Annotated in this window: 238 protein-coding genes, 4 tRNA genes and 4 pseudogenes (2 of these 246 cut by a window edge); 153 read left to right on the top strand and 93 right to left on the bottom strand. The window is 57.7% G+C overall.

The window, feature by feature from the left end:
- On the top strand, positions 1 to 53 hold the end of the coding sequence (gene gcvH / locus ACOTTU_RS11850; protein WP_425658197.1) for a glycine cleavage system protein GcvH. The gene continues 310 nt to the left of window position 1, outside the view; 53 of the gene's 363 nt are visible here — the last part of the coding sequence; its start codon lies off the left edge, out of view; it ends in the stop codon at positions 51 to 53.
- Positions 54 to 65: 12 nt separating this feature from the next.
- Here gcvH and ACOTTU_RS11845 read toward each other — a convergent pair whose 3' ends face one another.
- Entirely contained in the window at positions 66 to 2594 is a 2529-nt protein-coding gene (locus ACOTTU_RS11845; protein ID WP_425658195.1) for an ABC transporter permease, read from the bottom strand.
- Entirely contained in the window at positions 2591 to 3280 is a 690-nt protein-coding gene (locus ACOTTU_RS11840; protein WP_425658192.1) for an ABC transporter ATP-binding protein, read from the bottom strand. The genes ACOTTU_RS11845 and ACOTTU_RS11840 overlap by 4 nt, the downstream gene beginning before the upstream one ends.
- Before the next feature lie 51 nt (positions 3281 to 3331).
- Here ACOTTU_RS11840 and ACOTTU_RS11835 point away from each other — a divergent pair, with 51 nt between their 5' ends.
- Together ACOTTU_RS11835 and ACOTTU_RS11830 are read left to right on the top strand one after the other, a co-directional pair.
- The gene (locus tag ACOTTU_RS11835) at positions 3332 to 3967 is read left to right on the top strand and encodes an arylesterase (protein ID WP_425658191.1); all 636 of its coding nucleotides are present in this window, start codon (positions 3332 to 3334) and stop codon (positions 3965 to 3967) included.
- Between the two features lie 4 nt (positions 3968 to 3971).
- Positions 3972 to 4589, top strand: coding sequence for an SOS response-associated peptidase (locus ACOTTU_RS11830; protein ID WP_425658189.1), 618 nt, complete (start codon positions 3972 to 3974; stop codon positions 4587 to 4589).
- A 100-nt stretch (positions 4590 to 4689) separates the two neighbouring features.
- Here the strand turns inward: ACOTTU_RS11830 and ACOTTU_RS11825 are convergent, their stop codons facing one another.
- Positions 4690 to 4896 (bottom strand): cold-shock protein, encoded by a 207-nt coding sequence (locus tag ACOTTU_RS11825; protein WP_298919475.1) that lies wholly within the window; start codon positions 4894 to 4896, stop codon positions 4690 to 4692.
- A gap of 326 nt (positions 4897 to 5222) precedes the next feature.
- Here ACOTTU_RS11825 and ACOTTU_RS11820 point away from each other — a divergent pair, with 326 nt between their 5' ends.
- Positions 5223 to 6554, top strand: a complete 1332-nt coding sequence (locus ACOTTU_RS11820; protein WP_425658187.1) for an NAD(P)-dependent oxidoreductase — start codon at positions 5223 to 5225, stop codon at positions 6552 to 6554.
- Between the two features lie 23 nt (positions 6555 to 6577).
- Positions 6578 to 7879: an NAD-dependent dihydropyrimidine dehydrogenase subunit PreA gene (gene preA / locus ACOTTU_RS11815; protein ID WP_425658185.1), complete on the top strand. Its 1302-nt coding sequence runs from the start codon at positions 6578 to 6580 to the stop codon at positions 7877 to 7879.
- Between the two features lie 2 nt (positions 7880 to 7881).
- Here the strand turns inward: preA and ACOTTU_RS11810 are convergent, their stop codons facing one another.
- Positions 7882 to 8352, bottom strand: coding sequence for a hypothetical protein (locus tag ACOTTU_RS11810; protein WP_425658184.1), 471 nt, complete (start codon positions 8350 to 8352; stop codon positions 7882 to 7884).
- Between the two features lie 115 nt (positions 8353 to 8467).
- The gene (locus ACOTTU_RS11805) at positions 8468 to 9085 is read right to left on the bottom strand and encodes a TetR family transcriptional regulator C-terminal domain-containing protein (RefSeq protein ID WP_425658361.1); all 618 of its coding nucleotides are present in this window, start codon (positions 9083 to 9085) and stop codon (positions 8468 to 8470) included.
- A gap of 184 nt (positions 9086 to 9269) precedes the next feature.
- Here ACOTTU_RS11805 and ACOTTU_RS11800 point away from each other — a divergent pair, with 184 nt between their 5' ends.
- The 8 genes from ACOTTU_RS11800 (at position 9270) to ACOTTU_RS11765 (ending at position 16774) form a co-directional block, all read left to right on the top strand.
- On the top strand, positions 9270 to 10520 hold the full coding sequence (locus tag ACOTTU_RS11800) for a Zn-dependent hydrolase (protein WP_425658182.1): 1251 nt from the start codon (positions 9270 to 9272) through the stop codon (positions 10518 to 10520).
- A gap of 28 nt (positions 10521 to 10548) precedes the next feature.
- A complete protein-coding gene (locus tag ACOTTU_RS11795) occupies positions 10549 to 11067 on the top strand; it encodes a hypothetical protein (protein WP_425658180.1) in 519 nt (172 codons plus the stop codon).
- A gap of 1 nt (position 11068) precedes the next feature.
- On the top strand, positions 11069 to 12529 hold the full coding sequence (hydA, locus tag ACOTTU_RS11790; RefSeq protein WP_425658178.1) for a dihydropyrimidinase: 1461 nt from the start codon (positions 11069 to 11071) through the stop codon (positions 12527 to 12529).
- A gap of 82 nt (positions 12530 to 12611) precedes the next feature.
- Positions 12612 to 13391, top strand: a complete 780-nt coding sequence (locus ACOTTU_RS11785) for an ABC transporter ATP-binding protein (RefSeq protein ID WP_425658359.1) — start codon at positions 12612 to 12614, stop codon at positions 13389 to 13391.
- 283 nt (positions 13392 to 13674) lie between these two features.
- Entirely contained in the window at positions 13675 to 14535 is an 861-nt protein-coding gene (locus ACOTTU_RS11780; protein ID WP_425658176.1) for an ABC transporter permease, read from the top strand.
- The gene (locus ACOTTU_RS11775; protein ID WP_425658175.1) at positions 14532 to 15371 is read left to right on the top strand and encodes an ABC transporter permease; all 840 of its coding nucleotides are present in this window, start codon (positions 14532 to 14534) and stop codon (positions 15369 to 15371) included. The genes ACOTTU_RS11780 and ACOTTU_RS11775 overlap by 4 nt, the downstream gene beginning before the upstream one ends.
- 29 nt (positions 15372 to 15400) lie before the next feature.
- Entirely contained in the window at positions 15401 to 16390 is a 990-nt protein-coding gene (locus ACOTTU_RS11770; RefSeq protein ID WP_298919453.1) for an ABC transporter substrate-binding protein, read from the top strand.
- A gap of 117 nt (positions 16391 to 16507) precedes the next feature.
- Entirely contained in the window at positions 16508 to 16774 is a 267-nt protein-coding gene (locus ACOTTU_RS11765) for a hypothetical protein (RefSeq protein ID WP_298919451.1), read from the top strand.
- A gap of 110 nt (positions 16775 to 16884) precedes the next feature.
- On the opposite strand, the gene ACOTTU_RS11760 is transcribed toward ACOTTU_RS11765, so the two are convergent.
- From ACOTTU_RS11760 to ACOTTU_RS11750, 3 genes are all read right to left on the bottom strand, one after another.
- Positions 16885 to 17091, bottom strand: a complete 207-nt coding sequence (locus ACOTTU_RS11760; protein ID WP_007117950.1) for a cold-shock protein — start codon at positions 17089 to 17091, stop codon at positions 16885 to 16887.
- A gap of 219 nt (positions 17092 to 17310) precedes the next feature.
- A complete protein-coding gene (locus ACOTTU_RS11755; RefSeq protein ID WP_425658173.1) occupies positions 17311 to 17559 on the bottom strand; it encodes a hypothetical protein in 249 nt (82 codons plus the stop codon).
- 162 nt (positions 17560 to 17721) lie between these two features.
- Complete coding sequence (locus tag ACOTTU_RS11750; protein WP_425658172.1) at positions 17722 to 18309, bottom strand: histidine phosphatase family protein; 588 nt, start codon at positions 18307 to 18309, stop codon at positions 17722 to 17724.
- A gap of 449 nt (positions 18310 to 18758) precedes the next feature.
- Here ACOTTU_RS11750 and ACOTTU_RS11745 point away from each other — a divergent pair, with 449 nt between their 5' ends.
- Both ACOTTU_RS11745 and ACOTTU_RS11740 read left to right on the top strand, forming a co-directional pair.
- Positions 18759 to 19235: a DUF2938 domain-containing protein gene (locus ACOTTU_RS11745; protein WP_425658171.1), complete on the top strand. Its 477-nt coding sequence runs from the start codon at positions 18759 to 18761 to the stop codon at positions 19233 to 19235.
- Between the two features lie 118 nt (positions 19236 to 19353).
- Positions 19354 to 19644, top strand: coding sequence for a hypothetical protein (locus ACOTTU_RS11740; RefSeq protein ID WP_298919441.1), 291 nt, complete (start codon positions 19354 to 19356; stop codon positions 19642 to 19644).
- A gap of 49 nt (positions 19645 to 19693) precedes the next feature.
- Here the strand turns inward: ACOTTU_RS11740 and cutA are convergent, their stop codons facing one another.
- From cutA to ettA, 3 genes are all read right to left on the bottom strand, one after another.
- A complete protein-coding gene (cutA, locus tag ACOTTU_RS11735; protein WP_425658169.1) occupies positions 19694 to 20014 on the bottom strand; it encodes a divalent-cation tolerance protein CutA in 321 nt (106 codons plus the stop codon).
- Between the two features lie 103 nt (positions 20015 to 20117).
- Positions 20118 to 20885: a hypothetical protein gene (locus ACOTTU_RS11730; RefSeq protein ID WP_425658167.1), complete on the bottom strand. Its 768-nt coding sequence runs from the start codon at positions 20883 to 20885 to the stop codon at positions 20118 to 20120.
- 143 nt (positions 20886 to 21028) lie between these two features.
- Entirely contained in the window at positions 21029 to 22684 is a 1656-nt protein-coding gene (gene ettA, locus ACOTTU_RS11725) for an energy-dependent translational throttle protein EttA (protein WP_298919437.1), read from the bottom strand.
- 248 nt (positions 22685 to 22932) lie between these two features.
- On the opposite strand from ettA, the gene ACOTTU_RS11720 reads away from it, so the two are divergent.
- From ACOTTU_RS11720 to dacB, 5 genes are all read left to right on the top strand, one after another.
- Positions 22933 to 23580: a VPLPA-CTERM sorting domain-containing protein gene (locus ACOTTU_RS11720; protein WP_425658165.1), complete on the top strand. Its 648-nt coding sequence runs from the start codon at positions 22933 to 22935 to the stop codon at positions 23578 to 23580.
- A 149-nt stretch (positions 23581 to 23729) separates the two neighbouring features.
- Complete coding sequence (locus ACOTTU_RS11715; protein WP_298919433.1) at positions 23730 to 25016, top strand: alpha/beta hydrolase; 1287 nt, start codon at positions 23730 to 23732, stop codon at positions 25014 to 25016.
- A gap of 9 nt (positions 25017 to 25025) precedes the next feature.
- Positions 25026 to 25493 carry an MOSC domain-containing protein gene (locus ACOTTU_RS11710; RefSeq protein WP_425658163.1) on the top strand — a complete coding sequence of 156 codons (468 nt, stop codon included), beginning with the start codon at positions 25026 to 25028 and terminating at the stop codon, positions 25491 to 25493.
- A gap of 70 nt (positions 25494 to 25563) precedes the next feature.
- The gene (locus ACOTTU_RS11705) at positions 25564 to 26172 is read left to right on the top strand and encodes a nicotinate-nucleotide adenylyltransferase (RefSeq protein WP_425658161.1); all 609 of its coding nucleotides are present in this window, start codon (positions 25564 to 25566) and stop codon (positions 26170 to 26172) included.
- A gap of 77 nt (positions 26173 to 26249) precedes the next feature.
- Positions 26250 to 27746, top strand: a complete 1497-nt coding sequence (gene dacB, locus ACOTTU_RS11700) for a D-alanyl-D-alanine carboxypeptidase/D-alanyl-D-alanine endopeptidase (RefSeq protein ID WP_425658159.1) — start codon at positions 26250 to 26252, stop codon at positions 27744 to 27746.
- 55 nt (positions 27747 to 27801) lie between these two features.
- Here dacB and ACOTTU_RS11695 read toward each other — a convergent pair whose 3' ends face one another.
- Together ACOTTU_RS11695 and ACOTTU_RS11690 are read right to left on the bottom strand one after the other, a co-directional pair.
- Positions 27802 to 30018: an NADP-dependent isocitrate dehydrogenase gene (locus tag ACOTTU_RS11695; RefSeq protein WP_425658157.1), complete on the bottom strand. Its 2217-nt coding sequence runs from the start codon at positions 30016 to 30018 to the stop codon at positions 27802 to 27804.
- A gap of 150 nt (positions 30019 to 30168) precedes the next feature.
- Positions 30169 to 30597: a tellurite resistance TerB family protein gene (locus ACOTTU_RS11690; RefSeq protein WP_298919423.1), complete on the bottom strand. Its 429-nt coding sequence runs from the start codon at positions 30595 to 30597 to the stop codon at positions 30169 to 30171.
- A 110-nt stretch (positions 30598 to 30707) separates the two neighbouring features.
- Here ACOTTU_RS11690 and ACOTTU_RS11685 point away from each other — a divergent pair, with 110 nt between their 5' ends.
- The 3 genes from ACOTTU_RS11685 (at position 30708) to ACOTTU_RS11675 (ending at position 34495) form a co-directional block, all read left to right on the top strand.
- Positions 30708 to 32291: a lysine--tRNA ligase gene (locus ACOTTU_RS11685; protein ID WP_425658156.1), complete on the top strand. Its 1584-nt coding sequence runs from the start codon at positions 30708 to 30710 to the stop codon at positions 32289 to 32291.
- Between the two features lie 59 nt (positions 32292 to 32350).
- Positions 32351 to 32752 carry a DUF4864 domain-containing protein gene (locus tag ACOTTU_RS11680; protein ID WP_425658154.1) on the top strand — a complete coding sequence of 134 codons (402 nt, stop codon included), beginning with the start codon at positions 32351 to 32353 and terminating at the stop codon, positions 32750 to 32752.
- A gap of 90 nt (positions 32753 to 32842) precedes the next feature.
- Entirely contained in the window at positions 32843 to 34495 is a 1653-nt protein-coding gene (locus ACOTTU_RS11675; protein WP_425658152.1) for a glycosyl hydrolase family 28-related protein, read from the top strand.
- 52 nt (positions 34496 to 34547) lie between these two features.
- Here ACOTTU_RS11675 and ACOTTU_RS11670 read toward each other — a convergent pair whose 3' ends face one another.
- Both ACOTTU_RS11670 and ACOTTU_RS11665 read right to left on the bottom strand, forming a co-directional pair.
- Positions 34548 to 35219: a hypothetical protein gene (locus tag ACOTTU_RS11670; protein WP_298919416.1), complete on the bottom strand. Its 672-nt coding sequence runs from the start codon at positions 35217 to 35219 to the stop codon at positions 34548 to 34550.
- Between the two features lie 81 nt (positions 35220 to 35300).
- A complete protein-coding gene (locus ACOTTU_RS11665) occupies positions 35301 to 35726 on the bottom strand; it encodes a hypothetical protein (protein WP_425658150.1) in 426 nt (141 codons plus the stop codon).
- 147 nt (positions 35727 to 35873) lie between these two features.
- Between ACOTTU_RS11665 and ACOTTU_RS11660 the strand changes: the two genes are divergently transcribed.
- Entirely contained in the window at positions 35874 to 36110 is a 237-nt protein-coding gene (locus tag ACOTTU_RS11660) for a zf-TFIIB domain-containing protein (protein WP_298919412.1), read from the top strand.
- On the opposite strand, the gene ACOTTU_RS11655 is transcribed toward ACOTTU_RS11660, so the two are convergent.
- A complete protein-coding gene (locus tag ACOTTU_RS11655; RefSeq protein ID WP_298919411.1) occupies positions 36107 to 36445 on the bottom strand; it encodes an EamA family transporter in 339 nt (112 codons plus the stop codon). The genes ACOTTU_RS11660 and ACOTTU_RS11655 overlap by 4 nt on opposite strands.
- Before the next feature lie 304 nt (positions 36446 to 36749).
- Between ACOTTU_RS11655 and ACOTTU_RS11650 the strand changes: the two genes are divergently transcribed.
- The gene (locus tag ACOTTU_RS11650) at positions 36750 to 37682 is read left to right on the top strand and encodes a DUF2971 domain-containing protein (protein ID WP_425658148.1); all 933 of its coding nucleotides are present in this window, start codon (positions 36750 to 36752) and stop codon (positions 37680 to 37682) included.
- Between the two features lie 5 nt (positions 37683 to 37687).
- Here ACOTTU_RS11650 and uvrB read toward each other — a convergent pair whose 3' ends face one another.
- Positions 37688 to 39892, bottom strand: coding sequence for an excinuclease ABC subunit UvrB (uvrB, locus tag ACOTTU_RS11645; protein WP_425658146.1), 2205 nt, complete (start codon positions 39890 to 39892; stop codon positions 37688 to 37690).
- Between the two features lie 104 nt (positions 39893 to 39996).
- Positions 39997 to 40794: a RadC family protein gene (gene radC / locus ACOTTU_RS11640; protein WP_298919407.1), complete on the bottom strand. Its 798-nt coding sequence runs from the start codon at positions 40792 to 40794 to the stop codon at positions 39997 to 39999.
- Positions 40795 to 41019: 225 nt separating this feature from the next.
- Between radC and ACOTTU_RS11635 the strand changes: the two genes are divergently transcribed.
- From ACOTTU_RS11635 to ACOTTU_RS11625, 3 genes are all read left to right on the top strand, one after another.
- On the top strand, positions 41020 to 41331 hold the full coding sequence (locus ACOTTU_RS11635) for an ETC complex I subunit (protein ID WP_298919405.1): 312 nt from the start codon (positions 41020 to 41022) through the stop codon (positions 41329 to 41331).
- Entirely contained in the window at positions 41331 to 41789 is a 459-nt protein-coding gene (locus ACOTTU_RS11630) for a GNAT family N-acetyltransferase (protein WP_425658144.1), read from the top strand. Before ACOTTU_RS11635 ends, ACOTTU_RS11630 begins: the two co-directional genes overlap by 1 nt.
- Before the next feature lie 260 nt (positions 41790 to 42049).
- Positions 42050 to 42126: transfer RNA gene (locus ACOTTU_RS11625), tRNA-Arg, on the top strand.
- A 64-nt stretch (positions 42127 to 42190) separates the two neighbouring features.
- Here ACOTTU_RS11625 and ACOTTU_RS11620 read toward each other — a convergent pair.
- The 5 genes from ACOTTU_RS11620 to ACOTTU_RS11600 are packed head-to-tail and all read right to left on the bottom strand — an operon-like array spanning position 42191 to position 46801.
- Positions 42191 to 42490, bottom strand: coding sequence for a DUF4387 family protein (locus ACOTTU_RS11620; RefSeq protein WP_425658142.1), 300 nt, complete (start codon positions 42488 to 42490; stop codon positions 42191 to 42193).
- Positions 42483 to 43838 carry an acyclic terpene utilization AtuA family protein gene (locus ACOTTU_RS11615; RefSeq protein WP_425658140.1) on the bottom strand — a complete coding sequence of 452 codons (1356 nt, stop codon included), beginning with the start codon at positions 43836 to 43838 and terminating at the stop codon, positions 42483 to 42485. The genes ACOTTU_RS11620 and ACOTTU_RS11615 overlap by 8 nt, the downstream gene beginning before the upstream one ends.
- Entirely contained in the window at positions 43838 to 45343 is a 1506-nt protein-coding gene (locus tag ACOTTU_RS11610; protein WP_425658138.1) for a tripartite tricarboxylate transporter permease, read from the bottom strand. Before ACOTTU_RS11610 ends, ACOTTU_RS11615 begins: the two co-directional genes overlap by 1 nt.
- 1 nt (position 45344) lies before the next feature.
- A complete protein-coding gene (locus ACOTTU_RS11605) occupies positions 45345 to 45833 on the bottom strand; it encodes a tripartite tricarboxylate transporter TctB family protein (protein WP_425658136.1) in 489 nt (162 codons plus the stop codon).
- Positions 45833 to 46801, bottom strand: a complete 969-nt coding sequence (locus ACOTTU_RS11600; RefSeq protein ID WP_425658134.1) for a Bug family tripartite tricarboxylate transporter substrate binding protein — start codon at positions 46799 to 46801, stop codon at positions 45833 to 45835. The genes ACOTTU_RS11605 and ACOTTU_RS11600 overlap by 1 nt, the downstream gene beginning before the upstream one ends.
- Before the next feature lie 104 nt (positions 46802 to 46905).
- On the opposite strand from ACOTTU_RS11600, the gene ACOTTU_RS11595 reads away from it, so the two are divergent.
- Genes ACOTTU_RS11595 through ACOTTU_RS11585 form a run of 3 tightly spaced genes read left to right on the top strand, consistent with a single transcriptional unit; the run spans position 46906 to position 49942 of the window.
- Positions 46906 to 47574: a response regulator transcription factor gene (locus ACOTTU_RS11595; protein WP_425658132.1), complete on the top strand. Its 669-nt coding sequence runs from the start codon at positions 46906 to 46908 to the stop codon at positions 47572 to 47574.
- Positions 47571 to 48947 (top strand): sensor histidine kinase N-terminal domain-containing protein, encoded by a 1377-nt coding sequence (locus ACOTTU_RS11590; protein WP_425658130.1) that lies wholly within the window; start codon positions 47571 to 47573, stop codon positions 48945 to 48947. Before ACOTTU_RS11595 ends, ACOTTU_RS11590 begins: the two co-directional genes overlap by 4 nt.
- Positions 48917 to 49942: an ABC transporter substrate-binding protein gene (locus ACOTTU_RS11585; RefSeq protein WP_425658128.1), complete on the top strand. Its 1026-nt coding sequence runs from the start codon at positions 48917 to 48919 to the stop codon at positions 49940 to 49942. Before ACOTTU_RS11590 ends, ACOTTU_RS11585 begins: the two co-directional genes overlap by 31 nt.
- A 67-nt stretch (positions 49943 to 50009) precedes the next feature.
- Here ACOTTU_RS11585 and ACOTTU_RS11580 read toward each other — a convergent pair whose 3' ends face one another.
- From ACOTTU_RS11580 to ACOTTU_RS11545, 8 genes are all read right to left on the bottom strand, one after another.
- Positions 50010 to 50426 (bottom strand): VOC family protein, encoded by a 417-nt coding sequence (locus tag ACOTTU_RS11580; RefSeq protein ID WP_425658127.1) that lies wholly within the window; start codon positions 50424 to 50426, stop codon positions 50010 to 50012.
- A 238-nt stretch (positions 50427 to 50664) separates the two neighbouring features.
- Positions 50665 to 51288 (bottom strand): trimeric intracellular cation channel family protein, encoded by a 624-nt coding sequence (locus tag ACOTTU_RS11575; protein WP_425658125.1) that lies wholly within the window; start codon positions 51286 to 51288, stop codon positions 50665 to 50667.
- The gene (gene rnhA / locus ACOTTU_RS11570; protein WP_425658123.1) at positions 51285 to 51740 is read right to left on the bottom strand and encodes a ribonuclease HI; all 456 of its coding nucleotides are present in this window, start codon (positions 51738 to 51740) and stop codon (positions 51285 to 51287) included. Before rnhA ends, ACOTTU_RS11575 begins: the two co-directional genes overlap by 4 nt.
- Positions 51733 to 52326, bottom strand: a complete 594-nt coding sequence (locus ACOTTU_RS11565; protein ID WP_425658121.1) for a class I SAM-dependent methyltransferase — start codon at positions 52324 to 52326, stop codon at positions 51733 to 51735. The genes rnhA and ACOTTU_RS11565 overlap by 8 nt, the downstream gene beginning before the upstream one ends.
- Entirely contained in the window at positions 52323 to 52775 is a 453-nt protein-coding gene (locus ACOTTU_RS11560; RefSeq protein ID WP_425658119.1) for a DUF3429 domain-containing protein, read from the bottom strand. Before ACOTTU_RS11560 ends, ACOTTU_RS11565 begins: the two co-directional genes overlap by 4 nt.
- Positions 52772 to 53386 carry a LysE family translocator gene (locus ACOTTU_RS11555; RefSeq protein WP_298919375.1) on the bottom strand — a complete coding sequence of 205 codons (615 nt, stop codon included), beginning with the start codon at positions 53384 to 53386 and terminating at the stop codon, positions 52772 to 52774. The genes ACOTTU_RS11560 and ACOTTU_RS11555 overlap by 4 nt, the downstream gene beginning before the upstream one ends.
- Positions 53383 to 54333 (bottom strand): 4-hydroxy-3-methylbut-2-enyl diphosphate reductase, encoded by a 951-nt coding sequence (gene ispH / locus ACOTTU_RS11550; protein WP_425658117.1) that lies wholly within the window; start codon positions 54331 to 54333, stop codon positions 53383 to 53385. Before ispH ends, ACOTTU_RS11555 begins: the two co-directional genes overlap by 4 nt.
- A gap of 79 nt (positions 54334 to 54412) precedes the next feature.
- Positions 54413 to 54967: an NYN domain-containing protein gene (locus ACOTTU_RS11545; protein ID WP_298919371.1), complete on the bottom strand. Its 555-nt coding sequence runs from the start codon at positions 54965 to 54967 to the stop codon at positions 54413 to 54415.
- A 97-nt stretch (positions 54968 to 55064) separates the two neighbouring features.
- Here ACOTTU_RS11545 and folK point away from each other — a divergent pair, with 97 nt between their 5' ends.
- The 12 genes from folK (at position 55065) to recO (ending at position 64844) form a co-directional block, all read left to right on the top strand.
- A complete protein-coding gene (gene folK, locus ACOTTU_RS11540; protein ID WP_366523328.1) occupies positions 55065 to 55676 on the top strand; it encodes a 2-amino-4-hydroxy-6-hydroxymethyldihydropteridine diphosphokinase in 612 nt (203 codons plus the stop codon).
- Between the two features lie 71 nt (positions 55677 to 55747).
- Positions 55748 to 56101, top strand: coding sequence for a DNA-directed RNA polymerase subunit omega (rpoZ, locus tag ACOTTU_RS11535; protein WP_298919369.1), 354 nt, complete (start codon positions 55748 to 55750; stop codon positions 56099 to 56101).
- Between the two features lie 33 nt (positions 56102 to 56134).
- Complete coding sequence (locus ACOTTU_RS11530; RefSeq protein ID WP_425658115.1) at positions 56135 to 58291, top strand: RelA/SpoT family protein; 2157 nt, start codon at positions 56135 to 56137, stop codon at positions 58289 to 58291.
- Between the two features lie 89 nt (positions 58292 to 58380).
- Entirely contained in the window at positions 58381 to 59052 is a 672-nt protein-coding gene (locus ACOTTU_RS11525) for a DUF2062 domain-containing protein (protein ID WP_298919367.1), read from the top strand.
- 17 nt (positions 59053 to 59069) lie between these two features.
- A complete protein-coding gene (locus ACOTTU_RS11520; RefSeq protein ID WP_425658113.1) occupies positions 59070 to 59819 on the top strand; it encodes a pyridoxine 5'-phosphate synthase in 750 nt (249 codons plus the stop codon).
- Between the two features lie 144 nt (positions 59820 to 59963).
- Positions 59964 to 60386 (top strand): ABZJ_00895 family protein, encoded by a 423-nt coding sequence (locus ACOTTU_RS11515; protein ID WP_425658111.1) that lies wholly within the window; start codon positions 59964 to 59966, stop codon positions 60384 to 60386.
- Between the two features lie 271 nt (positions 60387 to 60657).
- Positions 60658 to 61062, top strand: a complete 405-nt coding sequence (acpS, locus tag ACOTTU_RS11510) for a holo-ACP synthase (protein ID WP_298919363.1) — start codon at positions 60658 to 60660, stop codon at positions 61060 to 61062.
- Positions 61063 to 61301: 239 nt separating this feature from the next.
- Positions 61302 to 62141 carry a signal peptidase I gene (lepB, locus tag ACOTTU_RS11505; protein ID WP_298919361.1) on the top strand — a complete coding sequence of 280 codons (840 nt, stop codon included), beginning with the start codon at positions 61302 to 61304 and terminating at the stop codon, positions 62139 to 62141.
- Complete coding sequence (gene rnc, locus ACOTTU_RS11500) at positions 62138 to 62824, top strand: ribonuclease III (RefSeq protein ID WP_425658108.1); 687 nt, start codon at positions 62138 to 62140, stop codon at positions 62822 to 62824. Before lepB ends, rnc begins: the two co-directional genes overlap by 4 nt.
- Positions 62821 to 63729 carry a GTPase Era gene (era, locus tag ACOTTU_RS11495; protein WP_425658106.1) on the top strand — a complete coding sequence of 303 codons (909 nt, stop codon included), beginning with the start codon at positions 62821 to 62823 and terminating at the stop codon, positions 63727 to 63729. The genes rnc and era overlap by 4 nt, the downstream gene beginning before the upstream one ends.
- Positions 63730 to 63789: 60 nt before the next feature.
- Positions 63790 to 64119, top strand: a complete 330-nt coding sequence (locus ACOTTU_RS11490; RefSeq protein ID WP_425658105.1) for a DUF1491 family protein — start codon at positions 63790 to 63792, stop codon at positions 64117 to 64119.
- Positions 64119 to 64844, top strand: a complete 726-nt coding sequence (gene recO, locus ACOTTU_RS11485; RefSeq protein ID WP_425658103.1) for a DNA repair protein RecO — start codon at positions 64119 to 64121, stop codon at positions 64842 to 64844. Before ACOTTU_RS11490 ends, recO begins: the two co-directional genes overlap by 1 nt.
- Here the strand turns inward: recO and ACOTTU_RS11480 are convergent.
- The 4 genes from ACOTTU_RS11480 to ACOTTU_RS11465 form a co-directional block, all read right to left on the bottom strand.
- Positions 64828 to 65232 (bottom strand): META domain-containing protein, encoded by a 405-nt coding sequence (locus tag ACOTTU_RS11480; RefSeq protein WP_425658101.1) that lies wholly within the window; start codon positions 65230 to 65232, stop codon positions 64828 to 64830. The two genes, recO and ACOTTU_RS11480, sit on opposite strands and share 17 nt — an antisense overlap.
- Positions 65229 to 65750 carry a TetR/AcrR family transcriptional regulator gene (locus tag ACOTTU_RS11475; RefSeq protein ID WP_425658099.1) on the bottom strand — a complete coding sequence of 174 codons (522 nt, stop codon included), beginning with the start codon at positions 65748 to 65750 and terminating at the stop codon, positions 65229 to 65231. Before ACOTTU_RS11475 ends, ACOTTU_RS11480 begins: the two co-directional genes overlap by 4 nt.
- Positions 65751 to 65890: 140 nt before the next feature.
- Positions 65891 to 67573 carry an acyl-CoA dehydrogenase family protein gene (locus ACOTTU_RS11470; RefSeq protein WP_425658097.1) on the bottom strand — a complete coding sequence of 561 codons (1683 nt, stop codon included), beginning with the start codon at positions 67571 to 67573 and terminating at the stop codon, positions 65891 to 65893.
- 300 nt (positions 67574 to 67873) lie between these two features.
- Entirely contained in the window at positions 67874 to 68233 is a 360-nt protein-coding gene (locus ACOTTU_RS11465) for a helix-turn-helix domain-containing protein (protein WP_298919346.1), read from the bottom strand.
- A gap of 155 nt (positions 68234 to 68388) precedes the next feature.
- On the opposite strand from ACOTTU_RS11465, the gene ACOTTU_RS11460 reads away from it, so the two are divergent.
- On the top strand, positions 68389 to 69321 hold the full coding sequence (locus tag ACOTTU_RS11460; RefSeq protein WP_298919345.1) for a helix-turn-helix domain-containing protein: 933 nt from the start codon (positions 68389 to 68391) through the stop codon (positions 69319 to 69321).
- Positions 69322 to 69374: 53 nt separating this feature from the next.
- Entirely contained in the window at positions 69375 to 70109 is a 735-nt protein-coding gene (locus ACOTTU_RS11455) for a hypothetical protein (RefSeq protein WP_425658095.1), read from the top strand.
- A 31-nt stretch (positions 70110 to 70140) separates the two neighbouring features.
- Here ACOTTU_RS11455 and ACOTTU_RS11450 read toward each other — a convergent pair whose 3' ends face one another.
- On the bottom strand, positions 70141 to 71739 hold the full coding sequence (locus ACOTTU_RS11450) for a phosphoenolpyruvate carboxykinase (protein WP_425658093.1): 1599 nt from the start codon (positions 71737 to 71739) through the stop codon (positions 70141 to 70143).
- A gap of 323 nt (positions 71740 to 72062) precedes the next feature.
- Here ACOTTU_RS11450 and ACOTTU_RS11445 point away from each other — a divergent pair, with 323 nt between their 5' ends.
- From ACOTTU_RS11445 to ACOTTU_RS11415, 7 genes are all read left to right on the top strand, one after another.
- Entirely contained in the window at positions 72063 to 72764 is a 702-nt protein-coding gene (locus ACOTTU_RS11445; RefSeq protein ID WP_195819692.1) for a response regulator transcription factor, read from the top strand.
- Between the two features lie 41 nt (positions 72765 to 72805).
- Positions 72806 to 74494, top strand: a complete 1689-nt coding sequence (locus tag ACOTTU_RS11440; protein WP_425658091.1) for a sensor N-terminal transmembrane domain-containing protein — start codon at positions 72806 to 72808, stop codon at positions 74492 to 74494.
- Positions 74495 to 74542: 48 nt separating this feature from the next.
- Positions 74543 to 74956, top strand: a complete 414-nt coding sequence (locus ACOTTU_RS11435; protein WP_425658089.1) for an HPr kinase/phosphorylase — start codon at positions 74543 to 74545, stop codon at positions 74954 to 74956.
- The gene (gene rapZ / locus ACOTTU_RS11430; protein ID WP_425658087.1) at positions 74953 to 75840 is read left to right on the top strand and encodes an RNase adapter RapZ; all 888 of its coding nucleotides are present in this window, start codon (positions 74953 to 74955) and stop codon (positions 75838 to 75840) included. Before ACOTTU_RS11435 ends, rapZ begins: the two co-directional genes overlap by 4 nt.
- 3 nt (positions 75841 to 75843) lie before the next feature.
- Entirely contained in the window at positions 75844 to 76257 is a 414-nt protein-coding gene (locus tag ACOTTU_RS11425; RefSeq protein ID WP_298919336.1) for a PTS sugar transporter subunit IIA, read from the top strand.
- Entirely contained in the window at positions 76254 to 76523 is a 270-nt protein-coding gene (locus ACOTTU_RS11420) for an HPr family phosphocarrier protein (protein ID WP_298919335.1), read from the top strand. Before ACOTTU_RS11425 ends, ACOTTU_RS11420 begins: the two co-directional genes overlap by 4 nt.
- Before the next feature lie 83 nt (positions 76524 to 76606).
- Positions 76607 to 77446 carry a lysophospholipid acyltransferase family protein gene (locus tag ACOTTU_RS11415; RefSeq protein ID WP_298919644.1) on the top strand — a complete coding sequence of 280 codons (840 nt, stop codon included), beginning with the start codon at positions 76607 to 76609 and terminating at the stop codon, positions 77444 to 77446.
- Between the two features lie 8 nt (positions 77447 to 77454).
- On the opposite strand, the gene ACOTTU_RS11410 is transcribed toward ACOTTU_RS11415, so the two are convergent.
- The gene (locus ACOTTU_RS11410; protein ID WP_425658085.1) at positions 77455 to 78330 is read right to left on the bottom strand and encodes a 3-hydroxybutyryl-CoA dehydrogenase; all 876 of its coding nucleotides are present in this window, start codon (positions 78328 to 78330) and stop codon (positions 77455 to 77457) included.
- Between the two features lie 158 nt (positions 78331 to 78488).
- Between ACOTTU_RS11410 and ACOTTU_RS11405 the strand changes: the two genes are divergently transcribed.
- Positions 78489 to 79325: a DUF6473 family protein gene (locus ACOTTU_RS11405; protein WP_425658083.1), complete on the top strand. Its 837-nt coding sequence runs from the start codon at positions 78489 to 78491 to the stop codon at positions 79323 to 79325.
- 49 nt (positions 79326 to 79374) lie between these two features.
- On the opposite strand, the gene ACOTTU_RS11400 is transcribed toward ACOTTU_RS11405, so the two are convergent.
- The 6 genes from ACOTTU_RS11400 to ACOTTU_RS11375 all read right to left on the bottom strand — a co-directional run bounded on the left by ACOTTU_RS11400 (position 79375) and on the right by ACOTTU_RS11375 (position 83668).
- Complete coding sequence (locus ACOTTU_RS11400) at positions 79375 to 80304, bottom strand: electron transfer flavoprotein subunit alpha/FixB family protein (protein WP_425658082.1); 930 nt, start codon at positions 80302 to 80304, stop codon at positions 79375 to 79377.
- The gene (locus tag ACOTTU_RS11395) at positions 80304 to 81062 is read right to left on the bottom strand and encodes an electron transfer flavoprotein subunit beta/FixA family protein (RefSeq protein WP_298919327.1); all 759 of its coding nucleotides are present in this window, start codon (positions 81060 to 81062) and stop codon (positions 80304 to 80306) included. Before ACOTTU_RS11395 ends, ACOTTU_RS11400 begins: the two co-directional genes overlap by 1 nt.
- Before the next feature lie 222 nt (positions 81063 to 81284).
- The gene (locus ACOTTU_RS11390) at positions 81285 to 81857 is read right to left on the bottom strand and encodes a cob(I)yrinic acid a,c-diamide adenosyltransferase (protein ID WP_425658080.1); all 573 of its coding nucleotides are present in this window, start codon (positions 81855 to 81857) and stop codon (positions 81285 to 81287) included.
- Between the two features lie 6 nt (positions 81858 to 81863).
- The gene (locus ACOTTU_RS11385) at positions 81864 to 82076 is read right to left on the bottom strand and encodes a twin transmembrane helix small protein (RefSeq protein WP_298919323.1); all 213 of its coding nucleotides are present in this window, start codon (positions 82074 to 82076) and stop codon (positions 81864 to 81866) included.
- A gap of 75 nt (positions 82077 to 82151) precedes the next feature.
- Positions 82152 to 82982, bottom strand: a complete 831-nt coding sequence (locus tag ACOTTU_RS11380) for an SDR family oxidoreductase (RefSeq protein WP_425658079.1) — start codon at positions 82980 to 82982, stop codon at positions 82152 to 82154.
- 56 nt (positions 82983 to 83038) lie between these two features.
- Positions 83039 to 83668 carry an SH3 domain-containing protein gene (locus tag ACOTTU_RS11375; protein WP_425658077.1) on the bottom strand — a complete coding sequence of 210 codons (630 nt, stop codon included), beginning with the start codon at positions 83666 to 83668 and terminating at the stop codon, positions 83039 to 83041.
- Between the two features lie 203 nt (positions 83669 to 83871).
- Here ACOTTU_RS11375 and parC point away from each other — a divergent pair, with 203 nt between their 5' ends.
- The 3 genes from parC (at position 83872) to tuf (ACOTTU_RS11360) (ending at position 88221) form a co-directional block, all read left to right on the top strand.
- Positions 83872 to 86175, top strand: coding sequence for a DNA topoisomerase IV subunit A (gene parC, locus ACOTTU_RS11370; RefSeq protein ID WP_425658075.1), 2304 nt, complete (start codon positions 83872 to 83874; stop codon positions 86173 to 86175).
- 151 nt (positions 86176 to 86326) lie between these two features.
- A complete protein-coding gene (locus ACOTTU_RS11365) occupies positions 86327 to 86935 on the top strand; it encodes a hypothetical protein (protein ID WP_425658073.1) in 609 nt (202 codons plus the stop codon).
- Between the two features lie 110 nt (positions 86936 to 87045).
- Complete coding sequence (gene tuf / locus ACOTTU_RS11360; RefSeq protein ID WP_298919286.1) at positions 87046 to 88221, top strand: elongation factor Tu; 1176 nt, start codon at positions 87046 to 87048, stop codon at positions 88219 to 88221.
- A gap of 132 nt (positions 88222 to 88353) precedes the next feature.
- On the opposite strand, the gene ACOTTU_RS11355 is transcribed toward tuf (ACOTTU_RS11360), so the two are convergent.
- Complete coding sequence (locus ACOTTU_RS11355) at positions 88354 to 88503, bottom strand: hypothetical protein (protein ID WP_425658071.1); 150 nt, start codon at positions 88501 to 88503, stop codon at positions 88354 to 88356.
- A gap of 436 nt (positions 88504 to 88939) precedes the next feature.
- Between ACOTTU_RS11355 and ACOTTU_RS11350 the strand changes: the two genes are divergently transcribed.
- The 12 genes from ACOTTU_RS11350 (at position 88940) to ACOTTU_RS11295 (ending at position 104829) form a co-directional block, all read left to right on the top strand.
- Positions 88940 to 89015, top strand: a tRNA-Trp gene (locus tag ACOTTU_RS11350).
- Positions 89016 to 89782: 767 nt separating this feature from the next.
- A complete protein-coding gene (secE, locus tag ACOTTU_RS11345; RefSeq protein WP_298919314.1) occupies positions 89783 to 89980 on the top strand; it encodes a preprotein translocase subunit SecE in 198 nt (65 codons plus the stop codon).
- Between the two features lie 207 nt (positions 89981 to 90187).
- Entirely contained in the window at positions 90188 to 90721 is a 534-nt protein-coding gene (gene nusG / locus ACOTTU_RS11340) for a transcription termination/antitermination protein NusG (RefSeq protein ID WP_298919312.1), read from the top strand.
- Between the two features lie 134 nt (positions 90722 to 90855).
- Positions 90856 to 91281, top strand: coding sequence for a 50S ribosomal protein L11 (gene rplK, locus ACOTTU_RS11335; protein WP_298919310.1), 426 nt, complete (start codon positions 90856 to 90858; stop codon positions 91279 to 91281).
- Position 91282: 1 nt separating this feature from the next.
- Positions 91283 to 91981, top strand: a complete 699-nt coding sequence (gene rplA / locus ACOTTU_RS11330; protein ID WP_298919308.1) for a 50S ribosomal protein L1 — start codon at positions 91283 to 91285, stop codon at positions 91979 to 91981.
- A 240-nt stretch (positions 91982 to 92221) separates the two neighbouring features.
- Positions 92222 to 92737, top strand: coding sequence for a 50S ribosomal protein L10 (rplJ, locus tag ACOTTU_RS11325; protein WP_298919306.1), 516 nt, complete (start codon positions 92222 to 92224; stop codon positions 92735 to 92737).
- A 74-nt stretch (positions 92738 to 92811) separates the two neighbouring features.
- On the top strand, positions 92812 to 93186 hold the full coding sequence (gene rplL, locus ACOTTU_RS11320) for a 50S ribosomal protein L7/L12 (protein WP_298919304.1): 375 nt from the start codon (positions 92812 to 92814) through the stop codon (positions 93184 to 93186).
- Between the two features lie 258 nt (positions 93187 to 93444).
- Positions 93445 to 97581, top strand: coding sequence for a DNA-directed RNA polymerase subunit beta (rpoB, locus tag ACOTTU_RS11315; RefSeq protein ID WP_425658068.1), 4137 nt, complete (start codon positions 93445 to 93447; stop codon positions 97579 to 97581).
- A gap of 267 nt (positions 97582 to 97848) precedes the next feature.
- Positions 97849 to 102096 (top strand): DNA-directed RNA polymerase subunit beta', encoded by a 4248-nt coding sequence (gene rpoC / locus ACOTTU_RS11310; RefSeq protein ID WP_298919300.1) that lies wholly within the window; start codon positions 97849 to 97851, stop codon positions 102094 to 102096.
- A 207-nt stretch (positions 102097 to 102303) separates the two neighbouring features.
- Entirely contained in the window at positions 102304 to 102654 is a 351-nt protein-coding gene (locus tag ACOTTU_RS11305; RefSeq protein WP_298919298.1) for a hypothetical protein, read from the top strand.
- A gap of 3 nt (positions 102655 to 102657) precedes the next feature.
- The gene (locus tag ACOTTU_RS11300) at positions 102658 to 103890 is read left to right on the top strand and encodes an HlyD family secretion protein (RefSeq protein WP_425658065.1); all 1233 of its coding nucleotides are present in this window, start codon (positions 102658 to 102660) and stop codon (positions 103888 to 103890) included.
- A gap of 48 nt (positions 103891 to 103938) precedes the next feature.
- Positions 103939 to 104829 carry a DMT family transporter gene (locus ACOTTU_RS11295; RefSeq protein WP_425658064.1) on the top strand — a complete coding sequence of 297 codons (891 nt, stop codon included), beginning with the start codon at positions 103939 to 103941 and terminating at the stop codon, positions 104827 to 104829.
- On the opposite strand, the gene ACOTTU_RS11290 is transcribed toward ACOTTU_RS11295, so the two are convergent.
- Positions 104815 to 105627 carry a putative rhamnosyl transferase gene (locus ACOTTU_RS11290; protein ID WP_425658062.1) on the bottom strand — a complete coding sequence of 271 codons (813 nt, stop codon included), beginning with the start codon at positions 105625 to 105627 and terminating at the stop codon, positions 104815 to 104817. The genes ACOTTU_RS11295 and ACOTTU_RS11290 overlap by 15 nt on opposite strands.
- A 366-nt stretch (positions 105628 to 105993) precedes the next feature.
- Here ACOTTU_RS11290 and rpsL point away from each other — a divergent pair, with 366 nt between their 5' ends.
- From rpsL to rplP, 14 genes are all read left to right on the top strand, one after another.
- Positions 105994 to 106365, top strand: a complete 372-nt coding sequence (gene rpsL / locus ACOTTU_RS11285) for a 30S ribosomal protein S12 (RefSeq protein ID WP_011570072.1) — start codon at positions 105994 to 105996, stop codon at positions 106363 to 106365.
- Between the two features lie 12 nt (positions 106366 to 106377).
- Positions 106378 to 106848 carry a 30S ribosomal protein S7 gene (rpsG, locus tag ACOTTU_RS11280; protein WP_298919290.1) on the top strand — a complete coding sequence of 157 codons (471 nt, stop codon included), beginning with the start codon at positions 106378 to 106380 and terminating at the stop codon, positions 106846 to 106848.
- 61 nt (positions 106849 to 106909) lie between these two features.
- Positions 106910 to 109027 (top strand): elongation factor G, encoded by a 2118-nt coding sequence (gene fusA, locus ACOTTU_RS11275; protein ID WP_425658059.1) that lies wholly within the window; start codon positions 106910 to 106912, stop codon positions 109025 to 109027.
- Between the two features lie 77 nt (positions 109028 to 109104).
- Positions 109105 to 110280 carry an elongation factor Tu gene (gene tuf, locus ACOTTU_RS11270; protein WP_298919286.1) on the top strand — a complete coding sequence of 392 codons (1176 nt, stop codon included), beginning with the start codon at positions 109105 to 109107 and terminating at the stop codon, positions 110278 to 110280.
- A gap of 162 nt (positions 110281 to 110442) precedes the next feature.
- Entirely contained in the window at positions 110443 to 110757 is a 315-nt protein-coding gene (rpsJ, locus tag ACOTTU_RS11265) for a 30S ribosomal protein S10 (RefSeq protein WP_108838874.1), read from the top strand.
- Between the two features lie 18 nt (positions 110758 to 110775).
- On the top strand, positions 110776 to 111651 hold the full coding sequence (gene rplC / locus ACOTTU_RS11260) for a 50S ribosomal protein L3 (RefSeq protein ID WP_298919284.1): 876 nt from the start codon (positions 110776 to 110778) through the stop codon (positions 111649 to 111651).
- Positions 111648 to 112265 (top strand): 50S ribosomal protein L4, encoded by a 618-nt coding sequence (gene rplD / locus ACOTTU_RS11255; protein WP_425658057.1) that lies wholly within the window; start codon positions 111648 to 111650, stop codon positions 112263 to 112265. Before rplC ends, rplD begins: the two co-directional genes overlap by 4 nt.
- Entirely contained in the window at positions 112262 to 112558 is a 297-nt protein-coding gene (locus ACOTTU_RS11250) for a 50S ribosomal protein L23 (RefSeq protein WP_298919281.1), read from the top strand. The genes rplD and ACOTTU_RS11250 overlap by 4 nt, the downstream gene beginning before the upstream one ends.
- A 344-nt stretch (positions 112559 to 112902) precedes the next feature.
- On the top strand, positions 112903 to 113976 hold the full coding sequence (locus ACOTTU_RS11245; protein WP_425658055.1) for a hypothetical protein: 1074 nt from the start codon (positions 112903 to 112905) through the stop codon (positions 113974 to 113976).
- A gap of 294 nt (positions 113977 to 114270) precedes the next feature.
- A complete protein-coding gene (rplB, locus tag ACOTTU_RS11240) occupies positions 114271 to 115113 on the top strand; it encodes a 50S ribosomal protein L2 (protein ID WP_425658053.1) in 843 nt (280 codons plus the stop codon).
- A 3-nt stretch (positions 115114 to 115116) separates the two neighbouring features.
- Complete coding sequence (gene rpsS / locus ACOTTU_RS11235; RefSeq protein ID WP_025059469.1) at positions 115117 to 115395, top strand: 30S ribosomal protein S19; 279 nt, start codon at positions 115117 to 115119, stop codon at positions 115393 to 115395.
- Positions 115396 to 115398: 3 nt separating this feature from the next.
- A complete protein-coding gene (gene rplV, locus ACOTTU_RS11230; protein WP_195819734.1) occupies positions 115399 to 115779 on the top strand; it encodes a 50S ribosomal protein L22 in 381 nt (126 codons plus the stop codon).
- Positions 115779 to 116486, top strand: a complete 708-nt coding sequence (gene rpsC, locus ACOTTU_RS11225) for a 30S ribosomal protein S3 (RefSeq protein WP_298919274.1) — start codon at positions 115779 to 115781, stop codon at positions 116484 to 116486. Before rplV ends, rpsC begins: the two co-directional genes overlap by 1 nt.
- 13 nt (positions 116487 to 116499) lie before the next feature.
- Positions 116500 to 116913, top strand: a complete 414-nt coding sequence (rplP, locus tag ACOTTU_RS11220) for a 50S ribosomal protein L16 (protein ID WP_298919273.1) — start codon at positions 116500 to 116502, stop codon at positions 116911 to 116913.
- 117 nt (positions 116914 to 117030) lie between these two features.
- Here the strand turns inward: rplP and ACOTTU_RS11215 are convergent, their stop codons facing one another.
- On the bottom strand, positions 117031 to 117399 hold the full coding sequence (locus ACOTTU_RS11215; protein ID WP_425658050.1) for a hypothetical protein: 369 nt from the start codon (positions 117397 to 117399) through the stop codon (positions 117031 to 117033).
- Between the two features lie 209 nt (positions 117400 to 117608).
- A complete protein-coding gene (locus ACOTTU_RS11210) occupies positions 117609 to 118229 on the bottom strand; it encodes a TIGR02466 family protein (protein ID WP_425658048.1) in 621 nt (206 codons plus the stop codon).
- 571 nt (positions 118230 to 118800) lie between these two features.
- On the opposite strand from ACOTTU_RS11210, the gene ACOTTU_RS11205 reads away from it, so the two are divergent.
- From ACOTTU_RS11205 to rpmD, 13 genes are all read left to right on the top strand, one after another.
- Positions 118801 to 119466 carry a PAS domain-containing protein gene (locus tag ACOTTU_RS11205; protein ID WP_425658046.1) on the top strand — a complete coding sequence of 222 codons (666 nt, stop codon included), beginning with the start codon at positions 118801 to 118803 and terminating at the stop codon, positions 119464 to 119466.
- Positions 119467 to 119584: 118 nt separating this feature from the next.
- The gene (locus ACOTTU_RS11200) at positions 119585 to 120238 is read left to right on the top strand and encodes a hypothetical protein (RefSeq protein WP_425658044.1); all 654 of its coding nucleotides are present in this window, start codon (positions 119585 to 119587) and stop codon (positions 120236 to 120238) included.
- Between the two features lie 304 nt (positions 120239 to 120542).
- The gene (gene rpmC, locus ACOTTU_RS11195) at positions 120543 to 120749 is read left to right on the top strand and encodes a 50S ribosomal protein L29 (protein ID WP_425658042.1); all 207 of its coding nucleotides are present in this window, start codon (positions 120543 to 120545) and stop codon (positions 120747 to 120749) included.
- 11 nt (positions 120750 to 120760) lie between these two features.
- Positions 120761 to 121000 carry a 30S ribosomal protein S17 gene (gene rpsQ / locus ACOTTU_RS11190; RefSeq protein WP_298919265.1) on the top strand — a complete coding sequence of 80 codons (240 nt, stop codon included), beginning with the start codon at positions 120761 to 120763 and terminating at the stop codon, positions 120998 to 121000.
- A 72-nt stretch (positions 121001 to 121072) separates the two neighbouring features.
- Positions 121073 to 121441, top strand: a complete 369-nt coding sequence (gene rplN / locus ACOTTU_RS11185) for a 50S ribosomal protein L14 (protein WP_011567679.1) — start codon at positions 121073 to 121075, stop codon at positions 121439 to 121441.
- Between the two features lie 2 nt (positions 121442 to 121443).
- Entirely contained in the window at positions 121444 to 121755 is a 312-nt protein-coding gene (gene rplX / locus ACOTTU_RS11180; RefSeq protein ID WP_298919263.1) for a 50S ribosomal protein L24, read from the top strand.
- Entirely contained in the window at positions 121748 to 122311 is a 564-nt protein-coding gene (gene rplE / locus ACOTTU_RS11175; RefSeq protein ID WP_298919261.1) for a 50S ribosomal protein L5, read from the top strand. Before rplX ends, rplE begins: the two co-directional genes overlap by 8 nt.
- A gap of 16 nt (positions 122312 to 122327) precedes the next feature.
- Positions 122328 to 122633 carry a 30S ribosomal protein S14 gene (gene rpsN, locus ACOTTU_RS11170; protein WP_298919259.1) on the top strand — a complete coding sequence of 102 codons (306 nt, stop codon included), beginning with the start codon at positions 122328 to 122330 and terminating at the stop codon, positions 122631 to 122633.
- 12 nt (positions 122634 to 122645) lie between these two features.
- Positions 122646 to 123038 carry a 30S ribosomal protein S8 gene (rpsH, locus tag ACOTTU_RS11165; RefSeq protein ID WP_195819744.1) on the top strand — a complete coding sequence of 131 codons (393 nt, stop codon included), beginning with the start codon at positions 122646 to 122648 and terminating at the stop codon, positions 123036 to 123038.
- Between the two features lie 10 nt (positions 123039 to 123048).
- Entirely contained in the window at positions 123049 to 123582 is a 534-nt protein-coding gene (rplF, locus tag ACOTTU_RS11160; RefSeq protein ID WP_298919257.1) for a 50S ribosomal protein L6, read from the top strand.
- A gap of 11 nt (positions 123583 to 123593) precedes the next feature.
- Entirely contained in the window at positions 123594 to 123953 is a 360-nt protein-coding gene (gene rplR / locus ACOTTU_RS11155) for a 50S ribosomal protein L18 (RefSeq protein WP_298919255.1), read from the top strand.
- A gap of 115 nt (positions 123954 to 124068) precedes the next feature.
- Positions 124069 to 124647 carry a 30S ribosomal protein S5 gene (gene rpsE, locus ACOTTU_RS11150; RefSeq protein WP_298919253.1) on the top strand — a complete coding sequence of 193 codons (579 nt, stop codon included), beginning with the start codon at positions 124069 to 124071 and terminating at the stop codon, positions 124645 to 124647.
- A gap of 2 nt (positions 124648 to 124649) precedes the next feature.
- Complete coding sequence (rpmD, locus tag ACOTTU_RS11145; protein ID WP_298919251.1) at positions 124650 to 124838, top strand: 50S ribosomal protein L30; 189 nt, start codon at positions 124650 to 124652, stop codon at positions 124836 to 124838.
- A 349-nt stretch (positions 124839 to 125187) separates the two neighbouring features.
- On the opposite strand, the gene ACOTTU_RS11140 is transcribed toward rpmD, so the two are convergent.
- Complete coding sequence (locus ACOTTU_RS11140; RefSeq protein WP_425658037.1) at positions 125188 to 125433, bottom strand: DUF2188 domain-containing protein; 246 nt, start codon at positions 125431 to 125433, stop codon at positions 125188 to 125190.
- 386 nt (positions 125434 to 125819) lie between these two features.
- Here ACOTTU_RS11140 and rplO point away from each other — a divergent pair, with 386 nt between their 5' ends.
- The 3 genes from rplO to ACOTTU_RS11125 all read left to right on the top strand — a co-directional run bounded on the left by rplO (position 125820) and on the right by ACOTTU_RS11125 (position 128431).
- A complete protein-coding gene (gene rplO / locus ACOTTU_RS11135; protein WP_298919247.1) occupies positions 125820 to 126302 on the top strand; it encodes a 50S ribosomal protein L15 in 483 nt (160 codons plus the stop codon).
- 120 nt (positions 126303 to 126422) lie between these two features.
- Complete coding sequence (secY, locus tag ACOTTU_RS11130) at positions 126423 to 127790, top strand: preprotein translocase subunit SecY (RefSeq protein WP_298919245.1); 1368 nt, start codon at positions 126423 to 126425, stop codon at positions 127788 to 127790.
- Positions 127787 to 128431, top strand: a complete 645-nt coding sequence (locus ACOTTU_RS11125) for an adenylate kinase (RefSeq protein ID WP_425658035.1) — start codon at positions 127787 to 127789, stop codon at positions 128429 to 128431. The genes secY and ACOTTU_RS11125 overlap by 4 nt, the downstream gene beginning before the upstream one ends.
- A 33-nt stretch (positions 128432 to 128464) precedes the next feature.
- Here the strand turns inward: ACOTTU_RS11125 and ACOTTU_RS11120 are convergent, their stop codons facing one another.
- Entirely contained in the window at positions 128465 to 129580 is a 1116-nt protein-coding gene (locus ACOTTU_RS11120) for a hypothetical protein (protein ID WP_425658034.1), read from the bottom strand.
- 305 nt (positions 129581 to 129885) lie between these two features.
- Between ACOTTU_RS11120 and rpsM the strand changes: the two genes are divergently transcribed.
- The 4 genes from rpsM to rplQ all read left to right on the top strand — a co-directional run bounded on the left by rpsM (position 129886) and on the right by rplQ (position 132340).
- Positions 129886 to 130254 carry a 30S ribosomal protein S13 gene (rpsM, locus tag ACOTTU_RS11115; RefSeq protein WP_298919239.1) on the top strand — a complete coding sequence of 123 codons (369 nt, stop codon included), beginning with the start codon at positions 129886 to 129888 and terminating at the stop codon, positions 130252 to 130254.
- A 15-nt stretch (positions 130255 to 130269) separates the two neighbouring features.
- Positions 130270 to 130659 (top strand): 30S ribosomal protein S11, encoded by a 390-nt coding sequence (gene rpsK, locus ACOTTU_RS11110; protein WP_159974560.1) that lies wholly within the window; start codon positions 130270 to 130272, stop codon positions 130657 to 130659.
- Between the two features lie 113 nt (positions 130660 to 130772).
- A complete protein-coding gene (locus ACOTTU_RS11105; RefSeq protein WP_298919236.1) occupies positions 130773 to 131789 on the top strand; it encodes a DNA-directed RNA polymerase subunit alpha in 1017 nt (338 codons plus the stop codon).
- A gap of 131 nt (positions 131790 to 131920) precedes the next feature.
- Positions 131921 to 132340: a 50S ribosomal protein L17 gene (gene rplQ / locus ACOTTU_RS11100; RefSeq protein WP_298919234.1), complete on the top strand. Its 420-nt coding sequence runs from the start codon at positions 131921 to 131923 to the stop codon at positions 132338 to 132340.
- Between the two features lie 69 nt (positions 132341 to 132409).
- Here the strand turns inward: rplQ and ACOTTU_RS11095 are convergent, their stop codons facing one another.
- Positions 132410 to 133423 (bottom strand): LacI family DNA-binding transcriptional regulator, encoded by a 1014-nt coding sequence (locus ACOTTU_RS11095; protein WP_425658031.1) that lies wholly within the window; start codon positions 133421 to 133423, stop codon positions 132410 to 132412.
- A 112-nt stretch (positions 133424 to 133535) separates the two neighbouring features.
- Between ACOTTU_RS11095 and ltnD the strand changes: the two are divergent.
- The 14 genes and pseudogenes from ltnD to ACOTTU_RS11025 form a co-directional block, all read left to right on the top strand.
- A pseudogene (gene ltnD, locus ACOTTU_RS11090) lies at positions 133536 to 134459 on the top strand (L-threonate dehydrogenase); the annotation flags it as partial.
- Positions 134459 to 135709 carry a 3-oxo-tetronate kinase gene (otnK, locus tag ACOTTU_RS11085; protein WP_425658030.1) on the top strand — a complete coding sequence of 417 codons (1251 nt, stop codon included), beginning with the start codon at positions 134459 to 134461 and terminating at the stop codon, positions 135707 to 135709. The pseudogene ltnD and the gene otnK, both read left to right, overlap by 1 nt.
- Positions 135706 to 136353, top strand: coding sequence for an aldolase (locus ACOTTU_RS11080; RefSeq protein ID WP_425658028.1), 648 nt, complete (start codon positions 135706 to 135708; stop codon positions 136351 to 136353). Before otnK ends, ACOTTU_RS11080 begins: the two co-directional genes overlap by 4 nt.
- On the top strand, positions 136350 to 137132 hold the full coding sequence (locus tag ACOTTU_RS11075; RefSeq protein WP_425658027.1) for a hydroxypyruvate isomerase family protein: 783 nt from the start codon (positions 136350 to 136352) through the stop codon (positions 137130 to 137132). Before ACOTTU_RS11080 ends, ACOTTU_RS11075 begins: the two co-directional genes overlap by 4 nt.
- 72 nt (positions 137133 to 137204) lie before the next feature.
- On the top strand, positions 137205 to 138530 hold the full coding sequence (locus ACOTTU_RS11070; RefSeq protein ID WP_425658026.1) for a replication-associated recombination protein A: 1326 nt from the start codon (positions 137205 to 137207) through the stop codon (positions 138528 to 138530).
- A gap of 134 nt (positions 138531 to 138664) precedes the next feature.
- A complete protein-coding gene (locus ACOTTU_RS11065; protein WP_425658024.1) occupies positions 138665 to 139462 on the top strand; it encodes a pentapeptide repeat-containing protein in 798 nt (265 codons plus the stop codon).
- Between the two features lie 58 nt (positions 139463 to 139520).
- Entirely contained in the window at positions 139521 to 139901 is a 381-nt protein-coding gene (gene crcB / locus ACOTTU_RS11060; protein ID WP_425658022.1) for a fluoride efflux transporter CrcB, read from the top strand.
- Positions 139898 to 140938, top strand: coding sequence for an RluA family pseudouridine synthase (locus tag ACOTTU_RS11055; protein ID WP_425658020.1), 1041 nt, complete (start codon positions 139898 to 139900; stop codon positions 140936 to 140938). The genes crcB and ACOTTU_RS11055 overlap by 4 nt, the downstream gene beginning before the upstream one ends.
- A complete protein-coding gene (locus tag ACOTTU_RS11050; protein WP_425658018.1) occupies positions 140935 to 141609 on the top strand; it encodes an HAD-IA family hydrolase in 675 nt (224 codons plus the stop codon). The genes ACOTTU_RS11055 and ACOTTU_RS11050 overlap by 4 nt, the downstream gene beginning before the upstream one ends.
- Positions 141606 to 142322, top strand: coding sequence for an ATP12 family chaperone protein (locus ACOTTU_RS11045; RefSeq protein WP_425658016.1), 717 nt, complete (start codon positions 141606 to 141608; stop codon positions 142320 to 142322). Before ACOTTU_RS11050 ends, ACOTTU_RS11045 begins: the two co-directional genes overlap by 4 nt.
- A 190-nt stretch (positions 142323 to 142512) precedes the next feature.
- Positions 142513 to 143529, top strand: coding sequence for an amino acid ABC transporter substrate-binding protein (locus tag ACOTTU_RS11040; protein ID WP_298919213.1), 1017 nt, complete (start codon positions 142513 to 142515; stop codon positions 143527 to 143529).
- Positions 143530 to 143658: 129 nt separating this feature from the next.
- Positions 143659 to 144873 (top strand): amino acid ABC transporter permease, encoded by a 1215-nt coding sequence (locus ACOTTU_RS11035; RefSeq protein WP_298919211.1) that lies wholly within the window; start codon positions 143659 to 143661, stop codon positions 144871 to 144873.
- Between the two features lie 3 nt (positions 144874 to 144876).
- Positions 144877 to 146175 (top strand): ABC transporter permease subunit, encoded by a 1299-nt coding sequence (locus ACOTTU_RS11030; RefSeq protein WP_425658013.1) that lies wholly within the window; start codon positions 144877 to 144879, stop codon positions 146173 to 146175.
- A gap of 13 nt (positions 146176 to 146188) precedes the next feature.
- On the top strand, positions 146189 to 146959 hold the full coding sequence (locus tag ACOTTU_RS11025) for an amino acid ABC transporter ATP-binding protein (RefSeq protein WP_298919207.1): 771 nt from the start codon (positions 146189 to 146191) through the stop codon (positions 146957 to 146959).
- Positions 146960 to 146982: 23 nt separating this feature from the next.
- On the opposite strand, the gene ACOTTU_RS11020 is transcribed toward ACOTTU_RS11025, so the two are convergent.
- From ACOTTU_RS11020 to ACOTTU_RS10985, 8 genes are all read right to left on the bottom strand, one after another.
- Entirely contained in the window at positions 146983 to 147477 is a 495-nt protein-coding gene (locus ACOTTU_RS11020; RefSeq protein ID WP_425658011.1) for a SixA phosphatase family protein, read from the bottom strand.
- Between the two features lie 4 nt (positions 147478 to 147481).
- Positions 147482 to 148135 carry a ferredoxin gene (locus ACOTTU_RS11015; RefSeq protein WP_425658009.1) on the bottom strand — a complete coding sequence of 218 codons (654 nt, stop codon included), beginning with the start codon at positions 148133 to 148135 and terminating at the stop codon, positions 147482 to 147484.
- Positions 148132 to 148926: a sterol desaturase family protein gene (locus ACOTTU_RS11010; RefSeq protein WP_425658007.1), complete on the bottom strand. Its 795-nt coding sequence runs from the start codon at positions 148924 to 148926 to the stop codon at positions 148132 to 148134. Before ACOTTU_RS11010 ends, ACOTTU_RS11015 begins: the two co-directional genes overlap by 4 nt.
- 57 nt (positions 148927 to 148983) lie before the next feature.
- Entirely contained in the window at positions 148984 to 149847 is an 864-nt protein-coding gene (gene argB / locus ACOTTU_RS11005; protein WP_298919200.1) for an acetylglutamate kinase, read from the bottom strand.
- Positions 149848 to 149906: 59 nt separating this feature from the next.
- Positions 149907 to 150557 (bottom strand): ribosome biogenesis GTP-binding protein YihA/YsxC, encoded by a 651-nt coding sequence (yihA, locus tag ACOTTU_RS11000; RefSeq protein ID WP_425658004.1) that lies wholly within the window; start codon positions 150555 to 150557, stop codon positions 149907 to 149909.
- Positions 150557 to 151294, bottom strand: a complete 738-nt coding sequence (locus ACOTTU_RS10995) for an MOSC domain-containing protein (protein ID WP_425658002.1) — start codon at positions 151292 to 151294, stop codon at positions 150557 to 150559. Before ACOTTU_RS10995 ends, yihA begins: the two co-directional genes overlap by 1 nt.
- Positions 151294 to 153114 (bottom strand): membrane protein insertase YidC, encoded by a 1821-nt coding sequence (gene yidC / locus ACOTTU_RS10990; protein ID WP_425658000.1) that lies wholly within the window; start codon positions 153112 to 153114, stop codon positions 151294 to 151296. The genes ACOTTU_RS10995 and yidC overlap by 1 nt, the downstream gene beginning before the upstream one ends.
- 153 nt (positions 153115 to 153267) lie before the next feature.
- The gene (locus ACOTTU_RS10985; protein WP_425658357.1) at positions 153268 to 154662 is read right to left on the bottom strand and encodes a putative bifunctional diguanylate cyclase/phosphodiesterase; all 1395 of its coding nucleotides are present in this window, start codon (positions 154660 to 154662) and stop codon (positions 153268 to 153270) included.
- Between the two features lie 621 nt (positions 154663 to 155283).
- Between ACOTTU_RS10985 and ttcA the strand changes: the two genes are divergently transcribed.
- On the top strand, positions 155284 to 156177 hold the full coding sequence (gene ttcA / locus ACOTTU_RS10980; protein WP_425657998.1) for a tRNA 2-thiocytidine(32) synthetase TtcA: 894 nt from the start codon (positions 155284 to 155286) through the stop codon (positions 156175 to 156177).
- Positions 156178 to 156299: 122 nt separating this feature from the next.
- Positions 156300 to 156827 (top strand): DUF3833 domain-containing protein, encoded by a 528-nt coding sequence (locus tag ACOTTU_RS10975; protein WP_425657996.1) that lies wholly within the window; start codon positions 156300 to 156302, stop codon positions 156825 to 156827.
- Positions 156828 to 156833: 6 nt separating this feature from the next.
- Here the strand turns inward: ACOTTU_RS10975 and yidD are convergent, their stop codons facing one another.
- Genes yidD through rpmH form a run of 3 tightly spaced genes read right to left on the bottom strand, consistent with a single transcriptional unit; the run spans position 156834 to position 157633 of the window.
- Entirely contained in the window at positions 156834 to 157064 is a 231-nt protein-coding gene (gene yidD, locus ACOTTU_RS10970; RefSeq protein ID WP_298919190.1) for a membrane protein insertion efficiency factor YidD, read from the bottom strand.
- Complete coding sequence (gene rnpA, locus ACOTTU_RS10965; RefSeq protein ID WP_425657994.1) at positions 157061 to 157474, bottom strand: ribonuclease P protein component; 414 nt, start codon at positions 157472 to 157474, stop codon at positions 157061 to 157063. Before rnpA ends, yidD begins: the two co-directional genes overlap by 4 nt.
- A 24-nt stretch (positions 157475 to 157498) precedes the next feature.
- Positions 157499 to 157633 (bottom strand): 50S ribosomal protein L34, encoded by a 135-nt coding sequence (rpmH, locus tag ACOTTU_RS10960; RefSeq protein ID WP_037911188.1) that lies wholly within the window; start codon positions 157631 to 157633, stop codon positions 157499 to 157501.
- 317 nt (positions 157634 to 157950) lie between these two features.
- On the opposite strand from rpmH, the gene ACOTTU_RS10955 reads away from it, so the two are divergent.
- The 4 genes from ACOTTU_RS10955 (at position 157951) to ACOTTU_RS10940 (ending at position 161743) form a co-directional block, all read left to right on the top strand.
- The gene (locus tag ACOTTU_RS10955) at positions 157951 to 158679 is read left to right on the top strand and encodes a TVP38/TMEM64 family protein (RefSeq protein ID WP_425658355.1); all 729 of its coding nucleotides are present in this window, start codon (positions 157951 to 157953) and stop codon (positions 158677 to 158679) included.
- Entirely contained in the window at positions 158676 to 160094 is a 1419-nt protein-coding gene (locus ACOTTU_RS10950; protein WP_425657991.1) for a dihydrolipoyl dehydrogenase family protein, read from the top strand. Before ACOTTU_RS10955 ends, ACOTTU_RS10950 begins: the two co-directional genes overlap by 4 nt.
- Positions 160095 to 160108: 14 nt before the next feature.
- Entirely contained in the window at positions 160109 to 161536 is a 1428-nt protein-coding gene (locus tag ACOTTU_RS10945) for a sensor histidine kinase (protein WP_425657989.1), read from the top strand.
- A gap of 130 nt (positions 161537 to 161666) precedes the next feature.
- Positions 161667 to 161743: transfer RNA gene (locus ACOTTU_RS10940), tRNA-Arg, on the top strand.
- A 48-nt stretch (positions 161744 to 161791) separates the two neighbouring features.
- On the opposite strand, the gene ACOTTU_RS10935 is transcribed toward ACOTTU_RS10940, so the two are convergent.
- On the bottom strand, positions 161792 to 162472 hold the full coding sequence (locus tag ACOTTU_RS10935) for a tyrosine-type recombinase/integrase (RefSeq protein WP_425657987.1): 681 nt from the start codon (positions 162470 to 162472) through the stop codon (positions 161792 to 161794).
- Between the two features lie 56 nt (positions 162473 to 162528).
- Here ACOTTU_RS10935 and ACOTTU_RS10930 point away from each other — a divergent pair, with 56 nt between their 5' ends.
- Positions 162529 to 162927, top strand: a complete 399-nt coding sequence (locus tag ACOTTU_RS10930; RefSeq protein WP_425657985.1) for a hypothetical protein — start codon at positions 162529 to 162531, stop codon at positions 162925 to 162927.
- A 306-nt stretch (positions 162928 to 163233) separates the two neighbouring features.
- Here ACOTTU_RS10930 and ACOTTU_RS10925 read toward each other — a convergent pair whose 3' ends face one another.
- From ACOTTU_RS10925 to ACOTTU_RS10910, 4 genes are all read right to left on the bottom strand, one after another.
- Positions 163234 to 163578: a hypothetical protein gene (locus tag ACOTTU_RS10925; protein ID WP_425657983.1), complete on the bottom strand. Its 345-nt coding sequence runs from the start codon at positions 163576 to 163578 to the stop codon at positions 163234 to 163236.
- 330 nt (positions 163579 to 163908) lie between these two features.
- The gene (locus ACOTTU_RS10920; protein WP_425657981.1) at positions 163909 to 164253 is read right to left on the bottom strand and encodes a hypothetical protein; all 345 of its coding nucleotides are present in this window, start codon (positions 164251 to 164253) and stop codon (positions 163909 to 163911) included.
- Positions 164254 to 164634: 381 nt separating this feature from the next.
- Positions 164635 to 165000 carry a hypothetical protein gene (locus tag ACOTTU_RS10915; protein WP_425657979.1) on the bottom strand — a complete coding sequence of 122 codons (366 nt, stop codon included), beginning with the start codon at positions 164998 to 165000 and terminating at the stop codon, positions 164635 to 164637.
- Positions 165001 to 165028: 28 nt separating this feature from the next.
- Complete coding sequence (locus tag ACOTTU_RS10910; RefSeq protein WP_425657977.1) at positions 165029 to 165427, bottom strand: hypothetical protein; 399 nt, start codon at positions 165425 to 165427, stop codon at positions 165029 to 165031.
- A 388-nt stretch (positions 165428 to 165815) separates the two neighbouring features.
- On the opposite strand from ACOTTU_RS10910, the pseudogene ACOTTU_RS10905 reads away from it, so the two are divergent.
- Positions 165816 to 166229 (top strand): annotated as a pseudogene (locus tag ACOTTU_RS10905) (integrase core domain-containing protein); the annotation flags it as partial.
- A gap of 419 nt (positions 166230 to 166648) precedes the next feature.
- Here ACOTTU_RS10905 and ACOTTU_RS10900 read toward each other — a convergent pair.
- The 4 genes and pseudogenes from ACOTTU_RS10900 to ACOTTU_RS10885 all read right to left on the bottom strand — a co-directional run bounded on the left by ACOTTU_RS10900 (position 166649) and on the right by ACOTTU_RS10885 (position 170440).
- Positions 166649 to 167425, bottom strand: coding sequence for a heme ABC transporter ATP-binding protein (locus tag ACOTTU_RS10900; RefSeq protein WP_425657975.1), 777 nt, complete (start codon positions 167423 to 167425; stop codon positions 166649 to 166651).
- A gap of 1 nt (position 167426) precedes the next feature.
- Positions 167427 to 168494, bottom strand: a complete 1068-nt coding sequence (locus tag ACOTTU_RS10895; protein ID WP_425657973.1) for a FecCD family ABC transporter permease — start codon at positions 168492 to 168494, stop codon at positions 167427 to 167429.
- A 2-nt stretch (positions 168495 to 168496) separates the two neighbouring features.
- Positions 168497 to 169396: a heme/hemin ABC transporter substrate-binding protein gene (locus ACOTTU_RS10890; RefSeq protein ID WP_425657971.1), complete on the bottom strand. Its 900-nt coding sequence runs from the start codon at positions 169394 to 169396 to the stop codon at positions 168497 to 168499.
- Positions 169396 to 170440: pseudogene (locus ACOTTU_RS10885) on the bottom strand (hemin-degrading factor). Before ACOTTU_RS10885 ends, ACOTTU_RS10890 begins: the two are co-directional and overlap by 1 nt.
- A 212-nt stretch (positions 170441 to 170652) precedes the next feature.
- Between ACOTTU_RS10885 and ACOTTU_RS10880 the strand changes: the two are divergent.
- Positions 170653 to 171099: pseudogene (locus ACOTTU_RS10880) on the top strand (TonB-dependent receptor plug domain-containing protein); the annotation flags it as partial.
- A gap of 366 nt (positions 171100 to 171465) precedes the next feature.
- On the opposite strand, the gene dgt reads toward ACOTTU_RS10880, so the two are convergent.
- From dgt to ACOTTU_RS10865, 3 genes are all read right to left on the bottom strand, one after another.
- On the bottom strand, positions 171466 to 172815 hold the full coding sequence (gene dgt / locus ACOTTU_RS10875; RefSeq protein ID WP_425657969.1) for a dGTP triphosphohydrolase: 1350 nt from the start codon (positions 172813 to 172815) through the stop codon (positions 171466 to 171468).
- 528 nt (positions 172816 to 173343) lie between these two features.
- Positions 173344 to 173418, bottom strand: a tRNA-Gln gene (locus ACOTTU_RS10870).
- Positions 173419 to 173548: 130 nt separating this feature from the next.
- A complete protein-coding gene (locus tag ACOTTU_RS10865) occupies positions 173549 to 174544 on the bottom strand; it encodes an NADPH:quinone reductase (protein ID WP_425657967.1) in 996 nt (331 codons plus the stop codon).
- 96 nt (positions 174545 to 174640) lie between these two features.
- Between ACOTTU_RS10865 and ACOTTU_RS10860 the strand changes: the two genes are divergently transcribed.
- Positions 174641 to 175546 carry a haloalkane dehalogenase gene (locus tag ACOTTU_RS10860; protein WP_425657965.1) on the top strand — a complete coding sequence of 302 codons (906 nt, stop codon included), beginning with the start codon at positions 174641 to 174643 and terminating at the stop codon, positions 175544 to 175546.
- Positions 175547 to 175565: 19 nt separating this feature from the next.
- On the opposite strand, the gene ACOTTU_RS10855 is transcribed toward ACOTTU_RS10860, so the two are convergent.
- Positions 175566 to 176069, bottom strand: coding sequence for an SH3 domain-containing protein (locus tag ACOTTU_RS10855; RefSeq protein WP_298920558.1), 504 nt, complete (start codon positions 176067 to 176069; stop codon positions 175566 to 175568).
- Positions 176070 to 176187: 118 nt separating this feature from the next.
- Here ACOTTU_RS10855 and ACOTTU_RS10850 point away from each other — a divergent pair, with 118 nt between their 5' ends.
- The 4 genes from ACOTTU_RS10850 (at position 176188) to ACOTTU_RS10835 (ending at position 183109) form a co-directional block, all read left to right on the top strand.
- On the top strand, positions 176188 to 177174 hold the full coding sequence (locus tag ACOTTU_RS10850; RefSeq protein ID WP_425657963.1) for a 2-hydroxyacid dehydrogenase: 987 nt from the start codon (positions 176188 to 176190) through the stop codon (positions 177172 to 177174).
- Between the two features lie 27 nt (positions 177175 to 177201).
- Positions 177202 to 178980 carry a gamma-glutamyltransferase gene (ggt, locus tag ACOTTU_RS10845; RefSeq protein WP_425657961.1) on the top strand — a complete coding sequence of 593 codons (1779 nt, stop codon included), beginning with the start codon at positions 177202 to 177204 and terminating at the stop codon, positions 178978 to 178980.
- 27 nt (positions 178981 to 179007) lie between these two features.
- A complete protein-coding gene (locus ACOTTU_RS10840; RefSeq protein ID WP_425657960.1) occupies positions 179008 to 180408 on the top strand; it encodes an FAD-binding oxidoreductase in 1401 nt (466 codons plus the stop codon).
- Between the two features lie 199 nt (positions 180409 to 180607).
- Positions 180608 to 183109 carry a GcvT family protein gene (locus ACOTTU_RS10835; RefSeq protein ID WP_425657958.1) on the top strand — a complete coding sequence of 834 codons (2502 nt, stop codon included), beginning with the start codon at positions 180608 to 180610 and terminating at the stop codon, positions 183107 to 183109.
- Between the two features lie 20 nt (positions 183110 to 183129).
- Here the strand turns inward: ACOTTU_RS10835 and ACOTTU_RS10830 are convergent, their stop codons facing one another.
- From ACOTTU_RS10830 to ACOTTU_RS10820, 3 genes are read right to left on the bottom strand one after another with little or no spacing between them, the layout of a single operon-like run.
- The gene (locus ACOTTU_RS10830; RefSeq protein WP_425657957.1) at positions 183130 to 183777 is read right to left on the bottom strand and encodes a DUF938 domain-containing protein; all 648 of its coding nucleotides are present in this window, start codon (positions 183775 to 183777) and stop codon (positions 183130 to 183132) included.
- On the bottom strand, positions 183777 to 184847 hold the full coding sequence (locus tag ACOTTU_RS10825; RefSeq protein WP_425657955.1) for an NAD(P)/FAD-dependent oxidoreductase: 1071 nt from the start codon (positions 184845 to 184847) through the stop codon (positions 183777 to 183779). The genes ACOTTU_RS10830 and ACOTTU_RS10825 overlap by 1 nt, the downstream gene beginning before the upstream one ends.
- Positions 184844 to 185782 carry an aldo/keto reductase gene (locus tag ACOTTU_RS10820; protein ID WP_425657953.1) on the bottom strand — a complete coding sequence of 313 codons (939 nt, stop codon included), beginning with the start codon at positions 185780 to 185782 and terminating at the stop codon, positions 184844 to 184846. Before ACOTTU_RS10820 ends, ACOTTU_RS10825 begins: the two co-directional genes overlap by 4 nt.
- Positions 185783 to 185855: 73 nt before the next feature.
- On the opposite strand from ACOTTU_RS10820, the gene ACOTTU_RS10815 reads away from it, so the two are divergent.
- Positions 185856 to 186242, top strand: coding sequence for an ectoine synthase (locus ACOTTU_RS10815; RefSeq protein ID WP_425657952.1), 387 nt, complete (start codon positions 185856 to 185858; stop codon positions 186240 to 186242).
- Here ACOTTU_RS10815 and ACOTTU_RS10810 read toward each other — a convergent pair.
- The 5 genes from ACOTTU_RS10810 to ACOTTU_RS10790 form a co-directional block, all read right to left on the bottom strand.
- Positions 186227 to 186505, bottom strand: coding sequence for a hypothetical protein (locus tag ACOTTU_RS10810; protein ID WP_425657950.1), 279 nt, complete (start codon positions 186503 to 186505; stop codon positions 186227 to 186229). The genes ACOTTU_RS10815 and ACOTTU_RS10810 overlap by 16 nt on opposite strands.
- Before the next feature lie 11 nt (positions 186506 to 186516).
- Positions 186517 to 187125: a glycerol-3-phosphate 1-O-acyltransferase PlsY gene (gene plsY / locus ACOTTU_RS10805; protein ID WP_425657948.1), complete on the bottom strand. Its 609-nt coding sequence runs from the start codon at positions 187123 to 187125 to the stop codon at positions 186517 to 186519.
- Positions 187125 to 188408 carry a dihydroorotase gene (pyrC, locus tag ACOTTU_RS10800; RefSeq protein ID WP_425657947.1) on the bottom strand — a complete coding sequence of 428 codons (1284 nt, stop codon included), beginning with the start codon at positions 188406 to 188408 and terminating at the stop codon, positions 187125 to 187127. Before pyrC ends, plsY begins: the two co-directional genes overlap by 1 nt.
- Positions 188409 to 188593: 185 nt before the next feature.
- On the bottom strand, positions 188594 to 189136 hold the full coding sequence (locus ACOTTU_RS10795) for a hypothetical protein (RefSeq protein ID WP_425657945.1): 543 nt from the start codon (positions 189134 to 189136) through the stop codon (positions 188594 to 188596).
- Complete coding sequence (locus ACOTTU_RS10790) at positions 189133 to 190080, bottom strand: aspartate carbamoyltransferase catalytic subunit (RefSeq protein ID WP_425657944.1); 948 nt, start codon at positions 190078 to 190080, stop codon at positions 189133 to 189135. The genes ACOTTU_RS10795 and ACOTTU_RS10790 overlap by 4 nt, the downstream gene beginning before the upstream one ends.
- A gap of 116 nt (positions 190081 to 190196) precedes the next feature.
- On the opposite strand from ACOTTU_RS10790, the gene ACOTTU_RS10785 reads away from it, so the two are divergent.
- From ACOTTU_RS10785 to ACOTTU_RS10765, 5 genes are all read left to right on the top strand, one after another.
- The gene (locus tag ACOTTU_RS10785; RefSeq protein ID WP_425657942.1) at positions 190197 to 190970 is read left to right on the top strand and encodes a uracil-DNA glycosylase; all 774 of its coding nucleotides are present in this window, start codon (positions 190197 to 190199) and stop codon (positions 190968 to 190970) included.
- The gene (locus tag ACOTTU_RS10780; RefSeq protein ID WP_425657940.1) at positions 190963 to 191574 is read left to right on the top strand and encodes a LysE family translocator; all 612 of its coding nucleotides are present in this window, start codon (positions 190963 to 190965) and stop codon (positions 191572 to 191574) included. Before ACOTTU_RS10785 ends, ACOTTU_RS10780 begins: the two co-directional genes overlap by 8 nt.
- Before the next feature lies 1 nt (position 191575).
- The gene (moaB, locus tag ACOTTU_RS10775; protein ID WP_425657938.1) at positions 191576 to 192118 is read left to right on the top strand and encodes a molybdenum cofactor biosynthesis protein B; all 543 of its coding nucleotides are present in this window, start codon (positions 191576 to 191578) and stop codon (positions 192116 to 192118) included.
- A gap of 93 nt (positions 192119 to 192211) precedes the next feature.
- Entirely contained in the window at positions 192212 to 193669 is a 1458-nt protein-coding gene (locus tag ACOTTU_RS10770) for an efflux RND transporter periplasmic adaptor subunit (protein WP_425657936.1), read from the top strand.
- Positions 193670 to 193672: 3 nt separating this feature from the next.
- Entirely contained in the window at positions 193673 to 197074 is a 3402-nt protein-coding gene (locus ACOTTU_RS10765; protein WP_425657934.1) for an efflux RND transporter permease subunit, read from the top strand.
- Here the strand turns inward: ACOTTU_RS10765 and ACOTTU_RS10760 are convergent.
- The gene (locus ACOTTU_RS10760) at positions 197071 to 197877 is read right to left on the bottom strand and encodes a protein-disulfide reductase DsbD domain-containing protein (RefSeq protein WP_425657932.1); all 807 of its coding nucleotides are present in this window, start codon (positions 197875 to 197877) and stop codon (positions 197071 to 197073) included. The genes ACOTTU_RS10765 and ACOTTU_RS10760 overlap by 4 nt on opposite strands.
- Before the next feature lie 118 nt (positions 197878 to 197995).
- Between ACOTTU_RS10760 and ACOTTU_RS10755 the strand changes: the two genes are divergently transcribed.
- Positions 197996 to 198580, top strand: coding sequence for a YqgE/AlgH family protein (locus ACOTTU_RS10755; RefSeq protein WP_425658354.1), 585 nt, complete (start codon positions 197996 to 197998; stop codon positions 198578 to 198580).
- A 34-nt stretch (positions 198581 to 198614) separates the two neighbouring features.
- Here the strand turns inward: ACOTTU_RS10755 and ACOTTU_RS10750 are convergent, their stop codons facing one another.
- The gene (locus ACOTTU_RS10750) at positions 198615 to 199562 is read right to left on the bottom strand and encodes an L-threonylcarbamoyladenylate synthase (RefSeq protein WP_425657931.1); all 948 of its coding nucleotides are present in this window, start codon (positions 199560 to 199562) and stop codon (positions 198615 to 198617) included.
- Positions 199563 to 199693: 131 nt separating this feature from the next.
- Between ACOTTU_RS10750 and ACOTTU_RS10745 the strand changes: the two genes are divergently transcribed.
- The 5 genes from ACOTTU_RS10745 to ACOTTU_RS10725 all read left to right on the top strand — a co-directional run bounded on the left by ACOTTU_RS10745 (position 199694) and on the right by ACOTTU_RS10725 (position 203830).
- Positions 199694 to 201409, top strand: a complete 1716-nt coding sequence (locus ACOTTU_RS10745; RefSeq protein ID WP_425658352.1) for an acyl-CoA dehydrogenase — start codon at positions 199694 to 199696, stop codon at positions 201407 to 201409.
- Positions 201409 to 202455: an MBL fold metallo-hydrolase gene (locus tag ACOTTU_RS10740; RefSeq protein ID WP_425657929.1), complete on the top strand. Its 1047-nt coding sequence runs from the start codon at positions 201409 to 201411 to the stop codon at positions 202453 to 202455. The genes ACOTTU_RS10745 and ACOTTU_RS10740 overlap by 1 nt, the downstream gene beginning before the upstream one ends.
- Before the next feature lie 3 nt (positions 202456 to 202458).
- Complete coding sequence (locus tag ACOTTU_RS10735) at positions 202459 to 202920, top strand: DUF6173 family protein (RefSeq protein ID WP_298920591.1); 462 nt, start codon at positions 202459 to 202461, stop codon at positions 202918 to 202920.
- A gap of 92 nt (positions 202921 to 203012) precedes the next feature.
- Positions 203013 to 203207, top strand: a complete 195-nt coding sequence (locus ACOTTU_RS10730) for an aa3-type cytochrome c oxidase subunit IV (RefSeq protein ID WP_425657927.1) — start codon at positions 203013 to 203015, stop codon at positions 203205 to 203207.
- Between the two features lie 26 nt (positions 203208 to 203233).
- Positions 203234 to 203830, top strand: a complete 597-nt coding sequence (locus ACOTTU_RS10725; protein ID WP_425657926.1) for a hypothetical protein — start codon at positions 203234 to 203236, stop codon at positions 203828 to 203830.
- Positions 203831 to 203840: 10 nt separating this feature from the next.
- On the opposite strand, the gene ACOTTU_RS10720 is transcribed toward ACOTTU_RS10725, so the two are convergent.
- Positions 203841 to 204167, bottom strand: a complete 327-nt coding sequence (locus ACOTTU_RS10720) for an AzlD domain-containing protein (protein WP_425657924.1) — start codon at positions 204165 to 204167, stop codon at positions 203841 to 203843.
- Positions 204160 to 204894, bottom strand: a complete 735-nt coding sequence (locus ACOTTU_RS10715) for an AzlC family ABC transporter permease (RefSeq protein ID WP_425657922.1) — start codon at positions 204892 to 204894, stop codon at positions 204160 to 204162. Before ACOTTU_RS10715 ends, ACOTTU_RS10720 begins: the two co-directional genes overlap by 8 nt.
- A 48-nt stretch (positions 204895 to 204942) precedes the next feature.
- Between ACOTTU_RS10715 and ACOTTU_RS10710 the strand changes: the two genes are divergently transcribed.
- From ACOTTU_RS10710 to glp, 4 genes are read left to right on the top strand one after another with little or no spacing between them, the layout of a single operon-like run.
- Complete coding sequence (locus ACOTTU_RS10710; protein WP_425657920.1) at positions 204943 to 205827, top strand: formate dehydrogenase accessory sulfurtransferase FdhD; 885 nt, start codon at positions 204943 to 204945, stop codon at positions 205825 to 205827.
- Positions 205827 to 206435 carry a molybdenum cofactor guanylyltransferase MobA gene (mobA, locus tag ACOTTU_RS10705; RefSeq protein ID WP_425657919.1) on the top strand — a complete coding sequence of 203 codons (609 nt, stop codon included), beginning with the start codon at positions 205827 to 205829 and terminating at the stop codon, positions 206433 to 206435. Before ACOTTU_RS10710 ends, mobA begins: the two co-directional genes overlap by 1 nt.
- Entirely contained in the window at positions 206432 to 206923 is a 492-nt protein-coding gene (gene mobB / locus ACOTTU_RS10700) for a molybdopterin-guanine dinucleotide biosynthesis protein B (RefSeq protein WP_425657917.1), read from the top strand. Before mobA ends, mobB begins: the two co-directional genes overlap by 4 nt.
- Positions 206920 to 208995, top strand: a complete 2076-nt coding sequence (glp, locus tag ACOTTU_RS10695) for a gephyrin-like molybdotransferase Glp (protein WP_425657915.1) — start codon at positions 206920 to 206922, stop codon at positions 208993 to 208995. The genes mobB and glp overlap by 4 nt, the downstream gene beginning before the upstream one ends.
- Positions 208996 to 209383: 388 nt before the next feature.
- Here glp and ACOTTU_RS10690 read toward each other — a convergent pair whose 3' ends face one another.
- The 3 genes from ACOTTU_RS10690 to ACOTTU_RS10680 all read right to left on the bottom strand — a co-directional run bounded on the left by ACOTTU_RS10690 (position 209384) and on the right by ACOTTU_RS10680 (position 211418).
- The gene (locus ACOTTU_RS10690) at positions 209384 to 210424 is read right to left on the bottom strand and encodes a hypothetical protein (RefSeq protein WP_425657913.1); all 1041 of its coding nucleotides are present in this window, start codon (positions 210422 to 210424) and stop codon (positions 209384 to 209386) included.
- Between the two features lie 14 nt (positions 210425 to 210438).
- Positions 210439 to 210909 (bottom strand): transcription elongation factor GreA, encoded by a 471-nt coding sequence (gene greA / locus ACOTTU_RS10685; protein ID WP_425657911.1) that lies wholly within the window; start codon positions 210907 to 210909, stop codon positions 210439 to 210441.
- A 128-nt stretch (positions 210910 to 211037) separates the two neighbouring features.
- Positions 211038 to 211418 carry a VOC family protein gene (locus ACOTTU_RS10680; RefSeq protein WP_298920608.1) on the bottom strand — a complete coding sequence of 127 codons (381 nt, stop codon included), beginning with the start codon at positions 211416 to 211418 and terminating at the stop codon, positions 211038 to 211040.
- Between the two features lie 75 nt (positions 211419 to 211493).
- Here ACOTTU_RS10680 and soxR point away from each other — a divergent pair, with 75 nt between their 5' ends.
- From soxR to ACOTTU_RS10660, 4 genes are all read left to right on the top strand, one after another.
- Positions 211494 to 211949, top strand: a complete 456-nt coding sequence (soxR, locus tag ACOTTU_RS10675; RefSeq protein WP_298920611.1) for a redox-sensitive transcriptional activator SoxR — start codon at positions 211494 to 211496, stop codon at positions 211947 to 211949.
- A 152-nt stretch (positions 211950 to 212101) separates the two neighbouring features.
- Positions 212102 to 213751, top strand: a complete 1650-nt coding sequence (locus ACOTTU_RS10670) for a 4Fe-4S dicluster domain-containing protein (RefSeq protein WP_425657909.1) — start codon at positions 212102 to 212104, stop codon at positions 213749 to 213751.
- A gap of 172 nt (positions 213752 to 213923) precedes the next feature.
- The gene (locus tag ACOTTU_RS10665) at positions 213924 to 215618 is read left to right on the top strand and encodes a tetratricopeptide repeat protein (protein ID WP_425657908.1); all 1695 of its coding nucleotides are present in this window, start codon (positions 213924 to 213926) and stop codon (positions 215616 to 215618) included.
- On the top strand, positions 215615 to 216502 hold the full coding sequence (locus ACOTTU_RS10660) for a 4-(cytidine 5'-diphospho)-2-C-methyl-D-erythritol kinase (RefSeq protein WP_425657906.1): 888 nt from the start codon (positions 215615 to 215617) through the stop codon (positions 216500 to 216502). The genes ACOTTU_RS10665 and ACOTTU_RS10660 overlap by 4 nt, the downstream gene beginning before the upstream one ends.
- Here the strand turns inward: ACOTTU_RS10660 and ACOTTU_RS10655 are convergent.
- Positions 216495 to 217496, bottom strand: coding sequence for a polyprenyl synthetase family protein (locus ACOTTU_RS10655; protein WP_298920840.1), 1002 nt, complete (start codon positions 217494 to 217496; stop codon positions 216495 to 216497). The two genes, ACOTTU_RS10660 and ACOTTU_RS10655, sit on opposite strands and share 8 nt — an antisense overlap.
- A 56-nt stretch (positions 217497 to 217552) precedes the next feature.
- Between ACOTTU_RS10655 and ACOTTU_RS10650 the strand changes: the two genes are divergently transcribed.
- The 3 genes from ACOTTU_RS10650 (at position 217553) to ACOTTU_RS10640 (ending at position 218781) form a co-directional block, all read left to right on the top strand.
- Positions 217553 to 217768, top strand: coding sequence for a DUF2007 domain-containing protein (locus tag ACOTTU_RS10650; protein WP_298920617.1), 216 nt, complete (start codon positions 217553 to 217555; stop codon positions 217766 to 217768).
- Complete coding sequence (locus ACOTTU_RS10645; protein WP_425657904.1) at positions 217765 to 218505, top strand: tRNA1(Val) (adenine(37)-N6)-methyltransferase; 741 nt, start codon at positions 217765 to 217767, stop codon at positions 218503 to 218505. Before ACOTTU_RS10650 ends, ACOTTU_RS10645 begins: the two co-directional genes overlap by 4 nt.
- 111 nt (positions 218506 to 218616) lie before the next feature.
- On the top strand, positions 218617 to 218781 hold the full coding sequence (locus tag ACOTTU_RS10640; protein WP_298920621.1) for a YdcH family protein: 165 nt from the start codon (positions 218617 to 218619) through the stop codon (positions 218779 to 218781).
- 238 nt (positions 218782 to 219019) lie between these two features.
- On the opposite strand, the gene ACOTTU_RS10635 is transcribed toward ACOTTU_RS10640, so the two are convergent.
- From ACOTTU_RS10635 to ACOTTU_RS10625, 3 genes are all read right to left on the bottom strand, one after another.
- Complete coding sequence (locus ACOTTU_RS10635; protein ID WP_298920842.1) at positions 219020 to 219961, bottom strand: transcriptional regulator GcvA; 942 nt, start codon at positions 219959 to 219961, stop codon at positions 219020 to 219022.
- Positions 219962 to 220251: 290 nt separating this feature from the next.
- Entirely contained in the window at positions 220252 to 220974 is a 723-nt protein-coding gene (gene phbB, locus ACOTTU_RS10630) for an acetoacetyl-CoA reductase (RefSeq protein ID WP_298920623.1), read from the bottom strand.
- 128 nt (positions 220975 to 221102) lie between these two features.
- On the bottom strand, positions 221103 to 222112 hold the 3' portion of the coding sequence (locus ACOTTU_RS10625) for an acetyl-CoA C-acetyltransferase (protein ID WP_425657902.1). Its footprint extends 166 nt past the window's final position; only the last 1010 of its 1176 coding nucleotides appear in the window; its start codon lies beyond the right edge, outside the window — the gene reads right to left on this strand; its stop codon occupies positions 221103 to 221105.

Here is a 222112-nt window from a genome sequence, read left to right as displayed (position 1 = left end):
GTCAGATGGATGACTTCATGGATGAGGCGGGATACCAGAAGTTCATCGCCTGAGGCGCCGGCGCGCTATTCGGCAGAGCGCAGAATACGGGCGGGCTGGGCGTTGATCGGGCCCCAGGCAAAGGCCAGGCCCGCCAGCAATGTGGCCGCCGTACCGCCTGCGATGATCATCAGTGCAGAGGACCAGATGACGGTGAAATCGGTATCCATGATGTAGGTGCTGACCGCCCATCCGCCGAGGATTCCCGCAAAGAAGGCGACGATCCCGGCACAAAGCCCCAGAAGCACCGATCTGAGGGCGAAGCTGAGCAGAATGCTGCGGCGGGAGGCCCCAAGGGTTTTCAGGATCGCGGCCTCATAGACGCGCGCCTCGGTCCCGGCGGCGGCAGCTCCGATCAGCACCAGAAAGCCGGTGATCAGGGTTGCGGCAGCGCCATAGGAGGTGGCCGTTGCCAATCCGCTCAGAACATCTGCGACGCGGTCGATGGCGTCGCGCACCCGGATCGCGGTGATATTGGGGTAACGGCTGGCAAGGTCACGCAGGATCTGCGCCTCAGCAGCCTCCTCGGCGTAAACGGTGGAGATGAAGCTATGGGGTGCGCCCGCCAGCGCGGAGGGGTTCATCGACAGAATGAAACCGATCCCGGCGGTGGAGAAATCAACCTCGCGGAAATTAGCGATGGTGCCTGTGATGTCCCGGCCCAGGATGTTGACGGTCAGGGTATCGCCGATCTCGAGGCCCATTTCCTCGGCCTCTTCGGCGGCAAAACTGATCAGGGGGGGGCCGGTGTAGCCTTCCGCCCACCAATCGCCGGCAGTCAATCGTGTGTTTTCGGGCATGGTATTTGTATAGGTGACGCCGCGATCACCTTGCAGCACCCAATGATCGCCTGCCAACTCGCGTGCGGGTTTGTCGTTGATGCGCGTGATGATGCCCCGCAGCATGGGGGCTGATTGGATGCGTTTGACCGCCGGGTCGGTTTTCAGCCGTTCGGTGTAGCCGTTGATCTGGTCTTTCTGGATGTCCACAAAGAAGTAGGAGGGTGCCACATCCGGCAGGTTGCCGGTGATGGCATTGCGCAGATTGCCATCAATCTGGCCGACGGCCGCGAGAACCGACAGGCCGAGGCCAAGTGACAGCACCACAGATACAGCACCTTCACGCGGGCCGGAGATTGCTGAGAGCGCCCATCTGAGCCGGGGCCGTCCACGCACAATACCGGTGCAGCGACGTGACAGGGCGCGGATCAAAATGGCCGTGACAGTCAGAAGGGCCAAAGCTGCGGCAATCCCCCCCGCGGTCCAGAGCGTCAGCCGCCATGTCCCCGAAAACCAACCTGCCAGCGTCAGCAGCAGGGCAAGGGTGAGGATGGCACCCACGACGTAACGCGGCGCAGGCAGCGCCCTGCCGGTGGTCAGCGCATCGCGAAAAAGGGTTGCGGCGCGAATCTCTTCGGCCCGCGCCAAGGGCCAGAGCGTGAAGAGAAATGCCGTCAGCAAACCGTAGATGGCGGCCTCCAGGAGCGGTGCCGGGTAGAGGGCAAAGATCGCCGGTATCGGCAGGCGCGATTCGATGACCGGGGCGAGGATCATGGGGGCGAGACCCCCCAAGGTCACGCCGATCCCGACCCCGACAATCGCCAGAACGCCGATCTGCAGAAAATAGGTCTGGAAAATCGTGGCCCGATCCGCGCCAAGCGTGCGCAGGGTGGCGATCACATTGGTCTTTCCCGCCAGATAGGCGCGGACCGCTGAAGCAACGCCAACCCCACCGACCGCGAGACCCGACAGCCCGACAAGGATCAGGAAAGCGCCCAGCCGATCCACAAATTCCGAAACGCCGGGCGCACCGTTGCGGGCATCGGTCCAGCGCAGGCCCGAGGTTTCGAATTGGGTGCGCGCGTCAGACTCAAGGACTGCCAGATCAGTGCCGGGCGGTAGATCGAGGCGGTATTTGGTTGAAAACAGCGTGCCGGGGGCGAGCAGGGAGGAGTTTTCAAGGTCGGGGGTGCGCACAATCGTGCGCGGCCCGAGCGCGAAACCGCCCGCAGCGCTGTCCGGTTCACGGGCCAGAATGGCGGCAAGGTGAAAATCCTGGGTGCCGAGCCGGAAACTGCCGCCAACGTCAAGGCCGAGCCTATCCGCCAGAACCCGTTCCATGACCGCGCCGGGCAGGCCGCCGTGATCGCCCAAGGCATCCGCGAGGGGCATGTTTGGGGCCAGTTCCACATGTCCGACCAGCGGGTAAGCCGTATCAATCGCCTTGATCTGGGTAAGACCGCGCTGCGTGTTGTCGCCGGTGCCCACAACGGCCATGGACCGAAAATCCACAATCTCGGAGACATTGACGGCAACGCTGTCCATCCACGCGCGCTCCTCCGGTGTCGCGAAACGGTAGGTGAAGTCCATTTCCGCGTCGCCACCGAGCAGGGCCGCCCCTTCGCGGGCGAGGCCCGCTTCAATGCCGGAACGTACAGACCCCACAGCGGCGATGGCCGCGACGCCAAGGGCCAGACAGGCGAGGAAAATGCGAAAGCCGCGCAGACCGCCGCGCAATTCGCGCCGGGCAAATCTGGAGGCGAGGCGCAGGCTCATTCGGCGGCGCGCGCCTCGGGCACGATCCGCCCGTCACCCAAGCGGACCACCCGGTCACAACGCGCCGCCAGCGTGCGCGAATGGGTGACCAGCACCAGCGTCGCGCCATGCCGGTCGCGCAAGCCAAAGAGCAGGTCAATGATGGCCGCGCCATTTGCGCCGTCGAGATTGCCGGTGGGCTCATCCGCCAGCAGAATATCGGGGCGCGGCGCGGAGGCGCGGGCGAGGGCCACGCGCTGCTGTTCGCCGCCAGACATCTGCGAGGGATAGTGATCGGCACGATGCGCAAGGCCCACCTCGGCCAGTTCCGCCGCTGCCCTGTCAAAGGCGTCCCGCTCCCCGGCCAGTTCCAGCGGGGTTGCGACATTTTCCAGCGCGGTCATCGTGGGGATCAGGTGAAAAGACTGGAAAACCACGCCCATATGATTGCGGCGAAACCGGGCCAGTGCATCTTCGGACATATGCGTCAGATCCTGCCCAAGGGCCGCGACCTGACCGCCGGTGGCGCGCTCCAGCCCGCCCATCAGCATCAGCAGCGAGGACTTGCCGGATCCGGACGGACCGATGAGCCCAAGGCTCTCGCCCTTGTGAACCTCCAGCGTGATGCCGTGCAGGATATCCACACGTCCGGCATTGCCATCCAGCGACAAAACCGCATCTTTGAGAGAGAACACGAGGTCGGTCATAAGTGTTAGCACCTTTTTGCTATACCTGTGGCATATGGAGGCTGGATCAAGATGCACAAGGTTTTGGTTTGCATTGCAGGCATTTGGCCGTGGGCGGCGGCGGCCGAGGAGGTTGTGATTGCCGCCCTCGGAGATAGCCTGACGCAGGGCTACGGGCTGGTGGCGGAGCAGGGATTCGTGCCGCAGTTGCAGGATTGGCTGGGCGCAAAGGGCGCGCAGGTGCGGCTGATCAATGCGGGTGTGTCGGGGGATACCACGGCGGGCGGGTTGAGCCGCGCGGCCTGGACGCTGACACCGGAAGTGGATGCGATGATCGTGACGCTGGGGGGCAACGATCTTTTGCGTGGCATCGCACCGGACGTCAGCCGCGCCAACCTCGAAGGGATCATGCAGGCGGCTGCGGCGGCAGATGTAGAGGTTTTGCTGGTTGGCATGCAGGCACCGGGCAACTACGGCCCAGAATACAAGGCCGAGTTTGATGGGATGTATCCCGCGCTGGCCGAGGAATTCGGCGCCTTGCATGCGCCGAGTTTTTTCGAAGGGCTGGATGTGGCGGGCGGTGATCCCGCATCGGTGCGGGCCTTCATGCAGCCCGATGGCATCCACCCCAATGCGGAAGGTGTCGTACAGATCGTCGCGGCTCTGGGACCTTACGTGCTGGAACTGATCGACCGGGCGCAGGAGTAACGCGGTGCCCGGGCGGTTCTTTCTGACGACACCCATGGCGGAATTGGGCGCAACCTTGGATTGCGACGCCAGCCCCGTCGCGGATGAAGCGCCACGCCAGAACGTGGCACCGGGGCAGGAGATTGTGGTTCTGACCGCAAAGGGTCTGAGCCGCATGCGCTGGGGGATCATCCCGGTCGGGCGGGTCAATGCCCGTGGCCGTCCGGTGATGGAGACGCTGGTCAATGCGCGTAGCGAAACCGTGTTCGACAAATCCGCCTATCTTGGCACCGGGCGCGCTGTGGTCCCGATGAACGGCTGGTACGAATGGACCGGTGAAAAACGCCGCAAAACCGCCTGGTCGATCACCCCGAAATCAGGTGGATTGCTGCTGTTCGCTGCGATCACGGATCGTTGGTCGGGGCCGGGCGGTGTGCAGGTGGATCAGGTGGCGACTCTGACCTGCGCGCCCTCTGCCGATGTGGAGGATGTCCATCACCGTATGGGTGTGATTTTGGAGCCGGGCGATGTTTCAAAGTGGTTCAACGGCTCCGAAGAAGAAGTCTTGCCGCTACTGAAACCCTGGCCGGACGAGCGCTTGCAGGTCAGTCCGGCAACGAACGTCGATTGGGAGGGGCCTTGATACGCTGCGTGCTTGACAGGTTCGCGACGTTTTCGAAACCGGTCTGAAAACCAAAAAACGGGCACCATAGCGCCCGTTTCATCAGTGCTAGATATCTTCGTCAGGCCAGCGCGAGGTTGCCGGCGCTTTCGCGGCCATCGCGGCCCGCTTCAACGTCAAATGTGACTTTCTGGTTGTCCGCCAGACCGGTGAGACCCGCACGTTCTACTGCAGAAATATGTACAAAAATATCTTTTCCGCCACCATCGGGAGCGATAAAGCCGTAGCCTTTTGTCGTGTTAAACCATTTCACGGTGCCTGAGGCCATCTCCGTGTTCTCCTTAGAATGTCCTGCCCGCGGAATGCGGCAGCTTGGCTCGGTCGAAAGCAGATCGAATGACTGGGCCGTAAGGAGCAGTGGTCGATAGTTTGTCGCGTCGCGCCTCCGATATTGGAGCAGCTTCCTGCAAAAGCAAGCCAAATTCTGATGACAGCAATGAACACGATTGCATCGGCAAATTCCCGCCAGCCGTGTGTCGCATGGTTTTTGAACACCGCGTGGTTTAGCTGTGCCGAAAAAAATTTTACCAGTTGATAAAAAAATCAATTCGTGAGAACTTTTTTCCGAATGATCACGCCAGAATGGGGAAAACCATGTCCAGCAATGCATTTACACCGGGTATTGTTCCTGCACGATTGGGCGGCGAAGACTACGCTGAGCAGTTCTCTGATCTGCATCCGCGCCTTGATCGGCACGAAGCGCTGGTGGCGGCGGACCGCTGTTACTTTTGCCACGACGCCCCCTGCATCACGGCTTGTCCGACGGATATCGATATCCCGCTTTTTATCCGGCAAATCGCCACGGGTACCCCGGATGCGGCGGCAAAAACGATTCTCAGCCAGAATATCATGGGCGGTATGTGCGCGCGCGTTTGCCCGACAGAGCAGCTTTGCGAAGAGGCCTGCGTGCGCGAGGCGGCCGAAGGCAAGCCGGTGCTGATCGGCCAGTTGCAGCGATATGCAACGGATCATTTGCAGGAACAGGGGATACATCCTTTCTCCCGTGCTGCGGCCACGGGTAAAACTGTGGCCGTGGTGGGGGCGGGGCCTGCGGGTCTGGCCTGTGCGCACCGCCTGGCTATGCTGGGCCATGATGTGACCGTCTATGATGCGCGCCCCAAGCCCGGCGGGCTGAACGAATTCGGCATTGCCACCTACAAGACCGTGGATGGGTTTGCCCAGGCGGAGGTGGATTGGCTGCTGCAAATCGGTGGCATCGAGATCAAGACCGGCATGGCGCTGGGGGATGCGGTGACGCTGGAGCAGCTAACGGCGGATCATGACGCGGTTTTCCTGGGGCTGGGGCTTGGCGGGGTGAACGCGCTGCAGGCCGAGGGTGCTGACAAGGACGGCGTTCTGGACGCGGTAGATTTCATCGCTGATCTGCGGCAGGCCAGCGATCTGGCGCAGGTGCCGGTTGGGCGCGACGTTGTCGTGATCGGCGGCGGGATGACGGCCATTGACGCGGCGGTTCAGGCAAAATTACTTGGCGCGCTGAACGTGACACTTGTCTATCGGCGGGGCCGCGACCGGATGAATGCGAGCGTGTTCGAACAGGATCTGGCGGCCTCGAAAGGCGTGCGGATTGTCACCCACGCGGTGCCGAAATCAGTGATCGGCAATGGTGCCGTGCGCGAGATCGAATTCAGCTATGTGGACGATGACATGGCGGAAACCGGTGATAAGCTGCGGCTGAGCGCAGATCAGGTATTTAAGGCCATCGGCCAGACCCTTGAAGGCGACGGGCTGCCGGAGCTGGAAGGTCGCAAGATCAAGGTCTCGGATACGGGCCGGACGTCAGTCAACGGCGTTTGGGCGGGTGGCGATTGCGCCAGCGGTGGCGATGATCTGACGGTGACGGCTGTGGCCGAAGGGCGCGACGCGGCACTGGACATTCATGCGGCTTTGACAGGGGCAGCGGTCTGACCCACCCCCACGGAGGAACTGAAATGGCAAATCTGACAAGCGAATTTGTGGGCATCAAGAGCCCGAACCCGTTCTGGCTGGCCTCGGCGCCGCCGACGGACAAGGAATACAACGTGCGCCGCGCCTTTGATGCAGGCTGGGGTGGGGTCGTGTGGAAAACGCTGGGGCTGGATCCGCATGTGGTCAATGTCAATGGGCCGCGCTATGGCGCGATCTACGGCGCGGACCGGCGGCTGCTGGGGCTCAACAACATCGAACTGATCACCGACCGCCCGTTGCAGACCAATCTTGATGAGATCAAGGTGGTCAAGCGCGACTACCCGGACCGGGCGATGATTGTGTCGCTGATGGTGCCTTGCGAGGAGGAGCCTTGGAAATTCATCCTGCCGCTGGTCGAGGACACTGGTGCGGATGGGGTCGAACTGAACTTCGGCTGCCCGCATGGCATGTCGGAACGCGGCATGGGCTCAGCCGTGGGGCAGGTGCCGGAATACATCGAAATGGTGACCCGCTGGGTCAAGGCCAACACCCGCATGCCGGTGATCGTGAAGCTGACGCCGAACATCACCGACATCCGCAAACCGGCTGAGGCGGCCATGAAGGGCGGCGCGGATGCGGTCAGCCTGATCAACACGATCAATTCGATCACCTCCGTCGATCTGGATCTTTTCGCGCCGGAACCCACCATTGATGGCAAGGGCGCGCATGGCGGTTATTGCGGTCCGGCAGTGAAACCGATTGCGCTGAACATGGTTGCGGAAATTGCGCGTGACCCGGAGCTGTCGCAAATCCCGATCTCTGGCATTGGTGGCATCACCACCTGGCGCGATGCGGCGGAATTCATGGCGCTGGGGGCGGGCAATGTGCAGGTCTGCACGGCTGCCATGACCTACGGGTTCAAGATCGTGCAGGAAATGATTTCGGGCCTGAGCGACTACATGGACAGCAAGGGGCTGACGTCGGTCGACCAGATCGTCCGACGCGCCGTACCGAATGTGACCGACTGGCAGCACCTCAACCTGAATTACGTGGCCAAGGCCAAGATCAATCAGGATTTGTGCATCTCATGCGGACGCTGTTTTGCAGCCTGCGAAGATACATCGCATCAGGCCATCGCCATGTCGGACGACCGCACCTTTACGGTCATCGACGAGGAATGCGTGGCCTGCAACCTTTGCGTCAACGTGTGCCCGGTGGAGGCGTGCATCACCATGGAGGCGATGACCCCGGGAATGGTTGATCCTCGCACCGGCAAGGTGGTGGAGCGGGACTACGCCAACTGGACCACGCATCCGAATAATCCCGGCGCAAAAGCGGCGGAGTAGCCTCAGTTTTTTGCATCACCGGCCAGAATGGGCGCCGTTGGCAAAGGATTGGGCAGCTCAAACTCCGGCTCTGCCGCCTCGGCGGCGGCTTGCGCCGTTGCCTCCGCGCGCGCCTTCGCCCGCTCTGCGTCCTGAGCCTCCTGAAGTGCTGCGGATTCCGCGCGCAATTGCGCCTGTTGGGCCAGATAGTCGGTGGTCGGGCCGGTCTGCGCCTCCACCACTGACTTTGAAGTTGCATCGACAGGCAGCATTGCGACGCGTCCCCTTTTGAGAAGCGTTGCAAGCTGGGCCCCGCCCGTACCCGTGCCGTCACCAGCGCCTTGTCCGGAATGATCCGAGGCGGTGTTGGCATTGTTGTTCGTGGACGTGTTGGCCATAGGCTGGCCAGGTTGCACGCCGGCAACTTGCGGGTCACCCTGCGAGGGTGCGACCGGCTGCGGCGCGTATGGGGCGATAAAGGATATTGCACTCATGGTAAGCTCCGATCTTGACATCAATCTGAAGCCGCCACCCGTAACCATTAAGGCAAGGTAAACGTTAACAGCCCGTTAAGCCGAAAATCTATTTTTCACCAGGGTTAACAATTTCTTACGGCGTGAGAAGGCGGGTGAAAAGCGTGGTCAGATAGGTGGCTGCGTCCTCGTGACCGGCGGGATCATCCTGCAATAAAACCTGCACTTGAGTTGCAAAGTCGGCGTAATGCTGGGTCGTGGCCCAAATGGAAAAAATCAGGTGGCGCGGGTCAATTTGGGTCAAATGCCCCTGATCCATCCAGTTTTGAATAACCGCGCATTTTTCTTCGAAAAGGGGGCGCAGATCGGATTGCAGATGTGGCCCCATACGCGGCGCGCCCTGAAGGATCTCTCCGGCGAACAATCTGCTTTCGCGCGGCAGATCGCGGGCCATGTCCAGTTTCCGGTGGACGTAGCTGAGAATCTCCTCCAGCGGGTCCCCCTTCGGATCCAATGTCACCAACGGGTCCAGCCATGTTTCCATAAGCTGGTTGAGCAAAGTGACGTGAATTTCTGCTTTGCCATCAAAGTAGTAGAGGATGTTCGGTTTGCTTAAACCTGCTGTTTCGGCGATTTGATCAAGCGTCGCGCCACGATAGCCATGTTGGGAAAAAACCTCCAATGCTGCATCCAGAATACGGCCGCGGTTTCGCTGTTGGATGCGGCTTGGTTTCTTGTCGGTCCCGTCTGGCAAACGCGTTTCCACCCCATTGATGACCGCCACATAATTGGGCGCCCGAAATGCTGTTGCCGGATTCCAATCACATATCGTTGAAAGGAAGTCTTGACTTGATCCGGCCTAATCGCAATCGTGTCTTTACCAAATGGTAAAATTTGCCGCTGGTCAATGAAAACTACCGCCAGGAAGGACCCCAGCCATGCCCGCGCCCGGACAGAACCTGAAAATCAACCCAGACCGTCTTTGGGACACGTTGATGGAAATGGCCAAGATCGGACCCGGCGTGGCAGGCGGCAATAACCGGCAGACAGTTACGGATGAAGATGGCGAAGGCCGGGCGCTGTTTCAAAGCTGGTGCGAGGCGGCGGGCTGCGACATGGGGCTCGACCAGATGGGCAATATGTTTGCGCATCGCGCAGGGACGGACCCCGATGCTCTGCCCGTCTATGTGGGTAGCCACCTCGACACGCAGCCGACGGGTGGCAAATATGACGGTGTTTTGGGCGTTTTGGGCGGGCTGGAGATCATCCGCACGCTGAACGATCTGGGCGTGAAGACCAAACACCCCATTGTCGTGACCAATTTCACCAATGAGGAAGGCACGCGCTACGCGCCCGCGATGCTGTCGTCGGGTGTGTTTGCCGGCATTCACACGCAGGACTGGGCCTACGACCGGGAGGACGCGGAGGGCAAGAAATTCGGCGATGAGCTGAAACGCATCGGCTGGCGTGGCGAAGAGGAAGTGGGCGCGCGCAAGATGCACGCCTTTTTTGAGTTGCACATTGAACAGGGACCCATTCTGGAAGCTGAGGGCAAGGATATCGGCGTGGTGACCCATGGGCAGGGGCTTTCGTGGACGCAGGTGACGATCACCGGCAAGGACAGCCACACCGGCTCGACCCCGATGCCCATGCGCAAGAATGCCGGGCTGGGCATGGCGCGCGTGCTGGAGAAAGTGGACGAGATCGCCTGGAGCCATGCGCCCCATGCGGTGGGCGCTGCGGGGCATATCGACGTCTATCCCAATTCACGCAACGTGATCCCGGGCAAGGTGGTCTTCACAGTCGATTTCCGCTCGCCCGATCTGAGCGTGATCGAGGATATGGAGGCGCGTCTGCGGGTCGAAGGTCAGAAGATTGCCGACGACATAGGGCTGGAGATTGCCTTTGAGAAGGTCGGCGGGTTCGATCCGGTGGCCTTTGATGAAGGCTGCGTCGGCGCGGTGCGCGCGGCAGCGGAACGGTTGGGATATTCCCACAGGGATCTCATCTCGGGTGCAGGTCATGACGCCTGCTGGATCAACCGCGTCGCCCCCACGGCCATGGTGATGTGCCCCTGTGTGGACGGGTTAAGCCACAATGAAGCGGAAGAGATTTCCAAGGACTGGGCCGCAGCGGGTGCAGATGTATTGCTGCACGCGGTGGTCGAGACGGCGGAGATTGTGGGGTAGAGATATGCCGCAAGGAAAGTCCTTCGGAATGATCTTTGGTGGCGTCGCCGCGGCACTCGGGATTGCTGCGGCAGGTTACGGCTTGGGTTTCATCATTGCCGACAGGGGCAATCAATTGATCGCCAAGGAATTAGGGTCGGCGTTACGACAGACGTTGCCCGAAGGCACGAAAAGTGAAGTAATTTCACAGTTGGAAGCTGGCGACGCCAAAAAAGCCGCTGATTTGTTGTCGCAGGGCGCGACCCTTTTCGAAGAGATGCAGTGTGTGCCTAGCGGCAACTCGGTTCTCCTGGAAAAAGGGGCGTCGGTCATGAACTGCGAAACCGGAATGCGCGCTCTTTTCGCTGGATTTTTTCAAAGTAACTACCCTGACTACGCTACATTCACGATTGGCCAAAATCGCACAACGGACTACCCCGGGACGCCGTTTTTAGCGGAGGACGGCCGCTACCCTGGATGCTCGCTGATCTATGAGGCGGCGGTGCCGGATGTCGGCCCGAGTCAGGTCAAAGTGGCATTTGATTGCCCTGAAAAAGAGGAGAAATGAAATGACCAAAGTGATCAAAGGCGGCATGGTCTGCACGGCGGATCGCACATGGAAAGCCGATGTTCTGATCGAGGGAGAGACGATCAAGCAGATCGGCGAGGACCTCAAGGGCGATGACTATATCGACGCGGAAGGGGCCTATGTGATCCCCGGCGGGATTGACCCGCATACGCATCTGGAAATGCCGTTCATGGGGACCACGGCGGCGGAAACCTTCGAGAGCGGCACCTGGGCGGCGGCGGCAGGGGGCACCACGATGGTGGTCGATTTCTGTCTGCCGGGCGCGGACGGGTCGATCAAGAACGCGATCAACGAATGGCACCGCAAATCCGCGCCGCAGATCTGTTCCGATGTGGGCTATCACATGGCAATCACCGGCTGGGACGAGACGGTCTTCAACGAGATGAAGGATGCCGTCGAGATGGGCGTGAATTCCTTCAAGCATTTCATGGCCTATAAGGGCGCGCTGATGATCGAGGACGATGAGATGTTCGCCTCTTTCAAGCGCTGTGCCGAACTGGGCGCGCTGCCCATGGTGCATGCGGAGAACGGCGATCTGGTGGCCGAGATGCAGCAGAAGTATTTCGATCAGGGCATCACCGGGCCGGAGGGGCACGCCTATTCACGCCCGCCCGAGTTTGAAGGCGAGGCCGCCAACCGCGCCATCACCATTGCCGATGCGGCAGGTGTGCCACTGTACATTGTGCATGTGTCCTGTGAGCAGGCGCATGAAGCGATCCGGCGCGCGCGTCAGAAGGGCATGCGGGTCTACGGCGAGCCGCTCATCCAGTTCCTGACGCTGGACGAATCCGAGTATTTCAACAAGGACTGGGACCACGCGGCGCGCCGGGTGATGTCACCGCCTTTCCGCTCAAAAGACCATCAGGACAGCCTTTGGGCGGGTTTGCAGGCGGGATCATTGCAGGTTGTGGCGACCGATCATGCGGCCTTCAATACCGAGCAAAAACGCGCTGGGAGAGACGATTTCCGCATCATTCCCAACGGATCAAACGGGCTGGAGGAACGTCTGGCCGTGCTCTGGACCGAAGGCGTGGAAACAGGCCGTCTGACACCCAATGAATTCGTGGCAGCGACCTCGACCAATGTGGCGAAAATTCTCAACATCTACCCGCGCAAGGGAGCCATCGTTGAGGGGGCAGATGCGGATATCGTTGTGTGGGACCCAAAAATCACCAAGACGATCTCGCCATCGAACCATCATTCCGTGTTGGATTACAACGTTTTCGAGGGTTTCGAGGTCAAGGCGCAGAGCCGGTACACGCTGAACCGGGGCGAGGTCATCTGGGCCTGGGGGCAGAACAGCCAGCCTAACCCGGGGCGCGGGCGGTTCATTCCGCGCCCGGCGTTTTCCTCGGCCTCTGAAGCGCTGAGCAAGTGGAAAGCGCTGACCGCGCCGAAGATGATCCAGCGCGATCCGTTGAATATCCCGGCGGGGATTTGAGACAGAATGATTTCAGCTTGCCGCCCCGTTGCGGCAGGGTATAGCCAGCCAGAATGTGACGGCGAGCGGAGCGAAGACCTTGATGAATGCAACTGTGATCAGTGCCAAAACCCTGTCGCTGACTTTTGAAACAAATGACGGGCCGGTGCATGCGTTAAAGGACGTGAGCCTCGACATCGAGAAGGGCGAATTCGTCAGCTTTATCGGGCCGTCGGGCTGCGGCAAAACGACATTTTTGCGCTGCATGGCCGATCTGGAGCACCCGACAGGTGGGCAGATCACCGTCAACGGGGTGAGCGCCGAAGAAGCCCGCAAGGCGCGGGCTTACGGCTATGTGTTTCAGGCGGCGGGGCTTTATCCCTGGCGGACGATTGGCGGCAATATCCGGCTGCCGCTGGAGATCATGGGCTATGACAAGGCGGACATGGACGCGCGCGTGGCGCGGGTGCTGGAACTGGTCGAACTGGCGGGGTTTGAGCGCAAATTCCCCTGGCAATTGTCGGGCGGCATGCAGCAGCGCGCCTCTATCGCGCGGGCGCTGGCTTTTGATGCGGATATCCTGCTGATGGATGAGCCTTTTGGCGCGCTGGATGAGATCGTGCGGGACCATTTGAATGAACAGCTTCTGAAGCTCTGGGCGCGCACGCAAAAGACCATCGCCTTTGTCACCCATTCGATCCCCGAGGCGGTCTATCTGAGCACCAAAATCGTGGTGATGTCGCCGCGCCCGGGCCGGATCACCGATGTGATCGAGAGCCCGCTGCCGAAAGACCGCCCGCTGGACATCCGCGACACGCCCGCGTTTCTGGAGGTGGCGCACCGGGTACGTGAAGGGCTGCGGGCGGGGCATGTTGATGACTGAGCGTGGATCTGTGTCAGTCCGGCCCTCCGGGGGGCTTATTTGCCGAAGGGTGAAGCGGGAGGGACGCCGGTGATCGTGCGGTGCGTTTCCTTTTTGTTTGCCGTGGTTGGATTATTGGCGGCTGTCGTGTTTCTTGCGGCATTGGGTGATTATCGGAACCTCCGTTGTTGGGAGATGCCCGCAAACCAATGCCCGGATGCTGCCGGAACCATGCGGATGATGGTGTTGGTGTTCCTGGGATCAGTTGCTGCGGCCTTCTGGCTTTGGCGGAGAGGAAGGGTGCATGCGTAGCGTCATACCCGTTTTGACGGTGGTTCTGAGCATTTTTCTGATCTGGTATGTGGCTGCGATCTGGCTCAACGCGCCCTGGGCGTATGATAAAGCCACGCGGTCGGGTGCGGAACTGACAACGCAGACGCTGATCGCGGATACCTGGAGTCAGGAAAAGCCGAAACTGCCCGCGCCGCATCAGGTTGGGGCTGAGATCTGGAAGACGACCGCTCAGAAAAAGATCACCTCCAAACGCTCGCTGATCTATCACAGCTGGATCACGCTGAGCGCCACCTTGCTGGGCTTTGCTCTGGGCACCGGGCTGGGCATCGCGCTGGCGGTGGGGATCGTCTACAACCGAACGATGGACATGTCAGTGATGCCCTGGGTCATCGCCAGCCAGACCATCCCCATTCTGGCCATCGCGCCGATGATCATCGTGGTACTGAATGCCGTGGGCATTTCGGGCCTGCTGCCCAAGGCGATGATCTCCATGTATCTGTCGTTTTTCCCGGTGGTTGTGGGCATGGTCAAGGGGTTGCGCAGCCCGGATGCAATGCAGCTTGACCAGATGCGCACGTGGAATGCCAGCCCGCATCAGACCTTCTGGCGGCTGCGCCTGCCGTCCTCGATGCCCTATCTCTTTACCTCGCTGAAAATCGGGATGGCGGCATCGCTGGTGGGGGCGATTGTGGGCGAGTTGCCAACCGGTGCCGTGGCGGGGTTGGGCGCGCGCCTGCTGGCGGGCAGTTATTACGGGCAGACGATCCAGATCTGGTCGGCCCTGATCATGGCAGCCGCGTTGGCCGCAACCCTTGTCGGGATCATTGGGGTCGTGCAACGCCTGACCCTCAAGCGCATGGGGATGGCATGATGTGGATCGCCTTTGCCATTGCTGTCTGGGTCTTGGGGTGGGGGATCAATGCACGGCTGTCCGCACGTCCCAGAACCCGCTTCACCGGCCTGGCGGTGCCACTCATTTTTGGCCTAACCCTGATCGCCATCTGGGAAGGCGTCGTGCGCGGGTTCGAAATCAGCCCGGTCCTGTTGCCGGCACCCTCGATGATTGTCGCGCGGTTCGCGGCATCCACCGGCATCTTGTGGGAGGACTTTGTCCAGACCGTGATCAAGGGCGCGCTGAGCGGCTATGTGCTGGGTTGCGGGTCGGCGTTTCTGGTGGCAATTCTGGTGGACCGGTTTGATTTCTTGCGGCGCGGGCTGCTGCCGGTGGGCAATTTCGTCGCGGCATTGCCTGTAATCGGCATGGCCCCCATTCTGGTCATGTGGTTCGGCTTTGACTGGCAATCCAAGGCGGCTGTGGTGGTGGTCATGGTGTTTTTCCCGATGCTGGTGAATACCGTGCAGGGGCTTTCGGACAGTTCGGCCATGCAGCGCGATCTGATGCGCACCTACGGGGCCGGCTACTGGACCACGTTGCGCAAACTGCGCCTGCCTGCGGCGATGCCTTTCATCTTCAACGGGCTGAAAATTGCGAGCACGCTGGCGTTGATTGGCGCGATTGTCGCAGAGTTCTTTGGCTCGCCCATCCGCGGCATGGGTTTTCGCATTTCCACATCCGTCGGCCAGCTTGCGCTTGATCTGGTCTGGGCGGAAATCGTGGTGGCTGCGATCGTGGGGTCCGCATTTTACGGGGGGGTTGCCTTGATCGAACGCGCAGTGACATTCTGGCACCCGTCGCAACGTCATTAAAAAGAAGACGACCAACAAAGGAGAGTATGATGAAAAAACTGACAACGCTGGCCGCCGGGGCCGCTCTGGGGCTCTGGGGCGCTGCCGCACAGGCCGCAGACGATGTGACCCTGCAGTTGAAATGGGTCACGCAAGCGCAATTTGCAGGCTACTATGTGGCGCTCGACAAAGGGTTTTACGAGGAAGAAGACCTGAACGTCACCATCAAGCCCGGCGGGCCGGATATTGCGCCCACGCAGGTGCTTGCCGGGGGTGGTGCAGATGTCACCGTGGAATGGATGCCCGCCGCTCTGGCCGCCCGCGAAAAGGGCCTGGGCATGGTCAATATCGCGCAGCCCTTCAAATCCTCGGGCATGATGCTGACCTGCCGCAAGGACGCAGGCGTGACCAGTACGGATGATTTCGCGGGCAAGACCCTGGGGGTCTGGTTTTTCGGCAATGAATTCCCCTTCCTGAGCTGGATGAGCAAACTGGATATTCCGACCGACGGGTCCGACAATGGTGTGACTGTGCTCAAGCAGGGCTTTAACGTGGATCCGCTGCTGCAAAGCCAGGCGGCCTGCGTGTCGACCATGACCTACAATGAATACTGGCAGGTCATTGATGCCGGGCTGACACCGGATGATCTGACCGTTTTTAAGTACGAAGACCAGGGCGTTGCGACGCTGGAAGACGGGCTCTACGTGCTGGAGGACAAGCTCGCGGACCCGGCGTTTGAGGACAAAATGGTGCGCTTTGTGCGGGCGTCGATGAAGGGGTGGAAATACGCTGAGGCGAACCCGGATGAAGCGGCTGAGATCGTGCTCGACAACGATGCCAGCGGCGCTCAGACCGAGAAACACCAGAAACGTATGATGGGCGAGATTGCCAAGCTGACTGCGGGCAGCAACGGTGCGCTTGATCCGGCGGACTATGAACGCACGGTTGCCTCGCTGTTGTCGGGCGGATCGGATCCGGTGATCTCCAAAGCGCCTGAAGGGGCCTGGACTCATGCCATCACGGATAAGGCGCTTAACTGATTGGGTTGCGCATTTCGAGAAAGGCCAGCGTTGAGCTGGCCTTTTTATGTGTTGCTGACTGGACAAGGGCCAATCGCACCCCATCTTTCTTGGCAAGCAACGGGAGCAACGAGTGACATGAGCAATATGGAAAGTCTTGAAAGCCAGCTGTCCGAAAAAGAGCGCCAAATGCGCGTTAACGGACGGGCTCTAGCGGGGATCGAAGCCGAGAAACGCCAGAAAGAGGCCCGCGGCTATGCCGTCATGGCCAGCGTTCTGGGCTACGGCGAAGGTGCATTGGGCAATGGTTCTTTTGGAAAAGTGTCGCATATTGCCAAGCTGTTTTGCATCGGTTTCGCGATGCTTGCCCCCAGCTTGCTGATTTGGCAGGTCTTGCTGAAGTAGCCGCTACTGTCGGCGGATTGATACCGTCTCTGGGGCGGTCGCGCATGACAGGCATGAAAAAAACCGGCCAATAGAATGGCCGGTTTTCTTGTTCAGGTCGGTATCGACGCTTAGGCGAGGGCGATATTTGTCGCGCTTTCGCGGCCGTCACGGCCTGCTTCGATGTCGAATGTCACTTTCTGGTTGTCGGCCAGACCTGTCAGGCCTGCGCGCTCAACGGCAGAGATGTGCACAAACACGTCTTTGCTGCCACCGTCAGGTGCGATAAAGCCGAAGCCTTTTGTAGTGTTGAACCATTTCACGGTGCCTGTGGCCATATCCGTGGTCTCCTATGATCGTGCTATCCGCGGTCTTGCGATAGCCTGGCGTGGTCGGTCTGGATCGAAGACTGACCGCCTTCAGGAGACAGCAGGTCGAAAAAGAATAACGTTTGCGATGCGGCGTATGACAGATGACTTCCCGTCTGGCAAGAAAAATACGGGGCCGGGCCATTCCAGGGCCCGCCATCAGCTTTCTGATTTTTCAGATACTTGTCGTCAGTGTAGAAGAGATTTGGAGGTGGCAGGGACGTGCGCGGGTTGCGCAACGATCTTTGCGGGTTGGGCTGAAAGACCTGACAAGCCACGCCAGGCTAATCCAATGGCAATGAGGCTTGCAGAAATCCCCAAACCGACAATGACATAGAGAGATATGGCGGTCAGGAAAGATGTCTTGAAGACAAGCAAGGCGCCTGCGAATGAAAAAAAGCCGCCTAAGCCACCGATCAGGGCCGAAATGATAGCCATTTCAAATCCTCCTCAGAACAGACAACCATCTAACCCCTAACCAAAGGTTAAGCTGGGGCGAAAATGGGGCATCTTGGTGTGGATTCTGTGCGGGTTCGAGGTGATTTTCCATAAAATTGGCGGAAAACTCAGAATCTCAGATTGCAGTAAATTAGCTTTGCCTCAGGCGTTGACCACCAAACGCTCTACCTGCCTGCCCCCATCAGGGAGTAGCGTCACGATCCCAATCTCCCCGTATTCCTGGGGAGCGGTGCCCGCTGCGCCCAACTCTTCCCAGATCGTGCGCAGGTTGCCTTTGTTTCCGATCCAGACCACCGTTCCGTTGGGGTAGGCCCGGCTCATTGTGCTGCCTGCGAATTCCTTGGGGATCACCGTGATCGGCAAACCGGTTGCCTGTGACAGTGGTTTGGCTGTTTCCAGATTACGCGGAATGTCCGGGCTGAAGATTGCGGAGAGCTGGTATCCAGCGAGTGCATTGGGCAGGTTCTCTGAGCGCGCCACGCCAAAACTGTTGAGATTGTCGCCAGTGCGATCAGCGTGCCTCAACAATATGATCGTTGTGCGGGCGGTACCCGGAATGCCGGACCTCACGCAGGCACTCAGTGGGGCAAGCGCAAAAAGGCAGAGGGCGTCGCGGCGGGTCAACATGGGGCGAGTCTGAAAGGCAATGCAATCCCAATCAAGTGTTAGAATGATCCTTGCTGGCGCGGTTCGTTCGATTGACAGCACAAAAAAGTTAAAAAATTTCAAATTTTTTGCCGTTGTGTGATCCGCTTCACATACCGCAGCGTCAACTTGATGTTGAATGAACTTGTGAGCCGGGGTGATATATTCCTCCTCGGAAGTGGAGTAACGATTATGACACGAGTGACTGATTTTCATGACGCCCCCGGGGATATTACCCCGGATATCTCCCCGGTTCCGCGCACCTCTTCCTGGCGTGCAACGGGTGGCAGCCCGGTTCACCGTCGTCCCGGTCCGAAATGCCCTTCAAAATGGCGTTTCACTGACTGGGCTGCCATTTAATTCAGGCCACGCAGTTTCTCCCCCTGCGTTGTCTTCTTCCCCTCTCGGGCCGGTCTTGTACCGGCCCGTTTTTTTGTCCGAACGCCAAGGCGTGCATCGTCTTTGGGCGGGCTGGTCAACTCGCAGCGGACATGTCAGAACACCCCTGAATTGCACAAAGGCGGGAATGTCACTTGGCAGATACCATTGTAATGACCGGGGTTTTCATGGGCCTCATCGCCACCGTCGCGATGGACGTTTGGGCGCTGTTTCTGCGCCGGGTGGCGGGTCAACCGACACCCAATTGGGCTATGGTGGGGCGCTGGGTTGCGCATATGCCCAGAGGTCAGCTGTTTCACGACGATATCGGCGAGGCGACGCCAGTCGCGGGCGAATTGGCTATCGGCTGGGTGTTTCACTACGCGGTTGGTGCCGCTTACGGGGTGGCTTTGGCTTTGATCATGGGCGCCGATTGGCTTTCCGCACCGACGTTCCTGCCCGCCTGGATATTCGCGGTTCTCACCGTGGGCTTTGGCTGGTTCCTCCTGCACCCGGGAATGGGGTTGGGGTGGGCTGCTTCAAAAACGCCAAAACCCTGGAAAGCACGTGGGCTGGGCCTTGCCGCACATACGGTCTTTGGCTTTGGTCTATGGCTGGGTGCGCTGCTTTAGCTGCCCGTTGACCGCATGGTTCTGATCATATTTGCCAGATAGAAAATGCGCCGCCGCTGTCATTTCTCTGCGAAAAATGCTATGCTTGCATCCGTTGACATCAGAGTGGAGGGGAACCATGCGCTATGTCACCATCACTACATGGGAGATCGCGGACGGCACGGATTACGATGTCTCTTTGCGGGCGATCTCGGAAAAGCGTCTGCCGGCGCTAAGGGCATTGGGGGCCAGTCGCGTCACGGTCGTGCGTACGAGTGATCGGACCAGTGCCGCGATTACCGAATGGCCGGACAGCGCGACCCGTGATGCCGCCGAACGCGCCATCGAAGAGGTTCGCGACAAGGTCCATAGCGAAGATTTCGCCCGCATGACCGGCGAGATGAGAGGGAGCGTGGTTGCCGAGGTTTAGCCCGGTGCCCCTCACATTGTGACAGCTCGACCAAGTGACCCAAAACTGCTCACGGGCTGCGGGTGACGGCGTGGACCCAATCGACGTAGTCCTGATTGGCCCCATCGACATTTATGCGAATGATCGGCGGCACCTCGTAGGGATGCAGCGCGCGGATGGCGTCTTCGACCTGCTGCGCGAGTTCAAGCCTTGTTTTCAGAAGGAGCGGGTATTCTTCCTCCTGCTCTACCTTGCCCTTCCAGAAATAGGCGCTTTGCACAGGCGCATAGCGGTTGGAACAGGCGACAAGGCGTTTTTCAATGAGCGCAGCACTGATCGTGTCGGCGATCTGGATAGAGGGGCAGTTTACGAGGATATCGATGATGGGCATGGGAGATGCTAGCCGAAGCTCTGCGGGGGAATCAAATCCGCACCCTTCGGCCAGACCGAAACAACTGCTGCGAAAGGGTAGGGATCGGCTGCGCCATTGGCTCTTACCGTGCCGGATCAACGATGTTTATTCTGACAAAATGCCGTAATCTTCCCACCCAAAATGAAAAATAGACCAGCCAGACGGTGCAATAGAACGCCCAATTGTTTCTGGCCCATACATCGACTTTCACATCTGCACTCTGATCGGATTCTGATACAATCTCATTTCCATTGGCGTCGGTTTCAACAAAAAAGACCTCAGTCGCTGAGGTGCTCATTTTTGTGTAGGACAGGCTGAGTGCAATAAGGACGATTCCGGTGATGAACCCGATCTGATAAATCGAATACCGGTGCATGCCCTCTTCTTTGAGGGTTCTGAAAATCATGTAGAATACAAACACCATCAGATGTGCGATGATGATTACGTAACTTATTGCTGTATATACGAAAAGATCCTCGTTCAATTGCCCTGCAAAGAAGTAGAGCGACACAATTCCCGCAACCAGGCAGAATGCGCGCGCAAATTTGAACTGATGTTCAACTTCAACGGATAAATCTTGCGGCTGCTCTTCGGTCTCAGCGCCGCTATCGCGCGCCGGGTTATGGTGGAGGCCAGAAATTTCCGGGGGCCTGTAGTAGAACGACAGTATCAAAGCGATGGTCAGGATTGCATAGATCGGAAAGTGAAAGAGCTGATTGGCTAATTCACCAGCTCCCACAACCGCAAATAACTCGATGCAAACAATACCTGACAAAAAGATCAGAAGATGCGGCGACTTGGTTGGCCGAAGCATGTTGATAAGAGGTAACAACGCGGAAATGGGTTCCATTGGCGTTTCCTATTCGAAAATGAAATAGCTGCAAAATATGGGTTTTGAACACGGGTCGTGAAACAAACCATACCACAAACCGCCTGAGGCGGAGACCCCACGCGCGACAGCTAGCAATTTTCAATCAGGGCGAACCAGACGGCTTATCGAACGAATTTCTTGTGTTTCAGCCGTTTGGGTTCGAGAGCGTCGGCCCCCAGCCGCCGCTTCTTGTCCTCTTCGTAGTCCTCGAAGTTGCCTTCGAACCATTCCACATGGGCTTCGCCCTCGAAGGCGAGGATATGCGTGCAGATTCTATCAAGGAAAAACCGGTCGTGGCTGATGACCACAGCGCAGCCGGCAAAATCGACCAGCGCGTCTTCCAAAGCGCGCAGGGTTTCGACGTCCAGATCGTTGGTCGGCTCATCGAGCAGCAGCACGTTGCCGCCTGATTTCAGCAGGCGCGCCATGTGCACGCGGTTGCGTTCACCGCCTGAGAGCAGGCCAACCTTCTTCTGCTGGTCGCCGCCCTTGAAGTTGAACGATGAGCAATAGGCGCGGGAGTTGACCTCGGCGTCGCCCAGCTGGATCAGTTCGGCCCCACCGGAAATCGCCTCCCAGACGTTGTCATTCGCGGCCAGATCATCGCGGCTCTGGTCAACATAGGACAGATCGACCGTATCGCCGTATTCGATGCTGCCCGCGTCTGGTTCCAATTGACCGGTGAGCATTTTGAAGAGTGTCGATTTACCCGCCCCATTGGGGCCGATCACGCCGACAATGCCGCCGGGGGGCAGGGAGAAGTCCAGGCCCTCAACCAACTGCTTGTCGCCCATGTGTTTTGCCAGCCCCGTGACCTCGATCACCTTGGAGCCGAGACGTGGGCCGTTGGGGATGACGATCTGGGCGCGGGAGAGTTTTTCCCGCTCGGAGGTTTCGGCCATCTCGTTATAGGCGTTGATTCGGGCCTTGGATTTGGCCTGCCGCGCCTTGGCACCCTGCCGCATCCACTCCAACTCCCGTTCGAGGGTCTTCTGGCGCGATTTATCCTCGCGGGCTTCCTGAGCAAGGCGTTTGGCCTTCTGTTCGAGCCAGGCGGAATAGTTGCCCTCGTAAGGGATACCTTTGCCGCGGTCGAGTTCCAGAATCCAGCCGGTGATGTCATCGAGGAAATAGCGGTCGTGTGTGACGATCAGGATCGTGCCCTTGTAGTCGATCAGGTGCTGTTGCAGCCAAGCGATGGTTTCCGCGTCAAGGTGGTTGGTTGGCTCATCGAGCAGCAACATATCGGGCGCTTCGAGCAGCAGTTTGCACAAGGCAACGCGCCGGGCCTCCCCGCCCGACAGGGTCTTGATGTCAGCGTCATCGGGGGGGCAACGCAGGGCCTCCATGGAGACGTCAATCTGGCTGTCCAGATCCCAGAGGTTTTCGGCATCAATCTGGTCTTGCAACTGCGCCATCTCGTCGGCGGTCTCGTCGGAATAATTCATGGCGAGTTCGTTATAGCGGTCGAGAATGGCCTTTTTACCGGCCACGGCGAGCATGACGTTCTCGCGCACCGTAAGGTTTTCGTCGAGCTTGGGTTCCTGCGGCAGGTAACCGACGGTGGCCCCTTCGGCATGCCAGGCCTCGCCCTGAAATTCCGTGTCCAGTCCGGCCATGATCTTCATCAGGGTGGATTTACCTGCACCATTGACGCCGACGACGCCAATTTTCACACCGGGCAGGAAATTGAGATGAATGTTCTCAAAGCATTTCTTGCCACCCGGATAGGTCTTGGAGACACCGGACATATGGTAGACGTATTGGTAGGCGGCCATGAGAATGCTCCTGTCGGAAATGATTTCGCTTTTCTAGGCAGCAAAGCCGACAAGAGCAAACGCGTTTTGATCGAATGCGGGTCGTGTTGCGAATGGATCGGTCAAATCTGGCCAGAGCAGGGAAGCCAGTTAAATTCTGGCAATGCTTTCGAGATTATGTTAAATTTATTTTTATTAAATAAATCCATAAAGTTAACTATTCGAGAGGGAAAGTAATGAAGAGCTTACTATTAACATCTGCAGCCACAATGCTTCTGGCAACAACCTCCCAGGCCGCCATCATAGATGTGGTCCAAACAGCGGGCGACGCCTTCGGTGCGGGCGGTAGCGGGGCCGCTGAAATCATCGCGGCTCCAGAGTTTGCCTTGGATGACAATGTAACCAATACGCATATGCAAGGCTTCGATGAAGCGCAGGGCGTATTCCTCAACGCAGCATTGGACGCGGACGCAGGCATTGATGCAATTGCCGCGGGACAGCTGGTCAACAGCCACATGATCTTCCTCAACACCGATGGTGGGGCAAGGGGCGAGCATTTTGGTGTCGAGTGGACCTTCGACGGCGCCATTCTGGGTGTCATGTCCAACAGCAGCGGTTCGCTGGAATTTGCATCAACATCAATTCTTGGCGCTGCGGGAACCACTTACCAAACGGCGCCTCTTGGCGCGCGTGGGTTGGAATCCAACAACGGAACAGGCGCATCGCCGAATGATGGCTATCTGGTCTTCGCGCCCAACAGCATCCGGGTTTCAATGGAGGTCACTGAACCGGGGGACTGGATTCGCGTCGTGACGGCTGTGGCACCGGTGCCGGTCCCTGCGGCGCTGCCGCTGTTGCTTGTCGGTCTTGGCGGTCTGGGATTTGTGGCGCGCCGCAAAAGACGCGCTTCTTCCTGATCAACACTAACAAGACAGGCGAAGGGCTGCGCAAATGCGTAGCCCTTTTGCTATGGTCTGTCGCTTTTCCTCCCCTGAGGGCGGGTGTGATTTGACATATGTTGGCTCCATGTTAGCCGTGAGAGGGTGAAACCCAGGGCGGAGCCACTATGAGACGTATATTTCTGGCGTGCAGTTGCCTCATCCTTATGGCTTGTGCTCCGCAGAACGTCGCCCTCGCGCCACCCCCCAATCTTTACCTGGAAGGGCGAAACTATCCCAGCGCTGCCGTGCCGCCGGTTTTGCGCAATGTCTCTCCGCGCATGTTCTACGTCACCGACCGGGCAATCGAGCTGAGCCCGGATGGCGAAATCTCCTATAATTCCAGCCGCTCGAACTCGATGGCACTTGGCAGCGCACAGGTACGCTTTGGGGCCGAAGACTGGGACGACCTCGTGGCACGAACTTCAACGGACGGCGGTCGCCGGATTTCGCGCCTTGACGTGCAAAGTGCCACGGAGCTTGTCCGATTTGCGGATGTGCCACTGCCAAACCGCCGCGAAAAAGGGGCTCTGATCTTTGAACCCGACGCGCTCACTTCCTATAATGCGGGCGCTCAGGCCTTTCAGGAGGCGATCCGCGCGGAGATCGCCCGCACCGGCAACGGTCGCATTTTGATTTTCACCCACGGCGTTCGCAATGATTTTGATCGTGCTCTCAGTACCTTGGCCAACCTGTGGCACTATGCGGGGCGCAACAGCATTCCTGTCGCATTTACCTGGCCCGCAGGAAATTCAGGACCTCTGGGATACTTCCGGGACCGGGAGGCAGGCGATTTCAGTGTTTTTCATGCGAAAGAGCTGCTGCGGCTGCTGGCCGAGATTCCGGAAGTCGAAGACATCGATATTGTTGCCCATTCCCGCGGCACCGATGTCATGACCAAAGCTCTGCGCGAACTGGTGATCTATCACCGGGGACGCGGGGTGCCGCCAAAGATCGCGATGAAAACCGGAACCCTGATCCTCGCTGCGGCCGATCTTGATACCGGTGTGGTCCGTCAGCGGCTGGAGGCGGAGCGCTTCTCGGAGGCTTTCGAGCAGATCAATATCTACATCAACCCGAACGACGGGGCACTGAGGGCTGCGTCATTGCTGACCAATGCGCCGCGATTAGGGTCCGCAACTTCCGAAAGCCTGAAGCTGGAAGAATTGCAGAAACTGCGCAAGGAAGGTCTGGTTCATTTCATACGCGTTGAAAACGTCAAGGGGCGCGGACATTCCTATTTTCGCAGTAATCCGGCGGTTCTCTCTGACATCGTTCTCGCGTTGAGAACCCGCGCTTTTCCCGGCGGTACGCTGCGGCCCCTTGAGGACGGGGAGGACGGTTTTTGGCAATTGCATCCAAACTATCCGCTGGAACGATTGCCTGATCTGGTTGTCGAGGGCAGTGATCGCTGAGGGCATCTGATGCAGAACTTGAAGGATTTGATATCCCGTCATGCGCAGGATGGCCGCCTGCGATGGATAGGGTTGCGCCCGGCGCGTCGGGCGGAAGTGCTATCGGTTGACGAGGTCGAGGTGACTGAACGGGGTTTGACAGGCGATCACGGCGGATCAGTTAAACGCGGCGTAACGCTGATCCAACAGGAACACCTGACAACTATCGGCGCGATGCTGGGACGGGGCCCGGTCCTGGCGCAGGATTTGCGTCGAAATCTCGTGATAGAAGGGCTGAACCTTGCCGCATTGAAGGGGCGGCAACTGCAAATCGGCACCGCAGTTCTGGAAGTGACCGGCATTTGTGCGCCCTGTAGCCGGATGGAAGAAATTCTGGGTTTTGGCGGCTATTCAGCCGTGCGTGGGCATGGTGGTTGGTGCGCGCGCGTGGTGACGCCGGGCCGCATGGCGCTCGACATGTTGGTGACGCCACTGTGAGGCAATCCATTGACACCACAGGGCAATCACCGTTCAAAGCGCGGGTGAATTGTGTAAAGCGGAGACCAGTGTGAGGCGGGGGTTCCCCATTGCGAGACCCGGCGAGGTCATCGGCCTGTTGGGCGGGTCGTTTGACCCGGCACATGCCGGGCACGTCCATGTGACGCGTGAGGCGCTCAAACGGTTTGGCCTTTCCCGCGTCTGGTGGCTGGTCAGCCCCGGCAATCCGATCAAGGCACGCGGACCGGCTCCGCTGGAAAAACGCATGGCCCGTGCGCGGGTCATGATGCAGCACCCGAAGGTCGAGGTGACAGACATCGAGGCGCATTTGGGAACGCGTTATACAGCGAAATCCCTGGAGGCGTTGCGGCATATCTATCCGGGCGTGCGCTTTGTCTGGCTGATGGGTGCCGATAATCTGGCGCAATTGCATCTGTGGCAGGATTGGCGGCAGATCATGCAAACGGTTCCTATCGGTGTTCTGGCACGCCCGGGTGATCGCATTTCCGCGCGCATGAGCCCCGCCGCCCGTATTTATGGGCCCGCCCGCATTTCCGGGCGCGCCTCTGCCCTGTTGGGACGGGCCGAGGCACCGGCATGGTGTTTTGTTAACGTTCCGATGGTATCTCAATCGTCAACCGCGATCCGGGCTGCAGGAGGGTGGCAGGCGCCCTCCTGACAGGTCACAGTTTTTTCATCTGCTGCACCTGCGCCTTGTTGTTGTCACCGCCTGCATGCTGAGGTTAACTCCGCCCTATGACGGGTAAATCAAATTCCTTCTTCTCGCGGCGCGCCTTTTTAGCGGGCTTGATGGCCAGCACCGGCGTTCCGGCGCTTGCAGAGGCCCCCAAGGTTTCCCTGCGACCCCGCATGCGCGATGACGCGCGGGCGCAGGTATCGGAACTTGCTTCCTTGCTGCGCGGGTCCCGGGTGACGGGCGACATCGTTTTTGCGGTGGCCGACGCCGAAACCGGTAACATCCTTGAAGCGCGAAACGAAACATCGGGCATCGCCCCGGCAAGCGTCGCGAAATCGATCACAGCGTTGTATGCACAGGATATTCTGGGTCCGTCGCATCGGTTTGTCACGCAGGTTGTTGCCGCGGGCGAAATCACGAATGGCGTACTGGAAGGAGATTTGGTTCTTGTTGGCGGCTGTGATCCGACCCTTGATACAAAGGCTCTTGCCAAACTCGCACTGGGGTTGAAAGAGGCCGGGCTACGTGAGGTGCGCGGGCGGTTCCTCGTCTTTGAAAATGCGCTGCGCCCGCTTCGGACCATTGATCCGGAACAACCGGATCATCTGGGTTATAGTCCCGCTGTTTCAGGCATCGCATTGAACTACAACCGGGTGCATTTTCAATGGAAGCGCGGCTCGGGCGACTACACAGTGACCATGGATGCGCGCGCCGCGCCTTACCGGCCCGATGTTCAGATGGCACGTATGCAGATCGTTGACCGGTCCGCGCCCATATTCAGCTACCGCGACGCGGGAGACCATGATCAGTGGACCGTGGCCAAAAAAGCGCTTGGCAAGGAAGGTGCGCGTTGGCTGCCCGTGCGGCGGCCCGGGCTTTACGCAGGCGATGTCTTTGCCACTTTGGCGCGGTCGAACGGCATCGTTTTGAAAGCTCCGGAACTGGTCGAGGAATTGCCCGCGGGGACCGTTTTGTCCACCGTCAAAAGCCCCGAGCTGCGTGAGATTTTGCAAGGCATGTTGAAGTATTCCAACAATCTCACGGCTGAGATGGTGGGTCTTGCCGCGACACGTATGTATTCAGGGCGCGCCCATACTCTTGCCGCTTCCGCCCGACAGATGAACCTCTGGGCCAAAGAGGCATTGGGGATGCAAAAGCCGGCCTTTGCAGATCATTCCGGGCTCGGCGGTGCCAGCCGTGTCAGTGCCGCGGATATGGTGCGCGCCCTTGCCGCCGCACACGACCGCGCGTTGCTGCGTCCGATCCTGAAGCCGGTCACGCTGAGAGACAAGAGTGGTCGGCCTGACAAGAAACATCCCGTCAAGGTGGCGGCCAAAACAGGGACGCTGAATTTTGTTTCCGGACTGGCCGGTTACATCACCGCACCGGATGGTCGGGAGATGGTCTTTGCGATTTTCTGCGCCGATGAAAGTATCCGCGCCACAATCCCCCGCGCCCACCGAGAGCGTCCGCAAGGCGCGCGGCCTTGGGCCAATCGCGCCCGGCGCCTGCAGCGCCAGCTTCTGGAACGCTGGGGAACGATCTACAGCAGTTGAAAATGCGTAGAGCCGTCGCCCACAAGAGCGGGCGACGACCCTGTTGGAAAACGCCTCAGTGGATGATTGTGTTCAATGTTGCCGAGGGCCGCATGATACCTGCCGTTTTCGCATTGTCCGCATGGTAGTAGCCGCCGATGTCTGCGGGGCTTCCCTGCGCGGCGGCAAGCTCGGCGACGATGGTTGCTTCATTCTCCGAAAGGGCTTTGGCAACCGGCGCGAAATGTGAGGCCAAATCAGCGTCTGCTGTCTGAGCTGCCAGCGCCTGGGCCCAGTAGAGTGCGAAATAATAATGGCTGTCGCGGTTGTCGGGCTCGCCAACCTTCCGGCTGGGGGATTTGTTCTGATCCAGAATGCCTTGTGTCGCCAGATCGACCGCATCGCCCAGCACCTTGGCCTTTGCATTGCCCTTGACTTGGGCCAGGTATTTCAGGCTCTCCCCCAACGCACAGAATTCACCCAAGGAATCCCACCGCAGATGGTTCTCTTCGACCAGCTGCTGCACATGTTTCGGGGCGGAACCGCCCGCGCCGGTTTCAAAGAGGCCGCCGCCATTCATCAGTTTGACGATCGACAGCATTTTGGCCGAGGTGCCCAGTTCAAGGATCGGGAAAAGGTCGGTCAGGTAGTCCCGCAGCACGTTGCCGGTCACCGCAATAGAGGTGCCGCCTTTGCGTATGGTGTCAAAAGAGGCGCGTGTGGCATCGCGCGGCGCGAGGATCTGGAACTTGTCTTCAACGCCCGCCTTGGCCAGCAGGGGCCGCACGTATTTCAGGAGTTCCGCGTCATGGGCACGGGTCTCGTCGAGCCAGAAAATCGCCTGGCAGTTTTCCAGGGCCTGACGGTCGATCGCCAATTGAACCCAATCTTCGATCGGCGCCTGGCGCGTCGAGGCTGAGCGCCAGATATCACCAGCTTCTACCTGATGCTCGTGCAGCACCTCGCCGTTGTCCAGCACCATGCGCACCGTGCCATCGCTTGGGATTTCGAAGGTTGTGGGGTGGGAGCCATATTCTTCGGCTTTCTGCGCCATCAGGCCCACGTTCTGCACCGTGCCTGCCGTGGATGGGTCGAGCGCACCGTTCTTTTTGCAGTCGTTGATCGCCTCGTCATAGACGGCTGCATATGAACTGTCGGGGATCACGCAATTGGTGTCCGCCTCTTTGCCGTCCGGGCCCCAGCCCTTGCCGCCCGCGCGGATCAATGCCGGGATGGAGGCATCAATGATCACATCTGAAGGCACATGCAGGTTGGTGATGCCCTTGTCGGAATTCACCATGTAGAGCGGCGGGTTTTCGGCCATCGCGACATCGATGGCCGCGCGTATCTCCGCAGCTTTGGGCGATGTCGTGACGCTTTCCAGCAAAGAGCCCAACCCGGAGTTTGGGTTGGCCCCGGCCGCTTTCAGGTCATCGCCATAGGTTTCAAACACCGGTTTCAGAAAGGCTTTGACCGCATGGCCGAACAGGATCGGGTCGGACACTTTCATCATCGTGGCTTTGAGGTGGATGGAGAAAAGGACACCTGCATCTTTCGTTGCGGCCACCTGATCGCTCAAAAAGGCGTCCAGCGCCTTTGCGGACATGAAGGTCGCGTCCACGACGGTCCCGGCGGGATAGTCGATCGCATCTTTGAGAACTTTCACGGACCCATCGGCATCCACCAGCTCGATCCGGGCCGTTGCAGCTTCCGACAATGTGGCGGATTTTTCATTCGACCGAAAATCACCCGAAGACATCGTTGCCACGCTGGTTTTGCTATCCGCCGCCCAATGCCCCATCCGATGCGGGTTGGCCTGGGCGTAATTCTTGACCGCTGCCGCGGCACGGCGATCGGAATTACCCTCGCGCAGAACCGGATTCACGGCGGACCCTTTGATCGCGTCGTACCGCGCCCGGATGGCGCGTTCTGTATCTGTGCCGGGGGCCTCGGGATAGTCGGGCAGATCGTACCCTTGCGACTGCAACTCTGTTACCGCCGCGACAAGTTGCGGCACGGAAGCGGAGATGTTCGGCAGTTTGATGACATTCGCATCGGGCGTTTTCACCAGGGCGCCAAGAGCTGCCAGATCGTCAGACTGGCGCTGCGTTTCTGACAGGGCCTCGGGAAAGGCGGCGATTATGCGGCCGGCCAAGGAAATATCCCGGGTCCCAACCGACACGCCCGCCGCAGAGGCAAAACGCTGGATGATTGGCAGGAAAGAGGCCGAAGCCAATTCCGGCGCTTCATCAACTTTGGTGTAGACGATATCGGGATTGTCGCTTTGCGTCATGATGCACTGGCCTTTCAGAAGTTTGATCAAGCACTAATCAACCGGGCCGCGAAGGTCCACAGCGACCGCCGGATTTTTTCCCCACAGATGTCTTGCCAAGAGTCCGACATCAGTTGAGATCAGCTTTTGGGCGCTGCCTTCGCGATGCTCTCAGCTCAGATGCCGCGCGCGCGCGCCGCGTTCGATTGCAGCGGCATGCAGGCGGTCGAGGTTCAGCTCATACCGTATTTCTTCCAGAAGGCGAAGCTCCGCCTCATCCAGCGTGCCATCTGCCGCAGCGACATCACAGGCCAACGCATAGGCTGTTTCAAAAAGCCTTTCAGGCAGGCTCTCCCGGATCAGCCCGAACAAAGCGTCGAGCCCGTCTTCCTGCTCAAAGAGATCAAAAACGGTTTGACTGATGGTGCCCAGACGATCCTCATCATACCTCGAAAAGATCGGCAACATCTGGACAGCTGCCTGGATCTTAACGAGTTCGGCGGTCCGGATGTCCTCGTCGGAGGCAGAGACGGCGATCATCAAAGCAACGAGGCTGTCTTGTGCGGAAAAAGCGTGGGCAGGATCATCAGGCACGGGCATGTACTTTCATGAGGGTCAATTGGGTCAGATTATTGACGCCAATGCTGCAACGCAATAGGGACGAGCGAAACCCGGCGTATGGGGCGCCGGACACAACACTCGGGTGAGATATGTCTCAGATACGCGACGCTGCAATGACCAGCAAGGCTTGGCCCTTTGAAGAAGCGCGCCGTATCCTCAAACGCTACCAAAAAGCGCCCCCTGAAAAGGGGCATGTGCTGTTCGAGACAGGCTATGGGCCTTCCGGACTGCCACACATCGGGACATTTGGCGAGGTTCTGCGCACCACAATGGTGCGCCGTGCCTTTGAGCAAATCTCTGATATTCCCACGCGGTTGATCTGTTTCTCTGACGATCTGGACGGTATGCGCAAGGTGCCGGGCAATGTGCCGCAGCAGGACATGCTGGCAGAACATATGCACAAACCGTTGACCTCGGTGCCCGATCCCTTCGGCACGCATGAGAGTTTTGGCCATCACAATAATGCCATGCTGCGCCGGTTCCTCGACACCTTCGGGTTCGATTATGAATTCTACTCCGCCCGCGAGTTTTACCAGACCGGGCAGTTTGACGACATTCTGCGTCGGGCGGTTGAGCGTTATGACGATGTCATGAAAGTGATGCTGAAATCCCTTCGTGAAGAGCGCCAGCAGACCTATTCCATCTTTCTACCCATCCACCCGGAGACGGGGCGGGTTCTGTATGTACCGATGAAAAATGTGGATGCTCGGAACCATACGGTCACCTTCGATGATGAGACAGGTCGTGAATGGACGCTGCCCGTGACGGGTGGCAACGTCAAACTGCAGTGGAAACCGGATTTTGGGGCACGCTGGGCTGCGCTCGACGTGGATTTCGAGATGTACGGCAAAGAACATGCGACCAATACGGCCATCTATGACCGGATCTGTGAGATACTTGGCGGCAAAAAACCGGAGCATTTCAGCTATGAGCTGTTCCTGGACGAGCACGGTCAGAAAATTTCCAAGTCGTCCGGCAACGGGATTTCTATTGATCAATGGCTGACCTATGCCAGCACTGAAAGCCTGTCGTACTTTATGTACCTCAAGCCAAAAACGGCCAAGCGGATGTATTTCGATGTCATTCCAAAGGCGGTGGACGAGTATCATCAACAACTGCGTGCCTACGAGACGCAGGATGTAATTCAACGATTGAATAATCCGGTTTGGCACATTCATTCAGGGGATGTTCCGAAGTCGAACATGCTTGTGCCCTTCTCCATGTTGCTCAATCTCGCCAGTGTTTCCGCGGCAGAAGACAAATCACAGCTTTGGGGATTCATTCAGCGCTATGCGCCTGAAACATCAGCAGAAAATAACCCTGACATGGACAAGGCGGCTGGCTTCGCCGTGCGGTACTACAATGATTTCGTGAAGCCCAAGAAAACCTACCGGCTGGCGAATGATCTCGAACGTGAGGCGCTGCTTGATCTCAGGGATCAGCTTGAGGCCTATGACGGCGCGGTCGACGATGAAGCTTTGCAGTCCATCGTTTACGCCTGTGGGCGCGAGAGATTCGATCCGCTGCGTGCATGGTTCACGGCCCTTTATGAGGTGCTGCTTGGTGCCAGTCAGGGCCCCCGTTTCGGTGGTTTCATTGCGTTATATGGTGTCGCAGAGACTGTCGCACTCATTGATCAGGCGCTGGCTGGCGAACTGGCCTCCGAGACCTGACGCTCTTGTCGCGGGGCGCAAGCGCCTTACCCTATGATCAGGCAATAGGGAGGCGCGCTATGCGCAACATGATTTTTGGTCTGATTATCTGGCTGGGGTGTGCGACCACGCTGCCCGCGCAAGAGGCCGACATACAGGCAACCATCGACAGCCAGATCGAAGCCTTTCTGGCCGATGATTTTGAAACGGCCTTTGGCTTTGCGAGCCCGACCCTGCAGCGGTTGTTCGGCACCCCGGAGAATTTCCGCAACATGGTGACCCAAGGCTATCCTATGGTCTGGCGTCCCGGCAACGTCCGCTATCTTGAGTTGCGTGAGCAAGGTGCCACGCTTTGGCAACGGGTGATGATCACCGACCGGGAGGGGCGCGTGCATGTACTGGATTACCGGATGCTCGAAACCGAAAACGGCTGGCGCATCAACGGGGTTCAGATCCTCGACAGTTCTGATTTCAGCGCGTGATGCAAACGCCGGGAACGGTGGTGTGATCCGGCTTTAACCCTTCGCAGATAATCCTTGGCGTGAGGACCAATGCGAAGGGGCATTTGAACCATGAACAAGGTGATTACTGACGGCGTGCATCTGATGCCGATCGCCTTCGCGCGGGCGCTGGATGTCTATTCCAGCGAAGATGGCACGCCCGGGACGGCCACATACGCTGACGCAGCGGACATCGCACAACTGGTCAGCGATGCAGAATTTGGCGTATGTCTTGAGCTTCGCAAAGTCGAAAAAACACAGAAGATCAGGTATATGGGGGAAATCCCCTTGTTGCCGGGCTGCTATTTGCGCATCACCGCGCGCATCAAGGTTATGGACGGGCCGCTGCCATCGGTACGTATCGCCGGCTTCGCTGGTGGCGCCGGGGGCGCACCGGTTGCCGGTGTTGTCACCACAGGACCCGCGGTGACCGTCACGAAACCGGGCACCGTGGTGGAAGTTTCCGCCATCGTGGGTGCAGGGGCGCGGCCCGGCGTGGACATGGTTTGGGGTGCCGACGCTTTATATGGTCATTTCGGCATAGACCTTACCGGTCCGGTTGGCGGGCGTGTTCGTGTTGATGATCTGATCATAGAAGATGTAACGAGTTTCTTTTTGCGTGATCTCATTGCCATGGTTGACGTTCGCGACTACGGCGCCCGTGGAGATGGCGTCACCGATGACACCGCAGCTTTCAGGGCGGCTGATGCCGCGGCACGAGGTCGACAGCTGCTTGTCAGCCAAGGCACATATCTCCTTTCCAAAAATCTGACGCTGGCGTCCGACGTCCGCTTTGAAGGCGTGGTGTCGATGCCCGACGATGCCACCTTGACGCTGTGCAGGAACTTTGACCTGCCAAGCTATATTGATGCGTTTGGCCGTTCCGACATTGCGTTTCGCAAAGGGTTTCAAGCTCTTCTGAATTCAGATGACCAAAAAAGCTTCGACCTTGGGGGTCGTTTGGTCAGCCTTGCTGAACCAATGGTATTGCGGGCCGCGCAGTCGGATTGCAATCGCCCGGTTAGGCGGCGTGTCTTGCGAAACGGCCGTATCGAAGCCCTTGGCTCACAGGCTTGGGCCAGTAAGAGTGTCAGCTGCACGGCAACCGTTTCCAAGAACGACCAACATATCCTGGAGGCCTCAGGCGAGATTGTTGACGTGCCGGTCGGTGCGTTGGTTCAGGGACAGGGTGTTGGCCCGGAAATCTATGTCCGTGCAGTCGATCCAGCGCGCCATACGATAGCGCTCAGCGCACCGTTGGAGGCGTCGGACACCTCCCGGGAATTTTCGTTTAACCGTTTCAGATATCTGTTGGATTTCAGTGGTATTGAGAAACTCAGTGGCCTCACTCTTCAAGACATCGAACTGATCTGCAACAACGTGGCCAGTGGCATCATGCTGTCGGCCTCCGGGCAGGCCTTTCAACTCAAGGACTGCGCTTTCTCGCGTCCTGGTGACCGAGGTGTGACCTCTACAGGAGAAGGTTGTTCGCAGATGCTGGTGGACCGATGCGAGATCACCGCAGACAGGGATGCGCAAGTTGTGGCTTTGAATACCAATGCCGGTGGCGTGCGGATTTTTACCTCCTACGCCAGCGGGGTTCGACATTTCGGGGTGCTGGGTGGGGCACATAACATCCTGATGGGGAACCAGACACTGAAGACCTCAGAAAATGGATCGGCATGGGTTTTCCGGCAACCTGAAGAGCCCGATACGCCGATTTGAAGACCCGCCGGCCGTTGGTCCGCGCATGTCCCCAAAACGTCGTAGTGCCCGCCTAGAACTCCAGCCAGACACCGATCTTGAATTCGGTATCGCCACCGCCGATCGCCGGAACCTCTGTCCCAATTTGCAGGGTATAGTTGCCGGTGCCGGGAACGATGAGGATGGATGGCGCGACTTTCGTGAATAGATCGCTGTCCTGATAGGTATTGAACACCTGCATCATGACCTTCCAGTGATCGCTCAGGCCTAGTCCAACCGTCCCATCCAGTTTGACCCGGGTTTCAAGCGTCGAGCCGGGCACGTTGATGCTGCTGTCCACCACGGCCCAGCCGTATCGTTCGCCAATCTTGATCCCGCGTCCCCACGACAAACCGGCTTCAATAGCTGGTTCGATGACCTGATTTTGGGACCGCGCGCCCAGCCCGAAATGCCATGCCCATTTATGGGTTGCGTCCGGGGCGCTGAGGGGAAAGCGCAGGAAAACGATGCCTGAGCCGGATTGCTGCAACGTTCGGTCAATGCCGTAAAACAAATCCGCACCAAGCGTGACATTATCGCGCAGACCATATTCCAGATAGGCGCTTCCGGCAGTGTCCTTTTCTTGTGTAATGTTGAATGACCCTGACGCGAACCCTTTGCCTTTCTCGCGCAACCACGGGCCAGCCAGAGCGATCTGCACACTGGCCAGAATCAATAACGTGGCCAGCGCAATCATCCGCGTCATAGCAGCTCTCCTGTGCCACATCATGGTTAACGAAAGTTAACAATTGGTTACGCCGGGGTGGCCCGTGTCGAAGGTTTCCTGTCAGGCGCCGGCGGATATTTCACATTGGCGGAAGGCTGCGACCGGTTCCGCAGCCCCCTGCAAAGATACCGAAACGGCCCGATCCCCGAGGGTTGCGGTCGCTATTCTATTGAATTGTAACCCATTTAGAACGTTTCCGAAACCTGTGTCGGCGACGGTGACGGATCTATTGTCATAACCCAGCTGGTGTTGATCGGTTGCAATTGCCAATTCGGCAGGGCCGGAAAACCTTAAGCCAAAGACATCTGAGTCCGGCCAGGGATCAGGCGTTTTGATCGTGATCGTATACAGAGGTTTGCTCGGATCAAACGTCAGCTCAAGAAAAACCCCGGATTCGGTGTGGGTCAAAAGGCAGGGCAGACCCGGCGTGAATTCCCAGGCCGATGCCGGTGTTGCAAAGCAAAGAAAGGTCAGAAAAACGCGCATGATTACCACTTAGCGCATCAATACACCGTTGCCAGAAAGACATGGTTTTGCGGCGTACAGCTTTGGATTTTGCCGGCTCAGAGGATGAAATCCGGCCTGCGCCTTCCTATATCACAGTGTGAATTCAACCTGTGAGGAGAAAGCTTTATGAAATGCCCCGTAGATGGAACGACATTGGTCATCACCGATCGGAGCGGTGTCGAGATCGACTATTGTCCACAATGCAGGGGTGTTTGGCTTGACCGGGGAGAGTTGGACAAGATCATTGACCGCAGCGTGACGACGCCTCCCCCTGCGCCCCAGCCGCAACGTGGCTACGATGACCGCGGAGGTTACAAGAAGAAAAAGCGCGGCAGCTTTCTTGAGGATATTTTCGATTTCTAGGCGATGCGGCTCATCAATATCATGGAGAGCACGGCACATCCCAATCCGGCGTATTCGCGGAACTTCAGCGTTTCACCGAAATAGACAGCGCCGATGATCGCAAGAGCGATCAGCGTCAGCATCGAATAAGCCACACCCGCCTGCGCCAGCGTGACGTGCTGCATCGCGTAGAACCAAAAGATCGCCGAGGCCCCGTAGATGACGACGCCCAAGAGCACGTAGTGCGAGGCGACCCCATGGCCGCCATCCGCCGCCCATTTGATCGCGAAATCTCCGATGATCACCATGAAGGCGGTGAAGAATGCGAAGAAATATCCGAAAGCCATATGGGTCATGGGGGTGCCCTTTTCATGCAACGGGGAAAGTACCCGTGCGGCTGAGTATGGCACGGACCGTGCCCGGTGGCTGTGAAGCAGGTCACAAAGGGCTTGGGGTGCTGATCAAGGGCCAACCAGTGCTACGCATAGTAGCCTCTTACCCTACCCGTCGCGCCGGGCGCGCCCGCTCATTGGCTCACCTCCGGTGAGACGAGGACGCTTCGCCCCCTTTGGCCAAGCGCGAAAGTCCACTAGGATTAAGGAACAGTCATGCTTGGAGCGGGAAATGAATTTTGACAGACTTTGGCAAGCGTATTGGGTCATGCTCTATGACGATGTTGATCCAGCGCGGGATGGGGCCATGAATTCGCCATTGCTGGCGCACTACACCTCACTAGAAAATCTGGAGAACATTCTTTCGAATGAACAAGTTTGGCTGTCCAATCCGTTGTTTATGAATGATCTAGAAGAGGTCAGATTTGGAATAAACGCAGGCGTCGATCTCATCTACAGAAACGATAACCTGCGAGAAGCGTTGGGTGCCAAAAGTAGGGCTGCGCTTTTCTACGATTTTATTGACGCTGCCTATGATACCTATGGACGTCAGCACGTTCTGGATTTGTATGTCATGTGTTTTTCGGTTCATGATCCAGTGGATTATGACGGACGCTTATCAATGTGGCGTGGATACGGAGCTAATGGTAAGGGAGCGGCCTTGGTCGTTGATGTATCCAGTCTCGAAGAGATGGAAGGAAGCCCACTTGCGCTTGCGCCAGTGGACTACGCATCGAACGATGAGCGAAAAGAGAAAATTGCCAACAAAATAGACAAAGTTGCCGCGTTCGTTAGAGCCAATGAGATTGCGGACAATCGCATTGGAAACCTGGCTCAGGCACTATTCGATAGACTTTGTGTTCTTGCAATTTTTTCTAAGCACAGAGGCTTTGATGAAGAGCAAGAGTGGCGGCTTGCCTACTTTAAAGACAGAGATCGTAAAGGTATTCTGAAACAATTCTTCAGCTACTCGAACGGTCTGCATGGTTTGCACCCAAAGCTCAAGCTGGAGATAAAACCCCTAAGCGGCGCATTATCAGAAGGCACGGAACTCACAAACATCATTGACAGGATAATAATCGGCCCTTCGGCCTCATCCCCAATCGCAAAGATGGCTGGAGAAAGAATGCTCAGATCGCTGAATAAAGAAGAGCTGATTGAAAAGCTCCATATGTCTTCTATCCCCTTCAGGTCTGGGTGAATGCTCTACCGCCCCCGCTTCCGCTTCACCCCACCACGCATCCCGCCGCGGCCCATGGTGCTGCGGCCTGAGGCTTTCTGGGCGTCGTCCACCGCTTTCTCCACCGCGTATTGTCGGGCCATGGGGTCGTCGGCGATGGCCAGGTCGACAGCCTCTAACCGTTTGACCTCATCGCGCAGGCGCGCGGCTTCTTCGAATTCGAGGTTCTCTGCGGCTTTGCGCATGTCGGTTCGCAGCCCGTCCAGCACCGCTTGCAGGTTGCCGCCGGCAAGCGGGTTGTCGATCTTGGCGGTCACGCGGGACTGGTCGGTGTCGCCCTTGTAGAGCCCGGCAAGAATGTCTTCGACGTTCTTTTTCACCGTCGCAGGCGTAATGCCGTTGGCTTCGTTATAGGCGACCTGCTTGGCGCGGCGGCGGTTGGTCTCGGCCAGCGCGCGTTCCATCGAGCCGGTGATGCGATCTGCATACATGATCACGCGGCCATCGGCGTTGCGCGCGGCGCGCCCAATGGTCTGGATCAGCGAGGTTTCGGAGCGCAAAAAACCCTCCTTATCCGCGTCGAGGATCGCCACCAGCCCGCATTCGGGGATGTCGAGACCTTCGCGCAACAGGTTGATGCCGATCAGCACGTCAAAGGCGCCCAGCCGCAAATCTCGCAGAATCTCGATACGCTCGATGGTGTCGATGTCGGAGTGCATGTAACGCACGCGGATGCCCTGCTCGTGCATGTATTCGGTCAAATCCTCCGCCATGCGTTTGGTGAGCGTGGTGCAGAGCGTGCGGTAACCATCGGCAGCCACCTTGCGCACCTCGTCGAGCAGATCATCCACCTGCATCTCGACCGGGCGGATTTCCACCTCAGGGTCCAGAAGGCCGGTCGGGCGGATCACCTGTTCGGTGAAAACCCCGCCCGTCTGCTCGATTTCCCAATTTGCGGGTGTGGCGGAAACAAAGACCGATTGCGGGCGCATCGCGTCCCATTCCTCGAACTTGAGCGGCCTGTTATCCATGCACGACGGCAGGCGGAAGCCGTGTTCGGCCAGCGTGAACTTGCGCCGGTAATCGCCCTTGTACATGCCGCCGATCTGCGGGACGGAAACGTGGGATTCATCGGCAAAGACAATCGCGTGGTCGGGGATAAATTCAAACAGCGTGGGGGGCGGTTCGCCTGGGGCACGGCCCGTCAGATACCGTGAATAATTCTCGATGCCGTTGCAGACGCCCGTGGCCTCCAGCATCTCTAGATCGAAGTTTGTGCGCTGCTCCAGCCGCTGTGCCTCGAGCAATTTACCGTCGTTGACGAGCTGGTCGAGCCTGATTTTCAACTCTTTCTTGATGCCGATGATCGCCTGCTGCATCGTGGGTTTAGGCGTCACGTAGTGGCTGTTGGCATAAACGCGGATTTGATCGAAGTTGTCGGTTTTTTCACCTGTCAGCGGGTCAAACTCGGTGATGGATTCCAGTTCTTCGCCGAAAAAAGACAACCTCCAGGCGCGGTCTTCAAGGTGGGCGGGAAAGATTTCCAAGGAATCGCCGCGTACCCGGAAAGATCCGCGCTGGAACGCCTGATCGTTGCGACGGTATTGCTGGGCCACCAGATCGGCCATGACCTGCCGCTGGTCATACATTTTCCCAACCTTCAGGTCCTGCGTCATCGCCCCGTAGGTTTCAACCGAGCCGATCCCGTAGATGCAGGAAACCGAGGCCACGATGATCACGTCGTCGCGTTCGAGCAGCGCACGGGTGGCGGAGTGGCGCATCCTGTCGATCTGCTCGTTGATCTGGCTTTCTTTCTCGATGTAGGTATCCGACCGCGCCACATAGGCCTCGGGCTGGTAGTAGTCGTAGTAGCTGACGAAATACTCTACGGCGTTCTCCGGGAAGAAGCCTTTGAACTCGCCGTAAAGCTGTGCCGCGAGCGTTTTGTTGGGCGCAAGGATGATCGCCGGGCGCTGGGTTTCTTCGATGACCTTGGCCATAGTGAAGGTTTTGCCGGTGCCGGTCGCGCCCAAAAGCACTTGATCGCGTTCGCCTGAATTGACACCTTCGGTCAGTTCCTTGATGGCGGTCGGCTGATCGCCCGCGGGATCGAATTCCGTGCTGAGGACAAATTTCTTGCCGCCCTCGAGTTTGAGGCGGTCGCGGACATTCGGGGCGGGGTTGGCCATCACTTGTGGCACGTCAGAGGAATCAGTCTGGGCGTAGGGCATGTGCAATCCTTGGGGGTTCCCCCATAGGTGCCATGTTTTGACGCAGGATCAAGGGCAGTCTCGCGGCTGCTGACAAATACTGTCAGTAATGCCCAGGGTTGCCTCTAGGTGAGCAGGCCCAGACTTCGGAATGAACTTTCACTGTTCTTTCCGATGATCACATGATCATGGACCCGGGCGTCAATGGCTTCGCAGGCGCGCACGATGGCATCGGTCATGGATACATCCGCCTGGCTGGGCGAAGGATCGCCGGACGGGTGGTTGTGCACCAGGATGAGCGCGGATGCATTGAGTTCCAGCGCACGTTTGACCACTTCGCGCGGATAGACCGGCACGTGATTCACAGTGCCGCGGGCCTGCTCCTCATCCGCTATCACGACGTTCTTGGTGTCGAGGTAAAGAATACGGAACTGTTCTGTATCCCGGTGCGCCATTGCCGTCCGGCAATATTCAATGAGGTCGTCCCAGCAGGACAGGGCGCAGCGTTGCAGAACCTTGGCTTGTGCCATGCGTTGCGCGAAAGATTCCGCCAGTTTCAATTGCAGATAGACTTTCTCGGTGGTGCCCCGAACCTGCAACAAACGGTGCTTTGACGCGGCGACCACGCCGTTCAGATCCCCGAAAGTTGAGAGTAGCCTTTTGGCCAAGGGTTTGACGTCAATGCGCTCGATGGCGTTGAACAAAAGCAGCTCCAGCAATTCGTACTCTGGCATCGGGGCGTGTCCGCCGGCCAGAAAGCGCGTGCGCAGCCGTTGCCTGTGCCCAATGTAATGGGGTGTCGGAGCGCCGCCGGCACTTGCAAATTCCCCGGCCTCAAGCGGTTTGGTCACGACACCGCTTGGAATCCGACGTTCCAGTTCTTCCAGACCGCGAAGGGCAGCCTCCGAAAATCCATTTCTCATGATCACACGCATCAACCTCGTTTGAAGCCAGTGAGTCGAATGTTGGAAAATCTAGGTTAGCGAATGTTTAACAACGCCCCCGACAATGACGATTATCTGCGGTTGGTGTGAAAATTTCTCCATCCGGTGGCAAAGACCCCACGATTAAGCAAGCGGGATTTCACATCTTGCTCCAGTCGTGAAAATCCCGGATATACTAAAAGCCGGATCATCGGGAGAAGAGCTATGCGCGCACGCATCTACCAGCCAGCCAGGACGGCGATGCAGTCTGGGACTGCAAAGACCCATAGTTGGGTCCTGGATTTTGCGCCTGCGTCTTCGCGTGAAGTGGACCCGTTGATGGGGTGGACGTCATCAACGGACACGCAATCCCAGGTCAAACTGCGCTTCGCCACGAAAGAAGCCGCTTTGGAATATGCCAGCGAAAATGGCATCGACGCCGACGTGCTGGAACCCAAGAAACGCAAACCCAATATCCGTCCCGGTGGGTATGGCGAAAACTTCGCGACCGGCAGGCGAGGTGCCTGGACGCACTGATGGCCTTTGACGTCGGGCCCACTTTGGCCACGCAAGCGGATGTTGCCCATCTGTTGGATCGACATTTTGAGTTGATGCGATCACAATCGCCGCCCGAGAGCTGTCACGTACTCCCCTCGGAGGCCCTGTCGGCAGATGATATCCACCTTTTTGTCCTGCGGGAGAACGGTCAGGCACTTGCCATTGGCGCAATTCGCACCATGGGAGATTGGGGTGAGTTGAAGTCCATGCATACCGCCTCAGAGGCGCGCGGTCGCGGTGCCGGGCGGGCCATGCTCGCAGCTTTGATCGACGCAGCAACGGGCTTGGGCCTGCATCAGCTGAAGCTTGAAACCGGGTCGGGGCCCGAGCACGCCGCGGCCCGGGCACTATACCTCAGCGCGGGTTTTGCCGAATGCCCGCCATTCGGGGACTACACAGAGGACCCGCTGAGCGTTTTCATGCAGCGTACGATCTGAGATTTGCGCGCGGTAGCATGCGGGTGCCCTGCCGATCGTCCCATGGCCCAACGGTATTCACTGGAAACAGGCTTTCGTTGCCCTAAGCGCACAATGCCTCGGTAAACTCTTTGGCCACTTTCCTGCGTCTTTTCCAATCAAACTTGTCGCTGGGCGTGTTCTAATCTCTCGCCATGGGCTAGCGTACCCACGAGATCGAGACGGCTTGATTGCTGCGTCTTGCCCACCTGCTGTTGATCGTTTAGACGTCGCGCAATGGAGGGCCCTTAGCTCAGCTGGATAGAGCAGCCGACTTCTAATCGGCAGGTCGAGGGTTCGAATCCTTCAGGGCCCGCCACCAAGACCGCCTGTCCATTCGAGGCCGGATTGTTTTGAGTTCAAGCGAGGCCCACTCGCAATTTCTAAAGTACAATCTCGCCAATCAGCGCGGCCCAGGAGGCGCCATGCATATCCCGGTCGTCGATGGCACCTTGTACCGTGGGGCGGGGCAGGGAGAATTTGACGACGTTCAACTCGGGGATGTCAAAACGTTTGAGGGACTGTTCTTCCGCGCCGAAAACCGCCGCCACGCGGCTGGTGCTCAGGCCGCCAGAGACCTGATCAAAAGCTTCGGCCGTGCCGCAGAAAATGTCGATGGTCAGCCAGAAAGGGCCAGCGTTCTTGCTGCGGATTTTGCTCACAAGGCTGCGCAGGTCAGTCAATGTCAATCACCTCAAGCCCGAAGGCCTCCATGGGATCATTCAGGTGCAACACGTGGTTCAGGGCAAATTCGTACACCTGCCCCTGATGCATTTCGGGCGGTGAGGAAAGAAAGGCAAAGGTGGGCTGTTCTTCTTCCTGTGTCAGCGGGTGGTGCAGCAGGTAAGGGTTCAGCAATTTGCCGATCTCAGCGGCCTGCGCCTCCGACGGTGCGGTGATAATCCCGATCACGCCGATTTCAAAGGGTGTGGCGGTTTGCGTCTCCAGCGCGCCGAAACTGGCGGAATGCCCGATCAGGCGCAACTCCAGCGTGAAGTCTTCGGCATCAAGCGCCATGCGCTCGATCACCTTTGCGCGGCATTTGCCTTCGATGTCCTTTGCCCAAAGGGCGGCATTGGCCACGTAATGCGGATCGCGCAGCAGCGCCATGACCACCGTTCGGAACCCGGCGGGGCGCGCGCCTTCCAGCTTGACCGTGTAGCGGTCCGAAGCCACCCATTCGGAGCCTTCGACGCGCACCGATGTCCCATCGACCGCGCTGTATTTCGCCGCTGTCACATCCAGATGCCCCCCCGGTTCATAAAGGATGAAAGGGTCGGAATTCTCATAGAGCATATGGGCAGACACCGTGTGCGGGCTGGCGTGCGCCCCATCCGCCAGCGGTGTGACGGTGAAGCCGGTGGCATCAAAGTCGATCATGATCACGCCCGATTGCGGGTTGGTGGCGCAAAGGGCACCGCATTCGCCAATCTTGGCACCATGCCAGGCCCCGCCCGCGTGGCACTCCCGCATCAGGGGCAGGGCGGCGATGATGGCCGTGTCGGTGGTGCGGCCTGCTATGATGATGTCGGCCCCGGTTTCAAGGGCGGCTGCGATCTGTTCCGCCCCGGCAAGGGTCACGATGTTTGAACAGGCGCGGATGTCTTCTGATGTCACCTCCGGCGCATTGGCCAGCGGCATGATCTGGCCTGCCTCGAACGCCTGCGCTAAGGCGTCCGGGTTCTGGGAACTGCGCAGCACGGCAATTTTGAGAGGCCGCGCCTGTTCGGCGGCAATTTCGCGGGTGATGTCGAGCATCCAGTCCACAGCGCTGTCCGCCCCGCAGGTGCCAGCGGTGCCGATGACCAGCGGCACATTGGCCTCTGCCCGCGCCGCCATCAGCCCGGCCCATTCCAGCTTGGTCGAGGCGCGCGCGTATTTCGACACGCCCCGCCCCAGATAGGACGGCCCGCTGTCGGTGGAGCCGCCGTCGATGGCGATGATGTCAGGCTTTGCCGCGATCCCGCGCTGCAAAGCCTGCTTGTCGTAATTCAGCCCCAGCGCGCCGGAAGGGACAAGTACCCGTACCATCAGTCCTCATGCGCCTCCGGTTTTTTCAGAATGCCGCGCAGGAACATAGGGGCGACAAAACCCGCGATGGCCGCGACCCAGAAACCAATAGCGATGGGTGAAGAGAAAAGATACATCGGATCGCCGTCCGACAGGGTCATGGCACGGCGCAGCGCGTCCTCCATATTGCCCCCCAGCAGAATGCCCAGAATGACAGGCACGGTCGGCACATCCAGCTTGCGCAGGAAATAGCCCAGAATGCCGAAGCCGATCATCAGCAGCAGATCGAAATAGCTGCCCGAGAGCGAATAGATGCCCACGAAAGAGATCATCGTGACGCCCGGCAACAGCACCCATGCAGGCACCATCAGGATTTTCACGAAAATCTTGACCATCGGCACGTTCATCAGCAGCAGCACCACATTGGCGATCAGCAGCGAGGCGATGAGACCCCAGACCACATCGGCGCGCTCGGTGAAAAGCGTAGGCCCCGGGGTGATGTTCAGCGTCATCAGCAGCGCCAGCAACACGGCCGTAGTCCCGGAGCCAGGAACGCCCAGCGTCAGCATCGGCACCAGCGCGCCACCGGCGGCGGCGTTGTTGCCAGCCTCGGGGGCAGCAATCCCCTTGGGCGCGCCGGTGCCAAAACCGCCATTGGGGCCGGCCACGGATTTTTCGGTCATATAGGCCAGGAAAGACCCCAGTGAGGCCCCCGCACCGGGCAGAATACCGGCGATAAAACCCACGCCAGAGGCGCGCAGCATGGTCCATTTGGTGGCCATGATGTCCTTCCACGGGATCGTGACCTTTTCCAGCTTCACCCCGATGGAGGAGCCTTTGCCGTGGCTTTCGATGAAAAAGAAGACCTCCGCGATGGCGAAAAGGCCAACGATGGCAACAAGGAAATCAATGCCGTCGAAAAGGTGCAGATTGCCGCCCGTCAGTCGCGGAAGACCAGAGGAGCTGTCCACGCCGATCATCGCGATGCCAAGGCCGATACAGGCCGCCAGCGCCGCCTTGGCCTGATTGTTCGAGGCCATGCCCCCCAGCGTACAGAAGGCCAGCAGGTAAAGCGCGAAATACTCCGCCGGGCCGAAATAAAAGGCCACGCGGGCCAGCGTGGGGGCCAGCAGCATCAAACCGATGGTGGCCAGCAGTGCGCCCACGAAAGACGCAACACCGGAGAGCACCAGCGCATCCCCGGCGCGGCCCTGTTTGGCCATTGGGTAGCCGTCGAGCGTGGTCATCAGCGCAGGCTCGTCGCCCGGAATATTCAGCAGGATCGAAGAGATGCGCCCGCCATACATCGCGCCGTAGTAGACTGATGTCATCAGCACCAGCGCGGAGGTCGCATCAAGGCCGAGCGTAAAGGTGATCGGGATCAGGATCGCCACACCGTTCGAGGGGCCGAGACCCGGCAGCGCGCCGATGATGGTGCCCAGAAAGCAGCCGCAGACAGCCAGAAAAAGGGTGTAAGGCGACAGGGCCACGCCAAAGCCGATGGCCAGATTTGCGAGGATGTCCATGTCAGTGCCCCACAAATGGAATGAGAATGGTGAATGCATCCCAGAGCTTTTCGCCCGTGGGAATGCGGTAGGCCACGATATTGCCCAGGCCGAGGGCGTATTTGAACAGCACGAACAGGCCTAGTGACAGGCCCAGACCGGAGAAGATTGCCGCGCGCGGATTGGGTGAAATCTGATAGCTCAGGATACCGGCGGCGATGGCTGTGGGCAGCAAAAAGCCCAGCGGCGTCAGAAAGACTGCATAAAGCGCCAGCACAAAGACCGCGATGGCCATGGCGCCCCACGTGCGGCTTGCAGGCCAGGCAGGATCAGGATCAGGCTTGAACATGATTGACAGCGAACAGATGGCGGCCACCCCCCCGATCATCAACGGGAAGAGCTTCGGAAGAAATTCGCCGGAAAACAGGTTCGTCTTGATCTGTGTGGCAGCCGCGATATACGCGACTGCCGTGATCAAACAGATCAGACCAAAGATGCGGTCTGATGCCATTACTGGGTGACCCCCAGCTCTTTGGACATGGTGGCGATGTCTGCGACAAGCCCGTCAACATAAGACTGGAAATCGCCGCCAACCTTGGTGAATGGGGCCAGACCGTTGTCCTTCATGGCCTGCGCCCATTCGGGGCTGTCCGCGACCTGTTGCAGCTTGCCGGCCCATTCGTCGAACTTGGCGTCCGAGATGTCCTTGGGCACGTAAAGGCCACGCCAGTTCACCGCGACCACGTCATATCCCTGCTCCTTGGCCGTGGGTATGTCGTCAAAGCCGGGTACGCGTTCGTCGGTCAGCACCGCGATGACGCGGATGTCGCCGTTGGACAGGAAGCTCACAACTTCGGACATGTCGCCCGTCATTGCCTGCGTGAATCCACCGACCGTCTGGGTGATCGCATCCGCGCCCCCGTCAACACCGATGTATTTGACTTTCGTGATGTCGGTGAACCCGCCTTCTTTCAGGATCATCAGGGGTTTGAGGTGGTCAAAGCCGCCCACAGCCGACCCGCCTGCAAAGGCGACGGAACCGGGGTCCGCCTTGATGGCTTCCACCAGATCGCCCAGCGTCTGATAGTCGCTGTCCGCGGCCACCACGATCACGCCCGGGTCAGCACCAATGGCGCCGACGAAACGGACCTGATCCGCTGTCATGCCCGCATAGGCGTTTTGCGCCAGACGTGTGGTTGTGGCTGAAGAGGCCGCCACGATCAGGTCTTCGTCAGAGCCACGCTCATTAACGACGTTGCCGTAAGCCAGACCGCCGCCCGCGCCCGGCATGTTGGTGACCTGAACCGGTTTGTCGACCGCTCCGATGTCGAAAAGGATCTTGCCGATCTGACGGCAGGTGAAGTCCCAGCCCCCACCGGGGTTGGCCGGTGCGATGCATTCCGCCGCCGTGGCACCCCCTGCAATACCCACAGAGAGCACGGCACTCGTTGCGAGCGCCTTGAAAAAGCGTTTTGTCATTGGTTCCTCCCATTTGACTTGACGGGTCTCCACCCGTTTCATGTGGTGACATGACCTTAGGAACCTGACACCAACCTGTCACGCATGCAAAGACCAAACCGCCCATGAGATTTCTGCTGGTAGAAGACAACGCTGATCTGGCCCGCGCGCTGACGGGGCGCTTTGCGCTGGATGGGCATGTGGTGGATCATGCGGCGTCTCTGGCGGATGCGGAGCTGTCGATGAAGACCGTGTCTTACGATTTGATTTTGCTGGATATTATGTTGCCAGACGGGGACGGGCGTGAATTTCTGCGCCGCCACCGCGCGCAGGATGACCCGACGCCCGTGATCGTTCTGACAGCGCGTTCGGAGGTCTCCGACCGGGTTGGTCTGCTTGATCTGGGAGCGGATGATTACATCACCAAACCCTTCGATTTTGCCGAGCTGGAAGCCCGGACACGAGCTGTAATGCGCCGACTTGGCGGCGCGGCGGGCAACACGCGCGAGTTCGCGGGCCTGGTTTTTGATTCGACCACCGGCACGATTTCGGCAGGCAACTGGACCGAACAGTTGCGTAATCGTGAAATGCGCCTGCTAGAAGTTTTCTTTGCCGCCCCGGGGCAGATTTTTTCCAAATCTCATCTGATGGACCGCCTGTTTTCCTTTTCCGAGGACGTCTCGGAAAACGCGATCGAGGTCTATGTGGGCCGGTTACGCCGCAAGCTCGGCGCGTCTGAAGCCCATATTGAGACAGTGCGCGGCCTAGGCTACCGGATGGTGAAACGCGGATGAGCGCTGCGGGCTCTCCGGGCTCAATCAGGCGGCGGCTGGTGGGGCAGCTGGCGCTTGTTGCAGCACTCCTGTCAGTGGCGTTTTTCTTTTCGCTCAGGGTTGTGGCCGAGCGCGCGACGGAGGCCACGCAAGACAACATTCTGGCCGCCTCCGCCACCTCGATTGCCGATGCGGTCTATTCGGACGCGGGCGAAATCCGCGTGGAAATACCCTATTCGGCGCTGTCGATGCTGGGCACGGTCTCTGAAGACCGGGTGTTTTACCGGGTGATTGTCGATGGGCGCACGCTGACAGGCTATGACGATCTGCCCGTACCCGAAGGGCGCGCGCGTGGGCCTGTCTTTGCGACCTATGGCTACCGTGATGATACGTTTCGCGCCGTGGTGGTCACCCGCGCGCTCAGTGCTGCCAATCAGGCGCGCCGCGTGCAGGTTGTGGTCGCCCAGACCCGTCTGGGACTGGCCGCGATTTCCTCACGCATCACCACCATTGCCACGGCCATCGGCGTGGCGTTCTTTCTTGTGGCCACCGCACTCAGCGCCTTTGCTGCGCAAAACGCGCTTTCCCCGCTCAACCGTCTGGCCGAAGCCGTGGCCCGGCGTGGCCCCAAGGATCTGCGCCCGGTCACGGCCGAAACCCCCACTGAACTTGCGCCCCTTGTGGGCGGGCTCAACGGCTTCATCGCGCGGCTCGGCTCGGCGCTGACCCGTTCCGAAGATCTGATTGTCGAGGCTGCGCACCGCGTACGTACCCCGCTGGCCACCGTACGCACCCAGGCCGAAGTGGTACATCTGCAAATGGAGAAACCGGAAAACCGCGCGGCCCTGCGGCAGATGATACGGGCGGTGGATGAAAGCTCGCGCTCTGCCGGGCAGCTTCTGGACCACGCGATGGTCACCCTGCGCTCCGACCAGTTGGAAACCGAAGAGATCGACCCTGCGGAGCTGTTGCGCGATGCCATACACCGGCTGTCGCCCACAGCCGAACTGAAGGACATCGCGATCAACCTGCATTTGCCCGACACGCCCCTGCGGGTGCAGGGTGATCCGATCCTGTTGCAGAACGCGGTGCGCAATATTCTCGACAATGCGATCAAATATTCGCCCGCCGATACGGACATCACCGTGCGCCTGACGCCCGGGTCGCCCTGCCGGTTGCAGTTCTGCGATCAGGGCCGCGGTTTTGAGGCGCAGGACATCGCGCGCCTGCCGGACCGTTTTTCGCGGGGGTCCAACGTGGATGACGTGGTCGGTTCCGGTCTGGGGCTGACGATTGTGCAGGATGTGGCCCGCGCCCATGGCGGCACGCTGGAAATTGCCCAAAACCCGAAAGGAGAGGGCGCATGCGTCTCGCTTGTCTTGCCGTCCTACTGAGCTTTTGCGCACCCCTGGCCGGGGCCTTCGAGATTGAGGAAAGCCGCCAGTATCCGGCCAATGGCTCTGTGACGCTGCGCATTCTCTCCACGGCGGACGCGGATGTGTTCGAGCCGATCATAGAAGCCTTTCAGGATCAGAACCCGGCCATTGCGATCACCTATGACGTGGCCAGTTCCGCGCAGGTGATGACCGCGCTTTATGATGAGGGCGCGCAATATGATCTGGCGATTTCTTCCGCCATGGATTTGCAGACCAAGTTGGCCAATGACGGTCTCGCGCAGACCTATGTGTCTGATGCCACGGCCTTGCTGCCGGGCTGGGCCAAATGGCGTGATCAGATATTCGCCTTCACGCAGGAACCGGCGGTTCTGGTCCTGAACGCGCAGGCTTTCACGGGTCTGGCCCTGCCGAAAAACCGCGAAGACCTGATTGCGCTGCTGCGCGATCATGCAGATGTCTTCGACGGACGTATCGGCACCTATGATGTGCGTGTGTCAGGGCTGGGGTACCTCTTCGCCACACAGGATTCCCGCAACACGGAAAGCTTCTGGCGGCTGACCGAAGTGATGGGGCGGCTGAACACCCGGCTTTATTGCTGTTCGGGTGACATGATCACGGATGTGGCACGGGGGGAACTTGTGCTGGCCTATAATGTTCTGGGCAGCTACGCGCGTTCAAGGCTCGCTGACACGCCGGGGCTGCTGGTGGTGGAAATGGACGATTTTGTCTCCGTCATGCTGCGCTCGGCACTCATCCCCAAGACAGCAAAAGCGCCCGGTGAGGCCGGGTTGATGATTGATTTTCTGGCCGGGATGAACACACGCCCTGCGCTGGCAGAACAAACTGGGTTGCCGCCCGTCGCACCAAGCACCAAAGAAGATGAAAGTGTCATCCGTCCGATCCGGCTCGGCCCCGGCCTGTTGGTCTTTCTGGACACTATGCGCAGAGAGACATTCCTGCGCAGCTGGACCAGTTCGATCGAGCAGGAATAGCGGAGATCGAGAAAGAACCCGGTTTCAACGACGCTGCGGATCGGGCGGATGGCTGCAATGTTACACTTTATCCGTCGCGTCCAGGTTCGTCCGGGTTGCTGCAGAACAACGCGATCTTGTTGCCGTTAGGGTCGCGAAGGTAGCCAACGTAGAAGTGAGATCCATAGGAGGCGCGAAACCCAGGCTGACCTTCGTCAGAACCTCCGGCAGCGAGGGCTGCGGCGTGTAGATCACGTACCTGGCTTTGGCTGCGCGCCTCAAATGCGACCATAGCTCCGTTGCCAGCCGATGCGGCGCCGCCATTGAAGGGTGATTTGACATAGAAATCTGGCGAAACCTGAGATTGACCCGGTTGTACGGGCGGTATGTAGCTCAAGTCCCCATGATACTCCTCCAGTCTGTAACCAAGGGCTGTCAGGAACGCAGAGTAAAATCGCTCCGCGCGCGCGATGTCATCTGCCCCAACGGTGACATAAGCAATCATGGCGTGTGCTCCCTCCGGAATTTATAGCGTTTCGACTTAACGTTGGATCGCTTGTTCGCGGCCTCTCGCTTCGGTGACACGCGAAAAGCGATCAAGGTAAAGTGACAGGCTTTAGTCATTGCAAAGCGGCCACTGCATGGCGGTAAGCCTACACACAACTCGATTGAACAAAAGGGCGTTCGTTAAATCCCAAAAGCCGAAACTGGCGCAACTGCAGCGAAGCTCGGTTCGCGTCCCTTCATATCCTCGGCGGTCTGCTTTTGTAGACCGGCAGTTGCCAGCCAAAGGCCAGTGAGCCTGCACGCAGCGCCCATGTGACGAAGGCGCAGAGGGCCAGCGGGATCAGCGCATCGGCGAAATAGGGCCGGGTCAGGGCTGCGACCGTTGCACCGGCAAATGCCGCCGTCACATAAAGCTCGCCCTGTTTCAGCACAACCGGCAGATCGTCCAGAACCACGTCGCGCAACAAGCCTCCCATGCAGCCGGTGATGGTGCCCATCAAGACGACAACCAGCGCAGGCTGACCCATCGAAAGGGCCACGCCGGTGCCCGCCGGTACCGCCACTGCCAGCGCGAAACTGTCCAGCCATATCTGCGTTTTCAACCGGCTCTCGAACCGGTGGGCGGTGAAGAAGACGACCAGCGCAGCGGCGCAGGCAAGCCCGATGTAGGCGGGTTGCGCGATCCAGAAAATCGGGTTCCGGTCCAGCAGCACATCGCGCAGGGTGCCGCCGCCCACCGCCGTCAGACAGGCCACAAAAGCAAAGCCCACGATATCAAGCTGCTGGCGGCTGGCCACCAGAGCACCGGTCAGCGCAAAGATGACAACGGAGGCGTAATCGAGAAAGGCAATCAGGGTCATTTGGGTTTGAACGGCGCCATGCCGGCACGGGCAAGCGCATCCGCGCGTTCGTTTTCCGGATGGCCCGCGTGGCCTTTGACCCATTTCCAGGTCACATCATGCTTTGCATTAGCCGCGTCCAGCCGTTGCCAGAGTTCGGCGTTGGCCACCGGTTTCTTGGCCGCGTTTTTCCAGCCGTTTTTCTTCCAGCCAAAAATCCAGCTGGTGATCCCGTTCTTGACGTAATTGCTATCCGTCACGATGGTGATCGTGCTACTGCGGTTCAGAGATTCAAGGGCGTTGATCGCGGCGAGCAGTTCCATGCGATTGTTGGTCGTCTCCGGCTCACCGCCTTTCAATTCGCGCTCCTTGATGACGGTCTCACCGTCCATCGCCCGCATCAGGGCCCCCCAGCCGCCCGGCCCGGGATTGCCGGAACAGGCCCCATCTGTATATGCGAATAATTCAGCCATGAGCGGCGAGGCATATATAGGCGGCCTCGACCCCGTCAAGCCCTTTCGCACTGCCGGTTTCGCGCGCCGTGACCGTCAGGCCCGCCTCTTCCAGCAGACCGGTCAGTTCGGCGTCGGTGTAATAGGTGTAGTACCGCCCGATCGGGTCGCGTTTGCTGCCGGTTCCGGTCTTCATGCCGATGTGAAAGCGCCCCCCGGGCTTGAGCGCTCGGGCCAGCGCGGCAAGATGGCGCGGCATGTCTTCACGGCTGGCGTGCAGCAAAGAGAAATTGGCCCAGATGCCATCGTAGACATCGGTGCCGGAGATATCGTCAAACCCTGCAAGCCGAGCCTCCACGCCCGGATGGCGTTGCGCAAGGGCGATCATTTCGGGCACCGGGTCCACGGCGGTCACCGACAATCCGCGTTCGGCCATCGCGGCCGAAGAGGTGCCGGGTCCGCATCCCAGATCAAGCACATGCCCGCCTTTTGGCACATCGCTGATAAAGGCCTCCAGCCGCGGATCGGTCTCATTGAACCCTTCGGTCAGTTCCACATAGTCCCGGGCTTTTTCACCATAGACTTTGAGGGTTTCTTCATCGCTCATAGAAATATCCCGACACCCAGACAGATCAACACGATGCCGCTCAGCAAGACCCGTAAGGACAGCCACCAGCGCGGCGTGAGCCCCCATTGCCAGAAAGCGATGTCGAGCAAGAGCACGCCGGCAAACCCGAAAAACAGGTTCGTCGCGGAGGATACCGGTCCGCCGCCGACCATGAAGAAAGTCCAGAGTGCCGGGATCACCGACAGGGTGTAGCAGGTCGCGGCCCTTGTGCCGCTGGCCTTGGTGGCAAATCCCCAAAGCACGCCCGACATGAAGGACAGGATTACCGTGCCGTAAAAAAGCTGGATATAGGGGCCCACAAAACGAGAGCCGAAGGTGCTGGCCCCCCAATCGGCCAGCGCGGGCCACAGCAGGGTCACGGCCCCCCAGACGAACGGGATAACGCCCGCAAGGCCAAGGGCAAGCGGGGCCGCCGGGATGCGGCTCATGCTTTTTCCAGCGCCAGACGGCCAGCAAGGGCTACAAAGATGCCCGCAAAGCTTCGGTTCAGCCACCGCATCACGCGTTCTGATCCCAGCAGCCATCGGCGCGTCATTGCCGCGAAAACGCCGTAGAACAGGAAAACCCCGAAGGTCATGATCATGAAGACCGCGCCCAAAACCACCATTTCCAAAGTCGCCGTGTCCGCTTGGCCGGACAGGAACGGAGGGAGCAAGGCCAGAAAGAAGATCGAGAGTTTGGGGTTCAGAAGATTGATCAGCGTGGCGCGCCGGGCAATGATCCATCCCGGTTCAGTTGATTTTTGCGCGCCAATGGATAGCGCGCCATGCGCGCGCAGGGATTGCCAGGCAAGATAGAGCAGATAAGCCACACCCGCGAATTTGACGATTGTGAACAGCACAGCACTTGTGTGCAGCACGGCGGCCAAACCGAGGGTCGCGGCGGCGAGATGCGGTAGGATCCCGATGGTGCAGCCCAGAGATGCCCAGAAAGCGGCAAGCCTGCCCTGACCCAATCCCAGGGCAATTGTGTAGATGACCCCGGTGCCGGGGGCCAGAACCACGACGAAGGCGGTGAGCAGGAACTGAAAGGAGATCACGCGGGTTCTCTCAGAACGCGGGGGACCTTGAATTCAACGTTCTCCACGGCGGTCTCCACCTGTTCGCGGGTCACGTCATACCGCTGGACGAAGGCGTCGATGACCTCGTTGATCAGCACTTCGGGTGCTGAGGCCCCGGCGGTGATCCCGATACTGCGGATGCCTTCCAGCGCGCGCCAGTCGATGTCAGTTGCCCGCTGCACCAGCTGCGCGTAATTGCAGCCTGCGCGCGCGCCCACTTCGACCAGACGTTTCGAATTGCTGGAATTGGGGGCGCCGACGACCAGCATCGCGTCGCATCTGGGGGCCATCGCCTTGACCGCCTCCTGACGGTTGGTCGTGGCATAGCAGATGTCTTCCTTGTGCGGCCCGACGATGGCGGGAAAACGGGCTTTCAGAGCCGCGACCACATCTGCGGTATCGTCCACGCTGAGCGTCGTCTGCGTGACATAAGCCAGCCGTTCTGGATCGCGCACCTCAAGGCCGGGGACATCCTGTGGGGTTTCGACGAGGAGAACCTCTCCGGGGGGCAACTGGCCCATGGTGCCGACGGTTTCAGGGTGACCTGCGTGGCCGATCATGATCATTTGCAGACCATTGTCGGCGTGACGTTGTGCTTCGATGTGAACCTTGCTGACAAGCGGGCAGGTGGCGTCAACATAGACCATTTCGCGCTTGGCGGCGGCGGCGGGCACGGCCTTGGGCACCCCATGGGCGGAAAAGATGACCGGGCGATCATCGGGACAATCGGAAAGTTCCTCAACAAAGACCGCACCCTTTGCGCGCAGCCCGTCCACCACGAATTTGTTGTGAACGATCTCGTGGCGCACGTAGATCGGTGGCCCCCATTTTTCCAGCGCCATCTCAACGATCTTGATCGCGCGATCCACGCCCGCGCAAAAGCCGCGCGGCGCTGCCAGCAACAGGGTCAGGGGCGGTTTGGTCATGGTCTTAGCTCCGGAGTTCTCTCACCAGAGGTAAGGCTTTGCGCAAGCAGCGTCCAGAGCGACCTCTGGACGCGCCGTGTTAACCGTTGGCGGCGTCCGGGAATTCACGCGGTGGGCGCCCGATGACGTCCTTCAACTCGTCCAGCTCGATGAAGTTATCGGCCTGACGGCGCAGCTCGTCCGATATCATGGGAGGCTGACTGCGGATGGTGGACACCACAGAGACCCGGACCCCGGATCGTTGCAGGCTTTCGACCAGTGGGCGAAAATCACCGTCGCCGGAAAACAGAACAATATGATCCACCCGCGGCGCGAGTTCCATCGCATCCACGGCCAGTTCGATATCCATGTTTCCCTTGACCTTCCGGCGGCCCATGCTGTCGGTATATTCCTTGGCAGGCTTGGTCACCATGGTGAAGCCGTTGTAATTCAGCCAATCAACCAGAGGGCGAATGGGAGAGTATTCATCGTTCTCCAAAAGCGCTGTGTAGTAGAAGGCTCGCAGGAGCTTTCCTCGACGCATGAACTCCTGGCGCAGCAGCTTATAGTCGATATCAAATCCGAGCGACTTGGCAGCGGCATATAGATTCGAGCCGTCAATGAACAGCGCCAGCCGTTCGTCTTTATAAAACATAAAGTGTCCTTCCGATGCGTCAGCTGCTGGTGTTCAAGGAGTGACTTGAATAAAATGACCGTCATGCTGACCCGGTGCAAAATAGGGAAATTTCCAAGTGTCGCAAGGGACTGAGACCTACAAAACTGGCGAAAAGCTGCCACAAATCCGGTCAATTGCCTTGATTGCCCTTGGGTCAAACACCTCCTCTCCGCTAGGTGACCCAACGGAAACTGTCAGAAAGGGCGTTCTAGCACTGGTTGAAAGTTTAGGGGTGATTCGGCGTGTGAGCAAGTATTACCGCACACCGGCTTTCCCGGCTGGAAACGGTCCGGACTTTGTGAATGCAGTGGTCTGTCTTGAAACCGATCTGCCTCCCGAAGATGTGATCAGCAGATTGCATGAGATCGAGGCGGAGATGGGTCGGTCCCGCAAAACCAGATGGGCGCCCCGCACGCTCGACCTTGATCTCATTGCGCTGGGAAATCATGTGTTGCCGGATGCGGACACCCACAGGATTTGGCGTGACTTGCCGCTCGACCAACAAATGGAGCGTGCGCCCGAGTTGCTGATCCTGCCGCATCCGCGGGTTCAGGAACGGGCCTTTGTTCTGGTGCCGCTGGCGGATGTCGCGCCGGGGTGGGTACATCCGGCCACCGGACGGAGTGTCAAAGAGATGCTTGCAGCGCTTCCCGACGCTGCGAAACAAGAGGTTGTTGCGCTGGAATAGGCGCTTGTAAATCTCTCAAAAGGGGCCTAAGTACCGCACTTCTGACAAACCCTCGATTTATGGAGTGTTCCATGGCCCGCGTCACTGTTGAAGATTGCGTCGACAAAGTTCCCAACCGGTTTGAACTGGTGATGCTTGCGGCACATCGTGCCCGCGAAATCTCTGCCGGTGCGGCGATCACGGTGAATCGCGACAACGACAAGAATCCGGTCGTGTCCCTGCGGGAAATCGCCGACGAGGCGCAAAGTGCCGACGATCTGCGCGAACGCCTGATCGAGAGCAACCAGAATCAGATCGAGGTGGACGAGCCGGAAGAGGACGCCATGGCGCTTCTGATGGGGGCCGAGCAGGACAAGCCGGAAGAGGACAGCATGTCCGAAGAAATGCTCTTGCGGCAATTGATGGCAGCACAAGGGCAAAGCTGACCGCAGCTTAACCCCGGCCCGAGGGGCTGACACATGACGACAGCAGACCAGATGGACATTACCGCCGACGATCTGGTCAGCCTCGTTACCAAATACAACCCTAAGACGAATGAAGCGCTGATCCGCGCGGCCTACGATTATGGCCGTGACATGCACGAAGGGCAAAAGCGCCATTCGGGCGAGCCCTATTTCAACCATCCTGTTGCCGTGGCGGCCATTCTCACCGAGCAGCAGCTCGACGATGCCACCATCATCACCGCGCTGCTGCATGACACCATTGAAGACACCAAGGCATCCTACGCGGAAGTGGCGGACCGCTTTGGCAACGAAGTGGCCATGCTGGTGGATGGGGTCACCAAGCTGACAAACCTCCAGCTGAATTCGACGGAGACCAAGCAGGCGGAGAATTTTCGCAAGCTCTTCATGGCGATGTCGAAGGATTTGCGCGTTATTCTGGTCAAGCTGTCGGACCGTTTGCATAATATGCGGACCATCAAGGCGATGCATATTGACAAGCAGGCGCAAAAGGCGCGCGAGACAATGGACATATTCGCGCCGCTTGCCGGCCGGATGGGGATGCAGTGGATGCGCGAGGAGCTTGAAGATCTCGCTTTCCGGGTGCTGAATCCCGAAGGCCGGGCGTCGATCATCCGCCGCTACATCAATCTGCAACGCGAAACCGGCGACGTGATCCAGCGGATCACCGGTGACATGCGGCTGGAACTGGACAAGGCAGGCGTCGAGGCGGATGTGTTTGGCCGCGCCAAGAAACCCTATTCGATCTGGCGCAAGATGCAGGAGAAGGAGCAGACCTTCTCGCGCCTGTCCGACATCTACGGGTTTCGCATTCTCACCGCGACAGAGGAGGATTGCTACCGCGCGCTAGGGGCGATCCACCAACGCTGGCGCGCGGTGCCGGGCCGGTTCAAGGATTACATCAGCCAGCCCAAATCCAACGGCTATCGCTCCATTCATACAACCGTGTCGGGGCGGGACGGCAAGCGCGTCGAAGTTCAGATCAGGACCGGCCAGATGCATGATGTGGCCGAAACCGGCGTGGCCGCGCATTGGTCCTACCGTGACGGTGTGCGCAGCCAGAACCCTTTCGCCGTCGATCCGGCCAAATGGATCACGCAGCTCTCCGAGCAATTTGATGCGGAAGAGGACCACGAGGACTTTCTCGAAGCCGTCAAGCTGGAGATGTACTCGGATCAGGTCTTTTGCTTCACGCCAAAAGGGGAAGTGGTGAAGCTGCCGCGTGGGGCCACGCCGATTGATTTCGCCTTTGCGATCCATACACGCATCGGCATTGCCTGTGTCGGCGCCAAGGTGGATCACATGCGCGTGCCGCTCTGGACCCGGCTGAAAAACGGCCAGAACGTGGAAATCATCACCGCCGAAGGTCAGAGCCCGCAGGCGACCTGGCTCGACATTGCCACAACCGGCAAGGCGCGTGCCGCCATCCGACGGGCGCTGCGCGAAGAGGATCGGGCGCGCTTCGTCAAGCTCGGGCGTGAACTGGCACGCTCGGCCTTTGAGCATGTCGGTCGCAAGGCCACCGACAAGGCGCTGTCCACCGCTGCACGCCATCTGCGGTATGAAAACCGCGAAGATCTCCTTTCCCGTCTGGGTAGTGCCGAGATCACTGGTCGCGAAGTAGTGCAGGCCGTCTATCCCGACCTGACGCCAAAGCCCGGCGAAAAGGTGGACGCGCAGCGTGCGGTCATCGGTTTGTCGCAGGGGCAATCCTTTGACCGGGCCTTTTGCTGTCAGCCGCTGCCGGGGGAGCGGATTGTCGGGATCACCTTCAAGGGCCGCGGTGTTGTGGTGCACGCGATCGACTGCGACCGCCTCAGCGCCTATGAGGACCAACTGGACCGATGGCTTGACCTCAGATGGCACGAAGGCAGCCACCCCGCGGTCTATGGTGCCACGCTTGACGTGACGCTCAACAACGATTCCGGCACCCTGGGGCGCATCTGCACCTTGATAGGAGAGACCAAGGCCAATATTTCTGACCTACAGTTCGTGGATCGGAAACCAGACTTTTACCGTCTTCTGATCTATGTCGAATTGAGAGATGTCTCGCATCTGCATTCGCTGATGCTGACACTTGAAGCCGAAAGCGATGTGGCGGAAATTTCCCGCTATCGCAATATGTCACAAGGGGTCGTCGAAACACCTGCCTGATGCCGCGACCTGGTCATTTAGAGGTCATAATTTCGAGGTGTCCTGCATGGGCTGACCCCTCACAAGAGTTAAAAAAGGAACCTCGTTCTTTGGTTTTCAAACGCCGCGATCCCAAAAGCTGGCCCCGCGCTTTGGCAGAGTTTCTCTGGCCGCGTGGGGGCTGGGCGCGTGCGTTTCATTACGTCAAGCACCGGATGCGGCGCCTGCCGGACAGTCCCGAACGGATCGCCCGGGGGATCTGGGCCGGGGTCTTTGCTTCGTTCACACCGTTTTACGGCATTCATTTTTTCATCGCGGCAGGGCTTGCCACGGTCATGCGGGGAAATGTCATCGCCTCCCTGATGGCAACGTTTTTCGGCAACCCCCTGACCTATGTGCCCATCGGTGTTGCGGCTCTGTCCACGGGGCACTGGTTGCTCGGCGATGATATGGACGAGCGCATCCCGCGCTCGTTCGGTGGCAAATTCGTTGATGCGGGCGCCGATCTCAAAGACAATTTCCTGGCAATATTCAACGACACGACCGCGGACTGGTCCCGTCTGTCGGTCTTTTATGACGAGATTTTCTTTCCCTATATGGTCGGGGGTATCTTGCCGGGCATAATTTCGGCGACCGTCTGTTACTATCTGGCGGTGCCGTTGATCCGGGTGTATCAGAAACGCCGTAAGGGCATGATCAAGGCAAAATTTGAAGCTCTGAAAGCAAAAGCTGCAGCAAAAGCAGATGCCAAACGTAAAGCGGAACATTCTACCGGGGACTAAAATTGGGGGGCTATCTGATGGCCAATCACGGAAAACTGCGCCTCGGCGTAAACATCGACCATGTGGCAACCGTGCGCAATGCGCGTGGCGGTGCCTACCCGGACCCTTTGCGGGCCGCCAAAATTGCGCAGGAGGCGGGGGCCGACGGCATCACTGCGCATTTGCGCGAAGACCGCCGGCACATTTCGGACGCGGACATCGAGGGGCTGATGGACGTTCTTAGCGTGCCGTTGAACTTCGAGATGGCAGCGACGGATGAAATGCAGCAGATTGCACTGCGTCACAAACCGCATGCCGTCTGCATTGTGCCGGAGAAGCGCGAGGAACGCACCACAGAAGGCGGGCTCGAAGTGGCCCGCGAAGAAAACAAGCTGGCGCATTTCATCGCCCCGTTGCGGGATGCTGGTTGCCGGGTCTCCATTTTCATTGCCGCGGACAAACGACAGATCGAAGCGGCCCATAGGATTGGCGCGCAGGTCATCGAATTGCATACGGGCGCTTATTGCGATGCGCATGCGGAAGGCGACACCGACAAGCGGGATCAGGAACTGCAAGCGCTGCGCGAGATGTCCGGTTTCGCCCATTCATTGGGGCTGGAGGTTCATGCCGGTCACGGGCTGACATATGATACTGTCACACCGGTTGCAGCCTTTCCGGAAGTGATGGAATTGAACATCGGGCATTTTCTGATCGGTGAGAGCATTTTTCTGGGTCTGGCCCCCGCGATCGCAGAGATGCGGCGCTTAATGGATGCCGCACGGGCCTGAAAACCTCGCCAGAGGTTGATGTTTGACAATTTGCTCATCCTAAAGTTGAAAAATAGCCATTTTTGAATCACCCTAAGGTTGCGGTTGGTGATGTTTGGTATATAGTTGGGATTATTGAATTAAATTAATATGAGGAGGGAGCAGATGATTTTTCGTCCACTTCGGTTTTGTCTCAACTATATAATGATTACCATTGCCACAATCGTACTGACCATGATTATTCAGTCGTTTGTTGCGTTTGACCTCAGTTCAGTTGGGACGTCGGTTATCCCGTTGCTGGCAGCAGCAATGATCGAGGGTCAGTACTTCGGTCGTCATTGTGAGGGTCCGCCCGCCAAGGCAACAATCTGGCGTGCGTCGTTGAAAATGGCGGGAATCGTCATGGTGTTGTCGGTTCTGCTTATGGGGTTGTTGGCCCTTGTTTCATCGGGTGTATTGAGTGTTTTTGCCGCCATCAGTCCGGCCACGACAATGCTGATACTGGTTTTCGCCGTGTTGTTTTCATGGGTGATACTGCGTTTGGGTTACGGCATGGGTTTGCGCTCTGGTATGAGCCAGATTGCCTGACAACAGCTCGCAGAAGCTGTGGCTATTGAGTAGAAGAAATGGGGGTACTGTTGCGCCCCCTTTTTTGTGCGGCTTTGTTACACACCATGGCGTTCACTTTCACCAAGGGGGCGGGCCAACGATATGTTCTCGCCCGCATGCCTCGGTGCGTGATCGGACAGACAGGTCAATTTACCGCAGCTTGGTGCTCATGCGGGTGTTCGCGGTTGATTTGCATTGATGTTGTCCGGCATCTGTCAAACAATCTCCTGATGATTGAGGCTGACAAACTATGATCCTGGGCATTGGCACGGACCTTGCAAACATCGAGCGCATCGAGGGGACGCTCAACCGGTTCGGGGATCGGTTCCGTAATCGTGTGTTTACCGAAACCGAACAGCGCAAGGCGGAGCGTCGTAAGGACGTTGCCGGCACCTATGCGAAACGCTGGGCCGCCAAGGAAGCCTGCTCAAAAGCGCTGGGCACCGGGCTGGCCATGGGGATTGCATGGAAAGACATGTCGGTGAGCAATCTCAGAACCGGGCAACCGGTGATGCATGTCACCGGCTGGGCGCGCGAACGGCTCGATGAAATGACGCCGCCGGGTCATGAGGCCGTGATCCATGTCACCTTGACGGATGACCATCCCTGGGCACAGGCCTTCGTGGTGATCGAGGCGCGGCCAATCGCCGGGTAACGATTTGCAAATCTTTTGCGCCGCCCGCTCTGTTAACCCGCCCATCTGCTTACCGGTGTCATACGGCCTGTGCACAGGTTGTGCACGGGTTGTGATCAGCGCAGATGCCGTAAAACAAGGCTGTTAAGCCCGGTTGAGAGTTGTTAGTGCAACGCGGTCACCGAACGTTGCGCGAGCCTGCCTTGACTCGCCCCGCTGGCCTGCGCATTTAGGCGCAAACCAAATCATGGGAGCGCCCAATGGCCGCTAAAGAAAAGAAGCAGCAGAATGCCGTCGTTGAGACGATCAAAACCGTCGTCTACGCGCTGCTTATTGCCGGGGTGTTCCGCACGCTGTTTTTCCAGCCGTTCTGGATACCGTCGGGCTCGATGAAGGAGACCCTGTTGGTGGGTGACTTTCTCTTCGTCAACAAGATGGCCTACGGCTATTCCTATGCGTCCTGCCCCAGCCTGATCATGCCGCGCTTCGGTGTGAATATTGATGCCAAGGATATCTGTGGCGTATTTGACAAGGACAACACGCGCCTGTTTGCAAGGTCGCCTGAACGTGGGGACGTGGTTGTCTTTCGCCATCCGGTATCCGGTCGCGACTACATCAAGCGGCTGATCGGCATGCCGGGTGACAGCATTCAGATGCAGGACAGCATCGTTCTGATCAACGGGGAGCCTGCCCCGCAGGAGCCTGCGGGTGTCTTTGAAGAGTTGATGGAGCCGCAAGGGCCCGAAGGTCGGCGTCCGCGCTGCTCGAATGGTCCTGTGGGTGATGGCGGTACTTGTGAAAAGGCCCGGGCCATAGAGACCCTGCCCGGAGGCAGCAAGCATCTGGTTCTGGACATTGGGCTGCAGGCGTCTGATCGGACGGGTGTCTATCAAGTGCCTGAAGGTCATTACTTTTTCATGGGCGACAACCGTGACAATTCCGCCGACAGCCGCCTGGCGCAGCAAGTTCAAGGCGTTGGGTTTGTGCCTTTTGAGAACCTGATCGGCCGTGCCGACCGGATCATGTTTTCCTCTGCGGGCAGGTCCATGTTGTTCTTCTGGACTTGGCGTGGTGATCGTTTCTTCAGGGCCGTTGAGTGAAACTTTCAGCGGAACTCAGGTCTTTTCAGGACCGGTTGGGCCATATTTTCAAGAGGCCGGAACTGCTTTCACAAGCGGTGACCCATGCTTCCATGTCCAGCGCCAACCGGGATGATAATCAGCGGCTGGAATTCCTGGGCGATCGGGTCTTGGGGCTCGTTATGGCGGAGGCGCTTTTGACACTCGACAAAGGCGCCACCGAAGGACAATTGGCGCCGCGTTTCAACGCATTGGTCCGTAAGGAGACCTGCGCAGATGTGGCGCGCCAGATTGATCTGGGGGCGGTACTGCGCCTGGGCCGGTCGGAGATGCTCTCGGGGGGGCGGCGCAAACAGGCGCTTTTAGGGGATGGCATCGAAGCGGTCATCGCAGCGGTCTATCTCGACGCAGGGTTTGAGGCCGCCCGCGATTTGATCCTAATGCTCTGGGGTAAGCGCGTTCATGAAGTCGACAAGGACGCGCGCGATCCCAAAACGGCGTTGCAGGAATGGGCGCAGGCGCGCGGACTGGCACCACCAACCTATCTTGAGGTCGCGCGTGCGGGCCCCGATCACGCACCTGTCTTTACGATCGCGGCAAAGCTGCAGACCGGAGAAAGCCAACAGGCAACAGCAGGGTCAAAACGGCAAGCCGAGCAGGCTGCGGCCGGAAACCTATTGGCGGAACTGGAGAAATCCTCATGAGCACGCGCGCCGGTTTCGTCGCCCTGATCGGAGAACCCAATGCAGGGAAATCCACGCTGCTGAACCGTATGGTCGGCGCTAAGGTCTCAATCGTGACGCATAAGGTTCAGACTACCCGGGCGCGCATCCGGGGTGTTGCGATGGAAGGCGAGAGCCAGATCGTTTTTGTCGACACACCCGGCCTCTTTCAACCGCGGCGCCGGTTGGACCGGGCCATGGTTGCCGCCGCCTGGGGGGGGGCTGCCGATGCCGATGTCGTGGTGCTGCTGGTGGAGGCGCAACGCGGCGTGACCGAAGGCGTGGAGCGCATACTCGAAGGTTTGCAGGACATCGGGCAGGGGCGGCAGGTGATGCTGGCGATCAACAAGATCGACCGGGTGCAGTCAGAGGTCCTGCTAGGGCTGAGCAAAGACCTCAATGACCGCTATCCCTTTGTTGAAACGTTCATGATCTCAGCCGAGCGCGGCCACGGTGTTGAAGCTTTGCGCAAATGGCTGGCCGCTGAGCTACCGGAGAGCCCATGGCTTTATCCGGAAGATCAGATCGCTGATTTGCCGATGCGGATGATTGCCGCGGAAATGACGCGTGAAAAGCTGACACTCCGGCTCCATCAGGAACTGCCCTACCAATTGACGGTCGAAACTGAAGGCTGGGAAGAGCGCAAAGACGGCTCGGCAAAGATTGATCAGCTGATCTATGTTGTGCGGGATGGCCACAAGGGGATCGTTCTGGGCCACAAGGGCGAGACGATCAAAGCGGTGTCAAAAGCCGCCCGAGAGGAATTGCAGGAGTTTCTGGGGCGTAAAGTTCATCTGTTTTTGCAGGTCAAGGTGCGGCCAAACTGGCTTGATGAAGCCGAGCGCTATTCGGAAATGGGACTGGAGTTCAAAGATGGGAATGCCTGACGTTGCTGTACCGAGGCAGCAAAGAGCCATCTATGATCCATGGCGGCGCGAGGCTGCGACATGGCGCGGCTGACAGCCCGGTTCTGGATTGATGCCTATCTTGCGCGGTTGCGGGTGCATGACATTCCGGCGTTCATTGTTGCCCACGGTGATGACACAGCGGGAAGTATTCTCGTCAAGGTCAACAAGCTTGACGGGCAAGCGACCGTCTATCATCGAAGCTATAATCTGATGGAAGACACCCGGGAATGGTCCATTCTGGAGCAGGGTGATGATGTTGAGGTTGATGCGAGCGTCAATCGCCAGCGTGGTTTTGATCCCGATATCTGGGTGATTGAAGTGGAGGACCGGCAAGGGCGGCATTTGCTGGATCAGGCGGGTCTGGCGTAATGGAATGGCGTGACCAGGGGATTTTGCTGAGTTCCCGGCGTCACGGCGAAACCTCTGCAATCATCGAGGTTTTCACACCAGAGCATGGCCGTCATGCGGGCGTCGTACGCGGTGGCACCAGTCGAAAAATTGCGCCAATCCTGCAAGCGGGCGCGCAACTGGATCTCACCTGGAGGGCGCGTCTGGAAGATCACATAGGCAGTTTTCAGGTAGAGCCCGTCCGCAGCCGCGCAGCGATTGCGATGAACGACAGGCTGACCCTTGCCGGTCTGAACTCGGTGACGGCATTACTGGCCTTTTCACTGCCGGAAAGAGAACTGCATCGCCGCTTGTACCATCAGTCGGAGCAACTGCTTGATTTGTTGGAGCAGAGGTCTCTGTGGCCTTTGGCGTACCTGCGCTGGGAGGTGTCGCTTCTGGAGGACATGGGGTATGCGCTGGCTCTGGACAGATGCGCTGTCACAGGCCGTACCGAAGATCTGAGCTATGTGTCGCCAAAGACCGGACGTGCGGTGTCGCGCGATGCTGCAGGGGAATGGGTCACGCGCCTGTTGCCGTTACCGGATGTGTTGCGTGGGTTGGGGGACGCCGATGATACCGAGATCGCGAACGGGCTGATAACCACGGGCTACTTTCTCAAGGAGCATCTGGCCAAGGGATTGGGAAACAGGCCTCTTCCCGAAGCCCGCGACCGGTTTGTCGCTGCGTTCAAGCGCCAGATTTGAAGACCATCTGCGCGCCCTCCGGGGTCGAGAGAATGAGTGTATCGCCAAGGACCTCCGACAGCGTCATTTCCGATAATGCCGTAAAATAATCCGCTTCAAAATCCAAATCGGGGCAGGCTCGTCGGGTTGACGCTATGGGTCCTGCTTCGAACCACGGGTAAGGCACCGTCATCGCGGCTGAATAGCTGTTGCAGGGGCCTTCACCGGCGATCCGACCTTCTTCCGGAAAGGTCAGGGTTGCGATTTGATCAACTGTTTGTCCGTTTAACTCGACCAACTGCCAGGTTTTTCCTGCCGCGCCATAGGCAGAAACGGTTTCGTCGGGTCGGCAACCTGCCAGGGCGATCAGACTGATCAGCGCAGGAAAGATCATTTTCGGGTGGATCATTTCAACGCTAACACCAGATCGACCAGGGTTTCATATGCAGCCGCTGGATCGGAGCTCTCTCCGACCTGCGGCAAACCTGCCAAGGCTCCGAGGCAACACAGCGCAAAACCAGGGTTTTTCACGCCCAGATGCTGCAAAAGACTGGTGATATATCTCAATCGCTCCGCATCCACCTGCGCGACCGCTTCGGCGACTTCTGTGGATGTCCGCGCCCAAGCCCGAAGGGCCGAATCCTGGACATCGCCGAGAATGCGTGCCCCGAAATCGCGCAACCGTTCCTCCGCGTTTCCATTCTTTGCCAGCGCATCGGCCACCTGCATCAACGCCCGGGATTGCCAGTCCTTGAGAAGGGCGTGCTGGAACTCGGGGACATCCTTGAAGTGCCAGTAGAACGACCCCTTGGTCGCCCCCAGCGCGCGGGCCAAAGGTTCCGCCGCAAGGGCTACGGGGCCACTCGCGACCAAGGCTTCTAAACCGGCATCGATCCAGGATTGACGGGTGAGGCGCTGGTGTTTCATGCGCCAGCCATACGCAGCGACCCGGCATGCTGCAAGTGCGAAAGGATTGCGTGGGTGAAACGGGCAAAGAGTCACCGGTGCAGCGGGTTATTCAGGCGGTATTGCCCGATGTGCCAGCGGCCTGTTGTCTGTGCAGGTGCTTATCCCAGCAAGCGCCGAGCGATCACCTGAGCCTGAATCTCTGCCGCACCTTCGAAGATGTTCAGGATACGGGCGTCACACAGAACCCGGCTGATCTTGTACTCAAGCGCAAAACCATTGCCGCCGTGTATTTGCAGCCCGTTGTCGGCAGCGGCCCAGGCGACGCGGGCACCCAGTAGCTTCGCCATGCCAGCCTCGACGTCGCAGCGCCGTCCCTGATCCTTCTCAAAGGCTGAAAAGTAGGTCAACTGGCGGGCAATCATCAACTCAACAGCCATCATCGCCAGTTTTCCTGAGACGCGTGGGAACTCGATCAGCGATTTGCCAAACTGTTTGCGGTCCTGCGCGTATTGCATGGAGAGATCGAGTGCGGATTGCGCAACCCCGATGGCGCGTGCGGCGGTTTGGATGCGGGCGCTCTCAAAAGTCTCCATCAACTGTTTGAAGCCCTTGCCTTCCTCGCCGCCCAATAGGTTCTCACCCTTGACGTGGAAGTTGTCGAAGCCCAGTTCATACTCCTTCATGCCGCGATATCCGAGCACTTCGATTTCGCCGCCCGTCATGCCTTCGGTTGGAAAAGGAATCTTGTCGTCACCGGGCGTTTTTTCGGCCAGAAACATCGAAAGACCTTTGTAATCGGTCGTGTTCGGATCGGTTCTCGCCAGCAGGGTCATGACATGCGTGCGCGCTGCATGGGTGATCCAGGTCTTGTTGCCGGTAACGCGATAATCTTCCCCATCTTTGACCGCGCGTGTCCTCAGGCTGCCAAGATCCGACCCGGTGTTCGGCTCTGTAAACACCGCTGTGGGAAGCGTCTCAGCGGAGGCCAGCCGTGGCAACCACTTCTCTTTTTGAGCGTCAGTGCCGCCCGCGATAATCAACTCCGCAGCAATTTCAGATCTGGTGCCTAGGCTGCCGACGCCGATATATCCGCGCGAAAGCTCTTCGGAAACGACGCACATCGACGCTTTGGACAGCCCAAAGCCGCCGTATTCTTCGGGAATCGTGAGCCCGAACACACCCATTTCGGCCAGTTCTTCGATGACTTTCATTGGGATCAACTCATCATTGAGGTGCCAGTCATGTGCGAAGGGCTCAACCTTTTCCACCGCATAGCGGCGAAACTGGGCGCGGATCATTTCCAGCTCTTCGTCAAGACCTGAGGCGCCGACAGTCACGTCAGCGGAGTGTTCTTGCATGAGCTCGACAAGACGGGTGCGCGCGGCTTGCGTGTTTGCCCCTTGCGTCAGTGTCATGACAGCGGGTTCCATCAAAGCGCGCATATCCGATTGATCCAGGCCCAGATCTTGCAATCTCAGGATTTCACCCTGGTTCATCTGAATGCCGCCATAGATCTGCCAAAGGTACTCACCGAAGGCAATTTGATGCAGCAATTGTTCTGTCTCGCCAAACCGGCCCTGTTCCTGCAGCGAAACAGCCCATTTCTGCATTTGCCTGAGCGCCTGGGCGTAGGTGGCAAGCCATGCCAGACCATGAGCTGCAGTTTGATGTTGCTCAACCAGCGCACCGGAGACACGTCCGTCTTGCGAAACCAATGTCCTTACCCGATCTTTTGCTGTCTCAAGTATCGCGTCCACCGAAGGCAGTGCCGCTGACGTCAATTCGACAAGGTTCTCCAGTATCACAGCTGCGCGCATCGGTGATTGTCCATCGTGGGCCATGAGTCGCCTCCTTTTACGGTCGAAGCTGATGTAGTTACTTCGCAGGTGCAGCGCAACAAAAATACGTAAGAGTGCGTCAATTTGGAAATAAATTTCGCGACCAACTTCTGCGATACAGGCTTTTCAAGTTTCATGGCAGGTTGGCAACGGTGGATAGATTAGAGATTTACCTTTATGAAACGAAAAAACGCCGCTTTCGCGGCGTCTGATCAGTCACAGTTACTCATACAATTTATACTAGATTTGGTTTGCGTTGGGTGACGAATAGAGCTGCCACCCAACGCGCAGTCAGCCAGGGACTCAGCCTTGACGGGCGACAGTTACGCCTGAGACGTCCTCAATGAACGTCACAATGCGTGTCTTGATTGTATCGTCACGGATGGCAGCCAAGGCCGTGACAATTTCGAGACCCGGATCACGTCTGACGGATTTTTCCGCAGAAGTATCAAGGCCTTCGAAGAAATAAGACGTCGGAACGTCAAGGATTCGCGATAACTCGTAAAGACGGCTGGCGGCAATTCGATTGGATCCAATTTCATATTTTTGAATCTGTTGAAACGACAAATCCAATTCACGGGCAACGTCTGTCTGAGACAAACGACGCATCGTGCGGATCTGTTTTAATTTGCGACCAACGTGAACATCGACAGGATGGGACATAACTATTTAACACCTCTGGTTGTGACTGTCTTCACTCTTCACGGGAATCGCCGAATCGTTCAACTGAGTACCTTTTTCTTTTTTTTGATTAAAAATGTTCAGATGATGGGTGAAAAATGTTGCATTAGTGGGTGATTTATTTACCATCAGATTCTATGAACCGGATCGTGGACCCGTCAGTTACATCTGAAGCGGTGGGGAAACCCGTCGACTCTCATGGCTTGCTTCATGAGATGATACGCTCGTTCACGACGCTGGCCCGAACCCTCAACCTCAGTCACGCGGTGAAGGAGCTCGGAAGCACACGCCAAACCGTGCGCCGCCACATAAGCCAGTTGGAAGAAGCGAAGGGTGTTGCGCTGTTCTCGGTAGAGGACCGCCAGTACCGGTTGACGGAAGATGGGGAGCGTGCTCTCCCCGAAGCTTTGGATATTCTCGCAAGGGGGAATGCCTGGCTGAATAGGAATGTCAGCCATGTGCATGGGCTCCAGCTTTTCAGCACAACCCTGCCAAACGGCTGGTGTTTTTGGCAGCAGCAGCACTCCCTCAGCCGCATCTGGAATGCGCCCTCGTGCTTGATGCGCGAAACGCTTCGAAGTTGGGCCATGGCGGGCGGTGATATCGAATCACCTCACATGGAACATGTGCGCCCGTATCTGATTGTTTATCGTCACACGATCGCTGGATGGATATGCGTGGAGTTCGGCGAGCAGTCTTTTTTCGTAAAATGGTTTGGTTGGGCGAAAGCCCGTAGCAGCGTGGGGCGATCACTTGGTGGAATGCCGGGTGGTGATGACTTCAAACGCATGCTGGATCAGCCGTTCCATGAAGTCCAGACAACGCAAAGTATGCGCTTGGATCATGTATTTACACTTGTTCCGAGCGAATCTGACGGGTCTCTGAAACCCGTGAACTACCACCGTTTGATGCTAGGAGGACGATTCCCGGACGGCAGTCTGGCGCTTTATTCCCTGGTTGAGCCATCCGAAGATATTGAGATATTCGGGCTGGATCAGGGCAAAATTGTGCAACCTTCTGCCGATATTATGTTAAATTTCGATCCTGCTAACGCAAAATTCGAGCGTTAAGCACTTATTTAGGCTAGCCTTTGTCTGAGGATGCTCGGCAAAGGAGTTTTGGCATGACATTTCAAAGCATGAATGAGGGGGCACAATTCGTTGCCACCAGTCGTGATATTCTGCTTCAAAATCAAATTACGGTCACAATTGGAACAAACTTTTTTGAGTACCGAGACCTCCTGAAAGAAGAGCGCCCACAGCAGGTTTTAGGAGCGCCATTCGATCCTGAAGTGCACGATATGAACGCAGGAAATGCGTTCTGGTTGGTCGCGCATGATGTCGATGGTCTGCTCATGCACACGCAAGCGTCCCGGCTGATTGACCTCAAGCAAAAAACCCTCAGCGGCTACATGCTCAAAAAATTCAGGGAGTTCCCGCCCGCGATCCCTGACCTTGATCTGAAACGTTCAAGATACCGCGCCAGCCCTGGCGCAAATCGGATCACCGGCCATGTGGTTTATCATGGAGAAGTCTGGATGGGTGGATCGCCAGGTCAATACCGCGGCAGTGGTTTGTCGACGGTGCTCGCGCGTTATGGGCTTCATGAAGCGATGCGCAGATGGGACCCCGATTACATTTTTGGCTTCATGGCTCGTACAGTGGCCTACAAGGGCTTCGCCGAGCGTATGGGATATATGCACAACGAGCCCGGCGCTTTGCGGTGGTACCGAAAGGGCCAAGACACGCCTTTAGAGGGCTTTGTCAGCTATTTGAGCAATGAAGATACCCGCTATCTGCTCGAAATGCCGGTCGTTGACGTTGTCGATGTACCGCGACCCCATCCGAAGGCTGCCTGAAACGTCGATTGCCAATACTTGACGGCGGCGATTAGCTAATTGCCGCCGCGCGTACGTCGTCATCGATGAAAGGCAGATACTGTTCAAAGTTGTCGGAGAACATTTTGACCAATTTAGCAGCTTGACGGTCATAGCTATCTGGTTTGTCCCAGGTCCGGCGCGGGTCAAGAAGAATACTGGGCACACCTTTCACATCGACAGGCACATCAAATCCGAAATTAGGATCTTTGCGAAAAGTCGCATCCGCCAGCGAACCGTCGAGTGCGGCCGTCAGTAGTCCGCGCGTTGCCATGATGGGCATGCGACTGCCGGTTCCATAAGCGCCGCCGGTCCAGCCAGTATTCACCAGCCAGCAGGTCGCGCCGTGGGTTGCAATCTTTTCGCGCAGTAGGTTCCCATACACTTCCGGCCGTCGCGGCATGAAGGGAGCGCCGAAACAGGTCGAAAAGGTGGGTTCAGGCTCGGTCACACCCCGTTCCGTTCCCGCAACCTTTGACGTGAAACCGGACAAGAAGTGATACATGGCCTGCGCGGGCGTCAACCGGGAGATCGGCGGTAAAACCCCAAAGGCATCACATGTCAGCATGATGATGTTCTTGGGGTGCCCGCCGATCGCCGTGTTGGATGCGTTGGAAATGTAGTGCAACGGGTAGGCGCAGCGCATGTTCGCGGTCAGACTGTCGTCTTTGAAATCAAGCGCCTTGGTCTCTTCATCATAGACCATATTTTCGATGACAGTGCCGAATTTCTCCGTTGTCGCATAGATTTCTGGCTCCGCATCGGCGCTCAGGTTGATCGTCTTTGCATAGCACCCGCCTTCGAAGTTGAAGGTGCCGGTGTCTGACCAGCCGTGTTCGTCATCACCAATCAATGTGCGCGCGGGATCGGCGGACAGCGTGGTTTTCCCGGTGCCTGATAATCCGAAAAATACCGCTGTGTCGACGGGGTTTCCAGTCGCGTGATTTGCCGAACAATGCATTGGCATCACGCCTTTTTCCGGCAAAAGATAGTTCAGAAGCGTGAATACGGATTTCTTGTTCTCGCCTGCATATTCTGTACCGCCAATCAGAATGAGTTTCTTGTCGAAATTCATCGCGATCACCGTATCGGAACGGCAATCGTGTTTCTTTGGATCAGCCTTGAAGCTGGGGCAGTTGATGACTGTGAAGTCGGCAACGAATTCGTCGAGATCTTCGCGATCCGGACGGCGTAGCATGTGCCTGATGAATAGGCCATGCCATGCCATTTCTGTGACCATGCGCACATTAATTGCATGTTTGGCATCGGCACCGCCGATCAAATCCTGCACGAAGTAGTCGCGTTCCTTCATGTGTTCCAACATGTCAGCATGAAGGGCATCGAACCCCTTGGCACTCATAGAGGCATTGTTTTCCCACCAGATAGTGTCTGCGACAGTGGCGGTTTTGACCACATGCTTGTCCTTTGGGGAACGCCCGGTAAATTTTCCGGTTGTGACCAGGAAAGCGCCACCCTTGCCCAGGTTGCCTTCTCCTCGGTTCAGGGCCATTTGAATGAGGTCGGGCTCAATAAGATTATAATGGACAGTGCCCAAACCCCTGATCCCCTGATCTTCGAGTTTGAAATGTGGGTTCACCCGTCCATGTGTCATCCGCATGTCTCCTGTTGTGCGCATCCGAAACAGACGCATGGGCCTCTTAACATGACGTTTTTATTGTTGAACAGGAGGGAGCCCCGTAGTTAGCGCCACCATAGCAAACTTTATTTCCAGAGGCCTTTGAAGGTGCCGAAGTCCTGAGCAGGCTTGTTCTCGCTTCGGCATCAATGTGCGGCAATTTAGCCATTGGTAATCAAATTATGACCCAAATGTAGCGGAGTGCCGTGCTGATTCGCACTTAAGGATTGATTCGGAGGGCCAAAAAATGGTCAATTGCCCAAAAAATCAAAGAAACGAGCAGTACAAGGAAACGGGTAATGTCTAAGATAGCACTGGTGGACGACGACAGGAATATCCTGACGTCCGTATCCATGACGCTTGAGGCTGAGGGCTTTGAGGTCGAAACTTACAACGACGGGCAGGCCGCGCTTGACGCGTTCAACAAGAAGCTCCCTGACATGGCGGTTCTTGATATCAAGATGCCTCGCATGGATGGGATGGATTTACTTCAGCGTCTGCGCCAGAAAACCGCGATGCCGGTAATATTTCTAACCTCCAAAGATGATGAGATTGACGAAGTTCTGGGTCTTCGCATGGGGGCCGACGACTATGTCAAGAAGCCGTTTTCGCAGCGGCTGCTGGTCGAGCGTATCCGAGCACTGCTGCGCAGACAGGACGCCGTCGCCGGTGATGTCGTTGCCGATAGCGAAGAGACCAAGGTGATGGAACGCGGTGATCTGCGTATGGACCCATTGCGCCATGCAGTGAGCTGGAAGGGCAAAGATGTCTCGCTAACCGTTACCGAGTTCCTTTTGTTGCAGGCACTGGCCCAACGGCCTGGTTTTGTGAAGTCCAGAGACCAGCTGATGGATGTCGCCTACGATGATCAGGTTTATGTGGATGACCGGACAATTGACAGCCACATAAAACGCCTTCGCAAGAAGATGCGCACTGCGGATGATGAGTTCTCCGCGATTGAGACCCTCTACGGTATCGGTTACAGATATAACGAAGAATAACCAAAGAGATGGCTTTGGCCGAGAGGAACTTTGTGCGGGATATGACCCCTCCTCCATCCCAGGACGGCGATGTTGTCCTGGGCGAAGACTGGGTGGCGCCAGAAAGCACCGCCGGTAGCGAAATGCGCGCCTCCCGGGAGAGGCGCGGATTGATGGCGCTGCGTCGCTCTCCGCTGACGCGCAAGATCATCACTTTCAACTTGATTGCGATTTGCGTTCTCGTCGCGGGCATCTTGCAATTGAATTCGTCGCGCGACAGTTTAGCTCTTCAACGCGCTGCGTCGCTATTCGCAGAAGCGGAACTCATTGCTGATGTCATCGAGGTGCAATTGCCTGCCGGAGCGCCGGTCAATATGGCGACAGGGGACGGCCTTGATGTCAATGCGGCTCTGGACGGCTTGGATTTGCGAAACGGCGTTGAAGTATTCGTCTACGATCGGTCAGAAGTTTTGGTTGCCAACGTCGAAGGGCAGTTGGCACTGAATGAAACGGTCGGCGGGCTTGCCGGAAAAACCTATCTGACAGATGGCTTGAGCTGGCTCTGGGTAACAATTTCGGCACCTTTTGCCGATCCCAAACCTAATGACAAGACACCGCTGAGCGAGAAGATCAAACCGTTGGTCAATAGTAGTCTGACAGAAGGCACGCAAATCCGTTCTGAGTTGGATGATGCCGGTGCTGCGCTTTTGACCGTGGTGACGCCGATCTTGCAGAACGGTCAGGCGATTGGTGCGGTCGCTGTGGCGACTGCTGCTGGCGAAATCGACAACTTTGTACGAGCCCAACGAGAACGGGTTCTGCAAATCTTTGTCATTGGTGCCTTGGTGTCCGTTGGTTTGAGTCTGGTTCTGGCTTCCACGATCGCCAACCCCTTGGCGGATCTTTCGGCGGCTGCGGAACTCGGGCGCGACAAAAACGCACGGAAAATGAATCCAGGGCGCATCCGTATCCCCGATCTGACAGCACGGCCGGACGAAATCGGGCGATTGAGCGGGGCGCTTCGCGGAATGATCTCGGCGCTCTACAACCGCATCGATGGAAATGAACAGTTTGCCGCAGACGTGGCTCATGAGATTAAAAACCCCTTGGCGTCTCTTCGATCAGCCGTTGGAACGTTGAGGATGGTTAAACGGGATGATCAGCGCGAAAAGCTTCTGGATGTCATTGATCACGATGTGCGCCGTCTGGACCGTCTCGTGAGTGATATATCCAATGCATCCAGGTTGGACAGCGAATTGGTCAAGGAAGAAGAAGAGCCATTTGATGTACTGACGACACTATCGAACCTCGGTCAATATCTTGGCGAAGACGCTAGATCTAAGGGTATTGAGTTCATCACAGATTTACCAGAATCTGCGATTGTCGTTCATGGACTTGAAGCGCGGCTTGCTCAGGTATTTGTCAATTTGATCACGAATGCGATCTCCTTTTGCGAGGATGGCGATGCTATCCGCATATGGGCACGCACCAAGGCGAACAGGGTGCTGATCGTAGTTGAGGACACGGGCCCAGGTATCCCGGATCAGGCGTTGGCCAAAATATTCAAGCGCTTCTATTCGCAACGCCCTGACGAGCATTTTGGCAACAACTCGGGGCTTGGATTGGCGATCTCCAAGCAAATCGTAGAGGCACATGGTGGCGTTATCTGGGCAGAGAATATCCGCCCTACGGAGGCAGACATAACATCGGATCCTCTGGGTGCACGATTTGTCGTTGGCTTGCCAATTTGATCCGTGACCCAGGGCCCAACGCCTCCCTTTGATCCCCTGGAACAGACTTTGTTGCACGCCAGTTGTGTGGCTCTTCGAGGCCGCGCGGTTCTGATCCAAGGTGAATCTGGTTCAGGTAAATCCGGTCTTGCACTTGAGCTGATGGCCTATGGCGCAGAATTGGTTTCAGATGATCAGACGGTACTGTTGGAGCTTGACGGTGCGCTTTGGGCCACTGCGCCAGCATCGATAAAGGGGCTGATCGAGTCGCGCGGCGTCGGTATCCTGACTGCAAAAAGCTGCGGTTCAGCCGAAGTCGTCTTGGCTGTTGATATGGATGTCGAAGAACAAAGGCGTTTACCGCACCCAAACGAGAAAACAATTGCGGGTGTTAGAGTACCTGTTCTTCACAAAGTTGATACGCGCTATTTTCCGGCGGCAGTTTTGCAATACCTAAAGGTAGGCAGAAGAGACCCGCAATGATTGATCATGAACCTGCAGCACGCCGTATTGTGTTTGTTACCGGTCCTTCGGGAGCGGGACGGTCCAGCGCGCTTAATGTTCTTGAAGATGCGGGGTTCGAAACTGTTGATAACTTGCCGTTGCGTCTTTTGCCTGCGCTGCTTGAGGACGAGGCGCAGGACCGACCGCTTGCGCTGGGTATTGATCCACGGAACCGTCATTTTGCGACAACGCGCGTGTTGGATCTGTTAGGTCAGGTATCTGGCATATCGGGTCTTGCCCCCGAGCTTTTGTTTTTGGACTGCAGCACCGAAGTATTGTTGCGACGGTACTCTGAGACGCGCCGTAGACATCCCCTGGCGCTTGATGATCGTCCCTCGGATGGGATTGTGCGTGAGTTGGAGATGCTTGGCCCGCTGCGTGCACGCGCGGACGTGCTGATTGATACAAGTGAACTGAATGTTCATCAACTTAGGTCAGAATTGGAGCAATGGTTTGCACCGGGCGGATACCGGCGTTTGACGGTATCAGTTCAGTCTTTTTCTTACAAACGTGGTCTGCCTCGAAGCGTGGATATGGTATTTGACTGTCGCTTTCTAACGAACCCCTATTGGGTTCCGGAACTGCGTGGATTGAACGGAACCAACAAGGCAGTCGAATCTCATGTGCTGGCAGATCCCAAATTCAGCCAGTTCGAAGAAAAGGTATTGGATTTGAGCCTTTTGCTGCTGCCTGCTTATCGCGATGAGGGAAAATCACACCTGTCGATCGCCTTTGGGTGTACGGGTGGTCAACATCGGTCGGTGGTAATGGCTCAAAGGCATGCTTTGCGCCTTGCGGAGAGCGGATGGCAGGTGTCAATTAGGCATCGCGAGTTGGACCTACGCAAAAGAGAAGAGGCTTAAGCGGTGATCGGTATCGTTATTGTCGCACATGGCGGGTTGGCCAAGGAGTATTTGGCCGCCGTTGAGCATGTCGTCGGCAAGCAAACCGGTATCCGGGCTATTTCAATCGATGCCGACCACAATAGGGCTGCCAAGGAGCAGGAAATCTGTACAGCGGCGAATGACGTGGACAACGGCAAAGGCGTCGTGCTTGTCACCGATTTATATGGTGGTTCCCCATCCAACCTCAGCCTTTTAGCATGCCAACCCGGGAATAGACGAATTCTATATGGTGCAAACTTGCCGATGCTTATTAAGCTGGCGAAATGTCGGCACAAACCCGTACCAGAAGCTGTACGACTGGCACTTGAGGCGGGAAAAAAATACATCGACAGCCAGAATGTGAGTCGAGAGCAGGAAAGCCAAGCCAGACCATGACGGAATGCACACTCAAGATCGTAAATGAAAAAGGGCTTCACGCCCGCGCTTCGGCGAAGCTGGTTGAGGTTGTCGAAGCATTTGATGCAACGGCGGAGGTGTCCAAAGATGGCCAGTCCGCATCTGGCGACAGCATTATGGGACTTTTAATGTTGGCAGCGTCCAAGGGAAGTTATATTGACATACGGACCTCCGGCAATGATGCCGACGCATTGGCAGAAGCCCTGACGACTCTTGTGGCGGATATGTTTGGCGAAGGTCAGTAACAACCGCGCGTTTTCAAAAGCGCCCAACAGGATTGCAGGTCTTGGCAGATAGTACGCAAGACATCAAGGCGGCCACACCGGTCATGGAGACGGTCGATTTCGAGAAATACGACCGGCGCAGCCTGTCCTATGCTTCGACCTTTGGCGATCCCAAAAAAGCGGCGATCATCCGCGTTATTGAAGCCTTTACTGGCAAGCTGACCATCCTGCGCCTTGTACGCAAATTTGAAAAACGCGGCGCCCCTCAGGGACAGGCGTTTTGGCGGGCCGCTTTGGATGTCATGGGGATCGATCTGCAAACTCCGCAGAACCAGCTGGACCGCATTCCAAAGGAAGGGCCGTTGATCGTCGTGTCGAACCATCCTCATGGCATGGTCGACGGTATGATTTTTGCGGATCTTATCGGGCGGGTGCGCCCTGACTACCGAATATTGACCCGCTCCCTGCTGACCGTGATCGATGAGGTCGCAGGATCATACATGATCGCAGTGCCGTTCCCGCATGATCCAGATGCGCAGCGCAAAGGCGTCGAGATGCGGGCCAAGGCCATGGAGCATCTCAAGAACGGCGGTGTCGTTGCCTTGTTTCCATCGGGCGGCGTTGCGGCGTCTGAAACATACTTCGGGCCCGCGGTTGAAGGCGAGTGGAATGTCTTTACCGCAAAGCTGATCCGACGATCCGGGGCCACCGTGCTGCCAATCAAGTTCCCCGGCCAGAATTCCAGAGCCTACCAGATTGCCAACAAATTGTCGCCGATGCTGCGACAAGGATTGCTGCTCCACGAGATCGTTCACTCACTGAACAAGCCGCAGGCACCTATCGTGGGGCACCCGTTGACCCAAGAGGAGTTGCGCAAATGGGATGATGATCCGCGTGGCTTCATGGCCTGGCTGCGAGATCATACACTGTCTCTAAAGGACTAGCGCCGCGATCAGCGGGTTGGGACGGGGACCTCCCCGCGATAGTCGTAGAATCCCCGCAGTGTTTTGCGTCCCAACCATCCCGCTTCGACGTATTTTGTCAAAAGAGGGCAGGGGCGGTACTTGGTGTCGGCTAGGCCGTCATGCAGCACGTTCATGATGGCCAGACACGTATCCAATCCAATGAAATCCGCGAGTTCCAGCGGCCCCATCGGGTGATTGGCACCGAGCTTCATGGAGCTGTCGATCGATTGCACGCTGCCGACGCCCTCGTAGAGCGTATAGACGGCCTCATTGATCATGGGCATCAGGATGCGGTTCACGATAAAGGCGGGAAAATCTTCAGCTGATGCGGCGGTTTTGCCGAGGCGATCCACAACGACCTTGCAAGCCGAATAGGTTTCCTCGTCCGTGGCGATGCCACGGATCAGTTCTACCAGCTGCATGACCGGCACGGGGTTCATAAAATGGAAGCCCATGAATTTTTCGGGACGATCGGTACGGCTGGCAAGGCGGGTGATTGAGATCGAAGAGGTGTTGGATGTCAGGATCGTATGTGGTTGCAGATGGGGAACGAGATCCTCGAAGATGGCCTGTTTTACGGTCTCCCTTTCGGTCGCCGCTTCAATGATCAGATCCGTTTGTCCCAATTCTGTCAAAACCTGCGTTGTCGTCACGCGTTCGAGCGCATTGGCCTGATCGTCGTCCGTAATTTTGCCCCGGCTGACCTGACGCGCCATGTTGCTTTTCATCTGGTCCATTGCCGTATTGAGCGCGTCCTGGCTTATGTCATTCAACAGGACATCGTATCCCGCAAGAGACATCACATGGGCAATTCCATTGCCCATCTGCCCGGCGCCTACAATCCCGATTTTCTTGATTTCCATGCGCTGCCCCTTTGCGAATTCGCTGCACTCTACGGTGTCACAAGGGGGCGCCGCAAGGCCAAGTGCCCGTTAAAATATGGTTCAAATTCGGCGTTTAAGGGAATGTAAGGAAGCGGTGTGCATGGTGTTTGGCGGGTGATTCAGGAAAGGTGGGTTTTATGACCTATGACGTACTGGGAGCGGGGGCTCTCGATTACGCGCCATGCAGATATGGCAATTCAAAATTATTGTTCCGTGGGCCGGAGCGGCGCTTGGACGCGCCGTATGTCGCTTTCCTCGGAGGAACATCGACATATGGAAAGTTCATCAAGACGCCATACCCGGCGCTTGTCGAAAGCGATCTTGGCGTAAATTGCGTCAACTTTGGAATTTGCAATGCCGGGGTCGATGTCTTGTTGAACGACGGTTTCATTACCGACACTTGCAATGGTGCCGCAGCGACGGTCGTGCAGATCGTCGGCGCGCAAAACCTGTCAAACCGTTTTTATACGGTGCATCCTCGGCGCAATGACCGATTTGTCACCGCATCGAGGTTGTTGAAATCGATTTATCCGGAAGTTGATTTCGCGGAATTTCATTTCAACAAACATATGTTGAGCTGTCTTTATGAGGTTTCAACGGAACGCTTTGCCACCGTGCGTGACGAGCTTCAAAATGCTTGGATCGCACGCATGAAACTGTTGATCAAACGCATTCAAGGTAAGGTGGTTCTCGTCTGGTTTGCAGATCACGCGCCGCTGAATAGTGAGCCTGTTGGATTGAATCCGGCGAAAGCTCGGTCACCGCTTTTTGTTACGCGGCAGATGATGGACGAGCTTGCCTTGACGGCATCGGATGTCATCGAAGTTGTTGCCACGCCTGAAGCTATGGCCGCAGGCACAGACGGCATGGTTTTCAGCCAGATGGAGGCAATGGCCGCCGCCGAGATGCTTGGCCCCAAGGCCCATGGTGAGGTTGCGATGAAGCTAAGTAAATCATTGCATCAATTGGTATAAAAAAAGCCGCGCTGCAGGGGCGCGGCTTCTTTTGGTTTTCAAGATAGTATCAGTCGAGCTTTTCGATCAACTCAGGCACAGCAGAGAAGAGATCAGCAACCAAACCATAGTCGGCGACCTGGAAAATTGGTGCTTCTTCGTCTTTGTTGATCGCAACGATGATCTTGGAATCCTTCATGCCTGCAAGGTGCTGGATCGCACCTGAGATACCCACTGCGACATAGAGGTCAGGGGCGACCACTTTGCCGGTTTGCCCCACTTGCCAGTCATTCGGTGCATAGCCGGAATCGACCGCCGCGCGTGACGCGCCGACAGCGGCCCCGAGCTTGTCGGCCAGCTTCTCGATCAATGCGAAGTCATCTTCGGACCCAACACCACGACCACCTGAAACAACGACACCGGCCGATGTCAGTTCAGGGCGATCCGAGGCGGCAACCTTGTCTTCGACCCACTCGCTCAGGCCGGGGTTATCTGCAGCGGAAATGCTCTCAACCGCAGCCAAGCCGCCTTCACTTGCCGCGTCGAACGTGGACGTCCGGAAGGTCACAACCTTTTTTGCGTCAGTTGATTTGACGGTTTGGACAGCGTTTCCTGCGTAGATCGGACGCTCGAAGGTATCGCCATCAACCACGCCGGAGGCATCGGAGATTACCATCACATCGAGCAGGGCGGCCACGCGGGGCATCACGTTCTTCGCATCTGTCGTGGCGGGCGCAACGATATGTTCGTAGTCGCCTGACAAAGATACGATCAGCGCCGCGGTTGATTCCGCGAGACGGTGGCCAAGGGATGCATCCTCAGCAACCAGCACTTTGCTGACCCCGTCGATCTTGGCAGCGGCATCACCTGCGGCAGCGGCGGATCCGCCCGCGGCCAAAACGGTCACATCGCCCAGCATCTTCGCGGCAGTCACAGCTTTCGCCGTGGCATCCATCGCCAATTCGCCATCGGTTACTTCTGCAAGGAGTAAAACAGCCATTATACAGCCCCCGCTTCTTTGAGTTTCGATACCAGCTCGTCAACGGAGCCGACCTTGATGCCAGCCGCGCGGGCTTCGGGTTCAACGGTATTTACGATCTCCAGACGCGGGCTTACATCGACGCCGTAATCAGCGGCGGTTTTCTCGTCCAGCGGCTTTTTCTTGGCTTTCATGATGTTGGGCAGGGATGCATAGCGAGGCTCGTTCAGACGCAGGTCCACTGTAACAACCGTTGGCATGGTTACTTTGATGGTCTGCATGCCGCCATCTACTTCGCGGCTGACCACCGCATGGTCGCCTTCAATGGCCACTTCGGAGGCAAAGGTTGCCTGGCTCCAGCCCATAAGCGCGCTGAGCATCTGGCCGGTCGCGTTCATGTCGTTGTCGATCGCCTGCTTGCCGCAGAGAACGAGGCCGGGCTGTTCTTCGTCGACAATAGCCTTGAGGATTTTCGCGACGCTCAGTGGCTCGATGTCTTGATGGACGTCGTCTGCCGCGACAACCAGAATGGCGCGGTCGGCACCCATCGCGAGAGCTGTGCGCAATGTTTCCTGGCTTTGCTTGACGCCAATGGATACAACCACAACTTCATCTGCCTGACCTGCCTCTTTGAGGCGGATGGCCTGCTCGACGGAAATCTCATCGAACGGGTTCATCGACATTTTCACATTGGCAAGATCAACACCCGATCCGTCCGCTTTAACACGCACTTTCACGTTGTAGTCGATCACGCGTTTGACAGGTACCAGAACCTTCATTTGCGTCTCTCTCCTTGGATTGGCGACTCACACCACGTGCAAGCCTCTTGTTTTCTGAGGTGTGGTTTAACCAAGCTCGTGGGCATGAAACAGTGTAAAATCGTCACGCCCGGTCGCAGGAACGCCGCGTTTTTAACTATTTCCACAGTTTGAGGCGAAAATTTCCGATAGGATGCATGAATTAGTTTGGCCTTCGGGACCGCGTGATCATCGGGCTTGCATTCATCTGTTGGCACCAGGCACCCAGAGCACGTCATCCCTTCCACCATTGTTTGCCATGCGGGCGGCAACGAAAAACCAGTCACTGAGCCTGTTCAGATATTTGACCGCTTGCGCATTGATTGCCTCCATCGTCGCCAACTCAACGCACAACCGTTCAGCCCTTCGCGAAACGGTCCGACAGATGTGCAGATGTGCAGAAAGAGCGGAACCACCCGGCAGGATAAAGCTGCGCAGCGGATCAAGTTCTGCGTTCATCGCATCGATCTCGGTTTCGAGGCGCAGAACCTGTGCTTCGATCATCCGCAGTGGCGGATACTCAGCTTCTGCATCCTGCTCCATGTCCGGTCGGCACAGGTCCGCGCCGAGGTCGAAGAGATCATTCTGGATGCGGCTCAATGCGGCGTCAATTTCACCGGATGTTTCGAGCCGGGCGACGCCGACAAACGAATTCAGCTCGTCCGATGTGCCGTATGCTGTGACGCGCAGGGCGTGTTTTGCTACGCGGGTGCCATTTCCCAGGGCCGTCTCGCCTGCGTCGCCGGTTTTTGTGTAAATCTTGTTCAGGACTACCATTGAGCATCAGCCTCCTTTCTGACGGAGAAAAACGTAAAGTACGATCAGGCACACGGCCACAAACTGGGCCGCAATGCGATATCGCATCAACTTGTTGGAGTTCTTCTTGTTGAAGGCACCACCACCGGCAAAGCCGCCAAGACCCAGCATCAAGACGATGACGACCGCAATACAGGCCAGCACGATCAGTACAAATAGGGGATCACCCACGGTATTCATCCTTTTGTTTCTCCGTCGCACATGTAGAGGGGCAGCGGCAAAAAGCGAACCGCTTTTCTGCCCTGAACAGGCAGATCAGCTTTTGGCGAGTACCCAATCCAACGCACGCGTTGGTAAAATCCGACGCAAAGCCGCCATGATATATGTGGGGGTCGTGACAAAATATCGCGGACGGGGCTTGGCTGCCTCAAGTGCGTGGATGAGCTTTTTCACTACGGCCTCTGGCGGCAATTCGAACCTGTCCGGCCCTCTGCTCTCGTAAAGGCGCTTGTTGAGTCCGGTTTCATAGTCCGAGCGTCGCGCGGAATTCTTCCAGTCAATCCAGCGTTCGAAATGGGGAATGGCGTTTTCCCTAATCTTGGAGGTCACGGGGCCGGGCTCGATCAATATGACATGAATGCCCGTATCGCGCATTTCGATCCGTAGCGTATCAGTGAGGCCTTCCAGCGCGTATTTGGTCGCGTTGTAAGCGCCGCGCCAGGGCAATGTGATAAAACCGAGCACGGATGAGCACTGGACAATGCGGCCGTGTCCCTGTTTGCGCATGATGGGGATCACGGCGCGCGTCATGTGGTGCCATCCAAAGAAATTTGCCTCAAATATCTCGCGAAGCGCCTCAGTTGGCAAATCCTCGACTGCGCCCGGGGTGCCATGCGCCCCATTATTGAAGAGCGCGTCGAGTGTCCCACCCGTTTGACTCAAAACCTGGTCGAGTGCGGCCTCAATGCTCGCCCGATCCGTGTAGTCCAAGAGTGGACTGTCAAAGCCCTCGCCGATCAGGCGATCGCAATCGTGTTGCTTTTTGCAGGCTGCAAAGACTTGCCAGCCATTGGCTCTCAGGCCAATTGCCGCAGCATAACCGATCCCCGAAGAGCAACCAGTAATGAGGATTGATTTTTTGTGCATCTGCCTCTCCGCAAGTGTTGCCAGATCATTGGCGTCACACTTGGCGAAGCGCAACCTTATCCTTTGCTCAGCAGAAAGTCGGCAACCCAGCCTTCGGGACCCCCTGCCACAGGGCGCAGTTTCACCCATCCGGTGCCGTCGTCCCGCAGTACCTCGACCTGGGTATCACGATCCAAGCGGGTAACGACCCCGTAGTTGGTGCCGGGCCCGCCGCGCATATTCACGGCGGTCGCATTTACCAGACGGATATCTTGCGGTGTGGTCACTGCCGATGATGAGGCCTGGGAAGAAGAGCCGGAGAAAATAATACTGGGCAAAACGGTGGCCACTTCTGCGTCCTCACCAAAGCCCACAGGGGTGATGTCGAATTGCTCCACAGAGGGTGCAAATGGTTGCGGCGTAGGCTCTGGTTCAGCTTCGGTAGCTGCCGCCGGTTCGTCGGTGAGCACCTCTTCCAGTGACGTCAGATTCAACGCCACGCGCGTTACAGAAGGTTCACCTGCTTCGTCAGATGGAACGGTTGCCTGGGCTGTTGTGATGCGAGGTAATTCAGCAGTTTCGATCGTTCCAGATCTTGCCAGTATTGCCGCATCTCTCGCGGCAGCCGCATCGAAGTCCGACCCTCCGCTCATTTCGTAAAATGCGAGTCCCAGAAAGCCAAAAGATAACAAAATGAATCGCTTCATCGTAAAAAACCCTCGTTACATGCACAAACCATAGCACAGTTTGATATGCGATGAACGCATAACTCCCGCTCTTGGTTTCCGGGAGGGGAAAATTTCGAACGAAGCTCCAATTCCCCCAATGATGCGGCTCGGCCACAGGCGCTGGCTCTTCGCTGGACGTTATCGTGCTTGTTCGAGGCGAAACACGCGGTTAAACAGCATCAATGGTTGACGATATCGATACCCCCGACATGCCCTCGTCTGACGTTTCCGAACCTCTGCGCCGTGCGCTGGGGGAACGGTACCTGACCTATGCGCTCAGCACGATCATGCACCGCGCCCTGCCTGATGCACGTGACGGATTGAAGCCCGTCCACCGGCGCATTCTTTACGCCATGCGGGAGTTGCGGCTCAATTCCACCGGGGGGTTTCGCAAGTCCGCAAAGATTTCCGGCGATGTGATGGGCAACTATCACCCGCACGGTGATGCCGCCATTTACGATGCTATGGCGCGGCTGGCGCAAGATTTCAACGTCCGTTACCCGCTGGTCGATGGTCAGGGCAATTTCGGCAATATCGACGGTGATAATCCGGCCGCCAGCCGTTACACCGAGGCGCGCATGACCGCTGTGGCCGAGGCGCTGCTAGAAGGCCTCAACGAAAATGCCGTCGATTTTCGCGAAAACTACGACGGGACTCTGACCGAGCCGGTGGTTCTGCCCGCGCAGTTCCCGAATCTTTTGGCCAATGGGTCCAGCGGGATCGCTGTGGGCATGGCGACCAATATCCCGCCGCACAATATCGCCGAGCTTTGTGACGCCTGTATTCATCTGATCAAGACGCCAGACGCGCGGGATGACACGCTTCTGAACTACGTGCCGGGGCCGGATTTTCCGACAGGCGGCGTGATCGTCGAGCCGCCGGAAAATATCGCAACTGCCTATCGGACCGGGCGTGGATCCTTCCGTTTACGCTGCCGCTGGGAGGTTGAAGACCTTGGCCGGGGGCAATGGCAGATTGTTATCACCGAGATTCCCTATCAGGTTCAGAAATCCAAGCTGATCGAAAAGATCGCTGAGCTGATTCAGACCAAAAAAATTCCGATCCTGGGGGATGTGCGTGACGAATCTGCCGAAGACGTGCGGATGATCATCGAACCACGATCCCGAACCGTCGATCCGGAGGTGCTGATGGGCATGTTGTTTCGGAATTGTGATCTGGAGGTGCGGTTTTCGCTCAACATGAATGTGTTGATTGATGGGCTGACACCAAAAGTCTGTTCGATGAAGGAAGTGCTGCGCGCCTTTCTAGATCACCGGCAGGAAGTCTTGATCCGTCGGTCCACGCACCGAATGGAGAAAATCGACCATCGGCTGGAAGTGTTGGAAGGCTTCATCGTAGCGTTTCTCAACCTTGATCGCGTGATCGACATCATCCGCTATGATGATGACCCCAAAGCTGCCTTGATGCGCGAAGATTGGGGAAAGACACACGTTCGTGCGACGGACGAAAAGGACTATATGTCGCCAGCGGCGGGCGAAGGCGAATTGAGTGAGGTGCAGGCTGAGGCGATCCTCAACATGCGCCTGCGGTCTTTGCGCCGCCTCGAAGAGATGGAACTTCTGCGCGAACAATCTCAGTTGATGGAAGAGCGCGCCCAACTTGAGGATTTGCTCGAAAACCCGCAGTTGCAGTGGGACAGCATCACGACCCAGTTGCGCGAGACGAAAAAGCAGTTCGGCAAAGACTATGAAGGTGGCGCGCGTCGAACCAGTTTTGCCGAAGGGGCGGTCATAGAGGATGTGCCGATCGAGGCTATGATCGACCGTGAACCCATCACCGTTGTGTGCTCTCAGATGGGATGGGTACGGGCGATGACCGGACATATTGATCTGAACCGCGAGCTGAAATTCAAGGATGGCGACGGCCCGCGTTTCATCTTCCACGCTGAGACGACCGACAGGCTTTTGGTCTTCGGTTCGAACGGACGTTTCTACACCGTTTCTGCCACCAACCTGCCCGGTGGGCGCGGCATGGGTGAACCCCTCAGACTTATGGTCGATTTGCCCAATGAAGCGGAAATCGTCACGATCCTGACTCATGAAGCGGGGCGCAAACTCTTGGTGGCCTCCAGTGCGGGCGACGGATTTATCGTGCCGGAAGATGACGTTGTGGCGCAAACCCGCAGCGGCAAACAGGTGTTGAACGTCCGTGGCGAGACCCGTGCGCTCGTCTGCAAACCAACGCAAGGTGACAGTGTGGCGGTGGTTGGTGAAAACCGCAAAGTTCTGGTGTTCAACCTTGATGAGTTGCCTGAGATGGGGCGGGGCAAGGGCGTTCGTCTTCAGAAATATAAAGACGGTGGCCTTTCTGATGCGACAACCTTCAGCGGGCGCGAGGGGTTAAGTTGGCTTGACCCGGCGGGACGTACGCGTACTGAAACGGAATTGGCGGAGTGGACAGGCAAACGCGCAAGCGCCGGGCGTATGGCGCCAAGGGGTTTCCCGCGGGACAATAAATTTACGTGACAGGCCTGTCCTGCGCGACAGAGCAACCAACCATACCCGTCGCAGACAGGCAGAAAGAGCGACAGATAAGCGCCGCAATTCACCATGGATTGTGTGCAAGCGGTACATCGGATAGGCAGGAAACCAATATAAAAAAGCCGATAGGTGGGAAATGAAGAGGCAAGCAGCGCTGTTGATCGGTGCCATGGCGGTAACGGCATGTACCGGGGCGAGAGATTTGGACACGCCCCCTGTGCCACTGGGCAATTTCAGTCTTGGACACAATGTGGTTGTCGCCACAAAGGCAGAAACCACGGCGACCATCGGCCGCGAGGTTTCCAAGGAACAGCTCACCGAAGCGCTCACCAACGCCATCGCAGAACGGTTTGACCGTTACGAGGGCGCGAAAAGCTATCATTTCGGTGTCAGCGTCGAAGGTTATGTTCTGGCCAAGGCGGGTGTTCCGGTGGTTCTGGCTCCGAAATCCGGAATGATAATTCGGCTAACGGTCTGGGACGATTCGCAAGGTAAGAAATTGAATGAGGAGCCGGTCCAACTGACCGTTCTGGAAAAATTGGACGGCGCCAGCATCGTTGGAACTGGCTGGACCCAGACCAAGGAAACTCAGCTGGAAAACCTGTCGCGCAATGCCGCCCAGGCCATCGAAGACTACCTGGTAAAGCAGAATGCAGAGCTGGGCTGGTTTGACGGCGATCCCACGCTTTCTGCCGAAGCGGTTGACCTGCCCGATGAGCCGGACGCTGCATCGGCCACGCAATGACACGCTGCTGAACGTCGCGCTTGATTTTCTTTGCTGATCGCAATACATCGCGCGCCAGAGAAGGACCGGGTCACCGTTGACCCCAATGCAAGCAAAAGGGCGCCTCCACCATGGCAAAGGCAAAGTTTGAACGTACGAAACCGCACGTAAACATCGGCACGATTGGTCACGTTGACCACGGCAAGACGACGTTGACGGCTGCGATCACGAAGTATTTTGGCGATTTTCAGGCCTATGACCAGATTGATGGCGCGCCGGAAGAGAAAGCCCGCGGGATCACCATTTCCACAGCGCACGTGGAATATGAAACCGACGCGCGTCACTACGCACACGTCGACTGCCCCGGCCACGCGGACTATGTGAAAAATATGATCACCGGTGCGGCGCAGATGGACGGCGCGATCCTGGTTGTGAACGCAGCTGACGGCCCGATGCCCCAGACCCGCGAGCACATCCTGCTCGGCCGTCAGGTGGGCATTCCTTACATGGTTGTCTTCATGAACAAGGTCGACCAGGTGGACGACGAAGAGCTGCTGGAACTGGTGGAAATGGAAATCCGCGAGCTGCTGAGCTCTTACGAGTATCCCGGCGACGATATTCCGATCATCGCGGGCTCGGCCCTGGCGGCGATGGAAGGCAACAACCCGGAGATTGGCGAAGCGAAGATTCGCGAATTGATGGCAGCGGTTGACGAATACATCCCGACACCGGCGCGCGCGGTTGACCAGCCGTTCCTGATGCCTGTGGAAGACGTGTTCTCGATTTCCGGTCGCGGTACCGTTGTGACCGGCCGTGTCGAGCGTGGCGTGATCAACGTGGGCGACGAGATCGAAATCGTCGGCATCCGCGACACCAAGAAAACCACCTGTACGGGTGTTGAAATGTTCCGCAAACTGCTGGATCGCGGTGAAGCGGGTGACAACATCGGCGCCCTGCTGCGCGGTATCGATCGTGAAGGTGTGGAACGCGGCCAAGTGCTCTGCAAGCCGGGTTCCGTGACGCCGCACACCAAGTTCGAAGCCGAAGCCTACATCCTGACCAAGGATGAGGGTGGCCGTCACACGCCGTTCTTCGCGAACTATCGTCCGCAGTTCTACTTCCGTACGACGGATGTGACGGGCACGGTTCAGCTGAACGAAGGCACCGAGATGGTGATGCCGGGCGACAACGTGTCTTTCGGCGTTGAACTGATCGCACCGATTGCCATGGAAAACGGCCTGCGCTTCGCCATCCGCGAAGGCGGCCGCACCGTCGGCGCCGGCGTCGTCAGCAAAATTACGGAATAAATCGCGTCGCGATATTTTACCGCCATGCAGAAAGGCCGCCGATCTTCGATCAGCGGCCTTTTTATAATATGAGGTACTCGTTACTCTACAAATGTCCCTGGGTGCAGGCCCAAAGGTGGAACAAATTCTGGTCTAAAAAGCTGGTACGTGCGTCACACTCATGAACTTCACCTGATCCGTTTCGCCTACGGCGTGACCTGTCACCGGATAATGCCCGGTCTCAGCGCAGCCCATTAAAATTACAGAGGCGGCGAAAATCGATAAAATGGTTTTGGTGTTCATGGGTCTATCTCTAACTGAGGGCACGTTGGGAAACTGGTCAAACATAACATCGGTAAATTCTTGCAGTGCTTCTTAAAATATTGCTCCTTGGCATATATCGCCTTGGAACACCTGCACTTTCTCATAGGTAAAGACGCCCGTCCGTGATCCAGATTACATTCGCCGAACTTTTTTGAAATTTTGATCACCAGCCACTGCGGGGGGATGCGAAATCATGTGGCGGTCCAAAACTGAGGCCGTCAAAAAGGTCCTGAACTGGCGAGCAGTGGAATGCTGGTCTGATATTGAGACTGACGGTCTGGAGCGAAGCGGTAATTCCATTTACCTCCTCCAGTTCTGCACCCAAGTTTTTCATCAAATGATCCGAAATTACCGAGGCCGAGCGCAATATGCTCTTGAACCCGGTTGCATTTCCGACTACGCCGAAGCCCGGCATAGGGGTTTAGCTCAGTTGGTAGAGCATCGGTCTCCAAAACCGAGGGTCGTGGGTTCGAGTCCCTCAGCCCCTGCCAGCCTTATCGCCACATCTCCGCCATCATTCTGCCTCTTGGCAGCCCAATTCATCCCTTAGAAATGCCTTGTTGTGGAATGGCAATCGGGGGATTGATAACATGGATGGCTCACAGATTTTGGATACGGACTTTGCCGCAATTCGGGCCTTGGTGGTGGAAAATGGCGGGAAAGCCGTCGAGACATGCGAAAATCGGGCTCACCAAAACGTTGACGAAGCGGCCAAAGACGGCGGAGCGCCATGTCATCAGTCAAAGCTTGGCTTCAGGCAAACACCTGGCGGACGTCTTGCGTCTTGGCGACCTAATGTCCGCGTAGTTCTCTGGTCCTGTGCCGCGCTGTTGCTGTTGTTAAAACCGGCTCTCCTTATTGGAACGCTGTTGTTCTTTGCGGTTATCTTCTTGGGAGCGCTCGTGATTGCCGGTCCGGATGCGTTTTGGCTACGTGCAATCATGATTTTCCGCGCCTACAAACGCTGGTTTCCGGCATCTGCCCGGTATATCCGCCTTCTGGGTTTGCAAAGCGTTCGCCGATGGCACAAGTTCCTGTCTCGCCTTCCATCGAAGTGGTCGGACAGATTGAGTTTCCCAGATTTACGTGCAATTGCCAAAGCGGATCAACGGCACGCAATTGTCTTGGAGGACCGTCTCCGCCGTTTGCGGGAAGAGCGCGCATTCTGAGGGCTTTCCAAGTTGCGAGCAGGAGCGCTCTTGAATTCTGATCCCCGGCTCGTTATGTCGCGACCAACTCAATCTCGGGAAGACATTCCATGGCCACCACCAATCCGCTTCAGTTTATTCAGCAAGTCCGCGCCGAAGTGGCCAAGGTTGTCTGGCCAACGCGGCGCGAAGTGATGCTGACGACTGTCATGGTGTTTATCCTTGCGGCGCTTACTGCTGTGTTCTTCGCGACGGTGGACATCATTATTCGGGGTGGCCTTCAGGCTGTCCTGAACATGTTCGGCTGAAGCGACCGCTGCCCGCTTAAAAAAAGCCTTAAACCCCTTGAAACATTTGGCCGTGCGGAGTATCCCGCACACCTGACTAGAAACAGGGCGTGCGGCGATTCGTGTTGCGCGCCGCTTTTTGTTTAAGGTCGACAGGCTAAACGTCTGAAATGCAGTGGAATTTTAGCGCTTGCAGTGGCGCTTGGTAAGACAGGAACCAAAGATCAGATGGCAAAACGGTGGTATTCGGTCAGTGTCCTGTCGAACTTCGAAAAGAAGATCGCTGAACAGATCCGTACGTCTGTGGCCGAACAAGGCCTGGAAGACCAGATCGATGAGGTCCTGGTTCCGACCGAAGAAGTGATCGAAGTGCGACGCGGCAAGAAGGTAACTACCGAGCGCCGTTTCATGCCGGGCTACGTATTGGTGCACATGGAAATGTCCGATGGCGGGTATCATCTGATCAACTCGATCAACCGTGTCACCGGCTTTCTGGGTCCGCAGGGTCGCCCGATGCCGATGCGCGATGCCGAAGTGAATGCGATTCTGAACCGGGTTCAGGAAGGTGAAGAAGCACCACGTACGCTTATTCACTTCGAAGTCGGCGAAAAAGTTAAAGTGGCCGATGGCCCGTTCGAGGACTTCGACGGCATGGTCGAAGAAGTGGATGACGAGAACCAGCGCCTGAAGGTGACGGTCTCGATTTTTGGCCGGGAAACGCCGGTCGAACTGGAATATACGCAGGTCAGCAAGCAGACCTGAGGTATCCGTCGCGCAGCTTTCGGTGCGTGACGCTCAAAGCGTGGGAGGCAAGGGTGCCGCGGCACCCAAACCGGACCACGACAACATGAACCCAAACCGGCGCGCCGGGGTGGGGTTGGAAAAGGAGAAGGCCAATGGCCAAGAAACTTGCCGGGACCATGAAGCTTCAGGTTCCCGCCGGTCAAGCAAACCCGTCCCCGCCGGTTGGTCCGGCGCTGGGTCAGCGCGGCATTAATATCATGGAATTCTGCAAGGCGTTCAACGCCAAGACCGCAGAGATGGAGCCAGGTGCACCCTGCCCAACTGTGATCACATACTATCAGGACAAGTCTTTCACCATGGATATCAAGACGCCGCCTGCGTCCTACTATCTGAAGAAAGCTGCCAAGTTGAAGTCCGGTGCAAAGACGCCGTCGCGCGAAGTCGTGGGTCACGTGACCTCCAAGCAGGTGCGCGAGATTGCCGAAGCGAAGATGAAGGATCTCAATGCCAATTCCGTTGAAGCGGCAATGCAGATCATCCTGGGCTCTGCCCGCTCTATGGGCATCGAGGTGAAGTAAGATGGCAAAGCTTGGAAAAAGAACCCGCGCCGCGCGCGAAGCATTTGCTGGCAAGGACGATGTGACCGTTGAAGAAGCGGTTTCTCTGATCAAAGCCAACTCGAAGGTGAAGTTCGACGAGACCGTTGAGATTGCCATGAACCTTGGTGTTGACCCGCGTCACGCTGATCAGATGGTCCGCGGTGTCGTTGGCTTGCCGAACGGCACAGGTAAAACGGTACGCGTTGCGGTTTTTGCACGTGGTCCAAAGGCAGATGAAGCCACGGCGGCAGGTGCCGATATCGTAGGCGCAGAAGACCTGATGGAAACCGTGCAAAGCGGCAAGATCGAGTTCGATCGCTGCATCGCGACGCCAGACATGATGCCGATTGTCGGTCGTCTGGGTAAAGTGCTGGGCCCGCGTAACCTCATGCCGAACCCGAAAGTGGGTACGGTGACCATGGACGTCGAAGCCGCCGTGAAAGCGGCAAAAGGCGGCGAAGTTCAGTTCAAGGCGGAAAAAGGCGGTGTTGTGCACGCTGGTGTTGGCAAACTGTCATTCGACGAGGCCAAGCTGGTGGAAAACATCCGCGCCTTTGTTGGGGCCGTGTCCAAAGCGAAACCAACAGGTTCCAAAGGGACCTACATGAAGAAAATCGCGCTGAGCTCGACAATGGGCCCTGGCGTATCAGTTGCCGTGGATAACGCGGTCACTGAATAAGAGATTTGGCGGGGTAACCCGCCAGATTGGCGAGGCTGAGAAATTGGGCTCGCTTCTGTCCGAGACGGAGGGTGTGGGGCAACTCACATAATTCCTTCCTGAGATGGGAAACGAGAGAATTCCTGCCTTCGGGTGGTTTTGGCTCGGGACCCTGAATTGGACCCGAAACGGGACGCAGAAGATCGCGTTCCTAAACTGAGCTGGGGTGTCCTTTTGGACCCCCGTTATTGGAGTGAAACTGTGGATAGAGCCCAGAAAGAACAGCTGGTCGAGGAACTCGGCCAGATCTTTGAAAGCTCTGGCGTCGTTGTGGTTAGCCATTACGCCGGTCTGACAGTTGCTGAAATGCAGGACCTGCGCGCGCGTGCACGCGAAGCGGGTGGGTCTGTGCGTGTTGCCAAAAACAGGCTCGCCAAGATCGCCCTTGAGGGCAAGCCATGCGCAAGCATCGCTGACCTTCTGTCGGGTATGACCGTTCTGACCTTTTCTGAGGATCCCGTGGCTGCGGCCAAGGTTGCTCAGGATTATGCTAAAGAGAACTCGAAATTCGAGATCCTCGGCGGCGCCATGGGTGAGAACGCGTTGGACGTCGCCGGTGTCGAAGCCGTGTCCAAAATGCCATCGCGCGAGGAGCTTATCTCCACGATCGCGGGCATGTTGGGCGCACCAGCATCGAACATCGCCGGGGCCATTGGCGCACCTGCAAGCAATATCGCCTCCATCTTGTCCACAATCGAGGACAAGGCGGCAGCATAAGGCATCGTCAAACTGGCGTCGGGTTGAAATCGCGACGTTGGAACACACATATCGTAAACGGAAAGAGCTAAAACATGGCTGATCTGAAAAAACTGGCAGAAGAGATCGTTGGTCTGACCCTGCTTGAAGCACAAGAACTGAAAACCATCCTCAAAGACGAGTACGGCATCGAGCCCGCAGCAGGCGGCGCAGTGATGATGGCTGGTCCTGCTGACGGCGGCGGTGCTGCTGAAGAGGAAAAAACAGAATTCGATGTTGTCCTCAAAAACGCAGGTGCCTCGAAAATCAACGTGATCAAAGAAGTTCGCGGCCTCACAGGTCTTGGTTTGAAAGAAGCCAAGGACCTCGTGGAAGCGGGCGGCAAGATCAAAGAAGGCGTCGACAAAGCGGAAGCCGAAGACGTCAAAGCCAAGCTGGAAGCAGCAGGCGCAGAGGTCGAGCTGGCATAAGTCGCCAACTCCGGAAGTCGTACCAATTGGCTTCCGAATGAAAATTGAGCTGGACCCGATGGTTTTCGGGTCCGGCTTAACCTGTCTTGGCAAGGGTCTTTTGACCAAAGGCCTTTTCCAAGATGCGGTTCAATGGTCGGGAAGGCGCCGGTGGGACGACGCTTGTGAATAGACCGAAACGTATCGTCTCGTATGGGCGAGGTGCCGTGGCCCGACGGTGTCCTTGTCCGGTGAGAACTCTGAAAGGTGACACCTGATATGGCTCAATCGTTCCTTGGCCAGAAACGTCTACGTAAATATTATGGCAAAATCCGCGAAGTTCTGGATATGCCAAACCTCATTGAGGTTCAGAAATCCTCGTATGATCTCTTCCTGAATTCCGGCGACGCCGACGTCCCCCTGGACGGCGAAGGTATCGCGGGTGTTTTCCAGTCGGTCTTCCCGATCAAGGACTTCAACGAAACTTCCGTGCTGGAGTACGTGAAGTACGAGTTGGAAAAACCCAAGTACGATGTGGAGGAATGTCAGCAACGTGACATGACCTACTCTGCGCCGCTTAAGGTGACGCTGCGTCTGATCGTGTTCGATGTGGACGAGGACACTGGCGCGAAATCCGTCAAGGACATCAAGGAACAGGATGTCTTCATGGGCGATATGCCTCTGATGACGCCGAACGGTACTTTTGTGGTCAACGGCACTGAGCGTGTGATCGTCTCCCAGATGCACCGCTCGCCTGGTGTGTTCTTTGATCACGACAAAGGCAAAACCCACTCTTCCGGCAAACTGCTCTTTGCCTGCCGCATCATCCCCTACCGCGGCTCTTGGTTGGATTTTGAATTCGACGCGAAAGACATCGTTTTTGCGCGTATCGACCGTCGTCGGAAACTGCCTGTCACAACGCTCCTTTACGCCCTTGGTCTCGACCAGGAAGCGATCATGGACGCGTATTACAACACCGTCACCTACAAGCTGAAGAAGAACAAAGGCTGGGTCGCCCCGTTCTTCCCGGATCGCGTGCGCGGCACCCGCCCCACGTATGATCTGGTGGATGCGAAGACCGGCGAAGTGCTGTTTGAGCAAGGCAAGAAAGTCACCCCGCGCGCGGTCAAGCAATTGATCGACGAAGGCAAGGTGACAGAATTGCTGCTGCCTTATGAACACATTGCGGGCAAGTTTGCGGCCAAAGACATCATCAACGAAGAAAACGGCGCGATCTACGTCGAAGCTGGTGATGAAATGACGCTGGAATACGACAAGGATGGCACACTCATTGGCGGAACGGCCAAAGAGCTCATTGATGCCGGGATCACCGAGATTCCTCTTCTGGACATCGATAACGTCAACGTTGGTCCTTACATGCGCAACACAATGGCGCAGGACAAGAACATGAACCGCGATACTGCGCTCATGGATATCTACCGCGTGATGCGTCCGGGTGAACCGCCCACCGTTGAGGCCGCTTCGGCTCTTTTCGACACGTTGTTCTTCGACTCCGAACGCTATGATCTCTCGGCCGTTGGTCGGGTGAAGATGAACATGCGTCTGGCATTGGATGCCGAAGACACTCAGCGTACACTCCGCCGTGAGGACATCGTGGCCTGTATCAAGGCGCTGGTCGATCTGCGTGACGGACGTGGTGACATTGACGATATCGACCACCTTGGTAACCGCCGCGTGCGGTCTGTCGGCGAGTTGATGGAAAACCAGTACCGTGTGGGCCTGCTGCGTATGGAACGCGCGATTAAAGAACGCATGTCATCGGTCGAGATCGACACGGTGATGCCGCAGGATCTCATCAACGCCAAACCGGCTGCTGCTGCGGTGCGTGAATTCTTCGGCTCCTCGCAGCTGTCGCAGTTCATGGACCAGACGAACCCATTGTCGGAAGTGACGCACAAACGTCGTCTGTCGGCGCTTGGACCGGGCGGTCTGACCCGTGAGCGTGCCGGCTTCGAGGTCCGCGACGTGCACCCGACCCACTATGGTCGGATGTGCCCGATTGAAACGCCGGAAGGGCCGAACATCGGTCTGATCAACTCGCTGGCGACCTTTGCCCGCGTGAACAAATATGGTTTCATCGAAACGCCATACCGCAAGGTTGAAGGCGGCAAGGTGACGGATGAAGTGCATTACATGTCCGCCACCGAAGAAATGCGTCACACTGTGGCACAGGCCAACGCCAACCTCGATGACAACATGAAGTTCGTGAATGATCTGGTGTCCACGCGGAAATCGGGTGATTACACACTGTCGCCATCGGAAAGCGTTGATCTGATTGACGTCTCGCCCAAACAGTTGGTTTCCGTTGCGGCGTCGCTCATTCCTTTCCTGGAAAATGACGACGCCAACCGCGCTCTGATGGGCTCGAACATGCAACGTCAGGCGGTTCCGCTTTTGCAGGCCGAGGCACCGCTTGTCGGGACCGGTATCGAAGAGGTCGTGGCACGGGATTCCGGTGCGGCGATCATGGCCAAACGCGCCGGCATCATCGATCAGGTTGATGCGCAGCGGATTGTGATCCGCGCCACCGAGGATCTCGAACTTGGGGACGCAGGCGTAGACATCTACCGCATGCGCAAGTTCCAGCGCTCCAACCAGAACACCTGCATCAACCAGCGTCCGCTGGTGAAGGTGGGTGACACGGTGCGCAAGGGGCAGGTTGTGGCCGATGGCCCATCGACCGACATGGGAGAGCTGGCGCTCGGCAAGAACGTCGTCGTCGCCTTCATGCCCTGGAATGGCTACAACTACGAGGATTCCATCCTGATCTCCGAGCGGATTGCCCGTGACGACGTCTTCACCTCGATCCACATCGAGGAATTCGAGGTTGCCGCGCGTGACACCAAGCTTGGGCCGGAAGAGATCACCCGGGACATCCCCAACGTCGGCGAGGAAGCCCTGCGCAACCTTGATGAGGCGGGCATCGTCTATATCGGGGCGGACGTGGAGCCGGGCGATATTCTGGTGGGCAAGATCACCCCGAAAGGCGAAAGCCCGATGACGCCGGAGGAAAAACTCCTGCGCGCCATCTTTGGTGAGAAAGCCTCCGACGTGCGCGACACCTCGCTGCGCGTCAAGCCAGGTGATTTCGGCACGGTCGTGGAAGTGCGTGTCTTCAACCGCCACGGGGTCGAAAAAGACGAACGTGCACTGCAGATTGAGCGCGAGGAAGTCGAACGTCTGGCCCGTGACCGCGACGACGAATTGGCGATCCTAGACCGCAACATCTATGCGCGCCTCAAGGACATGATCCTTGGCAAAACCGCCGTAAAGGGCCCAAAAGGCGTGCCTGCCAACGCTGAGATCACCGAGGATTTGTTGCAGATGCTGACCCGTGGTCAGTGGTGGCAGCTTGCTCTCAAGGATGAAGCCGACGCCCAGGTGGTTGAGGCGCTGAACGAGCAGTACGAGATCCAAAAACGGGCGCTCGACGCACGTTTTGAGGACAAGGTCGAGAAAGTCCGCCGTGGCGACGACCTGCCCCCGGGCGTGATGAAGATGGTCAAGGTTTTCGTCGCGGTGAAGCGCAAGCTGCAACCGGGCGACAAGATGGCCGGTCGTCACGGGAACAAAGGGGTTATCTCCAAAGTGGTTCCCATGGAGGACATGCCGTTTCTTGCCGATGGTACACCTGTCGATTTCTGTCTGAACCCACTGGGCGTGCCGTCGCGTATGAACGTTGGGCAAATCCTTGAGACACATATGGGTTGGGCCGCGCGCGGTCTGGGCCTCAATGTGGACGAGGCGTTGCAGGAATACCGTCGCTCCGGCGATCTGACCCCTGTGCGCGATGCGCTGAGCCATGCTTACGGTGAGAACGTCTATGACGAAGGCATCGCGGGCATGGATGAGGACACGTTGATTGAGGCCGCTGGCAACGTCACCCGCGGTGTGCCGATTGCGACGCCGGTCTTTGACGGCGCGAAAGAGGCTGACGTGAACGACGCGCTGACCCGTGCGGGCTTTGACAGCTCGGGCCAGTCGGTTCTGTTCGATGGGCGCACAGGCGAGCAATTCGCGCGGCCTGTGACCGTCGGCGTCAAATACCTGCTGAAACTGCACCACCTGGTGGACGATAAAATCCACGCGCGCTCGACCGGGCCTTACAGCCTTGTCACCCAGCAGCCGCTGGGCGGTAAAGCGCAGTTCGGTGGCCAGCGTTTCGGGGAAATGGAGGTCTGGGCTCTGGAAGCTTATGGTGCCGCCTACACCTTGCAGGAGATGCTGACCGTGAAGTCGGACGACGTGGCCGGACGGACGAAAGTCTATGAAAGCATCGTCAAAGGCGAGGACAACTTTGAAGCGGGCGTGCCCGAAAGCTTCAACGTTCTGGTCAAAGAAGTCCGCGGCCTCGGCCTCAACATGGAACTCCTGGATGCGGAGGAAGATGAGTGAGAGGGGTAGTGTATGGACTTAAAGGAGCTAGTCCTTCTCAGCATCAATGTCATGTATGTGGTGGCCGTCTTCTATCTTGGATACCGCTTTTTCAAGCGTTTCGGAGGAATGACGCTAAAAGAACAAACGCAAATGAATGGAAAAGATTTTCGAGCATTTTGTCTCTTTTTTCTGGAGATGTGCGCTATAGTGCTCGGCTGCTTCCATCTTTACCAACTCGCGGAGGCTCATCTGTAATCAGATGCATGAGCCAGATTGGACTCTGATATGAACCAGGAACTGACAAACAACCCGTTTAACCCGCTTGCACCGCAAAAGGTGTTTGATGAGATCAAAGTGTCGCTGGCCTCGCCAGAGCGCATCCTGAGCTGGTCTTTCGGGGAGATAAAAAAGCCCGAGACCATCAACTACCGGACGTTCAAGCCCGAACGTGATGGCCTCTTCTGTGCGCGTATTTTTGGGCCGATCAAGGATTACGAATGTCTCTGCGGCAAATACAAGCGCATGAAATATCGCGGCGTTGTCTGCGAGAAATGCGGTGTGGAAGTCACGCTGCAAAAGGTCCGCCGCGAGCGGATGGGCCACATTGAGTTGGCCTCGCCGGTCGCGCACATCTGGTTCCTGAAGTCGCTGCCCTCCCGCATTGGTCTGATGCTGGATATGACGCTGCGCGATCTGGAGCGGGTGCTCTACTTTGAGAACTACGTGGTGATCGAACCGGGCCTCACAGACCTTCAATACGGTCAGATGATGACCGAAGAAGAGTATATGGATGCCCAGGACGCCTACGGCATGGACGCCTTCACCGCCAACATCGGCGCCGAAGCGATCCGCGAGATGCTGGCGGCGATCGATCTGGAAGCCGAAGCAGAGCAGCTGCGCGCTGATCTGAAAGAAGCCACAGGCGAGCTGAAGCCCAAGAAGATCATCAAGCGTCTGAAAGTCGTTGAAAGCTTCCTGGAATCCGGCAACCGTCCGGAATGGATGGTTCTGACAGTGATCCCGGTGATTCCGCCGGAACTGCGCCCGCTGGTGCCGCTCGATGGTGGCCGTTTTGCGACGTCCGACCTTAACGATCTTTACCGCCGCGTGATCAACCGGAACAACCGTCTGAAGCGTCTCATCGAGCTGCGCGCACCCGATATCATCGTTCGTAACGAAAAGCGGATGTTGCAGGAATCCGTTGATGCGCTCTTTGACAACGGCCGTCGTGGCCGCGTGATCACCGGTGCCAACAAGCGCCCGCTGAAATCGCTCAGCGACATGCTGAAAGGTAAACAGGGTCGTTTCCGTCAGAACCTTTTGGGTAAACGCGTCGACTTCTCGGGCCGTTCGGTGATTGTGACCGGTCCGGAACTGAAGCTGCACCAGTGCGGTCTGCCGAAGAAGATGGCGCTCGAACTTTTCAAGCCGTTCATCTACTCGCGGCTTGAGGCCAAAGGTCTCTCCTCCACCGTGAAACAGGCGAAAAAGCTGGTCGAAAAAGAGCGCCCTGAGGTTTGGGATATCCTGGACGAGGTCATCCGCGAACACCCTGTGATGCTGAACCGTGCGCCGACGCTGCACCGTTTGGGCATTCAGGCGTTTGAACCTGTGCTGATCGAAGGCAAGGCCATCCAGCTTCATCCGCTGGTTTGTTCCGCCTTTAACGCGGACTTCGACGGTGACCAGATGGCTGTGCACGTGCCCCTGAGCCTTGAAGCCCAGCTGGAAGCCAGGGTTCTGATGATGTCGACGAACAACGTTCTGTCGCCAGCAAACGGCGCGCCGATCATCGTGCCGTCGCAGGACATGATCCTGGGTCTCTATTACACCACGCTGGAGCGTGAAGGCATGCCGGGCGAAGGCATGGTTTTCGGCTCAGTGGAAGAGGTCCAGCACGCGCTGGACGCTGGCATGGTGCATCTGCATTCCAAGATCACAGCGCGGATTGCGCAGATTGATGAGAATGGCATGGAAGTCATGCAGCGGTTCGAGACCACGCCGGGCCGGGTTCGTCTGGGTGCGTTGTTGCCGCTGAACGCCAAAGCGCCGTTTGAACTGGTCAACCGTCTGCTGCGCAAGAAAGAAGTGCAGCAGGTCATCGACACCGTCTACCGCTACTGCGGTCAGAAGGAGTCCGTCATCTTCTGTGACCAGATCATGACCATGGGCTTCCGCGAAGCGTTCAAGGCCGGGATTTCCTTCGGCAAGGACGACATGCTGATCCCCGACACCAAATGGCCCATCGTGCAGGAAACACGTGAGCTGGTGAAGGATTTCGAACAGCAGTACATGGACGGCCTGATCACCCAGGGTGAAAAGTACAACAAAGTGGTCGATGCCTGGTCGAAGTGTAACGACAAGGTGACCGACGCGATGATGGGCTCGATTTCGGCCAGTCAACGCGATGACGCAGGTGCCGAGAAAGAACCGAACTCGGTCTACATGATGGCGCACTCCGGTGCCCGTGGTTCGGTCACGCAGATGAAGCAGCTGGGCGGAATGCGCGGCCTGATGGCGAAGCCGAATGGCGACATCATCGAAACGCCGATCATCTCGAACTTCAAGGAAGGTCTGACCGTTCTTGAGTACTTCAACTCCACGCACGGCGCGCGCAAAGGTCTGTCGGACACCGCTTTGAAAACGGCGAACTCCGGGTACCTGACACGCCGTCTGGTGGATGTGGCGCAAGACTGCATCGTGCGTATGCTCGATTGCGGCACCGAGACCTCGATCACAGCTGTTGCGGCGGTGAACGATGGCGAGGTTGTATCTTCTCTGGCCGAGCGCATTCTGGGTCGCGTTGTGGCGGAGGACATCATGCGCCCCGGCACCGATGAGGTGATGATCGCCCATGGTACTTTGGTCGATGAACGGATGGCAGATGCGGTTGACGAGGCCGGTGTGGCTTCGGCGCGGATTCGCAGCCCCCTGACCTGTGAAGCCGAAGAGGGTGTTTGTGCGACCTGCTATGGTCGTGACCTTGCACGCGGCACGATGGTCAACACCGGTGAAGCGGTCGGCATCATCGCCGCTCAGTCCATCGGGGAACCTGGTACTCAGCTGACAATGCGGACCTTCCACATTGGCGGTGTCGCTCAGGGTGGTCAGCAATCCTTCCTGGAGGCCAGCCACACCGGCAAGGTCGTCTTCGAGAACGCCCAGACCCTTGAGAATGCCTCTGGCGAGACCATGGTGATGGGCCGGAACATGAAGCTGCTTATTCAGGATGAGAACGGCGAGGAACGGGCCAGCCACAAAGTCGGATACGGTACCAAACTCTTTGTCACCGATGGTCAGAATGTGGTTCGCGGCGACAAACTGTTCGAATGGGACCCCTACACCCTGCCGATCATTGCGGAGAAATCCGGGACGGCGAAGTTTGTAGACCTTGTGTCGGGGATAGCCGTCAAGGACGAAACCGACGATGCCACCGGCATGACCCAGAAGATCGTGATCGACTGGCGTTCGGCGGCCAAGGGCAATGAGCTCAAGCCTGAAATCATCCTGGTGGGTGCCGATGGCGAACCGGTCCGCAATGACGCGGGCAACCCGGTGACCTATCCGATGTCCGTGGATGCGGTTCTGTCCATCGAGGACGGCTCCGAGATCAAGGCCGGTGATGTGGTGGCACGTATTCCACGCGAAGGTGCCAAGACCAAGGACATCACCGGGGGTCTGCCGCGTGTGGCCGAACTCTTCGAGGCACGTCGCCCGAAGGATCACGCTATCATCGCGGAAATCGACGGCTATGTGCGCTACGGCAAGGACTACAAGAACAAGCGCCGTATCGCCATCGAGTCTGCCGAGGATCCGGATCACAAGGTCGAGTACATGGTGCCCAAGGGCAAGCACATTCCGGTTGCGGAAGGTGATTTTGTCCAGAAGGGTGACTACATCATGGACGGTAACCCGGCTCCGCACGATATCCTTGCCATCATGGGTGTCGAAGCGCTGGCGGACTACATGATCGACGAGGTTCAGGACGTCTATCGCCTGCAAGGTGTGAAGATCAACGACAAGCACATCGAAGTCATCGTGCGTCAGATGCTGCAGAAGTGGGAGATCCAGGACTCTGGCGACACCACGCTGCTGAAAGGCGAACATGTAGACAAGCAGGAGTTCGATACGGCCAATGAGAAGGCGGTATCCAAGGGTGGTCGTCCGGCACAGGGGGAACCGATCCTTCTGGGGATCACCAAGGCGTCGCTCCAAACACGCAGCTTCATCTCTGCAGCCTCCTTCCAGGAGACCACGCGCGTTCTTACCGAAGCCTCCGTGCAGGGTAAGAAAGACAAGCTGGTTGGTCTGAAGGAGAACGTGATCGTGGGTCGTCTGATCCCGGCTGGTACAGGGGGTGCTACCATGAAGGTGCGCCGCGTGGCCCAGGACCGCGACAATGTTGTGATCGAAGCGCGCCGTGAAGAAGCTGAAGCGGCCGCAGCGCTTGCCGCTCCGATCATGGATGACGATATGGTGGGCGGCGATGTTTTCGATCAGGTGATAACGCCTGATCCAGACAGCCGCGACTGATCACATCAGATGCTTTTTGAAACCCCCGTTGCCCTGAGCAGCGGGGGTTTTTCTTTGCCGTCCCCAAAATTAGCCGGAATTGGGGGCCATTAATGAGAGGCGGATTTTGCCGATAAAAAGATGTGGTCAAAATTCGCGTTCAGGGCTAGCGTCGCAGAGACACCACACAATTGCAGATTTCATTCGTAAAACCCTGGAAGTCATTTCATGTCTGACACAATGCACCCCTTGGCCCCCCACCATTTGCCGCACTATTTTGCCACGGCGGATGGCAGCGATTACCTCTTCACAGTGATGGTTTTCTTTTTGCTGGGTGTGATCTTGCTGGTCGGGGTAGCTTACTTCACGCTGCATGCCTTGCCCGAACAGATGGCACACAAGGGCAATGCAACCCAATTGCAATTGATAAGCATTCTGGCGATGTTGGCGCTCTTCACCCACAACAACATATTCTGGGTCGCCGCGTTGGTCCTTGCCGCATTCAGGCCACCCGATATCGTCACCCCCTTGTCGTCCATCGCGCAGTCCCTTCAAGCCATGGTCAGCAAGGAAAAGTAAGATATGTTCGAGCTTATTTTCTGTTCTTTGTTGACGGTTCTTCCCGATTACCTCTTGCGCCGCCGCTTTCAGGGCAAGCGATGGGGTGTGGAGATCGACTTTTTTACCGTCTGGTACGAATTGCGCTGGGGCATCACCATGTGTGCGATGCTCACCACGATGCTGATCACCATCGTCTTCTACTATCATCCGTCGACGTCAAATGTGGCGTCTTTCTTTAGGACGCTGACCATCCTGTCAGAGGGCGGTGGGCGCGTCGAAGAGGTATATGTTGAGATCAATCAGGATGTGAAAGCGGGCGATCCGATTTTCAAACTTGACGGCAGCAGCCAGGAGGCTTCCGCCGAAACCGCGCGCCGTAAGATCGAAGAGGTTGATGCCGCTCTGGCAGTCGCCGAAGCGCAGCGGGGGACTGCAAATGCCGTGCTGGCTCAGGCACAGGCAGGCTATCAGCAAACGCTGGAGGATTTTCAACGGCAAACGGCCTTACGTGACCGTGGTTCGACCGCCGTAAGCGAACGGGATGTGACGGTATTGCAGAACGAGCTTGCCGTCCGACAAGGCGAAGTGGATGCAGCAAAAGCCGGGCTGGACGCCTTGCAGGTTCAACTGGATGTGCAGTTGCCTGCGCAACGGGCTAGTGCAGAGGCGGCGTTGGAACAAGCCGAGACCGAGATTGAAAAACTCACCGTCTATGCCGGTGTGGATGGGACGATCGAACAACTGACCCTGCGCAAAGGTGATATTGTCAATCCGATCCTGAGGCCTGCCGGGATTCTGGTTCCGGCGGAAGCTGGCCGCAACAGGTTTCAGGCAGGGTTCTCGCAAATTTCTGCTCAGGTCATCAAGAAAGGCGGGGTCGCCGAGATCATGTGTGCCTCCAAGCCCTTTACGGTGATCCCGATGGTGATCACTGAAGTACAGGATGTGATTGCCTCGGGACAGCTGCGCCCTTCGGACCGTCTGCTTGATGTGCAACTGCAGGGCGCGCCCGGGACAATTCTGGCGTTCATGGAACCCATATTCCCCGGTCAGACAGATGACATTCCACCTGGCAGCAGATGCCTTGCCAATGCGTATACCTACAACCATGAATTGCTTGAGGATCCCTCCTTGGGCTTTGGACGCCGGGTGTTTTTGCACGTCGTAGATACGGTGGGTGTCGTTCATGCGGCGGGGCTGCGCATTCGGTCGCTGCTGCTGCCGCTGCAAACTCTGGTCTTCACTGGCCATTGAATTGTCTACCTACGCGCTGCCAGACAAGGAAACCAAAGCTAAGTGACCATGGAACAACGCCATTCGGGTGTGTTATCGCCAAATCTGGCAGGTGCGTTGTTGATGATGGCCTCGATGGCCTGTTTCACATTCAATGACGCGCTGCTCAAAGCAACGGGTGGCGCTGTGCCGCTGTTTCAGTTGTTGTTTTTGCGGGGGTGTCTGGCCACAGTGCTCATCGCTGCCTTGGCATGGTCTCGCGGGGCTTTCAGGTTCGATATCACGCCGAGCGACTGGGCGCTGATCGCATTGCGATCCCTTTCCGAGGTGGGCGCTGCCTATTTCTTTGTCACCGCATTGCTCAACATGCCCCTGGCAAATATCACGGCAATCCTGCAGATTTTACCGCTGACGGTAACGCTGGGATCGGCGCTCTTCTTTCGCGAAGCTGTCGGTTGGCGTCGAACGACGGCCATCCTGATAGGGTTTTGCGGCATGCTTCTGATTGTCAGGCCGGGTCCGGATGGATTTACTCTATGGTCTTTATACGCACTGATCGCGGTGTTGTGCGTCACCGCACGTGATCTGTCCACGCGCCGGTTGTCAAAGGGCGTGCCGTCGCTGCTCGTGACATTTTCCGCTTCGCTGGCTGTTCTCATCGCAGCTGGCGGCGCATCACTGACGATCACATGGTCACCTGTTTCAAATGACATGGGGCTTTTGATTGCCTCCTCTTCGCTCTTTATCGTCGGAGGCTACTTCTTCAGCGTACAGGTGATGCGCGCGGGGGACATTTCCTTCATAGCTCCCTTTCGCTACACCGGGCTCATTTGGGCGCTGATCCTGGGGTGGTTGGTTTTCGGCGAATGGCCCGCCTTCCTGACCTTGTTGGGGGCCTTCATCATTGTCGCAATGGGGCTGTTCACCCTCTACCGCGAGCGCAACCTAATGCGGAGCTGAGAAAAGGCGACGCACGTTATCAGCATCTATATTGTAGGTCATTTTGAAATGGACCTCACCTGCGGCGTCCAGCGGTTGGAGTTGGACTGGCCTGGGTTCGGTCTTCTGACGTGAATCGTTGTAGGGGTGTATGCCGCGCAACATCATATCTGTACCGGTAAAGGTGAGTGTCGGTATATGTTGCCAGATCTTGTTGTGGCTGAAACTCATGATCGTTTGCTGGGACTTGGGACGCGTCACAATGGCCATTCCGGCGGCCCAATAGCTCTCTTTTACGGCGGCGGCCTCAATACCTTCCGCATTTGGGCGGGCGATGTAGCCTTGGTTGAAATCAATCGCGACTGCTTGACTGTCTTCCAGAATTTGGAGGGCAGGTACTGCACGTCTGCGCAGTTCTGCCACAAATCCCCGTGCGACCGCGTCATCGTCATCAAGTCGAAACTGGATGCAGGGCGCCTTCTTGTTGCTTCGCAAAGCGTTTAGGGCGTCGTTCATCACCTCGCGGTGCGGGCCGGGCGCGTGGCGTTGCACAACGATTTGGGGGATATCTTTGACCAGATCGCGCAGACGTTCTGAATACCGGCGTGGCAGGCTGTCGCCAACTACGATCAGAAAGACAAAGTCAGCGTCGGTTTGCGCCCGGATTGAGGGTAGAGTGAAGGCTTCAAACAGGGCGAACCTCGTGGCCATTCTGTCAGGGTCATAGAGATAGGCCCGTCTTTCGGCCAGCGAGGTGCTGCGAACCTGAAAACCACCAATCGCGGGATAAGAAAATCGGCAAATGCCAATCACTTGCATAACGTGGTGCCCCTTGGTTTTAGCGCGGTAAATCCCCTTGCAGCATTGCAGTGTGATGAGTGTATGACAAGACAGGCGGGGCTGTTGACACCGGGTGCGACTCCTTTTATACGCCCGCTATCTCGACGGCAGGAATATCTCCTGCGCGCCGAAATCTGAATTGAAGTGGTCACGATCCGGCCTCCTATCGGCCCGATCCTCTGTAAACCCACCGCGTCGTTTCCTCGGTACGGAAACGTGGCGGTCTTTTCGGTTTGCGCCATAGGCGCATGAACATCGCAGGCGGACGCGTCTGTGAGACAGTATTAACCGCATGGGGGTCGTCCTCGTGCACACATATGTGAGCAACACGGGGAAAGAACCGGAATGCCAACGATCCAACAGCTGATCCGCAAGCCGCGGCAGCCTAAAATTAAACGTTCAAAGTCCATGCACCTGCAGGAATGCCCGCAGAAGCGTGGCGTTTGTACGCGTGTTTATACGACCACTCCCAAAAAGCCGAACTCGGCGATGCGGAAAGTGGCCAAGGTCCGCCTGACCAATGGCTTTGAAGTCATCAGCTACATCCCGGGTGAGTCCCACAATCTTCAGGAACACTCCGTGGTTCTGATCCGTGGCGGCCGTGTCAAAGACCTTCCCGGTGTCCGTTACCACATCCTGCGTGGTGTTCTGGATACCCAAGGCGTCAAAGACCGTAAGCAACGTCGTTCGAAATACGGCGCGAAGCGTCCGAAGTAAGAGGAATAGAGCATGTCCCGTCGCCACGCAGCCGAAAAACGCGAAGTCCTGCCCGACGCCAAATATGGTGATCTGGTTCTGACAAAATTCATGAATAACCTGATGATCGATGGCAAGAAGTCGGTCGCAGAACGTATCGTTTACAGCGCGATGACTCGCGTTGAAGACAAGATCAAACGCGCACCCATCGAGGTTTTCCACGAAGCGTTGGAAAACATTCAACCCTCCGTCGAAGTGCGTTCGCGCCGTGTTGGTGGTGCCACCTATCAGGTGCCCGTCGAAGTGCGCCCCGAGCGTCGTCAGGCGCTGGCGATCCGCTGGTTGATCAAAGCCGCCCGTTCGCGCAACGAGAACACGATGGAAGAGCGCCTTGCTGGTGAGCTTCTGGACGCTGTTCAATCCCGCGGCACTGCCGTGAAGAAGCGCGAAGACACCCACAAGATGGCCGACGCCAACAAAGCGTTCAGCCACTACCGCTGGTAATTACAGTCGCGCCCTATTGGGGCGCGATGATCCGTTTTAGATACCTCAAGGAAGCAGCCCCATGGCACGCGACTATCCGCTCGACCGCTACCGCAACTTTGGCATCATGGCGCACATTGATGCCGGTAAAACAACCTGTTCGGAACGCATCCTGTATTACACAGGCAAATCCCACAACATCGGTGAGGTGCACGATGGTGCGGCCACCATGGACTGGATGGAGCAGGAGCAGGAACGCGGCATTACCATCACATCTGCGGCGACAACAACCTTCTGGGAGCGCACCGAGGACGGTGCGACCGCGGACACGCCCAAGCACCGCATGAACATTATCGACACGCCCGGCCACGTTGACTTCACTATTGAGGTTGAGCGTTCGCTGGCGGTTCTCGACGGCGCAGTTGCCGTTCTGGATGCCAACGCCGGTGTCGAGCCACAGACAGAAACGGTCTGGCGCCAGGCGGATCGCTACAAAGTTCCGCGCATCGTGTTCGTCAACAAGATGGACAAGATCGGCGCAGACTTCTTTAACTGCGTTCACATGATCCAGGACCGTACCGGTGCGACGCCGTGCCCGATTCAGATCCCGATTGGGGCCGAGAACGAGCTCGAAGGCATGATCGATCTGGTCACCATGGAAGAGTGGGTCTGGGAAGGCGAAGATCTGGGCGCTTCCTGGGTGAAAAAGCCAATCCGCGACAGCCTGAAGGCGCAAGCCGAAGAATGGCGTGGCAAGATGATCGAAACCGCCGTCGAAATGGACGACGATGCGATGATGATGTATCTCGAAGGCGAAGAGCCTGATGTACCGACGCTGCGCCGTCTGATCCGCGCCGGAACGCTGGCCATCAAGTTTATCCCGGTTCTTTGCGGGTCCGCGTTCAAGAACAAAGGCGTTCAGCCGCTGCTCAACGCTGTGATCGATTACCTGCCGTCGCCGATGGATGTGGTTGATTACATGGGCTTCAAACCCGGTGACGAGACAGAAACCCGTGACATCGCACGCCGCGCGGACGACAACATGGCGTTCTCTGCTCTGGCGTTCAAGATCATGAATGACCCCTTCGTCGGCACGCTGACCTTCACACGCGTCTATTCCGGTGTGTTGAACAAGGGTGACACGCTGCTGAACTCGACCAAAGAGCGTAAAGAGCGCGTTGGCCGGATGATGATGATGCACTCCAACGATCGCGAAGAGATCACGGAAGCCTTCGCGGGCGACATCATTGCGCTGGCGGGTCTGAAAGACACTACAACCGGGGACACGCTCTGCGCTGTCAACGATCCGGTCGTTCTGGAAACCATGACCTTCCCTGATCCGGTGATCGAGATTGCGGTTGAGCCAAAAACCAAGGCTGACCAAGAGAAGATGTCCACAGGTCTGCAACGTCTTGCTGCCGAAGACCCGTCTTTCCGCGTGGAAACGGATCTGGAATCCGGTCAGACCATCATGAAGGGCATGGGTGAATTGCACCTCGACATCCTGGTGGACCGTCTGAAGCGTGAATTCAAGGTTGAGGCCAACATCGGTGCGCCGCAGGTTGCCTACCGCGAGACCATTGGTCACGAGGTCGAGCACACCTACACGCACAAGAAACAGTCGGGCGGTTCGGGTCAGTTCGCCGAGGTGAAAATGATCATCTCTCCGACGGAGCCGGGTGAAGGCTATTCCTTTGAAAGCCGCATCGTGGGCGGTGCTGTTCCGAAAGAATACATTCCGGGTGTTGAAAAAGGCATCCAGTCGGTCATGGACAGTGGCCCCCTGGCCGGCTTCCCGGTGATCGATTTCAAGGTGGCCCTGATCGACGGTAAATTCCACGATGTGGACTCTTCGGTTCTGGCCTTTGAAATCGCCGCCCGTATGGGCATGCGCGAAGGCATGAAGAAAGCCGGCGCGAAACTGCTCGAGCCGATCATGAAGGTCGAAGTTGTGACGCCTGAGGAATACACCGGTGGCATCATCGGCGACCTCACATCCCGTCGCGGTCAGGTGCAGGGTCAGGACACACGCGGTAACGCGATTGCCATTGATGCATTTGTGCCGCTGGCCAACATGTTCGGCTACATCAACACGCTGCGGTCGATGTCGTCGGGTCGTGCGAACTTCACAATGCAGTTCGACCACTACGAGCCGGTACCACAGAACATCTCTGACGAGATTCAAGCGAAATTCGCATAACACCGGGGCGCCTTCGGGCGCCTCGATCCAACTTCGAGCGGGATTGCCGCTCACCAGAACACTAAGGAGAGGCCACCATGGCAAAGGCAAAGTTTGAACGTACGAAACCGCACGTAAACATCGGCACGATTGGTCACGTTGACCACGGCAAGACGACGTTGACGGCTGCGATCACGAAGTATTTTGGCGATTTTCAGGCCTATGACCAGATTGATGGCGCGCCGGAAGAGAAAGCCCGCGGGATCACCATTTCCACAGCGCACGTGGAATATGAAACCGACGCGCGTCACTACGCACACGTCGACTGCCCCGGCCACGCGGACTATGTGAAAAATATGATCACCGGTGCGGCGCAGATGGACGGCGCGATCCTGGTTGTGAACGCAGCTGACGGCCCGATGCCCCAGACCCGCGAGCACATCCTGCTCGGCCGTCAGGTGGGCATTCCTTACATGGTTGTCTTCATGAACAAGGTCGACCAGGTGGACGACGAAGAGCTGCTGGAACTGGTGGAAATGGAAATCCGCGAGCTGCTGAGCTCTTACGAGTATCCCGGCGACGATATTCCGATCATCGCGGGCTCGGCCCTGGCGGCGATGGAAGGCAACAACCCGGAGATTGGCGAAGCGAAGATTCGCGAATTGATGGCAGCGGTTGACGAATACATCCCGACACCGGCGCGCGCGGTTGACCAGCCGTTCCTGATGCCTGTGGAAGACGTGTTCTCGATTTCCGGTCGCGGTACCGTTGTGACCGGCCGTGTCGAGCGTGGCGTGATCAACGTGGGCGACGAGATCGAAATCGTCGGCATCCGCGACACCAAGAAAACCACCTGTACGGGTGTTGAAATGTTCCGCAAACTGCTGGATCGCGGTGAAGCGGGTGACAACATCGGCGCCCTGCTGCGCGGTATCGATCGTGAAGGTGTGGAACGCGGCCAAGTGCTCTGCAAGCCGGGTTCCGTGACGCCGCACACCAAGTTCGAAGCCGAAGCCTACATCCTGACCAAGGATGAGGGTGGCCGTCACACGCCGTTCTTCGCGAACTATCGTCCGCAGTTCTACTTCCGTACGACGGATGTGACGGGCACGGTTCAGCTGAACGAAGGCACCGAGATGGTGATGCCGGGCGACAACGTGTCTTTCGGCGTTGAACTGATCGCACCGATTGCCATGGAAAACGGCCTGCGCTTCGCCATCCGCGAAGGCGGCCGCACCGTCGGCGCCGGCGTCGTCAGCAAAATTACGGAGTAGTTTCCAACTCGCTCTGGACATTCGGGGTGCCGGGTCATATTCGGCACCCCAGCCATTTCGGGATCCAGGTCTCGAGACGCACAAAGACGCGACGAAGGGTGGCAATAAGGCTGCTCTTCCTCTCCGTTTACAGACCCATCGTTAGGGAAATAGAAAATGGCAATTCAAAGCCAAAACATTCGCATTCGGCTGAAGGCGTTTGACTATCGTGTGCTGGATGCGTCCACGCAGGAAATCGTCAACACCGCCAAGCGAACCGGCGCATCTGTTCGCGGCCCAATTCCGCTGCCGAACAAGATTGAAAAATTCACTGTTCTGCGTGGTCCCCACGTCGACAAGAAATCTCGTGACCAGTTCGAAATCCGCACGCATAAGCGCCTGCTGGATATCGTTGATCCGACGCCCCAGACCGTAGACGCGCTGATGAAGCTCGATCTCGCCGCTGGCGTGGACGTCGAGATCAAGCTGCAATCGTAAACGTAGGAGGGTAATTTCATGTTGCGCTCAGGCGTTATTGCAAAAAAAGTCGGGATGACCCGGCTGTTCATGGAAGACGGCAAACAAATCCCTGTGACCGTTCTTCAACTCGATAAGCTGCAGGTCGTGGCCCAGCGGACCGTTGAAAAGGATGGCTACACAGCTGTTCAACTCGGTGCCGGTGTGGCCAAAGCCAAGCGGACAAGCCAGGCCATGCGGGGCCACTTCGCTTCTGCGAAAGTGGAACCCAAGCGTAAAGTGGCTGAGTTCCGCGTAGACGAAGAGAACCTGATCGGTGTTGGCGAAGAAATCATCGCGGATCACTACTTTGAGGGTCAGTTCGTTGACGTGGCGGGCACCTCCATCGGTAAAGGGTTTGCCGGTGCGATGAAGCGCCACAACTTCGGCGGTCTGCGCGCGTCGCACGGTGTATCGATCTCTCACCGGTCGCACGGCTCCACGGGCCAGTGTCAGGATCCGGGCAAGGTTTTCAAAGGCAAGAAAATGGCCGGTCACATGGGCGCTGCCCGTGTCACCACGCAGAACCTGCAGGTCGTGCGCACAGACACAGACCGGGGCCTGATCATGGTCAAAGGCGCTGTGCCGGGCTCAAAAGGGGGCTGGGTTACAGTCAAGGATGCGGTCAAGAAACCATTCCCTGAGAATGCGATTCTGCCTGCTGCTTTGAAATCTGCTGCCGAGGAAGCTGCAAAAGCCGCTGAAGAAGCCGCCGCTGCTGCTGCCGCCGAGGCCGAAGCAGAAGCCAAGCGTCTGGCTGAAGAACAAGCCGCCGCGGAAGCCGAAGCGCTGAAAGCTGCAGAAGCGGAAATCGCAGCGGACAAGGCGGATGATGCACCCGAAGCTGGCGAAGACAAGAAAGAAGGTGACGCATGAAACTCGATGTCATCAAACTCGACGGCAAGAAAGCCGGTTCGGTAGAGCTGGACGAGGCGCTTTTCGGTCTGGAGCCGCGCGCGGACATCCTGCACCGCGTCGTGCGCTGGCAGCGTAACAACGCGCAGGCTGGCACGCACAAGGTCAGGACCCGTTCGGAAACCAGCTATTCGACCAAGAAGATCTATCGTCAGAAGGGCACCGGCGGCGCACGCCACGGCTCCCGCAACGCGCCGATCTTCCGCGGTGGTGGTATCTACAAGGGCCCGACCCCGCGCAGCCACGGTCACGAGTTGACCAAGAAGTTCCGCAAGCTGGGTCTGTGTCACGCGCTCTCTGCTAAAATGAAAGCAGGCGAACTCGTGATCATCGACGAGGCCTCCTCCGAAGGAAAAACTGCCGCTCTGGCCAAACAGGTCGCAAACCTGGGCTGGAAACGCGCGTTGGTCATCGACGGTGCGTCTGTGAACGAGGACTTCGCCCAAGCCGCGCGCAACATTGACGGTCTGGATATCCTGCCGACAATGGGCGCAAACGTATATGATATCCTCAAGCGTGATACGCTGGTGATCACGAAGGCGGGTGTCGAAGCACTGGAGGCTCGCTTGAAATGAGTGCCAAGGCAGAACATTACGATGTGATCCGCAAGCCGATCATTACCGAGAAAGCCACCATGTCATCCGAAAATGGCGCGGTTGTCTTCGAAGTGGCTATGGACAGCAACAAACCCCAGATCAAGGAGGCTGTTGAAGCGCTCTTTGGTGTGAAGGTCAAAGCGGTCAACACCACGATCACCAAAGGCAAGGTGAAGCGTTTCCGCGGCCAACTCGGCAAGCGGAAAGACGTCAAGAAAGCCTATGTGACGCTGGAAGCCGGCAACACGATTGACGTGTCCACCGGCCTCTAAGTTGCTCGCAATATCTATGTGAAACCCTGGCCTCGTAAGAGGCTGGGGTTTTTTTTGTTTGAGCCCTTCAAATTAACCAAGGCGTTGTGAGGTCCGGTTGGATTGGCTCTGATCCACAGGTTCCCTGGTGTCAGTTGACAACAAAACGGCCACAGTTGTCATGCACTCACAGGTTGTGGTGCGGTTTCACTTTTCGAGGATTGTGTAGCAAACCGGCCACCAACCAGCATTTTTTCCGTGCTATTCTAATCGCTTGTGAAGAGTCTGTTCTCAGTGCCGCGCAGCGGAACGTTTTTGAATGTCCAGTAGGTTCAAAAATTTCATCTCTTCGAGAGGTCGATGTTGTGTCGAATATGGAAGCAAGCGGCGGTACCGAACCGATACCTGAAGGTGAACCCGGGGCGACGGAGCATCCGGTATTTGAAGCGGGTTGGAAAGATCGCCTGAGTGAGGCACGGGCCAAACGCAACAGGCTCCTTTCATCGCGACGCCGTAGCGGCCCTGAGGACACGCCATTAGATCCATCGATACCCAAAGGAAATGTGCCGGGCGAAGAGCCGGAGCCTGGAAACCACGAGCGGACAGGGTTCTGGCTCGGCGTTATACACGCCAATGCGCGCGTTCTGATGTTGGTGTTTTTCGGCGCGGCAGGCTTGGGTCTTGGCGTTACGCTTGGCATTGGTGCCCTGACGGGTGTTGGTGCGTCGCGGGTTGTGACCGTTGACCCGGTGCCCGATCCCGTACTGACCGTGCAGACACAAAAGGTCGCAACCGTGACGCCGCCTCTTGAGGAAAGCCCGCCGCCCGCAAAGCCTGTGGTGATAGATGCGGTCCTTGCGGACGCCGGCAACATTCCCGACGTTCTGGACATGCCGCTGACCGTGGTGGAACCATCCCCCGTGCAGGTCGAAAACATCAGTCTACCCGCGATCTCAGCCGTGCAATACATGCGCGCAGATACGGAGCCTGCCGCCGCGCTCAACCTGCGCTCTTTGCCTGATCTATCCGCAACCGACACCGATGAAATGGTCTACGATGCGTTCACAACGGATCGCTTGCTGTTCTATATCCACGCACCTGACGGCATTTCCAACGGCAGGTTGCAGGCCTATGTCTCCACGCTGGAAGACGCGGGCATCGCTGTCGCAGCAATCGGGCGCGAGAACTTTCGCGTCTCAGCCACGCATTTGCGTTACTACAGCCCACAAAACGCAAGCGTCGCTCAAAACGTGGCAAGTAATCTTGGCGTTGAGGCCCGCGACTTCTCCCAAAATTCGACCAACACAGAGAGAATTGAGGTCTGGTTGGCGGGCCGACCCAAAGCTGTAGAAGAAATCGAAGAGCCTCAGGTAGGTTTCTTTGCCCGGCTCTTCAACAGTCAGAAGGTTGATGCAGAGGCGCTCAGCGAGATAGACTAGTTCGCCTCATTGATCAGCAAGGCCGCACATTCCGGTGAGCCATTCGGCCCTTTAAGCAAAAGCTGACAAGGAGGCCGGTCCCGGCGACGATAAAATTCAGCAAAAAGCATAAAGCGTGGCTTTGCCTCGCTTGACCCTACAGACCCAATCCCCTAAGAGAGCCCATCGGCAAGGCCCCGGATTCGTCCGGGGCTTCGTTGTTGTCCGAAAGGGCATCTAAATCGGGCACCTACGGGGGCCTTCATACCATAGGTGGGGCAACCCGCCGCATAAGCAAAACGGAAGACAGACAACATGGCACTCAAGTCGTATAAACCGACGACGCCGGGCCAGCGTGGGCTGGTACTGATCGACCGTTCGGAGCTCTGGAAAGGCCGCCCGGTCAAAGCCCTCACCGAAGGCTTGACCAAGAACGGCGGACGGAACAACACCGGACGGATCACGATGCGCCGCAAAGGCGGCGGGGCAAAACGCCTCTACCGGATCGTTGACTTCAAGCGGAACAAAATGGATGTGACGGCCACGGTCGAGCGCATCGAATATGACCCTAACCGGACAGCTTTCATCGCCCTTGTGAAATACGAAGACGGCGAGCAGGCCTACATTCTGGCACCGCAGCGTCTGGCTGTGGGTGATAGCGTGGTCGCAAGCGCAAAAGCAGACATCAAGCCCGGTAACGCGATGCCCTTCTCGGGCATGCCCATCGGGACAATCGTGCACAACATCGAGATGAAGCCCGGCAAGGGGGGGCAGATCGCCCGTGCCGCCGGTACCTACGCCCAGTTCGTGGGTCGTGACGGTGGCTACGCGCAAATCCGTCTGAGCTCGGGCGAGCTGCGTCTGGTGCGTCAGGAATGCATGGCCACCGTTGGTGCGGTCAGCAATCCAGACAACTCCAACCAGAACTACGGTAAAGCGGGCCGCATGCGTCACAAGGGCGTCCGCCCGTCTGTGCGTGGTGTTGTCATGAACCCGATCGATCACCCGCATGGTGGTGGTGAAGGTCGGACCTCTGGTGGTCGTCACCCGGTAACCCCATGGGGCAAGCCGACAAAGGGTGCAAAGACCCGGAACAAGAACAAAGCGTCCAGCAAGCTCATTCTGCGCTCGCGGCACGCCAAGAAGAAGGGACGTTAATTCATGTCTCGTTCAGTATGGAAAGGTCCTTTTGTCGACTCTTATGTGTTGAAAAAGGCCGAAGCGTCCCGCGAAAGCGGCCGCAACGAAGTGATCAAGATCTGGTCGCGCCGCTCGACAATCCTGCCGCAGTTCGTGGGTTTGACCTTCGGTGTCTACAATGGCCACAAGCACATCCCAGTTAACGTATCCGAAGAAATGATCGGTCAGAAGTTTGGTGAATATTCGCCAACGCGGACCTATTACGGTCATGCTGCGGACAAAAAAGCGAAGCGGAAGTAAGCCATGAGCAAGGATAAAAATCCCCGCCGCGTGGCTGACAACGAAGCCATGGCAAAACTGCGCATGCTTCGTACAAGCCCGCAGAAACTGAACCTCGTCGCCGCGATGATCCGGGGCAAGAAGGTGGACAAGGCCCTGACGGACCTGACCTTCTCCAAGAAACGGATCGCATTGGATGTGAAGAAATGTCTTCAGTCCGCCATCGCGAACGCGGAAAACAACCACAACCTCGACGTGGACGAGCTGGTCGTCGCAGAGGCCTATGTGGGTAAAAACCTGACCATGAAGCGCGGTCGTCCACGGGCCCGTGGACGTTTCGGCAAGATCATCAAGCCGTTCTCGGAAATCACGATCAAAGTGCGTCAGGTAGAGGAGCAAGCCTAATGGGTAACAAAGTCAATCCGATTGGCATGCGCCTGCAGGTGAACCGCACCTGGGACAGCCGCTGGTATGCCGACACCAAAGATTACGGTGATCTTCTGCTGGAAGACATCGCGATCCGTGATTTCATCAAAGAAGAGTGCAAACAGGCCGGTGTGGCCCGTGTGATCATTGAGCGTCCGCATAAAAAATGCCGCGTGACGATCCACACAGCCCGCCCCGGTGTTATCATCGGCAAGAAAGGGGCGGACATCGAAGGTCTGCGTCAGAAAATCGCCAAGATGACCGACAGCGAGCTGCACCTCAACATCGTTGAAGTTCGCAAGCCGGAACTGGATGCACAACTCGTTGGTGAGAGCATTGCACAACAGCTGGAGCGCCGGGTGTCCTTCCGCCGCGCCATGAAACGTGCCGTGCAAAACGCGATGCGCATGGGGGCCCTGGGCATCCGTGTGAACGTTGCGGGCCGTCTGGGCGGCGCGGAAATCGCGCGGACCGAGTGGTACCGCGAAGGTCGCGTGCCTTTGCACACTTTGCGTGCTGACATCGATTACGCACATGTCGAGGCAACAACTGCCTACGGCATCATCGGGATCAAGACCTGGATCTTCAAAGGCGAGATCATGGAACATGATCCGGCGGCGCGTGACCGCAAAGCACAAGAACTCCAGGATGGCCCAGCACCTCGCGGTGCAGGCGGCCGTCGCTAAGGGGGAATGACAGATGCTACAGCCAAAACGCACGAAATTCCGCAAACAGTTCAAGGGCTCGATCAAGGGTCTGGCGAAGGGTGGGTCTGACCTGAACTTCGGCACCTATGGTCTCAAGGCGATTGAACCCGAGCGGGTCACAGCACGTCAGATCGAAGCGGCCCGCCGCGCGATGACGCGTCACATGAAACGTCAGGGCCGGGTCTGGATCCGGATCTTCCCGGATGTGCCGGTCACGGCCAAACCCATCGAAGTCCGTATGGGTAAAGGTAAAGGCTCGGTCGATCGTTGGGCGGCCAAGGTCAAACCCGGTCGCGTGATGTTCGAAATCGACGGTGTGAATGACGACATCGCCCGCGAGGCCCTGCGTCTGGCGGCAATGAAACTGCCGATCAAAACCCGGGTCGTGGTTCGCGAGGACTGGTAACTCCGTCGTTTCCGCACTGCGGGAACGACGAGGCGGAGGCAGCGTATTTACGTGTAAATGCGCGTTCCGCCCCGGTGGATTTAGAAGCCCTCGTTGAGAAATCAGCGGGGGCTTTTTCTATTCTTGCGGCAAACCCACTTTTTGTCGAAACCAGTTAACCGGTTCCACAACTTGGTTTCTTATCCAAAACATGCCGGGCAGTCCTATCCGCGCTAAAACGTCGAAGAAAGTGACGGTAAGTAATAATGTGCTTAAGTGCCAACTCGGAAGAAATAAGGCGGCTAAAGCTATACCAGAACCTATGACTACAGGAACTTCAAAGGCGGTGGATTTTGCGACCCCACAAAGAAGGACAGCTGAAAGGACAGCCAGAATAGTGATAATTTGATAAACTGGGAACCAGAAAAACACATATACTAAACGGTCTTGATCATATTTTTGGATTAACGATCGCACACTCCATTCGGTAAATCCAAAGTATGTCATCCGGTAAGATTGCACCGCTAAATTATTTTGATGCAACCCTAATACTCTACGAACTGTTTCAGGGCTTAAGATTGGATCGCGACTTTCCGGGTTGCCTGAGTGACAAGCGCTGTTCTATCGGAAGTCCCAAGACAGCTTTCCGAGTGCCGACCCGCAGGTTTTCTGTTAAAACCCGCTACACCGCGCGCGCCTCATTCAATTGGCTGGGCCTAAGCCCAGCTGTAATTGAATGAGACGGAAATCCGTTCTTCTTCCGCCATGTTGAGCGGGACTTCGTGGCGGAGCCAGCTTTCCCAGAGGAGCACGTCTCCGGGTTCGGGGGTGACATAGGAGAAGGTCTGCAACTCGGCGGGGGCGTCTTTCCGGCGCGGGGGGGCGGCCATCATTAGGCCCAGGCGCGGGTCTTCGAGTTTTAGGGCACTGGCACCGAGAGGGACGGCGACGTAGGTGGTGCCGCTGATCACCGAATGCGGGTGGATGTGGCTGGTGTGGATGCCGCCGGGGGGCAGGATGTTGATCCAGATGTCTTCGAGTTTCAGGGGTCTGTCGCCAAGATCGAAAGCGAGGTCCTTGGCGAAAGATTTCACGTGTTTGTCGAGACACTTGACCAGATCTTTGAAGATCGGGAAGCGGTAGGGCAGGTCGGTCAGCGAGGCGTAGCTGGTGTAGCCGGGATAGCCGTTGTCATCACACCAGTTCTGCCCCGCCTCGTCATCTTCGGCGATGGACCAGCAGGAGGCTTCGAGCTCTGCTGTATCAATGGGTTTGCCGTGCTCCGAGAGAGCGGCACGGTAGAGGCGGGTGACGAAGAGGGATTCGATTGTGGACATGATCCTGTCTTAGCCGAGCGACGCGGCGCTGGCGAGAGGGGTTAAGGGCGCGACCGCGCAACACTCCGATGCACGCAAATTCGGAGTCGCGAGCGGCGGGTCCGGAACGCCAGTTAATGCCTGAAAAAAAGAGGTTTTGAGTGATCTTCCATCCGTGCACAGAACGTGCACAGGCCGTGCACCGAAAATCCGCGGAGGGTGGGGTTAATAGGCCGGACGGTAGAGAAGGATTAATTGTCCGTTACTGCGCACAGGGGGTGGTGGCGTGGGGCCCCCGGGTAGAGACTTTGGCCCTGCTCTGAAGGGGGCGGCAAATTCGATGTGGCAGCAGGTGTCACACATACATCGCCATCTGTTGTGCCGATTTCGGCGCTTGAGTGGCTGGCGAGGGTGCCATGTCTGAGTTGAATGGCGTCGGGAGGCACGCTTGCACCTGACGAAGCGGTGCTTTGCAACAGCTGTCGGAAAAATCGCCGGTTAACCCTACGTCAACCTGTGTTCCCGGGTCGTCATTAACACGACGTTAACCATTCCTAAAAAAATATCTGCGAAAAGTACTCTTGAGGAAATCATGAACGTCCAAACGGCCCCGATCAACGACAAGCGGAAGAAAGCATACCAACCAGTAGCGAACATCATCCAGAGAGACACCCATCTCGAAACGCTGACAGCCTTTGATCAGAGCCGTCAGGCGGCGTATTCCGAAGGCGAGACGCGGATTTTCAACGTCGCCAGTGGGATGAAGGTTCCAATCACATTTTCTGACCCGACGTTGCCCGACTGCCCCCTCGTGTTTGCCAACAGTGCTTTCGAACACTTGACGGGCTTCCGGTCGTCCGTGCTGGTGGGAAGCAATTGCAGATTTCTGCAAGGTGAAGACACCGACCGTGATGAGATTGCAAAGATACGGGACGCTGTCGAAAGATGCCGGGCAACCGAGGCGATCATCGTCAACTACAAGGCAAATGGTATGCGGTTCCAAAATCTGCTGGCGATCCGGCCGATCTGGTTTTTTCCTGACCGGTGTTTGCTGATGGGGTGCCAGAACGAATTCAACTTCGGGCTGCGACGCCGCCAAATTGAGCGCAGTTATTACAGTCAATTTGAGAACGCCGCGCAGATGTGCATGAAGCTTCGAGATCAAGAGGCCAAGGCGCGTCAGGCACTTGTGATGCAGGCGGAGGCCGTGGCCGCGCGGATCAGGAATTGCATCCTGCGGCAGAAAGCCCGGCTCTGATCTGTGTTGTCGGCGTGAGGATTTTGCGCCGCAAAACACGGAACGAGGCTATTCGGTGCCAAGTCGCGCCCCGATGGATCAATCTACGCGTCAATCTCATGAACCATGCCAAAGAGATATGCCGCAGATTGCGGCTTTGCGCTTGCAATCTGTAGACGCGAATGCGAGCTTTAGTGTCGTTGAAACAATAGGTTATAGGTGGTTTATGCGCACGCGTCTGTTACGTTTATCGGTGTTATTTTTGCTTTGTTTGGCGGTTAATCCCGCACTGGCGCAAAGACTAAAGTCCATGCAGATTGATGAGAGCTTCGTGGTCACGCCGTTTGGGCCGCGTAACGTCGTCAATGGAAAGCAGACCTACGGCACGCTTGCGTTACATAAGGTTGTAAATGTGAACGGTAAAACGTTCATCTGCGGTGGGATATACAATTTCCCCATTCTATCGACGCATTGGAGGAAGTTCATTCAGCGCGCCGCTGTGATCGCTTCTGATGGCACTCAGATCAAAAAGGGGCTGACGCGTTTGTCGATAGATTTATCAACAAACGAACAGCACGCAATTCGACGGACGCGTACCGATTTGTCAAAGCCGTTGCCGGAGGAAGCACGCAAAAAGCTTGCCAGATCGTATAATGTAACCGCCGATCCAAGGTATTTTCTGGGTCAGACGGTAAAATGCGTAAGGAGCTCCAAGAAATGGCGCCCGGTCTTCTCCGATGGGCGATCTTTTGTCACTTTCCCGTCCCGTATTCTTGTGCGCGTCCCCGACTAGCAACTGTATTTCTCAGGCAGTGCAGGCATTGCTGTGGATCGCAACGTGACGCAACGGTCGGGGCATCACTGGCATGTCTGCAATTGTTCTTTTGCTAGACCCGAAGAGATGCTGAGAATGACCGGGTATTCCGACTGGCCGATGATCTTTGCGCCGGTCCGTCGGAGCCGATTATCTGGGCCGGGAATAAAGGGTTGCGATCATCGCGACATGGGCCTATACGGCCCCTTCATCATGAACTCCACGGGAATCATCGGTGACGCCTCATGGCGGCCTACTCGTGATGTTGAAAGGAAAAAGGGCGATGGACGCCAAAGAACTGCATGACAAAACGTCTGACCAGCTGCGTGAAGAGCTGGCCAATCTGAAGAAAGCCTCCTTCAACCTGCGCTTCCAGCAAGCGACAGGCCAGTTGGAGAACCCTGCACAGATCCGCAAGGCCCGCCGTGACGCGGCGCGTGTGAAGACTGTGCTGAACCAAAAAGCAGCAACCGCTGCAGCATCTGAATAAGGAGAGCCCTCATGCCAAAGCGTATCCTGCAGGGAGTCGTCACTTCTGATGCCAACGCACAAACCGTTACCGTGTCCGTCGAGCGCCGCTTTACGCACCCGGTTCTGAAAAAAACCATCCGTAAGTCCAAGAAATACCGGGCGCACGATGAGAAGAACACGTTCAAAGTGGGCGATAGCGTCCGCATCATCGAATGTGCACCAAAGTCGAAAACCAAACGTTGGGAAGTGCTCGAAGCCGCTGAGGCCTGAGCACCAACCGCTTAATCGAAACCCTGGGGATGAAGGCCACGCATCGGCCCCCCAAAGGTCGGGAGAAACCAAATGATCCAGATGCAGACCAACCTGGATGTTGCTGACAACAGCGGCGCGCGCCGTGTTCAGTGCATCAAGGTTCTGGGTGGTTCCAAGCGTAAATACGCCTCCGTCGGCGACATCATTGTCGTCTCGGTGAAGGAAGCCATCCCCCGCGGTCGTGTAAAGAAGGGTGACGTCCGCAAGGCCGTTGTCGTTCGCACGGCCAAGGAAGTTCGCCGCGAAGACGGCACCGCGATCCGCTTTGATCGCAACGCCGCTGTCATTCTCAACAACAACAACGAGCCGATCGGTACACGTATCTTTGGCCCGGTTGTACGTGAGTTGCGCGCGAAAAACTTCATGAAAATCATCTCGCTCGCGCCGGAGGTGCTGTAATCATGGCTGCCAAGTTGAAAAAAGGTGACAAGGTCATCGTGCTGGCCGGCAAGGACAAGGGCAAGACAGGCACCATTTCGTCTGTGGATCCGAAGTCGAACAAGGCCATCGTGGACGGCGTGAACATCTCCATCCGCGCCACACGCCAATCTCAGGAAAGCCAGGGGGGCCGTATCCCCAAGGCGATGCCGCTCGATTTGTCCAACCTCGCAATCGTGGATGCCAACGGCAAAGCCACACGCGTAGGCTTCAAGATGGACGGCGACAAGAAAGTACGCTTTGCCAAAACCACGGGGGACGTGATCGATGCTTGATAGTGCAACCTACACACCCCGCCTGAAGGCTGCCTATGCGGAGACCATCCGCCCGGCGATGAAAGAAGAGTTCGGCTACAAGAACGACATGCAGATCCCGCGTCTGGACAAGATTGTCCTGAACATTGGCTGCGGTGCCGAGGCCGTGCGTGACAGCAAGAAAGCCAAATCGGCGCAGGAAGATCTGACGCTGATTGCAGGCCAGAAGGCGCTGACCACAACGGCCAAGAAATCCATCGCGGGTTTCCGGGTGCGTGAAGACATGCCGATGGGCGCGAAAGTGACCCTGCGCGGCGACCGCATGTATGAATTCCTCGATCGTCTGGTCACAATTGCTCTGCCCCGCGTCCGCGACTTCCGTGGCGTATCGGGCAAATCTTTCGATGGACGTGGCAACTACGCCATGGGCCTCAAAGAGCACCTTGTGTTCCCGGAGATCAATTTCGACAAGATCGACGAGAACTGGGGAATGGACATCGTGATCGCCACAACGGCGGAAACCGACGCTGAAGCAAAGAGCCTGTTGAAAGCTTTCAACATGCCTTTCAACAGCTGATCGGGAGGGAATAGACATGGCTAAAAAATCTATGATCGAACGCGAGAAGAAGCGCGAACGTCTGGTGGCGAAATACGCCGAGAAACGTGCCGCTTTGAAAGAGATCGTGAATGACGAAAGCAAGCCGATGGAAGAGCGTTTCCGCGCCTCCCTGAAGCTGGCGAAACTGCCGCGCAACTCCAGCGCTGTGCGTCTGCACAACCGCTGCCAGCTGACGGGCCGTCCTCACGCCTACTATCGCAAACTGAAAATTTCGCGGATCGCGCTGCGGGACCTTGGCTCGAACGGCCAGATCCCCGGCATGGTCAAGTCGAGCTGGTAAGGAGCGCATCAGATGAACGATCCTATCGCAGATATGCTGACACGCATCCGTAACTCTTCGATGCGCGGCAAATCCACCGTCCATACACCCGCTTCCAAGCTACGTGCCTGGGTGCTGGATGTGCTGGCGGACGAGGGCTACATCCGTGGCTATGAAAAAACCACCGGTGCCGACGGCCACCCGGCCATCGAGATCAGCCTCAAGTACTACGAAGGCGAACCTGTCATTCGCGAGCTCAAGCGGGTCTCCAAACCCGGTCGCCGCGTCTACATGGGCGTCAATGACATCCCCGTTGTCCGTCAGGGCCTGGGCGTGTCGATTGTCTCCACCCCCAAGGGTGTGATGTCTGACCAAGCAGCACGCAGCGCCAACGTTGGTGGCGAAGTGCTCTGCACCGTCTTCTAAGGAGGGGCTCATGTCTCGTATTGGTAAAAAACCGGTCGACCTGCCCAGCGGTGTATCCGCCTCCGTCAGCGGTCAGACCATCGAAGTGAAGGGCCCCAAGGGCACGCGTTCGTTCAGTGCAACAGACGATGTGGATCTGAAGGTCGAAGACAACGTCATCACTGTTGTGCCGCGTGGCAAGTCCAAGCGTGCCCGTCAGCAGTGGGGCATGTCCCGGACGCAGGTTCAGAACTGTGTGACCGGCGTCACCGAAGGGTTCAAGAAAGAGCTGGAGATCCAGGGTGTGGGTTACCGGGCGCAGATGCAGGGCAACACCCTGAAGCTGAACCTCGGCCTCAGCCACGACGTGGATTATACAGCGCCCGAGGGTGTGACAGTAACCGCTCCGAAACAAACCGAGATTGTGGTGGAAGGCATTGACGAACAGCTTGTTGGTCAGGTTGCCGCGAACATCCGCGCGTGGCGTAAGCCCGAGCCCTACAAGGGCAAAGGCATCCGCTACAAGGGCGAGTTCATCTTCCGCAAAGAAGGCAAGAAGAAGTAAGGACGCAAGACATGGCAAACAGCAAAAGACAACTGTTCTTGAAGCGCCGCCTGCGCGTTCGGAACAAACTCCGCAAGGTCAACGCAGGTCGCGTGCGCCTTTCGGTTCACCGCTCGAACAAGAACATCTCCGTCCAATTGATCGACGATGTGGCTGGCAAAACACTCGCCGCTGCCTCGACGCTCGAAAAGGATTTGGGTGTTGTGGGCAAAAACAACATCGAAGCGGCCACCAAGGTCGGGGCTGAAATCGCGAAACGTGCGAAAAAAGCCGGTGTTGAAGAAGCCTATTTTGATCGTGGCGGGTTCCTCTTTCACGGCAAGGTCAAGGCCGTTGCCGACGCCGCCCGCGAAGGTGGTCTGAAGATCTAAGAGCTGAAGGTCGCCCCCTGCGGGCGACCTCGATGATCCGGGGGCTTTTGCCCACCTGGATTGAGACAAACGGGCGCTCCGCTTTAAACCGGGCCCAGATAAAAGGATGTTCTCAATGGCAGAACGTGAAAACCGTCGCGGCAGGGGCCGTGATCGTGACGAAGCACCGGAATTCGCCGACCGTCTGGTCGCGATCAACCGCGTGTCCAAAACCGTAAAAGGCGGCAAGCGCTTTGGTTTCGCAGCCCTCGTGGTTGTGGGTGACCAGAAAGGCCGTGTGGGCTTTGGCAAAGGTAAAGCGAAGGAGGTCCCTGAGGCCATTCGCAAAGCCACAGAGCAGGCCAAGCGCCAGATGATCCGCGTGCAACTGCGCGAAGGTCGGACGCTGCACCACGACATGGAAGGCCGTCACGGCGCCGGTAAAGTGGTCATGCGCACAGCCCCTGAGGGTACTGGTATTATTGCCGGTGGTCCGATGCGTGCTGTGTTCGAAATGCTGGGTGTCAAGGACGTTGTGTCCAAATCCATCGGCTCCCAGAACCCCTACAACATGATCCGCGCCACCATGGACGGTCTGCGTAAAGAGTCGTCCCCACGGTCGGTCGCACAGCGTCGCGGCAAGAAAGTGGCTGACATTCTGCCCAAGCGTGAAGACGCCGTGGACACATCCGCGCAAGTGGCTGAGGAGGCGTAAGCATGGCCAAGACTATTGTTGTAAAACAGATCGGCTCCCCGATCCGCCGCCCCGCCAAACAGCGCGCCACGCTGATCGGCCTGGGCCTGAACAAAATGCACAAAACCCGCGAGTTGGAAGACACGCCCAGCGTACGCGGCATGATCAACTCGATCAGCCACATGGTCGAGATCGTGGAAGAGCGCGACTAGGTTTTTCGGAGTTTTGAAATAGAAAGCGCCTCGCAGGAAACTGCGGGGCGCTTTCATGTAGGGCTATTGCCCCTTGTACAAAGCTAGATGGCAACTAAGTTAATCTTTATTAATACCGCAAAAGAAAAATGTATTTGAAGGGATAAAGCGCTGAAAAATTGGTAGTAGTGGCTTGTATTTTCGGAATGACACCGGTTGCCTTCGATCAGCAAAACATCGTGACGCAAGGCATCTTAGTTGGTGAAGAAATTTTCCATGGTGGCGGATGCCGAAAGTCGTCTCCTCCCGGTCAATGTTGTCACGCGGGATCGCAACCACTTCACTGTCACTAGACAATCCCCTCTCGCAATCAGCCTTTACTTGAACGTGGATCGGGCTTTCCGTGAGTGTCGCTGTCGATGATTTGACCACGCTTATGTACTGATCCATCGCGAGATGCATGCTCCCTGACTTCACCGCCACCTGAGTTTTCAGCTAGAGCCTTCGCCCTTTCCTGTATTTCCGCCTTCGTCGTTGCGCGCGCTGAAGCTTTCTCTCCTCCAGCTTTCATTGCTTTCCAACCCTTTTGGTCTTTGGAGATATGGTAGTTTGACATCGAGCTGCTCCTATATGTTCTTGGAACGTTCATAGAACAAATTTTCGATAAGTTCAATTGAAACCAAATTGAGGGGCGGCTGCTAGGATTCCGCCCGTGATCGTCGATCACGGGCCGCGCCCGACCCGCCCCATGGGCGGGCGCGTCTGCGACGCTCCCGATGCTGGCGCACCCTGCGGCCTAAATCGCTCCGCCGGAGCGATTTCAGAGACGGCCTCCGGCCCCGGGTCGGACGCGGCCCTCTGGTGCACGATTTTGGGTGCTTGATCTGAGCAGATATGAGGTCTATACGCCCACGATCACCCCAACGGTGATCATAGAATCGAAACGCCGTGTTTGCCCGCTCCCGTCGCTGGGGGGTACATCCGGCCACAGGAGAAGCGACAATGAAACTGAATGAACTGTCTGACAACGCAGGCGCCACCAAGAAACGTAAGCGCGTAGGCCGTGGCCCGGGTTCCGGCACCGGTAAAATGGGTGGTCGGGGTATCAAAGGTCAGAAATCCCGCTCGGGCGTGGCGATCAACGGGTACGAAGGCGGGCAGATGCCGCTTTATCAACGCCTGCCAAAGCGTGGCTTCAACAAGCCAAACCGCAAATCATACGCAGTTGTGAACCTGGGCCTGATCCAGAAATTCATCGACGCCAAGAAGATCGACGCCAAGAAAGCGATCACTGAGGATGTGCTGATCGAAAGCGGCCTTGTGCGCCGTAAACTGGACGGTATTCGCGTCCTGGCAAAGGGCGACGTGACCGGCAAGCTGACCATTGAAGTCACCGGCGCGTCCAAATCTGCCATTGATGCGGTGGCCAAAGCGGGCGGTTCGCTGACCGTGGCAGCACCGGCGGCGGCAGAAGCGGAAGCTTAAGCACCAGGATTGGACTTGTGGGCGGCGTCCGCGCCGCTTACATAAGTCTTCGAGTTTTCCTTCACGCCGCCCGCCGGAAAACGGCCCGGGCGGCGTGTCCGTATCGAAAGAGAGCCCTTCATGGTATCTGCCGTTGAGAACATGGCCGCCAACACCAGCTGGTCCGCGCTGGGTAAAGCGACGGACCTGCGCAATCGCATCCTTTTCACCCTTGGTCTGCTGATCGTCTACCGGCTGGGCACCTTTATCCCGGTGCCGGGCATCGACGGTGTCGCCCTGCGCGAGTTCATGGAACAGGCGGGGCAGGGCATCGGCGGCATGGTCAGCATGTTCACCGGCGGCGCGCTGGGGCGGATGGGCATCTTTGCGCTCGGCATTATGCCCTATATCTCGGCCTCGATCATCGTGCAGCTTCTGACCTCGATGGTGCCGCAACTGGAACAGTTGAAAAAAGAGGGCGAGCAGGGCCGCAAGAAGATCAACCAATATACGCGTTTCGGCACCGTGGCGCTGGCGACATTGCAGGCCTACGGGCTGGCGGTTTCGCTTGAAGCGGGCGATATCGTGACCGATCCGGGCCTCTTTTTCCGCATGTCCTGCCTGATCACGCTGGTGGGCGGCACCATGTTCCTGATGTGGCTGGGGGAGCAGATCACCGCACGCGGCATCGGCAACGGGATTTCCCTGATCATCTTTGTGGGCATTATTGCCGAGGTTCCGGCCGCCATTGCGCAGTTCTTCAGCCAGGGCCGTTCCGGCGCGATCAGCCCTGCGGTGATCATCGGCGTGCTGCTGATGGTGATTGGCACCATCATGTTTGTGGTCTTCATGGAACGTGCGCTGCGCAAGATCCATATCCAGTATCCGCGCCGTCAGGTCGGCATGAAGGTCTATGATGGCGGTTCCAGCCACCTGCCGGTCAAGGTCAACCCCGCAGGTGTGATCCCGGCGATCTTTGCTTCCTCGCTGCTGTTGCTGCCGGTCACGATCAGCACGTTTTCGGGCAATTCGACCAATCCGGTGATGTCCTGGCTGCTGGCCAACTTCGGCCCCGGTCAACCGATGTATCTGCTGTTCTTTGTCGCGATGATCGTGTTCTTTGCCTATTTCTATACGTTCAACGTATCGTTCAAACCCGATGACGTGGCAGACAATCTGAAAAACCAGAACGGCTTTGTCCCCGGTATTCGTCCCGGCAAAAAGACTTCCGAATATCTGGAATATGTGGTCAACCGCGTGTTGGTTCTGGGCTCTGGCTATCTGGCGGCTGTTTGCCTCTTGCCGGAAATCCTGCGCGGCCAGTTTGCGATCCCGTTCTATTTTGGCGGCACCTCCGTGCTGATTGTGGTCTCTGTGACCATGGACACGATCCAGCAGGTGCAAAGCCACCTTCTGGCGCACCAATACGAAGGTCTGCTTGAGAAATCCCAGCTGCGCGGTAAAACCGGCGGTAAACCACGCAAGAAACGGAGTCCTGTCCGCCGATGAACATTATTCTGCTTGGGCCTCCGGGGGCCGGTAAAGGGACGCAGGCGCGTCACCTCTTTGAGACGCGCGGCATGGTGCAGTTGAGCACAGGCGATATGCTGCGCGAGGCCAAGGATTCAGGCACGGAAATGGGCAAAGTGGTCGCCGACGTGATGGCGCGCGGCGCGCTGGTCACCGATGAGATCGTCATCGGCCTCATTCGCGAAAAGCTGGAGACCGTGAAAGCCAACGGTTTCATCTTTGACGGCTTCCCACGCACGCTGGCACAGGCCGACGCGCTGGGAGAGTTGCTGGAGGCGGAAGGCGAAACGTTGGACGCTGTCATCGAGATGCGCGTGGACGACGAAGCCCTGGTCGCCCGCATTGTTGCCCGGTCAACCTGCGGCATGTGCGGTGAAGTCTACAATGACAACACCAAGCCGATCCCGGCGGATGGCAAATGCACCAACTGCGGCGGCACCGAATTCAAACGCCGCGCGGATGACAATGAGGAAAGCCTCAAGACCCGCTTGATGGAATACTACAAGCAGACCTCGCCGCTGATCGGCTATTACTACGCCAAGGGGCTGCTGGCCCGCGTGGACGGGTTGGGTGCGATTGAGGCGGTGCAGGGTGAGATCAAGGCCGTTCTTGACGCCTGAGACACACCGGCGCACAGCGGTAACCTAAACGTGTCAGACCGTTGTCACCGCGGGGCGGCGTGCTTCAAGAATTGCTGCGAGCTTTTGCCGCGCAGTCGGAATGAGGGCCTTGGCGTTCTCTTCTGATTTCGCCGCCCGTGCCGCAGCGTTTGCGGCACGGATTTCGATGCCTGCGGCAGCCTGAATATCGCTCCGGTATGATTTGTCGCGCGCGTGGGTCACAGCCACGGTTGCTTCGACGCCAGCATTGACAACCGCCTGCGAGGCGCGGCGCGCGTAGCCCACGTTGTCAGCATCCTCATCCGGCGAGATCGTCGTAGCATCAATGCCCAGAACAATGTCCAACACTCTAACGCCTTCCTGCGCGTCCTCGTGGCACCATTCTGCCTCCTGCGCGTCAATCTCTTCGGGCAGACGCATCCGCGCGGCGAGCTCAGGCGACTCTTCCAACAGTTTTTTAAAGAAGTCCCGGTTCTTTTTCGATGCGTTCCCATCCCCCACTGCCGCGATTGCCACTTCCAGTGCCGCAATGTCCGAGGGTGCCATCATTTCTTTCACCGCCGCCCCACGGGATGGGTGGTAGCCTTCATAAGCGCCATCAGCGCTGCCAAAGTTTTCGAACAGGATGGTGCCCGCAGGGGCTGGACCGGCGACCATGTCCTCGGCATTCGGCAATTTTGCGATGACCCAAGGGTGAGTGTCGCTGTTCCATAGCCTGACTGACGCCCATTCGTTAAAATCATCGAGCCCGTCATGTGTACCCGCCTTGACCTCTGCTGCGTGCGTTGCTTCAGCAAGCGCAATATCGATGTTGTAACGTTCGATCATACCATGCCCGCCCCGTTCGTCTTCGGGGCCAGCAACGTGAGTGGTGCGAATACGCCCATCATCGAAATAGACGCTGCCGATCTTGTCGCCGTCCATGCTGAGAATTGCGGGTACGGGGGCCGGCAGGTCTTCTCCTTCCCGCTGAATGACCGCGCTGGCGCGCCGTTGCAGGGTTTGCAAGGCGCTGACGGCAGGACTTTGGTCTGCAGTGAGCTGAAGGGCGGCCAATGTGCCTGAAGCCGGGGCGCGGCTGTGCGCCTGTATGGGTTGAGCTGCGTGGTCCGGGGCGATAGCAGGCTGGCGGGGACGGGCGGTTTTCATGCCGGAAATTCCGATTTCAAGAGTGCTTCGGATCACACTACGTTAGGTGGTATTTCTCGTCCAGCGCTGCGGCGCGGCAGTCTGGGTTTCGCTCTCTTTCCACCTGCCCGCCCTGACGGGTTGACGCCATCTTAAAAAGCCCATAACACGCGCTATCTCTAATGAGAATCAAATCGCAAGGCAGGTCGCTCCTGCGGCGCGAGATCACCTGATCAGCTGACGCCCGATGCCGTAATACGCCTCGGGCTTACGTTGTGAAAAAAGGGTCTGGAACTACGGACCCGCAACGAAAAGGAATATGACACGTGGCACGTATTGCCGGCGTAAACATCCCGACTGCAAAGCGGGTTCCCATCGCCCTCACATATATCACCGGTATCGGCAACGCCTCCGCAAAAGCCATTTGCGAAGCGGTTGGTATCGACGCATCCCGCCGGGTCAATGAGCTTTCCGACGCCGAAGTTCTTTCGGTGCGCGAACACATCGACGCCAACTACACCGTCGAAGGTGACCTGCGGCGCGACACGCAGATGAACATCAAGCGCCTGATGGACCTTGGTTGCTACCGTGGCCTGCGCCACCGTCGTAACCTGCCGGTCCGCGGTCAGCGCACCCATACCAACGCTCGTACCCGCAAAGGCCCCGCAAAGGCCATTGCCGGCAAGAAGAAATAAGGGAGGGTCTGACCAATGGCACGTGACAGAGTACGCGTTAAGAAAAAGGCCAGCAAGAACATCGCCGCAGGTGTGGCGCATGTGAACAGCTCCTTCAACAACACCAAGATCCTGATCTCCGATGTGCAGGGCAATGCGATCTCTTGGTCGTCTGCGGGCACCATGGGGTTCAAGGGCTCGCGGAAATCCACACCTTACGCGGCCCAGATGGCTGCCGAAGATGCGGGACGCAAAGCACAAGAACACGGCGTGAAAACGCTGGAAGTTGAAGTGCAGGGTCCGGGTTCCGGTCGTGAAAGCGCCCTGCGCGCGTTGGCCGCTGCGGGCTTCAACATCACGTCGATCCGTGATGTGACGCCGATGGCGCACAACGGCTGCCGTCCGCCGAAGCGCCGCCGCGTCTAAGCTGACTTTGACTATCGGGGCTGCGGGAATTCTCGCGGCCCCCATCCGCTTTTTTGAAACCTCGAGAGTCTTGGCCTTTCGGACATGGGGCTTAGACAGGAATGGAGGGACGCATGATCCACAAGAATTGGGCTGAATTGATCAAGCCGCAACAACTGGACGTTAAACCGGGCAATGATCCGGCACGTCAGGCCGTCGTCATGGCAGAACCGCTGGAACGCGGCTTTGGTCTGACCATGGGCAACGCGCTGCGCCGTGTGCTGATGAGCTCGCTGCAAGGGGCGGCGATCACATCCGTGCAGATCGACAACGTGCTGCACGAGTTTTCCTCCGTTGCCGGTGTGCGTGAAGACGTGACCGACATCATCCTGAACCTCAAGGGTGTGTCCCTGCGCATGGAAGTCGAAGGGCCGAAGCGTCTGTCGATCTCCGCCAAGGGTCCGGGCGTCGTGACAGCGGGCGATATTTCCGAATCCGCGGGCATCGAAGTGCTGAACCGCGAACATGTGATTTGCCACCTCGACGATGGCGCGGACCTCTACATGGAGCTGACCGTCAATCAGGGCAAAGGCTACGTCTCGGCAGAGAAAAACAAGCCCGAAGACGCCCCCATCGGTCTGATCCCGATTGATGCGATCTACTCGCCGGTCAAGAAAGTGTCTTATGATGTGCAGCCGACACGTGAAGGTCAGGTGCTTGACTATGACAAGCTGACCATGAAGGTGGAAACCGACGGCTCGATCACGCCGGATGACGCGGTGGCCTTTGCTGCGCGTATCCTGCAGGATCAACTGGGCATCTTCGTCAACTTCGAAGAGCCTGAATCCGCATCTCGCGCGGATGAGGACGACGGTCTGGAATTCAACCCGCTGCTTCTGAAGAAAGTGGACGAGTTGGAGCTTTCGGTGCGTTCCGCGAACTGCCTGAAGAACGACAACATCGTCTACATCGGTGATCTGATCCAGAAGACCGAAGCGGAAATGCTGCGCACGCCGAACTTTGGTCGGAAATCCCTGAACGAGATCAAGGAAGTGCTTTCGGGCATGGGCCTGCACCTCGGCATGGATGTCGAAGACTGGCCGCCAGACAACATCGAAGATCTGGCCAAGAAATTCGAGGACTCCTTCTAAGGGGTCTTCAATCATGCCCGCGTCTGGCGGGGACAATCAGGGCCAGATGGCCCCAAGGAGAGTCGGGTGACACGCATCACCCGGCCAGACAAAGTAAAACCGCCCGTAGAGGGCATGTTAGGAGATAGAAAATGCGTCACGCACGTGGATACCGCCGCCTGAACCGCACACATGAGCACCGCAAGGCGCTCTGGGCAAACATGGCGGGCTCGCTCATCGAACATGAGCAGATCAAGACAACCTTGCCAAAAGCCAAGGAACTGCGCCCGATCATCGAAAAAATGATCACGCTGGCGAAACGCGGCGATTTGCACGCGCGCCGTCAGGCCGCCGCCAAGCTGAAGCAGGACCAGTATGTTGCCAAACTGTTTGACGTGCTGGGTCCCCGCTATAAGGACCGTCAGGGTGGTTATGTGCGCGTTCTGAAAGCCGGGTTCCGCTATGGCGACATGGCACCCATGGCGATCATCGAATTCGTGGACCGGGACCGCGATGCCAAAGGGGCGTCGGACAAGGCGCGCCTTGCAGCGGAAGAAGCCGCAGAAGAATAAAGCTTGCGCATAGAGCGCTTGCGTTTGACCCTCGTCCCTCACGGGATGAGGGTTTTTTTGTGCCTTCGGTCAGCAGGTCTGCCCGGGTATCAGCGTAAAGCCCAGATCGACGCATCCATCGGGTAGGGCCTCCTGCGCCTGATCAGAGACCAGAAACCGCCCGGCCTGCAGCCCGATCTCATAACGGGGTGTCTCTACCGTTGTGAGTTGCAACGGCAGAGCGTTCAGAAACGGAAGGCCGTTGAACCCGGCAAGAGCGAGCGTTCCGGGAACGTCGATGCCGTTACTGAGACAATGCATGAGGCCGCCCGCCGCAAGATCGTCACTCGCGTAGTAAATCGCGTCAGGCTGGTCGGCGCGCGTCAGGATGTCGGCGGTGAGACGCCGCCCCTCGACCATTGAGGACGGGGCGGTGCTGACGTCTTCGGAGATCATGACGGCACCTGCCTCGCGCAGGGTTTGCCGAAACCCTTCCAGCCGCTTCACGGCCCGCAGGTCCTGACCGTTCTGGCTGCCGGCATAGGCGAAGCGGCGGTGGCCCCGGCCCAGCAAATGCCGCGCGGTGTGCTGGCCGGCGGCCTTTTGTGACAGGCCAAAGGCGCATTCCATTGCGGGGCCGTCCACATCCATGATCTCGGCAACCCGCACCCCGGACGCGGCGATCGCCTGTCGTGTCGCCCCAGAATGTTCAAGCCCGGTCAGAACGATACCGGACGGCCGCCAGGACAGCAGATCGCGGACCAGGGTTTCTTCGCGGGTTTCAGAATACTCGGTCAGCCCGAAGACCGGGCGATACCCGTTTTGGGTCAACGCATCGGTGATGCCGCTGAGCACATCGGTGAAGACGGTATTGCCAAGCGTCGGCAGGACCACGGCGATCAGCGGGGTCTGTTCGGACCGCAAGCCCCGCGCCAGCCGGTTCTGCACATATCCGATGTCGCGGGCGGCGGTGAGGACCTTGTCGCGCACTTTCTCAGAGATGTAACCCTTGCTGCTCATCACGCGGGATACGGTCATCTGACTGACTCCGGCGTGCCGGGCCACATCTTCCATTGTTGGGCGTGCTGGTTTGCCGTCACTCACCCGTGTCGCTCCTGATACGAATCGCTTGACTTATGTTTACGTAAACATACATATATAACCGATATGTTTACGTAAACATATTCTATTCTGATCCTCGAAAGAGACAGGCTGGACGCCAAGCAGAGCAAAGGACAAGGTGATGACCAGAAAAACCGCGGTGATCGGTCTGGGGTCCATGGGATATGGTATGGCGCAATCGCTGCTGCGGGCAGGTCACACCACCTATGGCTATGATATTGCGCCAGACACGCAGGCAAGGCTACAGGCGGAGGGCGGCGCGGCGGGTGAGTTGCACGCCGTTGCCGGAGCGTTGGATGCGGTTGTGATCGTGGTGTTGAATGCCGTGCAGACCGAAGAGGTCCTCTTTGGCGCAGAAGGGGTCGCGGGACACCTCAAACCGGGTGCTGTCGTGATGGCCTGCGCCACGGTGGCACCTGAGTTTGCCCGCGATATGGCCGGACGCTGTGCGGCTGCGGGCCTGCATTATCTTGATGCGCCCATTTCGGGCGGTGCGGCAAAAGCGGCGCAAGGTGCGTTGAGCGTAATGGCATCAGGAAGTGCGGCGGCTTTCGATGCGGCGCGCCCGGTTCTGGAGGCCACCGCAGCCACGGTTTTTGAACTGGGTGACCAACCCGGTGCTGGCTCGGCGATGAAGGCCGTCAATCAATTGCTGGCGGGAGTTCATATCGCCGCGATGGCAGAGGCGCTGACCTTCGGGATGACCCAAGGGGTGACGCCGGATAAATTCGTTGAGGTCATCAGCAAATGTGCGGGCACATCCTGGATGCTGGAAAACCGCGCACCGCACATCGTGGCCGGCGATTACACGCCGCATTCATCGGTCGACATCTGGCCCAAAGATTTGGGGATCGTGCTGGATATCGCGAAGTCGGCCAAATTTGGTGCTCCCCTGACGGCAGCGGCCTTGCAGCAGTTTCTGGCGGCATCGGGCTCGGGGCTGGGTCGCGAAGATGATGCCGCAGTTGCCAAGGTCTACGCCCGCAATGCGGGCCTAACCCTTCCCGGAGACGCCTGATGCTGTTGGGGTGTATCGGAGATGATTTCACGGGCTCGTCTGATCTGGCCAATACGCTGTCGAAACAGGGGATGCGCGTGGTACAATACACCGGCGTTCCCGAAAATCCCGCGGCAGAGGATGTCGATGCCGGGGTCGTCGCCCTGAAATCACGCTCGATCGACCCTGCTGAGGCGGTCCGTCACTCTCTGGCTGCTTTGGAATGGCTGCGCGCGCAGGGCTGTGTTCAGATATTTTTTAAATATTGCTCGACCTTCGATTCCACACCCGAAGGGAACATCGGTCCGGTTGCGGATGCGTTGATCGAAGCGCTGGGGGCCGAAAAGGTGATCGTCTGCCCCGCATTTCCGGGCACCGGTCGGTCGATCTATCAGGGCCACCTGTTTGTGGCTGATAGATTGCTGAATGAAAGCGGCATGCAGAACCACCCGCTGACCCCGATGACAGACCCCGACATCCGCCGTTGGCTCGCCCCGCAAACCCGTCATGCGGTGGGCCATGTGGGGGCGGGGGCCGTTCTGGCCGGGGCGGCATCGATCAAAGATGCGTTGCAGGCGGAACATATGGCGGGCAAACGCCTTATCGTTGTGGATGCTCTGCGCGATGCGGACCTGATGGAAATTGGCGCGGCGGCTGACGGTTTGCCGCTGATCACCGGCGGATCAGGTGTGGCATTGGGGCTGCCGCAGAATTTTGCCCGGCGCGGCATGATGGTTCCGCGCGCCACGACCTGGCGGGGCGAGGCCGGAAAATGCGTGGCCTTGTCCGGGTCCTGCTCAAGGGCGACACGGGCCCAGGTTGCCGCACATTGCACATCGCACCCGTCGTTTGAGATCAGCGCCGCAGAGGTGATCACGCAGCAACTGTCGCCGGAAACCGTGACCGACTGGGTGCTGACATCGGAGGGCATCCCTTTGGTCTACAGTTCCGCCGACCCCGAAAACATCGCAGAAGTGCAACGGCAGTTCGGCCGCGAGAACGCCGCGCAGGCGCTTGAGGCTTTTTTCGCAGACGTGGCGCGCCTGCTAGTGGCTGCCGGCGTTCCGAAAATCCTGACCGCAGGGGGCGAAACCTCCGGTGCGGTGGTGGAGGGGCTGGGCCTGGCGACGTTGGAAATCGGACCGGAGATCGACCCCGGCGTGCCAGCACTGCGGGCAGGTAACGGCTTGGTTGTTGCCCTCAAATCGGGAAACTTCGGGGCCGAGGATTATTTCGCAAAGGCGGCGGCCGTGCTGGGGGCAGGCACATGACGGAAGCGGCGCTGCGCGAATTGATCTGCCTTTTGGCCAAGTCAATGTTTGACCGGGGACTGACGGGCGGGTCTACCGGCAATATCTCGGCGCGTACGGAGGATGGCGGGCTGCTGGTCTCGCCCACAGGCACCAGTTTCGGGCGACTTGATCCGGCGCGTCTGTCGCGGTTCGATGCGTCAGGGCGGCTCATCGAAGGCGACCCACCCACCAAGGAAATGCCGCTGCACGCGGCTTTCTATGACACGCGTAGCACGGCGGGCGCTGTGGTGCATTTGCATTCCTGCCACGCGGTGGCCCTGTCGTTGATGCCTGATGCGGATGCGGATGATTTTCTGCCGCCGCTCACACCCTATGCGATCATGAAACTGGGAAAAGTGGCGCTGTTGCCCTTCTTCAGACCGGGCGATCCGGCCATGGGGCAGGCGGTGCGCGGGCTTGCGGGCAAGCGGAGTGCTGTGATGCTGGCCAATCATGGCCCGGTCGTGGCTGGCAAAGACGTGGAGGCGGCCTGCAATGCCATCGAAGAGCTGGAAGACACCGCGCGGCTGGCGATGATGATGCGGGGGATTGAGAGCCGCCAGCTCACACCTGCGCAGATCAGCGATCTGGTGACCCATTTCGATGTGGAGTGGGACGCATGACCCAATTCTCGGCGAATCTTGGGTTTCTCTGGGCGGAGCTGGCCTTGCCTGATGCCATCCATGCGGCCAAAGCCGCGGGGTTTGACGCGGTGGAATGCCATTGGCCCTATGATGTGCCTGCACGTCTGGTAAAGGCAGCGCTGGAGGAGACCGGGCTGACGATTCTGGGGCTCAACACCAGACGTGGCGACCTTGAGGCGGGGGAAAACGGGTTGGCCGCTTTGCCGGACCGGGTTGCACAAGCCCGTGCCGCAATAGACGAGGCGCTGGCCTATGCCGGTGCGATTGACGCGCGCTGTATTCATGTCATGGCGGGTTATGCAACCGGACCTGAGGCGCATGACACTTTCATCGCCAATCTGCGCTACGCTTGTGATGGCGCGCGCGAAAACGGGGTCACAATCCTGATCGAACCCCTGAACCGCTACGACGCGCCCGGGTATTTTCTGACCTCGACCGATCAGGCCCAGGCGATCATTGCGGAGGTGGACGCACCCAATCTGGCGCTGATGTTCGATTGCTATCATGTGCAACTGATGGAGGGCGATCTCAGCCACCGGCTGGCCGATCTGATGCCCTTGATCGGACATATCCAGATTGCATCGGTTCCGGATCGGGGTGCGCCCGATCATGGCGAGGTCAACTATGCGCATATCTTCCGGGTCCTGTCTGATCTGGGGTATGGCGCACCGCTGGGCGCTGAATACAAACCCGGCGGTCCCACAGCGCAGACACTTGGTTGGATGGCGGCGGCGCGTTCAGAATGGGTCGAGACCTGACCCAAGCGCCAGCGTGCCCGAGAGGTCATCATGACGATTTCAAATCACCCCGGCGTGGGGTAAAAGCCGGTTATGACCGATCTCTTTGGCGACCTGCCGGACACCGCGCGCGAACAAGCACCTGAACCCCGTGACCGTCCTCTGGCGGACCGGTTGCGGCCCGCGCAATTGAGCGAGGTGATCGGGCAGGATCACCTTCTGGGTGAGGATGCACCCCTTGGCGCGATGCTGGCGGCAAATGCGCTTTCCTCGCTGATCTTCTGGGGGCCACCGGGTGTGGGCAAGACCACAATAGCGCGGTTGCTGGCGGATGCGTCAGATCGAGCGTTTGTGCAGATAAGCGCCATTTTTTCGGGTGTATCCGAGTTGCGTAAAGTCTTTGAGGCCGCAAAGACAAGACAGCGGATAGGGCAGGGCACGCTGCTGTTCGTCGATGAAATCCACCGTTTCAACAAGGCGCAGCAAGACGGTTTCCTGCCGCATATGGAGGACGGCACTATCGTGCTGGTCGGGGCGACCACGGAAAACCCTTCGTTTGAGCTGAATTCCGCCCTGCTGTCGCGGTCGCAGGTCCTTGTGCTGCGAAGGCTGGATCCGCAGGCGCTGGAGGAACTGGCCGCGCGCGCGGAGCAAATGCTGGACAAGAAATTGCCGCTGATTGCCACGGCGCGTACGGCCCTGCTGGAAATGGCCGATGGCGATGGGCGTGCGCTGCTGAATCTCATCGAACAGCTGTCATCCATGGCACCTGACGCGCCGCTCGACCCGAAGGAACTGGCCGCCCGACTGCAACGACGGGCCGCGCAATACGATAAATCCGGCGACGGGCATTACAATCTGATATCGGCGCTGCATAAATCGGTACGCGGGTCGGACCCGGATGCCGCGATGTACTGGCTGGCGCGGATGATGGCGGCGGGAGAAGACCCGCGTTTTCTGGCGCGACGGATCACCCGGATGGCAACCGAAGACATCGGTCTGGCGGACCCTCAGGCCACGCGTCTGTGTCTGGATGCCTGGTCCACCTATGAGCGCCTTGGCTCTCCGGAGGGCGAATTGGCCCTTGGGCAGGCGGTGATCTACTTGGCGCTGGCACCGAAATCCAATGCCGCTTACGTGGCATTCAAGCAGGCGATGCGTCTGGCCAAAGAAACCGGATCAGAACCACCACCCAAGCACATCCTGAATGCGCCAACGACGCTGATGAAGGATGAGGGATACGGCGATGGTTATGCCTATGATCATGACGCCGAAGACGGTTTTTCCGGGCAACACTACTTTCCCGATGATATGGAGCGCCCGGCGTTTTATGCGCCCCCAGAGCGCGGCTATGAGCGTGAAATGAAAAAGCGCGTGGAGTATTTTGCCAAGCTGCGGGCACGGCGCGAAGAAAACTAGGCGTTGGGCTTTGTCACGTCGCGTGGGCAAGCGGTGCCATATAACGATTTCGTGATCTTCCCCGGTCGGCGCTTTGTCCAGAGAGAGGGGCGGGGCATGCTGCCAGCTGTCTGCTCCGCGCGCCGAAAGGGCCCATGATGACCAGAGCCATCTTTGCGATACTCGCCCTGTTTCTGTGCTTTCAGGGCTCCGCCGGATTGACACAATCTGCAATGGACGGTGTCGATCTGACCCTGCCGCGGATGGTCGAAGCGGAATTGACCCGCGAAGAAGTCGCAGACCGCTTGGCGAAATCCACTGAGACAAACCCGGCGGATTTCACCCGTATGCGGCTCAACGGGCTCGATCTTTCTGGTCTGGATTTTTCCGGTGCGATTTTGCGTGCCGCTGCGTTCAACGGCACTGATTTTTCCGGGGCGAGGTTTGACGACGCCGTTCTCGATCAGGCCTGGGCTTTGAAGTCTGATTTCTCAGGTGCCAGCCTGCGCGGTGCCTCCCTGTTTCAAACGCAATTCCACAATGCGGATTTCACCGGCGCAGATCTGGAGAATTCGCGTGCCGCCGCAGATTTCACCCGCGCTGATCTGACCGGTGCAAATCTGCGTGGTGCGGATTTCTCTGCGGATATGCGCAACCAGTCCATGGGACTGATGCGCGGTGTTCTGCGCAAGGCGCTGCTGGATGGTGCTGATCTGACGGGGGCCTTGATGTCCCGGGCTGACCTGGAATTCGCCAAGCTGCGCGACGCCAACCTGACAGATGCCGATTTGTCGATGGCGACCCTTGGCGGCGCCGATCTGACCGGCGCGTCGGTGGCGGGCGCTGTCTTTGACAAGGCAGATATTACCTCGACCCGATTGCTGGCTTTGCAGGGCGCGACCGATGGCCAATTTACCGATGCACGCAACTTTAAGCGGGCAATTTGGAAATAGATCTTTCCCGGGCCGTACAAAACTTGACAATCGAGCGGGCGTGCGTGACAGACCGCCCATGATGAAAACTCTGATCATGGTGGCCCTTGGTGGTTCAATCGGGGCGTCCCTGCGCTTTCTCTGGGGGGTCTCTGTGCTGCGCCTGACCGGCCCCACAGAGCTGCCGTTGGCAATCATGGCTGCGAACATCGTGGGGTCGTTTCTGATGGGCGCATTTGTCGTGCTGGCCGCGCATCGGGGCCTGACGCATCTTGCGCCTTTTGTGATGACCGGGATTTTGGGTGGGTTCACGACCTTCTCGGCTTTTTCGCTTGAATCCGTCACCTTGATCGAACGTGGCAACCTTGGGCTGGCAGGGGTTTATATGGCGCTCTCCGTGGGCTTGTCGATCATGGGACTAATGGCGGGGCTCTGGCTGATGCGGATGGTGTTGCTATGAGCCGGGTGCAGACAGTCACCGTGGCCACTGACGATGGTGATCAGCGCCTTGACCGCTGGTTTCGCCAGCAGTTTCCGCAAATCAGTCAGGGGCGCATCGAAAAGATGTGCCGCAAGGGCGAGATCAGGGTTGATGGGGGCCGCGTCAAGGCCGCCACGCGGATAGAGGCGGGCCAGCAGGTGCGCATCCCGCCGCTGCCGGATCAGGCAGCACCCCTTACCGAAAAGCGCCGTGTGTCGGACGCGGACGCCAAATTGATCCAGTCCTGCGTCATCTACCGGGATGAGCATGTCATTGCCCTCAATAAACCGGCCGGGCTGCCGACGCAGGGCGGGTCAAAGCAAACCCGCCATGTGGACGGGCTGTCGGAAGCGCTGAAATTCGGGTTTGATGAAAAGCCGCGATTGGTGCACCGGCTGGACAAGGATACTTCCGGGGTTCTGCTGCTGGCGCGCACGCGGCTTGCCGCAAAATCCCTGACCGCAGCCATGCGACATCGCGACACCCGCAAGATCTATTGGGCGCTGGTTGCCGGTGTGCCGAGCCCCTATCTGGGAGAGGTGCGCTACGGACTTGTCAAAGCCCCGGGCCACGGCAAAGGCGGTGAAGGCGAAAAAATGATCGCCGTCCACCCACGCGACGTTGACGACACGCCCGGCGCAAAACGTGCGCATACGCTTTACGCCACGCTTTACCGCGTTGCTTCGCGGGCGGCGTGGGTGGCGATGGAACCGGTCACCGGCCGGACCCACCAGTTGCGCGCGCATATGGCAGAGATTGGTCACCCGATCATCGGGGATGGCAAATACGGCGGCTCCGGCCAGGAAAACCTCGGCGACGGGTGGGGCGCTCAGCTCGGCGGGATCATTTCCAAGAAACTGCATCTGCACGCGCGGATGATGCGCTTTGAGCATCCAGAAACCCGCCAGATCATCACCGTGACGGCACCGATGCCGGATCACATGGCGCAAAGCTGGGAGACCTTTGGCTGGACAGACGATCTCGCCGCCGATGACCCGTTCGAGGCGTTGGAATGAGCACAGGGCTGCGGCTGGTGATCTTCGATGTGGATGGCACACTTGTGGACAGTCAGGGCGATATCATCGCCGCGATGACGCTGGCCTTCGAGGCGGTGGGCCTACCGGTTCCCGAACGCAACGCGATCCTTGGCATTGTCGGCCTTTCGCTGGATGTCGCCATGGCGCGGCTGGCACCGGATGCGGATCATCTGCGCATGGTGGCGGCCTATAAGGACGCCTATATTGCGTTGCGGGCACAAACCGGCGCTGCCCAGTCTTCGCCGCTTTACCCCGGGGCCAGAGAGACGCTGGCGCGACTGAATGCCCAGCCGGACACGCTATTGGGAGTGGCGACGGGTAAATCGAAACGCGGCCTCGACAAGCTGATTGAAGCCCATGATCTGGAAGGGTTGTTTGTGACACAGCAAGTGGCAGATTTTCATCCTTCAAAGCCGCATCCTTCGATGATCCTGCAAGCGATGACGGATGCAGGCACCGAGCCCGCCGGAACGGTGATGATTGGCGATACAAGTTTCGACATGGAAATGGCGGCTGCCGCTGGCGTGCACGGCTTTGGTGTCAGCTGGGGGTATCATCCGATATCCGCCCTGCGCGCGGCCAGAAAAGTTGTCACGGATTTTGACGACCTGGAGGCGGCGCTCGACGATCATTGGAGGGCTTTTCCATGAGCGAGTGGAAAGCAAAACGGTTCTGGACATCAGCGGAGGCTGTGGAGGGCGAGGGTGGATATGCGATCACCCTGGACACAAAGCCGGTCAAGACGCCGGCAAAGAAGGCGCTGGTGGTGCCGACCCGCAGGTTGGCTGCGGCCATTGCTGCGGAGTGGGACGCGCAGCATGAATACGTTGATCCGACAACCATGCCCTTCACCCGCACCGCCAATGCGGCGTTGGACAAGGTGGCGCTCCAGCACGCGGAAGTGGCCGATATGCTGGCGGATTATGGGGACAGCGATCTGCTGTGCTACCGAGCCGATCAACCGGCAGAGCTTGTGGCCCGTCAGGCCGAGCAATGGGATCCCATGCTGGCCTGGGCAAGCACAGCGTTAGGTGTGACGCTTGAGCCACGATCAGGCGTCATGCATCAGCCCCAGGGCAGCGCGGCCCTCGCGCGCCTCAGAGCACAGGTGCATGCGCTGACTGATTTTGAGCTTGCCGCGTTTCACGACCTTGTCAGCCTCTCTGGGTCGCTGATTCTCGCCTTCGCGGCCGCGCAAGATGTGAAAACATCCAAAGCGATTTGGGACATTTCACGTCTTGATGAACTCTGGCAGGCGGAACAATGGGGCGCGGATGAGGACGCCGAGGCGGCGGCTGCGATAAAACAGGACGCATTTGAACACGCCAAAGTGGTTTTTGACCTCTGTCAGCCGGAAAGTTAGCGATAACGGCAACTCACACGATAAGTTACGTATGGGCGGGCGTGATTTTCAGGCCCCCGCCCTTGACGTTTTCGCCTGAATCCGAGCAGTATGTCGCCCACTTGGAAGGCAATAACTTCCAACATCGCCTCCGGCGCTCAAGTTGCCGGTCGACCCGTCAAAAATGGCGGAAAATCAGGAAGAGGTAAAAATGAAAAAATCTGTAATCCTTGGCGCGCTGACCATTGCTGGTCTTTCGGCCGGTGCAGCGGCTGCTGGTACGTTGGACGACGTCAAAGCACGCGGCAAACTGAACTGTGGCGTCACCACAGGTCTGGTGGGCTTTGCGGCTCCCGACGCAAACGGCGAGTGGAAGGGCTTTGACGTTGCTGTATGCCGCGCTGTCGCCGCTGCTGTTCTGAATGACCCGAATGCCGTTGAATTCGTGCCGACAACCGGCAAGACGCGCTTCACCGCTCTGGCCTCCGGCGAAATCGACATGCTGGCACGTAACACCACGTGGACCTTCAGCCGCGACGTTGACCTCAAGTTCACCTTCACTGGTGTGAACTACTATGATGGTCAGGGCTTCATGGTCCCCAAAGCGCTGGGCGTGTCCTCAGCGAAGGATCTTGATGGCGCAACCGTCTGCATTCAGACAGGTACAACAACCGAGTTGAACCTTGCTGACTTCTTCCGCGCCAACAACATCAGCTACGAGCCGGTGCCAATCGAGACAAACGCGGAAGGTCAGCAACAATACCTTGCCGGCGCTTGCGACACTTACACAACGGACGCATCCGGTCTGGCATCGACACGTGCGACTTTCGAGAACCCGGGCGACCACGTTCTGCTGCCGGAAATCATCTCCAAAGAGCCTCTGGGCCCGCTTGTGCGTCATGGCGACGACGAATGGGGTGATGTTGTGCGCTGGACGCTGAATGCGCTGGTCACAGCTGAAGAGCTGGGTGTGACATCGACCAACATCAACGAGATGGCGGCGAGCACAGAGAACCCTGAAGTGGCGCGTCTGCTTGGAACCGAAGGCACATTGGGCGAAATGCTCGGTCTGGATGCCGACTGGGCAAAGCGCGCGATTGCCGCAGGCGGCAACTACGGTGAAGTCTTCGCCAAGAACATCGGTGAAGAAACACCGATCGGTCTGGCGCGCGGCCTCAACGCGCAGTGGACAAACGGTGGCCTGATCTACTCGCCTCCGTTCCGCTAAGAACCAAACGGCCAAGGGCGCAGGAAATCCTGCGCCCTTCGCATATCACGACCCATAAAACCATAACCCGACCACCGAGGCGCGCAAAGTGTCCGTTAAAATCAAGGTCGGAACCACGGGGAAAATTCAATGACGACACTGACGGACCCGCCCAGGGAGTCCTTCAACCTGTCTATGTTGATCAACGATACGCGGTATCGCTCGACGACGTTTCAGGTGTTGGCTTTCATCCTTCTGTCGCTTTCGGTTGGCTATCTTTATAGCAATCTCGCGGCCAATCTTCAGGCGCAGGGGTTGAGGATCGATTTTTCGTTTCTTGGCGCACCTGCCGGTTATGACATCAACCAGCGCCTGATCGAATATACCAGCCAGTCGACAAATGCCCGCGCCGCGATCGTTGGCATTCTCAATACGCTGCTTGTGGCCTTTCTGGCCTGTCTCATGGCGACTATCTTTGGCGTTCTGGCGGGTGTTCTGCGCCTGTCCAAGAACTGGCTGGTCTCGAAGATCATGGCCTTCTACGTCGAGATTTTCCGCAATATCCCCGTGCTGATCTGGATCCTGATCATTTACGGCATCATGACCGTTGTTTTGCCCGGCCCACGTGAGTTCCGCGGCGACAACCCAACGTCAACCATGCTGCTGGATCTTTTCGCTTTCACCAACCGCGGTGTCTATATCCCCGCCCCTGTCTGGGGCCCGGGGTCCATGGTGGTCGTCGCCACGTTCATTGCCTCTGTCATCGGGGTGATCGGCTATCGGCGTTATGCTACGAAGCTGCTCTATGATACGGGCCGCCTGCTGCCAATGGGATGGCCCAGTCTGGCGATCTTCTTCGTGCCGACCCTCCTGATGTTCTTTCTCATGGGAATGCCCATCGGCCTCGATGTTCCGGCGTTGAAGGGTTTCAACTTTCAGGGTGGTATCAAGATCGGTGCACCCCTGATTGCGATCTGGTTCGCCCTGTCCATCTACACCGGCGCTTTCATCGCGGAAAACGTGCGTGCAGGCATTCAGGCGGTGTCGCGTGGCCAGACCGAGGCGGCCTCCGCTCTGGGGCTGCGGTCGGGCCGCGTGATGAGCCTTGTGGTTCTGCCGCAGGCCCTGCGCGTCATCATCCCACCGCTGATCTCGCAATATCTCAACATCACTAAGAACTCATCTCTGGCCATTCTGGTGGGATACGCCGACGTCACCGCGACGCTGGGCGGGATCACCCTGAACCAGACCGGCCGCGCCATCGAATGCGTGGTGCTGATGATGTTGTTCTACCTGACGATCTCGCTGCTGATCTCGGCGGTGATGAACGTCTACAACAAATCCGTTGCCCTGAAGGAGCGCTAGGACATGTCAGATATACATGCGAATTCCGTTGCCTTCGTCCGCACGGAGGAAGTGCCAACAGCACCACCACCCAGCAATGCCGCCGGACCGGCCAAGTGGATCAAGGACAACCTCTTTGCGACACCGCTCAACGGACTGCTGACGCTGGTGGCACTTTATTTCATCTACGCCATCCTGTCCTCGGCGCTGCCCTGGATATTGGGCGGCATCTGGAACGCGCCCAGCCTTTCGGCCTGTCGCGACATCCTCGACGGCGCCTCGGCGGCCTGTTTCGCGGTGCTGACAGAGCGCTGGAATCAGTTGCTTTTCGGCTTCCAGTACCCCGACGACCAGTACTGGCGCCCGGGTCTGGCCTTCATCCTGCTGTTCATCGCAGCTGCACCGGTCCTGTTTTTCGACCTGCCGCGCAAATTGCTGGCCTTCACAGCGCTCTACCCGTTCATCGCCTACTATCTGCTTTGGGGGGGGACGATTTTTGTGCCGATCCTTGCATTGGTCGGCGTTGCGGGGGGCTTCATGGTTTACCAACGCCTGGTTGCGGGCAGCTTTGCTGCTGGCTTCTTTGGCGGGATCGCGGCAGCCTTCGCTATCTGGTATATCGGCGGCCTGCTGATCCCGGATAATGCATCAGAGAACGCAACCCTCTCAGCCGTTCCCAGCCGCTACATGGGGGGCTTCATGCTCAACATGATGCTGGGTGTGACTTGCGTGTCGTTGTCGGTACCGATTGGTATTGCGCTGGCGCTGGGGCGTCAATCGAGCATGCCGCTGATCAAATGGATTTGCGTGATCTTCATCGAATTCATCCGGGGCGTGCCGCTGATTACCCTGCTGTTCGTGGCGAACGTCATGCTGGCCTATTTCTTCCCGCCCGGTTCCGGTGTGGACCTGTTCCTGCGCGTGGTGATCATGATCACCATGTTCTCGGCAGCCTATATCGCCGAGGTGATCCGGGGTGGCCTCGCCGCCCTGCCGAAGGGACAATATGAAGCGGCCGACAGTCTGGGTCTGGATTATGCGCAGGCGATGCGTCTGATCATCTTGCCGCAAGCGCTCAAAATCTCCATCCCGGGGATCGTGAACGTGGCCGTTGGTCTCTTCAAGGATACCACGCTGGTGTCGGTCATTTCGATGTTCGATATGATTGGGATGATCCGCGGACCGATCCTCGCGTCTACCGAATGGAACGGCGTCTACTGGGAGCTCTTTGGCTTTGCGGCCCTCCTCTTCTTCGTCGTCTGCTACGGCATTTCGCAATACTCACAATGGCTGGAACGTCGCCTCGCGACCGACCACCGATAAGGAGGCCTGAACAATGGCTGAACACGCAACACAAATGCAGGTCTCTGACGAGATCGCGATCACCATCAACAAGATGAACAAGTGGTATGGCACCTTCCACGTGCTGCGCGACATTGACCTGACGGTCAATCGTGGCGAGCGGATCGTGATCTGCGGGCCGTCGGGGTCCGGTAAATCCACGCTCATTCGCTGCATTAACGCACTGGAAGAGCACCAGCAGGGCTCGATTGAGGTGGATGGCACCTTGCTGTCGTCCGATCTCAAAAACATCGACAAGATCCGGTCAGAGGTTGGCATGTGCTTTCAGCATTTCAACCTCTTCCCGCATCTGACGATCCTGGAAAACTGCACGCTGGCGCCGATCTGGGTGCGCAAGACACCCAAGAAAGAAGCCGAAGAAACGGCGATGCATTTCCTGGAGAAGGTGAAAATCCCCGATCAGGCCAATAAGTTCCCCGGTCAGCTTTCAGGCGGTCAGCAGCAACGGGTGGCGATTGCGCGGTCCTTGTGCATGCGTCCGCGCATCATGCTCTTTGACGAACCCACCTCCGCGCTCGATCCTGAGATGATCAAAGAGGTGCTCGACACCATGATCGAACTGGCCGAAGAGGGCATGACCATGCTCTGCGTGACCCACGAGATGGGATTTGCCCGTCAGGTGGCGAACCGCGTGATCTTTATGGATGCGGGGCAAATCGTGGAACAAAACGAACCGGAAGAGTTCTTTAACAACCCGCAATCGCCACGGACGCAGCTGTTCCTCAGCCAGATCCTCGGGCACTGACACCCGGTAGACCGATGCGCGGGTTATGGCAGCTCGCGCGGGATGATGAAATCAATCGGCTGGCCCTGGTGCCAGCCGATGTCGTTCCAGCCTTGCGCATCGAAATCGGCGACCAGTGTGGCGCCGGTGGGGTAATCGAAGAATCTGTCGTGACTGACCGAATTGTTCAGCAGGTTTTCGGCCAGTTCGGATATGCCGGGATTATGACCAATCATCAAAACGCATGTCCCGGTCGCAGCTTGCAGAATACGCAACATCCCGTCGGCATCCGCAAGATAGAGCGCGCGGGTGAAAGTTGTTTGCATCGGTTGATCAAACCCTAGACCCAACAAGGTCTGGCCCGTGCGCTCTGCCGAGGAACTGAGAACCTGATCAGGCAGATATCCTTTGGCGCGCAGCCAGTCCCCGAGTAATTTCGCGGATGTCGTGCCACGGGCGTTCAATGGTCGGTCGTGGTCGGACAGCCCTTTATGACCCCAATCCGATTTGGCATGACGCATCAGGATCAGCCGCAGCATCAATTCATCCTTTGAATGAGATCATGTGAAAAGCGGATTGTTCGGGGTCACGCTCAAAGCTTTGCGACACCGGGCATGCGCGGCGGACATTGCACCCTTGCTGCATACAGTCCTGACCGGCATCCGTGTCCAGAAAAGATTTGCACGCGGGGACATCATAAGCGTGATCGGTCGATAATGCGCCCACTGGGCATGCGCTAATACAAGGTCGTGCAACGCAGGTTTCGCAGGGGGCGCCCAGGGTCACATCAGGCAAGTCCAGTTCCGCTTCAAACCGCAAGGCACCCCGGATCGAAATCATCAGGCCAGCGGTGTCATGCACCATCATGCCAGTAGGGCTCTGAAAAAACCGACCCGTGTTGAGCGCCCAACCGATGAAGGGCGCATAGGGCGGGCCGTCAGACGGGTAGATATCTTTTGCGCCGATCTCGCCGGCAATCCAGCCGATCATGCGCTTGGACCAGCGGTCCAGAGGATCGGGCTGCCCGTCCGTGAACTCATCGGAGGACGTGAAGCGCGGCCAGCATTCCTTGCCCGCTCCCAGCAGAACAAGCGTGCCGGCGGCGTCCTGAGATTGATAGATGTGCCGAGGATGGAATGATCCCATCACAAAGAGCCCCGAGGGGGCCGCGAGTTTTTCTATCAGCTCCAAGATCATTTTTTGGTAAAGGGCAGAGCAATCGACCAGCCAAACCGGCTTGGGCGATCATCCTGCCATTCAAGGCCGACCAGCATATCGTCATGTCCGGCTTTTGGTTGTGGAATATAGGTGCCGAACATCTGATCCCAGATCGACAGGGCAAACCCGTAGTTACTGTCGTGTTCTTCGCGGTGCACGGAGTGGTGCACGCGGTGCATGTCAGGCGTCACCAGAACACGCCGCACAACAGCGTCGAGCCAGAGCGGCAGGCGCAGGTTGGCATGGTTGAACATGGCCGTGCCGTTAAGCATGATCTCGAAAAGAATAACGGCAATTGCCGCAGGACCCAGCAGATAGACAAGGCCAATCTTCAGCAGCATGGACAGGGCGATTTCCACTGGATGAAAGCGAATGGCGGTTGTGACATCCATGTCCCGATCCGCATGGTGCACCCGGTGCAGGCGCCACAAAAGCGGGACCTTATGGGTGATGAGATGTTGCAGCCAAATGGCGAAATCGAGCGCCAGAATGGCGGCGACGACTTCTATCCACGCGGGCCAGGTCAGCGCGTTCAGCAGGCCCCAACCTTGCGCTTGCGCGTCTATGGCGGCACCGACGGCGAGAAAGGGCAAGGCGATGGCGAGAGCACGCAAGGCAAGGGTATTGAGCAGTGTGATACCCCAGTTCGTCACCCAGCGACGGCTGCGGGGCTGATGGCGTTCGCGACGCGGCGCGATGGCCTCAAGCGTCGCAAGAAGGGCAAAGAGGCCGATGAAAATGCTCAGGCGGATGATCGCTTCGTTCTCCATGACCCACATCTAGTGCACGCAGGCAAAGGCTCCAAGCGGTGGATAGACACAACTGCGTCAGTCTGCCCGGATGATGGACCCTGCACCATGCTCGGTAAAAAGCTCCAGCAGGCAGGCATTTGGCGCGCGCCCGTCGAGAATAACCGCTGCACGAACACCTCCCTCAAGCGCATCAAGCGCTGTCTCTGTTTTCGGGATCATGCCACCTGCGATTGTACCCTCCGCCGTCATCTGCCGGATCTGTGCTGCACTCAATTCCGTAACGACCTCGCCCGCAGCATTTTTCACCCCGGCCACATCCGTCAAGAGCAAGAGCCGGTCAGCCTTGAGCGCCGCCGCAACGGCCCCGGCTGCGGTATCGCCATTGATGTTGAAGGTCTCGCCGCTTTGTCCGGTGCCCAGCGGCGCGATGACGGGGATGTATTCCTTGTCCGTCAAATCACGCAACAATCTGGGATTTATGGTCTCGGGCGTGCCGACAAACCCCAGATCGGGATCGGTTTGCGAGCAAGTGATCAGCCGCCCGTCCTTGCCCGACAGGCCGACAGCCCGCCCGCCCTGACCATTGATCGCCTGAACGATGCGTTTGTTGACCAGGCCGCTCAGCACCATTTCAACCACGTCCATCGTGGCCGCATCCGTGACCCGCTTGCCGTTCACAAAGTCGGATTTGATCTCAAGACGATCGAGCATCGCGTTGATCATCGGCCCGCCGCCATGGACGATCACCGGGTTGACGCCGACCTGCCGCATCAGCACCACATCGCGGGCGAATTCATCCATCGCGTCGTCGCTGCCCATGGCGTGACCGCCCAATTTGATCACGACGGTCGCATCGGCATAGCGCTGCAAATAGGGCAGGGCCTTGTTGAGGGTGCTTGCTGTGGCGATCCAGTCGCGATTCATATCCTGGGTCTTCATTTTGGGGCCGTGTGTTCGGTGGTTATGATGCTGCGACCACTTTGGTGCAAGAGGCCCACTTATTCCAGTGTTGCGATGACGCTGCGCAGGGTCGGAATGCCCCAGCCTTTCTCGCTCGACGTGACAAGAAGCTCCGGGTAGGCGGCGGGATGCCTGGAGAGCGCTTGTCGCACCTGGTCAAGTACCTTTGCGCGCTCGGCCTCCTTGACCTTGTCGGCCTTGGTCAGGACAACCTGAAACGTCACTGCCGCGCTATCCAGCAGGCTGAGGATTTCGTCATCAACTTTCTTGATACCGTGACGTGCGTCGATCAATACAAACGCACGGCGCAGGGTCTGGCGGCCAGACAGATACTGCTTAAGCAACCGTTGCCATTTTTCCACCACGGCTACCGGCGCATTGGCAAAGCCGTAGCCGGGCAAATCGACCAGATAATGGGCATCACCCGCTGTAAAAAAGTTGATCTCCTGCGTGCGGCCGGGGGTGTTTGACGCGCGTGCGAGCCCTTTGCGCCCGGTGAGTGTATTGATCAGGGACGATTTGCCGACGTTGGAGCGGCCCGCGAAACAGACCTCCAGACGATCCGGCGCAGGCAGGCCCGACATGGCCACGACACCTTTGACAAACTCCGTTTCTCCCGCAAAGAGCAAGCGCCCGTCCTCAAGGGTTTGTGCATCGGGTTCTTCGACAATGGGAAAGGGCAGTTGCATCACAGCACCTTCACGGTGTCGCCGATCGTGATCGGACCACCTTCGACCACTTCGGCGCGTACGCTGAAATCCTGATGGTCCCAGTGCTTAAGAGTGCCGAGAATATCTGCGTCGCGTTCACCGGTTTCGGGGTTGGCTGTGGTTGCAAGGCATCGGTCGGTACGTTCGCGCAGCCGAATGGTTGCGCCTCCGATACGGATGTCACGTCCCATCCAGTCAAATTCGATCCAGGGTTCATCGCTATCGAACCAAAGGTTGCCCCGCCAGCGGTGAATGGACAATGCGTGACCCAATTGTTGTTCCACGGCTCGGTGTGATGCCAGATTGCATAGCGTGACAGACGGGAAGTCACTGTCGGTAAAGCCCCGTCCGTCAAGACGCACAATGCGGTCAGGCAAGGCGCGGTCCTGCGGCACCAGAGGTTGCACCCATTCGATCAGCTTGTCAGCCTCGGTGTCAGGGTGAAAACTCAGATTGGGACGGTTTGGATGGGTCAGATGCAACTGCTCATTGGCTTCATCCAGCTTGGAGGAAATGGCGAGCAAACCGGGCGCTTTGGACCCGCGGCTGAAATTGGCGCAATGCGCCCATGAGCTGCCGTCGGCTTTGGACGCTTCGTGCGCCACGGCCCAGACCCTGTCCCAAGGCATCGCCTCACCGCTGCGCAAGGCCACGGATGTCAGCGCTTCCCGGCCGTGGCTCTTCAGCGGGTGGCGCAGGATATGGGCTATCTGCATCACTCAGTGTCCGATTTTGATTTCCGGCTGAATCCACTCTTGATGTTGCCAAACACATCCGGCGTGTAGCCTTGGCTGCGCATGATCAGATACTGCTGGGTGAAGGTGATCGTGTTGTTGGCGATCCAGTAGACCACGAGGCCGCTGGCAAAACTGCCCAGCATGAACATGAATACCCATGGCATCCAAGCAAAGATCATCTGTTGCGTGGGATCGGTGGGGGCGGGATTGAGTTTCTGCTGCAACCACATGGAAATGCCAAGCAGCAAAGGCAAGATGCCGATGAAGATGAGGGCCATAATGGACCCCGCTTCAGGCCCCTGGAAGGGCAGCAGGCCGAAGAAGTTCAACAGCGATGTGGGGTCGGGCGCACTCAAGTCCTGAAAGGGGCCAAAGAATGCGGCATGGCGCAATTCAATGGTGACAAAGATCACTTTATAGAGCGAAAAGAAGATCGGGATTTGCAAGAGAATGGGCAAACAACCGGCAGCTGGGTTCACTTTTTCTTTCTTGTAGAGCTCCATCATGCCTTGTTGCATTTTCTGGCGGTCGTCGCCGGCCTGTTCTTTGAGCTTTTCCATCTGCGGCTGAAGCTCTTTCATCTTCGCCATGGAGACATAGGATTTATAAGCCAGCGGAAAGAGGATCGCCTTGATGATCAACGTCAGCCCGATGATTGCCCAACCCATGTTACCAATGAGTTTGTTCAACTCGTGCAATAGCCAGAAGATGGGCTTCGTCAGGAAGAAAAACCAACCCCAGTCAATGCTGTCGATGAACTTTGGCACCCCTTGACTTTCGTATTCCCGCAACATTGCCCACTCTTTCGCACCGGCAAAAAGTTGCGTTGTTATGCTCACCGAGGCTCCTGCGGCAACGGTTTGGGTCGGCATACGTGTGACCGCGCGGTAAATGTCGGTGCGCGCATCGTAGGTGAGGGCTTGATCAAAGGTTTGACCGGCCAGCGGGATGAGGATCGCCTGCCAGAAGTGATCGGTAAATCCTATCCAGCCGGATGCGACATCCTCCTTGACGATGGCCTGACGGCCCCATTTCGGGTTCAGTTCGGCTTCGGAAACTTCATCCCAGTCGGTTTCGGCGAGTTCTTCGTCCGCCATTGCGACGGCGCCTTCGTGAAGGATGAAGAAATTCTCCAGATCATCTGGTGTCGTGTGCTGCACGATCATGCCGTAGGGGGCGACGCTGATAGGCGCATTGCCATTGTTGGCCACCGACTGCGTCAACGAAAACATGTAGTTTTGATCGACGGCAATCGTGCGTTCAAAGATCTGTCCGGCACCATTGTCCCAAGAGAGGGTGATCGGGCTGTCAACAGAAAGTGTTTCGCCGTTCTTGAGCGTCCATTCGGTGTCGGGCCCGGGCACGGCGGCAGGGTCGATACCAGCACCGGGCGCCCAGCCCTGCAGAGCGTAATAGGCGTCGTTGTTCCCCTGGGGCGATAGCATTGTGACGATGGGTGCGCCCTCTTCAAGCGTCGTTCGATAATCCTTCAGTTTCAAATCATCAATCCGTCCGCCAATCAGAGAAACCGATCCGGTCAACCGGGGCGTTTCGATCGCGATACGCGGAGCATTTTCGAGCGGAACAGCTGTCGTTCGAGGTTCCGTGCTAAGGGGCGCGGACGCGGCTTCCGTGGGTGCCACCGGTATAGCCTCACCGCCGGAGCCTGCCGTCTGCTCAGGGGTTGGTGCGTCCAGGGGCACCTCAGGTTCAGGCGGTGGAAAAAGAACAAACCACACAAGGATCACAAGGAAACTGAGCGCTGTTGCAAGAATAAGGTTCTTGTTCTGATCGTCCATCGGGACAGCCACCTGATCTATTTGATATCAGCGTGGGTTCAACAGAGTGCAGGCCAAAAGGTCAAGCGGATTCGCGGCTTTTGATGGTTTTCAGGTCAGTCGTAAGCCTGATGTTGGAAAAACCCGCATGGAACGCCTCGCCAACCGCCGAGTTCAACCTGTCCTATTGTCAAAAATACTGGGCATATCCTGCAATTTGGAATTATGTTTTTTGATCCATTCGATGGTGTCTTCAAATGGCATGGGTTTTCCGATGCCGAAGCCTTGCACGTGGTCACATCCCAACTGAGCAAGAAGAGCGTGCTCTCCGGCACTTTCCACGCCTTCGGCCAAGGTCTCTATACCCAACCGTTCAGCCATGGTGAGTATGGCGCTGATCATCCGTTGCTGTTCCGGATCGCGGTCCGCTTTCATAACGAAGGATCTGTCAATTTTGATGCGGCTGACAGAGAAGCGGCGTATAGACGCAATGGACGCATGGCCCGTGCCAAAGTCATCAAGGTCCACTCGACAGCCTAGCTGACCCAGACCATTGATGTTGCGGCTGATGACATCATCAGGAGCACTTGCAACGACCGTTTCAAGAACCTCAACCGCCAGTCGTGCCGGCGTCAGTTCAAAGCGATCCAGTTCCCATTGAACTTTTTCCACAAGCTTTGGGTTTTTGAGCTCGGGACCCGCGAAATTCACGCCTACCTGGGGAACGTTAACGCCAGCCGAGTCCCACGCTTTTACCGCGGTGAGGGCTTGAAACATCATGACTTCTGCCAACCGCTCAAGCATGTCTGCCTGCTCGATCGCAGGTAAGAAATCTGCCGGGGAAATCATCCCGCGGTCTGGGTGATGCCAGCGCGCCAGTGCTTCGAAACCTGTAACGCGTCCCGTATCCGTCGATATCTGGGGTTGGAACCAGGGGCGGATATGACCTTTTTCAAGAGCGTTCGAAACTTCTTCGCGCAGCTCAGCGCGAATCTCGGTCTTCCGCTTCATTTCGTCCGAGTAAGCACGGATTGCGCTGGGACCATGATTATGTGCTTCTCGCAGCGCCGTTTCCGCTGCTTCGCCCCAGTCTTTTGAAGACTTGGTAATCACTTGATTGAGCTGGCAAAAACCTAGCGATGTCGTGACGTAGACGGCGGTGCCGTCAATTGATACAGGTTCCTCCAACGCGGTTTGAATTCGCCCCGCCATTTGAATGCAAAGTTCAAGATCAAGCTGACGCACAGGCGCCAGACAAACTGAGAACTTGAAATCGCCGGAATGTGCGACGGCATCATTGTCACGCATCGTGGCCACCAATCTCTCGCCGGTGCGGGCGACGACATTATCTGCGGCGGTCTGGCCAAACCTGTCCGCAAGATCGTTGTAATCGTCGATTTCGACCTTAAAAATTGCGGATTTCTGGGATTTGTCCCGCGCACTTTCAAAGGTCCGATCAGCAAAGGTATTGAACGCCTGCCGATTGATCAGGCCAGCCCCGTCGCGTTCGTTGGCCGCAAATGCCCCGCCTGGATTTGCGCCGCTGATCAGAACATATACCAGCGGCATGAGTACCGCGATGCCGACCAACGCCAGATCGCCCCCGAGCCAATAGATGCCCAGACATGTGGCCGGCAAGCAGGCAAATGCAGCGGGGCGCGACAGAAACCCTGCCACCTTTGAACGGGCGCGTTCCCAGCCATTCGGCAAAACCCCTGCCATATCCATTCCTTCTTCACACCGGCGTACAAGATAGATTCCGACACAGATTAGGCATCGAGCGGTGAGGCTTCGGTTAACGTCGCTTCAAAAAAGTCAGTGTGTTTGCCTAAAAGTTTACCCGTTTCAGGCTTGGCTCGCTAAATTGGACGGCTGGCAACAGCCAGTGTCGTCCCGCGGATTCACTGCCCGTCAAAGGGCTGTCCAAGCGGTTGAGTATTGGTAAGATCTGCGGGGATAAGGCTTGCATCGATAACATCTGCGCCGCGTAGCACGGCGTTGGTGAGTATCGCCCGCTACAAATCGGGGTTAATCAAGGTCGCACCTTCGCGCTTTGCATCTGTCAAATCTGCACCGATCAACATCGCGCCATGAAAATCTGCTCTGTTCAGAGGCCCGCCTGCCAAGAACTGCCAGCCGGGGCAGCAAGCCCTCTTTTCGAGGAGAAAGCTTTGCCCTATTGACAGGTTCATGCCCCATGATCTTATCGATATACATCCACTTTTTAACAACGCGCCGCGGACAACCGAGTTTCGGAAACTGCGCAAGCGGATTGTGCGTAATGTCCGCGAAGCGGTCGAGCAGTACGGTATGGTACAAAAGAGTGGCGCGCGCTGGCTTGTCTGTCTTTCTGGTGGCAAGGACAGCTATACCCTGCTCGCGGCGCTATACGAGCTGAAGTGGCGTGGCCTGTTGCCGGTGGATATTCTGGCCTGCAATCTCGATCAGGGCCAGCCGGGTTTCCCCGCGACGGTCTTGCCGGAGTTTCTCCAGAACATGGGCGTGCCGCACCGGATCGAGTATCAGGACACATATTCTATCGTCATGGACAAAGTACCTGAAGGACGGACCTTCTGCGCGCTTTGCTCACGTCTGCGGCGCGGTAATCTCTATCGGATCGCGCGCGAGGAAGGGTGCTCTGCGGTGGTGCTGGGCCATCACCGCGACGATATCCTGGAAACCTTTCTGATGAATCTCTTTCACGGCGGTCGGCTCGCAACAATGCCTCCGAAGCTCGTAAATGAAGAAGGCGATTTGTTTGTGTTCCGTCCACTCGCGCATGTTGCCGAAAAGGATTGCGAGCGATTTGCGAAAGCGATGAACTACCCCATCATCCCTTGTGATCTTTGTGGAAGTCAGGATGGGCTTCAGCGCCAGCAGGTCAAACAAATCCTCGACGGATGGGAGAAGAACAGCCCCGGACGTCGGCAGGTAATGTTCCGGGCTTTGATGAACGCGCGGCCTTCGCACTTGCTCGACCCGAAGCTCTGGGACTTCGCGGGGCTTGCATTGAACGACGAGACCCTCATGGCGCGCGGTGCCGTGCCGGATTTCAGCAAAGACAATGCTGTCTCTGAAGCCTGATCCTCGTGCCTTAGGGTGACGTAAGACCATCTGGCGGGCACAAGCGTTTTGAAGATGTCCGCAGGGATGGTGAACCAAAAGCCATCGCCGTGCGTAGCTCTTCCTAAATGAGGAGATGCCCGATGATCCGCACCTTGGTGATGCTGGTGCTTGCCGCCTTTCTGACGGGCTGCGTGGGCAAACCGTCGATCGAGGACGCGAAGCTCTCACAAGGCAAACTGGACCTTGAGGCGTTCTTTGACGGCCGCGTTGTGGCTTTCGGCCAGTTTCAGGACCGCTTTGGAACCGTCCGGCGGCGGTTTGAGGTCGAAATCAACGGCACCTGGGACGGCAAAACCCTGACATTGGTCGAAGACTTCCTTTACGAAGACCAAAGCACGGAACAGCGTGTCTGGACGCTTGAAAAGACCGGCCCGGATAGTTGGCGTGGAACCGCGCCAGGTGTGATTGGAGAAGCGTTCGGCGAGGAAAGCGGTGACACCTTCAATTGGCGCTATCTTATTGATCTTCCGGTCCCCGATGGCACTGTGCGCCTGAGATTTGACGACTGGATGTGGAAGCTGAGTGATACGCGTGTCCTCAACCGCGCCTATGTGAAGAAATACGGCGTCGATATTGGGGAAGTCATCATCACCTTTGAAAAGCAGTGAAGGCTTTTAAAGGTCTTTGTCTGGCACAGGGTCGTATCCGTCACGACCCCATGGGTGACAGCGCAATATGCGCCTGAGGGCCATCCAACCGCCCTTTGCCGCCCCGTGTTTATCCAGTGCTTCCAGTGCATAGGCGCTGCACGTCGGTTGATAGCGGCAGTTATGGCCGACCCAGGGGCTGAAGATCAGACGGTATCCGTGTACCGGCCAGGACAATATCCGGGCGAAAGGGCTCATGTTGCCTTGCGGTTCAGCTTGGCCACCGCAGCAGACAGGTCGGTGCAGAGTTGATCAAAGGGCAGCGTGGCGGTGATATCGCGCCGACCGACCAGCACATAATCCACACCGTTCTGACCCTGTTGCGACAGGATGCACTGTGCCGCCGCGCGCAGCCGCCTCTTGGCGCGATTGCGCGCCACGGCATTGCCAACTTTCTTTGAGCAGGTGTAGCCCACACGCAGGCCAAGGGCGTCGTTCGCGCGCCTTTTGCGCATCTGCAAGACAAATCCCGGTGTTACAGCCCTCAGACTGCGCGAGGCACGTTGGAAATCCGCCCGTTTTTTGAGAGTGTTCAGACGCAAAGAAACCGCCGAAAGCATATCCCCTTCGGCATCTGTGCCTGACGGGGGAGCTTGCGGCGGTGTCATGTCGTGTGGACCTGTCAAGGGCGCTTAGGCGCTCAGCGACTTCCGGCCTTGGGCGCGGCGCGCGTTGATGATCTTGCGACCGGCTTTTGTGGCCATGCGCGCGCGGAAACCGTGGCGCCGTTTGCGCACGAGATTCGAGGGTTGATAGGTGCGTTTCATCGCTCCGTCTCCAATATCACTGTCCGGAGGCGCGGAATCGCAGCTCGTCCGGTATCATTCAAAGCCCGTGCTCTAATGCCCTCTGCGCGGCAAGTCAAACCCCACGGGCGCATATTTTGGCAGTTTGCAACATTTTCCGGACCGGTCGCGGGTATTTCGTCAACATGTTTCATTTAAACGCAGAATGCTGCCTTGCAGATGCCGTATCCGTCACGTCTGATCAAGCGCCCGTGATAACTCTATCACAACGTGCGTTAAAGCGTCATCTAGCAAGGGAATTGAAACGCACCGCCTGAAAGGCAACAGTAATGTCAGATATGACTGAAAACCCAAAACCCGGCCTGATGCGCAACCTGCCTTTGCTGATCATTCTGGCTGCGGCCGCTGTCGGGGCGTTTACCCTGAGGGAATATCTCAGCTTTGACGCGCTGCGCGATAACCGCGAAGCTCTGATTGCCTTTCGCGACGCCAACTTTGTGCTGACCGTACTGGGGTTTGTGCTGGCCTATGTCGTCATTGTCGGGTTTTCATTGCCTGGGGCGCTGATCGCGACGCTGACGGGCGGGTTTCTGTTTGGCACCTTTGCCGGGTCGCTCTTTAGCGTGACCGGCGCCACGCTGGGGGCTGCGATCATCTTTCTGGCCGCGCGCCACGGTCTGGGAGATCGCTTGAAAGCCCGCATGGATGCGTCACAGGGGGCCATCAACAAGATCAAGCGCGGGTTGGACGAGAACCAGTGGTCCATGTTGTTTTTCATTCGGCTGGTGCCCGCGGTGCCCTTTTTTGTCGCCAACCTGATCCCGGCCTTTCTGGCCGTGCCTTTGCATCGTTTCGTGATTTCCACCTTTCTCGGGATCATTCCTGGATCGTTGGTCTATTCCTCGGTGGGCGCGGGATTGGGGGAGGTTTTCGCGCGCGGAGAGACACCAGATCTTGGCATTATCTTTGAACCCCATATCCTCGTGCCAATTCTTGGCCTGAGCGCCTTGTCATTGCTTCCCGTGCTCGTCAAAGCTGTGTCCGGCAAGAAAGATCTGACCAAGTGAACGAAATCAAAACCGATATTCTGATCATCGGTGCCGGGTCCGGTGGGTTGTCTGTTGCTGCGGGTGCCGCGCAGATGGGCGCCGATGTGGTGCTGCTCGAGGGGCACAAGATGGGCGGCGATTGCCTTAACTATGGCTGTGTTCCGTCCAAGGCTTTGATTGCCAGCGGAAAGGCTGCCTATAATCAGCGCCAGACAGAGCCATTTGGGGTCGCAAGCGCGGCTGGCAAGGTTGACTACGCCGCGGCCAAGGATTACGTGGCCGGTGTCATTGCGCAGATTGAACCGGTTGATAGTCAGGAACGGTTTGAAGGGCTTGGTGTCAGGGTGATGCGGGCCTTCGGGCATTTCATCTCACCCACGCAAGTGCAGGCAGGGGATACGGTTATCACCGCGCGCCGTATTGTTATCGCGACCGGGTCCTCACCCCTCGTTCCACAAATCCCGGGTCTGGAGACAGTTCCCTATCAAACGAATGAGACTTTGTTCGATCTCCGGGAAAAACCAGAGCATCTGCTGATCGTGGGCGGCGGACCGATCGGTTTGGAAATGGCGCAGGCTCACATTCGTCTTGGCAGCAAGGTTACCGTCATCGAAGGTGCGAAAGCTTTGGGCAAAGATGACCCGGAACTGGCGCAGGTCGTTCTCGACAGTTTGCGCCAGGAAGGCGTGGTCATCGAAGAAGACACCGTTGCCTCTGAGGTGAAGGGCAAAGCGGGCGCTATCGAAGTGATCACTGAAGATGGGCGCGCGATCAAAGGCACAGACCTGCTGATGGCAGTGGGGCGCAAAACGAATACGAGCAAGCTCAACCTCGGCGCCGCAGGGGTAGAGACGACAAAGTCCGGTATCAAGGTAGATGCAGGTCTGCGCACGACGAATCGGCGTGTCTATGCCATCGGTGATGTCGCGGGTGGGCTGCAATTTACTCATGTGGCGGGCTACCATGCCGGGGTCATCATAAGGTCGATGCTTTTCGGTCTGCCGTCCAAGGCGAAAACCACGCATATTCCCTGGGTCACTTTTACCGATCCCGAACTGGCGCAGGTGGGATTGACCGAAGCGCAGGCCAAAAGGGACCATGGGATTGCCCTGGAAGTGGTGCGCTTTCCTTATGAACACAACGACCGCGCCATCGCAGAACGCAAAACCAAGGGGTTTATCAAGGTCATGGTGGTCAAAGGCCGCCCAGTGGGTGCGTCAATTGTCGGGTATCAGGCAGGTGAACTGATCAATCTATGGGCGCTGGCTTTGGCGAACAGGATGAAGATGAGCCAGGTTGCGGCCATGGTTGCCCCTTACCCCACGATTGGCGAGGTCAACAAACGTGCCGCCGGGGCCTATTTCAGCCCGCGACTTTTTGACAGCCCCATGGTCAAAAAGATCGTAGGGCTTGTTCAACGCTTCGTGCCGTGAAAACTTGGCGTGATATGATAAACTCGCTTTCAGGACGGCTGCTTGTTTTGACCACCATCTTCGTGATGCTGGCTGAAGTTCTGATTTTTGTGCCGTCCATTGCACGTTTCCGCGAAGACTATCTGATGAACCGTCTTGAGAGGGCGCAGATTGCCTCGCTGGCGCTGCTGGCGGATGACATGATCGACCGCGAGCTTGAAGCCGAACTTCTCGAAAATGCAGGTGTGTTCAACGTGGTGCTGCGGCGGGATCAGGTGCGGCAGTTGATGCTGGCATCGGAATTGCCGCAGCCGATATCGCAAACCTTTGACATGCGCGACAATAGCGCTGTGGTGTTGATCCGGGATGCATTGGTTCGGCTTGTCGCGCCTGAAAACGAAGTGATCCGCGTGATCGGAGCCCCTGTGAGAGACGCAGGCTTGTTGATCGAAGTGACGATGGAAACCATGCCACTGCGGGAAGCGATGATCGACTACGGTATTCGCATTCTGATCCTCTCGGCGGTTATTTCCGTCGTTACCGCACTGCTGCTCTTTTTTGCCATGCGCGCGCTTTTGCTCAAACCGATCAAAGGTGTCGTGGGGCACATGCAGAACTACGCCGCTGCTCCGGAGGATGCCCGTCGCATCATCACGCCGTCGGCCGGGGTCACTGAATTGCGCGAGGCTGAGGAAGCGCTGCAAAAGCTTGAAACCGACCTGACGCAGGCTTTGCGTCAAAAGGACCGGCTTGCGCAACTGGGCAGTGCCGTCAGCAAGATTAGTCACGATCTGAGAAACATTCTGACCTCGGCGCAGCTCTTTACCGACCGCATCGAGATGAGCGAAGACCCGACGGTCAAGCGCATGGCGCCCAAGCTTGTCGGATCGATCACGCGGGCGGTTCACCTGTGTGAAAGCACCCTGGCCTTTGGCAAAGCGGAGGAGCCAAGCCCAACGCTGACAATGCTCCCCTTGGCAGAACTTGTGGATGAGGTCATCGACAGTGAGCGGCTCGCCGTAGGGTCGTCTGATGTCAGCTTTTCGTGCAACGTCGCGGCAAATATGACTGTGCGCGCTGATCCCGAACAATTGTACCGGGTTCTGGCCAATCTGATCCGAAACGCCCGGCAAGCGCTGGTGACGGGAGGACAATCCGGTGAAATCTGTGTTGAGGCATATGAGGACGCCGAGGCCTGGTGGATTGATGTCACGGATACGGGGCCGGGTTTGCCGCCAAAGGCGCAGGAGCATCTGTTCACGCCCTTCCAGGGTGGTGCCCGCAAAGGTGGTTCAGGGCTGGGTCTCGCCATTTCCGAAGAATTGGTGCGCGGCCATGGCGGCACGCTTGAGCTGTCACAAACCGGTCCCGAAGGTACGCGGTTCAGCATATGCCTGCCGAAGGGAGACGGGACCTTGTCAACCCGACAGGCGATCCCGACGCAATTCCAGGCGGCGGATTGAAACGCGGTTCGGTTGTTGATGCAACGGGCGGACGAAAATAAGTGGATTTGGCTGTCTGCGCCAAGTTTGAAAAAAATCCACCGATTGTGCTTGCATAAAAAAGCACACACAACTAAACCCCGGCGTTAGTGGACCGATAGCTCAGCTGGATAGAGTACTTGACTACGAATCAAGGGGTCGGGGGTTCGAATCCTCCTCGGTCCGCCACTTAAAAATTTTATTCAATAAAAACAAAGTATTATCTTCCAATTTTGTTCAGGATTCTACGACCTGAACAATTTGCGTACCTTTTTCGTTCCCAGAGAGCAGGGCGCGCTTAGCTGCACTCTTCGTATAAGCCTCAATCTCGCTTAGTGATTCATGACCTGCCCATGCACCAAGTTGGTGCGTTGACGCTCCGCGCTCTGACATCCGCACTAAACATGTGCTGCGTAGCCCATGCGCTGTGCGTCTAGTTTCACTTTCTAGTCCTGCCTTTCGACAGGCCTCAGAAAACCAGTTGCTTGCTGCTTTCTCGGATCTAGAAGAACCGTAAGCCGTAACCAGCCACGTCATATGTAGTTCGGTTCGGCTATCCAGCGCTGCGATCAGGTGATCATATGCCTCATGGTCGGCAAAATCTGGCAATGCGCGATCAAATGGAACTTCAACTTCGCCGCCGGTCTTCTTTTGTGTGTATCGCAGCCACCCATCAGCCTCAACCATACCCGGCCCAAGGCGCACCGCATCACAAATTCTTGCGCCGAAAAATAGCATTATCTCCAACGCTAGGCGTTGTTGTGTGTCAATCGGCCAACGGTTTCGGAAGGCTTTGACGTGTGCAATCGTCCAAGGTTTGTGCTTGTTCGGCTTTCCGGCTTTCGGCATTTCAACCAGCATCGCAGGGTCTTTGTCGATTTTCTTTTTCTCTTGAGAAACTTCATTGGAGCGCGCCAAGCCTTAAGGCGCATACGTGCCGCGTTGCGTTGCAAATCCTCTATGTCAGCCTGAATATGAACGTCGCGTATCTGAGCAACGGGGACGCTACCTGCTCGTTTGGTGATTGCATCAAAGTGCCGGTGCAGATTATCTTTGTAACCTTCACTCAAATTCAGAAAGTCATCGTCCCTGCAAAATTTCCAGAGGCCGTATGCAAGCGTGTGTTTTGCTGGTGCAGTGTGACGCTTTCGTTTGGGCAGGCCATCTTCAAGCGAGTTTTCCGCTTCAAGGTATGCGGCCAAAAATCGCTTATCTGTTTCTGGGATGTCGTCGGGCAGGCGAATGCCCGTGGCTCGGTGATAGCGATAGACTTTGCCGTCCTGTCGTACCCGTCGAATGCCTTTCAACGGACCACTCCGAATGCTTGGTCTGCTTTGTCGCAACTGTCTTCACCCTCAGATGACTGCTTTTGAACAGCCTCATAAGGCAGTTCGTCGGCGAATGCGTCAAGGTCGCTGCGGTCATAAACACGTTTACCACCTAGTTCCCTGCGGGGAATTGAAAGGGTCAGCAGCTTGGAATGCGACACGCCCAGATAGTGTGCGGCCTGTGGTGCTGGCAGCAAGCGGGGTGCAAAGTCTTTAGTCAGAGGCATTGTGCGGCCCCCGCTTAATAAAGTCCTGCACCATCTGGTAAGGCGCGAGAATTCCAAACTTCTGGTGATCTCTTCCGCAATTTTAATGCGCAAGTCCCGCTCCAAGTCGGATGCTTTGGCTCCATCATTCGCCACCTCCAAATCTGTCCGAGCGGACCCAACTATCAATCATTGAACTGATGCGCCCAATCATCCCCGCCCCGCGCGTTGCCTTGCGGCCCCGGTTCAATCGCCAGATCATCAGCAGTTGATAAAGCTGCGCACCGCGATTGCGTGCGACCGTCCACCATGCTTTGCGGCAATCGGCGGAACAGAACCGGGCGTGCCGCGCTTTGGCGACGTCTCCGAGCGGTTGAGCGCAGTAATCACAGCGACGGGGACGCAGGGCCGGGACACGATCCACCTCGCCTTGGTGCCTGACACGCCCCCTTGCGCGCGATGGGGCAAGTTCTGGGCTTGCATGAGTCATGCAAGCCCCTCCGGTGCCAGTTCTTCCCAATGGTGCTGTTTGGCGTCTCTCGCAGCGTTAGCGGTGATCACAACGACGCTCACGGCAATGCGCCCGGTTCCTTCACACTGACCGCAGTGTGGGCGGATCGTTAAATTTGAGCCTCGCTTACCTAACCGCCGCCGCAGATGGCAACACGGGCAATCAATACCATTTCCATGCAAGAACTTGTCGGGCATCTGGATTATGCCTCGGTGACTGCTTTACCGGTGCGACCACATTTCTTGCAGTACACAACCGGGCCTCTGACACCCTGATATTCGCCACGATTTAATTGATTTCTACAGCAGGTCATAATGACTCCTTCATTGCGGAACCGCAAAGCCAATCATTGGCCTGATCTGCATTTGTCTCACAGATAGGTATTGTAGGTTTATTGATGGGTTCGCGGTTCGCGTTAACGTTTGAATTGTCTTGTTTCTGTAGCGTCCGAATTTGAGGCTTCAATTCGAGGTCTTGATAGTAGAAACGTCTCGCGAGTGTGATGAAGGCACGCATCGCGTCGCATGTCTTTAGCGCGCGCCTTGGAAAAGGAGAAAGGTCGCCGGGAAGGGAGGCGACCAAGACTTCTAGTTCAGCCTTGCGCATCCGATCAACGCTAGCGATCAACCAAGACTTAGAGTCAACTTTACTCAAAATTTCCTCCTTCATTTTTGAACCACGCCTAAGCGCAAACCGCACACATGCGCCAACTCTCGCCATTTTCGCTCCGCATGAAATGCACCATGGCGATAGAATGCTGCATGATCGAACTCGATCTTACCGCGCCACCCAAAGTAGCGTTCAGGTTCAGAATTCACGCTGGTAAATTGGATCACACCAGGCCTATAGTTTAGCCTCGCGGGTCCCACTTCGTCGGCCCGCAAAGTATGGCTACAAAGCTCAAACACATACCGGATTTGACGTGCGCTACCGACGACAAAAAGAATTGAAACTCCAGAACGCGCCGACTTTATGCATTCGGCTAGATGACGCTGGGTGGTTCCAATTCCTCTTTCACCCATCGGTTCGATCCTTCTATCCGCCAGTAGTTCGGCCGAGCATGGTTGTGCCGTATCCGATCTTCTCAGAAGTGCGACGAAACTTGGAGACCACTGCGTCTTGAAGGTCGATGCCTTCGGACTGCGCGAGCAGGTCCAGATAGATGAACGTGTCCGCAATCTCATCTGCCAGCATGGCTCGTAGTTCGTCCGGTGTCTCGGTGTTTCCGGGAATACGGTCGCGGACGCGATTGAGCTTTTTCGCGATGTTTGCGGCTTCGCCTAGCTCACCAGTTACGGCGGTAATCCAGTCAGAAAGGGACCAGCCGGAAACTAGGTGATTAAACCCTTTTACAGCTTCGCAGCGACGACGATTCAGTATGCTAAAGTCTTTAAAGTTCATAGTCTGATCCTTCGGTTTCAATCTTCGATTACGCTGATTTCTGGACTGGTTGAGCGCCGTTCAATTGGCGTTCCTGCCGTCTTGCCAGCGTCATCATCCTGCCTTTGACTGAGTTTGATTTGCGCCCAAGTGCCGCCGCGATTTCACTCACGCGATGGCCGCTAAGTTCCATTTCAATGATTTTTCTATCTTCTTTAGGTGTGAAGCGCCGGACCGTATGTTTTCCGCGCTTCATGACCATCGCGCCATTGTAGACTGGCAACTTACCGGCAGTTTGAGGGCTATCAACTGCTTTCAGAAGGCAGGTGTAGGCGACGCTTGAAAGGGTCATACCTGTTCGTGCCGATATCGCAGAAAGCGCAAGACCCTGTTCGCGCAATTCCGCGACTGTATTTCGTTCAGCTTCGGTGTATTTGCGTGCGGGCATTGACGTTCCTTTCGTTTGGGCGCGCATGGCACTTCGGTCTAGGAAGCGTGGTAACCATGCGCGCCCCGGCTTGGGCTGGCCTGTCAGCCCGTAGGGGAAGAAAAGGCCGGGGATACGGGAGGAAGTGCATCCCCGGCAGTTGAGCCACCCACCCCAGAACACGGGGGTATTTGATGTTGGTGTGGGCGACCGGGAGAAATCAGGCGGCGTCTGCCATGCCTTGGAGCATGTTGCGCGCCGCGCGGCACCAGTTGGCCGGGAGTTGATCCGGGTTGTCAGCAATAGCCGGAACGCCAAAGAGTTGAATTTCGTACAGGACGGGGCTGTAATCGGTTGGGTTTTCCGGCACAGCCCAGATGCCATCGTTGTTGATGCAGAGCATTTTCAACTGCCGCATTCGGGTTGTGATCAGGCGACGGTCCTGCACAAGCCACGCCTGCTCAGCGACAACGGGTCGAGGTACATCTCGGGCGAGTTGGCTGATTGGCTGGAACATCAGCAGATGGACCATGTCCGAGGCGCACCGTATCACCCGCAGACTCAGGGCAAGATTGAGCGCTGGCATCAGACCCTGAAGAACCGCATCCTGCTGGAAAATTACTATCTGCCGGGCGATCTCAGGCAGCAGATCGACGCCTTCGTCGAGCACTACAACCATCGACGCTATCATGAGAGCCTACAAAACCTCACGCCCGCTGACATCTACTTCGGACGCGGCGAAACCATTCTGAGACAACGAGAAAGGATCAAACAGAAGACCATCGAAACGCGACGCTTGCTTCACCGCAAATCCGCCGCATAATCAAACCAACCAGATGAGCTAGTCCCTCTCTTAGTTCAGGCAGCCATCTGTCCCAAAATCCCTGACGACGGACACGTAATCTGGACTACTTCTGAGCACATCTGCTCCGCGCCGCCGTTCTGGAGGATATGGATCGAACGCACGAAGCGAAGCTGGCTTTGAAGAGCGCATTGCAGGTCAACCCTGAATTCTCTCTTCAGTTCCTGAGTAACGCAGCGCCTTTCAGGCGGGATCAGGATCGTCAACGTGTGATTGAAGGACTGCGCACTGCCGGTTTAGACCGCTGATAAAATCCCAAATGTTGTATAGTTGTGCTCCACATCAGAAGCAACCGCAGCGAAAGTCCGGTCTGGGAACGCTGCATCGCGGCGCTTGACGACATCGGCAGCGACCGCTTTGGGCCGAGAAAAGAGGATACCCTACGCGCCGGCCCCTTGAGGCAAAAAGAACCAGCCCGTGTTTTGCGGGACGGTACGCGTTTGTACGGGGCATCCGTAGGCATAAGACAGGGTGTCATTGGTCAATGCCTGATCCGCCGCTCCGCTGGAAATGATGCGACCGGCTTTCATCAATATAATCTCATCGGCAAACATCGCCGACAGGTTCAGATCATGCATCACTGCGATGACGCCTCCGCCAGCGTCGGCATAGTTTCGCGCGATGGTCATCACCTGCAACTGATGTCCAATATCCAGGCTTGAGACGGGTTCGTCCAGAAACAGCCACCGTGGCGCACCGTCTAACACCGGCTCCCACACCTGACAAAGCACGCGGGCCAGTTGCGCGCGTTGCTGCTCGCCCCCCGATAACTCCTGGTAAAAGCGCGACCCATAGCCATCAAGACCCACCTTTGACAACGCTCGCTGTGGCAAGGTTTCATCGTGAGAAACCGAACGTTGCAGCCCCAATCGCACCACTTCAATCGCCTGAAATGGAAATGACATCGACGTCGATTGCGGCAACACTGCGCGCGTCATCGCCAATTTCCATGCAGGAGTTGTCGCTATGTTCAACCCTTCGACAACAACGTCCCCGTCAAAGGGCACTTCGCCCGTCAGGGCCTTGAGCAGGGTTGTTTTGCCGGACCCATTTGGACCGACGATTGCGGTCAACGCGCCGGGTTTGGCGGAAAAGTCTAATTCCTCCAACACGGTCCGGTTGCCATATCGCAGTGTGATATTACGCGCAGAAATCATCTCACAGGTCCACCACGCTACGGCGGCGCAACAATATCCACAAGAAAAATGGAGCACCCAGAACCGCCGTCACGATCCCAATCGGAAGTTCGGCCGGAGCGACCACAAGCCGTGCTATTACATCAGCAAAGAGGAGCAGGCTGGCCCCCAGAAGAGCTGCATTGATCAGCAACCCGTGGTGATCGGGCCCTGTGGCCAGCCGTAGAAGATGTGGCACCACGATGCCAATAAACCCGATGCCGCCGGATACCGCGACCGCCGCTCCGGTCGCGGCACTGACCGCAAGGATCGCGATATTTTTAGTTCGCTGAACCGCGACGCCCATGTGGTGTGCCGAGGCTTCTCCAAGCGCCAGACCATTCAACCCACGCGCTAGCGTCGTTGTCATCAACGTCGCAAACATAATCACTGGTCCGGCGATCATTACTTTGGTCCATGAACTGCCGGACAAGGAGCCCAGGGACCAGAAGGTCAGCTCGCGCAATTGCAGATCATCAGCGTGAAACACAAGCAGGCCGGACACCGCTCCGGTCAACGCGCCCAACGCGATCCCGGCCAACAGCATTGTTGCGACCGATGTTCGCCCCGACCGGGTTGCAACGGCATAAAGTAGCAGCATCGAAACCCAGGCTCCGACAAAGGCCATCACCGGAAGCATCGCATTGCTCAGAACTGTTGTAAGCCCCAAAGGGAGCGCTCCGCCGATAACAATCGCGGTCAATGCGCCCAGACCGGCCCCGGCACTGACACCCAGCAATCCGGGATCGGCGAGCGGATTGCGAAAGAGGCCTTGCATGACGGCTCCCGAAACTGCCAGGGCCGCACCAACGCAGATACCCAATATCGTTCGGGGTGCGCGGATTTCCCAAAGTATAACCGCCTCGGTCATTGAGATATTCTGCCCCTGTGCCAACCGCCATAATGCTGACCATAAAGAGGTTCCCGATGCGCCGGTTGCGAGACTCGTAACAGAAACGACTGCGAGCACGACCAGCAGGATACCGTGCAATTGACGTGCTTTCGCGCGGCGATCTACCTGGTCGCCAATGTCGTGAACCGCCATCGTCATATTTAGCCCGCCGGATGCAGCGCGGTGTGTAAAGCGCGCACTGCCTGTGCTGTGCGGGGGCCGAACCCCAACATCAGAAGGCCGTTCATTCGGACCACGGATCGCGTCTTTGCTGCCGGAGTGGTGCTGAGCGCAGGCATTGCAAAAAGGTCAGCATCACTGGTGGAATGATCTCCACCACGATCCATCATCAAGATCACGTCGGGCCTGGCTGCAGCAACAGCTTCGGCAGTGACGGGTTTGTAGCCTTCGAATGTGGATATTGCGTTTTTAGCTCCCGCCAGCCCGATGATTGCATCCGCCGACGTGTCCGTGCCGGAAGCCAAGATACGCCCTCCCTGAGTGCTCAGAATGAATAGCACCCGCGGTTTGGGGGCATCCGAAGCCGCCACGTCTTCAGCAACCTGAAGCATTTCCTGACGCACGCTGGCTGCCAGCAAGGCCGCCTTGTCTGGTACATTCAGCGCCTTGCCGACCGCATTGATCTTGGACGCAACCCCTTCAGCAGAGTAAACCTCCGGCGCTTCCAAGAAAGGAATTGAGGCCGATCTCAGAATGTTCACGGCTTCTGGCGGACCCGCACCCCCTTCGGAGACCACCAGATCAGGTGCGGCACTCAGAACGCCTTCGGGAGAGAGCGCGCGGATGTAGCCCACATCGGGTAATCCCAATGCAGCTTCAGGAAAGATGGACGTTGTATCGCGGGCCACCAGACGGTGTTCTTCTCCCAGTGCATAGACAATTTCCGTTACCGACCCTCCCAACGAGATAACGCGCGCCGGTGTTTCTTCAGCATGCGCGACTGAGGTGCCAAACGTCTGTGCTATCAGCAGGATCGTGAGCAAAAGAACGGCCCAGTGGTGTGGTTCTCCGCGATGCCGGATGCGTGGAACAAGCGCCATTAAACTGTCTCCACGGTGGCTTCGGGCAATTCACTGACAAGCGCGCGCCATGCTGGTCGGCTGTCTTGCCCCTCTTTGCCGACACCGAATATCTGGAAGATGAGCTGGCCTTTGTCGTCAAACGCCTCCACCGAGACCGCTGACCCGCGTTGCGTCGGCTTATCGACTGCCCAGACTTCTGCCACATGATCACTACGCAGATGCAGATTGAATCGCGGGTCTAAAACGTTTTGCCACGGCCCCATGGATTTGATCGTGTTCAAGGGACCACTGTGGATTTGTATACAGCCGCGGTTGCCGACAAAGACCATGACGTCGATACCTTGGTCGCGGACTGCTTTGAGCGCCACATCAATGGATGATGGTGTCAGCGCGCGAACGAAAGGACGTCCGGCAATGCGATAGGCACCCAGCCGGTTCATCTTGAGTTTTGATGTCAGGCGCAGGAACTGGTGGGTATCGGTCAGCCGCCCCCATTCCTTGCGCAAGATTTCCAATTTGGTTGGATCGGATTTCGGGGCCTCGGGGGATTGGCGCTCTGCAACCAACAGGGTTTCGTTTTGCTCAGGTAGCGCAATTTCCGCCTTTGCCAGAGCCCACGCGTCGGCCGTTTTTTGCGTCTCGCAGGAAGACCTTGTGTATTGCGTCACCTGCGGCATCAAATACCTGCAAGCTACGGCGGATACCGTCGTCGGTTTCCTTTTCCACCATGAAGGCGTGACGCCAGTGGCTGGGGAAAATGCGCAGATCAATGTCTTCGGTCAGCACCATAGCAGCGTGTGCACCGGGGTGGTAGTTTGCGTACACCCCGGTCTTTTCGTGTACGCATGAGGCATTCCGGGTCAGGGCCATGACCTCCCCGAATGCGGCGGCGGCATGTATGATCTGATCGGGATGGGCGACCACCGCTGTGGTTCGATGGCCGACATGAGCCGCGACCAGCTCGGCTTCTGACAAGTTCAGTTTGTCCGCCAAATCCCGATCACGCAGTTTCGTGTTTTCCGCACGCGCAGCGCGGATTGCTTCGGGTGTCAGTTGCGTCATTTCGCCATACCACTTCTTTTCACTGGGGTTTGGAAAGAGATTGCTTGGCGGTTTTTCACCTGGCGAACAGCGTTAACTGTTATTGTTGACACTTTTAGTCAGCTTTAGTAGACGCCGCAAGAGGCAAGCGTCAGACTTGCAAAAATTCTCAAAAACCTGCCGTGGCCAGCCTCTTGCAAGCTTTGGTTCTACAAGCTTTCAAGGGGACACCCATGCCAATCTTTTCTGCGCGCGCACTATTGCGTGCAACCACCGCCACACTCGTTTGCGTGCCATTTGCCACCGCTGCGCAGAGCCAGGACGCCGACACCATTGATGATTACCTTGGCACCATCGTGCTGGGCGAAAGCAAGCGGGAGGTGGCCATCGAAACCGCCATCCCGACCACTACGATCGACGACACGGAAATCAAAGATCGGCAGGCGGGCACCGTCGCGGAATTAATCGATTCCGTCCCCGGTGTGACCCTGGTCAATGGTGCAACCGCTGCCGGATCGGGGATCAACATCCGCGGCTATGGTGCCAATGCAACCTTCGGCACCGATCAAAAAGTATTGATACAGGTCGATGGGGCCACCAAAGGCAGTGAAGAACTGTATCGCATTGGCACGCAGCTTTACACCGACCCTTTCCTGTTCCGCGAAGTCGAGGTTACCCGCTTGTGTTGCAGGCCGCTGTTGCCGGTTAAGGCATTGCCCTTGGCTGGGGCAGGAAAACCGAAGGCATGATCGCAGAGGGCAAATTGATCCGACCCTGCCGCGAGAAAGTGGAACGGCCGACCGAGATTTCGGTTTTCCGTGGCAACGTGCATTCAAGAACTGATGATCTAGTCGAGTAGTTAACAGAAGAGCTAGAGGCTTAGCGGGCGTTCATTCACGGTGCAGCATTCGTCTTTAGGCTTGAAGCTGCGGTTCTCTGCAACTCGTGTCAGCGACGGTTCCTGCCCAAAGCGAACACTCACCTCAGCGGCTGAGAATGGCGGCTTTCATGAGCAATTTGATAGTAGCATGCTTGTAAGACGCCCATTATGTGCCCGAAAGCATCCTTGAAATACGCAGCGCATACCGATCAGTCATGCCCGAAATAAAATCCGCCATGCTATGCAGGGCCTGCTCAACATTCGAGATTCCTCTGAGATCGAGTAGCAGCGCCCGCTCTACCTGCTTTGAATGATCATCCAAACTTTTTCGATCCCAATTATTGGTGGCAAGCTGCTCGTAAACGGGCAGGATACCGGACAAGACATTGCCGATAATCCGGTGGCCAGAAACTTCCAATTCAGTCTTTCGCCGGGCAGTGAAGATCCTCTTCTTGGAGAGATCCTTGATTTCCTCAAACTGCTTACTCAGCTTCCCCGCCTCGACCAACGATTGAGAAAAAGTGCCTGCCATAATCGCACTGTAGTTTGCCTTGAAAGCCTCAAGGCAGTTTTCGATGCCCTTTCCGATGGCTACTGCGCGTAGGTAAGCGATCTGTTCGGCTTCGCTCATATCCGAGGTGTCCCGATTGGGCTTGTCAGCAAGGTCAAAAAGCGCTTGACGCACGACATCAAACTGGAGTTCACCGGTGGTAAAAGCGTCTTCGAGATCAACGATGTTGTAGCAAATGTCATCCGCTGCCTCGACCACGAACACCAACGGGTGACGCCGCCACCATGTATTCGAACCAACTTCAACTTTTGTCAGATTGAGCGTTTGAGCGACTTCTTCAAAAAGAGGCAGCTCAGAGTTGAAAACACCAAATTTTTTTCCGCCGAAGTATCCATCTTCCTTATAGGCCAAGTCCGAGAGATCCTTCTTGGTCGCTGCACTGAGGGGATACTTCATGAAGGCACCGAGCACAGCCTTTGATAGTCGCATACCGCCATCGTTGCGATACATTTCCGTTCTGGCGATGATACGGAGGCCCTGAGCATTTCCCTCAAATGCGCAGAACTCTTCCTGCAAGATCGGGTCCAGGTCAGCGAACATACCTTTGGCGTTCGTAAACTTTTCCAAGAACCATTCGCCAATTGCGTTCTCGCCAGAGTGCCCGAACGGAGGGTTGCCGATGTCATGCGCAGCGCAAGCAGCTTGAACGATATTGGCCAGACTGTTTTCCTCACCCTTGTCGATGATCTCATGCTCAACTAGCCATTGCCCGATTGCCATCGCCAGTGATCTTCCGACGCTGCCGACTTCAATGGAATGGATCAGACGGTGGTGAACATGGTCATGCTCGTAGAGTGGCTGCACCTGAGTTTTATTCGCCAGACGCCGAAAGGGCTCCGAGAAAACAATTCGGTCGTAGTCCTGTGTAAAAATCGACCTGTTCACTTGTTCCGAGTACTTTGGATCGTGCAGTCGTTCGTTCGACAGCAAGGTGCTCCATTCCATTTCAATAGTCCTTCGCTCAATAAAACAGATCGCAGCTTGATTACCTGAAGCTGTTTTGCTCTTAAAGCAAAGAAGGACCGTTTTCCGTTCTGACGCCCCAAAGCAGTAGACAGCCCATAGTCCCAGTCATTTGTAATTCGTAGGTCCGTGGATCGGGTCCGTGTGGCGCTTGGCCTGGCTACGTTGTTCCAGTTCGATAGACCAGGGCAAACACACCCGCAGCGAATGTACGGGTTGCCGGATGTCGTATTTGGGCAGCTCGTTTGACTTTGCAAAGTCCGACTTCTGCGCATTGCTTTCGTTGGTGCAGATTGAAGCGGATGTCAGAAATTCGCCTGAGGCGCTGAATCCAGAGTTAAAGACCTTATGTGCCGCAGCAGTTATTGGTAGCTAGGACACCAGCGAACTAAGCTGTGAGCCACCCGCCAAAACCGCCAAATTTGGTAAAAGTTGTCGTCCTACCCGACAAAAGTTGCGATTCAAGCCGGACAAGTTGCGATTCTTACCGGGCGACACACATGAAGTGGTTGGCTGGGATGGTAGGATTCGAACCTACGGTACACTGTACCAAAAACAGTTGCCTTACCACTTGGCTACATCCCAACGTGAGGCGGTAATTAAGCCCCTGAGCGCCGACGTGCAAGACCCGTTTTGGACAAAAATGGTGCAAAAATCCTGAACGCTCAGCAAATTGCATTGTGACAATCACGCTCCGAAGCCATGCAAGACAACCTTACTCTTTCGTAACATCAATCAGAATCGCGCCGGAGCGGGCGGAGGCTTCGACGGTTTCATGCGCCTGTGCCGTGCTTGTCAGTGGAAAAACCGCCTCTACCGGACAATCGAGCACATTCGCCTCAAGGGCGGTGTGTAGCCAATCAATAGTCTGCTGGCGCCGATCCTCTGGCAGCAGATAGATCAAGGCGATGTCGATGGTGACGGCCTTGAAAAGCAGCGGATAAAAGGGAAGGGTGGGTGACATTTCTTGCGCAGAACCATAAGCGGCAATAGTTCCGTTGGGGGCAATGACTTCGGTGTCAGTTTCAATGTTTTTGCCGAATTCGACCTCTACGATCCGCTCGATCAGCTGCCCATTGTTTGCATCCAGTATCTGTTGCGCAAGGTCGGTAGCGCTATAATCCAGAACGGTGTCGGCGCCAGCCCTTCGGCAGCGTTCAATTCCCGCCCCGCGCGCTGTCGCGATGACATTTGCACCGCCCCATTTTGCCAGTTGTACGGCAAGATGACCGACAGTCCCCGCGCCGCCTTGGATCAACAGGGTCTTGCCCGAGACCGGGCCATTCCCGAACACCACGTGAGCTGCGGTCAATCCGGGGATTCCCAGTATCGCACCGGTTTCGAAGCTGACATTGGAAGGTAGCGGAACGGCTTGCTTTGAGGGCAGGCAAATCGATGCTGCAGCGGTGCCAAAAGCGCGCTGCCATTGCCCGTTCCAAATCCACACCCGTTCTCCTATTCGAGACCGGGCGACATCCTGTCCAACTGCGCAGATAACGCCGGAACCATCGCTGTGCGGAATGATCTGGGGGAAGGCGGGTCTGGTGACACCAGGCCTTGAACCGGCGCGCGCCTTTACGTCTGATGGGTTCACGCCGGAATAAACCAGCTCCACGCAAACTTCACCAGGCTCAGGTACGGGAGGGTCAATTTCGATCAGTTTCAGCACGTCACTTGCTGCGCCAAATGTTTCGTAAGCAATTGCCTTCATCACGAACTTCCTTTGTGTTTTGGGCGGATCGAGACTAGCCTACCCTTGCGTCGCAGGAATGCCAGAGGCGATGCACTCATTTTTCGGAAGGTCAAGATGCGGGTGCTGCGTACGCCAGATGCAAGGTTTGACGGCTTGACCGATTTTCCTTATCGGCCGAATTACCTCGGCGTCGATGACACATCGGGTGGCGCGTTGCGGCTGCATTACCTGGACGAAGGGCCCGCCGCGACCAACACAATTCTCTGCATGCATGGCGAGCCGACGTGGAGTTATCTCTACCGCCATATGATTCCCGTTTTTGTAAAGGCGGGGCATCGTGTGGTTGCCCCCGACCTTGTGGGCTTTGGCAGGTCCGATAAGCCGGTGGAACGCTCAGATTATACGTATCAACATCATGTCGACTGGATGGCGGATGCGTTGGAGCAGTTGGACCTGCAGGACATTACGCTGGTCTGTCAGGACTGGGGCGGGTTGATAGGTTTGCGGCTACTTGCCGCGATGCCGCATCGCTTTGCCAGATTGGTCGTTGCAAATACCGCGCTGCCGACAGGTGATCAGCCGATGGGTCGGGCGTTTGAAAGTTGGCGCAGCTATTCTCAGGAAACGCAGGAGTTCCGTGCCGGAAGAATTGTCAGCGGCGGGACGGTTTCGAAACTGTCAGAGGCAGAGATCACCGCCTATGATGCGCCTTTTCCGGATGCATCCTATCAGGCCGGCGCGCGTGAATTCCCGATGTTGGTACCTGATCGTCCGGATGATCCAGCATCAGAACCTAACCGCGCCGCATGGCAGGTGTTGCGCCGCTTGCAGCTTCCGGTACTCACCGCGTTCGGAGCTGAAGACAAGGTTATGGCTGGCGGCGAAATCGCGTTCCAGCGCGAGATGCCCGGGGCAGCGGGCCAGCCCCATGTGATCCTGGAGAGAGCAGGGCATTTTCTTCAGGAAGATGTCGGGCCGGAGTTGGCAGCGATCATCAATCAATTCATTGCAGCCAACTGAGACGGCGTAGGTAGCCTCGTTATTCCCTGATCTCTTCCACGGAAACGCCCCAGAGGCGTGATTTTGGGGCCCATCCGCGATAGCCGCCGGATTTCAGCTGACACCATTCCGGACCACATTTGCCAAGCCGGGCAATCACACCGGCTTCGAGTGCCGCGTTTATGGGGGCTTCCGGATCGGGCCGCATATGCAAAGGCAACATATCTTGTTCCACGATCACGGTGCGGACGCCCGACAAGAGCGAGTAGTGGACCCATCCTCCCTGACCATCGCGGTCTTCGACGCGGCGCCAATGCCCGTGCTCTGCGGTGATTCGCAGCGGCATGTCGCGATGTTTGAAAACCCAGTCGATGCGATGGGTCAGCGACGGACCGCGCCGCACGTTGCCTTCTGCGGCTTTCATGGAAACGAACCGTGGCAAGGGAAGATGCGTGACCGGGCCTTTGTCTCGCGCAAGAGCAGGCTGGGCAGCAGCAGCAAAAACAAGCGCTGCGGCAAGGGCCGACAGGAAGAATTTGGTCATGACATCGCCCGTTATTCGTATTTTGCTCTTTTGAAGGCCCGAGGTTCTTGTGCCCCGTCGCCATCTCCGCCACCATGCCATGAAAAGCATCGTTGCGCCAAGTCCGGGGAGGCTCAAAATGTCAAAGCCAAAGCTGAGTGTTGTCGTTACGCGACGGTTACCCGAAGCGGTTGAAACACGTCTCTCTGAACTCTTTGACGTCAAATTACGGCAGGATGACACGCCGATGAGCAGATCAGAGCTATCGGAAGCTGTCAAAGCGGCTGACGTACTGGTCCCCACGGTAACCGATGACGTCGATTCTGCCTTGATCGGGCAGGCCAGCGACCGCCTGAAACTGATTGCGAACTACGGGGCGGGTGTCGATCACATAGATGTGTCAACAGCGCGTCAGCGCGGTATTCTGGTGTCGAACACGCCCGGTGTTCTGACCGATGACACGGCTGACATGACCATGGCGCTTTTACTGGCGGTCCTGCGGCGTATTCCCGAAGGGCTGTCCGTCATGCAATCCGATACGTGGGAAGGTTGGGCGCCGACCGCACATCTGGGTGGTCGTGTGGGCGGGCGTAGGCTTGGCATTTTGGGCATGGGGCGCATTGGTCAGGCGGTTGCGCGGCGGGCTGCGGCCTTCGGCATGCAGGTCCACTATCACAACCGGCGACGGTTACGCCCTGAAATCGAAGCAGACCTTGAAGCGACCTATTGGGAAAGCCTGGATCAGATGGTCGCCCGGATGGATGTCATTTCGGTGAACTGCCCGGCCACGCCCTCGACATTCCATCTGATGAATGCCCGTCGCTTGAAACTGATGAAGCCGGAGGCCGTGATCGTGAATACCTCGCGTGGGGAGGTCATCGACGAGAACGCGCTGACACGCATGCTGCGCGCGGATGAGATTGCCGGTGCCGGGCTAGATGTTTACGAACACGGGACCAAGGTGAACCCGCGTCTGCGTGAATTGAGTAACGTTGTCCTCCTGCCGCACATGGGCTCTGCCACCCGAGAAGGCCGGTTGGAAATGGGCGAGAAAGTGATCATCAATATCAAAACCTTTGACGATGGCCACCGGCCACCGGACCAGGTTGTACCTTCCATGCTTTGACTTCCCTCTCAACAGATCGGAGACGATATGCGCTATTTTCTCAGTGGACTGACCCTGCTAGCCGCTTCCGCGGTGCATGCACAGCAAGCCGCCGACGCGGTACAACCCGAAGCCGCGACACAAGGCGCATTTCAGGCGATCTCGCCGGAGGTGGCGACCGCGTTGGACGCAAAATTTGCCGGTGTCCCGGTCGAGGCGCAGAACTGGATGGTGGCCGCAGCCAACCCCTGGGCGGTCAAGGCCGGTGCCGATGCGCTGGCAAATGGTGGCTCTGCAGCGGACGCGCTGGTCGCCGTTCAGGCGATGCTTGGACTGGTTGAACCGCAGTCCTCCGGCATCGGCGGCGGTGCTTTTCTGGTGTATTATGACGCGGCGACCGCGACACTGACGACGCTCGACGGGCGCGAAACCGCCCCGCTTGCAGCAACACCGAGGCTGTTTCAGGACGGTGATGGCGAACCATTGGGTTTTTACGATGCGGTTGTGGGCGGTCTTTCGGTCGGAACGCCCGGTACTCCGGCCCTGATGGAGGATGCGCATGTGCGTTGGGGCAAGTTGCCCTGGGCAGATTTGTTGGCCCCGGCCATAGAGCGTGCCGAGAGCGGGTTTGACGTCTCCCCGCGACTGGCAGGCTTGATCGAGGGCGATGCGGAACGGCTCGGGCGATTTGCCACCACGTCCGAGTATTTCATGCCCGGAGGGACGCCGCTTGCGGCCGGTGATCTGCTGCAAAACCAAGCCTATGCCGACACGCTGCGCGCCATGGCGGATGGCGGTGCGCGGGCGTTTTACACCGGCGATATTGCGGCGGATATCGTGGCGACAGTGCAGGGGGCAGAAGGCAATCCCGGCGTGCTTTCTGCCGTTGATCTGAGCATTTACCGCGTCAAGGAGCGCCCGCCGGTCTGTGCGACCTACCGCGCGCACAACGTCTGCGGCATGGGACCGCCGTCATCTGGTGCTCTGACCGTTGGTCAAATCCTCGGGATGCTGGAAAACTATGACCTGAGTGCGGGGCCAAATGATCCGGAGGTCCGGCGTCTGATCGGCGATGCCTCGCGTTTGGCCTTCGCCGATCGTGGCCGTTACATGGCGGACAGTGATTTTGTCCCAGTGCCAACAGATGGGCTTGTTGCGCCTGCTTATCTGGCCGAAAGGGCCAAACTGCTGGGTGGTGATGCCGCGCTGGCTGAGGTTGCACCGGGGTCGCCGGAATTCGACCATGCGCTGATCTGGGCAGATGACGCCTCCATCGAACTGCCCTCGACATCTCATTTCGTGATCGTCGATGCGACGGGCAATGTGGCCTCGATGACAACAACCATTGAGAACGGGTTTGGCAGCCGGTTGATGGTGCGCGGATTTTTGTTGAATAATGAGCTGACCGATTTCTCTTTCCGCTCGCAGGCAGATGGCGTGCCCATCGCCAATCGGGTGGAGCCGGGCAAACGCCCGCGATCTTCCATGGCACCCAGCATCGTGATGAAAGACGGCGCACCGGTTCTGGCCATCGGCAGCCCGGGGGGCAGCCGCATCATCGGCTATGTCGCCGAAAGCATCATCGCGCATCTGGACTGGGGGATGGACGTGCAACAGGCCGTATCCGTTCCGCATGCGGTCAACCGGTTCGGCAAATACGATGTGGAGGAAGGCACCTCCGCCGAAGCCCTGACCGAAGCGCTGACGGGGATGGGGTTCGAGGTTGGCGCGCGTGCGCTTACGTCCGGGCTGCATGCCATCTCCATTGGTGAGACGCTGAAAGGGGGCGCTGACCCCAGACGTGAAGGCATCGCGCTGGGGCAATAGCCCGCGCGCGGTCAGGAGGAAGAACCCATGGTCAAACATGCCGATCTGCCGCGAAATGACACGGGGATAGAAACGGCTCTAGGAGTGTTGAAACAGCGCTTTGGGGAACGGTTGCAAACCGGTCAGGCCATTCGCGAGCAGCATGGGCATACAACCACATGGATCGAAAATCAGCCGCCCGATGCGGTGGTCTTTCCGGCCTCCACACAGGAGGTCAGCGACATTGTGACTGTCTGCGCGCAGCATGACGTGCCCGTCATTCCCTTTGGAACGGGCACGTCGCTTGAAGGGCATGTCAATGCGCCGGCGGGAGGCGTGTGCATCGACGTGAGCCGGATGGACAGAGTGGTTGAGGTCAATCAGGGCGATCTTGATTGCCGTGTGCAACCCGGTGTGACGCGCGAAGCGCTCAACACGCATCTGCGCGATCAGGGACTGTTCTTTCCGATTGATCCGGGGGCCAATGCCTCTCTGGGGGGGATGGCCGCCACCAACGCGTCGGGCACCAACGCCGTGCGCTACGGGACGATGAAGGACAATGTACTGGCGGTCGAGGCGGTGATGGCGGATGGCAGGATCATTCGCACAGGCACGCGCGCGCGAAAGTCATCCGCCGGGTATGATCTGACGCGTTTGCTGGTGGGTTCGGAAGGGACTTTATGCGTCATTACGGAGATCACCCTGCAGCTTCAGGGCATTCCCGAGGCGATAAGTGCCGCCAGTTGTTCTTTTGCCTCCGTGGATGCAGCCTGCCAGACCGTAATGTCGGTTATCCAATATGGTTTGCCGGTCGCCAGAATTGAGTTGCTGGACGAAACCACCGTCAAGGCCGTCAATGCCTATTCAAAGCTGAGTCTGCCTGAAACACCGCTTTTGCTGCTGGAGTTTCACGGGACTGAAGCCAGCGTGGCAGAACAGGCCGACATTTTCGGAGCCCTCTCGAAAGAGCATGGCGGGATCGGGTATCGGGCCACGGCGACAACGGAAGAGCGTAACAGGCTCTGGCAGGCGCGGCATGACGCCTATTGGGCGATGTTGCAGTATCGCCCGGGCGCGCAGGGGATCGCCACGGATGTTTGCGTCCCCATTTCCCGGTTGGCAGATTGTGTGGGGGAGGCGCAGGCCAAAGCGGCTGATCTCTCTTTGGTCGCACCAATTTTAGGCCATGCGGGGGACGGTAATTTCCACGTCTCTCTGCTGGTCGATATGGAGAATTCCGAAGAGCTGGACAGGGCCGCGGATTATGTCAGCTGGCTGAACGATCTGGCAATTTCAATGGATGGCACCTGCACGGGCGAGCATGGGATCGGGCAGGGCAAACGGCCCTATCTGGTCAAGGAACTGGGGGAGGCGACCCTTGTAATGTCGGCGATAAAACTGGCGCTCGACCCGCAGAACATCATGAACCCGGGGAAGGTTCTGCAATAGACAACGCAGTTGGAAAAAGACCGGTGGCCTGACGCCCATTTTACCCGCAGTGCCGAACACGGAGGCTCTTTTGCAAGGGGAGCTTCAGGCGGCCGCGGGCTTTGATGTCGCTTTCTCTCCATGACCGGTCGGGCGCGTTTTGCGCCGTTTTTCATCAACGGCTAATGCTACCCAAACAGATTGTCATGGAGCCTGTGTGATGAAAACCCAAGTCAAAGCCCTTGTCGTCGGCGGCGGTGCCGTTGGGACGTCCATTGCCTATCACCTTGCACGCGCCGGGTGGGACGACGTGATGCTGCTGGAACGCGACGAGCTGACTTCGGGCTCTACTTGGCATGCGGCCGGACTGCTGCCCTATTTCAACATGTCTTATGCGACAACACACATCCACGACTACTCGATCCGTTTCTACAAAACGCTGGAGGAAGAGACCGGTCTGAATGCAGGCTTTGCCGTGGTTGGCAACCTGCGGATGGCACAGACGCAGGAGCGTATGGACGAATACATGCTTTATGCCTCCACTGCCGAGACCTGTGGCGTGCCATATCAATGGATGACGCCCGATGAGATCAAGGCAAAATGGCCGCTCATTCGCACGGACGATCTGAAAGGTGCGCTCTATCACCACACGGATGGCTATATAAACCCCGCAGACGTGACGATGGCCATGGCCAAGGGCGCGCGGCAACGCGGCGTGATGATCGAACGCAAATGGCAGGCCGATGCTTTCCACTGGAACGGCACGCATTGGGAAGTGACCGCGACCAAAATGGCGGAAAAGGGCGGCAATCTGGTGCCCACGGAAGAACAGGTGGTGATCACGGCTGAACATGTTGTCACCGCCTCCGGCAACCACGCGCAGCGTACCGCCAAGATGCTCGGGATCAAGATGCCCGCAATCCCGGTGGAACATCAGTTCATCGTCATGGATCAGGACCCTGAACTGGTGAAATTCCGCGCCGAAGGCAATGTCGAGCACCCGGTCATCCGCGATGCTGATGCGCAATCCTACGTGCGCGAAGAGCGTGGTGGCTGGATCTTGGGCGTCTACGAGAAAAACGCGCCTGCGCGGTTTGAATACGGTGTGCCGGACAGTTTCCGAGCCGATCTCTTCCAACTCGACCTCGAACGGATCGAAGAGCAGTATATGGCGATGATCCACCGCGTGCCTTCCTGCGAGCAAAGCGGGCTCAAGGACGATTTCAACGGACCCATTTGCTATACGCCCGATGGCAACCCGCTGGTTGGCCCGGCGCCGGGCCTGCGCAACATGTGGCTGGCCGAGGGCTTTTCTTTTGGGATCACCGCCGCGGGCGGAACGGGTTATTACCTTGCGCAACTGATGGTTGAGGGGGAGGCAGAGATTGACATGGCTTCGCTTGATCCAAAGCGCTACGGCGACTGGATGACCACCGAATTTGCCGCGCGCAAGAATGAGGAATGCTACGACCACGTCTACATCCTGCATCACCCGGATGAAGAGCGCCCGGCCTGCCGCCCGTTGCGCACATCCCCGGCCTATGACCGGCAAGCTATGCGCGGGGCGCAGTTTGGATTTGTAAACGGGTGGGAAAGACCCAATTATTTTGGCCCACAGGACGCGCCAGACACTTTCGATCACGACGCGCGCAGCTTCCGCCGAGGCGGTTGGTGGCAATATGCTGTTGATGAGGCGAAAGCGATCCGCGAAGGCGTTGGTCTGATTGATGCCACGGCCTTTACCAAACACTTGGTCAAAGGCCCGGGGGCCACGCAATTCCTGGACTGGTTCACGTGCAACAAGCTTCCCAATGTGGGCCGTATCAATCTGACCTATGCGCTTACAGGGCATGGCACCACCCGGACCGAATACACCATCGTGCGGCTGGCGCAGGACGAATACTATCTTGTCTCAGCCGGTGCCTGGACAGCCTATGACGCGGATTACCTGCGCAAGGCGATCGAGGATAAAGCACCGGAGCTCGGCTATATCGAATGCCATGATGTGACCACGCAGTGGGGCGTCTTTGCTATCGCGGGTCCAAAATCGCGCGATGTGCTGAACGAAATCGTCAAAGATGCAGACCCGGCCACTGTGCTGTCAAACAAGCGGTTCCCGTGGCTGACCATGCGCAATATCGAACTGGGCATGTGCCCGGTGCGCGCCATCCGCGTGGCCTATACCGGCGAGCTGGGCTGGGAATTGCATCACCCCATCGAGATGCAGAACTACCTGTTCGATCAGCTCGAAAAGGCCGGTGAAAAGCACGGGATGAAACTGGTCGGTGCGCGCGCGCAGAACTGGCTGCGGCAGGAGAAATCCTATCGTGCCTTCGGCACTGAACTGGGGCGCGACGCCACGCCGCTGGAGGCCGATTTGCCGCGCTTTGTGGACCTGTCCAAAGACTTTCACGGCAAGGCTAAAATGGAAGAGATCGGTATGCGGTCCAAATGCGTCACCCTGTTGATCGACGGGCCGGAAGATGCCGATCCTTGGGGGCGCGAGGTGCTGTACCACGGGGAGACACGTGTCGGACGGCTGACCTCCGGCGGGTATTCCGTGGCCTTTGGGAAAAGCATCGGGATGGGGTACGTCACGCCGGATCTGGCGGTCAAGGGCACGAGGCTGAAAGTGAAAATGCTCGATCAGCTTTGGGATGCCGAGATTGTCGAGGACAGCCCATATGATCCCAAAAACGAACGCATTCGGATCGACGGATAAGGCGTCGAAAGCGCGGTGGGTCAGCCCTTTTTCGCGATGAAGGCAAGATTGTTGGCGGGCATTTCGACACGTTCAATTGTCGATGCGCCCGCCGCGTTCAGGCAGGTCTCGATGACGCTGTCGTTTTTGTAGCCAATATCGGGATCGGCAGCGCGCAGGTCTGCGTCAAACCGCCTGTCGCCTTCACTGGTCAATTGCCCGTTTCGCCTGAAAGGACCATAGAGAATGAGCCGCCCGTCTGGCCGGAGGGCTTTCAGGGCTTCCGACAACACTGTCTCGCTGCTCGGCATGTCGATCAGGTGCAGAAGATTTATCACAACGATCAAACTGTTGTCCGAATGGCACCGGTGCCAATCCGTTTGAGCGGCATCAAGGGCCAAGGCCGGTCGAATGTTCGTCATCCCGGCATCAGCCGCATAGGCATTGATGCTGGCAAGCCGTGCAGGATCAACCTCGGTTGGCTGCCAAACCAGTTCTGGCAGGGCTGCCGCGAATGCAGTCACATGCTGGCCGGTTCCACTGGCGATTTCCAGCGCGGCACCGGTTTTGGGTGCGAATTTGGCAAGCAGGCCAACCAGCGCATCCGCATTGCGCGCAGCGGCGGGCGCATGCAGCTTCGCGCCATCAGTTTGTTGCGCCACACTGGCATTGGATGGAATTTTAGACACTACCGCAACCTGTCTGGCGTGAGGGCTACCACAACATCTGCATCAATCCCGGGCGTCTTTCCCAGAACCAGGTCGGCCAAAAGAGTTGATGCCGCAGGCGCGGTTTGAAACCCATAACCGCCCTGGCCAGCACACCAGACAAATTCCGGCTTTACCGGGTCACGCCCCAAAACGAGCGTCCGGTCGGGAGCGAAACTGCGTAACCCGGCCCAGCTGGATTGAAGCTGCGTGACAGGTTCCGTCACCACTTCTTCGTAGCGTGCCAGCCCCTCTGCCAACGTCAGGTCTTCGGCCCAGGCATCATGGGGCTCAACCGGGTCTTCGTCTGCGGGCGAGACCAGTAGAAACCCAGCGTCCGGTTTGGCATACCAGGTCTCGCCAACGCCAAAGAATATCGGCCATTTTCCAACATCATGACCTCCGGGCGCCGGGATGCGTGCAACAGAGCGTCGATGTGGCACGATGTGCAGCGGCTCGACACCAGCCATCTCTGCGATTGTATCGGCCCAGGCGCCAGCGGCGTTGATCAGAGTTGGTGCGTGAAACTGTTCTTCGCCGCAGGTAACTTTCCACTCTCCGTTTGCGTAATTTATGCTTTCCACACGTCGACCTGTTTCGACGCGCCCACCGGATCGGCGCACGGTACGGGCGAAATCCTGCAAAAGCCGATCCGTGTCGATGTCGAGCGCCTCCGTATGATAGGCCGCCAAGGCAACCTTCCGGGCATCAAGAATAGGGACGAGGGCCAAGGCTTCCGCCACTGTGACCGGTTCAGTGCCAAGAGTGGCCACATCTTTCTCGAAGGCGTCGCGTTCATGGCTCCGGGCAATGAGCAGCAGGCCGCGCGGGCTGAGATAGCCGTTTGTCTGAAGATAACCAAAACTGGCCCCATTCAGCGCCTGTACGCTGGGCGCGCCGTAATTCTGTTCGATCAGTGCGGCGGACCGGCCCGAGGCATGATAGCCAAGGGAGCCTTCTGCTTCCAGAACCAGTACATTGGCTGTCTCTGAGAGGCGCGCGGCAACGGATAGTCCAGCGATGCCGCCTCCAATGACGATGATGTCCGTCATGCCTGTTCTTCGATACGGTCCGTGGCAGGTGGCGGTGTCGGGCTGAGGGCTGCAAGTCGTGCATAGAGTTCCGCATCCATATCGAAATGCATCGCGGCAAGAGAGGGCCCGAGTTGCTCTGCGGAGCGCGCCGAAGTGATGGGCGTCGGGCCCATCGGGTGCGCTGCGGCCCAGGCCACGGCCAGCGTTGGCGCATCAACCCCAATATCGGCAGCGACCTTAGCCAGACCGACGGCGGCCTGATGCATCCAGTCCAGGCCGTAGCGTGCGGCGTACCGGTCGTCTTCGATCAACCTGCCGCCTCCGCCAGCTGCATACTTGCCAGTCAGAAGTCCACCCCCCAATGGCGAATATGGGGCGCACGCCACATCCTGATCGGCACACATCGGCAGAATTTCAACCTCTGCCTGACGTTTCACGAGATTGTACATCGGTTGCAGAATGTCGATTGTGAGATCGAATTTTGCTGCAATGCCAATGGCTTTGACAACCTGCCATGCGGCGAAGTTGGACACACCGATATAGCGGATTTTTCCAGCGTTTTTGAGTTCCGCCAGAGCCTCCATGCTCTCGTGCAAATCCGTGTCCGGATCGAAGCGGTGCATGTATAGGACATCAACCATGTCCATGTTCAGACGCTGGCGAGAAATTTCGAACGATTGAGAGATGTTCTCCTTGGAACCGCCCCCTGTGTAGGCCGCCTTGGTCGCGATGATCAGGCGGTCGCGTTGATTGCCAAGCAGGGCACCAAGCAGTTTTTCGGAAGCGCCGTCGTTATACACATGTGCCGTGTCGAAATGTGTGACACCTGCGTCAATAGCTGCGTCAAACATCGCGCGGGAAGCGGCTTCATCAGCGCGACCGCCAAATTGCATGGTGCCAAACGCGAGGCGGCTTGCGGGGGTCCCATCCGGGCTGGTCAGAATTCTAGTCATGAATGCAGAAGTGGCATGCACCTGCGGGCCATGCAATATTCAATTCAATTGCGGAACAGAAAAGAGGCGCTTCATGATCATCGCAGATAAAGCGGTACTTGCGGGCACCGCGCGTGATGCATCCGGCCCCGGCTGGAGCAGCCTGCGGTTGCTGGTGAAATCCGATGGCATGGGGTTTTCCATGACGGAAACCAGGGTGTTTCCGGGCGCGGTTCTCAACCTTCACTATAAAAACCATGTGGAAGCCTGTTATTGCATTGGTGGTCGCGGAACGGTTGTCGAGTTGGAGTCTGGGACGTCTCACGACATCACACCCGGTGTTCTGTACGCGCCAAATGCGCATGATCGTCACGAGGTGCATGTCACGGGCCCCGAAGCCCTGCATCTGATTTGCGTGTTCTCACCGGCCTTGCAGGGCGATGAAGTTCACGGTCCCGATGGCAGCTATGCCTCTTCCTGAGGAACCGCACCCTCTGGCAGTGCGGCAAGTACAAATGCAATGACTTTTTTGCGGCTCATCTCGCAGGGATACAAACGTGCACCTGTGGTCAATCGGTAGTAATTGAAACTGATGTAATCTTTGCCCCCCAGTTCCTCCGCAACCAGCTTTGTCGATTTGCCGTCGTTGAATTGTGTTTTTGTGGCGATATAGCGACGCCCCTTTACACGCGCGTAAAAGGTGCCGTGTGGCAATGCGTCCAATGCCTGGGCCAAGCTACGCAAGGGGTCGTCGTTCAAGATTTCTGACCAATTTTTGGCTCTGTCCCCGCGCGTATGCGTGCAATATTGGAACGATGGCGCCAGAAGACAATCAGGGTGAGCAGGACGCTCAGCATCGTGGCCTCGGGCACGCCAAGTAAAATCATCAATACCGTCGATGATGCAGCGGATACCAACGCGCCCATAGACGAAATGCGCGAAACCAGCGCACCGATCAGCCAGGCGACGCAGCAACCCACACCAACCGGAAAGCTCAAAGCCAGCACGATGCCCAGAAACGTGGCCACCCCCTTGCCGCCAGCGAATTTCAGCCAGATCGGGTAGCAATGGCCCAGCATGGCCATCAACCCGGCAATCTGGGCAGTGTCTTCACTTCCAAACTGGCGGGCGATCAGCACTGCCACAGCGCCTTTGCCTGCGTCCAGCAGAAGTGTCAGGGCCGCAGCGGTTTTGTTGCCTGTCCGCAGGACATTTGTCGCACCGATATTGCCGGACCCGATCTGCCGCAGATTGCCCAGCCCCATGATCCGTGCCAGCACCAGACCAAAGGGAATGGAGCCCAGCAGGTAGCCAAACAGGCCCCAGGCGGCGAGGGCGGTCGCTGTATGTTCAATGATCGGCATCAGGATGTCTCGTAGACGCAGGTTCCGGCAACATAAGTCGCCAGCACCTTGCCCTGCATCCGCGCGCCATCAAAGGGGGTATTGCGCGATTTTGAGCGCAGCGTGGCGCGATCCATCAGGAATGGCACGTCCGGATCAAAGAGCACCAGATCCGCCGGGCTGCCGACACGCAGACGACCGCTTTCCAGACCAAGCCGCTTAGCCGGGTTGAGCGACATCGCGCGCCACAACGTGGGCAGGTCGATCAGCCCCGCATGATAAAGCCGCATCGCCGCAGGCAGCAGTGTTTCCAAGGCAACGGCACCCGATGCGGCCTCTTCAAATGGCAGGCGTTTGCTTTCCTCGTCCTGCGGTGTGTGCATGGAAGAGATCACGTCGATCAGGCCATTTTTGACCGCTTCGGCAACGGCCAACCGGTCCTGTTCGTCGCGCAAGGGTGGCTTCAGTTTGAAAAACGTACGGTAGTCCGCCACGTCCAACGCATTCAGCGTCAGATGGTGGATCGACGTGCCCGCCGTGATATCAAGCCCGTTGGCCTTGGCACGTTCCAGCGCGGGCAGGGCGCGGGCGCAGGTGATCTGGTCCGCGTGGTAGCGCGCGCCCGTCATCTCTATGAGCGCGATGTCCCGGTCGAGCGCCATGCGTTCCGCCATGGGCGACACCGCGGGCAGGCCGCGCAGGGAGGCGAATTTTCCGGATGTGGCCGCCGCACCCCGGCTGAGCCCCGGATCCTGCGGGTGCGCAATGACCAGCGCGTCGAGGCTGCGCGCATAGGTGAGGGCTCTGGAAAAAACCTTGGTGTCCGTCACCACCCGGTCGCAATCAGTGAAGGCAACGGCACCCGCATCCATCAAGAACCCGATCTCTGTCATCTCGCGGCCTTCGCGCCCTTTGGTCAGCGCGGCCATGGGCAACACATTGACCGGCGCGACCTCATTTGCCCGGCGCGTGACGAATTCCAGGGTTTCGGGGCTGTCGATGGCAGGTTCCGTATCGGGGCGCGTGACCATGGTTGTGATGCCACCCGCCGCCGCTGCCAACCCCGCCGAGCGGTAGCTTTCTTTGTGTCGGTCACCGGGTTCGCAGACCTTGACGCCCAGATCGACAATGCCGGGCGCGAGATATTTGAGATGACAGTCAATGACACGACCGGACGTCAGGCGCGGTGCGTCTTTCGGCAGGTGTTTGGTGATGCGCCCGTCTTCGACAACCAGCCCGCCGACCTTGATCTCATCGGTTTCCGGATCAACGATGCGGGCGTTCAGAAAGGTCAGTTTGGTCATTGCAGGTGGCTCCCACAGGCGGCGTGTCGTCGGTTGTCGGAAGACCGCGCGCCAAAAATCCTCATCACGCCCCCACCCAGATCATCAGGCCCACCACCGCGAAGGCGACCAGCAGGGCAACCATGGCCACGCGGCCGGACATCTTCGGGTCTTTGGGCTCATTCATGGCATCATATCCTTTGGGCTCATGCCAGCACCCACCAGATTGCCAAGCCGATCACCAGGATGATTGTGAGAACAACCATCACGCTCCCGGCGGGACCGCGCTTTGTGGCAGGTTGTGTTGCCGGGGTGCCGCTGTAGGGTTTGGCGCTGTCGGTGCTCAGGTCAACGCTGCGCCGGGCGGGTTTGGGTTCGGTGTAACTGCCGATCAGGGTCAGATCGGCGCTCGGGGTCAGTACGGCGGGTGCGCCGGCAAAACTGCTGGAGAATAGCAACAGCACATATCCTTCCAGCGCCTCCAGTTTGCCGCGATCCGCCGTAAGCGCTTCATCGTCAACCGCATAGCCATCTCTCAGATAGGCGCTCAATCCCACGCCCGTCAGATCGGCAACCGGAAAAATCTCCACACTGGCGGTGTTCAGATGCGGGCTGCCAAGAAGTTGGCGGGCCAGATCGGCCTTGGGCAGGGTCTTGAGCGCGCCGGCCACCTCCGCCGGGGCCATGTTTATGGCAAAGACGCGGATCACGCCGCTCTCTGCCGGTTTGATTTCGATGCTCCGGTTCATGCAGGCGCCACCCGGGTTAATCGCAAGTTCTGCGCCAACAGGTCCATGGTGGCCATGCGCACCGCAACGCCCATCTCGACCTGATCCTGAATGACGCTGCGGTTGATGTCATCGGCCAACGTGCCGTCAATCTCCACGCCACGGTTCATCGGGCCGGGATGCATGACAATCGCGTCCGGTTTGGCATGTTTGAGCTTTTCCGCATCCAGCCCGTAGCGATGGTAATATTCGCGCTCAGACGGAATAAACCCACCGTCCATACGCTCTTTTTGCAGGCGCAGCATCATCACCACATCGACGTCCTTCAGACCGTCTTCCATGCTGTCAAAGACCTCGACCCCGAATTCTGCAATGCCCGAAGGCATGAGGGTCGGCGGGCCGATCAGACGCAAGCGGTTTTCCATTTTGCCCAGCAGCATGATGTTTGAGCGCGCCACCCGGCTGTGGGCGATATCGCCGCAGATCGCGATGGAAAGCCGGTGCAACCGGCCTTTCGCCCGACGGATCGTCAGCGCATCCAGCAGCGCCTGCGTGGGGTGCTCGTGACGCCCATCGCCTGCGTTCAAAACCGCGCAATTGACCTTTTGCGCCAGCAAATCCACGGCTCCCGAATGCGGATGCCGCACAACCAGCAAATCGGGATGCATGGCGTTCAGCGTCAGGGCCGTGTCGATCAAGGTTTCGCCCTTTTTGACCGAACTGGCCTGCATTGCCATGTTCATCACATCCGCCCCCAGCCGTTTGCCTGCGATCTCAAAACTCGCCTGCGTGCGCGTGGAATTCTCAAAGAACATGTTGATCTGGGTCAGACCCGCCAGCGCGTCGGCGTGTTTGTCGGGTTGTCTGTTCAGAGCCGCGTAGGTGTCCGCCAAATCCAGTAACGTCGTGATTTCTTCGGGGCGCAGGGCCTCGATGCCAAGCAGATGGCGGTGCGGGAACGTCATGGGCGGCAACCTATCGTGATTTGCCACCTTATAGGGATGGCGGGCCGGGCGGGCAAGCGGTGCCTGCCTGCGCAACGGCTGTTCAGTTCCGTCAATCCGGCGCGTAGAGTGGGGGTATGGAATCAGCCGAATATCATCACGCACTGGCCCTTTTGGATTGGCAGGTCAAACTTGGCGCGACCGAGGCGATTTGCGACGCACCAGTGAATTGTTACGCGTTGCCGGATACGCTCGCCAAGCCCCGAAACGTGCCGCAGGCTGCGGCGAAACCAATGACCGCCAGCGCTCAGCCCGATCCGGTTGCTGAGGCCAGCAGATTGGCGGAAATGGCGCAGGATCTGGACGCGTTGCGCGCAGCTCTTGCGGGATTTGAACACTGTGAGTTGAAACGCGGCGCACGCAATCTTGTCTTTTCCGATGGCATCCCGGGCGCGCCCGTGATGATCATCGGGGAGGCGCCGGGACGCGATGAGGACCGCGAAGGACTTCCCTTTGTCGGGCGTGCAGGCCAGTTGCTGGACCGGATGCTGGCAGCCATCGACATGGGTCGCGCGCGTGCGGATGCGCCTGTCTACATCACCAATGTTCTGCCGTGGCGTCCCCCCCAGAACCGTGATCCACATCCCGAAGAGATAGCAATGATGCGTCCGTTTCTTGAACGTCATATTGCTTTGGCCGATCCGCAAGTGATTGTGATCATGGGAAATATCAGCGCGCAGGCGCTTTTGGGAAAGAGAGGCATCACCCGCCTTCGGGGCAACTGGACCGAGTGCTTTGGGCGCCCCGCGTTGCCGATGTTCCATCCTGCCTATCTGCTGCGCCAGACGGGCGCGAAACGCGAAGCCTGGGCCGATCTTTTGAGCCTCAAGGCACGGGTGGGCAATGGTTGATCTGGTCATGCTCGTGGCATTCATACCGGCGGCACTTGCGCTGAATGTCACGCCGGGTGCGGATATGATGTTCTGTCTGGGACAGGGTATCAGGTCGGGGCCTCGTGCGGCTTGGGCTGCCAGTGCGGGCATATCGACGGGCAGTATGATTCACGTCCTGTTGGCAGGTGCTGGCCTGAGCACTTTGGTTGCGACGTTGCCTTATGCGTTTGATACTATCAGATGGGTTGGGGTTGCTTACCTGCTATGGTTGGCGGCGCAAGCCTTGCGTCGCCCGGACGCTCCCACGCAGGATCAGAACGCGCCAAGAGGACGACCCTATGGCGCAGGCCTTTTGGTAAACCTGACGAATCCCAAGGTCATCCTCTTCGTATTGGCGTTCATCCCGCAGTTTGTCGACCAGAACGCCGGCCCGATATGGGTTCAGTTCTTGCTCTTCGGTGCGATCATTTCTGTCTGCGGTTTCTTTGTAAACGGGCTTGTCGGGGTATTTGCAGCGTCATTGGGTCAAAGGCTTGCCAACGGCAGCCGGGTTCTGGATTGGATAAGTGCGGGGATATTTACGGCACTTGCCGGACGACTCACCGTATTGGAGAAAGCTTGAAATGAGCCGAATTGACACAGCGCTCGACTTCGTGCCCGTCCGCATCGCGATCCTGACCGTATCGGACAGCCGCAGCATTTCCGAAGACAAGTCAGGTGATGTTCTGGTGGCGCGGTTACTCGGCGCTGGCCACGAACTTGCGGATCGGCGGATATTGCCGGATGAGCGCGACCAGATCGCCGGGCAATTACGTGTCTGGTGTGAAGATAACGCCGTTGACGTGGTGATTTCCACTGGTGGTACCGGCCTGACCGGGCGCGATGTTACAGTTGAAGCGCACCGTGATGTCTATGAAAAGGAGATTGATGCCTTTGGTACGGTCTTCACCATTGTCTCGATGCAGAAAATTGGCACCAGCGCCGTACAAAGCCGCGCCACGGGAGGGGTGGCCAATGGTACCTATCTTTTTGCGCTGCCGGGCAGCCCGGGTGCCTGCAAAGATGCCTGGGATGAAATACTGGTTAAACAGCTCGATTATCGCCACCGGCCCTGCAATTTTGTCGAGATCATGCCGCGTTTGGATGAAAACCAGCGACGGAAATGACATCCTGATACGTAACACCCTTGTGGGTTGGTATTTTTTTCGGCCCAGCTAGGTTATATATGGGATTGAACAAGCCAACAGGACGACGGCAAAATGCGGTTCTTGCGCCAAAGCATGATCGGACTATTTCTGGCGGCGATCTCGTTGGGATTGCTGATTTTTGCTGGTCAGATGATCCGGGACGCCGTGCAGGATCGCCTCAACGCGGATGCCGCGCCGCAGACAGCGCGCGAGCGTGTTTTTGCGGTGAACGTCCTGCGGGCGGAGGCGCAGAGTATCGTGCCAATTCTGGAAACATTCGGAGAAGTCGCGTCCCGTCGTACGCTTGAACTGCGCGCTGCCGTTGGCGGGCGTGTGGTTGAGCTTGCCGGAAACTTCGAAGATGGTGGTGCGGTGCGCACGGGGGAGGTTCTGGTTCGGATTGATCCCGCAGATATGCAATCGGCGCTGGACCGGCTTAAGGCTGATCTGGCGGATGCAGAGGCTGAAGGCCGTGATGCGGCCCGTGCGCTCGATCTCGCGCGCGACGAGGAAGCTGCCGCAGAAGACCAGGTGGCATTGCGACAAAAGGCATATCGGCGACAGGTTGACTTGGCAGCACGCGGTGTCGGTACATCGGCCGCTGTCGAAGAGGCAGAACTGGCCGCTGCAGCGGCCCGCGCGACCGTGTTGGCGCGCAGACAGGCCGTCACGCTGGCCGAAGCCCGTATCGATCAGGCAGCGACCAGACTGTCACGGTCCCGGATCGCTCTGGATGAAGCACGTCGAAATCTTGAAGATGCTTCTATCGAGGCACCTTTTGATGGGACGTTGAGCGAGACCGCAATCGTCGAAGGGCGATTGGTGTCCGTAAATGAGCGGTTGGCAGATCTGATTGATCCCAACGATCTGGAAGTGGCTTTTCGATTGTCGACCGCACAATACGCGCGACTGCTTGATGCGAATGGCGATCTGGTCGCTGCCAAGGTCACGGCGACACTGGATGTGACAGGGGTTGATCTTGAAGCAACCGGAACGGTAAGCCGTGTCAGTGCTGCGACCGGCGAAGGGCAGACGGGGCGCCTTGTTTTTGCGCGTCTTTTCGAAGCGCGCGGGTTTCGTCCGGGCGATTTTGTGACCTTGAATATCCACGAACCGACCCTGGACGATGTGGTGCGCCTGCCAGCGAGCGCGCTGGATGCGCAAAACCAGGTCCTGGTGATTTCGGGAGAAGATCGCCTCGAAATATTGGATGTAGCCTTGTTGCGCCGACAAGGGGACGAAGTTCTGGTGCAGGGTGAAGGATTGGCGGGCCGTGAAGTGGTAACCAGCCGGACGCCGCTTTTGGGGCCGGGCATTGCGGTGCGCCCCTTGCGAGGAGAAGGACGCAGTGAAGCAGCCGTGCCGGATATGCTCGAGCTGACCGAAGAGCGTCGCGCAAAACTCGTGGCCTTTGTGCAGGGCAATCTGCGCATGCCGCAGGATGCCAAGGAAAAGACCCTTGCGCAACTCGCCGAGCGAGAAGTGCCCGCCAAGATGGTTGCCCGCATCGAAAGCCGTATGGGGGGATAGCGTATGGCACGGCAAATTCCCCAAGCGGCCAGTGGCATCCTTTCCTATTTCACGCGTCACCGAACAATCGCCAATCTCCTTTTCGTGTCGCTCATTATTGCCGGGCTGGCGGCCCTGCCGAACATGCGGACGCAGTTTTTCCCTGATGTCATTCTGGACAAGGTGACGGTTTCGACGAATTGGGATGCAGCAGGACCTGAAGAGGTCGACCGGGCAATTGTGCAGCTTCTGGAGCCTGCATTGCTGGCCGTGGAAGGTGTGGAAAGCTCAGCCTCCATCGCGCGCGAGGGTTGGTCTCGGATCACTCTGAGTTTTGAGCCTGATTGGGACATGTCGCGCGCCGCTGACGATGTTCAGAGTGCGGTGGATGCGGTCACTGAGCTTCCGGAGGACGCAGATGAGCCGGAGGTCCGTCGTACCGTGTGGCGGGACCGTGTCACCGATGTTGTAATCAGCGGGCCGGTGGCGCCGGAACAGTTGGCGCAATTTGCCGATGAACTGGTGGTGCGATTGTTCGCGGCAGGTGTCACACGAACGACAATCCGGGGCGTTGCCGCGCCGCGTACATTGGTGGAGGTGCCGTCCGCGCGATTGATCGCGCATAACATCAGCATGGCGGAAATCGCGGCGGCCATCGCTGCGGAAGCAGATACAGACCCCGCCGGCGATGTGTCGGGCTCAAACGCCCGCGTCAGAACCGGTGTCGAAAAACGCGCGCCCGACCAGATTGCCGATATTGTCCTGCGATCCGAGCCCAATGGTGCGAAATTGCGGATCGGCGATCTGGCCACTGTCTCACGCGAAGGCAGTGATCGCGAGCGCAGCTATCTTGTCGGCGTCAATCCGGCGATTTCTGTCAGGGTGGATCGATCCGCAAGGGGCGATGCGGTGGGTATTCAGGCAAAGGTCGAGGATGTCGCTGAAAAGCTTGAAGCAACCCTGCCCAATGGGGTCACCATCGAACTCATTCGCACGCGTGCCGCCGCGATCACCGGGCGCCTGGACATCCTGATCGACAATGGGTTGATCGGTCTCGGTCTGGTCGTGTCCCTGCTGTTTTTGTTCCTGAATGCCCGGACGGCTTTCTGGGTCGCAGCCGGTATCCCGGTTGCAATGATGGCTGCGATTTCTTTAATGTATGCGGCTGGCATTACGCTCAACATGATTTCCCTTTTCGGCCTGATCATCACATTGGGGATCGTGGTCGACGATGCCATCGTGGTTGGTGAACACGCGGACCATCGCGCGCGGCGGTTCAATGAAACGCCGTATCAGGCAGCGGAAAATGCCGCGCGGCGGATGGCGATGCCGGTATTCGCCGCCACTTTGACCACCGTGATTGCCTTTTTTGGACTGGTTGCGATCGGAGGCCGTTTTGGATTGTTGATCAGAGACATCCCGCTGACGGTTATTGCCGTTCTGGTCGCATCGCTGATCGAGTGTTTTCTGATATTGCCCAACCATATGGCGCACGCACTTGCCGCGCAGGCCAAGGAACGTTGGTACGATTGGCCCAGCAGGCAGGTCAATCGCGGGTTCAGATGGGCGCGTGAAACCCTGTTCCGCCCGTTGATGGCTGGTGTGATCCGGGCGCGCTATGTGGTTCTGGCCGGTGTCGTCGCGATACTGGCCAGTCAGGTTGCCATCTTCATCCGGGGCGACGTGCAATGGCGGTTTTTCAATGCGCCTGAACGGTCTTCTGTGACGGGCAACTTTGCCATGGTGGATGGCTCAACACGGCAAGATACGCTGGAAATGACACGTGAATTGCAACGTGCCACCGCCGAAGTGGCCGCAGAATACGAGGCGCGCTACGGTCTCAACCCGGTGGAGCATGTTCTGTCGGAGGTGGGTGGCACCACGGGGCGCGGTCTGGACGGCATGGACATCAAGGACAAAGACCTTCTTGGTGCGATTTCCATTCAGCTGATTGATGCGGATCTCAGACCTTATTCAAGCTTTGCCTTTGTCGGTGATTTGCAAGAGCGGGTGGTGAACCATCCCCTGACCGAAGTTGTCTCGTTCCGCGGGTGGCGTTCCGGCCCCGGCGGCGATGCCTTGAGTGTTCGGCTTTCAGGCGGCGACACGGACACTTTGAAAGCCGCAAGCCTTGATCTGCAAAACGAGCTACGCCAATACTCGGAAGTCTCAGCGCTGCAGGACAACCTGTCCTATGATAAGGAAGAACTGATCCTTGACCTCACCGCACAGGGCCAGGCGCTTGGCTTTACGATTGATGACCTGGGACGTGTCTTGCGCAACAGGCTCGGCGGGATCGAAGCCGCGACCTATCCGGACGGGCCGCGCAGCGCGACCATAGATGTTGAACTTCCCGCAGGCGAATTAACGGCCGACTTCCTTGACCGGACACAATTACGCACACCGGCAGGCGAATATGTACCGCTGGCTGATATCGTGAGCGTGCAACGACGGATCGGTTTCAGCACGGTGCGGCGCGAGAACGGGATCAGGACGATTTCGGTTACCGGAGACATCTCCGAGGACAATCCCGCACGCGCCGCTGAGATCCAACAGGCACTGGAGCAGCAAATCCTGCCACGCATCGCCAGTGAGCGGCAGATCGAATGGCAGCTTGCCGGGTTGGCAGAGCAGGAAGACACCTTTCTGAATGAAGCGATGACGGGGCTCATATTGTGCCTTTCGGGCATATATCTCGTATTGGCCTGGGTTTTTGGCAGTTGGACCCGCCCAATGGTTGTCATGGCGATCATCCCCTTCGGGCTTGTCGGGACGATCTATGGGCATGTGTTGTGGGATGTCCCCTTGAGCATGTTCACGGTGGTGGGCCTGCTGGGCATGACCGGAATTATCATCAACGATTCCATTGTGCTGATCACCACCATCGACGAATACGCGCAGGATCGTGGGCTGATCCCTTCGATTATTGAGGGTACTTCCGACAGGCTGCGCCCGGTTATGCTCACAACGATGACCACAGTTTTGGGCATGGCACCGTTGCTCTATGAGGGCAGCCGGCAGGCGCAATTCCTCAAGCCCACGATCATCACGCTGGTCTACGGGTTGGGTTTCGGCATGCTTCTGGTCTTGTTGGTGGTTCCGGCGCTGGTTGCCGCCCAGCATGACATAGCCCGGCAGATGAATGCGATGCGGCGGGGGCTCAACGCGCCGGTTGCCAGTATCAAGATCGGATTTGCAGCCCTCTGGGCCTTGATCCTGTGCTGGTGCCTGGCAACGCTTGGCTGGGTTCTCTGGTATGGCGCCTTGCCCGAGGCCCTTGCGGTGGCTTTCCCCGCAGTGACACAGCTTTCGGCACTCCTCGCCGCCCTGCTGCTCTTCCTCTCGGGGGTCGTTGTGATTGTTCTGGGTGCCTATGGCTTCACAGCTGCGGCTCTTTTCGCCAGACGTGCGCGCCGACAGGCTTAGCCTGCGGTGCAGCCTTGAATATCGACGGCATGGTTGTTGCCCAAAACCGTGAGCCTGATGGTCGAGCGATCCAATGCAATGGTTCCGCCATTGACATGAATCATTTCCGAGACACCGACGATCTCCCGGCCTGTGCGTTGGGTTTCGGCTTCGCTTACCCAGATTTCGCCGCTGCCGGGTTCGATGATCACCACCTCATTGCCGCCGGTAGAGGGAACGGTGACACGCGCCTCGATGCGCAACCCGTCTGTCGTGGGCTCCATCCGGCAGGTAGCGGCCGCCACGCCCGCCTCCTTGGCTGAAAAAGGGCGTTGTGCCAAGGCCGCTGCAATGGCCGGTGTCGGCTTCGAGCCGCTGTGCTGCAACGTCTCGTCGAAACTGACCGTATGGGGAATACAGATGTCGGCGCAAATTCCGATATCCATGACCAGTTTCACGCGCATTGGCTTGCCCGTCTTCTTTGGCTCAAGCGTGAAAGGAATGACGAGTTCGTCCGCGTAGCCTATGGAGCGCAGGCCATTTTGGTCAAAGACTTTCGGTGTTGGCCATGCGACTTGGACGGATTTCATGTTCTTGGATCCGGACCAGTTGAATTGTGGCGGTATCCCTGCGTCTCCGGGCGTGCGCCAATAGGTTTTCCACCCGGGCTCCAGGGAAAGACGCACGGCAGCGACGCGGCTTCCGTCTGCCTGCACCCAACCGGGCAACAACTCGGCTGAAACGGGTAAGTCAAATCGATCCTGGGCCAAACCGGGCAGCGCAGAGAGACATACGAGAGCGAGGGCAAGCGATAAGCGTATCATTCCTTCGATATGGGCGAACGCCGTTGAAATGCCAAGTCACGATCCGGTCAGCCATGTTTCGCCGTTTTTGGCAGGCATTTCCCTTGCACCCGGCAGGGCGCCGCGCCATTCTGAGGCCATGACGTCTGCGCATTCCGAGACCGGTCCCCTTGATTTGAATGGCAAACTGCTGGTGGCAATGCCGTCTATGGGGGATTCGCGCTTCGAACGGTCCGTGATCATGCTGTGCGCGCATTCTGACAAGGGGGCGATGGGGCTGATTCTGAACAAGCCCAGTGCGGATGTCCGCATGAGCGATGTTCTGGACCAGTTGGAAATCCAGCCCTCCAAAAAAGCCGCAGCGATGCCAGTGCATTTTGGCGGACCTGTCGAGACCGGGCGCGGGTTTGTGCTGCATTCAAGCGACTACCAATCGAGCCTTCACACACTCTCGGTGCCCGGGGGGTTCGGGATGACAGCGACCTTGGATATTCTGGAAGAGATTGCCCGGGATCAGGGCCCAAGCCGCGCGATCATGATGCTGGGTTACGCGGGATGGGGACCGGGTCAGCTGGAAAACGAAATTGGCCATAACGGTTGGCTTACGGCGGATGCGTCGGCCAATCTGGTGTTCTCAACCTCAGCAAGTGACAAGTGGGTTGAAACGGTCAAGAGCCTGGGCATTGATCCTTTGGGCCTGTCCTCGACCGCGGGCCACGCCTGATCCTTTTGGTGGCGTTGCTAAAGTGATCGATGGTTTAGCGCGGGGCCGCGGCGCGCGCGAGGCGATCATTGATGGCGCGGCCCAATCCATGATCCGGTATTGGCGCGACCGCAATTGGCAAGCCCTTGGCGTCAAGCTGGTGCAAACTCTCAAAAAGGCGCGCGGCTGCTTCGTGAAGATCAGCATTTTCAGAGAGATTGAGATCGCAGGCCATCGCGCCGAAACCGAGAAAGACTTCCCCGATGCGTTTCGCCGTTGCGTTCATGCGCAATGGGGCGTTTGGCGCGTAATGTGACGCCAGTTGACCGGGTGCCCTGACGCGTTTGGGGTCACGTGGCGTTTCAGCTTCTGCCAATGCGGTGCCAAGAGCCACTTCGATGATTTCAATGGGCAGCCCACCTGCGCGCAGCAGGAGAGGTGCCTCAGCCAGACCGACGATCGTACTTTCCAGACCCACGAGGCAGGGACCATCATCCAGAATTGCCGATACTTTGTCGCCCAATCCCGCCATCACATGGGCGGCTGTTGTGGGGCTGATGCGCCCGGATGGGTTTGCAGATGGCGCAGCGACCGGCCCCCCAAAAGCCCGCAGCAAAGCTTGCGCCGACTTTTGCGCAGGCACCCTTAGGGCCACTGTGGGCAACCCTGCAGTAACCAGCGACGACAAACCGTGCTCTGGCAGCAAGGGCAGGACCAACGTCAACGGCCCCGGCCAAAAGGCCTGCGCCAACCGGTCGGCTGTGTCTGACCATGCAACATAGGCTTGCGCCGCCGCGACGTCGGGAAGATGCACAATCAGCGGATTGAAGCTTGGACGCCCTTTGGCCTCGTAGATTGCCGCGACGGCGCGTCCATTGCGGGCGTCGGCCCCGAGACCATAGACTGTCTCGGTCGGAAACGCGACAAGTTGCCCACTTCCAAGGAGGTCCGCAGCCTTGGCGAAGCCAGCAGGTTCGGGGTGCAGGATTTTGGGCGCTTTCAACTCATCACACTCCGTGACGCCGCGTTTCGATTGCCGGACGCGGCGATGCGGCTCATGTATAAAACGCTAGACCTTTATAGGCTGTGGCCATTATTGCCAAGGTGGCCGATGACCCGGACGGAGACGATTTGATGCCCTTTCATGCGCCAGTGGATGATTTCACCTTTCTGTTTGATCATGTTGTTGATTTTGCCCGGCTGCGTGAGACACAGCAGTTCCAGGATGCAACGGATGATGTGACGCGCGCGATCCTGACAGAAGCCGGAAAGCTCTGCGATGAGGTGATGGCTCCCTTGCAACGCCCCGGTGATCTGCACCCTGCGCGGCTTGAGAATGGTATTGTGCGGACATCACCGGGGTATGAGACCGGATGGACAGCCATCGCGGAGGGCGGTTGGATCGGGATGTCAGCCGATCCCGAGTATGGCGGGATGGGTCTACCGATGACCCTGACTTCGGCGGTCAACGAGATGATGAGCGGTGCGTGCCTGTCGTTGCAACTGGCACCGTTGATGAGCCAGGGCCAGATTGAGGCGCTGGAGCATCACGCAAGTGACGCCATCAAGGCGCTTTATCTGCCGAAACTGATTTCCGGCGACTGGACGGGCACCATGAACCTGACAGAACCGCAGGCGGGATCGGATGTGGGGGCTTTGTCCAGCAAGGCAGTCGACAACGGCGATGGCACCTATGCGGTCACGGGCCAGAAGATCTATATCAGTTGGGGAGATCATGATCTGGCGGAAAATGTCTGCCATCTGGTGCTGGCACGCCTGCCGGATGCGCCCGCCGGCACGAAAGGCATCAGCCTGTTTCTGGTGCCCAAATTCATCCCCAATGAGGATGGCTCGCTTGGCGCGGCAAATGGCGTGAAAGTTGTCAGCCTTGAGCACAAGATGGGCCTGCATGGCTCGCCCACTGCCGTCATGCAATATGATGACGCAACCGGCTGGCTGGTCGGGCCGGAACAGGGCGGCATGGCGGCCATGTTCACCATGATGAACAATGCGCGCCTTGGTGTGGGCGGGCAGGGGATTGGCGTGGCCGAAGCCGCCTGTCAGCACGCGGTGCAATACGCGCTTGAGCGCAAACAGGGCAGAACAGCGCTGGCCGATGGTACCGGTACGATCTCGGATCACGCCGATGTGCGCCGCATGCTGATGACCATGAAAGCAGATATATTCGCGGCTCGTGCCATCGCCCTGAGTTGTGCAATGGCCATTGATATGGCGCGTGCAACGGGCAGCGATGACTGGCGCGCCCGTGCCGCTTTGCTGACACCGATTTCAAAGGCGTTCGGCACCGATACGGGCATGGCCATCGCAGAGATGGGCGTGCAGGTGCATGGCGGCATGGGGTTCATCGAGGAAACAGGTGCGGCGCAGTTCAGCCGCGACGTGCGTGTCACAGCGATCTACGAAGGCACAAACGGCATTCAGGCGATGGATCTGGTGGCGCGCAAGATGATGGACGGTGGCGAGGCTGCGGCCCGGTTGCTCGATGAGGTTGAGGCGCTTGCCGAAGCGGCACGCGGCACGTTGCCCGACCTTGCCGAACCGGTCTGGCAGGCCTCCGAAAGCCTGCGCGAAGCGACGGAGTGGCTGAACGCGCAAACGGATATGAATATCCGTTTCTCGGGCGCTGTGCCCTATTTGCGGGCGTTTGCCCGGGTGCTTGGCGGCTATCTGCACCTCAAGGCGGCCCTGGCGGATCAGGAGGGTGCGCGTGAAAAACTGGCACGGTTTTATATCAAGCGCCTGCTGCCGGAACACGCGGGGCTTCTGGCCCATGCACAGGCGGGATCCGAAGACCTCTTTGCGCTCAGCGCTGACGAATTGGCCGCCTGATGAAAGATCAATTGCCAGAGGGTCTGCGGTATCCTTGGGACGAGCCTCCCGCCGAAGGGGATGCCATCGAAATAGCACCAGGCGTTCTGTGGATGCGCTTACCGCTGCCCATGAAACTCGATCACGTCAATATCTATGCGCTGGACGATGGCGACAGTTGGACCGTGATCGACACCGGATTTGCTTCCAAACGAAGCAAGGCGATCTGGCAGACCCTGATGGCAGGCCCTTTGAACGGCAAGCCCATTGAGCGCGTGGTTGTCACTCATCACCATCCCGATCACGTGGGTTTGGCGGGATGGTTCCAGACCGCGCATGGAGCCGAACTGGTCACGACCCGCACCGCCTGGCTGACCGCCCGCATGCTGACGCTTGACGTGCAGGATGTGCCGTCGCCTGAAAGCCTCGCGTTTTACCGCAGCGCCGGCATGGATGCCGATATTTACGAAACACGCGCCAGGGAACGCCCGTTCAACTTTGCCGATGTCGTGGCCCCGATGCCGCTGGGCTACACCCGCATCGAGCAGGGCGATGTGATCGAGATGGGCGGACGGCGCTGGGATGTTCATATCGGCAACGGTCACGCCCCCGAGCATGCGACCTTCTGGAGCCGGGACGATCATCTGGTGCTGGCGGGCGACCAGATTTTGCCCTCCATCAGTCCCAACATCGGCGTCTATGCCACCGAACCGATGGCCGACCCGATTGCCGACTGGCTGGAAGCCTGCGAACGCCTGTCGACACTGGCGCGGCCTGACCATCTGGTCTTGGGGGGGCACAAACTGCCCTTTACCGGCCTGCCCCTGCGAATGCGGCAGCTAATTGACAATCATCATGGGGCCCTGACGCGCCTGCTTGACTACATCGACACGCCCAAAACCGCGGCGGAATGCTTTGTGCCGCTCTTCAAACGCAAGATCGGGACGGCGGAATATGGCCTGGCGCTTGTCGAGGCTGTCGCACATTTGAGCCACCTCTATCAGTCGGGTCTTGCCAGCCGGACACGCCGCGCTGATGATGCCTGGGAGTATCAGCGCAAAGGATAGACAATGGGTGACAAGATCGAAACCTCCGCCGAGCTGGCAGAAGCAAACGCTTTGCCACGCCGTCACGAAGTGCATTGTGATCCCGAAACGCCTGCGCCGGATGCACCGGAACTACCCCAATCAATTGCCTCCAAACCGACAGCGCAAAAATCGCCGGCGCAATGGGCATATGAACGCATCATCATCTATCTGAAAAATTTTGAAGAGCAGTTGGATAACGCGCATGAGGTGGCCATGGGTTTCACCGGTGGGGATGCAGGTGTCCTGCGGATCGAAGGGATGGGATACTTCGATCCCGATATCGTGACGTTTTACGGCAGCGATGGCGCGGGTGGCAAAACGCAGCTCATTCAGCATGTGAGCCAGCTCAATGTGATGCTGCGCGCTTTGCCCAAGCCTTCTGAAACCGTCGAAGCGCGCCGGATCGGTTTCCGGCTGGCTCAGGACATTGAAGATAATGCATAGCTGTGGGGCAACCGGTTTCGCGACTGCAGAGCTCTGGGGCATGACCCTCTAACAGAATCATACGCATTTCGCCGCATCCGTTGGCCAAGCGGGTGACATGGCTGGAAGAATCTATTAGGGCTGGTCGAAACATCTTTAGAAGGGCTGCGGAAATGGCAGATCACAAGCACGGTGACATGGAGATCACCACTCAGGAAAAAACCTTTGATGGTTTTATGCGTTTCACCACCAAAAGCGTGATCATTATCATTCTTCTTTTGGTTGGCATGGCGATTTTCATCACCTGAGCTGAACTGGCCCGCGGGGATAAATAATGCGCTTACTGATGATCCTGGCCGCAGCGTCATTGCTGACGGGATGTGCGGTATCGTCCGTTTTCGAAGCATCGCCGGAAGAAATCGCCGCCAAGGTTTACGTTCCCGAGGGGCCGCCGAAGCTTACGATTTTCACAATGGTGAACAATACGACCGGCAGCGGTGGCCATACGTCCCTGATGGTGAGCGGGTCCCAACAGGTGATCTATGACCCTGCGGGATCGTTCTTGCACGCTGACGTGGCGGAACGCGGCGACGTGCTCTACGGGATGTCACCGGCCTGGGTACAGGGCTACAAGAGCGCGCATGCGCGCAGCACCTATCATGTTGTGTCCCAGGAAATCATAGTGACGCCCGCGCAGGCCGAACGAGCGCTGCAACTGGTACAATCCAAGGGTGCTGTCCCCGGCGCGTTTTGCGCCAATGCAACCTCGGCGATTTTGAAAGAAATCCCTGGCTTTGAAAATATTTCGGTGACGTTCTTCCCGATCAATCTCATGGAGCAGATTGCACAACGTCCGGATGTGAAAACCGACAAATACTATGAGAATGACGAGGGCGACGTACGCGACGGGATCGAAGCTGCACAAAGCTGATCGCAAACCCCTAACCTAAGAGATAGAGCGCGCCGAATAACGTCGCTGCTCCGGATATGATTGCGGCAAGCACGTTCTTGGTTGCAAGACCTACAAGCAGCGTCGCGGAGGCCGCCAACATGCGGGGCAGGTCGGGTTGCCCTCCCGTTGCGGCAGGCCAGACAACAAGCGGCGAAACCATCGCCGGCAACATGGCCACGGCAGTATATCGCAAGTGCCGCAGCAACCATTTGGACATCGGGCGGTCCCCGACGATCCCGAGGAATGCAAAACGTAGAAAGTAACTGCCAAGGCCGAGGCAAATGATGACGGTCCAGAGGGTATTCAGCTCAGTCATTTTCTGCCTTTCGACGCTCTATGATGGCTTCTGCCTGCGCACCAGCGATCATTCCCAAGGCACCCGCAATAATCAGTCCCAGCGAATAGGGTACGCCCGCGGCCAGCAAGCTGACGACGATTGCGACACAGGCGGCGATGACGTGGGCTGCGGTGCGCAGCATGGGCGCGACCATCGCCAAAAAGGTTATGGGCAGTGCAAAATCGAGCGCCCAGCTTTCGGGCACCTGCGTGCCAATTGCTGCGCCGATGAATGTACTGATGTACCATGTCGGCACGATCGGGGTCAGCACACCGAAAAAATAAGCCATCCGCTGAGGCACGGTCATTTGCGGTTCTTTTTCAAATTGTGCAACGGAACAGGCGTAGGATTGGTCGACCGTGAAATACGCCGCAATGGCCCGCTGCCAGAGAGGGGCCGCGCCAATCCAGGGCGTGAGCGATGCCGAATACATCGCAACCCGTAAATTTACCGCGAGTGCAGAGGCCAGGACAATCAGTGTCGGGGCGTTTTCCTGCATCAGTTGCAACGCGGTAAACTGCGCCGCACCAGCGAAGACGACCGCAGAAAAGGCAAGCGTTTCCAGAATGTTGAGGCCAGCTTCCGTCGCCAGCACGCCAAACAGCATCGCAAAAGGCCCGACAACGAGCAAAAATGGGGTGCCGTCGGCTACCCCTTTCCAAAAGGCTGACGCCCTTGTGCGTGTTTTCGGTGTGGTGGAGGACATGAGATGCTTCTAAAGTTACCGCCAAGAGGTAGCTTAGCTTCGAGGGGGATGCAATTGGCCAGGCTCGACGATACCGGCGACTATATCATCGCTCCCGATCCTTCGGCGGCGCGGCTGACCCGTTGCGTGGAGGGCACGGATCACGAAGGTCGGCGCGTCACTACAAATGTCGTCGAAGAACGCCCGTTGACCATCTTCCTCAATGGTCAGGAGATCGTCACGGCCATGACCATTGGGGACTATCCTGATTACCTCGCGCTTGGTTTTCTGCGCAATCAGGGCATGTTGCAGGCCGGGGATGAGATCACCGGCGTCGACTATGATGAAGAGCTGGAAACCGTGGTCGTGCGCACCGCGCGCCAGACGGATTACGAAGAGAAAATGCGCAAGAAAACCCGCACGAGCGGTTGTGCGGTTGGCACTGTTTTTGGTGATATGATGGCCGGACTGGAGGGCGTTCGGCTGCCTGCGACGCCTGTGCGTACGTCCTGGCTTTATGCATTGAGTGCGCGGATCAACCGGACACCATCGCTCTACCTGGAAGCGGGTGCCATTCATGGTACTGTGCTCTGCCATCAGGATAAGCCTTTGGTTTATATGGAAGATGTCGGGCGACACAATGCGGTCGACAAGATCGCCGGATGGATGCTGGCGGAAAATGTCGCTGCCGCAGACAAGATCCTTTACACCACCGGGCGTCTGACCTCCGAGATGGTGATCAAAACGGCGATGATGGGCATTCCGGTGCTGGCGTCACGCTCCGGCTTCACGGCCTGGGGGGTGGAAATTGCCAAGGAGGTTGGCCTGACGCTGATCGGTCGCATGAAGGGTCAGCGCTTCATGTGTCTTTCGGGAGAAGATCGCCTGACACGCGATGCAAACCCTCGCGAAATTGCGGAAGAACCTCGCCGCGCCGGGCGCAAGGGGGCGTGATGAAGCAGCCGCTTGGAGTGATTTTGGCCGGTGGGCAGGCCACGCGTATGGGCGGCGGAGACAAGGGGCTGTTGCGTCTCGGCAAGCACTGCCTGCTTGACCACGTCATCGAACGGCTGTCGCCGCAAGTGGCCGGGCTGGCGCTCAATGCAAATGGGGACCCGGCGCGGTTTGCCCGTTTTCAGCTACCCGTCTTGCCGGATAGTATTGAAGATTACGCCGGTCCTCTTGCGGGTGTGCTTGCCGGGCTCGATTGGGCGGCGGCGCAAGGTGCGGATACAATTGTGACGGCGGCAGCGGACACGCCGTTTTTTCCGGCCGATCTTGTCCCGCAACTGCTATTGACGGCCGAGGGAATGACGCAGCCTCTTGTTCTTTCCGCCACGCCGGATGCGGCGCGCGGACGCGTTCGGCATCCGACTTTTGGTCTTTGGCCCGTGGCTCTGCGTGATGATCTGCGCGCAGCTTTGCAAGACGGCTTGCGCAAGGTGGTGTTGTGGACGGATGCGCACAATGGCCGCGAAGCCCTGTTCCCGGTGGCTTCAGTTGATCCGTTCTTCAACGTCAACACACCGGATGATCTGGCGCAAGCTGAGGCGTTGCTATGAAAATCTATGGCATTGTCGGGTGGAAGAATGCGGGCAAAACCGGGTTGATGGAGCGTTTGGTCAGTGAGATTTGCAGCCGCGGAATATCCGTGTCGACGGTGAAACACGCGCATCACGTTTTTGACGTCGATCATCCTGGGAAGGACAGTTACCGCCATCGGCAGGCAGGTGCTTCCGAGGTGCTTTTGGCATCGCGAAACCGCTTTGCATTGATGCACGAGTTGCGCGGTGCGCCAGAGCCAACGCTCGATGAACTGCTAGATAAACTCAGTCCGGTCGATCTGGTGCTCATCGAAGGATATAAGCGCGACGCGCATAGCAAGATCGAAGCGCACCGTTCAGAAACCGGTAACCCGTTGATTGCGCCAGAGGATCCAACGATCCGCGCTATCGCCAGTGACACCAAGATCAGCATGGATCGACCGGTTTTTGACCTGAACGACACAAGCACAATCGCGGATTTCATTCTGGCCGAGGTGGACCTGTGACGTTTTTTGATACAATCGTCATGGTTGATTGGTCTGGCGGCAATGACACTGGAAAATCTCCCCGGAAAGATGCGATCTGGGCCTGTGTCGCGCGGGATGGGCGTACCGAGGCCCCTATCTATCTTCGCAACCGAAAGCTTGCCGAAGATTGGCTGGAAGACTTGCTTGCTGCTGAACTTGCTGCCGGGCGGCGGGTGCTGGCCGGGTTTGATTTTCCTTTCGGGTATCCGAAAGGATTTGCTCGCGCGCTCACGGGCAAGGATGATCCGTTTGCCCTTTGGGAATGGCTGGAACAACGTATCGAGGACACGCCTCAAGCAAACAACCGCTTCGATCTTGCCGGCGAAATCAACCGTCAGTTTGGTGGTCATGGGCCGTTCTGGTTTAATGGGCTCAAACGCGAAATCGATTATTTGCCACGCGGGAAGCAGGGCTACCAGAACCGGTTTCGGGGCAAACGCGCGGCTGAAGAACAGGCCAGGGGGGCGTTTACATGCTGGCAGTTGGGCGGGACCGGTGCGGTTGGCTCACAGGTATTGATGGGCCTGCCGGTTCTGGCCCGTTTGCGGCGCAAGTTTGATGCCGCCGCGTGGCCCTTTGAGCCGTTGAACAAGCCTGTGGCGCTGGTTGAAATCTGGCCGTCCCTGACGCTTGATGATGCCTCTGAAGGGATGATCAAGGACGCGTGGCAAGTGCGCGAAGTGGCGCGCATGGTATCCGCGCTCGATCCCACTGAGCTTGGCGATGTCCTGGATGTTTCGGCGCCAGAAGAAGGGTGGATTTTCGGACTTGGCCACGAAGATTTGCTACGTCAGGCAGCGTCGCGCCCGCCGCGATTGACCAATGATTGCTTTGCGTTGCCGCCGGGCGTGAACTGGACGCCCGTCAAAGATGCGCTGGCGATGCTGGAACAGCGTCTTTCACCTGTGACCAAGATAGTGAAGGTTCCGGTCACTGATGCTGCGGGGTATGTTTTGACTGAAAATGTCCTTGCTGAACGGGCGAACCCGCCACTGCCAAATACCGCTGTAGATGGTTACGGCTTTGCAGGCGGTCGCGATGCTGGTGTGCATCATCTGCCGCTCGCAGAAGCCAGAGCGGCTGCGGGTGATATGCCCGTCAATTTGCCGGAAGGGACTGCCATACGGGTGCTGACCGGTGCTGCATTGCCCTCGGGTGTCGATACGGTGGTCTTGCAGGAGGACGTGACCGTAAATGGCGGTCAGATCGCGTTCCGCGGGCCTGTCAGGCTGGGCGCGAACACCCGACAGGCGGGGGAAGATGTGGAACAGGGCGCATGCGCTCTCTCCAAGGGGACACGTGTGGGGCCCGCAGAAGCCGCGCTGCTGGCGGCTGTAGGTGTAAAGCGTGTCAGCGCATATGAACCTTTGCGCGTCGCTGTCCTGTCGACAGGCGAAGAACTGGTGGAGGCGGGCGATTTTGCCGGACCGGGCCAGATATACGATGCAAACCGCCCGATGCTGCTGGAGATGGTGCGGCAGATGGGCCACCTTCCTGTGGATATTGGGCGTGTGCCCGATGATCGGGAGAGACTGCGCAACCGTTTGAACGAAGCCGCCGAGCAAGCTGATCTGATCCTTACCAGCGGTGGCGCTTCGGCAGGCGATGAAGACCACGTCTCAGCTCTCTTGACAGAGGCGGGAGCAATGAGCCTTTGGCGGATTGCCGTCAAACCCGGTAGACCGCTCGCGTTGGGAATGTGGTCCGGTGCGCCGGTCTTCGGGTTGCCGGGTAATCCCGTGGCCGCGATGGTCTGCGCGCTCATCTTTGCGCGCCCGGCTATGGCCCGTCTGGCAGGGCAAAACTGGCTGGAACCTCAGGGATTTGACGTGCCTGCCGCATTCACCAAACACAAAAAAGCCGGGCGTAGCGAATTTTTGCGAGCCCGAATGCGGGATGGCCGTGTTGAGATTTTCGCCTCCGAAGGGTCGGGCCGCATTTCCGGGTTGAGTTGGGCAGATGGATTGGTTGAATTGCCACCGGAAGCGGCCGAAATCAAACCTGGCAGCATGGTGCGCTACATTCCGTTCAGCAGCTTTGGGCTAAGATGAGTTTTCTCGGGCCAAACAAAACTCAGAGATCGTAGCGAACCCAGGAAACTGCAGCCTTTTGTGGTTGATGGCGCGCTTCGATTTGGATGACCGTTCCTTGGTTTTATGTATTTGATCTCATCGCGCGACACGGGTTAGTTCAGGAGTGCTTCAGTGATGAGAACATGGTGGTGAGCAACGGACCCGATTTGATGTTTGGTCGCCACAGGCAAGACGCTTGAATGAGCTTCGCTGGCATTGGCGATCATTCGGGCGCGTCGATTTGCTTGGCGTAACTGGCTGAAAGATATCAGTTTCTAATTTTGCAAAGAGCTGCAACTTGATTTGCAAATAGCGCATCGCCCAAAAATGACGAAGATTATCCAACCTTGCGAGCTGGGTTCCGATGCTAGTCAAAGGTTCCTGCAACGCGACCCAGCAACATGAATGCTCGCGCAGTTCGAGTCTCAGCCAGGGCTGAGATTTCGCTGTCCGTTGCCGTCCTTTCGAAATCGGCAAAGGTTCTGTCAAACCGCCGTAGAAAATGATGGGCTGCATCGCGAAATATCGGATCCTGCTTCATACGCCCGGCCGTCAGGGCAAGAGAAGATCGGTCCCGCACCCCGCCGAGCGCTGCAATGGGGCGTCCGCGTGCGCCCTGTCCAAACTGCCGCCAAACCTCGGGACGTGCGCGATCCGGTCGCAGGTCATCCATGTAGATGCCATCCTGGCTGAGCAGCGTCAGTACGTCCTGAGAGGCTTGAACCAGTTGCGCGGCGGATCGATCTTTGAGCGCCCGCCTGAGGGCTGAAAACCCGGCTTCGTCCTCTGCGGTTTCCGGAAAGTTCAGCGCCCGGACAAAATCTTCAACGGCAAGGGGGGGCGCCATATCTTCAGCGGAGGTGCCCAAGGCAAGTGCTGGCTGATCATCCGGCTGCGGAACAGGTTTTGTTTGCACAGGTGGCGTTGCGGGGCGATCCGCCTCCCGTCGCGACGCGAATGTCGCAACGGTGGTTTCGGTCTTCCGCGTCGCCGCGGCAATCTCGTCGAGTTTTCGTGCGACCGAAGCGGGCTCCGGCCCGACCACACCGCTTTGGCTTTGCGCAATATAGGTCTGGCGAATGGCATCTATGGAGGCCTGCAATCGCTGGCTTTCTTCTCGCATCACGCGATTGGACCGCGCCGCTGTCGCGGCAACCCAGATCATGCCAACCGGCATGAACACCGTCAGCATCGTCATCAAAAACCGCACGCCGTCCAGATTTTCACTCAGATCATTCGGCAGAACCACGAAAAAGATCACTGCGCCCAGCAACCAGATGCAGGAGAGCGCTGTTGCCGCCATTTCAATGACAGTGACCCCTTCCGTTTTGGGGCGGTCATAAATCCCCAGCGGTGTCGGGCGCGCGCGCGCTTCGGTCGTCTCGGTGGTTTCAGCTGTGTCAGTCATGTCTCATGGTCCCGTCAGGCATAGACGATCTTGAGCACCTCATAGGATTTTTCGCCGCCTGGCGTGCGCACTTCTACGCTGTCGCCTTCATCTTTGCCAATCAAGGCGCGCGCAATAGGCGATTTAATGTTCAAAAGCCCTTTTTCGACATTGGCCTCATGTTCGCCAACGATCTGCCAGGTCTTTTCTTCATCCGTATCTTCATCCACCAAGGTGACCGTTGCCCCGAATTTGATCGTACCGGACATTTTTGACGGGTCGATGACTTCGGCGAGCCCCAGAACGCCCTCAAGTTCCTTGATGCGTCCTTCAATGAACGACTGTTTTTCGCGAGCGGAATGGTACTCGGCATTCTCGGATAAATCACCATGTTCGCGGGCCTCGGCGATGGCCTTGATAATGGCAGGTCGCTCAACGGACTTCAGCTGCTTGAGTTCAGCTTCAAGATCTGTGTGGCCCTTGCGGGTCATCGGAATTTTGTCCATCGGTGTCGTCCACGAAATGATGCGGCCCGCCGGGTTGCACCGGGGGGCCGCAGGTTAGAGATGCCAACTACCTGACCTAATGGTGAGGCAAAATGCAAGAGGGACGTGTCAGATTGGCACGCGCCAGCTTAGTCGTATTGGACGACCTCATATTCGATATTGTCATGATCGTGGAAATAGAACCGCCGCCCGGGTTCATAGTCGCCATGATTACCCGGCGTGAATCCAGCGGTTTTCACGGCACTCTCCATGGCGTCGATGTCTTCGACGACAACCGCGATGTGGTTCAGCCCGCCACGCGTGATGTAGCTGTTGGGTTTCTCGCCGGTCTGGACCTTTGGTGTGTAGAGCGCCAGATAGTGGGTATCTGTGCCCACGTGGATGGATTTCCCGCCATCCAGCGATGCGCCTTCCCAGCGAATACGCCAGTCAAAAAGATCACACATCCAGGCTGCCGTCGCATCAGCATCCGAGACCGTGTAGTTGGTGTGTTCAAGCATTGCCGCCATTGCAAAATCCTCCAAATGCGTCTTGATCACATGTATCGTAATTTCTAAACCTAACTTGAGGTCAAGGAGTTTTTTATGGCGATCAATGATGGTTTGTCGATTGGGGCATTGTCTGCGCGCACAGGTTTGGCGGTCTCTGCGATCCGTTACTACGAAGCGCAGGGTTTGATCAGACCCTGGCGCAATTCTGGGGGGCAGCGCCGGTTTCAGCGCTCTGATTTGCGGCGGCTCAGCTTCGTGATGATTGCACAGCAATTCGGTTTCACCTTGCCGCAGATTCGCGCGGAACTTGACAGATTGCCCGGCGGGCGCACGCCGACCAAGGCAGATTGGGCAAAGATAAGCGCTGGCTTTCGCGCCAGCCTGGACCAGAAGATAGAGACTTTGACCCGTCTTCGGGACAGTCTGGACGGTTGCATCGGATGTGGGTGTCTGAGTTTGCCCAATTGTGCATTGTACAATCCAACTGATCGTGCTGCGGAAAAGGGACCGGGGCCGCGCTATCTGATGGGGGATCGCCCTGAAACGTGAACGGAACTGCGGATATCTGTGTCAAAATCGTCGTTTTCACCCCTTTATGACGCCCGGTTGCGATTGCATTGGGAGGTGACGTGGTTTAGCCAATCGCGAACGATTATTGCGCAGCGGGTGCTGTGCCCCGAAGGATTGTAAGGGAGCCGGGAATGTCTGAGAGTGAACGCGAAGCAATGGAATACGATGTCGTCATTGTTGGCGCCGGTCCAGCAGGTCTGTCTGCGGCGATCCGGTTGAAGCAACTGGACGCTGATTGCAACGTGGTCGTGCTTGAAAAAGGCTCTGAAGTTGGCGCGCATATTCTCTCTGGTGCGGTGCTCGATCCAGTGGGTCTGGATGCATTGATCCCGGACTGGAAAGCAAAAGGTGCACCGCTGAACGTGCCGGTGACCGAGGACAATTTCTACATGCTGGGCGAGGCTGGGCAGTTGCGCATTCCGAATGCGCCGATGCCACCGCTAATGAACAATCACGGCAACTATATTGTTTCCATGGGTAACGTCTGCCGCTGGATGGCGGAACAGGCAGAAGAGATGGGGGTCGAGATTTTCCCCGGTATGGCTTGTTCCGAGCTGGTTTATGGGGGCAACGGCGAAGTCAAAGGGGTTGTTGCAGGTGAGTTTGGCAAGAATGCTGATGGCAGCCACGGCGACAGCTATGAGCCGGGGATGGAATTACATGGCAAGTATGTTTTCCTGTCTGAAGGCGTGCGCGGCAGTCTGAGCAAACAGGTGATTGCGAAGTACAATCTCAGCGATGGGCATGAGCCTCAAAAATTCGGCCTTGGTATGAAGGAAATCTGGGAAGTTGACCCTGCCAAGCACCGTGAAGGTACCGTAACCCACACGATGGGTTGGCCGCTGAACGGCAATGCAGGTGGCGGATCCTTTATCTACCACCTTGAAAATAATCAGGTTTACGTGGGATTCGTGGTCCACCTGAATTACAAGAATCCACATCTATTCCCTTACATGGAATTCCAGCGGTTCAAGCACCACCCGATGGTTGCGGACTTGCTGAAAGGGGGAAAACGCGTGGCTTATGGCGCAAGGGCAATCTCGGAGGGCGGTTTCCAGTCCATGCCAAAAATGGTCGCCCCGGGTGTTGCCCTGCTGGGCTGTTCGGTCGGTATGGTCAATGTCCCCCGTATCAAGGGTAACCACAATGCGATGTTGTCTGGTATGGCAGCGGCCGAGGCGGCGATCGAGGCAATGTCAAACGATCGGGCCAGCGACGAATTGGCAGCCTACGAGGCCGAAGTGCGTACCGGCAAGATCGGTCAGGACTTGCGCAAAGTGCGCAACGTCAAACCGCTGTGGTCCAAATATGGGCTGACGGCCAGCCTGATCATGGGCGGGCTCGATATGTGGACCAACACGCTTGGATTTTCCTTTCTGGGCACGTTGGGGCATGGGAAATCTGACGCGGATGCCACGGAAGAAGCGTCAAAACACACGCCAATTGACTATCCAAAGCCAGATGGAAAGCTGTCCTTTGACAGGCTGACCAATGTGGCTTTCTCTTTCACCAACCACGAAGAGAGCCAACCCGCGCATTTGACACTTACTGACGCCGATGTACCGGTCAAAAGCAATTTGCCAAAATTTGCAGGCCCTTCAGCGCGCTATTGCCCGGCTGGCGTTTATGAGTTCGTTGAAGAAGAGGGCAAGGACACGCGCTTTGTCATTAATTTTCAAAACTGCGTCCATTGCAAAACTTGTGATATCAAAGACCCGGCACAGAATATTGTCTGGACAACGCCGCAGGGGGGTGACGGCCCGAACTATCCAAATATGTGATCTGCGTAAGGGCGGCTATTGTTCCGCCTGAGCGATCGCTTTTTGGTGATCAGGTGAGACCGGGGAGAATCGCCATCGTTCGATCGGGGCCATTGCGATTGCGTCCGAACATGCTAGCTTAAAGCAAAAGCCCTTTTCGAATGAGGTCGAGCGTTTCGTGTTCCAAAAACTGATGACAACCGCTGCGGCGATTGCCGTTGTATCCGCATTGGCAGTGTCGGCGCATGCGCAATCCATTGCTGGTCCCTATCTGGCAGCACGATCCGCTGCATTGCAAAGCGATTTTGAGCAGGCTGCATCCTACTTCACCCAAGCGCTGGCCCGCGATCCCGGCAATGTTCAGCTGATGGAAAGCGCTGTTGTGTCCCAGCTCGCAATGGGACGCATAGAGCGGGCCGCGCCAATCGCTACGGCTTTGGTTTCGTCGGGTCAACAAAGCCAGATTGCGGAACTGGTGCTGACCGCGAAATCGATCCTGGATGAAGATTATCAGGCGCTCGCCGGCAAGGTCCCGCAGGGAGAAGGCATCGGGCCGCTCGTTGATGGGCTGGTTGGTGCCTGGGGCCTGATGGGTGTCGGCAAGGTGAGCGAGGCCCTGGCTGGTTTTGACAAGCTCGCTGAGAGGCCCGGTCTTCTGGGCTTTGCGCTTTATCACAAGGCCATGGCGCTGGCATCGGTTGGCGACTACGAAGGCGCTGAGCAGATTTTTGCATCCGACGGCACCGGCTCGGTGGTGCAAACCCGCCGGGGTGTGCTGGCCCGGGTTGAGATATTGTCGCAGCTGAATCGGGACGGCGAAGCCCTGGAGCTTTTGCAGCGCATGTTCAGCGGCGCGACTGATCCGGAGATTGACCTGATCGTTGCTGCGTTAAATGACGATGAACCCCTGCCATTCAAACATGTTGCCAATGTTCAGGACGGATTTGCCGAAGTTTTCTATTCGGTGGCTGCGGCGCTGCGAAGCGAAGCCGGTCCGGAATATACGATCCTTTATGCTCAGGTCGCGCGCGCCTTGCGGCCGGGGCACGTCGATGCCTTGCTTCTGACGGCGGAGCTTTTCGAAACACTTGGCCAACACGATGAGGCGATTGTTGTCTACAAGGGCGTACCATCTGATCACCCGGCCTACCACGCGGCTGAGCTGGGGCGGTCGGCGGCAATGCGTCGGTCGGGCAAACCTGAAGCCGCCATTGAGGTTCTGGAACAGTTGGCCCGAACCCATGGACAGCTGGCATCCGTTCAATCGGCTTTGGGTGACGCGCTGCGTCAGGAAGATCGCTTTGCTGATGCGGTTGTGGCCTATGATCGTGCCGTGGCGCTTGCCGAAGACAGCGGCGGTCCAAGCTGGTTCCTTCTATATGCCCGTGCCATCTCAAACGAGCGACAAGGAAATTGGGAGGCGGCAGAAGCAGGTTTTCGCGCCGCACTCGAAGTGAATCCGGGACAACCCCAAGTATTGAACTACCTTGGCTATTCCCTTGTCGAAAAAACGGAAAAGCTTGATGAGGCGCTGGGTTTGATTGAGCAAGCGGTCGCGGCCAGCCCGGACAGCGGTTACATAATCGATTCCCTCGGCTGGGCGCTTTATCGTCTGGGCCGCTACGACGAAGCAGTTCCGCATATGGAGCGTGCGGTGGAGCTGATGGCCGTTGATCCGGTTGTGAATGATCACCTTGGTGACGTTTATTGGGCCGTGGGTCGCAAACGCGAGGCGGAATTCCAATGGGCGCGGGCGTTATCTTTTGTCGATGAAGATGACCCTCTGAGCGAGGCCAAGCCTGACCGGATTCGGCGCAAGCTGGAGATCGGGCTTGATGCCGTGCTTGAGGAAGAAGGGGCTGCTCCACTGGAAGTTGCTCAAGATTGACGCAAAGCGATCCTAAATCAGTTCGGATATTCGCGCCCGCAAAAATCAATTTGACCCTGCATGTGGTAGGCCAGCGTTCTGATGGCTACCATTTGCTCGACAGTCTGGTGGCATTCGCCGATATCGGAGATATTGTCGATTTAACGGTGGGCCACCGGGAATTCACTGTTTCAGGCCCGGAAGCACAGCATCTGACTTCCAAAGACGACAATCTGGTCGTGCAGGTGGCGAAACTATTCCCTGATTTACCTGATCTGAGCATCGCGCTGACAAAAAACCTGCCGGTTGCGTCAGGGGTTGGTGGTGGATCGGCGGATGCGGCTGCGACCTTTCGCGGGTTGGTTGCAATGCAAGCTGGCCAGGCGGTCCCAAAGGTTGATCAATTGCTGGAACTTGGTGCGGATATCCCGATGTGCGTGAGCTGTGCCGCAGCGCGCGTAGGCGGTATTGGTCAGGAGATCACAACTTTACCGAAGATGCCGTCGCTACACGCTGTTCTTGTGAACCCGAGAGCTGCAGTTTCGACACCAAAGGTGTTTCAGTCCCTTCCAGTGCGAAAGAATCCACCCATGCCGGTAGATCTCCCGAGCTTCGCCGGTGCGTCAGAATTTGCAGACTGGTTGTTGGCGCAACGCAATGATTTGCAGGCCACCGCCATTGCACTGGAGCCATCAATCGAGACGGTGATCCAAGCACTGGAAAGCCAGCCGGGGTGTCTGATGGCGCGTATGTCTGGGTCCGGGGCGACCTGTTTTGGGGTGTTTAAAAACGCAGATGCATCGCTCGCTGCGGCCAAGGAAATTGGCCTGATGCATCCTGAATGGTGGGTGCAAGCGACGCATCTGGGAACACAGTCAGGCAGCGCCCAGCCGCAAATCAGTTGATCCGTTCAACGACGTAATCTGCCAGATCGCTCAACATGTCCTTAATCTCGTGATCGGGCAGCGGCTTTAAAGCAGATTTCGCTTTTGCGGCCCAAACACGCGCTTGCGTGGCTGTTTCAGTCAGGGCGTTGTGCTTTCGCAGCAAAGCGAGAGCAGTCTCCAGATCCTCATCTGTTTGTCTGCCGCGTTCGATGGTGCGCACCCAGAAAGCGCGTTCGTGCTCGTCCGCCTTGGCAACCGCCTTGATTAGAGGCATCGTGAGTTTTCTCTCTCGGAAATCATCGCCGATATTTTTCCCGATGGTGCCCGCGTCTCCCTGAAAATCCAGGAGGTCGTCAACGATCTGGAACGCTATCCCCAGTGCGTCACCGTAATCAAAAAGCGCCTGCACCACGGCGCCGGGCGCATCGGCGATAACCCCCCCGACTTCTGTGGCGGCAGAAAACAATGCGGCGGTTTTGCCTCGGACAACTTGCAAGTAAATGGCTTCGGTTGTTGCGAGATCCTGGCTGGCGGTGAGTTGGAGCACTTCACCCTCGGCAATCGTCGCCGACGCGTTGGACAATATATCGAGGACGCGCAGGGAGCCGGTTTCGACCATCAGCTGGAAGCTGCGCGAAAAGAGATAATCGCCGACCAGAACGGATGACTTGTTGTCCCACAGCAGGTTTGCCGTCGGGCGCCCGCGGCGTTGGCCGCTTTCGTCCACCACATCGTCATGCAGCAGCGTCGCCGTGTGAATGAATTCTACCGTTGCGGCAAGGTTCACATGATACGGCCCTTCATATCCGCAAAGATGGGCTGCCGCCAATGTAAGCATGGGGCGCAACCGCTTGCCGCCTGCCTCCACCAGATGTGCAGTTACTTCCGGAATGCGTGGCGCGTGCTCCGAGGCCATGCGCGTCCGGATCAATGCATTCACAGCCAGCATGTCTTTGGCCAGATACGCGGCCATCCGATCATGCGGTTTTTGTGAATTCTCCGTTTTCGGCATCAACTTCCCGCTTGCTAGGGTCGACATGGTGGTCTGTTTGCCTTTACATCTTTGATATGAAGGAACTTTTGCGTAGCACAGACCCAACGATCATTGCCTTTGCCACCGCCCTTCTTCAAGGGGAGCGTATAGCTTGCTTCGAGCAGGACGTAAACATGAGCGTGCTCGAAGGAGGTATCGGAATTTTCCCGCGTCGCCTGATGGTCAGGGCAGATCAACATGTCGCTGCAACGCGTGTTCTCGAAGATAATGACATCCCACTGGGGCTATGAATGACAACCTGACTCGAGATGCTTTTCTTGGCGGGCGGGTGCAGCTTCTTCAGCCGCGCCACGGGTACCGCGCCGGGGCAGACCCGGTGCTGCTTGCGGCAAGCGTTCCAGCCCGTTCCGGGCAGTCCGTGCTGGACCTTGGATGTGGCGTTGGGGCGGCAATTCTTTGCCTGGGAGCTCGGGTCCCGGGGCTTTTGATGACCGGCGTGGAAATGCAGCCCGATTACGCCGATCTTGCGCGCCGCAATGGCGGCGATCAACTGGAGGTTATTCCGGCAGATATCAATGATTTGCCTCTTGACCTGCGCGCGCGCCAATTTGATCACGTGATGACCAATCCGCCCTATTTTGACAAAGCCGCACGGCGTGCTGGAAAGAACGGTGGGCGCGAAACCGCCGTTGGCGAGGTTACGCCGCTCGCAAAATGGGTGAAAATTGCCGCGAAACGCGCGCGGCCAAAGGGTTTTGTTCACGTGATCCACCGCGCTGAGCGATTGCCGGACATTCTCAAGGCACTGCCGGTGCACATGGGGAGTATTGAAGTGTTGCCGCTGACTCCGCGCGCGGGGCGTTTGGCTGAACTGGTCATTGTACGAGCAAAAAAGGACGGGCGTGCCGCCTTTAAGCTGCACGCGCCGCTGATTCTCCACGAAGGATCTCGCCACGAAAAGGATGGCGACAGCTATGTTCCGGCGGTAAAATCCATACTGCGCGACGGTGCCGCGCTGGATTTTTGACAGGCGTTAACACAATTTTAACGGGTATCATGCCCATGCTGCTGATGCGGCGTGACTTGGCGCGCATGTTGTGCTCAACTCAACCCGTACCGTTGCAAACAGGAGGAATGAATGAGCGTTACTGCACATGTCGACCAGCTGAAGAAGAAACATCAGTCCCTGAGCGAAGCCGTTGAAGAGGCGCAACGCGCGCCGGGCACCGATGATCTTGCAATCGCCGACCTGAAAAAGCAGAAACTACGCCTGAAAGAAGAGATTACGCGGCTCTCCAGTTAAAGCCCGCGAGACAGTCTGGCGCGGGCAGCGCATAGCGCCCCGCCGGTGACATGCAAGACACCGCTTCCGATCTCGTAAGGTCGATGTCTGTTGTCTTTCCAGAAAGCTGAAACCGGCTTGATCGCTTGAAGCAATGGCGGTTGAGCGCAGATATTTGATGATGTCGGAGACCCTTTTCCGGGGACTGACGCCAAAAGAGCATGAATGCAGGACTGCCATTGCGTGTGGTGTCCTGTTTTCAGGACCAATCCGCTGGATTTCTGATAACAAGTTGATCTGTGATGTAGGTCGTTTTGCCAATCTCATGGAGCATCCAATCTCTGAACGCTCTGATCTGCGGTCGGTTTTCCGCGCCCTGCGGGCAGAGAAAACGGAAGCGCGCCCCGGTTGATAATGCCACTTTGTAAGGCATAACCAATCTGCCCTCATCTACTTCTTTGACCACAAGCGCACGTCGACCCAAGACAACGCCCATTCCGGCAAGTGCAGCATCAACCGCATGATCCGCCTGACTGAAGCGCGGGCCGTGGGTCGGCGCAAAATCTATCCCCACAGCCGCGAACCATGCTTGCCAGTCACATTTAGGCCTCAGGAAATTGATCGAATCGTCGAAAATCAGCGGCGCGGATTTGAGGCTCTCTGCATTAGGGTACTTCTCGGCCAATGCCGGTGTCATGACCGGTGCAACCCATTCGTGGGCAAGTGGCACTGCGTAAAGGTTCTCTTCTGGTTCACGACTGAAACGTATGGCCACATCAATTGCGTCGCGTCCAAAATCCATGATCTTCAATGATGCGGAGAAACGAAGCTCAATTTCTGGGTGGGCTTGTGCAAACTCGTAAAGTCTGGGTGCTAGCCATTTTGCGGTGAAGGCGGGTCCGGCGGTAACCGTCAGGGTTTGCGTATCCTGGAGGCGTTGCGTGGTCCGCCATGCTTGGCCCAAAACCTGAAAACCCTCGGCGGCTCCCGGGGCCAGCGTTGCTCCCGCTTCGGTCAATTCAACTGCGCGGTTCAATCGTTGGAAGAGTGGTGCACCCAAATGCTGCTCAAGTGATTTGATCTGAAAGCTCAATGCAGCCGGTGTCACAGAAAGCTCATCTGCGGCTTTCGCAAATGACATGTGGCGCGCAGCCGCATCAAAGGCACGTAAAGCGGTTAGCGGGGGGAGCTTGCGATGCATATTCACATAAGTAAAATTTAACTGAAGCTGCGTAAAGTCTCGTTTGTACGCCATCAACATGAGTGACATATTCAAGTCAGATCAGAAACGCTGAAGTAATTGACGGGAACTGGGCATGTTTGAAGCGACCACAACAAGCGGGACACGTGACGCGATTCACAAAGCTCATGAAGAGCGTGCGCAGGCCTTGCGGGATGCATGGCATTGGCTTTTCGCCTCACTGCGGTGATCTTAAGAAACAAAAAAAGGGCCGGTCGCAATGACCGGCCCGTTGCTTCGCAGAACTGAATTCAGACGAAGAACTGCGCACCATTGGCAGAAATGGTCGATCCATTCACAAACCCGGAATCATCGGAGGCCAAGAATACGACACATCTTGCGATTTCTTCGGGCTCGCCCAAACGACCGGCTGGGATTTGGGCGATAATCGACTCGCGTACTTTTTCCGGTACAGCCATCACCATATCAGTCGCGATATACCCCGGACAGATTGCATTGGCGGTAATGCCTGCACGCGCACCTTCCTGCGCGAGAGATTTCACAATGCCTAGGTCTCCCGCTTTGGTCGCGGCGTAGTTTACCTGTGCGAATTGACCTTTTTGGCCATTGATTGAGCTGATCACAATGACACGGCCAAATTTGCGTTCGCGCATGCCGGGCCAGATCGGATGCACCGTATTGAAGACGCCTGTCAGATTGGTGTCGATGACCTCCTGCCACTGCTCCGGCGTCATCTTGTGGAACGGTGCATCGCGCGTAATACCCGCGTTGGCGACGACCACGTCAATTGGTCCAAGGTCTGCCTCGACAGAGGCGAGGCCCGCTTTGCTGGCCTCATAATCTGCCACGTTCCACTTATATGTCTTGATTCCCGTTTCATCGGTGAACTTTGCGGCGGCTTCGTCGTTGCCGGCATAGGTTGCCGCGACGGAATAGCCTGCGTCTTTCAGGGCGTTGGAAATTGCGGCGCCGATCCCTCGGCTGCCTCCGGTGACAAGTGCGACACGGGACATAGTCGGATTCTCCTTATTTTCTGGCAATGTTGTTACGCGCCTAGCGGTCGTTGCGCAACTTTATTACGCAACCAATGTTGGTTTGGGGTGGGATTTGGGCGGTGTGTGAAACGCCGCCCGTCACTTAGTTAAGGGCGCTCAAGGCACATGGCGACACCCATGCCACCGCCAATGCACAATGTCGCGAGGCCTTTCTTGGCGTTGCGTCGCTTCATTTCGAAGAGCAGTGTATTGAGGATGCGCGCGCCGGAAGCGCCGATGGGATGGCCAATCGCAATGGCCCCACCGTTCACATTTACCACATCCGGATTCCAGCCCATGTCCTTGTTGACCGCGCAAGCCTGCGCTGCAAAGGCTTCGTTCGCCTCAACCAAATCAAGGTCTTCAGCCTTCCAGCCCGCCTTTTCCAGCGCTTTGCGGCTTGCGTAAATCGGGCCGGCGCCCATGATCGAAGGGTCAAGGCCAACTGTCGCGTAGCTCGCGATCCGTGCGAGAGGTTCGATCCCGCGTTTTTCAGCGTCGTCGGCCGACATCATCAACGCAGCTGCCGCACCATCATTGAGGCCGGAGGCATTTGCAGCTGTTACGGATCCGTCTTTGGTGAATGCAGGGCGTAGTTTCTGCATCGCTTCCATTGTCGCACCGTGACGAATGTATTCATCCTGATCGACGATGGTGTCTCCTTTGCGGCCCTTCACCGTATAGGCCATAATTTCATCGGCGAACTTGCCGGCTTTCTGGGCGGCTTCCGCCTTGTTTTGAGAAGCGACAGCGAATTCATCTTGCTGATCGCGACCGATCTGCCACTTCTCAGCAACGTTTTCGGCGGTTTGACCCATGTGATAGCCATTGAATGCGTCCCACAATCCGTCCCGAATCATCGTGTCGATGTATTTCAGATCGCCCATTTTATGTCCGGCGCGAAGACTGGCCGCATGGGGTGAAAGTGTCATGTTCTCTTGACCACCGGCCGCGACAATCGAGGCATCGCCCAGTTGGATGTGCTGTGCCGCCAGCGCTACGGACCGAAGGCCGGACCCGCAGACCTGGTTGATGGTCCAGGCAGAACTTTCCTGAGGCAACCCCGCGTTGATATGCGCTTGCCGGGCCGGGTTTTGGCCTTGGGCTGCTGTCAGAA

Origin of the sequence: Roseobacter sp. EG26 (assembly GCF_049830555.1) — a bacterium.
GTDB lineage: Bacteria > Pseudomonadota > Alphaproteobacteria > Rhodobacterales > Rhodobacteraceae > Roseobacter.
Note: the sequence above shows the minus strand (reverse complement) of the source record. Positions and strands in the feature narration are given on the sequence as shown.

Bases quoted from the DNA above. Each gene is read 5' to 3' on its own strand.
- ACOTTU_RS10890 (WP_425657971.1), bottom strand. From the start codon at position 169,396: ATGGCGCTTGTTCCACGCATCCGGCATCGCGGAGAACCACACCACTGG.
- ACOTTU_RS10955 (WP_425658355.1), top strand. From the start codon at position 157,951: ATGACTGAAAACCCAAAACCCGGCCTGATGCGCAACCTGCCTTTGCTG.
- soxR (WP_298920611.1), top strand. From the start codon at position 211,494: ATGGCGATCAATGATGGTTTGTCGATTGGGGCATTGTCTGCGCGCACA.
- ACOTTU_RS10835 (WP_425657958.1), top strand. From the start codon at position 180,608: ATGAAAACCCAAGTCAAAGCCCTTGTCGTCGGCGGCGGTGCCGTTGGG.
- mobA (WP_425657919.1), top strand. From the start codon at position 205,827: ATGAAGCAGCCGCTTGGAGTGATTTTGGCCGGTGGGCAGGCCACGCGT.
- ACOTTU_RS10945 (WP_425657989.1), top strand. From the start codon at position 160,109: ATGATAAACTCGCTTTCAGGACGGCTGCTTGTTTTGACCACCATCTTC.
- ACOTTU_RS11040 (WP_298919213.1), top strand. From the start codon at position 142,513: ATGAAAAAATCTGTAATCCTTGGCGCGCTGACCATTGCTGGTCTTTCG.
- ACOTTU_RS11740 (WP_298919441.1), top strand. From the start codon at position 19,354: ATGCGCTATGTCACCATCACTACATGGGAGATCGCGGACGGCACGGAT.
- rplL (WP_298919304.1), top strand. From the start codon at position 92,812: ATGGCTGATCTGAAAAAACTGGCAGAAGAGATCGTTGGTCTGACCCTG.
- ACOTTU_RS11690 (WP_298919423.1), bottom strand. From the start codon at position 30,597: ATGCCCGTGCCTGATGATCCTGCCCACGCTTTTTCCGCACAAGACAGC.
- ACOTTU_RS11250 (WP_298919281.1), top strand. From the start codon at position 112,262: ATGAGTGCCAAGGCAGAACATTACGATGTGATCCGCAAGCCGATCATT.
- yidC (WP_425658000.1), bottom strand. From the start codon at position 153,114: ATGGACGATCAGAACAAGAACCTTATTCTTGCAACAGCGCTCAGTTTC.
- ACOTTU_RS10860 (WP_425657965.1), top strand. From the start codon at position 174,641: ATGCGGGTGCTGCGTACGCCAGATGCAAGGTTTGACGGCTTGACCGAT.
- mobB (WP_425657917.1), top strand. From the start codon at position 206,432: ATGAAAATCTATGGCATTGTCGGGTGGAAGAATGCGGGCAAAACCGGG.
- ACOTTU_RS10995 (WP_425658002.1), bottom strand. From the start codon at position 151,294: ATGCAGATAGCCCATATCCTGCGCCACCCGCTGAAGAGCCACGGCCGG.
- parC (WP_425658075.1), top strand. From the start codon at position 83,872: ATGGTTGACGATATCGATACCCCCGACATGCCCTCGTCTGACGTTTCC.
- ACOTTU_RS10765 (WP_425657934.1), top strand. From the start codon at position 193,673: ATGGCACGGCAAATTCCCCAAGCGGCCAGTGGCATCCTTTCCTATTTC.
- ACOTTU_RS10925 (WP_425657983.1), bottom strand. From the start codon at position 163,578: ATGACTCATGCAAGCCCAGAACTTGCCCCATCGCGCGCAAGGGGGCGT.
- ACOTTU_RS11770 (WP_298919453.1), top strand. From the start codon at position 15,401: ATGAAAAAACTGACAACGCTGGCCGCCGGGGCCGCTCTGGGGCTCTGG.
- ACOTTU_RS11380 (WP_425658079.1), bottom strand. From the start codon at position 82,982: ATGCACAAAAAATCAATCCTCATTACTGGTTGCTCTTCGGGGATCGGT.
- tuf (WP_298919286.1), top strand. From the start codon at position 109,105: ATGGCAAAGGCAAAGTTTGAACGTACGAAACCGCACGTAAACATCGGC.
- moaB (WP_425657938.1), top strand. From the start codon at position 191,576: ATGAGCCGAATTGACACAGCGCTCGACTTCGTGCCCGTCCGCATCGCG.
- ACOTTU_RS11820 (WP_425658187.1), top strand. From the start codon at position 5,223: ATGTCCAGCAATGCATTTACACCGGGTATTGTTCCTGCACGATTGGGC.
- ACOTTU_RS10640 (WP_298920621.1), top strand. From the start codon at position 218,617: ATGAGCGTTACTGCACATGTCGACCAGCTGAAGAAGAAACATCAGTCC.
- ACOTTU_RS11015 (WP_425658009.1), bottom strand. From the start codon at position 148,135: ATGATCTTGGAGCTGATAGAAAAACTCGCGGCCCCCTCGGGGCTCTTT.
- ACOTTU_RS11440 (WP_425658091.1), top strand. From the start codon at position 72,806: ATGACCCCTCCTCCATCCCAGGACGGCGATGTTGTCCTGGGCGAAGAC.
- tuf (WP_298919286.1), top strand. From the start codon at position 87,046: ATGGCAAAGGCAAAGTTTGAACGTACGAAACCGCACGTAAACATCGGC.
- ggt (WP_425657961.1), top strand. From the start codon at position 177,202: ATGCGCTATTTTCTCAGTGGACTGACCCTGCTAGCCGCTTCCGCGGTG.
- rpsH (WP_195819744.1), top strand. From the start codon at position 122,646: ATGAACGATCCTATCGCAGATATGCTGACACGCATCCGTAACTCTTCG.
- rpoC (WP_298919300.1), top strand. From the start codon at position 97,849: ATGAACCAGGAACTGACAAACAACCCGTTTAACCCGCTTGCACCGCAA.
- rplN (WP_011567679.1), top strand. From the start codon at position 121,073: ATGATCCAGATGCAGACCAACCTGGATGTTGCTGACAACAGCGGCGCG.
- rplK (WP_298919310.1), top strand. From the start codon at position 90,856: ATGGCCAAGAAACTTGCCGGGACCATGAAGCTTCAGGTTCCCGCCGGT.
- greA (WP_425657911.1), bottom strand. From the start codon at position 210,909: ATGGACAAAATTCCGATGACCCGCAAGGGCCACACAGATCTTGAAGCT.
- ACOTTU_RS11695 (WP_425658157.1), bottom strand. From the start codon at position 30,018: ATGACGCAAAGCGACAATCCCGATATCGTCTACACCAAAGTTGATGAA.
- ACOTTU_RS10785 (WP_425657942.1), top strand. From the start codon at position 190,197: ATGGAATCAGCCGAATATCATCACGCACTGGCCCTTTTGGATTGGCAG.
- ACOTTU_RS11780 (WP_425658176.1), top strand. From the start codon at position 13,675: ATGCGTAGCGTCATACCCGTTTTGACGGTGGTTCTGAGCATTTTTCTG.
- ACOTTU_RS10915 (WP_425657979.1), bottom strand. From the start codon at position 165,000: ATGAACTTTAAAGACTTTAGCATACTGAATCGTCGTCGCTGCGAAGCT.
- ACOTTU_RS11810 (WP_425658184.1), bottom strand. From the start codon at position 8,352: ATGAGTGCAATATCCTTTATCGCCCCATACGCGCCGCAGCCGGTCGCA.
- ACOTTU_RS11465 (WP_298919346.1), bottom strand. From the start codon at position 68,233: ATGTCCCATCCTGTCGATGTTCACGTTGGTCGCAAATTAAAACAGATC.
- ACOTTU_RS11470 (WP_425658097.1), bottom strand. From the start codon at position 67,573: ATGGCCCACGATGGACAATCACCGATGCGCGCAGCTGTGATACTGGAG.
- rapZ (WP_425658087.1), top strand. From the start codon at position 74,953: ATGATTGATCATGAACCTGCAGCACGCCGTATTGTGTTTGTTACCGGT.
- rpsN (WP_298919259.1), top strand. From the start codon at position 122,328: ATGGCTAAAAAATCTATGATCGAACGCGAGAAGAAGCGCGAACGTCTG.
- rplQ (WP_298919234.1), top strand. From the start codon at position 131,921: ATGCGTCACGCACGTGGATACCGCCGCCTGAACCGCACACATGAGCAC.
- ACOTTU_RS10635 (WP_298920842.1), bottom strand. From the start codon at position 219,961: ATGCATCGCAAGCTCCCCCCGCTAACCGCTTTACGTGCCTTTGATGCG.
- ACOTTU_RS10900 (WP_425657975.1), bottom strand. From the start codon at position 167,425: ATGATTTCTGCGCGTAATATCACACTGCGATATGGCAACCGGACCGTG.
- phbB (WP_298920623.1), bottom strand. From the start codon at position 220,974: ATGTCCCGTGTCGCACTTGTCACCGGAGGCAGCCGAGGGATCGGCGCC.
- ACOTTU_RS11600 (WP_425658134.1), bottom strand. From the start codon at position 46,801: ATGACAAAACGCTTTTTCAAGGCGCTCGCAACGAGTGCCGTGCTCTCT.
- ACOTTU_RS11545 (WP_298919371.1), bottom strand. From the start codon at position 54,967: ATGTTTTATAAAGACGAACGGCTGGCGCTGTTCATTGACGGCTCGAAT.
- secY (WP_298919245.1), top strand. From the start codon at position 126,423: ATGGTATCTGCCGTTGAGAACATGGCCGCCAACACCAGCTGGTCCGCG.
- ACOTTU_RS10735 (WP_298920591.1), top strand. From the start codon at position 202,459: ATGGGTGACAAGATCGAAACCTCCGCCGAGCTGGCAGAAGCAAACGCT.
- rpsE (WP_298919253.1), top strand. From the start codon at position 124,069: ATGGCAGAACGTGAAAACCGTCGCGGCAGGGGCCGTGATCGTGACGAA.
- ACOTTU_RS11655 (WP_298919411.1), bottom strand. From the start codon at position 36,445: ATGACCCATATGGCTTTCGGATATTTCTTCGCATTCTTCACCGCCTTC.
- ACOTTU_RS11210 (WP_425658048.1), bottom strand. From the start codon at position 118,229: ATGTCCACAATCGAATCCCTCTTCGTCACCCGCCTCTACCGTGCCGCT.
- ACOTTU_RS11785 (WP_425658359.1), top strand. From the start codon at position 12,612: ATGAATGCAACTGTGATCAGTGCCAAAACCCTGTCGCTGACTTTTGAA.
- ACOTTU_RS10725 (WP_425657926.1), top strand. From the start codon at position 203,234: ATGCGCTTACTGATGATCCTGGCCGCAGCGTCATTGCTGACGGGATGT.
- nusG (WP_298919312.1), top strand. From the start codon at position 90,188: ATGGCAAAACGGTGGTATTCGGTCAGTGTCCTGTCGAACTTCGAAAAG.
- ACOTTU_RS10895 (WP_425657973.1), bottom strand. From the start codon at position 168,494: ATGACGATGGCGGTTCACGACATTGGCGACCAGGTAGATCGCCGCGCG.
- ACOTTU_RS11565 (WP_425658121.1), bottom strand. From the start codon at position 52,326: ATGAGCGATGAAGAAACCCTCAAAGTCTATGGTGAAAAAGCCCGGGAC.
- ettA (WP_298919437.1), bottom strand. From the start codon at position 22,684: ATGGCCGCCTACCAATACGTCTACCATATGTCCGGTGTCTCCAAGACC.
- ACOTTU_RS11755 (WP_425658173.1), bottom strand. From the start codon at position 17,559: ATGGCTATCATTTCGGCCCTGATCGGTGGCTTAGGCGGCTTTTTTTCA.
- radC (WP_298919407.1), bottom strand. From the start codon at position 40,794: ATGAGAAATGGATTTTCGGAGGCTGCCCTTCGCGGTCTGGAAGAACTG.
- ACOTTU_RS11845 (WP_425658195.1), bottom strand. From the start codon at position 2,594: ATGAGCCTGCGCCTCGCCTCCAGATTTGCCCGGCGCGAATTGCGCGGC.
- ACOTTU_RS11490 (WP_425658105.1), top strand. From the start codon at position 63,790: ATGGCGCGGCTGACAGCCCGGTTCTGGATTGATGCCTATCTTGCGCGG.
- ACOTTU_RS10655 (WP_298920840.1), bottom strand. From the start codon at position 217,496: ATGCCGAAAACGGAGAATTCACAAAAACCGCATGATCGGATGGCCGCG.
- ACOTTU_RS11720 (WP_425658165.1), top strand. From the start codon at position 22,933: ATGCTTCTGGCAACAACCTCCCAGGCCGCCATCATAGATGTGGTCCAA.
- ACOTTU_RS11610 (WP_425658138.1), bottom strand. From the start codon at position 45,343: ATGGACATCCTCGCAAATCTGGCCATCGGCTTTGGCGTGGCCCTGTCG.
- ACOTTU_RS10690 (WP_425657913.1), bottom strand. From the start codon at position 210,424: ATGACTGACACAGCTGAAACCACCGAGACGACCGAAGCGCGCGCGCGC.
- ACOTTU_RS11730 (WP_425658167.1), bottom strand. From the start codon at position 20,885: ATGGAACCCATTTCCGCGTTGTTACCTCTTATCAACATGCTTCGGCCA.
- rpoZ (WP_298919369.1), top strand. From the start codon at position 55,748: ATGGCCCGCGTCACTGTTGAAGATTGCGTCGACAAAGTTCCCAACCGG.
- ACOTTU_RS11420 (WP_298919335.1), top strand. From the start codon at position 76,254: ATGACGGAATGCACACTCAAGATCGTAAATGAAAAAGGGCTTCACGCC.
- ACOTTU_RS11010 (WP_425658007.1), bottom strand. From the start codon at position 148,926: ATGGAGAACGAAGCGATCATCCGCCTGAGCATTTTCATCGGCCTCTTT.
- ACOTTU_RS11050 (WP_425658018.1), top strand. From the start codon at position 140,935: ATGAGCACAGGGCTGCGGCTGGTGATCTTCGATGTGGATGGCACACTT.
- ACOTTU_RS11475 (WP_425658099.1), bottom strand. From the start codon at position 65,750: ATGAAACACCAGCGCCTCACCCGTCAATCCTGGATCGATGCCGGTTTA.
- ACOTTU_RS11120 (WP_425658034.1), bottom strand. From the start codon at position 129,580: ATGAAAACCGCCCGTCCCCGCCAGCCTGCTATCGCCCCGGACCACGCA.
- rnpA (WP_425657994.1), bottom strand. From the start codon at position 157,474: ATGACACCGCCGCAAGCTCCCCCGTCAGGCACAGATGCCGAAGGGGAT.
- ACOTTU_RS10760 (WP_425657932.1), bottom strand. From the start codon at position 197,877: ATGATACGCTTATCGCTTGCCCTCGCTCTCGTATGTCTCTCTGCGCTG.
- ACOTTU_RS11630 (WP_425658144.1), top strand. From the start codon at position 41,331: ATGGCCTTTGACGTCGGGCCCACTTTGGCCACGCAAGCGGATGTTGCC.
- ACOTTU_RS10780 (WP_425657940.1), top strand. From the start codon at position 190,963: ATGGTTGATCTGGTCATGCTCGTGGCATTCATACCGGCGGCACTTGCG.
- ACOTTU_RS11030 (WP_425658013.1), top strand. From the start codon at position 144,877: ATGTCAGATATACATGCGAATTCCGTTGCCTTCGTCCGCACGGAGGAA.
- ACOTTU_RS11375 (WP_425658077.1), bottom strand. From the start codon at position 83,668: ATGAAGCGATTCATTTTGTTATCTTTTGGCTTTCTGGGACTCGCATTT.
- ACOTTU_RS10815 (WP_425657952.1), top strand. From the start codon at position 185,856: ATGATCATCGCAGATAAAGCGGTACTTGCGGGCACCGCGCGTGATGCA.
- rplX (WP_298919263.1), top strand. From the start codon at position 121,444: ATGGCTGCCAAGTTGAAAAAAGGTGACAAGGTCATCGTGCTGGCCGGC.
- ACOTTU_RS11070 (WP_425658026.1), top strand. From the start codon at position 137,205: ATGACCGATCTCTTTGGCGACCTGCCGGACACCGCGCGCGAACAAGCA.
- ACOTTU_RS11765 (WP_298919451.1), top strand. From the start codon at position 16,508: ATGAGCAATATGGAAAGTCTTGAAAGCCAGCTGTCCGAAAAAGAGCGC.
- rplV (WP_195819734.1), top strand. From the start codon at position 115,399: ATGAGCAAGGATAAAAATCCCCGCCGCGTGGCTGACAACGAAGCCATG.
- dacB (WP_425658159.1), top strand. From the start codon at position 26,250: ATGACGGGTAAATCAAATTCCTTCTTCTCGCGGCGCGCCTTTTTAGCG.
- ACOTTU_RS11585 (WP_425658128.1), top strand. From the start codon at position 48,917: ATGCGTCTCGCTTGTCTTGCCGTCCTACTGAGCTTTTGCGCACCCCTG.
- ACOTTU_RS10930 (WP_425657985.1), top strand. From the start codon at position 162,529: ATGAACGTCGCGTATCTGAGCAACGGGGACGCTACCTGCTCGTTTGGT.
- ACOTTU_RS11835 (WP_425658191.1), top strand. From the start codon at position 3,332: ATGCACAAGGTTTTGGTTTGCATTGCAGGCATTTGGCCGTGGGCGGCG.
- ACOTTU_RS11615 (WP_425658140.1), bottom strand. From the start codon at position 43,838: ATGGTACGGGTACTTGTCCCTTCCGGCGCGCTGGGGCTGAATTACGAC.
- ACOTTU_RS11605 (WP_425658136.1), bottom strand. From the start codon at position 45,833: ATGGCATCAGACCGCATCTTTGGTCTGATCTGTTTGATCACGGCAGTC.
- ACOTTU_RS11035 (WP_298919211.1), top strand. From the start codon at position 143,659: ATGACGACACTGACGGACCCGCCCAGGGAGTCCTTCAACCTGTCTATG.
- ACOTTU_RS11480 (WP_425658101.1), bottom strand. From the start codon at position 65,232: ATGATCCACCCGAAAATGATCTTTCCTGCGCTGATCAGTCTGATCGCC.
- rplO (WP_298919247.1), top strand. From the start codon at position 125,820: ATGAAACTGAATGAACTGTCTGACAACGCAGGCGCCACCAAGAAACGT.
- ACOTTU_RS11580 (WP_425658127.1), bottom strand. From the start codon at position 50,426: ATGATTGCTTATGTCACCGTTGGGGCAGATGACATCGCGCGCGCGGAG.
- rpsG (WP_298919290.1), top strand. From the start codon at position 106,378: ATGTCCCGTCGCCACGCAGCCGAAAAACGCGAAGTCCTGCCCGACGCC.
- ACOTTU_RS10985 (WP_425658357.1), bottom strand. From the start codon at position 154,662: ATGCCGCTGGTATATGTTCTGATCAGCGGCGCAAATCCAGGCGGGGCA.
- ACOTTU_RS11575 (WP_425658125.1), bottom strand. From the start codon at position 51,288: ATGACCCTGATTGCCTTTCTCGATTACGCCTCCGTTGTCATCTTTGCG.
- ACOTTU_RS11710 (WP_425658163.1), top strand. From the start codon at position 25,026: ATGCAGAACTTGAAGGATTTGATATCCCGTCATGCGCAGGATGGCCGC.
- rplR (WP_298919255.1), top strand. From the start codon at position 123,594: ATGGCAAACAGCAAAAGACAACTGTTCTTGAAGCGCCGCCTGCGCGTT.
- yidD (WP_298919190.1), bottom strand. From the start codon at position 157,064: ATGAGCCCTTTCGCCCGGATATTGTCCTGGCCGGTACACGGATACCGT.
- ACOTTU_RS11105 (WP_298919236.1), top strand. From the start codon at position 130,773: ATGATCCACAAGAATTGGGCTGAATTGATCAAGCCGCAACAACTGGAC.
- uvrB (WP_425658146.1), bottom strand. From the start codon at position 39,892: ATGCCCTACGCCCAGACTGATTCCTCTGACGTGCCACAAGTGATGGCC.
- lepB (WP_298919361.1), top strand. From the start codon at position 61,302: ATGGCCGCTAAAGAAAAGAAGCAGCAGAATGCCGTCGTTGAGACGATC.
- rplF (WP_298919257.1), top strand. From the start codon at position 123,049: ATGTCTCGTATTGGTAAAAAACCGGTCGACCTGCCCAGCGGTGTATCC.
- ACOTTU_RS11055 (WP_425658020.1), top strand. From the start codon at position 139,898: ATGAGCCGGGTGCAGACAGTCACCGTGGCCACTGACGATGGTGATCAG.
- ACOTTU_RS11290 (WP_425658062.1), bottom strand. From the start codon at position 105,627: ATGCAAGTGATTGGCATTTGCCGATTTTCTTATCCCGCGATTGGTGGT.
- ACOTTU_RS11065 (WP_425658024.1), top strand. From the start codon at position 138,665: ATGATGACCAGAGCCATCTTTGCGATACTCGCCCTGTTTCTGTGCTTT.
- rpsK (WP_159974560.1), top strand. From the start codon at position 130,270: ATGGCACGTGACAGAGTACGCGTTAAGAAAAAGGCCAGCAAGAACATC.
- ACOTTU_RS11460 (WP_298919345.1), top strand. From the start codon at position 68,389: ATGAACCGGATCGTGGACCCGTCAGTTACATCTGAAGCGGTGGGGAAA.
- crcB (WP_425658022.1), top strand. From the start codon at position 139,521: ATGATGAAAACTCTGATCATGGTGGCCCTTGGTGGTTCAATCGGGGCG.
- ACOTTU_RS10825 (WP_425657955.1), bottom strand. From the start codon at position 184,847: ATGACGGACATCATCGTCATTGGAGGCGGCATCGCTGGACTATCCGTT.
- ACOTTU_RS11520 (WP_425658113.1), top strand. From the start codon at position 59,070: ATGGCCAATCACGGAAAACTGCGCCTCGGCGTAAACATCGACCATGTG.
- ACOTTU_RS11295 (WP_425658064.1), top strand. From the start codon at position 103,939: ATGGAACAACGCCATTCGGGTGTGTTATCGCCAAATCTGGCAGGTGCG.
- preA (WP_425658185.1), top strand. From the start codon at position 6,578: ATGGCAAATCTGACAAGCGAATTTGTGGGCATCAAGAGCCCGAACCCG.
- rpmC (WP_425658042.1), top strand. From the start codon at position 120,543: ATGGACGCCAAAGAACTGCATGACAAAACGTCTGACCAGCTGCGTGAA.
- ACOTTU_RS10855 (WP_298920558.1), bottom strand. From the start codon at position 176,069: ATGACCAAATTCTTCCTGTCGGCCCTTGCCGCAGCGCTTGTTTTTGCT.
- ACOTTU_RS10795 (WP_425657945.1), bottom strand. From the start codon at position 189,136: ATGAACCGGAGCATCGAAATCAAACCGGCAGAGAGCGGCGTGATCCGC.
- rpmH (WP_037911188.1), bottom strand. From the start codon at position 157,633: ATGAAACGCACCTATCAACCCTCGAATCTCGTGCGCAAACGGCGCCAC.
- rpsQ (WP_298919265.1), top strand. From the start codon at position 120,761: ATGCCAAAGCGTATCCTGCAGGGAGTCGTCACTTCTGATGCCAACGCA.
- ACOTTU_RS11675 (WP_425658152.1), top strand. From the start codon at position 32,843: ATGAACAAGGTGATTACTGACGGCGTGCATCTGATGCCGATCGCCTTC.
- secE (WP_298919314.1), top strand. From the start codon at position 89,783: ATGGCCACCACCAATCCGCTTCAGTTTATTCAGCAAGTCCGCGCCGAA.
- otnK (WP_425658030.1), top strand. From the start codon at position 134,459: ATGCTGTTGGGGTGTATCGGAGATGATTTCACGGGCTCGTCTGATCTG.
- ACOTTU_RS11650 (WP_425658148.1), top strand. From the start codon at position 36,750: ATGCTCTATGACGATGTTGATCCAGCGCGGGATGGGGCCATGAATTCG.
- ACOTTU_RS11680 (WP_425658154.1), top strand. From the start codon at position 32,351: ATGCGCAACATGATTTTTGGTCTGATTATCTGGCTGGGGTGTGCGACC.
- rplB (WP_425658053.1), top strand. From the start codon at position 114,271: ATGGCACTCAAGTCGTATAAACCGACGACGCCGGGCCAGCGTGGGCTG.
- ACOTTU_RS10755 (WP_425658354.1), top strand. From the start codon at position 197,996: ATGACGTCTGCGCATTCCGAGACCGGTCCCCTTGATTTGAATGGCAAA.
- ACOTTU_RS10720 (WP_425657924.1), bottom strand. From the start codon at position 204,167: ATGACTGAGCTGAATACCCTCTGGACCGTCATCATTTGCCTCGGCCTT.
- ACOTTU_RS11795 (WP_425658180.1), top strand. From the start codon at position 10,549: ATGATCTTTGGTGGCGTCGCCGCGGCACTCGGGATTGCTGCGGCAGGT.
- ACOTTU_RS10680 (WP_298920608.1), bottom strand. From the start codon at position 211,418: ATGGCGGCAATGCTTGAACACACCAACTACACGGTCTCGGATGCTGAT.
- ACOTTU_RS11410 (WP_425658085.1), bottom strand. From the start codon at position 78,330: ATGGAAATCAAGAAAATCGGGATTGTAGGCGCCGGGCAGATGGGCAAT.
- rpsC (WP_298919274.1), top strand. From the start codon at position 115,779: ATGGGTAACAAAGTCAATCCGATTGGCATGCGCCTGCAGGTGAACCGC.
- ACOTTU_RS11020 (WP_425658011.1), bottom strand. From the start codon at position 147,477: ATGCTGCGGCTGATCCTGATGCGTCATGCCAAATCGGATTGGGGTCAT.
- ACOTTU_RS11840 (WP_425658192.1), bottom strand. From the start codon at position 3,280: ATGACCGACCTCGTGTTCTCTCTCAAAGATGCGGTTTTGTCGCTGGAT.
- ACOTTU_RS10710 (WP_425657920.1), top strand. From the start codon at position 204,943: ATGCAATTGGCCAGGCTCGACGATACCGGCGACTATATCATCGCTCCC.
- ACOTTU_RS10790 (WP_425657944.1), bottom strand. From the start codon at position 190,080: ATGACGTTCCCGCACCGCCATCTGCTTGGCATCGAGGCCCTGCGCCCC.
- yihA (WP_425658004.1), bottom strand. From the start codon at position 150,557: ATGCAACTGCCCTTTCCCATTGTCGAAGAACCCGATGCACAAACCCTT.
- ACOTTU_RS11760 (WP_007117950.1), bottom strand. From the start codon at position 17,091: ATGGCCACAGGCACCGTGAAATGGTTCAACACTACAAAAGGCTTCGGC.
- ACOTTU_RS11045 (WP_425658016.1), top strand. From the start codon at position 141,606: ATGAGCGAGTGGAAAGCAAAACGGTTCTGGACATCAGCGGAGGCTGTG.
- ACOTTU_RS11025 (WP_298919207.1), top strand. From the start codon at position 146,189: ATGGCTGAACACGCAACACAAATGCAGGTCTCTGACGAGATCGCGATC.
- hydA (WP_425658178.1), top strand. From the start codon at position 11,069: ATGACCAAAGTGATCAAAGGCGGCATGGTCTGCACGGCGGATCGCACA.
- ACOTTU_RS11125 (WP_425658035.1), top strand. From the start codon at position 127,787: ATGAACATTATTCTGCTTGGGCCTCCGGGGGCCGGTAAAGGGACGCAG.
- ACOTTU_RS10715 (WP_425657922.1), bottom strand. From the start codon at position 204,894: ATGTCCTCCACCACACCGAAAACACGCACAAGGGCGTCAGCCTTTTGG.
- ACOTTU_RS10740 (WP_425657929.1), top strand. From the start codon at position 201,409: ATGAAAGATCAATTGCCAGAGGGTCTGCGGTATCCTTGGGACGAGCCT.
- ACOTTU_RS11530 (WP_425658115.1), top strand. From the start codon at position 56,135: ATGACGACAGCAGACCAGATGGACATTACCGCCGACGATCTGGTCAGC.
- ACOTTU_RS11445 (WP_195819692.1), top strand. From the start codon at position 72,063: ATGTCTAAGATAGCACTGGTGGACGACGACAGGAATATCCTGACGTCC.
- ACOTTU_RS11685 (WP_425658156.1), top strand. From the start codon at position 30,708: ATGTCTCAGATACGCGACGCTGCAATGACCAGCAAGGCTTGGCCCTTT.
- rplD (WP_425658057.1), top strand. From the start codon at position 111,648: ATGAAACTCGATGTCATCAAACTCGACGGCAAGAAAGCCGGTTCGGTA.
- era (WP_425658106.1), top strand. From the start codon at position 62,821: ATGAGCACGCGCGCCGGTTTCGTCGCCCTGATCGGAGAACCCAATGCA.
- ACOTTU_RS11660 (WP_298919412.1), top strand. From the start codon at position 35,874: ATGAAATGCCCCGTAGATGGAACGACATTGGTCATCACCGATCGGAGC.
- ACOTTU_RS11515 (WP_425658111.1), top strand. From the start codon at position 59,964: ATGATTTTTCGTCCACTTCGGTTTTGTCTCAACTATATAATGATTACC.
- ACOTTU_RS11355 (WP_425658071.1), bottom strand. From the start codon at position 88,503: ATGAACACCAAAACCATTTTATCGATTTTCGCCGCCTCTGTAATTTTA.
- pyrC (WP_425657947.1), bottom strand. From the start codon at position 188,408: ATGACCAAACTGACCTTTCTGAACGCCCGCATCGTTGATCCGGAAACC.
- ACOTTU_RS10850 (WP_425657963.1), top strand. From the start codon at position 176,188: ATGTCAAAGCCAAAGCTGAGTGTTGTCGTTACGCGACGGTTACCCGAA.
- rplA (WP_298919308.1), top strand. From the start codon at position 91,283: ATGGCAAAGCTTGGAAAAAGAACCCGCGCCGCGCGCGAAGCATTTGCT.
- rpmD (WP_298919251.1), top strand. From the start codon at position 124,650: ATGGCCAAGACTATTGTTGTAAAACAGATCGGCTCCCCGATCCGCCGC.
- ACOTTU_RS11385 (WP_298919323.1), bottom strand. From the start codon at position 82,076: ATGAATACCGTGGGTGATCCCCTATTTGTACTGATCGTGCTGGCCTGT.
- ACOTTU_RS11395 (WP_298919327.1), bottom strand. From the start codon at position 81,062: ATGAAGGTTCTGGTACCTGTCAAACGCGTGATCGACTACAACGTGAAA.
- rplE (WP_298919261.1), top strand. From the start codon at position 121,748: ATGCTTGATAGTGCAACCTACACACCCCGCCTGAAGGCTGCCTATGCG.
- rnhA (WP_425658123.1), bottom strand. From the start codon at position 51,740: ATGGCTGAATTATTCGCATATACAGATGGGGCCTGTTCCGGCAATCCC.
- ACOTTU_RS10865 (WP_425657967.1), bottom strand. From the start codon at position 174,544: ATGAAGGCAATTGCTTACGAAACATTTGGCGCAGCAAGTGACGTGCTG.
- ACOTTU_RS10910 (WP_425657977.1), bottom strand. From the start codon at position 165,427: ATGCCCGCACGCAAATACACCGAAGCTGAACGAAATACAGTCGCGGAA.
- dgt (WP_425657969.1), bottom strand. From the start codon at position 172,815: ATGGAATGGAGCACCTTGCTGTCGAACGAACGACTGCACGATCCAAAG.
- ACOTTU_RS10670 (WP_425657909.1), top strand. From the start codon at position 212,102: ATGTCTGAGAGTGAACGCGAAGCAATGGAATACGATGTCGTCATTGTT.
- ispH (WP_425658117.1), bottom strand. From the start codon at position 54,333: ATGACCAAACCGCCCCTGACCCTGTTGCTGGCAGCGCCGCGCGGCTTT.
- ACOTTU_RS11305 (WP_298919298.1), top strand. From the start codon at position 102,304: ATGTCTGACACAATGCACCCCTTGGCCCCCCACCATTTGCCGCACTAT.
- ACOTTU_RS11665 (WP_425658150.1), bottom strand. From the start codon at position 35,726: ATGCGCGTTTTTCTGACCTTTCTTTGCTTTGCAACACCGGCATCGGCC.
- ACOTTU_RS10840 (WP_425657960.1), top strand. From the start codon at position 179,008: ATGGTCAAACATGCCGATCTGCCGCGAAATGACACGGGGATAGAAACG.
- ACOTTU_RS11405 (WP_425658083.1), top strand. From the start codon at position 78,489: ATGACCTATGACGTACTGGGAGCGGGGGCTCTCGATTACGCGCCATGC.
- ACOTTU_RS11775 (WP_425658175.1), top strand. From the start codon at position 14,532: ATGATGTGGATCGCCTTTGCCATTGCTGTCTGGGTCTTGGGGTGGGGG.
- ACOTTU_RS11215 (WP_425658050.1), bottom strand. From the start codon at position 117,399: ATGACATACTTTGGATTTACCGAATGGAGTGTGCGATCGTTAATCCAA.
- ACOTTU_RS10745 (WP_425658352.1), top strand. From the start codon at position 199,694: ATGCCCTTTCATGCGCCAGTGGATGATTTCACCTTTCTGTTTGATCAT.
- ACOTTU_RS11635 (WP_298919405.1), top strand. From the start codon at position 41,020: ATGCGCGCACGCATCTACCAGCCAGCCAGGACGGCGATGCAGTCTGGG.
- ACOTTU_RS10975 (WP_425657996.1), top strand. From the start codon at position 156,300: ATGATCCGCACCTTGGTGATGCTGGTGCTTGCCGCCTTTCTGACGGGC.
- ACOTTU_RS10770 (WP_425657936.1), top strand. From the start codon at position 192,212: ATGCGGTTCTTGCGCCAAAGCATGATCGGACTATTTCTGGCGGCGATC.
- acpS (WP_298919363.1), top strand. From the start codon at position 60,658: ATGATCCTGGGCATTGGCACGGACCTTGCAAACATCGAGCGCATCGAG.
- ACOTTU_RS11400 (WP_425658082.1), bottom strand. From the start codon at position 80,304: ATGGCTGTTTTACTCCTTGCAGAAGTAACCGATGGCGAATTGGCGATG.
- ACOTTU_RS11365 (WP_425658073.1), top strand. From the start codon at position 86,327: ATGAAGAGGCAAGCAGCGCTGTTGATCGGTGCCATGGCGGTAACGGCA.
- ACOTTU_RS10645 (WP_425657904.1), top strand. From the start codon at position 217,765: ATGAATGACAACCTGACTCGAGATGCTTTTCTTGGCGGGCGGGTGCAG.
- ACOTTU_RS11300 (WP_425658065.1), top strand. From the start codon at position 102,658: ATGTTCGAGCTTATTTTCTGTTCTTTGTTGACGGTTCTTCCCGATTAC.
- rpsL (WP_011570072.1), top strand. From the start codon at position 105,994: ATGCCAACGATCCAACAGCTGATCCGCAAGCCGCGGCAGCCTAAAATT.
- ACOTTU_RS11450 (WP_425658093.1), bottom strand. From the start codon at position 71,739: ATGACACATGGACGGGTGAACCCACATTTCAAACTCGAAGATCAGGGG.
- cutA (WP_425658169.1), bottom strand. From the start codon at position 20,014: ATGCCCATCATCGATATCCTCGTAAACTGCCCCTCTATCCAGATCGCC.
- ACOTTU_RS11205 (WP_425658046.1), top strand. From the start codon at position 118,801: ATGAACGTCCAAACGGCCCCGATCAACGACAAGCGGAAGAAAGCATAC.
- ACOTTU_RS11455 (WP_425658095.1), top strand. From the start codon at position 69,375: ATGACATTTCAAAGCATGAATGAGGGGGCACAATTCGTTGCCACCAGT.
- ACOTTU_RS11715 (WP_298919433.1), top strand. From the start codon at position 23,730: ATGAGACGTATATTTCTGGCGTGCAGTTGCCTCATCCTTATGGCTTGT.
- ACOTTU_RS11200 (WP_425658044.1), top strand. From the start codon at position 119,585: ATGCCGCAGATTGCGGCTTTGCGCTTGCAATCTGTAGACGCGAATGCG.
- ttcA (WP_425657998.1), top strand. From the start codon at position 155,284: ATGCCCCATGATCTTATCGATATACATCCACTTTTTAACAACGCGCCG.
- ACOTTU_RS11080 (WP_425658028.1), top strand. From the start codon at position 135,706: ATGACGGAAGCGGCGCTGCGCGAATTGATCTGCCTTTTGGCCAAGTCA.
- ACOTTU_RS10820 (WP_425657953.1), bottom strand. From the start codon at position 185,782: ATGACTAGAATTCTGACCAGCCCGGATGGGACCCCCGCAAGCCGCCTC.
- ACOTTU_RS11800 (WP_425658182.1), top strand. From the start codon at position 9,270: ATGCCCGCGCCCGGACAGAACCTGAAAATCAACCCAGACCGTCTTTGG.
- ACOTTU_RS11390 (WP_425658080.1), bottom strand. From the start codon at position 81,857: ATGGTAGTCCTGAACAAGATTTACACAAAAACCGGCGACGCAGGCGAG.
- ACOTTU_RS11075 (WP_425658027.1), top strand. From the start codon at position 136,350: ATGACCCAATTCTCGGCGAATCTTGGGTTTCTCTGGGCGGAGCTGGCC.
- ACOTTU_RS11415 (WP_298919644.1), top strand. From the start codon at position 76,607: ATGGAGACGGTCGATTTCGAGAAATACGACCGGCGCAGCCTGTCCTAT.
- ACOTTU_RS11595 (WP_425658132.1), top strand. From the start codon at position 46,906: ATGAGATTTCTGCTGGTAGAAGACAACGCTGATCTGGCCCGCGCGCTG.
- ACOTTU_RS10665 (WP_425657908.1), top strand. From the start codon at position 213,924: ATGACAACCGCTGCGGCGATTGCCGTTGTATCCGCATTGGCAGTGTCG.
- plsY (WP_425657948.1), bottom strand. From the start codon at position 187,125: ATGCCGATCATTGAACATACAGCGACCGCCCTCGCCGCCTGGGGCCTG.
- rplC (WP_298919284.1), top strand. From the start codon at position 110,776: ATGTTGCGCTCAGGCGTTATTGCAAAAAAAGTCGGGATGACCCGGCTG.
- ACOTTU_RS11670 (WP_298919416.1), bottom strand. From the start codon at position 35,219: ATGACGCGGATGATTGCGCTGGCCACGTTATTGATTCTGGCCAGTGTG.
- rpoB (WP_425658068.1), top strand. From the start codon at position 93,445: ATGGCTCAATCGTTCCTTGGCCAGAAACGTCTACGTAAATATTATGGC.
- recO (WP_425658103.1), top strand. From the start codon at position 64,119: ATGGAATGGCGTGACCAGGGGATTTTGCTGAGTTCCCGGCGTCACGGC.
- argB (WP_298919200.1), bottom strand. From the start codon at position 149,847: ATGAAGACCCAGGATATGAATCGCGACTGGATCGCCACAGCAAGCACC.
- rpsS (WP_025059469.1), top strand. From the start codon at position 115,117: ATGTCTCGTTCAGTATGGAAAGGTCCTTTTGTCGACTCTTATGTGTTG.
- ACOTTU_RS11560 (WP_425658119.1), bottom strand. From the start codon at position 52,775: ATGAGCCGCATCCCGGCGGCCCCGCTTGCCCTTGGCCTTGCGGGCGTT.
- ACOTTU_RS11140 (WP_425658037.1), bottom strand. From the start codon at position 125,433: ATGTCAAACTACCATATCTCCAAAGACCAAAAGGGTTGGAAAGCAATG.
- rplP (WP_298919273.1), top strand. From the start codon at position 116,500: ATGCTACAGCCAAAACGCACGAAATTCCGCAAACAGTTCAAGGGCTCG.
- ACOTTU_RS10650 (WP_298920617.1), top strand. From the start codon at position 217,553: ATGAAGGAACTTTTGCGTAGCACAGACCCAACGATCATTGCCTTTGCC.
- fusA (WP_425658059.1), top strand. From the start codon at position 106,910: ATGGCACGCGACTATCCGCTCGACCGCTACCGCAACTTTGGCATCATG.
- ACOTTU_RS11825 (WP_298919475.1), bottom strand. From the start codon at position 4,896: ATGGCCTCAGGCACCGTGAAATGGTTTAACACGACAAAAGGCTACGGC.
- ACOTTU_RS11590 (WP_425658130.1), top strand. From the start codon at position 47,571: ATGAGCGCTGCGGGCTCTCCGGGCTCAATCAGGCGGCGGCTGGTGGGG.